The organism is Streptomyces fuscichromogenes, assembly GCF_014645815.1.
Classification (GTDB): Bacteria; Actinomycetota; Actinomycetes; order Streptomycetales; family Streptomycetaceae; genus Streptomyces; species Streptomyces fuscichromogenes.
Genome location: NZ_BMML01000007.1, coordinates 165,315 through 396,000, shown reverse-complemented (window position 1 = coordinate 396,000; position 230,686 = coordinate 165,315). Strand labels below are relative to the sequence as shown.

190 protein-coding genes and 5 pseudogenes (1 of these 195 running past the window's edge) are annotated in these 230,686 nt (G+C 72.3%); 85 read left to right on the top strand and 110 right to left on the bottom strand.

All coding sequences use genetic code 11. The features are described from left to right. Positions 1-1,629 carry the 3' portion of a glycoside hydrolase family 2 protein gene (locus tag IEZ11_RS18155; RefSeq protein ID WP_189263930.1) on the top strand. The gene continues 1,074 nt to the left of window position 1, outside the view, so the window shows 1,629 of its 2,703 coding nt (coding positions 1,075-2,703); the start codon falls outside the window, past its left edge; it ends in the stop codon at positions 1,627-1,629. On the opposite strand, the gene IEZ11_RS18150 is transcribed toward IEZ11_RS18155, so the two are convergent. Then, a complete protein-coding gene (locus IEZ11_RS18150) occupies positions 1,616-3,046 on the bottom strand; it encodes a hydrolase (RefSeq protein ID WP_189263809.1) in 1,431 nt (476 codons plus the stop codon). The genes IEZ11_RS18155 and IEZ11_RS18150 overlap by 14 nt on opposite strands. Before the next feature lie 217 nt (positions 3,047-3,263). On the opposite strand from IEZ11_RS18150, the gene IEZ11_RS18145 reads away from it, so the two are divergent. After that, positions 3,264-3,527 (top strand): GlsB/YeaQ/YmgE family stress response membrane protein, encoded by a 264-nt coding sequence (locus tag IEZ11_RS18145; RefSeq protein ID WP_189263808.1) that lies wholly within the window; start codon positions 3,264-3,266, stop codon positions 3,525-3,527. 98 nt (positions 3,528-3,625) lie between these two features. Here IEZ11_RS18145 and IEZ11_RS18140 read toward each other — a convergent pair whose 3' ends face one another. The 3 genes from IEZ11_RS18140 to IEZ11_RS52210 form a co-directional block, all read right to left on the bottom strand. Next, positions 3,626-4,402: a GNAT family N-acetyltransferase gene (locus tag IEZ11_RS18140; RefSeq protein ID WP_189263807.1), complete on the bottom strand. Its 777-nt coding sequence runs from the start codon at positions 4,400-4,402 to the stop codon at positions 3,626-3,628. A 76-nt stretch (positions 4,403-4,478) separates the two neighbouring features. Continuing rightward, positions 4,479-5,333: a GNAT family N-acetyltransferase gene (locus tag IEZ11_RS18135; protein ID WP_189263806.1), complete on the bottom strand. Its 855-nt coding sequence runs from the start codon at positions 5,331-5,333 to the stop codon at positions 4,479-4,481. A gap of 341 nt (positions 5,334-5,674) precedes the next feature. Then, a complete protein-coding gene (locus tag IEZ11_RS52210; protein WP_189263805.1) occupies positions 5,675-6,382 on the bottom strand; it encodes a chaplin in 708 nt (235 codons plus the stop codon). A gap of 280 nt (positions 6,383-6,662) precedes the next feature. On the opposite strand from IEZ11_RS52210, the gene IEZ11_RS18125 reads away from it, so the two are divergent. Further along, positions 6,663-8,285, top strand: a complete 1,623-nt coding sequence (locus IEZ11_RS18125) for an alpha/beta hydrolase (RefSeq protein ID WP_189263804.1) — start codon at positions 6,663-6,665, stop codon at positions 8,283-8,285. 81 nt (positions 8,286-8,366) lie between these two features. Here the strand turns inward: IEZ11_RS18125 and asnB are convergent, their stop codons facing one another. Both asnB and IEZ11_RS18115 read right to left on the bottom strand, forming a co-directional pair. Next, on the bottom strand, positions 8,367-10,205 hold the full coding sequence (gene asnB / locus IEZ11_RS18120) for an asparagine synthase (glutamine-hydrolyzing) (RefSeq protein WP_189263803.1): 1,839 nt from the start codon (positions 10,203-10,205) through the stop codon (positions 8,367-8,369). A 323-nt stretch (positions 10,206-10,528) separates the two neighbouring features. Beyond that, positions 10,529-11,314 (bottom strand): alpha/beta fold hydrolase, encoded by a 786-nt coding sequence (locus IEZ11_RS18115; RefSeq protein WP_189263802.1) that lies wholly within the window; start codon positions 11,312-11,314, stop codon positions 10,529-10,531. 168 nt (positions 11,315-11,482) lie between these two features. Here IEZ11_RS18115 and IEZ11_RS18110 point away from each other — a divergent pair, with 168 nt between their 5' ends. Together IEZ11_RS18110 and IEZ11_RS18105 are read left to right on the top strand one after the other, a co-directional pair. Next, positions 11,483-12,577 carry a baeRF3 domain-containing protein gene (locus IEZ11_RS18110; RefSeq protein WP_189263801.1) on the top strand — a complete coding sequence of 365 codons (1,095 nt, stop codon included), beginning with the start codon at positions 11,483-11,485 and terminating at the stop codon, positions 12,575-12,577. Positions 12,578-12,643: 66 nt separating this feature from the next. Continuing rightward, entirely contained in the window at positions 12,644-13,669 is a 1,026-nt protein-coding gene (locus IEZ11_RS18105; RefSeq protein ID WP_189263800.1) for a Gfo/Idh/MocA family protein, read from the top strand. On the opposite strand, the gene IEZ11_RS18100 is transcribed toward IEZ11_RS18105, so the two are convergent. Beyond that, complete coding sequence (locus IEZ11_RS18100) at positions 13,659-15,698, bottom strand: phosphocholine-specific phospholipase C (protein WP_189263799.1); 2,040 nt, start codon at positions 15,696-15,698, stop codon at positions 13,659-13,661. The two genes, IEZ11_RS18105 and IEZ11_RS18100, sit on opposite strands and share 11 nt — an antisense overlap. 141 nt (positions 15,699-15,839) lie before the next feature. After that, positions 15,840-16,253 (bottom strand): SsgA family sporulation/cell division regulator, encoded by a 414-nt coding sequence (locus IEZ11_RS18095; RefSeq protein WP_189263798.1) that lies wholly within the window; start codon positions 16,251-16,253, stop codon positions 15,840-15,842. Positions 16,254-16,601: 348 nt separating this feature from the next. Between IEZ11_RS18095 and IEZ11_RS18090 the strand changes: the two genes are divergently transcribed. Next, positions 16,602-18,023: a PP2C family protein-serine/threonine phosphatase gene (locus IEZ11_RS18090; RefSeq protein WP_189263797.1), complete on the top strand. Its 1,422-nt coding sequence runs from the start codon at positions 16,602-16,604 to the stop codon at positions 18,021-18,023. Between the two features lie 68 nt (positions 18,024-18,091). Here the strand turns inward: IEZ11_RS18090 and IEZ11_RS18085 are convergent, their stop codons facing one another. Then, a complete protein-coding gene (locus tag IEZ11_RS18085; RefSeq protein WP_189263796.1) occupies positions 18,092-19,588 on the bottom strand; it encodes a DNA-binding protein NsdB in 1,497 nt (498 codons plus the stop codon). A 266-nt stretch (positions 19,589-19,854) separates the two neighbouring features. Here IEZ11_RS18085 and IEZ11_RS18080 point away from each other — a divergent pair, with 266 nt between their 5' ends. Together IEZ11_RS18080 and IEZ11_RS18075 are read left to right on the top strand one after the other, a co-directional pair. Further along, a complete protein-coding gene (locus IEZ11_RS18080) occupies positions 19,855-20,994 on the top strand; it encodes an aminoglycoside phosphotransferase family protein (RefSeq protein ID WP_189263795.1) in 1,140 nt (379 codons plus the stop codon). A 274-nt stretch (positions 20,995-21,268) separates the two neighbouring features. After that, positions 21,269-23,296, top strand: a complete 2,028-nt coding sequence (locus IEZ11_RS18075; RefSeq protein WP_189263794.1) for an N-acetylmuramoyl-L-alanine amidase — start codon at positions 21,269-21,271, stop codon at positions 23,294-23,296. Between the two features lie 20 nt (positions 23,297-23,316). Here the strand turns inward: IEZ11_RS18075 and IEZ11_RS18070 are convergent, their stop codons facing one another. The 8 genes from IEZ11_RS18070 to IEZ11_RS18035 form a co-directional block, all read right to left on the bottom strand. Then, on the bottom strand, positions 23,317-23,814 hold the full coding sequence (locus tag IEZ11_RS18070; RefSeq protein WP_189263793.1) for a hypothetical protein: 498 nt from the start codon (positions 23,812-23,814) through the stop codon (positions 23,317-23,319). 432 nt (positions 23,815-24,246) lie between these two features. After that, positions 24,247-26,910, bottom strand: a complete 2,664-nt coding sequence (locus IEZ11_RS18065; RefSeq protein WP_189263792.1) for an ATP-binding protein — start codon at positions 26,908-26,910, stop codon at positions 24,247-24,249. Between the two features lie 131 nt (positions 26,911-27,041). Further along, on the bottom strand, positions 27,042-27,950 hold the full coding sequence (locus tag IEZ11_RS18060; protein WP_189263791.1) for a universal stress protein: 909 nt from the start codon (positions 27,948-27,950) through the stop codon (positions 27,042-27,044). A gap of 151 nt (positions 27,951-28,101) precedes the next feature. Then, complete coding sequence (locus tag IEZ11_RS18055; protein WP_189263790.1) at positions 28,102-28,344, bottom strand: DUF397 domain-containing protein; 243 nt, start codon at positions 28,342-28,344, stop codon at positions 28,102-28,104. Positions 28,345-28,427: 83 nt separating this feature from the next. Further along, the gene (locus tag IEZ11_RS18050) at positions 28,428-29,594 is read right to left on the bottom strand and encodes a thiolase family protein (protein WP_189263789.1); all 1,167 of its coding nucleotides are present in this window, start codon (positions 29,592-29,594) and stop codon (positions 28,428-28,430) included. After that, on the bottom strand, positions 29,591-30,643 hold the full coding sequence (locus tag IEZ11_RS18045) for a thiolase family protein (protein ID WP_189263788.1): 1,053 nt from the start codon (positions 30,641-30,643) through the stop codon (positions 29,591-29,593). The genes IEZ11_RS18050 and IEZ11_RS18045 overlap by 4 nt, the downstream gene beginning before the upstream one ends. Then, entirely contained in the window at positions 30,640-31,581 is a 942-nt protein-coding gene (locus tag IEZ11_RS18040; protein ID WP_189263787.1) for a Zn-ribbon domain-containing OB-fold protein, read from the bottom strand. The genes IEZ11_RS18045 and IEZ11_RS18040 overlap by 4 nt, the downstream gene beginning before the upstream one ends. A 105-nt stretch (positions 31,582-31,686) precedes the next feature. Next, positions 31,687-32,487, bottom strand: coding sequence for a crotonase/enoyl-CoA hydratase family protein (locus tag IEZ11_RS18035; RefSeq protein WP_189263786.1), 801 nt, complete (start codon positions 32,485-32,487; stop codon positions 31,687-31,689). A gap of 187 nt (positions 32,488-32,674) precedes the next feature. On the opposite strand from IEZ11_RS18035, the gene IEZ11_RS18030 reads away from it, so the two are divergent. Together IEZ11_RS18030 and IEZ11_RS18025 are read left to right on the top strand one after the other, a co-directional pair. Continuing rightward, positions 32,675-34,285: an acyl-CoA synthetase gene (locus tag IEZ11_RS18030; protein ID WP_189263785.1), complete on the top strand. Its 1,611-nt coding sequence runs from the start codon at positions 32,675-32,677 to the stop codon at positions 34,283-34,285. A 306-nt stretch (positions 34,286-34,591) separates the two neighbouring features. Beyond that, the gene (locus tag IEZ11_RS18025; RefSeq protein WP_229713147.1) at positions 34,592-36,172 is read left to right on the top strand and encodes an alkaline phosphatase family protein; all 1,581 of its coding nucleotides are present in this window, start codon (positions 34,592-34,594) and stop codon (positions 36,170-36,172) included. Here the strand turns inward: IEZ11_RS18025 and IEZ11_RS18020 are convergent. The 4 genes from IEZ11_RS18020 to IEZ11_RS18005 all read right to left on the bottom strand — a co-directional run bounded on the left by IEZ11_RS18020 (position 36,109) and on the right by IEZ11_RS18005 (position 40,906). Then, on the bottom strand, positions 36,109-36,945 hold the full coding sequence (locus IEZ11_RS18020) for an alpha/beta fold hydrolase (RefSeq protein ID WP_189263783.1): 837 nt from the start codon (positions 36,943-36,945) through the stop codon (positions 36,109-36,111). The genes IEZ11_RS18025 and IEZ11_RS18020 overlap by 64 nt on opposite strands. A 60-nt stretch (positions 36,946-37,005) precedes the next feature. Continuing rightward, the gene (locus IEZ11_RS18015) at positions 37,006-37,725 is read right to left on the bottom strand and encodes a class I SAM-dependent methyltransferase (RefSeq protein WP_189263782.1); all 720 of its coding nucleotides are present in this window, start codon (positions 37,723-37,725) and stop codon (positions 37,006-37,008) included. 27 nt (positions 37,726-37,752) lie between these two features. Next, positions 37,753-39,261 carry a purple acid phosphatase family protein gene (locus tag IEZ11_RS18010; RefSeq protein ID WP_189263781.1) on the bottom strand — a complete coding sequence of 503 codons (1,509 nt, stop codon included), beginning with the start codon at positions 39,259-39,261 and terminating at the stop codon, positions 37,753-37,755. Between the two features lie 142 nt (positions 39,262-39,403). Then, entirely contained in the window at positions 39,404-40,906 is a 1,503-nt protein-coding gene (locus tag IEZ11_RS18005) for an acyl-CoA synthetase (RefSeq protein ID WP_189263780.1), read from the bottom strand. Between the two features lie 301 nt (positions 40,907-41,207). Between IEZ11_RS18005 and IEZ11_RS18000 the strand changes: the two genes are divergently transcribed. From IEZ11_RS18000 to IEZ11_RS17990, 3 genes are all read left to right on the top strand, one after another. After that, on the top strand, positions 41,208-42,677 hold the full coding sequence (locus IEZ11_RS18000) for a cytochrome P450 (RefSeq protein ID WP_189263779.1): 1,470 nt from the start codon (positions 41,208-41,210) through the stop codon (positions 42,675-42,677). Further along, positions 42,661-43,668, top strand: coding sequence for a (-)-alpha-amorphene synthase (locus IEZ11_RS17995; protein ID WP_373294925.1), 1,008 nt, complete (start codon positions 42,661-42,663; stop codon positions 43,666-43,668). Before IEZ11_RS18000 ends, IEZ11_RS17995 begins: the two co-directional genes overlap by 17 nt. A 188-nt stretch (positions 43,669-43,856) precedes the next feature. After that, entirely contained in the window at positions 43,857-46,769 is a 2,913-nt protein-coding gene (locus IEZ11_RS17990; protein ID WP_189263777.1) for an ATP-binding protein, read from the top strand. Positions 46,770-46,950: 181 nt separating this feature from the next. On the opposite strand, the gene IEZ11_RS17985 is transcribed toward IEZ11_RS17990, so the two are convergent. The 10 genes from IEZ11_RS17985 to IEZ11_RS17940 all read right to left on the bottom strand — a co-directional run bounded on the left by IEZ11_RS17985 (position 46,951) and on the right by IEZ11_RS17940 (position 59,062). Next, positions 46,951-48,504, bottom strand: coding sequence for an acyl-CoA synthetase (locus IEZ11_RS17985; protein WP_189263776.1), 1,554 nt, complete (start codon positions 48,502-48,504; stop codon positions 46,951-46,953). Continuing rightward, positions 48,501-49,610 carry an NAD(P)H-dependent flavin oxidoreductase gene (locus IEZ11_RS17980; RefSeq protein ID WP_189263775.1) on the bottom strand — a complete coding sequence of 370 codons (1,110 nt, stop codon included), beginning with the start codon at positions 49,608-49,610 and terminating at the stop codon, positions 48,501-48,503. The genes IEZ11_RS17985 and IEZ11_RS17980 overlap by 4 nt, the downstream gene beginning before the upstream one ends. A 440-nt stretch (positions 49,611-50,050) precedes the next feature. Continuing rightward, positions 50,051-51,622 (bottom strand): phytoene desaturase family protein, encoded by a 1,572-nt coding sequence (locus IEZ11_RS17975; protein WP_189263774.1) that lies wholly within the window; start codon positions 51,620-51,622, stop codon positions 50,051-50,053. Between the two features lie 146 nt (positions 51,623-51,768). Beyond that, positions 51,769-54,003: a serine/threonine-protein kinase gene (locus IEZ11_RS17970; RefSeq protein ID WP_189263773.1), complete on the bottom strand. Its 2,235-nt coding sequence runs from the start codon at positions 54,001-54,003 to the stop codon at positions 51,769-51,771. A gap of 60 nt (positions 54,004-54,063) precedes the next feature. Then, positions 54,064-54,909 (bottom strand): oxygenase MpaB family protein, encoded by an 846-nt coding sequence (locus tag IEZ11_RS17965; RefSeq protein WP_189263772.1) that lies wholly within the window; start codon positions 54,907-54,909, stop codon positions 54,064-54,066. Positions 54,910-54,918: 9 nt separating this feature from the next. Beyond that, positions 54,919-56,097 carry an acyl-CoA dehydrogenase family protein gene (locus IEZ11_RS17960; RefSeq protein WP_189263771.1) on the bottom strand — a complete coding sequence of 393 codons (1,179 nt, stop codon included), beginning with the start codon at positions 56,095-56,097 and terminating at the stop codon, positions 54,919-54,921. Between the two features lie 94 nt (positions 56,098-56,191). Then, positions 56,192-56,716, bottom strand: a complete 525-nt coding sequence (locus IEZ11_RS17955; RefSeq protein ID WP_189263770.1) for a cupin domain-containing protein — start codon at positions 56,714-56,716, stop codon at positions 56,192-56,194. Positions 56,717-56,952: 236 nt separating this feature from the next. Next, complete coding sequence (locus IEZ11_RS17950; RefSeq protein ID WP_189263769.1) at positions 56,953-57,861, bottom strand: NAD(P)H-binding protein; 909 nt, start codon at positions 57,859-57,861, stop codon at positions 56,953-56,955. A 325-nt stretch (positions 57,862-58,186) separates the two neighbouring features. Next, positions 58,187-58,561, bottom strand: a complete 375-nt coding sequence (locus tag IEZ11_RS17945) for a four-helix bundle copper-binding protein (RefSeq protein ID WP_189263768.1) — start codon at positions 58,559-58,561, stop codon at positions 58,187-58,189. Positions 58,562-58,618: 57 nt separating this feature from the next. Then, positions 58,619-59,062, bottom strand: a complete 444-nt coding sequence (locus IEZ11_RS17940) for a universal stress protein (protein WP_189263767.1) — start codon at positions 59,060-59,062, stop codon at positions 58,619-58,621. A 318-nt stretch (positions 59,063-59,380) separates the two neighbouring features. On the opposite strand from IEZ11_RS17940, the gene IEZ11_RS17935 reads away from it, so the two are divergent. Further along, entirely contained in the window at positions 59,381-59,989 is a 609-nt protein-coding gene (locus IEZ11_RS17935; protein ID WP_189263766.1) for a CBS domain-containing protein, read from the top strand. A gap of 139 nt (positions 59,990-60,128) precedes the next feature. Then, positions 60,129-60,494 carry a DUF6479 family protein gene (locus tag IEZ11_RS17930; RefSeq protein WP_189263765.1) on the top strand — a complete coding sequence of 122 codons (366 nt, stop codon included), beginning with the start codon at positions 60,129-60,131 and terminating at the stop codon, positions 60,492-60,494. A 12-nt stretch (positions 60,495-60,506) separates the two neighbouring features. Here IEZ11_RS17930 and IEZ11_RS17925 read toward each other — a convergent pair whose 3' ends face one another. Then, positions 60,507-60,962, bottom strand: a complete 456-nt coding sequence (locus IEZ11_RS17925; protein ID WP_189263764.1) for an RpiB/LacA/LacB family sugar-phosphate isomerase — start codon at positions 60,960-60,962, stop codon at positions 60,507-60,509. A 10-nt stretch (positions 60,963-60,972) separates the two neighbouring features. Further along, a complete protein-coding gene (locus IEZ11_RS51960) occupies positions 60,973-61,104 on the bottom strand; it encodes a hypothetical protein (RefSeq protein ID WP_268239911.1) in 132 nt (43 codons plus the stop codon). Between the two features lie 365 nt (positions 61,105-61,469). Between IEZ11_RS51960 and IEZ11_RS17920 the strand changes: the two genes are divergently transcribed. Next, complete coding sequence (locus IEZ11_RS17920) at positions 61,470-62,288, top strand: class I SAM-dependent methyltransferase (protein ID WP_189263763.1); 819 nt, start codon at positions 61,470-61,472, stop codon at positions 62,286-62,288. Positions 62,289-62,635: 347 nt separating this feature from the next. On the opposite strand, the gene IEZ11_RS17915 is transcribed toward IEZ11_RS17920, so the two are convergent. The 3 genes from IEZ11_RS17915 to IEZ11_RS17905 form a co-directional block, all read right to left on the bottom strand. Beyond that, positions 62,636-63,316 (bottom strand): response regulator transcription factor, encoded by a 681-nt coding sequence (locus IEZ11_RS17915; RefSeq protein ID WP_189263762.1) that lies wholly within the window; start codon positions 63,314-63,316, stop codon positions 62,636-62,638. Beyond that, positions 63,313-64,521, bottom strand: coding sequence for a sensor histidine kinase (locus tag IEZ11_RS17910; protein ID WP_189263761.1), 1,209 nt, complete (start codon positions 64,519-64,521; stop codon positions 63,313-63,315). The genes IEZ11_RS17915 and IEZ11_RS17910 overlap by 4 nt, the downstream gene beginning before the upstream one ends. Positions 64,522-64,635: 114 nt before the next feature. Next, positions 64,636-66,969, bottom strand: a complete 2,334-nt coding sequence (locus IEZ11_RS17905; protein WP_189263760.1) for an MMPL family transporter — start codon at positions 66,967-66,969, stop codon at positions 64,636-64,638. 450 nt (positions 66,970-67,419) lie between these two features. Here IEZ11_RS17905 and IEZ11_RS50925 point away from each other — a divergent pair, with 450 nt between their 5' ends. Next, positions 67,420-68,301 (top strand): SCO2400 family protein, encoded by an 882-nt coding sequence (locus IEZ11_RS50925; RefSeq protein ID WP_229713119.1) that lies wholly within the window; start codon positions 67,420-67,422, stop codon positions 68,299-68,301. Between the two features lie 64 nt (positions 68,302-68,365). Here IEZ11_RS50925 and IEZ11_RS17895 read toward each other — a convergent pair whose 3' ends face one another. Then, the gene (locus tag IEZ11_RS17895; protein WP_189263759.1) at positions 68,366-69,073 is read right to left on the bottom strand and encodes an SDR family NAD(P)-dependent oxidoreductase; all 708 of its coding nucleotides are present in this window, start codon (positions 69,071-69,073) and stop codon (positions 68,366-68,368) included. A gap of 101 nt (positions 69,074-69,174) precedes the next feature. On the opposite strand from IEZ11_RS17895, the gene IEZ11_RS17890 reads away from it, so the two are divergent. Further along, on the top strand, positions 69,175-70,020 hold the full coding sequence (locus IEZ11_RS17890; protein ID WP_189263758.1) for a helix-turn-helix domain-containing protein: 846 nt from the start codon (positions 69,175-69,177) through the stop codon (positions 70,018-70,020). A gap of 222 nt (positions 70,021-70,242) precedes the next feature. Here the strand turns inward: IEZ11_RS17890 and IEZ11_RS17885 are convergent, their stop codons facing one another. Then, positions 70,243-70,569, bottom strand: a complete 327-nt coding sequence (locus IEZ11_RS17885) for a hypothetical protein (protein ID WP_189263757.1) — start codon at positions 70,567-70,569, stop codon at positions 70,243-70,245. A 470-nt stretch (positions 70,570-71,039) separates the two neighbouring features. Here IEZ11_RS17885 and IEZ11_RS17880 point away from each other — a divergent pair, with 470 nt between their 5' ends. From IEZ11_RS17880 to IEZ11_RS17860, 5 genes and pseudogenes are all read left to right on the top strand, one after another. Beyond that, positions 71,040-75,161, top strand: coding sequence for a non-ribosomal peptide synthetase (locus IEZ11_RS17880; RefSeq protein WP_189263756.1), 4,122 nt, complete (start codon positions 71,040-71,042; stop codon positions 75,159-75,161). After that, positions 75,158-84,721: a non-ribosomal peptide synthetase gene (locus IEZ11_RS17875; protein WP_189263755.1), complete on the top strand. Its 9,564-nt coding sequence runs from the start codon at positions 75,158-75,160 to the stop codon at positions 84,719-84,721. The genes IEZ11_RS17880 and IEZ11_RS17875 overlap by 4 nt, the downstream gene beginning before the upstream one ends. 11 nt (positions 84,722-84,732) lie before the next feature. Then, positions 84,733-85,056, top strand: a pseudogene (locus IEZ11_RS52445) (GSCFA domain-containing protein); the annotation flags it as partial. A gap of 211 nt (positions 85,057-85,267) precedes the next feature. Next, the gene (locus IEZ11_RS17865; RefSeq protein ID WP_189263754.1) at positions 85,268-86,146 is read left to right on the top strand and encodes a TauD/TfdA dioxygenase family protein; all 879 of its coding nucleotides are present in this window, start codon (positions 85,268-85,270) and stop codon (positions 86,144-86,146) included. Positions 86,147-86,282: 136 nt separating this feature from the next. Next, positions 86,283-86,912, top strand: a complete 630-nt coding sequence (locus IEZ11_RS17860; protein ID WP_189263753.1) for a DUF3887 domain-containing protein — start codon at positions 86,283-86,285, stop codon at positions 86,910-86,912. A gap of 25 nt (positions 86,913-86,937) precedes the next feature. On the opposite strand, the gene IEZ11_RS17855 is transcribed toward IEZ11_RS17860, so the two are convergent. From IEZ11_RS17855 to IEZ11_RS17795, 13 genes are all read right to left on the bottom strand, one after another. After that, positions 86,938-89,064 (bottom strand): golvesin C-terminal-like domain-containing protein, encoded by a 2,127-nt coding sequence (locus IEZ11_RS17855; protein WP_229713115.1) that lies wholly within the window; start codon positions 89,062-89,064, stop codon positions 86,938-86,940. Positions 89,065-89,179: 115 nt separating this feature from the next. Next, the gene (locus tag IEZ11_RS17850) at positions 89,180-90,103 is read right to left on the bottom strand and encodes a dihydrodipicolinate synthase family protein (protein ID WP_189263751.1); all 924 of its coding nucleotides are present in this window, start codon (positions 90,101-90,103) and stop codon (positions 89,180-89,182) included. 119 nt (positions 90,104-90,222) lie between these two features. Beyond that, positions 90,223-91,839 (bottom strand): FAD-dependent oxidoreductase, encoded by a 1,617-nt coding sequence (locus IEZ11_RS17845; RefSeq protein WP_189263750.1) that lies wholly within the window; start codon positions 91,837-91,839, stop codon positions 90,223-90,225. Further along, on the bottom strand, positions 91,836-94,022 hold the full coding sequence (locus IEZ11_RS17840) for an MGH1-like glycoside hydrolase domain-containing protein (protein WP_189263749.1): 2,187 nt from the start codon (positions 94,020-94,022) through the stop codon (positions 91,836-91,838). The genes IEZ11_RS17845 and IEZ11_RS17840 overlap by 4 nt, the downstream gene beginning before the upstream one ends. Next, positions 94,019-94,855 carry an ABC transporter ATP-binding protein gene (locus IEZ11_RS17835; RefSeq protein WP_189263748.1) on the bottom strand — a complete coding sequence of 279 codons (837 nt, stop codon included), beginning with the start codon at positions 94,853-94,855 and terminating at the stop codon, positions 94,019-94,021. The genes IEZ11_RS17840 and IEZ11_RS17835 overlap by 4 nt, the downstream gene beginning before the upstream one ends. Then, positions 94,852-95,889: an ABC transporter ATP-binding protein gene (locus IEZ11_RS17830; RefSeq protein WP_189263747.1), complete on the bottom strand. Its 1,038-nt coding sequence runs from the start codon at positions 95,887-95,889 to the stop codon at positions 94,852-94,854. The genes IEZ11_RS17835 and IEZ11_RS17830 overlap by 4 nt, the downstream gene beginning before the upstream one ends. Continuing rightward, complete coding sequence (locus IEZ11_RS17825; RefSeq protein WP_189263746.1) at positions 95,886-97,418, bottom strand: ABC transporter substrate-binding protein; 1,533 nt, start codon at positions 97,416-97,418, stop codon at positions 95,886-95,888. The genes IEZ11_RS17830 and IEZ11_RS17825 overlap by 4 nt, the downstream gene beginning before the upstream one ends. Positions 97,419-97,477: 59 nt before the next feature. Continuing rightward, on the bottom strand, positions 97,478-98,365 hold the full coding sequence (locus IEZ11_RS17820) for an ABC transporter permease (RefSeq protein ID WP_189263745.1): 888 nt from the start codon (positions 98,363-98,365) through the stop codon (positions 97,478-97,480). Next, positions 98,365-99,291, bottom strand: a complete 927-nt coding sequence (locus tag IEZ11_RS17815) for an ABC transporter permease (protein WP_189263744.1) — start codon at positions 99,289-99,291, stop codon at positions 98,365-98,367. Before IEZ11_RS17815 ends, IEZ11_RS17820 begins: the two co-directional genes overlap by 1 nt. Continuing rightward, positions 99,288-100,253: a LacI family DNA-binding transcriptional regulator gene (locus IEZ11_RS17810; protein ID WP_189263743.1), complete on the bottom strand. Its 966-nt coding sequence runs from the start codon at positions 100,251-100,253 to the stop codon at positions 99,288-99,290. Before IEZ11_RS17810 ends, IEZ11_RS17815 begins: the two co-directional genes overlap by 4 nt. 85 nt (positions 100,254-100,338) lie before the next feature. Then, positions 100,339-100,596, bottom strand: a complete 258-nt coding sequence (locus IEZ11_RS17805) for a hypothetical protein (protein WP_229713112.1) — start codon at positions 100,594-100,596, stop codon at positions 100,339-100,341. 128 nt (positions 100,597-100,724) lie between these two features. Beyond that, the gene (locus tag IEZ11_RS17800) at positions 100,725-101,690 is read right to left on the bottom strand and encodes a phosphotransferase family protein (RefSeq protein ID WP_189263741.1); all 966 of its coding nucleotides are present in this window, start codon (positions 101,688-101,690) and stop codon (positions 100,725-100,727) included. A gap of 218 nt (positions 101,691-101,908) precedes the next feature. After that, positions 101,909-102,424 carry a GNAT family N-acetyltransferase gene (locus IEZ11_RS17795; protein ID WP_229713109.1) on the bottom strand — a complete coding sequence of 172 codons (516 nt, stop codon included), beginning with the start codon at positions 102,422-102,424 and terminating at the stop codon, positions 101,909-101,911. A 181-nt stretch (positions 102,425-102,605) separates the two neighbouring features. On the opposite strand from IEZ11_RS17795, the gene IEZ11_RS17790 reads away from it, so the two are divergent. The 3 genes from IEZ11_RS17790 to IEZ11_RS17780 all read left to right on the top strand — a co-directional run bounded on the left by IEZ11_RS17790 (position 102,606) and on the right by IEZ11_RS17780 (position 106,205). Next, complete coding sequence (locus IEZ11_RS17790; RefSeq protein WP_189263938.1) at positions 102,606-102,767, top strand: hypothetical protein; 162 nt, start codon at positions 102,606-102,608, stop codon at positions 102,765-102,767. A gap of 183 nt (positions 102,768-102,950) precedes the next feature. After that, positions 102,951-105,089, top strand: a complete 2,139-nt coding sequence (locus IEZ11_RS17785; RefSeq protein ID WP_189263929.1) for an RICIN domain-containing protein — start codon at positions 102,951-102,953, stop codon at positions 105,087-105,089. A gap of 84 nt (positions 105,090-105,173) precedes the next feature. Next, positions 105,174-106,205 carry a LacI family DNA-binding transcriptional regulator gene (locus IEZ11_RS17780; protein WP_189263739.1) on the top strand — a complete coding sequence of 344 codons (1,032 nt, stop codon included), beginning with the start codon at positions 105,174-105,176 and terminating at the stop codon, positions 106,203-106,205. A 54-nt stretch (positions 106,206-106,259) separates the two neighbouring features. Here IEZ11_RS17780 and IEZ11_RS17775 read toward each other — a convergent pair whose 3' ends face one another. The 4 genes from IEZ11_RS17775 to IEZ11_RS17760 form a co-directional block, all read right to left on the bottom strand. After that, positions 106,260-108,614 (bottom strand): glycoside hydrolase family 3 N-terminal domain-containing protein, encoded by a 2,355-nt coding sequence (locus IEZ11_RS17775; RefSeq protein ID WP_189263738.1) that lies wholly within the window; start codon positions 108,612-108,614, stop codon positions 106,260-106,262. Between the two features lie 87 nt (positions 108,615-108,701). Further along, complete coding sequence (locus IEZ11_RS17770) at positions 108,702-109,559, bottom strand: carbohydrate ABC transporter permease (RefSeq protein ID WP_189263737.1); 858 nt, start codon at positions 109,557-109,559, stop codon at positions 108,702-108,704. Next, positions 109,556-110,407: a carbohydrate ABC transporter permease gene (locus IEZ11_RS17765; RefSeq protein WP_229713143.1), complete on the bottom strand. Its 852-nt coding sequence runs from the start codon at positions 110,405-110,407 to the stop codon at positions 109,556-109,558. The genes IEZ11_RS17770 and IEZ11_RS17765 overlap by 4 nt, the downstream gene beginning before the upstream one ends. 98 nt (positions 110,408-110,505) lie before the next feature. Next, positions 110,506-111,678 carry an extracellular solute-binding protein gene (locus tag IEZ11_RS17760; protein WP_229713106.1) on the bottom strand — a complete coding sequence of 391 codons (1,173 nt, stop codon included), beginning with the start codon at positions 111,676-111,678 and terminating at the stop codon, positions 110,506-110,508. A gap of 561 nt (positions 111,679-112,239) precedes the next feature. On the opposite strand from IEZ11_RS17760, the gene IEZ11_RS17755 reads away from it, so the two are divergent. The 5 genes from IEZ11_RS17755 to IEZ11_RS17735 all read left to right on the top strand — a co-directional run bounded on the left by IEZ11_RS17755 (position 112,240) and on the right by IEZ11_RS17735 (position 116,736). Beyond that, complete coding sequence (locus IEZ11_RS17755; RefSeq protein WP_189263734.1) at positions 112,240-113,109, top strand: hypothetical protein; 870 nt, start codon at positions 112,240-112,242, stop codon at positions 113,107-113,109. Between the two features lie 4 nt (positions 113,110-113,113). Further along, positions 113,114-113,365 (top strand): hypothetical protein, encoded by a 252-nt coding sequence (locus IEZ11_RS17750; protein ID WP_189263733.1) that lies wholly within the window; start codon positions 113,114-113,116, stop codon positions 113,363-113,365. Positions 113,366-113,467: 102 nt separating this feature from the next. Next, positions 113,468-114,496 carry an SDR family oxidoreductase gene (locus tag IEZ11_RS17745; protein ID WP_189263732.1) on the top strand — a complete coding sequence of 343 codons (1,029 nt, stop codon included), beginning with the start codon at positions 113,468-113,470 and terminating at the stop codon, positions 114,494-114,496. Positions 114,497-114,505: 9 nt separating this feature from the next. Beyond that, complete coding sequence (locus IEZ11_RS17740; protein WP_189263731.1) at positions 114,506-115,318, top strand: helix-turn-helix domain-containing protein; 813 nt, start codon at positions 114,506-114,508, stop codon at positions 115,316-115,318. 1,274 nt (positions 115,319-116,592) lie between these two features. Further along, positions 116,593-116,736, top strand: a complete 144-nt coding sequence (locus IEZ11_RS17735; RefSeq protein ID WP_189263730.1) for an RICIN domain-containing protein — start codon at positions 116,593-116,595, stop codon at positions 116,734-116,736. A gap of 58 nt (positions 116,737-116,794) precedes the next feature. Here the strand turns inward: IEZ11_RS17735 and IEZ11_RS17730 are convergent, their stop codons facing one another. Further along, positions 116,795-119,026, bottom strand: a complete 2,232-nt coding sequence (locus IEZ11_RS17730) for an alpha-L-fucosidase (protein WP_189263729.1) — start codon at positions 119,024-119,026, stop codon at positions 116,795-116,797. A gap of 434 nt (positions 119,027-119,460) precedes the next feature. Here IEZ11_RS17730 and IEZ11_RS17725 point away from each other — a divergent pair, with 434 nt between their 5' ends. The 10 genes from IEZ11_RS17725 to IEZ11_RS17680 all read left to right on the top strand — a co-directional run bounded on the left by IEZ11_RS17725 (position 119,461) and on the right by IEZ11_RS17680 (position 129,775). Next, positions 119,461-120,525 carry a sugar ABC transporter substrate-binding protein gene (locus IEZ11_RS17725; RefSeq protein WP_189263728.1) on the top strand — a complete coding sequence of 355 codons (1,065 nt, stop codon included), beginning with the start codon at positions 119,461-119,463 and terminating at the stop codon, positions 120,523-120,525. Between the two features lie 22 nt (positions 120,526-120,547). Then, a complete protein-coding gene (locus IEZ11_RS17720; protein ID WP_189263727.1) occupies positions 120,548-122,056 on the top strand; it encodes a sugar ABC transporter ATP-binding protein in 1,509 nt (502 codons plus the stop codon). After that, positions 122,049-123,086: an ABC transporter permease gene (locus tag IEZ11_RS17715; protein ID WP_189263726.1), complete on the top strand. Its 1,038-nt coding sequence runs from the start codon at positions 122,049-122,051 to the stop codon at positions 123,084-123,086. Before IEZ11_RS17720 ends, IEZ11_RS17715 begins: the two co-directional genes overlap by 8 nt. A 122-nt stretch (positions 123,087-123,208) precedes the next feature. Further along, positions 123,209-124,534, top strand: a complete 1,326-nt coding sequence (locus IEZ11_RS17710; protein WP_189263725.1) for an L-fuconate dehydratase — start codon at positions 123,209-123,211, stop codon at positions 124,532-124,534. A 52-nt stretch (positions 124,535-124,586) separates the two neighbouring features. Then, positions 124,587-125,507: an amidohydrolase family protein gene (locus IEZ11_RS17705; protein ID WP_189263928.1), complete on the top strand. Its 921-nt coding sequence runs from the start codon at positions 124,587-124,589 to the stop codon at positions 125,505-125,507. Next, positions 125,498-125,935: an RbsD/FucU domain-containing protein gene (locus tag IEZ11_RS17700; RefSeq protein WP_189263724.1), complete on the top strand. Its 438-nt coding sequence runs from the start codon at positions 125,498-125,500 to the stop codon at positions 125,933-125,935. The genes IEZ11_RS17705 and IEZ11_RS17700 overlap by 10 nt, the downstream gene beginning before the upstream one ends. After that, a complete protein-coding gene (locus IEZ11_RS17695; RefSeq protein WP_189263723.1) occupies positions 125,932-126,975 on the top strand; it encodes a zinc-dependent alcohol dehydrogenase in 1,044 nt (347 codons plus the stop codon). Before IEZ11_RS17700 ends, IEZ11_RS17695 begins: the two co-directional genes overlap by 4 nt. Next, positions 126,972-127,733 (top strand): SDR family oxidoreductase, encoded by a 762-nt coding sequence (locus tag IEZ11_RS17690; RefSeq protein WP_189263722.1) that lies wholly within the window; start codon positions 126,972-126,974, stop codon positions 127,731-127,733. Before IEZ11_RS17695 ends, IEZ11_RS17690 begins: the two co-directional genes overlap by 4 nt. 109 nt (positions 127,734-127,842) lie before the next feature. Continuing rightward, positions 127,843-128,910 carry a sugar kinase gene (locus IEZ11_RS17685; RefSeq protein ID WP_189263721.1) on the top strand — a complete coding sequence of 356 codons (1,068 nt, stop codon included), beginning with the start codon at positions 127,843-127,845 and terminating at the stop codon, positions 128,908-128,910. Positions 128,911-129,070: 160 nt separating this feature from the next. Beyond that, positions 129,071-129,775, top strand: coding sequence for a FadR/GntR family transcriptional regulator (locus tag IEZ11_RS17680; RefSeq protein WP_189263720.1), 705 nt, complete (start codon positions 129,071-129,073; stop codon positions 129,773-129,775). 22 nt (positions 129,776-129,797) lie between these two features. Here IEZ11_RS17680 and IEZ11_RS52740 read toward each other — a convergent pair whose 3' ends face one another. Then, on the bottom strand, positions 129,798-130,862 hold the full coding sequence (locus IEZ11_RS52740; protein WP_444544931.1) for a lysophospholipid acyltransferase family protein: 1,065 nt from the start codon (positions 130,860-130,862) through the stop codon (positions 129,798-129,800). A gap of 169 nt (positions 130,863-131,031) precedes the next feature. Next, complete coding sequence (locus tag IEZ11_RS50905) at positions 131,032-132,000, bottom strand: hypothetical protein (protein ID WP_229713103.1); 969 nt, start codon at positions 131,998-132,000, stop codon at positions 131,032-131,034. Between IEZ11_RS50905 and IEZ11_RS50900 the strand changes: the two genes are divergently transcribed. From IEZ11_RS50900 to IEZ11_RS17660, 3 genes are read left to right on the top strand one after another with little or no spacing between them, the layout of a single operon-like run. Beyond that, entirely contained in the window at positions 131,903-132,343 is a 441-nt protein-coding gene (locus IEZ11_RS50900; RefSeq protein ID WP_308426482.1) for a cytochrome P450, read from the top strand. The genes IEZ11_RS50905 and IEZ11_RS50900 overlap by 98 nt on opposite strands. Then, positions 132,340-132,945: an LLM class flavin-dependent oxidoreductase gene (locus IEZ11_RS17665; protein WP_189263719.1), complete on the top strand. Its 606-nt coding sequence runs from the start codon at positions 132,340-132,342 to the stop codon at positions 132,943-132,945. Before IEZ11_RS50900 ends, IEZ11_RS17665 begins: the two co-directional genes overlap by 4 nt. A gap of 48 nt (positions 132,946-132,993) precedes the next feature. Beyond that, on the top strand, positions 132,994-133,776 hold the full coding sequence (locus IEZ11_RS17660) for a FadR/GntR family transcriptional regulator (protein WP_189263718.1): 783 nt from the start codon (positions 132,994-132,996) through the stop codon (positions 133,774-133,776). A gap of 27 nt (positions 133,777-133,803) precedes the next feature. On the opposite strand, the gene IEZ11_RS17655 is transcribed toward IEZ11_RS17660, so the two are convergent. Further along, entirely contained in the window at positions 133,804-134,625 is an 822-nt protein-coding gene (locus IEZ11_RS17655; RefSeq protein ID WP_189263717.1) for an enoyl-CoA hydratase/isomerase family protein, read from the bottom strand. 31 nt (positions 134,626-134,656) lie between these two features. Further along, positions 134,657-135,043, bottom strand: coding sequence for a zinc-binding dehydrogenase (locus IEZ11_RS17650; protein WP_189263716.1), 387 nt, complete (start codon positions 135,041-135,043; stop codon positions 134,657-134,659). Here IEZ11_RS17650 and IEZ11_RS50895 point away from each other — a divergent pair. Beyond that, positions 135,013-135,123, top strand: a pseudogene (locus IEZ11_RS50895) (IS5/IS1182 family transposase); the annotation flags it as partial. The gene IEZ11_RS17650 and the pseudogene IEZ11_RS50895 sit on opposite strands and share 31 nt — an antisense overlap. A gap of 159 nt (positions 135,124-135,282) precedes the next feature. Beyond that, positions 135,283-138,414, top strand: coding sequence for an AAA family ATPase (locus IEZ11_RS17645; RefSeq protein ID WP_189263715.1), 3,132 nt, complete (start codon positions 135,283-135,285; stop codon positions 138,412-138,414). Between the two features lie 934 nt (positions 138,415-139,348). Here IEZ11_RS17645 and IEZ11_RS17640 read toward each other — a convergent pair. After that, entirely contained in the window at positions 139,349-140,275 is a 927-nt protein-coding gene (locus IEZ11_RS17640; RefSeq protein ID WP_189263714.1) for a DUF3592 domain-containing protein, read from the bottom strand. A 577-nt stretch (positions 140,276-140,852) separates the two neighbouring features. Between IEZ11_RS17640 and IEZ11_RS50890 the strand changes: the two genes are divergently transcribed. Beyond that, a complete protein-coding gene (locus IEZ11_RS50890) occupies positions 140,853-141,194 on the top strand; it encodes an SPDY domain-containing protein (protein ID WP_308426480.1) in 342 nt (113 codons plus the stop codon). A 177-nt stretch (positions 141,195-141,371) separates the two neighbouring features. On the opposite strand, the pseudogene IEZ11_RS17630 reads toward IEZ11_RS50890, so the two are convergent. Next, positions 141,372-141,698: pseudogene (locus IEZ11_RS17630) on the bottom strand (DUF5655 domain-containing protein); the annotation flags it as partial. Between the two features lie 640 nt (positions 141,699-142,338). Here IEZ11_RS17630 and dhaK point away from each other — a divergent pair. Genes dhaK through IEZ11_RS17615 form a run of 3 tightly spaced genes read left to right on the top strand, consistent with a single transcriptional unit; the run spans position 142,339 to position 144,385 of the window. Further along, a complete protein-coding gene (gene dhaK / locus IEZ11_RS17625) occupies positions 142,339-143,331 on the top strand; it encodes a dihydroxyacetone kinase subunit DhaK (protein WP_189263713.1) in 993 nt (330 codons plus the stop codon). Positions 143,332-143,382: 51 nt separating this feature from the next. After that, the gene (gene dhaL, locus IEZ11_RS17620; RefSeq protein ID WP_189263712.1) at positions 143,383-143,982 is read left to right on the top strand and encodes a dihydroxyacetone kinase subunit DhaL; all 600 of its coding nucleotides are present in this window, start codon (positions 143,383-143,385) and stop codon (positions 143,980-143,982) included. Beyond that, positions 143,975-144,385, top strand: coding sequence for a PTS-dependent dihydroxyacetone kinase phosphotransferase subunit DhaM (locus IEZ11_RS17615; protein ID WP_189263711.1), 411 nt, complete (start codon positions 143,975-143,977; stop codon positions 144,383-144,385). Before dhaL ends, IEZ11_RS17615 begins: the two co-directional genes overlap by 8 nt. A gap of 63 nt (positions 144,386-144,448) precedes the next feature. Here IEZ11_RS17615 and IEZ11_RS17610 read toward each other — a convergent pair whose 3' ends face one another. Beyond that, positions 144,449-145,084, bottom strand: coding sequence for a TetR/AcrR family transcriptional regulator (locus IEZ11_RS17610; protein WP_189263710.1), 636 nt, complete (start codon positions 145,082-145,084; stop codon positions 144,449-144,451). Between the two features lie 159 nt (positions 145,085-145,243). Here IEZ11_RS17610 and IEZ11_RS17605 point away from each other — a divergent pair, with 159 nt between their 5' ends. Continuing rightward, entirely contained in the window at positions 145,244-146,005 is a 762-nt protein-coding gene (locus IEZ11_RS17605) for an SDR family NAD(P)-dependent oxidoreductase (protein ID WP_189263709.1), read from the top strand. A 378-nt stretch (positions 146,006-146,383) separates the two neighbouring features. On the opposite strand, the gene IEZ11_RS17600 is transcribed toward IEZ11_RS17605, so the two are convergent. Beyond that, a complete protein-coding gene (locus tag IEZ11_RS17600; protein WP_189263708.1) occupies positions 146,384-147,070 on the bottom strand; it encodes a glycoside hydrolase family 75 protein in 687 nt (228 codons plus the stop codon). Positions 147,071-147,464: 394 nt separating this feature from the next. On the opposite strand from IEZ11_RS17600, the gene IEZ11_RS17595 reads away from it, so the two are divergent. Both IEZ11_RS17595 and IEZ11_RS17590 read left to right on the top strand, forming a co-directional pair. Further along, positions 147,465-148,427 carry a fibronectin type III domain-containing protein gene (locus IEZ11_RS17595; RefSeq protein WP_189263707.1) on the top strand — a complete coding sequence of 321 codons (963 nt, stop codon included), beginning with the start codon at positions 147,465-147,467 and terminating at the stop codon, positions 148,425-148,427. A 166-nt stretch (positions 148,428-148,593) separates the two neighbouring features. Beyond that, positions 148,594-149,139, top strand: a complete 546-nt coding sequence (locus tag IEZ11_RS17590) for a hypothetical protein (protein WP_189263706.1) — start codon at positions 148,594-148,596, stop codon at positions 149,137-149,139. 18 nt (positions 149,140-149,157) lie between these two features. On the opposite strand, the pseudogene IEZ11_RS52735 reads toward IEZ11_RS17590, so the two are convergent. Together IEZ11_RS52735 and IEZ11_RS17585 are read right to left on the bottom strand one after the other, a co-directional pair. Next, a pseudogene (locus tag IEZ11_RS52735) lies at positions 149,158-149,313 on the bottom strand (IS982 family transposase); the annotation flags it as partial. 25 nt (positions 149,314-149,338) lie between these two features. Beyond that, entirely contained in the window at positions 149,339-150,154 is an 816-nt protein-coding gene (locus IEZ11_RS17585) for a helix-turn-helix transcriptional regulator (RefSeq protein WP_229713099.1), read from the bottom strand. Between IEZ11_RS17585 and IEZ11_RS17580 the strand changes: the two genes are divergently transcribed. Next, positions 150,153-151,496, top strand: a complete 1,344-nt coding sequence (locus IEZ11_RS17580) for an MFS transporter (RefSeq protein ID WP_189263705.1) — start codon at positions 150,153-150,155, stop codon at positions 151,494-151,496. The genes IEZ11_RS17585 and IEZ11_RS17580 overlap by 2 nt on opposite strands. 79 nt (positions 151,497-151,575) lie before the next feature. Here IEZ11_RS17580 and IEZ11_RS17575 read toward each other — a convergent pair whose 3' ends face one another. From IEZ11_RS17575 to IEZ11_RS17560, 4 genes are all read right to left on the bottom strand, one after another. Then, positions 151,576-152,490, bottom strand: a complete 915-nt coding sequence (locus tag IEZ11_RS17575; protein ID WP_189263704.1) for an IS982 family transposase — start codon at positions 152,488-152,490, stop codon at positions 151,576-151,578. Between the two features lie 54 nt (positions 152,491-152,544). After that, positions 152,545-153,090 carry a PadR family transcriptional regulator gene (locus IEZ11_RS17570; protein WP_189263703.1) on the bottom strand — a complete coding sequence of 182 codons (546 nt, stop codon included), beginning with the start codon at positions 153,088-153,090 and terminating at the stop codon, positions 152,545-152,547. Positions 153,091-153,112: 22 nt separating this feature from the next. After that, positions 153,113-155,128, bottom strand: coding sequence for an NADPH-dependent 2,4-dienoyl-CoA reductase (locus IEZ11_RS17565; RefSeq protein WP_189263702.1), 2,016 nt, complete (start codon positions 155,126-155,128; stop codon positions 153,113-153,115). A 105-nt stretch (positions 155,129-155,233) separates the two neighbouring features. Beyond that, positions 155,234-155,602: a hypothetical protein gene (locus IEZ11_RS17560; RefSeq protein WP_189263701.1), complete on the bottom strand. Its 369-nt coding sequence runs from the start codon at positions 155,600-155,602 to the stop codon at positions 155,234-155,236. Between the two features lie 374 nt (positions 155,603-155,976). Here IEZ11_RS17560 and IEZ11_RS17555 point away from each other — a divergent pair, with 374 nt between their 5' ends. Further along, a complete protein-coding gene (locus IEZ11_RS17555) occupies positions 155,977-158,055 on the top strand; it encodes a SpoIIE family protein phosphatase (protein WP_189263700.1) in 2,079 nt (692 codons plus the stop codon). Positions 158,056-158,188: 133 nt separating this feature from the next. Next, a complete protein-coding gene (locus tag IEZ11_RS17550) occupies positions 158,189-158,932 on the top strand; it encodes a hypothetical protein (protein WP_189263699.1) in 744 nt (247 codons plus the stop codon). A 94-nt stretch (positions 158,933-159,026) separates the two neighbouring features. Here IEZ11_RS17550 and IEZ11_RS17545 read toward each other — a convergent pair whose 3' ends face one another. The 3 genes from IEZ11_RS17545 to IEZ11_RS17535 all read right to left on the bottom strand — a co-directional run bounded on the left by IEZ11_RS17545 (position 159,027) and on the right by IEZ11_RS17535 (position 161,643). Beyond that, the gene (locus IEZ11_RS17545; RefSeq protein ID WP_189263698.1) at positions 159,027-159,467 is read right to left on the bottom strand and encodes a peptidoglycan-binding domain-containing protein; all 441 of its coding nucleotides are present in this window, start codon (positions 159,465-159,467) and stop codon (positions 159,027-159,029) included. A gap of 118 nt (positions 159,468-159,585) precedes the next feature. Beyond that, a complete protein-coding gene (locus IEZ11_RS17540; RefSeq protein WP_189263697.1) occupies positions 159,586-160,179 on the bottom strand; it encodes a DinB family protein in 594 nt (197 codons plus the stop codon). A 21-nt stretch (positions 160,180-160,200) separates the two neighbouring features. Then, the gene (locus IEZ11_RS17535; RefSeq protein ID WP_189263696.1) at positions 160,201-161,643 is read right to left on the bottom strand and encodes an MFS transporter; all 1,443 of its coding nucleotides are present in this window, start codon (positions 161,641-161,643) and stop codon (positions 160,201-160,203) included. A gap of 194 nt (positions 161,644-161,837) precedes the next feature. Here IEZ11_RS17535 and IEZ11_RS17530 point away from each other — a divergent pair, with 194 nt between their 5' ends. From IEZ11_RS17530 to IEZ11_RS17520, 3 genes are all read left to right on the top strand, one after another. After that, positions 161,838-162,713, top strand: coding sequence for a GNAT family N-acetyltransferase (locus IEZ11_RS17530; RefSeq protein WP_189263695.1), 876 nt, complete (start codon positions 161,838-161,840; stop codon positions 162,711-162,713). Positions 162,714-162,810: 97 nt separating this feature from the next. After that, positions 162,811-163,200 carry a VOC family protein gene (locus IEZ11_RS17525; RefSeq protein ID WP_189263694.1) on the top strand — a complete coding sequence of 130 codons (390 nt, stop codon included), beginning with the start codon at positions 162,811-162,813 and terminating at the stop codon, positions 163,198-163,200. Between the two features lie 390 nt (positions 163,201-163,590). Next, positions 163,591-164,241 (top strand): DUF3566 domain-containing protein, encoded by a 651-nt coding sequence (locus IEZ11_RS17520; protein ID WP_189263693.1) that lies wholly within the window; start codon positions 163,591-163,593, stop codon positions 164,239-164,241. A 75-nt stretch (positions 164,242-164,316) separates the two neighbouring features. On the opposite strand, the gene IEZ11_RS17515 is transcribed toward IEZ11_RS17520, so the two are convergent. The 3 genes from IEZ11_RS17515 to IEZ11_RS17505 all read right to left on the bottom strand — a co-directional run bounded on the left by IEZ11_RS17515 (position 164,317) and on the right by IEZ11_RS17505 (position 167,339). Then, complete coding sequence (locus IEZ11_RS17515; RefSeq protein ID WP_189263692.1) at positions 164,317-165,243, bottom strand: aminoglycoside phosphotransferase family protein; 927 nt, start codon at positions 165,241-165,243, stop codon at positions 164,317-164,319. 105 nt (positions 165,244-165,348) lie between these two features. Continuing rightward, a complete protein-coding gene (locus IEZ11_RS17510; protein WP_189263691.1) occupies positions 165,349-166,152 on the bottom strand; it encodes a putative protein N(5)-glutamine methyltransferase in 804 nt (267 codons plus the stop codon). A gap of 122 nt (positions 166,153-166,274) precedes the next feature. Further along, a complete protein-coding gene (locus tag IEZ11_RS17505) occupies positions 166,275-167,339 on the bottom strand; it encodes an ABC-2 transporter permease (protein WP_189263690.1) in 1,065 nt (354 codons plus the stop codon). Between the two features lie 184 nt (positions 167,340-167,523). Here IEZ11_RS17505 and IEZ11_RS17500 point away from each other — a divergent pair, with 184 nt between their 5' ends. Next, complete coding sequence (locus IEZ11_RS17500; protein ID WP_373294935.1) at positions 167,524-167,925, top strand: MarR family winged helix-turn-helix transcriptional regulator; 402 nt, start codon at positions 167,524-167,526, stop codon at positions 167,923-167,925. Here IEZ11_RS17500 and IEZ11_RS17495 read toward each other — a convergent pair. After that, positions 167,886-168,635 (bottom strand): GNAT family N-acetyltransferase, encoded by a 750-nt coding sequence (locus tag IEZ11_RS17495; protein WP_189263688.1) that lies wholly within the window; start codon positions 168,633-168,635, stop codon positions 167,886-167,888. The two genes, IEZ11_RS17500 and IEZ11_RS17495, sit on opposite strands and share 40 nt — an antisense overlap. Further along, the gene (locus IEZ11_RS17490; RefSeq protein ID WP_189263687.1) at positions 168,632-169,555 is read right to left on the bottom strand and encodes an NADP-dependent oxidoreductase; all 924 of its coding nucleotides are present in this window, start codon (positions 169,553-169,555) and stop codon (positions 168,632-168,634) included. The genes IEZ11_RS17495 and IEZ11_RS17490 overlap by 4 nt, the downstream gene beginning before the upstream one ends. A 212-nt stretch (positions 169,556-169,767) precedes the next feature. Here IEZ11_RS17490 and IEZ11_RS17485 point away from each other — a divergent pair, with 212 nt between their 5' ends. The 6 genes from IEZ11_RS17485 to IEZ11_RS17460 all read left to right on the top strand — a co-directional run bounded on the left by IEZ11_RS17485 (position 169,768) and on the right by IEZ11_RS17460 (position 175,104). Further along, positions 169,768-170,343 (top strand): YcxB family protein, encoded by a 576-nt coding sequence (locus IEZ11_RS17485; protein ID WP_189263686.1) that lies wholly within the window; start codon positions 169,768-169,770, stop codon positions 170,341-170,343. A gap of 192 nt (positions 170,344-170,535) precedes the next feature. Beyond that, positions 170,536-171,123, top strand: a complete 588-nt coding sequence (locus IEZ11_RS17480) for an Rv1733c family protein (protein ID WP_189263685.1) — start codon at positions 170,536-170,538, stop codon at positions 171,121-171,123. Positions 171,124-171,581: 458 nt separating this feature from the next. Further along, positions 171,582-172,550, top strand: coding sequence for an acetylxylan esterase (locus IEZ11_RS17475; RefSeq protein ID WP_189263684.1), 969 nt, complete (start codon positions 171,582-171,584; stop codon positions 172,548-172,550). Between the two features lie 31 nt (positions 172,551-172,581). Continuing rightward, complete coding sequence (locus IEZ11_RS17470) at positions 172,582-172,986, top strand: nuclear transport factor 2 family protein (protein ID WP_189263925.1); 405 nt, start codon at positions 172,582-172,584, stop codon at positions 172,984-172,986. Between the two features lie 87 nt (positions 172,987-173,073). Beyond that, positions 173,074-174,240, top strand: a complete 1,167-nt coding sequence (locus tag IEZ11_RS17465; RefSeq protein WP_189263683.1) for a serine hydrolase domain-containing protein — start codon at positions 173,074-173,076, stop codon at positions 174,238-174,240. 120 nt (positions 174,241-174,360) lie between these two features. Further along, the gene (locus tag IEZ11_RS17460) at positions 174,361-175,104 is read left to right on the top strand and encodes a GntR family transcriptional regulator (RefSeq protein WP_189263682.1); all 744 of its coding nucleotides are present in this window, start codon (positions 174,361-174,363) and stop codon (positions 175,102-175,104) included. On the opposite strand, the gene IEZ11_RS17455 is transcribed toward IEZ11_RS17460, so the two are convergent. From IEZ11_RS17455 to IEZ11_RS17430, 7 genes are all read right to left on the bottom strand, one after another. Beyond that, a complete protein-coding gene (locus tag IEZ11_RS17455) occupies positions 175,074-175,823 on the bottom strand; it encodes a class I SAM-dependent methyltransferase (protein WP_189263681.1) in 750 nt (249 codons plus the stop codon). The genes IEZ11_RS17460 and IEZ11_RS17455 overlap by 31 nt on opposite strands. Positions 175,824-175,943: 120 nt before the next feature. Further along, the gene (locus tag IEZ11_RS17450; protein ID WP_189263680.1) at positions 175,944-177,851 is read right to left on the bottom strand and encodes a hypothetical protein; all 1,908 of its coding nucleotides are present in this window, start codon (positions 177,849-177,851) and stop codon (positions 175,944-175,946) included. A 283-nt stretch (positions 177,852-178,134) separates the two neighbouring features. Beyond that, positions 178,135-178,896: an SDR family NAD(P)-dependent oxidoreductase gene (locus tag IEZ11_RS17445; protein WP_189263679.1), complete on the bottom strand. Its 762-nt coding sequence runs from the start codon at positions 178,894-178,896 to the stop codon at positions 178,135-178,137. Beyond that, a complete protein-coding gene (locus tag IEZ11_RS51955) occupies positions 178,893-179,411 on the bottom strand; it encodes a histidinol dehydrogenase (RefSeq protein ID WP_268239913.1) in 519 nt (172 codons plus the stop codon). The genes IEZ11_RS17445 and IEZ11_RS51955 overlap by 4 nt, the downstream gene beginning before the upstream one ends. Continuing rightward, positions 179,395-180,162 carry a histidinol dehydrogenase gene (gene hisD, locus IEZ11_RS51950; protein ID WP_268239910.1) on the bottom strand — a complete coding sequence of 256 codons (768 nt, stop codon included), beginning with the start codon at positions 180,160-180,162 and terminating at the stop codon, positions 179,395-179,397. Before hisD ends, IEZ11_RS51955 begins: the two co-directional genes overlap by 17 nt. A gap of 30 nt (positions 180,163-180,192) precedes the next feature. Next, positions 180,193-181,128 carry a VOC family protein gene (locus tag IEZ11_RS17435; protein ID WP_189263678.1) on the bottom strand — a complete coding sequence of 312 codons (936 nt, stop codon included), beginning with the start codon at positions 181,126-181,128 and terminating at the stop codon, positions 180,193-180,195. Further along, positions 181,125-182,138 (bottom strand): fumarylacetoacetate hydrolase family protein, encoded by a 1,014-nt coding sequence (locus IEZ11_RS17430; protein ID WP_373294934.1) that lies wholly within the window; start codon positions 182,136-182,138, stop codon positions 181,125-181,127. Before IEZ11_RS17430 ends, IEZ11_RS17435 begins: the two co-directional genes overlap by 4 nt. A gap of 207 nt (positions 182,139-182,345) precedes the next feature. Between IEZ11_RS17430 and IEZ11_RS17425 the strand changes: the two genes are divergently transcribed. From IEZ11_RS17425 to IEZ11_RS17390, 8 genes are all read left to right on the top strand, one after another. Further along, a complete protein-coding gene (locus IEZ11_RS17425; protein ID WP_189263676.1) occupies positions 182,346-182,651 on the top strand; it encodes an antibiotic biosynthesis monooxygenase family protein in 306 nt (101 codons plus the stop codon). Positions 182,652-182,700: 49 nt separating this feature from the next. Beyond that, complete coding sequence (locus IEZ11_RS17420) at positions 182,701-183,825, top strand: FAD-dependent monooxygenase (protein WP_189263675.1); 1,125 nt, start codon at positions 182,701-182,703, stop codon at positions 183,823-183,825. Then, positions 183,822-184,826 carry an amidohydrolase family protein gene (locus tag IEZ11_RS17415; RefSeq protein WP_189263674.1) on the top strand — a complete coding sequence of 335 codons (1,005 nt, stop codon included), beginning with the start codon at positions 183,822-183,824 and terminating at the stop codon, positions 184,824-184,826. Before IEZ11_RS17420 ends, IEZ11_RS17415 begins: the two co-directional genes overlap by 4 nt. Beyond that, a complete protein-coding gene (locus tag IEZ11_RS17410; protein ID WP_189263673.1) occupies positions 184,823-185,680 on the top strand; it encodes a cyclase family protein in 858 nt (285 codons plus the stop codon). Before IEZ11_RS17415 ends, IEZ11_RS17410 begins: the two co-directional genes overlap by 4 nt. 8 nt (positions 185,681-185,688) lie before the next feature. Then, complete coding sequence (locus tag IEZ11_RS17405; RefSeq protein ID WP_189263672.1) at positions 185,689-187,059, top strand: FAD-binding oxidoreductase; 1,371 nt, start codon at positions 185,689-185,691, stop codon at positions 187,057-187,059. A gap of 3 nt (positions 187,060-187,062) precedes the next feature. Continuing rightward, positions 187,063-188,019: a fumarylacetoacetate hydrolase family protein gene (locus IEZ11_RS17400; RefSeq protein ID WP_189263671.1), complete on the top strand. Its 957-nt coding sequence runs from the start codon at positions 187,063-187,065 to the stop codon at positions 188,017-188,019. Between the two features lie 184 nt (positions 188,020-188,203). Continuing rightward, positions 188,204-189,262: a LysR family transcriptional regulator gene (locus IEZ11_RS17395; RefSeq protein WP_189263670.1), complete on the top strand. Its 1,059-nt coding sequence runs from the start codon at positions 188,204-188,206 to the stop codon at positions 189,260-189,262. 42 nt (positions 189,263-189,304) lie between these two features. Beyond that, positions 189,305-190,075, top strand: a complete 771-nt coding sequence (locus tag IEZ11_RS17390; protein ID WP_189263669.1) for an SDR family NAD(P)-dependent oxidoreductase — start codon at positions 189,305-189,307, stop codon at positions 190,073-190,075. A 3-nt stretch (positions 190,076-190,078) separates the two neighbouring features. Here the strand turns inward: IEZ11_RS17390 and IEZ11_RS17385 are convergent, their stop codons facing one another. After that, positions 190,079-190,990 (bottom strand): hypothetical protein, encoded by a 912-nt coding sequence (locus tag IEZ11_RS17385; RefSeq protein ID WP_229713096.1) that lies wholly within the window; start codon positions 190,988-190,990, stop codon positions 190,079-190,081. Positions 190,991-191,445: 455 nt separating this feature from the next. On the opposite strand from IEZ11_RS17385, the gene IEZ11_RS17380 reads away from it, so the two are divergent. Next, positions 191,446-192,774, top strand: coding sequence for a cytochrome P450 (locus IEZ11_RS17380; protein WP_189263668.1), 1,329 nt, complete (start codon positions 191,446-191,448; stop codon positions 192,772-192,774). A gap of 175 nt (positions 192,775-192,949) precedes the next feature. On the opposite strand, the gene IEZ11_RS17375 is transcribed toward IEZ11_RS17380, so the two are convergent. Genes IEZ11_RS17375 through IEZ11_RS17365 form a run of 3 tightly spaced genes read right to left on the bottom strand, consistent with a single transcriptional unit; the run spans position 192,950 to position 195,680 of the window. After that, a complete protein-coding gene (locus IEZ11_RS17375) occupies positions 192,950-194,467 on the bottom strand; it encodes an MFS transporter (RefSeq protein WP_189263667.1) in 1,518 nt (505 codons plus the stop codon). Between the two features lie 13 nt (positions 194,468-194,480). Continuing rightward, positions 194,481-194,903, bottom strand: coding sequence for a VOC family protein (locus IEZ11_RS17370; protein ID WP_189263666.1), 423 nt, complete (start codon positions 194,901-194,903; stop codon positions 194,481-194,483). Positions 194,904-194,909: 6 nt separating this feature from the next. Further along, positions 194,910-195,680 (bottom strand): SDR family NAD(P)-dependent oxidoreductase, encoded by a 771-nt coding sequence (locus IEZ11_RS17365; protein WP_189263665.1) that lies wholly within the window; start codon positions 195,678-195,680, stop codon positions 194,910-194,912. A gap of 488 nt (positions 195,681-196,168) precedes the next feature. Between IEZ11_RS17365 and rho the strand changes: the two genes are divergently transcribed. Beyond that, positions 196,169-197,317 (top strand): transcription termination factor Rho, encoded by a 1,149-nt coding sequence (gene rho, locus IEZ11_RS17360; RefSeq protein WP_189263664.1) that lies wholly within the window; start codon positions 196,169-196,171, stop codon positions 197,315-197,317. A 212-nt stretch (positions 197,318-197,529) separates the two neighbouring features. After that, positions 197,530-198,375: pseudogene (locus IEZ11_RS17355) on the top strand (D-alanyl-D-alanine carboxypeptidase family protein); the annotation flags it as partial. An 89-nt stretch (positions 198,376-198,464) separates the two neighbouring features. On the opposite strand, the gene IEZ11_RS50880 reads toward IEZ11_RS17355, so the two are convergent. From IEZ11_RS50880 to IEZ11_RS17340, 3 genes are all read right to left on the bottom strand, one after another. Then, positions 198,465-199,811 carry a glycosyltransferase 87 family protein gene (locus IEZ11_RS50880; protein ID WP_189263663.1) on the bottom strand — a complete coding sequence of 449 codons (1,347 nt, stop codon included), beginning with the start codon at positions 199,809-199,811 and terminating at the stop codon, positions 198,465-198,467. Next, on the bottom strand, positions 199,808-201,202 hold the full coding sequence (mptB, locus tag IEZ11_RS17345) for a polyprenol phosphomannose-dependent alpha 1,6 mannosyltransferase MptB (protein WP_189263662.1): 1,395 nt from the start codon (positions 201,200-201,202) through the stop codon (positions 199,808-199,810). The genes IEZ11_RS50880 and mptB overlap by 4 nt, the downstream gene beginning before the upstream one ends. A gap of 76 nt (positions 201,203-201,278) precedes the next feature. Then, the gene (locus IEZ11_RS17340; protein WP_229713092.1) at positions 201,279-202,073 is read right to left on the bottom strand and encodes an IclR family transcriptional regulator; all 795 of its coding nucleotides are present in this window, start codon (positions 202,071-202,073) and stop codon (positions 201,279-201,281) included. Positions 202,074-202,338: 265 nt separating this feature from the next. Between IEZ11_RS17340 and IEZ11_RS17335 the strand changes: the two genes are divergently transcribed. Further along, positions 202,339-205,245 carry an AfsR/SARP family transcriptional regulator gene (locus IEZ11_RS17335; protein WP_229713090.1) on the top strand — a complete coding sequence of 969 codons (2,907 nt, stop codon included), beginning with the start codon at positions 202,339-202,341 and terminating at the stop codon, positions 205,243-205,245. Positions 205,246-205,304: 59 nt separating this feature from the next. Here IEZ11_RS17335 and IEZ11_RS17330 read toward each other — a convergent pair whose 3' ends face one another. From IEZ11_RS17330 to IEZ11_RS17270, 13 genes are all read right to left on the bottom strand, one after another. Then, positions 205,305-206,243 (bottom strand): glutaminase, encoded by a 939-nt coding sequence (locus IEZ11_RS17330; protein ID WP_189263661.1) that lies wholly within the window; start codon positions 206,241-206,243, stop codon positions 205,305-205,307. Positions 206,244-206,279: 36 nt separating this feature from the next. After that, on the bottom strand, positions 206,280-207,695 hold the full coding sequence (gene aspA / locus IEZ11_RS17325; RefSeq protein ID WP_189263660.1) for an aspartate ammonia-lyase: 1,416 nt from the start codon (positions 207,693-207,695) through the stop codon (positions 206,280-206,282). A 134-nt stretch (positions 207,696-207,829) separates the two neighbouring features. After that, positions 207,830-208,846 carry an asparaginase gene (locus IEZ11_RS17320; protein ID WP_189263659.1) on the bottom strand — a complete coding sequence of 339 codons (1,017 nt, stop codon included), beginning with the start codon at positions 208,844-208,846 and terminating at the stop codon, positions 207,830-207,832. Positions 208,847-208,889: 43 nt separating this feature from the next. Continuing rightward, entirely contained in the window at positions 208,890-210,326 is a 1,437-nt protein-coding gene (locus IEZ11_RS17315) for an amino acid permease (RefSeq protein WP_189263658.1), read from the bottom strand. Further along, on the bottom strand, positions 210,323-211,000 hold the full coding sequence (locus IEZ11_RS17310; protein WP_189263921.1) for a FadR/GntR family transcriptional regulator: 678 nt from the start codon (positions 210,998-211,000) through the stop codon (positions 210,323-210,325). The genes IEZ11_RS17315 and IEZ11_RS17310 overlap by 4 nt, the downstream gene beginning before the upstream one ends. A 182-nt stretch (positions 211,001-211,182) precedes the next feature. Next, entirely contained in the window at positions 211,183-212,019 is an 837-nt protein-coding gene (locus IEZ11_RS17305; RefSeq protein WP_189263657.1) for an undecaprenyl-diphosphate phosphatase, read from the bottom strand. A 71-nt stretch (positions 212,020-212,090) separates the two neighbouring features. Further along, a complete protein-coding gene (gene crcB / locus IEZ11_RS17300) occupies positions 212,091-212,465 on the bottom strand; it encodes a fluoride efflux transporter CrcB (RefSeq protein WP_189263656.1) in 375 nt (124 codons plus the stop codon). Further along, entirely contained in the window at positions 212,462-212,842 is a 381-nt protein-coding gene (locus tag IEZ11_RS17295; protein ID WP_189263655.1) for a DUF190 domain-containing protein, read from the bottom strand. Before IEZ11_RS17295 ends, crcB (IEZ11_RS17300) begins: the two co-directional genes overlap by 4 nt. After that, complete coding sequence (gene crcB / locus IEZ11_RS17290; protein WP_189263654.1) at positions 212,839-213,300, bottom strand: fluoride efflux transporter CrcB; 462 nt, start codon at positions 213,298-213,300, stop codon at positions 212,839-212,841. The genes IEZ11_RS17295 and crcB (IEZ11_RS17290) overlap by 4 nt, the downstream gene beginning before the upstream one ends. A gap of 69 nt (positions 213,301-213,369) precedes the next feature. Beyond that, entirely contained in the window at positions 213,370-214,323 is a 954-nt protein-coding gene (locus IEZ11_RS17285) for an SMP-30/gluconolactonase/LRE family protein (RefSeq protein ID WP_189263653.1), read from the bottom strand. Between the two features lie 29 nt (positions 214,324-214,352). After that, on the bottom strand, positions 214,353-214,640 hold the full coding sequence (locus IEZ11_RS17280) for a helix-turn-helix domain-containing protein (protein WP_189263652.1): 288 nt from the start codon (positions 214,638-214,640) through the stop codon (positions 214,353-214,355). A gap of 207 nt (positions 214,641-214,847) precedes the next feature. Beyond that, complete coding sequence (locus IEZ11_RS17275; RefSeq protein ID WP_189263651.1) at positions 214,848-216,407, bottom strand: glycosyl hydrolase 53 family protein; 1,560 nt, start codon at positions 216,405-216,407, stop codon at positions 214,848-214,850. 153 nt (positions 216,408-216,560) lie between these two features. Next, positions 216,561-218,582: a beta-galactosidase gene (locus tag IEZ11_RS17270; protein ID WP_189263650.1), complete on the bottom strand. Its 2,022-nt coding sequence runs from the start codon at positions 218,580-218,582 to the stop codon at positions 216,561-216,563. A 249-nt stretch (positions 218,583-218,831) separates the two neighbouring features. On the opposite strand from IEZ11_RS17270, the gene IEZ11_RS17265 reads away from it, so the two are divergent. The 6 genes from IEZ11_RS17265 to IEZ11_RS17240 all read left to right on the top strand — a co-directional run bounded on the left by IEZ11_RS17265 (position 218,832) and on the right by IEZ11_RS17240 (position 224,027). Further along, positions 218,832-220,151 (top strand): ABC transporter substrate-binding protein, encoded by a 1,320-nt coding sequence (locus tag IEZ11_RS17265; protein ID WP_189263649.1) that lies wholly within the window; start codon positions 218,832-218,834, stop codon positions 220,149-220,151. Beyond that, positions 220,148-221,074, top strand: coding sequence for a carbohydrate ABC transporter permease (locus tag IEZ11_RS17260; RefSeq protein ID WP_189263648.1), 927 nt, complete (start codon positions 220,148-220,150; stop codon positions 221,072-221,074). The genes IEZ11_RS17265 and IEZ11_RS17260 overlap by 4 nt, the downstream gene beginning before the upstream one ends. After that, positions 221,071-221,976 (top strand): carbohydrate ABC transporter permease, encoded by a 906-nt coding sequence (locus IEZ11_RS17255; protein WP_189263647.1) that lies wholly within the window; start codon positions 221,071-221,073, stop codon positions 221,974-221,976. The genes IEZ11_RS17260 and IEZ11_RS17255 overlap by 4 nt, the downstream gene beginning before the upstream one ends. Next, positions 221,973-223,007 (top strand): LacI family DNA-binding transcriptional regulator, encoded by a 1,035-nt coding sequence (locus tag IEZ11_RS17250; RefSeq protein WP_189263646.1) that lies wholly within the window; start codon positions 221,973-221,975, stop codon positions 223,005-223,007. Before IEZ11_RS17255 ends, IEZ11_RS17250 begins: the two co-directional genes overlap by 4 nt. Positions 223,008-223,204: 197 nt before the next feature. Beyond that, a complete protein-coding gene (locus IEZ11_RS17245; protein WP_189263645.1) occupies positions 223,205-223,555 on the top strand; it encodes a VOC family protein in 351 nt (116 codons plus the stop codon). Between the two features lie 73 nt (positions 223,556-223,628). Continuing rightward, complete coding sequence (locus IEZ11_RS17240; protein WP_189263644.1) at positions 223,629-224,027, top strand: MarR family winged helix-turn-helix transcriptional regulator; 399 nt, start codon at positions 223,629-223,631, stop codon at positions 224,025-224,027. A 149-nt stretch (positions 224,028-224,176) separates the two neighbouring features. Here IEZ11_RS17240 and pqqB read toward each other — a convergent pair whose 3' ends face one another. The 3 genes from pqqB to IEZ11_RS17225 form a co-directional block, all read right to left on the bottom strand. After that, positions 224,177-225,067 (bottom strand): pyrroloquinoline quinone biosynthesis protein PqqB, encoded by an 891-nt coding sequence (gene pqqB / locus IEZ11_RS17235; protein ID WP_189263643.1) that lies wholly within the window; start codon positions 225,065-225,067, stop codon positions 224,177-224,179. A 62-nt stretch (positions 225,068-225,129) separates the two neighbouring features. Continuing rightward, positions 225,130-226,242 carry a hypothetical protein gene (locus IEZ11_RS17230; RefSeq protein ID WP_189263642.1) on the bottom strand — a complete coding sequence of 371 codons (1,113 nt, stop codon included), beginning with the start codon at positions 226,240-226,242 and terminating at the stop codon, positions 225,130-225,132. Positions 226,243-226,292: 50 nt separating this feature from the next. Beyond that, a complete protein-coding gene (locus tag IEZ11_RS17225; protein ID WP_189263641.1) occupies positions 226,293-226,694 on the bottom strand; it encodes an SseB family protein in 402 nt (133 codons plus the stop codon). Positions 226,695-227,041: 347 nt separating this feature from the next. On the opposite strand from IEZ11_RS17225, the gene IEZ11_RS17220 reads away from it, so the two are divergent. Then, entirely contained in the window at positions 227,042-228,457 is a 1,416-nt protein-coding gene (locus tag IEZ11_RS17220; protein WP_189263640.1) for a family 2B encapsulin nanocompartment shell protein, read from the top strand. 87 nt (positions 228,458-228,544) lie between these two features. On the opposite strand, the gene IEZ11_RS17215 is transcribed toward IEZ11_RS17220, so the two are convergent. Both IEZ11_RS17215 and IEZ11_RS17210 read right to left on the bottom strand, forming a co-directional pair. Next, on the bottom strand, positions 228,545-229,099 hold the full coding sequence (locus IEZ11_RS17215; protein ID WP_189263639.1) for a cysteine hydrolase family protein: 555 nt from the start codon (positions 229,097-229,099) through the stop codon (positions 228,545-228,547). Then, positions 229,096-230,571, bottom strand: a complete 1,476-nt coding sequence (locus IEZ11_RS17210; RefSeq protein WP_189263638.1) for a purine-cytosine permease family protein — start codon at positions 230,569-230,571, stop codon at positions 229,096-229,098. Before IEZ11_RS17210 ends, IEZ11_RS17215 begins: the two co-directional genes overlap by 4 nt. Positions 230,572-230,686 lie beyond the last annotated feature (115 nt).

Here is a 230,686-nt window from a genome sequence, read left to right as displayed (position 1 = left end):
GACGAGTTCCTGCGCTGGGACCGCACCTATGTCGAGGACCGCCTCAAGTACGCCCTCGACCTGGGCCTGAACGCCATCCGGCTGGAAGGCCACATCGAGCCCGACGAGTTCTTCGCCCTCGCCGACCGCCTAGGCGTCCTCACCCTGCCCGGCTGGGAGTGCTGCGACAAGTGGGAGGGACAGACCAACCCCGGCGAGAGCGGCGAGAAGTGGACGGCCGCCGACTACCAGGTCGCCCAGGCCTCGATGGCCGCCGAGGCCGCCCGGCTGCGTGACCACCCGAGCGTGGTCTCCTTCCTGATCGGCAGCGACGCCGCGCCCGACGCGACGATCGAGAAGAACTATCTGGACGCCCTGACCGCCGCCGACTGGCCCGTCCCGGTGGTTCCGGCCGCCTCCGACAAATCGGCTCCCCAGCTGGGCAGTTCGGGCATGAAGATGACCGGCCCCTACGACTGGGTCCCGCCGGGCTACTGGTACGCCAAGCGTGAGGGCGGCGCCACCGGCTTCAACTCCGAGACCAGCGCGGGCCCGGACATCCCCACCCTGGACACGCTGCGCCGGATGATGACCCCGGCCGAACTCGACACCCTCTGGAAGAACCCGGACGCCAAGCAGTACCACCGCTCACCGTCCGCGACCTTCGGCACCCTGAAGGTCTACGACGCCGCGCTCACCGGCCGCTACGGCGCCCCGAAGAGCCTCGCCGACTACGTGCGCAAGGCCCAGCTCGCCCAGTACGAGAACGTCCGTGCCCAGTACGAGGCGTACGAGCGCAACCAGACCGACGCCTCGAAGCCCTCGACCGGCGTCGTCTACTGGATGTTCAACAGCGGCTGGACGTCCCTGCACTGGCAGCTGATGGACCGTTATCTCGACCAGGGCGGCGCCTACTTCGGCGCGAAGAAGGCCAACGAGCCGCTGCACGTGCAGTACTCCTACGACGACCGCTCGGTGGCCGTGGTGAACAACCGGCACACTCCGGCGACGGGACTCACCGCGCGGGCAACTCTGTACAACCCCGACGGTACCGAGAAGTACGACAGGACCGTCACCGGTGTCTCGGTCCAGGGCGACGGCGCGCACAGCACCGCGCTCACCCTGCCGGCGTCGGTGACCGGGCTGTCGTCCACCTACCTGGCGCGGCTGGTCCTCACCGACGCCGACGGCAGGGAGGTGAGCCGCAACGTCTACTGGCTCTCCACCAGGGCCGACACCCTCGACTGGGCGAAGACCGACTGGTGGCACACGCCGACGACGAGCTACGCCGACCTGACGGGGCTGTCCTCGATGGCCCAGGTACCGGTCACGGCGACGGCGTCGACGACCGGGGCGGACGGCAGGTCCACGACCACGGTCACCCTCCGCAACACGGGCACCGGGAAGACACCGGCCCTGCTGACGGACGTCCATCTGGTCGACACGAGCGGAAAGCCCGTGCTGCCGGTCCAGTGGTCGGACAACGAGGTCAGCCTGTGGCCGGGCGAGTCCGTGACCCTGACGGCCGCCTACCGGACCGCAGACCTGCACGGCGCCACGCCCCAGGTGCGGGTCTCCGGCTGGAACGCGCTGGAGCGGACGGTTCCGGCAGGCCTGCCGGAACCGTCCGTCCCGCTCAGCTCACGTTGAGCGCGGTGTCGTCGATGACGAAGGACGTCTGGAGGGTCGAACCCTCGACACCGGTGAACTTGATGGTGGCCGTGGTGCCGGCCAGGGAGGAGACGTCGAAGCTCTTGAGGACGTATCCGGAGGCCGCGTTGAGGTTGGAGTACGTGGCCAGGGTGGTGGATCCGGCGGTGACCGTCAGCTTGTCGTAGGCGGTGCTGGTGGTGGTCTCCGCGGTGTCCACGTGCAGATAGAAGCTGAGCGTCGCGGAGCAGCCGGACGGAATGGTCACCGACTGGGAGAGCGTGTCGGTGTGCGCGGACCCGTAGCCGTCGAGCCAGGCCTTGTAGGAGCCGGTGCGGGCCGCCTCGCTGCTGGAGCTGGTGATGACCCCGCTGCTGGCGGTCCAGGTGGTGTTGCCGGACTCGAAGCCGGGGTTGCCGAGGAGCTGCGCGGAGGTGCAGGTGCCGCTGCCGCCCCCGCCGCCTCCGCTGCTGCCGCTGCTCGCGCCGGTGAGCCAGGCGGTGGCGTTCAGGGCGAGGGCGGCGTTGGTGGCGCCGGTGTCGTTCCAGCCGTCGTACAGCGTGTTGCCGGACTGGCCGGTGCCGTCGTCGATGGGGGAGCTGTCGCCCCAGAAGGCGACCCGGCCGCTGCCGAAGGTGCTGGTCGCGAAGAAGGCCCCGGTGTTGCCCGAGTAGCCGCTGCGGTACACCAGCCCCTTGACGGCGGAGTTGTCGGAGGGCTTGAGGGTGGCGGTGGTCCCGTCGGCGATCAGGCTCTTGGTGACGGTGCCGAAGGAGCCGTTCAGCACCGGGTCGCTGCTGTCGCTGATGGCGGCCGGGTAGCCGGAGCTGATGTCCAGCGAGTCGATCGAGAAGCCGAACGGGTCGGTCGAGTCGACGCTGTTGTTGGTCATCAGGTCGTTGAGGATCTCGACCGCGTCGTAGCCGTCGCTGTTGCGGTCGGCGCCGGTGTGGTCGGAGATCATGAAGAGACCGCCGCCGGCCTTCACGAAGTTCATGATCGCCGTCTTCTCGGCGGTCGTGAACAGCGTGTTGGGCTCCGGGAGGACGAGGGCGTCGAAGTTCGACAGGTCGGTCGTCGACGAACCGCCGTAGGTGAGCGCGCTCGTCGCGGTCTTCATGCTGTAGCTGCCGGTCTTCTGGAGCGCGACGCCCCACGAGGAGAGCGCGCCGGTCCAGTCCGTCTCCGACGACGGGGAGGAGTCCTGGGCGAGCGGGTCCGGCTTGCTGGTGGAGATGATCCAGTCCGCGTTGCCGGCCTCCTCGGCGTGGCCGTCGTCGAACAGGACGCGGTAGGTGGTGGCCGCGTGAGCGGGGGCGGCCGCCGTGCCGACCTGGAGGGCGGCTCCCGTGACGAGCAGTGCCAACCCGGCCAGGGCGGTGGTGAGTCTGTGGCGGGATCTGCTGGATCCAAGCATCCGGCGAACCTCCATGAGGGGGTGGGGTAGAGGCGGTGCGGGCGCCAACTCTGCGCGCGTAGAACGTGCTTGAGATTTCTACACGCGTCAACTCATTGAAAGGTACATGGCATGTCGGGTCGGTGAACAGAAATCCGCTGTAACAACCGGACGGGACTGCCTTCGGACTCAGCGGGCAGATTGGACAGCAGCGGGGTACAGACGAAGAGGGGCGGACATGGAGATCTCGGGCATCATCAGCGCCATCGTCATCGGACTCATCATCGGTGTGCTGGGGCGCCTGGTCGTCCCCGGCCGCCAGCACGTGGGAGTCCTGTGGACCATCGTCGTCGGCATCGTGGCGGCACTGCTGGGTTCGGCGATCGCGGCCGGTTTCGGCGTGGCCGACACGAAGGGCCCCGACTGGATCGAGTGGTTCATCCAGATCGCACTGGCGGGGGTGGGGATCGCGGCGCTGGACCGCAGCAGGGCGCGCCGCTGACCGGAGCACGCCTCACGCGCGGCGGGACCGCACCCCTTCGGTGCGGTCCCGCCGCGCGGGCGCACCCGGCCCCGGCCGGCGGGCCCCTGTCGCCCGGTTCAGAGCGGGGAGAGGTAGGGCGTGGTCGTGCTCAGGGCATGGAAGCCCAGCCGTTCGAGGATCGGCCGGCTCATCGGCGACGCGTCCACCTGGAGGTAGCGGCAGCCGTGCGCGGCGGCGACCCGGGCCCGGTGGGCGACCAGGGCACGGTACACACCGCGCCCGCGCCACCCTGCCACCGTGCCGCCACCCCACAGTCCGGCGAACCTCGCCCCGGGCACCAGCTCGACCCGGGCGGCGCTGACCGGCTCGTCCCCGGCGAGCGCGACCATCGCGACCACGCTGTCCGGCTGGTCGGCGAGTCGCGCCAGCAACCGGTGCCGTAGCCGCGAACCGTCCGTGCCGAAGGCCTTCTCGTGCACGTCCACCACGAGTTCGATGCCCGCCCGGTCGGTGGCGGGCAGCACCCTTACGCCCTCCGGCAGTCCGGCGTCGAGGCTCAGCCGGGCGACCTCGCCGACCATCAGCGTCTCCTCCGGCTCCGGCTGGAACCCGGCCGCGGTCAGCCGCTCACCGAGGTCCGAGGGCAGGTCGTGGCCGTAGAGCTTCCACTCGAACTCCCGCCCTCGGGCCGCGAAGAAACCGAGCTGCTCGGCGATCGCACGGTCCGCGGTCGCCTCGTCGAGGTCCGACCAGAGAACGCCGTTCCATCCCTCGGCGTCCGCCACCTGGCGTACCACCGCGCCGGTGCGCTCGATCCGGGCGCCGGGTCCGTCGGACCGGGCGCCCTCGCGCATGTCACGGTCGTAGAGAGCGAGTACCGCTTGATGATCCATCCGGGCACTCCACCATCCGGGCGCGACGGCGGCAACACCATTTCCCCGGTGGCCGCCGGGTGCCCGGGTCCTGCGGTCAGCCCAGTTCGAGCGTCGTGACCCCGAAGACCCGCTCGCGAGCGTGGTCGCGGACCGGGCCCGTGTACATGCGGGCGGTCTCGAACGAGGGGGTGAAGCCGGCCGCTTCGGCGAGGGCGACACCCGCCGGGCTGGTCTCGGGGACGTCGATGGCGACCCGGTGCCCCGCCGCCTCGGCGGTCAGGCCGGCGAACAGGGCGCGGGCGTCCTCCGCGGTGTCGGCGAAGAGCGGGCCGATGCGCAGGGTGTCGCGGCCGGGGCGGATCACCCCGTAACCGGTGAGGCGGTCGCCGTCGTGGCGGACGAGCGCCCTGTGTCCGGTGCCGGTCAGCCACGCGGCCACGAAGCGCGGCCGGTCGGCCGGGCAGCAGGCGCCGTCGTACGCCGTGACGGCGGCCAGGTCGGCGGCGCGGGCGGGGCGGACACCGGCCGGGATCCCGGCGGCGGGCGCCTCGCCCACGAACCGGGCGGTGCGGTAGGCGAGTTCGAAGCCGGACTGGCGGTAGTTGTCCTGTTCGGCCACCACCCCGTCCAGACCGACGGTGCGGCTGCCGGCGTGGGCGAGCGCGGTCTTCCAGGTGGTGAGGCCGTGGCCCTGGCCGCGCAGGTCGGGGCGGACCAGGTACCAGCCCAGGAAGGCGTAGGCGGCGTCGTAGTTGACGACCGAGATGGCCGACACCGGCTCGCCGTCGATCCGGCCGACGAAGAACCCGTCGGGGTCCTGGGCGAAGAAGGCGGCGACATCGGAGGTCCCGGGATTCCAGCCCTCGTCCGCCGCCCAGCCGACGATCACCGGCCAGTCGTCGGGGGTGGCCCGGGTGACGACGAGGTCCTGGGGGGCCGGAGAGGTCATCGATGCGCTCCATTTCCATCACTGGGTCCAACACGGCGACCGGCGCCGCGCGCCCGCAGCATCCTTCCCGATCAACGGGCCCCCTGCCACGACGGGATCAAGCCGTTGACGTGCACCACGAGCGCACCGCGCCGGACGACCGCCACGCTCACGGGCCCGCACCTCGAACGCCGCACCCGACGGTGTGCCCGGCCGCCGGCGTTCGCCGACGAGAGGCATGCGGCGCGGCCGGTCGGCGCGGAGGCCGCCGGGCCCCTGTACGACGGAGGCCCCACCGGTCGGGTCCGGTGGGGCCTGCCGATGCGGGGCGCGTCAGCCCACCCGGGTATCACGCCGGCCGGTCAGCGCGTCCGGCCCGGACGGAAGCGCCGGTGCAGGGCGGTCCCGGCGAGCAGCAGCGCCGCGCTGCCCGCCACGGTGGCCCCGGTGAGGTCCGTACCGGTGTGGGCGAGGGTGGCCTCGGCCGGCGGCTCGGCGGGGGGCTGCACCTTGGGCACGTCGTGGGCCTTCGGGGGCGCCGACGGCGCGGGCGGCTCGGGGGCCGGCGGCTCGGACCTGGGCGGCTCCGGGGTGGGGGTCTTCGGCGGGCTCGGGTGGTCGCCGGAGGTGTTCACCGAGGTGTTGCCCAGGGCCGGGTTGAGCACGCCGACCACGTTCACGCTGTTGCCGCTGACGTTCACCGGGAGGTCCACCGGCAGCTGGATGCCGTTCCCGGAGATCACCCCGGGCGAGTGCTCCTCGGCGCCCTGCGCGGACGCGCCACCGGATGTGGCCGAGCCGCCGTGAGCGCCGTGACCGGCGTCGCCGCCGCCCCTGTTCACGCAGGTGTTGCCGGCCGCCGGGTTCAGGAGCCCGACCACGTTCACGGTGTTCCCGCACACGCTCACCGGGACGTGCACCGGCAGCTGGATGCCGTTGCCGGAGATCACCCCGGGCGAACCGGCCGCGATTCCGTCCGCGCCCGCGTCGGCCCAGGCGGGGACCGCCACGGCCATCGCACCGGAGGCGGCAGCGACGGCGATCACACCGTTTCGGGTAACCCGTTTCATAGGTTCCCTGCCTTCCAGACATGATTGCGGGCGCTCGCCCGCAACGGTTAAACGCTTACGAACCATGCGAGTTATGGCTTATCCACCTTTCATCCCATCGAGTGACACTGAACTCGAACCGGGAGTAAAAGTGCGTAAGGCCGTCGAAACGGGATCTCCGCGCGCACGGTACGGCACTCCGGCCTGCCCCGCCTGCCGGGAGGCGGGCCCCGCGGAGCCCGCTTATGGTGGGCGAAAGCCCTGTATCCGGTCCGCCACGGAGCGTCCCTGGAGGCCCTCGATGCCTGCCGTGCCCCGTACCCGGCCCGTCCTGCGGCGCTGTGCCGGCGTCGGCGCCGTCGCACTGGCCCTGATCGGCGCCGGCCTGCCGGCGGCCGACGCGGCCGACGCGGCCGCGGACGGCAGGCAGCCGGACCTGACCCGGTTCTACCGGCAGAAGGCCCGGTGGGTGCCGTGCAAGGACAGGGAGCTGCCCAAGGACATGCAGTGCGCCGCGGTCACCGTCCCGATCGACTACGCACGGCCGGCCGAGGGCACCCTCGACCTGGCGCTGTCCCGCTACCGGGCGACCGGGAAGTCGCTGGGTTCGGTGCTGCTGAACTTCGGCGGTCCCGGCGGCTCGGGCGTCAGCCAGCTCGGCCAGTCCGGCAAGGACTTCATGAGCCTGACCAACGGCTACGACGTGGTCGGCTTCGACCCGCGCGGGGTCGGCCGCTCCTCCCCCGTGAGCTGCGGCGACGGACCGGGCCAGGACTCGGACGGCGCGAACGCCGACGAGCCCCCCGACGTGGCGCATCCGCAGGCCCTGATGAAGGCGCTGAAGCAGCTGACGGTGCGGTGCACGAAGAACTCCGGGCCCGTGCTGTCCCACATAGGCACCGTGAACGCCTCCCGGGACCTGGACGTCATCCGCCAGGCGCTCGGCGACCGGAAGCTGAACTATCTGGGCTTCTCCTACGGCACCAAGCTGGGCGCGGTGTACGCGGCGCAGTTCCCGCACAACGTCGGCCGGATGGCACTGGACGGCGTGGACACGCTGACCGAGTCGCTGGCCGAGCAGGGGGTCGCCGGGGCCCGGGGACAGCAGACGGCGCTGGACGACTTCCTGGACTGGTGCGTCACCGGCCTGGGATGTCCGTTCGGGCAGGACCGGCGCAAGGCCGGCGAGGCGGTCCTGAAGCTGGTGCGCTCCCTGGACGAGGACCCGGTGCCTTCCGACTTCGGCGGCCCGTTCACCGGTCAGGACCTGGTGGACGCCATCGGGCAGGGGCTGTACGGCAGGGAGCTGTGGCCGCTGCTGGCGCGGGCGGTGGCCTCGCTGGTCGACGACGGGGACACCCGTGCGGTGCAGAACCTCGCGGCCGGCGGCCATGCGCCGCCGCTCGGACGCGGCAGGCCCGACGGGGGGCTCGTGAGCAGCTCGGACATCCCGCTGGACAACCTGTCGGCCGCGCTGATGGCGATCAACTGCGCCGACGACCCGGACCGGCCCGGCGCCGGGCGGCTGACCGCGGACGTCGCCCGGCTGAGCAAGGAGTACCAGCAGGCGTCCCCGGTGTTCGGCCGGTTCCGGCTGACCCAGGTGATGCTGTGCTACGGCCGGCCGCGCGGCACGGACTTCATCCGCGACCGGGTGAAGGACGTGCCTTCCGCGCCGATGCTGCTCGTGGGCACGCGCGGGGACCCGGCGACGCCGTACAGCTGGGCCGTCGAGACGGCGAAGCGGCTCGGCCCGTCGGCCGTGGTGCTGGACAACAGGGGCGACGGGCACACCGGGTACACGTCGTCCAGGTGCGTGCGCGGCAAGGTCGACGACTTCCTGCTGTACGGCACGCTGCCGGCCGACGGCAGCTCCTGCCCGGCGGACGGTGACGACGGGGCCGCCACCGACTCGTCGGGCTGAGGCAGGGGCTGAGGCAGGGGCTCAGGCTCAGGCTCAGGCTCAGGCTCAGGCTCAGGCTCAGGCTCAGGCTCAGGCTCAGGCTCAGGCGAGAGTGAGCTCCGGGGCGTAGAGGTCGAGCCAGTGGGCCAGGTCGAGGGTGCGTTCCAGGCCGCGCCGGTCGGCCTGGGTGCTCATTTCGGTCCGGTGGGCCGCCCGGTCCGCCTTCTCCCGGTCGACGAGGTCGAAGACCCGGTGGCCGGGCCGGGCCAGCAGGTCCTTGACCTGGTCCTGGAGGGCCCGGCCGTAGTCGGGGTCCTGGGTGGACGGGTATGGGCTCTTGACCCGGTCGTACACGGACTGCGGAAGGACGTCCCGGGTGGCCTCGCGGAGCAGGGTCTTCTCGCGGCCGTCGAAGGACTTGAGGGCCCAGGGCGCGTTGTAGACGTACTCGACGAGCCGGTGGTCGCAGAACGGCACCCGGACCTCCAGGCCGACCGCCATGCTCATCCGATCCTTGCGGTCGAGCAGGGCGCGTACGAAGCGGGTGAGGTGCAGGTAGCTCATGCGGCGCATACGGAACTCGAAGTCGCTCTCGCCGGCCAGGCGCTGGATCTCCGTGACGGCGGAGTGGTAGGAGTCCGCGACGTAGTGCTCCAGGTCGAGGGCCTTGGCGAGGTCCGATCGCAGGACTCCGGCGTCGTCGCCGAAGTGCCGGGCGAACTGGAAGAGCCAGGGGAAGGTGTCGGCGCTGCGGGCGCCCTCGTCGAAGAACTGGAGGTAGCCGCCGAACACCTCGTCGGCGGACTCCCCGGACAGCGCGACGGTGGACTGGTCACGGACGGCCCGGAACAGCAGCAGCAGCGAGGTGTCCATGTCCCCGAACCCGGCCGGCAGGTCGCGGGCCCGGATCACCCGTTCGCGGACCGCGGGGTCGGCGAGGCTGGCCACGTCGAGGACGATGTCCTGGTGGTCGGTGCGGGCGAGCCGGGCCACGTCGTGCACGAAGGGCGTGTCGGGGGTGGAGCGCAGTTCGTCCGCGACGAAGTTGTCCGTCCGGCCGACGAAGTCGACGGCGAAGCTGCGGACCTTCTCGCCCTGCTCGGCGAGTTGCCGGGCGGCGAGGGCGGTCATGGCGGAGGAGTCGAGGCCGCCCGAGAGCAGGGTGCAGCGGGGCACGTCGGCGACCAGCTGACGGCGCACGATGTCATCGAGGAGGTCACGGACGGTGGCCACGGTGGTGTCGCGGTCGTCGGGGTGCGGGCGGGTCTCCAGCCGCCAGTAGGTCCGGGTGCGCAGTCCGTCGCGGTCGACGGTGACGACGGTGCCGGGTGCCACCTCGCGCATGCCCTCCCACACGGCGTGTCCGGGGGTCTTGACCATGGTGAACAGCTCACGCAGGCCGTCCAGTCCGACCCGGGGGCGGACCAGCGGGTTGGCCAGGATCGCCTTGGGCTCGGAGCCGAACAGCACGCCGTCCGGGGTCGGGTACAGGTAGAAGGGCTTGATGCCCATACGGTCGCGGATCATCACGAGCTTGTCGTGGCGGCCGTCCCAGACGGCGAAGGCGTACATGCCGTTGAGCCGCTCGGCGACGGTGTCGCCCCACTCCACATAGCCGCGGAGCACGACCTCGGTGTCCGAGTCGGTGGTGAACTCGTGGCCCCGGGCGGTGAGTTCGCGGCGCAGTTCGGTGAAGTTGTAGGCCTCGCCCGAGTAGACCATCGCGACGGTGCCGCCCGGGGTGCGGACGGTCATCGGCTGGCGGCCGCCGGGCAGGTCGATGATCGCGAGCCGGCGGTGGCCCAGGGCCGCGGGGCCCTCGCTCCAGGTGCCCCGGTCGTCCGGGCCGCGGCAGGCCATGGTCTCCGTCATTGCATCCAATGCGCGGTGTTCGGTGGTGAGGTCACGGTCGAAGGAGACCCAGCCGGTGATGCCACACATGCGCTACCTCCTGCTGCCGGTCGGCCGGGCCGTACGCGCCATCTGCGGCTTTGCGGCGGAGGCGATCGCCCGAGCAAACCACTTGTATTCAGCACCTATATGACGAGCGTGCGTCCGGGACCCTGGCCGGTCAACCTGGCCGTAACACGAACGGAGTACCCCACCCTCACTTTCGGACGCGCTTTGCCCGCGCGATGCCCGTGAACCCGCCCCGCACCGGGCCACGTCCGCCTGGAACAGGCCAAGCGCAAAAAGTTCCCCAAACGGGTCGACGCCGCGGCTCTCGCCGGGCGCCGGTCACCTGGTGCTGTCGCGGGCTCGCGCTACGCGGCCGAGGCCGGGCCCAGGAACCGGGCCAGGGTCGCCGTGAGCTCGGCCGGCCGCTCCACGGGCAGCTCATGGCCCGCGTCGATGATCCGGACCTCCGCGTCCGGGTAGGCCTTCGCCATCCGCAGCATCTGCCGCACCGGCAGCTGGATGTCGTGGTAGCCGTGCACGATCAGGGTGGGCGCGGTGATCTCACCGACCCGGTCCAGGACGTCGAAGGCCCGCATGGCGCCGTACAGCGTCATGACGACCTCGCGCGGGGTGCCGGCCGAGGCGCGCACGTATTCCCGGATCTGCTCGCGCGGGTAGCCGGGGGCGAAGGCCCGCTGGATGTTCGCGGCGACGAACAGCTTGAACGGCACCAGGGTCGAGGCCGCCATGAGCAGCCCCCGGCCGCGGCTGTACGTCATCCGGCCGATGGAGTCGACCAGGACCATCCGCTCGACCCGCTCGGGGTGGGCCAGCGCGAGGGTCTGGGAGATCATGCCGCCCATGGAGTGACCGACGGGGACGAAGCGGTCCACCTCGAGCCGGTCGAGGAGGGCGGTGACGTCCTGTGCCAGCTCGGCGATCGTCCGCACCCCGGCCCCGGTGCTCTCGCCGTGCCCGCGCAGGTCGAGCCGGATCACCCGGCGGTCCCCGGCGAAGTGCGCCATCTGGTGGTCCCAGCGGTGCCGGTTCGCGGTCCAGCCGTGGATGAACACCAGGGGCGCGGCCCCGCCGTCACGGGGGCCCTCGTCGTCGTACGCCAGCACCGCTCCGTCGACTTCGAGCTGCGGCATGGGGGCCTCCTGGGGCGTGATCCGGTTACTGCCGGGTACGGTAACCGGCCGTCGCGTCCGCCGTCACCGGCCCGCGGGCCTCAACACGGTTACGGCGCGCCCCCGGTCCGACGACCCATGGGAATTACCCCAAATGCCGCAATCGCGAATCGGTCCTATGGTGCTGATATGGAGCACGCACTCAGTCCTTCGACCCTTGCCGAGCTGCGCCGCCCGCGCCCCTATCCCGCCGTCTCCGTGCTGACGCCGACGCACCGCCGAAAGCCCGGGAACGCCCAGGACTCCGTCCGGTTGCGCAATGTGGTGGCCGAGGCCAAGAAGCAGTTGGAGTCCGATCCCGCGGTCACCCGGGACCGGCGCTCCGACGTGGTCAGACAGCTCGAACAGGCACTCACCGAAGTCGACCTGGCCTATACCGAGGACGGTCTGGTGATCTTCGCCGCGCCCGGCGAGCACCAGGTCTGGTCTCTGGCCCGCAGCGTGCCCGAGCGTGTGGTGCTCTCGGACACCTTCCTGACCCGCAACCTGGTCTCGGCGCACGCGGCCGAACGTCCGTTCTGGGTGCTGTCGATCTCGGCCGACCGCATCACGCTGTGGAACGGCGGGATCGACCGGGTCACCGAGAGCCGGTCCGGCGGTTTCCCGCTGGCCCGGCCCCAGGTGAACTTCGACGCCGAGCGCCAGGAGCGGATCGGCGACACGCCCAGCACCTTCCGCGACGAGGGCACCAAGCACTTCCTGCGGGACGCGGACACCGCGATGGCCGCGCTGCTGCGCGAGGAGCCGAGGCCGCTCTACGTCACCGGCGAACAGGCCGCGCTCTCCCTGTGGGACGAACTCGGCGGCGTCGCCAGGCACAGCGTCTCCGTGCAGCACGGCGGACTCGCGCACGCCGGCCCGGAGGCCGTCTGGCAGGCGGTCACCCCGCTCCTGAAGGCGGAGTCCCGCCGGAGCACCGCGTCGGTGTCCCGGGAGCTCGAATCCGCGCGCGGGCACAAGACGTTCGCGGCCGGGGTCGACGAGGTCTGGCAGAACGCCCGTGAGGGTCGCGTCCGGCTGCTCGCCGTCGAGGAGAACTACCGCACCACGGTCCGCGACGACGGCGACCACCTGATCCCGGCCACCAGCGGTGACCTCGACGCCCGCGACGACATCGTGGACGAGATCGTCGAGCAGTGCCTGGAGACCGGCGCCGACGTCCGCTTCGTCCCGGACGGCACCCTGGGCGACGAGAACGGCATCGCCGGCGTCCTGCGCTACTGACGGGCCCTTCTCTCGGCCGACGTAGGCTCTGGAACGTGATCGTCGGCCGAGAGGGAGTGTGTGGGCGTGGCTGAGTTGCTGGGCGTCGCGGTACTGGGTGCCGGACACATGGGAGCCGACCACATACGCAGACTCGACCAGGTGGTGAGCGGTGCGCGGGTGGCCGCGGTCGCCGATCCCGACCTCGACCGCGCCAAGGAGGCGGCGGCCGGACTGGACGACGTCACCGTGCACGCGGATCCGCTGGCCGCCCTGGCCGCGCCGGGTGTCGACGCCGTACTGATCGCCTCCCCCGGTCCGGCGCACGAGGAGCCGCTGCTCGCGGCCTTCGGGCGCGGGCTCCCGGTGCTGTGCGAGAAGCCCATGGTGCCGGACTCCACCGGTGCGCTGCGGGTGGTGGAGGCCGAGGCCGGGCTCGGGCGCAGGCTGGCCCAGATCGGGTTCATGCGCCGCTACGACACCGAGTACCGGCGGCTGAAGTCCCTGCTGGACGGCGGCCGTCTGGGCCGCCCGCTGATGCTGCACTGCGTCCACCGCAACGTGTCCTCGCCGCCCGGCTTCACCAGCGCCATGCTGATCGACAGCTCGGTGTCGCACGAGATCGACGCGGCCCGCTGGCTGCTCGGCCAGGAGCTGACCGCGGTGACCGTGCTGCGGCCGCGGCCCTCCTCGGGCGCCCCCGAGGGACTGCTCGACCCGCAGCTGGTGCTCTTCGAGACCGACGGGGGTGCGCTCGTCGACGTCGAGGTCTTCGTCAACTGCGGCTTCGGCTACCAGGTGCGCTGCGAGGCCGTCTGCGAGCAGGGCAGCGCCCGGATCGGCGAGGACCACACCATGCTCGTCACCTCGGCCGGCGGTGCCCGCGAGGAGGTGGCCCAGGACTATCTGGTGCGGTTCGCCGACGCCTACGACCGCGAGGTGCAGGCCTGGGTGGACGCCACCCGGCAGGGCCGGGTCACCGGGCCGAGCGCCTGGGACGGCTACGCCTCCTCCGTGGTCGCCGAGGCCGGGGTCCGGGCGCTGGAGGCCGGCGGCCGTACGACCGTCGGACTCGCCCCGCGCCCGGACCTGTACGCGGATCTCAGCCGCTGACGCTCGCGGCGCCCGTCTCCAGGTGGCCGGTGAACCGGCGCGACCAGGTCGCGTCGGAGTCCACCGTGACCGTGAAGTCGTACCAGCCGCTCTGGTACGCGACGGCGTTGAAGTAGTCCTCGGCCGAGGCACCCGCCGCGACCGGGTACGTCCAGGGGCCGTCGGTGCGGTAGTTGTTCGAGGTGATGGTGAACTTCACCGGTGAGGAACCCGAGTTGGTCATCCTGAACCAGACGGCGAGCCTGCCGGTGCCGGGCTCCACGGCGTACCGCGTGCTCACCTCGGCCGACTTGCCGGCCTTGGTGGCGTCGCCCTGGAAGCGGCGCAGGAAGCGATTGGGGCCGGCCATGGTCAGGTCGTACTTGCCGGCGCCGTATCCCGTACCGATGTTGAAGGAGTCGGCGGCGGTGTCGCCCGCGGCCACCGTGTACTGCCAGGGCGTGGTGTCCCGGTAGGCGTTCGGGTGGATGGAGAAGTGCGCCGCCCGGGTGGCCGGGGTGCCCTGGTTGGCCATGGTGAACCAGGCGAGGATCTTGCCGGCGGTCCCGAACTCCAGGCGGTCCAGGTAGCCGTTGGGCTGGTAGGGCAGTGCGCGGGCCGGGCGGGTGCCGGGCTCCTGGGCGGGCAGGGCGTTGGTGGTGGGCACCGGGTTGGGCAGCGGGCCGCAGGTGGAGTAGCCGATGACGCCGGTCGCGGGCAGCGGGACGGCGCCGTGGACCGGGGCGGCGAAGTCGAAGACGCCGGTCAGGTCGCCGCTGACCTGGCGCCGCCAGTCGCTGATGTTGGGGCAGGCGGCGGGCTTGCCCAGGGCGGCGGTCCAGGTCTCCAGGAAACGCAGCACCGAGGTGTGCTCGAAGACCTCCGAGGAGACCCAGCCACCGCGGGTCCAGGGCGAGATGACGATCATCGGGACCCGGAAGCCGAAGCCGTACGGCACGCCGTTCAGGAACTCGCCGGCCGTGCCGGCGGGCGGGGCCGGGGGCGGGACGTGGTCGAAGTAGCCGTCGTTCTCGTCGTAGTTGAGGAACAGGACGGTGGCGTCGAAGACGTCCTGGTCGGCGGCGAGGGCCTGGTAGACCAGGTTGACGAAGTGCGCGCCGTCGCCGGGCGGGGCGTAGGGGTGCTCGGAAGAGGCCTGGTTCGCGACCACCCAGGAGACCTGCGGGAGAGTGCCCGCGACCACGTCGGCCTTGATAGCGGCGGCGATGTCGTCGGGGGTGGAGCCGGTCACCGCCGGGACGGAGGACATGCCCCGGTCGTGCAGCGGGGTGCCCGCCGCGGCGTTCGCGAAGTTCCTGAAGTAGGCGCAGCCGTTGTCGCCGTAGTTGTCCTGGGCGTTCTGGTAGACCTTCCAGGTCACTCCGGCGTTCTGCAGGGCCTCGGCGTAGTTCTGCCAGGTCAGGCCGGACTCGTCGCCGCCGTCGTAGCTGGCGGGGTCGACCTTGCCGCTCCACAGGTAGGTGCGGTTGGGGCCGGTGGCGCTGAGGGTCGAGCAGAAGTAGGCGTCGCAGATCGTGTAGTTGTCGGCGAGCGCGTAGTGGAAGGGGATGTCGGAGCGGTCCAGGTAGCCGAGGGACCGCACATTGCCGACGCCCGCCACCCAGTTGTCGAGGCGGCCCTTGTTCCAGGCGGAGTGCTGGGAGGCCCAGGAGTGCGGCAGGTCGCCGCTGCACTGGGCGAGCGTCTCGCCGTCCTTACCGCCCGCGTCCGGGGTGGCACTGAGCTTCCACGGGTACTGACGGGCGGTGCCGTTCGGCTGCTCGAAGACCGGATGGCCGCCGTTCAGGGTGATGCCGCTGCGGTCCGCGAAGCCGCGGACGCCCTTGAGCCGTCCGAAGTAGTGGTCGAAGCTGCGGTTCTCCTGCATGAGGATCACCACATGCCCGACGTCCGAGATCGTGCCGGTCGCCGTGGACCGGGCCGCGTCCGCGGCCACGGCCGCGGTCCGTGGGCCGGCGACGCCCACCGTCATGCCCGCCGCCACGGAAGCGCCCAGTCCCACGAAGCCTCTTCGGCTGATCGGTGTCATACGCCCCGTCCTCGTCACCGGTGCGCCCGTGCGGCACACCGCGCGCAAGGGTGCACGGGGCGGTCGGCAGGGATCGGACCGGATCGGTGAGGCGGGGGTGAACAGAATTCGAAGGGCGGGTCGGCAGCGGACCCTGGAGCCTCACACTCCTCCGAACAGCGTGCTCAGACCCCGTTCCACGACCGCCTCGACGTCCTCCTGCCCCGGGGCCACCACCTCGTGGGTGCGCAGCAGGAACCGGAACAGCGCCTGGGTGTCGAACTGGAGCAGGGCGAGGCCGTGCGGCGAGTGGAACTCCACGGCCGTACGCCCGGGGCCGCAGGGCCAGATGTGCACGTCCCCGTGCCCGGCCGGGGCGGTGATCCCCTGGTCGAGGAGCGAGCGGGCGAAGGTCCAGGTGACCTCCTCGCCGCCGAGGGTGACCTCGGCCGGGAAGTCGACGAAGACGGCCAGCGGATCACCGGAGGTGTACCGGAGCGTGGCGGGCACCGGGACCTCCTCGTCCTCGGCGGTGATCAGCCGGGCTCGGGCGGGTTGCTCGAAAGTGATGTCCATGCCTGTAGGACTCCGGGAGGGCCCCTCGCATGACGCGAAATCCAGACAGAGTTGCCGTGGTTGGCCGAGACCGCGACACTGTGAACACAGAGGCGTCGAACAACCGCCCGAGCGCGACGCGGAAACCCTCCGGAATCCGCCAAGTCACGTAGTCCGGCTACGACTTCGAGAGTCGATCGCGTACGCCTTTCATAGCGGTCGACCAGCCCATGAAGACTCTGGCACATGCCAGAAGCACCACCGTATCGTGTGTTGCCAAATCCCTTACAGGGCGTCGCAGGCTGTGCAACAGTCGTAACCGGTCCCACCGTCCGCCCTGGCCGTACAGTCCCCGCATCGGAGTGCGTCATGCCGTCCCATGTCTCCGCGGACCGCCCCGCCGCCCAGCCGCCCGGGCGTGGCTCGGTCGAGGCGTTGATATCGCAGACGCGGCGGCTCAAGGGGGACGTGGACGCGGTACGACGGGACACCCGGAGTGCGGGTTCGGACCCCGAGGAACGGTGGCAGCGAGCCCTGTACGACCTGGCGCTCCATCAGCTCGACGACCTGGACGAGCACTTGGCCCAGCTGCGGGACGGCCCGGCACCGCTGTCGGCCGGTGTGGAGACGGCACCCGTCCGCCGCTCCTCGCCCGCCTCCGGCTCGCTGCTCAGCCGGGTCGGCAGCGCGGAGTGGAACCTCCTTACGGACGAGGCCAGTTGGTCCGGCGAGCTCTACCGGATCCTCGGCCGTGACCCGGCCGTGCCCGCGCTCACCCTCGACGAACTGCCCGCCCTGGTGCTGGACGACGACCGGCCCCGGCTCACCGCGATGGTCACCGACTGCCTGATCGACGCCAAGCCGATCGACGGCGAGTTCCGGGTCCTGCGGCCCGACGGAAACGTGCGCACCGTGCACATGATGGGCGAGCCGGTGCTCGACGGCGACGGCAGCACCGCCTCGATGTGGGCCGTGCTGCGGGACGTCAGCGAACTGCGGCGCAGCCAGCGGACGGTGCGCGAGACCCGGGACACCATGCAGCGGCACCACCGCCGGGCCGAGACCGAACAGCGGATCGCCGTCGAACTCCAGGAGGCCGTACTGCCGCCGGCGCACGGTGCCCTGCGGCTGCCGCGCCGGGGGCCGGGCACGCTCGACGTCGCCGCCCACTGCCTGCCGTCCGGGGCCGGCGCACTGCTCGGCGGCGACTGGTACGACGCGCTGGAACTGTCCGACGGCGACACCCTGCTGAGCGTCGGCGATCTCACCGGGCACGGCGTGGCCGTCGCCTCGGGCATGACGATGCTGCTCGGCGCCGTACGCGGGATGGCCATGGCCGGCACTCAGCCGGGACAACTCATGACCCTGCTCAACCAGTTACTCGACGCCACCGTGCAACCCGCGCTGGGCAGCGCCGTCTGCTGCCGCTACCGGCCCGCCACCCGCACCCTGACCTGGGCACAGGCAGGACACCCCGCCCCGCTGCTGTTCCGCGGCGGGACGGGGTGTGCGCTCAGCGCGCCGGACGGCGTGCTGCTCGGTGTCACCTCGGGAGCCGGTTACGGGCAGGCCGAAGTGACCCTGGAACCGGGCGATCTGCTCCTGCTGCACACCGACGGCGTGGTGCCCGGGCACAGCGGAACGGACTCCCTGGACGCTCTCCTCGGCCTGGCCCCCCGGTTCGGGGCGGCGCGCACCGCCCAGGAGTGTGTCAGGGCCGTGGTCGAGGAGTTCGGCGAGAGCGAGCGCGAGGACAAGGCCTGCGTGCTCGTCGCCAAGGTGAGCGAGTAGAGGTGTGAGTGAGTAGAGGTGTGAGTGGATAGGAGCCCGGTCCGGCTCGTGTCGAGCGCACCGGCTCCCTACGCCTGTGCGCTGTTGCCGCTTCCCTTGCTCCTGGCCCTGGGCAGGGCCAGCTTGATCTCCTCCCGCAGTTCCTGGATCTTCGGGTAGCCGGCGTACTCGGCGGTGAGCCGGTACATCTGGCGCAGTCGGTCCCAGGTGCGGTGGGAGGAGTTCGATCCCATCGACATCAGGGCCAGCCGCGCGTAGCGGTCCGCCTGTTCGGGGTCGTCCGCGATGAAGCAGGCGGAGGCCATGGACAGGAAGTCGAAGATCTTCGACCGCTGCCGGCCGTCGATCCGCAGAGCCAGGGCCTTCTCCGCGTAGTGCTGGGCGTGCGCGGCCGCGGCCGGGTCGTGCTCGGCCAGCGTGCGGTAGGCGAGGGCCTGCATGCCGTACAGGTCCTCTTCCTTGAACATCTGCATCCAGCTCGGCGGCGGCACGTCGCCCCGGTCGGAGACGAAGAGGTCCTCCGCCTGGCCGAGGGTGCGGCGCATCGCCTGGCCCTTGCCCATCGACGCCTGTGCCCAGGCCTCGATGGTGTGGAGCATCGCCCGGGTCCGCGGCAGCACCTCGTCGCCCGAGCCGGACTTGGCGAGCTTCATCAGGTCGAGCGCGTCGTCGGGCCGGCCGAGGTGCACCATCTGGCGAGCCGCTCTGGAGAGCGCCTCCCCGGCACGCGGCCGGTCGCCGCCCTCACGGGCCGCGTGGGCGGCGATGACGAAGTACTTCTGGGCCGTGGGCTCCAGGCCGACGTCGTGCGACATCCAGCCCGCGAGGACGGCGAGGTTGGCGGCGACGCCCCACAGGCGCCGCTGGAGATGCTCGGGGTGGCGGTAGGCGAGCATGCCGCCCACCTCGTTGAGCTGTCCCACCACGGCCTTGCGCTGGAGCCCGCCGCCGCGGGCGGCGTCCCAGGCGCGGAACACCTCGACGGAGCGCTCCAGCTCCTCGATCTCCTCGTACCCGATGGGGGCGGCCTCGTAGCGGTCGAACCCGGCGGGGTCGGCGTGCAGAGGATCGTCGAGGACGGGGGCGTCGGCCCTGAGGGTGGGGTCGGTGTGCAGCCAGTCGTACATGGCACTGCTGAGTACGGATCCCGCGGTGAGCGCGGCACCCGCGCCCACCAAGCCGCGTCGGTTGAGCATGAGGTCCATTCCCGTGAATTCGGTGAGGACCGCGGCGGTTCGTTCGGGCGCCCACGGCATGCCGTCGGGATGTTCCACGTTCCCGTCGTCCGGCCGTTTTCCCGTACGCCCGTGCCGTACCAGACCGAGGTCCTCGATGGTCACGACACGGCCGAGACGCTCGGTGAACAGAGCCGCCAGCACCCGCGGTACCGGATCGCGCGGGATCTCTCCCGTGTCGATCCACCGCCGCACCCGGGAGGTGTCGGTCGCCAGCTGGGGGTGGCCCATGGCCGCCGCCTGCCGGTTGACCAGCCTCGCGAGTTCACCCTTGGACCAGCCGGCCAGGCCGAACAGGTCCGAGAGGCGGGTGTTGGGTTCTCCGGTCACGTCAAGCCCCCAGGTTCTCGGCTGAGTTGACAGTAGACCCGTGACGGTTGCCGGGCGACTATTCGCCACGGTTCGCCAGGGTGCGCCAGATGGTGTGCCACTGGGCCACGGGTGTCAGGTAGGAAAGCGCCACCCCGACCCGACCGCCACTCGACGGGCACACTCCCCAGGGTGTTCCCGGGCGGCCGGGACGGGTTGGGCGCGAGAGCCCCTCACAGGACTTCTCAGGCAGGCACCGCAGGTACACGAAGGGATCTGTATCGCCCATGTACGCAGCATCGTCCTCCGTGTCCGCTCCGCCCCGGTCGCTGCGCCCCCGCCCGGCGGGCGGTGGACCGTATCTCGACCCCGCGCGTCCGGGGGCCGCGGTACCGGTGGTGGGCCGGCAACGGCGCGCCGCGGGTCTCGGCACCCAGCCCCTCAGCGGGAGACTCGACCTGTCCGGCCCCCAGGGCGCGCAACTGCGCACCGCGATCGCCTCGGTGCACCGGATCTGCCCGGAGTTCGCTCCGGTGCAGGTACTGCGCCGCTCCGGGCGGTCCGTGATCCTCGTCGGGACGACGGGGCGCAGCACGGCCGTGGCGAAGTGTCTCCTGGACCACTCCCCCGCCTGGGCGGAGCGGAGCCGTCACGAAATAGCCGCATACCGCTCGTTCGTCCGGCACCGGCCGCCGATCCGGGTGCCGAGGCTGATCGCGGCGGACCCGGACAACTGCACGCTGGTGATCGAGCGGATGCCCGGCCGGGTGGCGGCGGTCCAGCGCCACCCGGCGGAGGCCCCGCCCCGGGCGGACATCCGGGCCGCGCTGGGCGCGATCTGCCGGCTGAACGCGTGGCGGCCCCCGGCGGGCACCTTCGACGCCCCGGTGGACTACCCGGCCCGGATCGCCCGGTACCACGAGCTGGGACTGCTCACCGACCGGGACATGGGTGACCTCCAGAAGCTGCTGCACGGCATCGCGGTCGCGGCGGGGCGCCAGGGGATGGGCCAGTTCTGTCACGGCGACGCGCTGCTCTCGAACATCCTGCTGTCCCCGGCCGGTCCAGTGCTGGTGGACTGGGAGCACGCGGGCTGGTATCTGCCGGGGTACGACCTGGCCACCCTCTGGTCGGTCCTCGGCGACGCCCCGGTGGCGCGCCGTCAGATCAGCCAGATCGCCCAGTCGGGCGGGCCCGCGTCCAGGGACGCCTTCCTGGTGAACCTGATGCTGGTCCTCACCCGGGAGATCCGGACCTACGAGACCGCGGTGCAGCGTTCGATGCACGACGCGACCCCGGCGGCACCGGGCACGGCCCACCCGGGCGCCGCGCCGACCGGCGAGGAACAGCGGCTGCTGCTCCGGCGGCTGCACGACGACTGCCAGCTGGCCCGCCGGGCCGTGCGCGCGGCGGTCGGCACTCGCTGACGGGCAAGGATCCGCGGTGCGCTCAGGGCAACCACGCACCGCGGATCCCCGCATGTCCGGGGGTGTCTCCGGACGGGTCGGGGACGCCCACTGGTGTACGCCACCGACGCCCCGCAGGCCTGTGGACCACCGCCGCGAAACTCCCACGATCATCGTATGACATAGGAATTCCTGCCTCTCTGGGCATGATTGACGGATCGTCGGCAAGCCGATACCACTGAGCCACGCTCAGCCCCGCACGCCCCGTCGCGCCCCATCGCCCCAGGAGGCAGCATTGCGAGGATCCGTCACCGAGCCCACACCCCCGCACAGCGGCAGACGCACGCGCCGGACGGCCGGAGCCGTCGCCGCCGCGGCCCTGCTGCTGCCGCTGCTGGGCGCGGCACCACCCCCGAGCACCGGCGAGCCCTCCGCCGGACTGCTCCAGCGGGCGTTCGCGTCCGCCGCCACCGAGTACCACGTGCCGCAGAGCGTGCTGCTCGCCGTCTCCTACCTCCAGTCCCGCTGGGACACGCACGGCGGCGCGCCCAGCGTGACCGGCGGCTACGGCCCGATGCACCTCACCGACGCGCACACCGCACTGGCGACGGCCACCGAGCACTTCGCCGACGGCACCGAGGACGCCCGCGGCGACAGCGCCCGGCCCGCCCTGCACCCCGGTGTGCGGGTCCCGCAGAACTCCGCGCTTCCGGCCCGTCTCAAGACCCTGGTGAAGGCCGCCGCGCTGACCGGGATCCCGGCCGCCGACCTGCGCACCGACGCGGCGGCCAACGTGGCCGGCGGCGCCGCCCTGCTCGCGGCCGCCCAGCGCGACCTGCACCAGCCGCTCTCCGCCGATCCGGCGCAGTGGTACGGCGCGGTCGCCCGCTTCTCCGGCGCCGACGACACGGCGACCGCGTCGGCCTACGCCGACGACGTCTTCGACGTCCTCCACACGGGCGAGGAGCGCACCACCGACACGGGACAGTTCGTCGCCCTCGCCGCCCAGCCGGGTCTGCGGGCCGACACCGCGCAGCTGAAGCTGACCGGGCTGCGCACGGTGGCGGCGGACGGCGAGACGGAGTGCCCGACAACGGTGTCGTGCGAGTGGATCCCGGCGCCCTACGCGCAGTTCGGGGACAACGACTACGGCAACCACGACCTCTCCGACCGGCCGGTCTCGCAGAGCATCAAGTACATCGTCATCCATGACACCGAGGGCTCCTGGGACACCACCCTCAACCTGGTCCAGGACCCCACCTATGTGTCCTGGAACTACACCATCCGCTCCACCGACGGTCTGATCGCCCAGCACGTCAAGGCCAAGGACGTGGCCTGGCACGCGGGCAACTGGTACATCAACGCCAAGTCGATCGGCATCGAGCACGAGGGCTTCCTCGCCTCGCCGGACGCCTGGTACACGGAGGCGATGTACCGCTCCTCGGCCCGGCTGGTGAAGTACCTCTCCGAGCAGTACGGCATCCCGCTGGACCGGCAGCACATCCTGGGCCACGACACCGTGCCCGGCCCCACCACGTCCACGATCCCCGGGATGCACACGGACCCGGGCCCCTACTGGGACTGGCGGCACTACTTCGAGCTCCTTGACCACCCCTTCAAGCAGAAGGCGGGCAAGAAGCACCGGGTGGTGACGGGCGGTGCGGTGACGATCCTGCCGGACTACGCCACGAACCAGCCGACGTACACCGGCTGCGTCACCAAGGGCCAGCCCTGCGCCGCGCACGGTTCCAGCGCGGTACGGCTGTACTCCGACCATGACGAGAGCTCGGCCCTGATCAAGGACATCGGCCTCGGTACGACGCCGACGACCGACGTCAACGACCTCTCCTCACGGGCCGCGACCGGACAGCAGTACGCGGTGGCGGACGTATGGGGCGACTGGACGGCGATCTGGTACCTCGGCCAGAAGGCCTGGTTCAAGAACCCGCCGAGCGCGCCGACGGCGGTCGCCGCGACCGGGCTGGTGATCACGCCGAAGGCGGGCCGGACCAGCATCCCGGTGTACGGCCGCGCCTATCCGGAGGCGTCCGCGTACCCCGCGGGGGTGCCCGCCCAGTCGGTCTCCCCGCTGCCGTACACGATCCCGGCGGGACAGCAGTACGTGGTCGGTGACGAGGTGCCGGGCGAGTACTACTACGCCGTCACCTTCAGCACCGACTCGCACCGGGTCGTGGTCGGCAAGGACCTGTACTACGAGATCCAGTACGGCCACCGGGTCGAGTTCGTCCGGGCGGCCGACGTGGACGCGGTGCCGGCGGCGAAGGCCGGACGGCACCACGGCGGCCACGGTCACGGGAAGTAGCCGACGCCGGGCGGCCGGCCTCAGCCCTGCTGGAACAGTTCCGCCGGGAGCGGTTTCAGCAGGGCGTACAGGTCGTCGGTGATGGGACGGTCCCATGCCGCGATGGTCACCAGGACCCCGTCGCTGCGGTCGAACTGAACGCAGGAGATCCGGCTCTCGGAGAGCTTGAGGCGGCGCACGATCAGCAGGTTGTCACCCTGGAGCACCGGCATGTCCTCGGTGCCGACGACGGTGACGTCCTCCTCGTTCTCCAGGGCGAGGAGGAGCTGGCCGACCTCGAAGGGGATCTCGTCCTCCTCCACCTCGCGAGCCGGAGATCCCTCGGGGAGGTTGCCGATGATCATCGCGGGGCCGCGACCGCCGAAGAGGTCGTAGCGCAGGAAGACGCCCTGGCAGGTGCCGTCGGGGGCGGGCAGCAGCCCGGCACCGAGGTTGCCGGGCCAGTCACCCGGGTCCATGGCCAGAACGTCGAAGTCGGGGCCGGCGGGAGTGGCGCTGCGGCGACGGAGGAACGACATGCGGTCCATGGTACGGGGCCCGGGTGGCGGGGCGAGGACCAGTTCGGGGTGCGGGTCGGCGACCACCTCACGGCACGCCGGTTCTACCGCCCATGCCAGTTCCGCAGCCCGCTCATGCTCGGCTGGCTCGCCTGTTCCGCCGCCGCTCCTGTTCCGCCGGCTCTCCCGTTCCGCCGCCCCTCCCGTTCCGCCGCCCCTCCTGTTCCGCCGCCCCTCCTGTTCCGCCGCCCCTCCTGTTCCGCCGGCACTCTTGATCCGCCGCGACGGTGCTCAGCCACGGCGGTGGTGTTCGGCGGTGCCGTGCCGGGCGGTGGGGTTCGCCGTGGTGGGTGGCAGCCGTTCGGCAGGTGCGGCGCCGTCGTGGCTTGTCGCGCAGTTCCCCGCGCCCCTGGGAGTCGGCGCCGGCGCCCGCTGCAAAGCCCCCTCCGGCTCCTACAGGGCCGCCCCTTCCGTTGTCGCCAGTTCGGTTCGGGCTGTCTCCGCCAAGGCGTCCGCTCCGCACTGTCCGGCGATTTCCAGGCCCCTGCGCAGGTGGGCGGTATCGCGGTCCTCCGTGCCCAGGGCGACCAGTGCGCAGGCCAGTTCGTAGGCCGCCGGGGAGCGGTCCAGGTAGGCCACCGCCTCGCGCAGGTACGCCAGGCGGGCCTCCCCCGTCGAGACCTCCGCCGCCGTGCGCAGGGCCTGGCCGATCGCCGACGGGGCGCCGAAACGGCGGGCTCGGGTCACCGCGTCCAGGGCCGTGGCACGGGCGCGTTCGGGGGTGTCGTGGGCTTCGGCGCGGGCCAGGTGGAGCTGCCAGGGGCACCACGAGGGGTTGCGGATGCCGCGTGGTTCGAGGCGCCGGCCGGCCGCGGCGAGCTCGGCCGCCGCGTCCTTGACCAGGCCGCGGGCGAGGAGCAGTTCGCCGTGGACCGTCTGGGCGTCGGGGAAGACCACGGCCGCCGGGAAGGGTTCCTGGAAGGCGTGGTCCTCGGCCAGCCGGGTGGCCTCGTCGGTGCGGCCGCGGGCCAGGAGGGTCTGGATCAGGGTGCCGAGGGCGTACCAGTGGGCCGGGGTGCCGGGACCCACCCGTTCGGCCAGACGCAGGCCGGAGCGGGCGAGGTCCTCGGCCTCGACCAGCCGGCCGCGCCGGTAGCGGACGTAGCCGAGGAGGGTGTAGGCGAAGGAGAGGTGGGCGCCCCGCCAGCCCTGGCGTTCGTAGTCGGCGATCCCGGCGGCGAAGAGCTCCTCCGTGCGGTCGGGCCGGTCGGCGTACATGAAGGCGAGGGCGACGAGGACGGGGACCTCGAACCCGCGGTCCGCCTCGGCCCAGCCGAGACCGCCGGCCAGGGCGCGTTCGGCGTGCTGGAGGGCGACGTCGGCGGGTTCGCCGCGCTGGATCGCGTCCCAGGTGCGCAGTCCGATGACGTACCGCTCGGTGAGATCGCGGCCGCGGAGGCGGTCGGCGAGCCGGGCCAGGCGGCGGGAGCGCGAGGGATGGTCGGGCTCGTCGGCGCGGAAGGCGTCCCACATGAACTGTTCGGAGCACATGCGCAGCCGTACCCGGGCGTCGCCGGTCATCCGGATCTCGCGGGCGAGGGTCTCGGACGCCTCGGCGAGGCGGTCGCTGTGGGCGAGGACCTGGGAGAGGCGGTAGACGATGTGCTGGCGCAGCGCGGGTTCGGCGATGGGCTCCTGGAGGGCCGCGCGCAGGTGGTTGACGGTGGTGGCCGGTTCGGTGAGCAGCGAGGCGCTGCCCAGTTCGTAGAGGACCGCGGCGCGCTCCTTGGCGGGCGGGGGTTCGCGCAGGGCGCGGGCGAGGTAGCCGCGGGCGGTGTCCGGGGCGCCGGCCCGGAGGGTCTCACCGGCGGCGGCGCGCAGTTGCCGGACGACCCAGGTGTCGCCCTCGGGGTGGGTCTCCAGGAGGTGGCGGGCGGCGGCGGTGGCGCCCTGGCCGTCGTCGGTCACGCACCAGGCGGCCTGGCCGTGCAGGGCGACCCGGGTGGCGGGCGGGATGGCCCGGTAGACGGCGGTGGCGATCAGCGGGTGGACGAACTCCAGGGTCTCGGCGCCGGTGAGGATCCGGCCGCCGCGCAGGGCGTCGGCGGCGTCGGCGGCCTCCTCGTGGCCGAGGCCGGCGACGGCGGCGGCGAGCTCCGGACGGATCTCGGTGCCGAGGACCGCGCAGGCCCAGGCGAACCGGACGGCGGAGGGGCCGAGGCGCTCCAGCCGGGCGATCAGTCCGCTGCCCTTGACGGCGGCGGCGAGGTCGCGCAGCAGGGGCGCGCCGTCCTCGGTGGGGTCCAGGCCCCGGTCGTGGACCTTGGCGGTCAGTTCGACGGCCTCGAAGGGGTTGCCGGCGGTGACGGCCCAGCACTCGTGGCAGAAGGCGTCGTCGGCGTCGGCGCCGAGGCTCTCGCGGACCAGGTCGGCGACGGCACCGGCGCTGAGCGGTTCGAGGCCGTGCGGGCGCCCGCCTGCCCGGCCGGGCAGGCCGCGGAACGCGTCGGCGTGCTCGGGGAGTTCGTCGGGCCGGTAGGCGACGACGACGAGCAGCGGGAGTTGCTCGGCGCGCGGTGCGAACGCGGCGAGCCAGCCGAGGGATTCGGGGTCGGCCCAGTGGGCGTCGTCGAGGACGAGGACCATCGGGGCCCGGCGCACCGCGAGGTGGGTGAGCACCCAGTCGAGGCCGTCGCGCAGGCCCTGCTGGTCGGGCGGGGCGCCCTCGGTGGGGGCGCACAGGCCGAGGGCGGGGCCCACGATGTCGTACCAACTCCCCAGCGAAGCGCGGAGTTCGGCCTCCGGCGCGCCGGCGAGGCGGGGTTGCAGGAGCTGGCGGGCCACGTGGAAGGCGACCCGCTGTTCCTGCTCGCCGCCGCGCGCGGAGAGCACCGTGCAGCCCTGGGCGGCGGCGCGGCGGCGGACCTCGGCGAGCAGGGTGGTCTTGCCTATGCCGGCCCGGCCGGCGAACGCGAGAAGTGCGCCGAGCGGCCGGTCGGCCGGGGCCGCACCCTCCGTGCCCAGGCCGGCGAGCTCGGCCAACGCCTCGTCGACGGCGGCGAGTTCGCTGTCACGCTCGTAGAGCGTCCGTCGGCTCCGCAGGACCCGCTGTCCCATGACCACCCCCCGCCACGGCGGGACGCGAACGCGGGGGGCGAACGCGCACCGTGGCTTGCAGGCAGCTCAGCGTACGCCTGACGACGGTGATCCGCTCCCTACTGACGGTAACTGACCGAAGGGGCTTGACATCACTCCCGGGGTGGCGACGGCGGCACCACCGCGACCGGTGCGGCCGCGTGCAGCAGGACGGCCTGGGTGACCGAGCCGACCATCCGGGCCGGGGCGAGCAGCCGCCTGCGGTGGCGGCCGACGACGACCAGGGTGGCGTCCTTGGAGGCGGACACCAGCAGGCCGGCCGCGTCGCCGGGCAGCGCGAGGATGTCGGCGCGCAGGTTCGCGCGGTCCTTGAGGTGCGGGGCGAGAAAGCCTTCGGCGAGGGTCCGGGTCTCCTGTTCGATCTCGTCCTGGCCGACGGCGGGCGGGAGGGGTTCCCCGGCCGCGGCCCAGCTCCGCACCGGCCACGGGTAGGCGGCGATCACCTGGAGCCGGGCGCCGTGCCGGGCGGCCTCCGCGACGGCGAAGGCGAGGGTGGCCTGGTCGGGACGGTCCACGTCCAGGCCGACGACGACCCGGGGACCGGGCTCGGCGGGCACTTTCTCGTGCACCTCGCGGCCCGGCCGGGGTACCACCACCAACGGGCACGCGGCGTCGCGGGCGGCGGCCATCCCGGTGGAGCCGAGCAGCAGGCCGACGAAGCCGCCGCGGCCCCGGGAGCCGAGCACCAGCAGCTGGGCGTCGGCGCCCAGTTCGGGCAGCAGCGCGCCGGGGGCGCCTTCCAGGGCGACGTACTCGACGGGCGGCCCTGCGCCTGCGGCACCGGTGCGCAGCCGGTCCCGTACCTCGTCGAGCACGGGGTCGCCCGCCGCTTCCGGCTCGCCGGCGACCAGGACGTCCGGCTGCCCCCAGGCGGCGTACTGGCGTACGTGCACCACCCGCAGCGGAGCGTCCCGTTGCCGGGCCGCCCGTACGGCCCAGTCCAGGGCGCGCAGGCTGTCGTCCGAACCGTCCGCCGCGACGATGACCGGCGCACTGCTCATCGTTCCTCACCTCCGGAATGCGACCTTCCCTTTCCGGGGCCAGCCTGTCTCAGGCGGTGGCCCCGGAAAGGCGCTGCCGGTCACGTGTCCGGAAATCCTTGCGGAACACCCCCCGGCTCACCCTCTGTGTCGCGGAGTCCGGGGGAGACGCTCAGGTCAGGTCGAACTCGCCCTCCCGGGCCCCCGACACGAAGGCACCCCACTCGGCGGGGGTGAAGATCAGGGAAGGGCTCTGCGGGCTGCCGCTGTTGCGCATCGCGATGAATCCCTCGACAAAGGCGATCTGGACATCCCCCAGGCCTCGGCTGCTGGACTGCCAATCGGCCTCGCTGAGGTCCAGCTCCGGCTTGTCCCAGCCCCGTACCGGCTGCTGCTGGATGGTGCTCTCGGCCACGTCCGTGCTCCTCCCGAATTCGTCGTCCGCGGCCAGCCTAGCTTTCGGTTCCGGCCCTCAACAGGCCACGTGAACGGGTCCTTTCAGTTGTCGGGGGCGGTCGCGCCGACGAGCCACATGGAGAAGAACTGGGAACCGCCGCCGTAGGCGTGGCCGAGCACCTTCCGGGCGCCGTCCACCTGGTGTTCTCCGGCCTGGCCGCGCACCTGGAGGGCGGCTTCGGCGAACCGGATCATCCCGGAGGCGCCGATCGGATTGGTGGAGAGAACACCGCCCGACATGTTGACGGGAAGGTCACCGTCGAGTTCGGTGACACCCGATTCGGTGAGTTTCCAGCCCCCGCCCTCCTCGGCGAAACCGAGGTTCTCCAGCCACATGGGCTCGTACCAGGAGAACGGCACGTACATCTCGACGGCGTCGATGTCGCGGCGCGGGTCGGCGATGCCCGCCTGGCGGTAGACGTCGGCGGCGCAGTCCTTCCCGGCCTGCGGCGACACCGCGTCCTTGCCGGCGAAGAGGGTGGGCTCGCTGCGCATGGCGCCGCCGAGCATCCAGGCCGGCGGCTTCGCGCAGCGGGCGGCTCCGGCGCGGTCGGTGAGGACCATGGCGCAGGCGCCGTCGGAGGAGGGGCAGGTCTCCGAGTAGCGGATGGGGTCCCACAGCATGGGGGACGCCTGGACCTTCTCCAGGGTGATGTCGTGCTCGTGGAGGTGGGCGTAGGGGTTCTTGAGCGCGTTGCGCCGGTCCTTGTAGGCGACCAGCGAGCCGACGGTGTCGGGGGCACCGCTGCGTCGCATGTAGGCCCGCACATGGGGTGCGAAGAAACCGCCCGCGCCCGCCAGCAGCGGCTGCTGGAAGGGGATCGGCAGCGACAGCCCCCACATGGCGTTGGACTCGGACTGCTTTTCGAAGGCGAGGGTCAGCACCGTGGAGTGGACACGGGCGGCGACGAGGTTGGCCGCGACGAGCGCGGTCGAGCCGCCCACCGAGCCCGCCGTGTGGACCCGCAACATGGGTTTGCCCACCGCCCCCAGCGCGTCCGCCAGGTACAGCTCCGGCATCATCACGCCCTCGAAGAAGTCGGGCGCCTTGCCGATGACGACGGCGTCGACGTCGGCCCACTCCAGCTCGGCGTCGTCGAGGGCGCGTCGCGCGGCCTCGCGGACCAGCCCGGCGATCGACACGTCCCGCCGGGCCGCCACGTGCTTGGTCTGGCCGATCCCTACGACGGCCACGGGCTCCTTGCTCATCGCGGATCCCCTTCGAGTACGGCGACCAGGTTCTGCTGCAGGCAGGGGCCGGAGGTGGCGTGGGCGAGGGCACGGTCGGACTCGCCGCGGTGGATGCGGGCGGCGGCCTCGCCGATGCGGATCAGTCCGGCGGCCATGATCGGGTTGGCGGCGAGGGCGCCGCCGGAGGGGTTCACGCGCACGTCGTCGCCGAGTCGCAGCGCCTTGCGCAGCACGACCTCCTGCGAGCTGAACGGCGCATGCAACTCCGCGGTGTCCACGGGCCGTTCGAAGGCGCCGGCCCGCTCGGCGGCGAGCCGCGCGGACGGCGAGTCGGTCAGGTCGCGGACGCCCAGGCCGTGCGCCTCGATGCGGTGGTCGATGCCCCGGATCCAGGCGGGCCGCTCGCACAGCTCCCGGGCCCGCTCCCCGGCCGCGAGGATCACGGCGGCGGCGCCGTCGCCGATCGGCGGGCAGTCGCCGGTGCGCAGCGGCCGTACCAGGTAGTCCCCCTGCGGTACCGGACCCCGGAGCTGCGCATGGGGGTTGGCCGCCGCCGCGTCCGCCCTGCTGCGGGCGCCGACGGCGGCCAGTGCGGGCTCGTCGGTCTCCCCCGCGTCGACGAGGGCCTGGGCCTGGAGGGCGGCGAGGGCGACGGAGTCGGGCCACAGGGGAGCCACGTAGTAGGGGTCGAGCTGCCGGGTCAGCACGTCCCGCACCGAGCCGGGCGAGGACTTGCCGTACGAGTAGACGAGCGCGGTGTCCGCGTCCCCGGTGAGCAGCTTGGTCCAGGCCTCGTACAGGGCCCAGGCGCCGTCCATCTCGACGTGCGACTCGGAGATGGGCGGCCAGGCGCCGACGCCGTCGAGGGCGAGGGTGAAGGAGAAGGCCCGGCCGGCCAGGTAGTCGCTGGAGCCGGAACAGGTGAAGCCGATGTCGGCGGTCCTCAGGCCGGTCTGTCCGAGCACGTCGTGCAGGACCGGCATGAGCATCTCGACCTCGGAGAGCTCCTCGCTGGTACGGCGGTGGTCGGTCTGCGCGAAGGCGACCAGTGCGATGTCACGCGTCACAGCAGCTCCTTGTACGTGTCGTAGTCCGCGTCGGGTTCGCCGGTGGGCCGGTAGTGGTCCGGGTAGCGGGCGCCCTCGCTCCACACCGGCTCCACCCGCAGCCCCATCCGTACCTGGTCGTACGGGATGCCGCCGATCCGGCCGTGCAGGGCGAGCCCGGCGCCGTCGAGGGCGATGTGGGCGTAGACGTACGGCACCTCGATGTCGAGGTTCTTCGCCTTGATGTTGACGATGCAGAAGGTGGTGACCGTGCCCCCGGGACCCACCTCGACCTGTTCCGATGTGGCCACCCCACAGGTGGGGCACGCACCCCTCGGCGGGACGTACACCTTCCGGCAGGAGGGGCAGCGCTCGCCGAACGTCCGCTGGGACGACAGGGCGTTGATGTAGGCGGTCTGGGCCCGGCCGGGCGAGTAGGTGTAGTCGAGTCGGGCGTGGGCGACGATGCCGTGCACCGCGTCCTCGAACGTGCCGTCGTGCCCGCCGGGTTCGGCCGACTCGCCGTCGTACGGCTCGAAGCAGGCGATGTCGGTGATGGCGCCGACGCGCTCCCCGGCCCAGCGGATCCGGACCCGCATGCCGGTGTGCACGGCCTCGGGGCCGGGGGCGTCCAGGGCGTGCAGCAGGGCGGTGTCGGCACCGTCGAGCCGGACCAGTACCCAGGCGAAGGGGGTGCCGAGGGGCTGGCCGCGGCGGGGTTCGTGGTTCCAGGCCCAGGTGGTGACGGTCCCGGTGGGGGCGACCTCGACCAGGTCGCGGATCTCCTCGGCGGTGACGGGGTCGTACTCGACGGGCGGGACGAGGGTGCGGCCGTCGCCGGTCTTCACCCCGAGGACGACGCGCTCGCGCAGCCCGGTGAGAAAAGCACTCTGGACGGGCCCGAGGGACCGGGTGAAGGGAAACTCGACGACGAGGGGGGCTTTGAGAACTTCGGGCATCGGCGCTGCCTCCTTGAGAAGGTCGCTGTGCAGCGCCCCGTGAGGGGCGCGGGGAACTGCGCGACCAGCCACACACGGCCCGCAGCGTCAAGCGCACCTCGAAACTCACGCGCGCTTGTAATCGGGCGCCCGCTTCTCCGCGAAAGCGCGAGCCCCTTCCTTCGCGTCCGCCGTGTCGAAGATCGGCCACCCCCGCTTCAGCTCGGCGGCGAGCCCGTCGGTCTCCGTCAGCTCCGCGGACTCGTACACCGACGCCTTGACCGCCTCGACCGCCAGCGGCCCGCACGCGTTGATCTGCTCGGCGATCTCCAGGGCCTTGTCGAGCGCGCCGCCGTCCGCAACGACATGTCCGACCAGCCCGATGTCGGCGGCCTCCCGCGCGCTGTACGGCCGCCCGGTGAGCAGCATCTCCAGGGCGTGGGTGCGCGGGATCTGGCGTTGCAGCCGGACGGTGGAGCCACCGATCGGGAAGAGCCCCCGCCGGACCTCGAAGAGGCCGAAGGTCGCGGACTCGCCCGCCACCCGGATGTCGGTGCCCTGGAGGATCTCCGTGCCGCCTGCCACGCAGTACCCCTCGACGGCGGCGATCACCGGTTTGCGCGGGCGATGGTGGCGGAGCATCGCCTTCCAGTGCAGGTCGGGGTCGGCTTTCAGCCGGTCACGCAGGTGCTCCCCCGCCATGCCCTGTCCGGCCAGCGCCTTGAGGTCCATCCCGGCGCAGAAGGCGCCGCCGGCCCCGGTGAGCACGATCGAGCGGACGCCGTCGTCCTCGTCGGCCTCGATCCAGCCGTCGTACAGGCCGACGAGCATGGAGATCGAGAGCGCGTTCTTGGCCTCGGGCCTGTTGAGCGTGAGCACCAGTGTGGCGCCCTCGCGCCGCACGGTGAGGTGTTCCGTCCCACCCATGGACCGTCTCCCCTCTGAAAGAACGAGAACAGGTTGCAGTAGGCCGGGAGGCACTTCAAGGGTTTTCTGACAGACAGTCAGATTTCTTCGCGCGAACCCTTCACACTTGCCGCGCCCTTTGCTCTGATGACCGGCGAACGGACAGGTGCGCCTTTCTTCGTCACGGTCGCCGGGGTCAGGAGGAGCGGTGGAGTACAACCTTGCCGATCTGTTCGAGTCGGTCGTCGACGTGGCCTCGGACCGCGAGGCGCTCGTGTACGTCGACCACCCCGGCACGGGCGCGGAACGCCGGTTGACCTACGCCGAGCTGGACGCCGCCGCCAACCGCATCGGCCATCACCTGATCGACAGCGGGATCCGCCCCGGCGAGCATCTCGGCCTGCACCTCTACAACGGGATCGAGTACCTCCAGACCGTCTTCGGGTGCATGAAGGCGCGGGTCGTGCCGGTCAACGTCAACTACCGCTACGTCGAGGAAGAGTTGGCGTACCTCTACCGGGACGCCGACCTGGTCGCGCTGGTCTTCGACGCGGAGTTCGACGACCGGGTGGCGGCGGCGCTGCCCAGGGCTCCGAAGTTGCGGCACCTGGTGCGGGTGGGCGAGCCGACGTCGGAACTCAAGGCCCTGCCCTTCACCGAGGCCGAGGACGCCGGGTCGCCCGGGCGGGGGTTCCCCGCGCGCTCGGCGGACGACCTGTTCATCATCTACACCGGCGGCACCACCGGGATGCCCAAGGGGGTGATGTGGCGTCAGGAGGACCTGTTCTTCGCCGGACTGGGCGGCGGTGCACCCACCGGCGAGCCGGTGAAGCGGCCGGAGGAGCTGGCCGAGCGGGTGGCGGCGGGCGGGACCGGGATCACCTTCTTCCCCACTCCCCCGCTGATGCACGGCACGTCGACCCTCACCTCCCTCATCGGCTTCAACTTCGGGCAACGGGTGGTGATCCACCGCAAGTTCGTGCCCGCGGAGGTGCTGCGGACCGTCGAGAAGGAGAGGGTCAGCAGCATGTCGCTGGTCGGCGACGCGATGCTGCGCCCGCTGATCGACGCTCTGCGCGGGCCGTTGAAGGGCACCGACTGCTCCTCCATGTTCAGCGTCTCCTCCTCCGGAGCGATCCTCTCCGAGACCGTGCGCCGACAGTTCAGCGAACTCGTCCCGAACGCCATGCTGCTGAACAACTTCGGGTCCTCCGAGTCCGGCTTCAACGGCACCGCGACCAATGACTCAGGGGCCGGCAGCGGCTTCCGCGTCCGCGTCAACTCCCGTACTCAGGTGGTCGATCCGGTCACCCATGAACCGGTGGCGGTGGGCGAGATCGGCCGGGTAGCGCAGAGCGGACACGTACCGCTCGGCTACTACAACGACCCGGTGAAAACCGCCGAGACGTTCTTCGAGAAGGACGGCCGGCGGTGGGTGCTGCTCGGCGACATGGCGACCGTCGACGAGGACGGCGTCGTGAACGTGCTCGGCCGGGGCTCGCAGTGCATCAACACCGGGGGCGAGAAGGTGTACCCGGAGGAGGTCGAACAGGCGCTGAAGTCGCACCCGGACGTGTACGACGCGCTCGTCGCCGGGGTGCCGGACGCCACCTGGGGCAGTCATGTGGCGGCCGTGGTGCAGCTGCGCGACGGTGCCGAGCCGCCCTCCCTCTCGGACATCCAGACCCACTGCCGTACCCATCTGGCCGGTTACAAGGTCCCCCGACAGCTGGTGATCGCCGAGGCCATCCAGCGGTCGCCGAGCGGCAAGGCGGACTACCGGTGGGCGCGGGAGGTGGCGGCGGCCGCCGACCGGTAGAACGCATGGGTGTGCCACCGCCGCGAGGCGGTTCGCGGGCCGTACTCTGTGCGCACGATCTGACGTCGATCATGCACGCAGTGTCACGACTGCCGCGTGGAAGGACCGCCGGTGTCGCACCCTACGCCCGCCCGGCCGCCGGAGACCGCTCCCCCGGCCGGTCCGAGCCCCGACGAGGGCCGGCGGCGCGGGCACCCGCGCACCGCCCGGGGCATCAGGGTGGGCACGACCGTCGGCTCCGCCGTCCTGCTGCTGGCCACGCTGCTGCTGCCGAACCGGCTCGACCTGCTCACGCCGCCCGCGTTCATGCGCCTCCCCGCCGAGGGGATCGTGCTCGTGGCCGTGCTGCTGGTGCTGCCCGGACGGGCGCGGCGCGTCACCGCGGTGCTGGCGGGCGCGGCGATCGGGCTGCTGACGCTGGTGAAGTGCCTGGACATGGGCTTCTACTCGGTGCTGCAACGGCCGTTCGACCTGGTGCTCGACTGGGTCCTGCTGGACGACGCGGCGGACTACGTACGGGAGTCGTTCGGCCGGACCAGTGAGGTGCTCGCGATCGCCGGGGCCGTGCTCCTGGCCGCGGCCGTGCCGGCCGCGACCGCCCTCGCCCTGGTGCGGCTCGCCGAGCGGATGGCACGCCGGCGTCCGCCCGCCGGCCGTACCACGCTGGTGCTGGCCGTCGTCTGGGTCACCTGTGCCACCTTCGGCCTCCGGGCCGGCGGCGAGCCCGTCGCCTCGACGCTCGACGCGCAGTTGGTGGACGACCGGGTGCGGGCGGTCCGCGCCGGTCTGGCGGACGAGCGGGTCTTCGCGGCGGAGGCCGCCGTCGACGCCTTCCGGAGCACTCCGCCGGACCGGCTGCTGACGGGTCTGCGCGGCAAGGACGTGCTGTTCACGTTCGTCGAGAGCTACGGCCGTACGGCGATCGAGGACCCGGCGATGGCGGGGCCGGTCGGGGCGGTCCTCAAGGAGGGCGAGGCCTCCCTCGGGGCAGCCGGTTTCGAGGCGCGCAGCGGCTGGCTGCGGTCCCCGGTGCTCGGGGCGGGCAGCTGGATGTGCCACGCCACGCTGCTGTCCGGGCTGTGGATCGACAACCAGCAGCGCTACCGCCAGCTGGTCTCCGGCGACCGGATGACCCTCAACCGGTACTTCCGCAGGACCGGCGCGTGGCGCACGGTCGGTGTCGTCCCGGGCGTCCGCAAGGCCTGGCCGGAGGCCCGGTACTTCGGCCTCGACCGCTCCTACGACTCCACGCACCTCGGCTACCACGGCCCGTACTTCAGCTGGACGCCCGTCCCCGACCAGTTCACCCTCGATGCCTTCGACCGCCTGGAGTACGCGCGGAAGAACCGGCGCCCGCTGATGGCGGAGATCATCCTGGCCTCCAGTCACCAGCCCTGGGCGCCCCTCCCCCGCATGATCGACTGGAAGGGCCTCGGTGACGGCTCGGTCTTCGGGCCGATCCAGCGGGCGGGCAAGGATCCGGCGGAGGTCTGGAAGGACACCGAGCGCGTGCGCGCCGAGTACCGGGCCTCGATCGAGTACTCGCTGCGCAGCCTGTTCGGGTTCATGCGGCGCTACGCCCACCGGGACACGGTCCTGGTCTTCCTCGGCGACCACCAGCCCCGTCCGGAGGTCGTCGCCGGCAGCCCGCGCCGGGACGTCCCCGTCACGATCGTGGCCCACGATCCGGCGGTCCTGGAGCGGGTCGCCGGCTGGGACTGGACGCCGGGTCTCAAACCCGCCCCCGACGCGCCGATCTGGGCGATGGACAAGTTCCGCGACCGCTTCCTGAAGGCGTTCGGACCGCAGGCGCCCGGTCCGGCTCAGGAGTCCAGGAAGGCGGCGGTACGGCGGACGAACCACTCGGGGTCGTCGAGCCAGGGGTAGTGAGCGGCGCCGGGCTGCACGGCGACCTCGGCGAGCGGGAAGAGCTCGGCGGTCCGCCGGGCCAGGGCCGGGCTGGGTCCGCCGTCGAGCTCACCGGCGTAGACCAGGACAGGGGCGGCAAGGGCGCGCAGGGCGGTCCGGGTGGCGTCCGGGGTGAAGGCGCCCTCGGCGAAGTAGCGGTCGCCGGCCTCGAAGTCGGTCTGTTCCTCGGTGGCCGCGACATGGGCCCGGGCGGCGTCGTCCCAGCGGCCGTGGAAGAAGGGCATGAAGACCTCGTCGAAGTCCCCGGCGCCGGTCAGCCACGCCTCCAGCGCGGGGAACGCCTCCTCGAACCAGGGTTCCCCCACCCGCAGCCGGGCCGCGGCCAACCGCTCCTCGGGGGTGGCCCGCAGGCCGAGGGCCGAGGGGTTGCCGGTGATCAGCGCGAGCCGCCGTACCCGCCGCGGATGGGCCGCCGCGTACAGGATCGCCAGGCTGGCACCCGCCGAGTGCGCCAGCACGTCCATATGGTCGAGCCCTATGTGGGCGCGCAATATCTCCACGTCGTCGACCTGTCGGTCGCAGCGGTACGACGCCGGGTCGACGGGCTTCGCGGAGTCACCGGTGCCGCGCAGGTCGAGCAGGATCAGCCGGCGCCGGGCCGCCAGACCGCCGAGGTCCCCGAGGTAGGCGGAGGCGCGCATGGGGCCGCCCGGCAGCACGACGAGCGGTTCGCCCTCGCCTCTGACGTGGTAGGTGAGGCGGGTTCCGTCGGCTGCGCTGAAAGTGGGCATGACGCTGATCCTCGGGGTCCGCGGCCCGGTGTCGCAACGGATTTCGGCGCGGCCCGGATGTCAGGTGCGCGGGTCCGGCTTGGTCACCCGGAACGCGAACTGACCGCAGAAGGTGAGCTTGCGGAGGTTCACCAGGGCCGTGGTCCGCCTGCTCTTGCGGGCCCAGGCGTCGATCTCCGTGTTGAGCGGCGACTCCGTCCGCCAGAAGCGGCCGTACTCCTGCTTCCGGGCGCCGTGGTAAGTGCGCATGATCAGGGTGACGCCGTCGAGCGAGGGCCGGATCTCCTCCAGGGCGAGCCCGGCCTCCTCGACCAGTACCCGGAATCCGTAGGGCGTGTAGTTCCAGAGGCTGAAGGAGTGGTACGGCTCGAACTGGGAGGTGCTGCCGATGAAAAGGCCGCCCGGACGCAGCACCCGGCCCACCTCCGCGAGCAGTTCCCTGGGCCGGGCCACGTGTTCGAAGACCTGGTGCGAGTAGACGAGCGGCACGGCGTCGGAGCGGAACGGCAGGTTGACGCCGTCGAAGTACACCACGCTGTCGGCGCCGGGCGTGCGCTGCGCGGCCTCCGGCGAATCACGGATGTCGACTCCCACCCAGCGGATGCCGGAGGCGTGCTTGCGGAAGAGCTCGGCCGAGGTGCCCCTGCCGCAGCCGAGGTCGACCACCCGGTCCGGTGCCCGCGGCGAGCGCATGGCTTCGTCGAGGTAGTAGCGGGAGGTGACCTGGCGAGCGTGGTCGTCAGGGATGCAGTCCTGCATGAGTTCCCACAGGGTCGACATGTCCCCACGCTACGGAGGTGGCCTTCCTCAGGCCACCTCCGGGCGGGCGTTCGGGACCGTCGTCATCCCTTGGGGCGAATCCGCCGGCACCAGCCGGCCGATGCCGGACAGGTCGCGGGCGGTGACGCTGTTGCGCTCGGCGACCGTCCGGCCGAGCGCGTGGTACGGCCACAGCCCGCCGGCCTGCCGGCGGCTGCGTTCGTTCCACTCCAGGGCCTCGGCGGCGCGCGCCCGGAAGAAGTTGAGCGCGTAGCCGCCGCTGTGGATCCGCAGCAGGAGGAACCCGCCGGGGTACTCCTTGGCCGCACCGACCTCCTGGAGAGTCACATGGGGAGCGAGGGGCACATGGGTGCGCTTGTTGCGGTGGGTGTGGCCCACATGGTGGAGGAACACACCCGGGGCGGCGGCATAGGCCTGGAGAATCGCGCGGGCCTGGCGGCGGCCGAGGCGCTGCGCCGGACTCACCGGGAAGAGGGACTCCCGGACGGTCAGCGGGTGGTGGCCGAAGACGACGGTGGGCTGTTCCCGGTGGGCCCGCAACCGGCGCCGGAACCAGGACAGTTGCTCGGCGCCGAGGCCGCCCGCGTCAGCGCCGTTGCCGCGCTTGTCATAGGTGTCGAGGCCGATGATCCGCAGTCCACCCACGTCGTGCTCGAACCAGCCGGGCCGGTCGGCTCCACCGAACACCCGGTGGAAGGCGTCGTCCTCGCCCGCGCCGCGGTCGTGGTTGCCCCGGACGGCGAAGTAGTCCCGTCGGTGGGTGCCGAAGCCGTCCAGGATCCTTCTGGCCGCCGCCAGGTCGCGCGGTGCGCCGCCGGCGGAGATGTCACCGGCTGCCAGCAGCAGCCGGGCTCCGCGGCGGCGGGCCTCCGCCACCACGGCACGGCTCATGAGCTCCGGGTAGGGGGCCAGTCCGGCCCGCTGGGCCACGCCGCGCAGCACGGGGACCCCGGCCACCAGACCGGCTACGCTCTCGCCGATGTGCAGGTCGTTGCAGAGGGCCAGGGAGATCAGGTGGCGGCCGGGCGGGGGCTGCGGGGTGGTGAAGGAGTAGGGGCCGCCGGGGGTGTCCAGGCCGTGGCGGGAGGTGCCGACCGCGTTGCCGCGCACCAGGTGCAGCGCGGTGGGGGTGGCGGGCACGCCCCGGGAACGGGCCTGGTAGTAGTACGTCTGGCCCGGCTCCAGGCCGGTGAGTTCCACGTGGTGGTACGCGGTGGGCCGGTCCTCGCCGGCGGTGCGGTTCAGGCGGGCCGGGTGGGTGCCGTAGACCACCTCGCCCTCGGTGACGGCGGGCAGCATCCGGCCGGTTCCGTCGTCGGTGCCGGGCAGGGCGGTGTGCCAGGTGATGACGGCGCGGTCCTCGGTGAGGGTGACCAGTTCCAGGTGGACGGCGGAGAGGGAACGGGGGTGCCGGGGGCGGGGGACGGGGGCGGACCGGAGCAGAGCGGGTGCGAGGAGGAAGGCGGAGCGCAGCGTCTCGCAGGGACCGGGGATGCCCGCGAGTGCGCCGAGGGGGACGGGGAGGCAGCAGCGCATGTCTGTTAGGTGCACGCCGGCGGTGAACGGCGGACGTGGTGTCGGAAGCCGCACACCGTATGGAACCAGACTTCTTGGGTCCTGGACGGGCGGTGTGCCGACACTCACGTCCCGGGCCCCGCGAGAGCCGCCCCCAGGATCCTCAGGTGGCGGGACCGAACCGCTCCCGCAGCTCCCGCTTGAGGATCTTCCCGCTGGCGTTGCGGGGCAGCGCGTCGACGAACAGGATCCGCTTGGGCGCCTTGAAGGCGGGCAGCTTCTCCCTGACATGGGCGATCAGCCCGGCCTCGTCGATCTCGCCGCGCGGTACGACGACGGCGGTGACCGCCTCGATCCACCGCTCGTCGGGCAGGCCGATCACGGCTGCCTCGGCGACCGCGTGGTGGCTGTAGAGGGCGTCCTCGACCTGGCGCGAAGCGACCAGCACGCCACCGGAGTTGATGACGTCCTTCACCCGGTCGACGATCGTGTAGTAGCCGTCGGCGTCGCGTACCGCGAGGTCGCCGGAGTGGAACCAGCCGTCCCGGAAGGCCTCTTCGGTCTCCTCGGGCTTGTCCCAGTAGCCCTCGCACAGCTGCGGTGAGCGGTAGACGATCTCGCCGGGCGTGCCGTCGGGCACGTCCTCGCCGTCCTCGCCGACCACGCGTGCCTCCACGAACAGGACGGTGCGGCCGCAGGAGTCGAGCCGTCCCTTGTGCTCCTCGGGGGCGAGCACGGTGGCGAGCGGTCCGATCTCGCTCTGCCCGAAGCAGTTGAACAGGGCGAGTTTCGGGAGCCGTTCGCGCAGCCGCTCCAGGACGGGCACCGGCATGATCGACGCGCCGTAGTAGGCCTTGCGCAGTCCGCCGAGGTCGCGGGTGGCGAAGTCGGGGCGGTTGGCGAGTGAGATCCACACGGTGGGCGGCGCGAACAGGCTGTCCACCTCGCCGGCCTCGACCAGGTCGAAGAGGGTGTCGGCGTCCGGACCGTCGAGGATGATGTTGGTCGCGCCCACCGCGAGGTAGGGCAGCAGGAACACGTGCATCTGGGCGGAGTGGTAGAGCGGCAGCGCGTGCGCGGGCCGGTCACCGGCGCTCAGGTCGAGGGCGGCGATCGCGCTCAGGTACTCGTGCACCAGCGCCCGGTGGGTCATCATCGCGCCCTTGGGGAGCGCCGTGGTGCCGGAGGTGTACAGCAACTGCACCAGATCCTCGGTGCGCGGCTCGGGACCGTCGTACGGCGGCGCGTCCGCGAGCCGGGCGAGCAGTGAGCCGTCGGCGTCCCGCAGCGGCAGTGCCGGTACGCCGTCCGGGAGCCGGCCGGCGAGGTCGGGGTCGGTGAGGACCAGGGAGCTGCCCGACTGGCCGAGGAGGTAGGCGAGGTCGTCGCCGGTCAGGTTCTGGTTGACCGGGACGTGGACCAGGCCGGCGCGGGCGCAGGCGAGGAACGCGATCAGGTAGGCGTCGGAGTTGTGTCCGTAGCTGCCGACCCGGTCACCGCGGTCGAGTCCCTGGCCGAGCAGGACGCTCGCCGCGCGCGAGACGGCGTCGTCGAGTTCCTCGTACGTCCACTGCCGCTCGCCGTACCGCACCGCCACCCGTGCGGGAGTACGCCGGGCGCTGCGCCGCAGCACCCCGTCCACCGTGCTGCCCTGTCCCTGCGTCATGACTCATGATCCTCGGCCTGTCGCCGGGACAGGTCAAGCGAGCACGAGGGCGAGCGCCGAGAACCGGTGCGGCCGCAGGGAGCGGGACCGCATCGGGGTGACAGCAGTAATCACAGTCAGTGCATTGTCCATCAAGAGGTGTTCACCCTCCGCGCCTTCTGCTTCGACGTGCCCCCGTGCGCCCCTTTGGAGAAAGGTTTCCCGAAACCTGGGCGCGGTTGAACTGGGCAGGACTTGTCTCGGATGTCAGATCCGAAGCAGGTTCGCTCATTTCACGTGTCGTGCTGGGCAGGAGGTTTTCATGAACGGTGCCGCGCTCGAAAAGAAACGAACATGGACGGCAGGTGCTGCTCCCGGCATATTCCCACTTCTCGGCCACGCTATCGCCTTGTACCGTCGGCCGCTGGCGTTTCTCCATTCCTTGCCCGCGCACGGGGACCTGGTCGAGATACGGCTGGGCCCCCGGCGCGCGTGGCTGGTGTGCCATCCGGAGCTGGCCCACGAGGTGCTCATGGACCCGTACACCTTCGACAAGGGGGGCCCGCTCTACGACAGACTGGGCAGGCTGATGGGCGACGGGCTGGTCACCTGCCGCCAGCCCGCGCACCGGGACAAACGCAGGCTGTTGCAGCCCGCTTTCCGTCCGTCCCACGTCGCCGCGTACACGCAGCTCGTCGCAGAGGAGGCCGAGTCGGTGTGCGAGGGATGGCAGCCGGGTGGCGCGGTTCCCGTCACGGAGGCGATGACGACCCTCACGACGCGCGTGATCAGCCGGGTCCTGTTCTCCGACGCGCTGGACGACACGACGTCCGCCCAGGTGCGGGACTCGCTCGCCGACGTCGTCCGCGGCCTCTTCGTCCGCACGGTCGTACCGGTCGACGCCCTGTTCCGGCTCCCGGTCCCCGCCAACCGCCGCTACCGGCACGCGCTCGCCCGCCTGCACGCCGTCGTCGACGCGGCGATCGCCGAACGCCGCCGGGGCGCCGCCCGCGACGACGTCCTGGGAACGCTGCTGACGGCCACCCGCGGCGACGGCACCCGGGCGGCCCTCACCGACCAGGAGGTCCACGACCACCTGATCACGCTGCTGCTCACCGGCACCGAGACCTCGGCCCTGTCCCTGGCCTCGGCCTTCAGCCTGCTGGCCCGCCATCCGGAGGCCGAGCGGAGCCTGCACGCCGAGCTCGACACCGTCCTGCCGGGCGGCCGTCGGCCCGGCCCCGGTGATCTGCCGGACCTCGTCCGGACCCGGTGCGTCATCACCGAGACACTGCGCCACGCGTCGCCGGGCTGGCTCTTCACCCGAGTCACCACCCGGGAGACGGAACTCGCCGGGTGCCGGCTGCCCGCGGGTGCCACCGTGCTCTACAGCCCCTACCTGCTGCACCACGACCCGGCGTCGTTCCCCGACCCCGAACGCTTCGACCCGGACCGCTGGCTGCCGGGGCGGCCCACCGCCGGACAGCGGCGCGCGGCGATGCCGTTCTCCGCGGGCAACCGCAAGTGCCTCGGCGACGAGTTCGCCATGGTGGAGGCCACCGTGGCGCTCGCGACCATCGCCGGCCGCGTGCGCCTGCGCCATCGTCCCGGACACGTAGCGCGGGCACCGCGCCCCGCGATCACCCTGGGGCCGCGCTCCCTGGTCATGGCCTGCGAGGACAGGCCGCACCCGCCGTCGGACGCGGCGCACCCGGTCCGCGGACCGGCCACCGCCGCCCCCTGCGCACCGGAGCGCCGAACGGCGGGTGATCACGTTGTCGACGGCGCATGAGGAAATCGCCCTCGGCGCACCGGGCGGAACACCGGTCGCCAGTCTCAGGGACCTGATCGACGCCCACCTCCGCATCCCCTTCCCCTTCCTGCGCAACCCCCACGAGACCGAAGCCGCGGCCGGAGTCGACGCCTGGCTGCGCGGGTGGGGACTGACGGACGAACCGGGCGTGGCGTCGATGATCACCCGCACCCGCCCCGCCGAACTCGCGTCCTACATCAGCGCCGGCGTGGATCCCGGTCTCCTCCAGATCGTGGCCGACCAGATCGCCTACCAGTTCGTCTTCGACGACCGTGCGGAGGACATCGGTCAGCACTCGCCGGGCCTGTTGCTGCCGATGCTGTTCGAGAGCATCGCGATCCTGCGGGACGGCCGGCCACCCCGCACCCCCCTCGGCGCGGCGCTGGCCGATCTCCACCGGCAGGTACGGGAGCGGTGCACTCCCGCGCAGGCCGCCCGGTGGGCCTGGCAGAGCCGCGAGTACGTGCACGGCCTGTTGTACGAAGCGGTGGCGCAGGCCCAGCCCTACCTGCTGCGGGCCGGGGACTGCACCGCCATCCGGTCCCTGATCGCGGGAGTCGAGCCGTTCTACCCGCTGTGCGAGGCCGCCCAGCCCGAGGAGCTGTCCGCCGCCGAGCTGCACCATCCCGCCGTACAGCGGCTCGGCCGGCTGTCGGCCGACGCCGCGGTGTGGATACCCGACCTGTTCTCGGCGGTGAAGGAACAGCGGGCCGGCGGGATGATCAACCTGGCCCTGGCCCACCAGCGCGAGAACCGGTGTTCGCTCCAGGCCGCCGTCGTCCTCGCCGTCCGGCAGATCAACGGCACCGTCGAGGAGTTCCAGGAGCTCTTCGCCGAGGTCGAGCCGGAGCTGAGCGCCACGGGGATCGGCTATGTGGAGGGCATGGCCGGCTGGATCCGCGGGTGTTACCACTGGTCCCGCACCGTACCCCGGTACGCGGATGTGGCGACGGTGCCCGCCGTGTCGTAGCGGAATCCGGTGCCCTGCGACGACCACGCCTTCCGGGAAAGGCGATCAGGGCCTCTTACCCGGGAGGCGGACATTATCCCTTCTACAGTTCATGATTCACCCGATAGTACTGAGTCAGGTCTGCCCTCACCGCGACAAGGCGTACGCTCGGCTGTCCCCGGGCCGAACGAAAGAAAGCGGTACGGCATATGGCAACGGTGCCGCGGCAACCGGTCACGGACCAAAAGACCTTGATCGAGCGCCGACGGGAAATCCAGGCCCTCGACGCGGCTTTCCGGGAGCTGCGGCGCACCACGGGCGGCGTGCCACGAGCGCGGCGCAAGGGACTGCTCGCCTTCACGGGGTCGGCCGGGCTGGGCAAGACGGCCCTCATCACGGAAGCACGCGCGAGGGCCGCGGCGGACGGGTTCACCGTCCTTTCGGGCCGGGGTGCCGAGGCGGAGCAGAGTTCGGCGTTCCGTGTCGTACGTCAGCTGATGCAGCCTTCGCTGGCACGGATGGACGAGGCGGAACTCCACGCCTTCCTGGGCAGCTGGTACGACACCGTCGCCGCCGTGCTCGGTCTGGAGGCGAAGGGGTCCGTTCCCGCCCCGGATCCCACCGGGGTCCGGGAGGGCCTGGACTGGGTCATGACCCGGCTCACGGTGAGGAAGGCACCCGTGGTCCTGCTCCTGGACGACCTGCACTGGGCGGACCCGGAGTCCCTGAAGTGGCTCACCTCCTTCGTGCCGCGGGTCGACGACCTCCCGCTGCTGCTCGTGGTCGCCTACCGGCCCGACGACCTGCCGCCGGAAGGGGGCGAACTGCGCACGCTCGTGGGGCACCACGGGGACCGCCCCCACGAACTCGCGCTGCTCACCACCGAGGGTGTGGCCAGGATCGTCAGGGCCGAGGTCGGCGAGCCGGCCGTGGACCGGTTCTGCAGGGAATGCTGGTCGGCCACCGGCGGGAGCCCCTTCGAGACGGTGGAGCTGGCCATCAGGCTCGCCGAGCGGAGGGTGAGCGGCAGCGAGGACGACCTGCCCGCCATGCGCGAGCTCGCCGCGGCGATCAAGGGCCCGGGACTGATCGAGCGGCTGGAACGGCTCGGCACCGCGACCCGGCGGTTCGCGTACGCCGCGGCCGTGCTGGGCTCCCCCTTCGCGCCGCAGCTCGCCGCGACCATCGCGGTACTCGGCGAGGAGGCGGCGGCCGAGGCGATCCGGAAGCTGCGGGCGGCCAGGTTCCTGTCCTACGGACACGACCTCGACGGCTCTCTGGAGTTCGTGCACCCGCTGATCGCCACGACGATCTACGGGTCCATCCGCCCGTCGGCCATCCGGGTCGGTATGCACAACGCCGCGGCGGTGGCCGTCCTGGCCGCGGGACACGGTTCCACCGCCGCCGCCCGGCACCTGCTGGAGGTGCCCTGCGAAGGCAACCCGGAGGCGGTGGAGTGTTTCCGGGAGGCGGCCCGCCTGTACCTGCGCGCCGGGGCCACCGAGGCCGCCCGGCGGCTGCTGGACCGCGCGCTGGCGGAGCCGCCCCCGCCCGAGGACCGGGCGGCCGTCCTGCACGAACTCGCCTGCGCCACCTTCCTGATCGAGCCCACGGCCACGGTACGGCTTCTGCGCCAGGCGCTGGCGGAGCCGGACGTCGACCCCGATCTGCGCGCTTCCATCGTCTTCCGGCTGACGCAGGCGCTGGCCCACACCGACCAGTTGGCCGAGGCCGTGCGCGTGGCCACCGAGGAGGCACGGCAGGCCGCCAACGCGCGCGTCAAACTGCGCATGCAGGCCGATCAGTTCGTCTGGGGCATGTTCCGGGCCGACGACCGCGACTCACCCGCACGCTCCCGGACCCTGACACGGCTGGCCGAGCAGCTGCCCGGCCGCAGTCTTGAGGAGCGCTACATCCTGGGGCTGCGGGCCTGGGACGCCGTGCTGCGCGGGGAACCGCGGCAGAGCACTCTCGCCCTTGCCGAGAAGGCCCTGGACGGCGGCATGAGCTGGACCGACGAGAACCGGGGTTTCGAGGTCCCCGCCTCGGTCGCGCTGGTCTTCATGTACGGCGACCAGCCGCGACGGGCCGAGGAGCTGTTCGGCAGGGGGATCGCGGAATGCGTGGCCATGGGCTGGCGCGGCTCCCACCTGGCTCTCGGTCAGACCCTCGCCGGTTACATCCGCTACCGCCGTGGCTGTCTGGCCGAGGCCGAGGAGCTGGTACGGGGAGGTCTGCGGATCGCGGACGAGGTGGAAGGGGCCGTTCCCGCCCAGTGGTTCGCGGTGGGCATCCTGATCCAGACGCTGCTGGCCCGTGGGCGCGTCGCCGAGGCGCGCTCGCTCGCCGACGCACACCGCTTCGGCGCGACGGCTCCGAACGCCGTGATCTACCCCGACCCCCGCACCGTCCACGCCGAACTGCTGCTCGCCGAGGGACGGCGCACCGAGGCGGCACGGCTGTTGTCCTCGGTCGGCGACTGGCTGGACGGCCGGGGCTGGCGCAATCCGGCCTGGTGCCCGTGGCAGCTGCGGCTCGCGTCCGCGCTCGCGCCCACCGCCCCCGAGGAGGCGGTCGGCCATGCGGAGGAGGCCGTGCGCCGGGCCCGGGAGTTCGGTGCCGCCTCGGCCGTCGGACAGGCCCTGCACACGCTCGCCGAGGTGACCGGCGGGCCTGCTGCGGTCGACCTGTACGCGCAGGCCGTCGAAGAGCTGGAGCAGTCGCCCGCCGCCTACGAACTCGCCCGCGCCCAGATCGGCCACGGTGCCGCGCTGTCCCTGGGCGGCCGGCTCCAGGAGGCCGCCGACCGGCTCTACCAGGGGCTGGAGGGAGCCGTCCACTGCGGGGCCGAGGCGCTCGCCTCCCGGGCCAGGCAGGAGCTGTCGGCGGCCGGCCTGCGGTCGCTGCCGTTGCGCTACCCGCAGGCGGACACGCTGACCGCGCAGGAACTGCGCACCGCCGAACTGACCGTCCAGGGGCACCCGGTGGCCGTGGTCGCCAAGGAGCTGGGCCTCACCGAGCAGGGCGTGCGGCAGCTGCTGTCCCTCGTCTACCGCAAGCTCGGCACCGACGTGGCCGGCCTCGCCGGGTTCCTGGACGCCCTTCACCGCCCACGCCACTGAGGCACCGGGCTCCCTTGCCCCGGGTCCTTGAGGCACCGGACGCCCCGAGGCGCCGGGTCTCCAAGGCACCGGGCCTCCAAGGCACCGGGCCCCTGAGCCGCCAGGCTCCCCGAGGCGCCGGGCCCCTGGAGCCCCGGGCAGCCCGAGGCGCCGAGCCCCGAGATACCCGGTCCCGCCCCGCTCACACCGGCCGGGTGCGCCCCTCCCAGTACGGGTCCCGCAGCCGCCGCTTGTACAGCTTGCCGTTGGGGTCCCGGGGCATCTCGGCGATGAAGTCGACGGTCTTCGGGCACTTGTAGCCGGCGAGCTGTTCGGCGCAGTGGGCGAGGAGGTCGGCGGCGAGCTCCGGGCCGGGCTCGTGTCCGGGGGCGGCTTCGACGACGGCCTTGACCTCCTCCCCCCAGTCGTCGTGCGGGATGCCGAAGGCGGCGGCGTCGGCGACGGCGGGGTGGGACAGCAGTGCGGACTCGATCTCGGCGGGGTAGATGTTGACCCCGCCCGAGATGATCATGTCGATCTTGCGGTCGCGGAGGAACAGGTAGCCGTCCTCGTCGAGGTAGCCCAGGTCGCCGACGGTGAAGAAGTCGCCGATGCGGCTCTTCTGCGTCTTGGCCTCGTCCTTGTGGTAGGCGAAGCCGCCGGTGTTCATCTTCATGTAGACGGTGCCGAGTTCACCGGCCGGCAGCCGGTTGCCGTCGTCGTCGAAGACCGCGAGTTCGCTGATGGGCCAGGCCTTGCCGACCGTGCCGGGTTTCTTCAGCCAGTCCTCGGCTGTGGCGAAGGCGCCGCCGCCCTCGCTGGCCGCGTAGTACTCCTCGACGCTGGGACCCCACCAGTCGAGCATGGCGCGCTTGACATGGTCCGGGCAGGGGGCGGCGCCGTGGATGGCGTGCCGCATGGAGGAGACGTCATAGCGGGCGCGCACGTCTTCGGGGAGGGCGAGCAGCCGGTGGAACTGGGTGGGGACCATATGGGTGTGGGTGCACTTGTGTGCGTCGATCAGGCGGAGCATCTCCTCGGGGGTCCACTTGTCCATGACGACCAGACGGTGGCCTATGTGGAGGGACGCGCCCGCGAACTGGAGCACGGCGGTGTGGTAGAGCGGCGAGCAGACCAGGTGGACGTTGTCGTCGAAGGGGCGGATGCCGAAGATGCCGAGGAAGCCGCCGAGGTAGGCCTCCTCGGGGCGCCTGCCGGGCAGCGGGCGGCGGATGCCGCGGGGGCGGCCCGTGGTACCCGAGGTGTAGTTCATGACCCAGCCCAGCTCGCGGTCCTCGGGTGCCGACTCCGGCTGTCCGTCGAGGAGTTCGGCGTACGGCCGGAAGCCCTCGACCGCGCCGACCGCGTACCGGTGGGTGGCCGGGAGGCCGGCCTCGTCGGCGGCCTGGCGGGCCGGGCCGGCGAACCGTTCGTGGGCGAGGAGCACCTTGGCGCCGGAGTCGGCGACGATCCAGGCGATCTCCGGGGCGACGAAGTGGTGGTTGACCGGGACGAGGTAGAGGCCGGCCTGGGAGGCGGCCAGGTAGGCGGTGAGGAACTCGGGCCCGTTGGGCAGGACGACCGCGAAGGCGTCCCCGCGTTCCAGGCCCGCGGCCCGCAGTCCGTGGACGAGCCGGTTGGCGGCCGCGTGCAGCCTGCCTGCGGTCCATTCCTCGCCGTCGGGTGCGACGAGGACCGTGCGGTCGGGGTCCCGGGTGGCCTGGGCCCAGAATCCGGCGGGGGGCGTACTGGTCACGTGCCGCTCCTTCCGGCGATGCGGTTGATGCGGTCGACGGTCTGCTCGAAGCCCCGGGTGAGGTCGTCGAAGACGGCCTGGACGCTGCGTTCGCTGGTCATGCGGCCGACGATCTGGCCGACGGGGGTGCCGAGCAGGGGTGCGACCTCGTGCTTCTGGATGCGGGTGAGGGCCTCGGCGACGAGCAGGCCCTGGAGGGGCATGGGCAGGGTGCCGGGGCCGTTCGGGTCGTCCCAGGCGTCGGTCCACTCGGTACGCAGCTGGCGGGCCGGTTTGCCGGTCAGGGCGCGGGAGCGGACGGTGTCGCCGGAGCCGGCGGCGAGCAGTTTGCGGGTCACGGCGGGCGAGGAGAGGTCTGCCTCTGTGACGGTCAGCCACATGGAGCCCAGCCACACTCCCTGAGCACCGAGGCTGAGCGCGGCGGCCACCTGCTGCCCGCTGCCGATGCCGCCGGCCGCCAGTACGGGCAGCGGGGCGACGGCTTCGACGACCTCGGGGGTGAGCACCATGGTGGCGATCTCGCCGGTGTGGCCGCCGGCCTCGTAGCCCTGGGCCACCACGATGTCGATGCCCGCGTCCCGGTGTTTCACGGCGTGCCGGGCGCTGCCGGCGAGCGCGGCGACGAGGATGTCCTGGTCGTGGGCGCGGTCGACGACGTCGGCGGGCGGCGAGCCGAGGGCGTTGGCGAGCAGCCGGATCGGGTAGTCGAAGGCGACGTCGAGCTGGCTCCGGGCGACCTGCTCCATCCACCCGGTGATGCGCCAGCCGGACGCCTCCCCCTCGGCCAGCTCGGGCACGCCGTACTTGGCGAGGGTGTCCCTGACGAACTGCCGGTGCCCCTCCGGGATCATCGCCTCGACGTCGGCCTCGCTGACGCCCTCCACCTTCTTCGCGGGCATGACGACGTCGAGCCCGTAGGGCTTCCCGTCGACATGGGCCTCGATCCAGTCGAGGTCGCGTTTGAGGTCGTCGGGGGCGGTGTAGCGGACCGCGCCGAGCACTCCGAACCCGCCGGCCCGGCTGATGGCCGCGGCCACGGCGGGAAACGGTGTGAAGCCGAAGACGGCGTGCTCGACGCCCAGGGTCTTGCTCAGCTCCGTCTGCATGGGCGCAGGATGCCGCAGCCGTGCGGCCGACGGAAGAGGTTTTCTGATGCTCCGTCAGATTCTTCGGAGGATTCCCGGCCGGATCCGGCCGCGCACCCTCGTCCGGGGCGCATGGGCCGGGCGGCGCTCTCCCGCGCGGGCCGGTGCACGCCGTGTCACGGCTGCCGGAACCCGTCGCGGCGGCGGATGCGGGGTCCCGACCACCGGGTCGACGGCGGCCACCCGTCATCCGGCCGGCGCGAAGCCGCCACGGGAGCGCGGGTCGGGGCGGGCTGTCGGTCTCGCCTCGCCGACGGGCCGACAGGGTGGCGGGCATCCCCTTCGGGCGGCCGGGCGGCCGGGGGCCGGTGGCCGGTGGAGGTGGCCTTCCTCGTGGCCCGTCCGGTGGGTGAGGGGGCCGGACAGGTCGACGGCGGGCGCACCTGCGCTGACGCCCGGGGTCAGTCGTCCCGCTGTTCCAGTAGCGCCATCGCCGCGTTGTGCCCCGGCACCCCGCTCACCCCTCCCCCGCGCACCGCACCCGCCCCGCACAGCAGGACGTTGGCGTGCCGGGTCTCCACGCCCCAGCGGCCGGTGCCGTCCTGGGCGTAGGGCCAGGAGAGGTCGCGGTGGAAGATGTTCCCGCCGGGCAGGCGGAGGTCCTGTTCGAGGTCCAGGGGGGTCTTCGCCTCGATGCAGGGGCGGCCGTCGGCGTCCAGGGCCAGGCAGTCGGTGATCGGCTCGGCGAGGTGCGCGTCGAGCTGGGCGAGGGTGGACTTGAGGAGTTCCTCGCGCACCGCGTCGTTGTCCGCCGTGAAGAGCCGGGCCGGGGTGTGCAGACCGAAGAGGGTGAGCGTCTGGTAGCCGCGCTCGGCCAGGTCACGGCCGAGGATGGTGGGGTCGGTCAGGGAGTGGCAGTAGATCTCCGAGGGCGGGGCCGCGGGCAGCCGGCCGGCCGCCGCCTGGGCGTGGGCGGTGGCGAGTTGGCCGTAGCCCTCGGCGATGTGGAAGGTGCCGGAGAACGCCTCGCGCGGGTCGACGGCGGTGTCGCGCAGCCTGGGCAGCCGCTTGAGCAGCATGTTGACCTTGAGCTGGGCGCCCTCGGCGGGCTCCGGGGCCGGGTCGCCGGTGAGGGCGGCGAGTTCCTGTGGCGAGGCGCCCACCAGGACGTGCCGGGCGGCGGCGGCGCCCTCCCCGTCGGCGGTGCGGTAGGCGACCTCGGCGCTCCGGCCGTCCGTCTCGATCCGTACCACCTCGTGTCCGGTGGCGAGCACCGCGCCCGCCGAGCGCGCGGCGGCGGCCAGCGCGTCGGTGAGGGCGCCCATGCCGCCGACCGGCACGTCCCAGGCACCGGTTCCGCCACCGATGATGTGGTAGAGGAAGCAGCGGTTCTGGCGCAGCGAGGTGTCGTGGGCGTCGGCGAAGGTGCCGATCAGGGCGTCCGTGAGGACGACCCCGCGCACCAGGTCGTCCGTGAAGTTCTCCTCGATCGTCACCCCGATCGGCTCCTCGAACAACGCCCGCCAGGCGGCCTCGTCGTCGATACGGCGGCGCAGCTCCGCGCGCTCGGGCAGCGGGTCGGTGAGCGTCGGGAAGACGCGCTCGGCGACCCGGCCGGTCATGCCGTAGAACCGCCGCCAGGCCTGGTACTCCGTCTTGCCCCCGGTCAGCCGTTCGAACGCCTCGCGGATCCGCCGTTCGCCGCCGCCGACCAGCAGTCCGGTCGGCCGCCCGTCGCGTTCCACGGGCGTGTACGAGGAGACGGTACGGCCGCGGACGCGGAAGTCCAGGCCGAGGTCGCGGACGATCTTCCTGGGCAGCAGGCTGACCAGGTAGGAGTAGCGGGACAGCCGCGCGTCGACACCGGCGAAGGGGCGGGTGGAGACGGCGGCGCCGCCGGTGCGGCCCAGCCGCTCCAGCACCAGCACGGTGCGGCCGGCCCGGGCGAGATAGGCGGCCGCGACGAGGCCGTTGTGGCCGCCGCCGACGATGATGGCGTCGTAGGTGCGGGAGAGTTCCGTGGCAGCGGGCATGACTCTTCGTAACACATGATGATCTAGGCGGGTAAGAGGCGTGCCGGTTCGCTCCGCGAGGGGGGCCGGTTTTCGGGTGCGGGTTGTGCAGGGCTGGTCGCGCAGTTCCCCGCGCCCCTACGGGGCGCCGCCCCTTGCGGGGCGCTTCACAGGCGACCTCCTGATGCGCGCTGCTGGCGCAGGACCGCCACCCTCCGGTACAGCTCGACCGCCTCGGCGCCCCGCCCCAACTGCTCCAGGCAGTGTGCCTCGTCGTTGCGGCTGGCCAGGGTGTCCGGGTGGTCGGAGCCGAGGACGCGTTCCCGGGCGGTGGCCACGCGCCGGTACTCGGCCAGTGCGTCCGGCCAGCGGCCCAGCCAGCCCAGGCCCACCGCCACCTCGCGGCGGCTGACCAGGGTGTCGAGGTGGTCGGCGCCGAGGACCCGCTCGCGGATCGCGCACACGTCGCGTGATTCCGCCAGTGCCTCCTCCCAGCGGCCGAGGCGGCCGAGGTTGACGCCCAGGCCGTGGCGGGCGCGCAGGGTCTCGGGATGGGCGGGGCCCTGGACGCGGGTGCGGTCGTCGATCAGGGCACGGTAGAGGGTGAGCGCGTCGGCGCTGCGGCCCAGGCGGCCCAGGCTGATGCCGACCTCGTAGCGGGCGGCGAGGGCGTCGGGGTGGTCGGCGCCGAGGGCGCGGGCGCGGGCCTCGGCGACCTCGCGGTAGGCCTGGAGGGCCTCCTCCCAGCGACCCAACTGGCCCAGTGCATAGGCGACTTCGTACCGGGTGACCAGGGTGTCGGGATGCTGCGGGCCGAGCACCCGGGCGCGGGCCGCGGCCACGTCGTGGGCCATCCGGTACGAGTCCTCCAGGCGGCCCAGCCGGCTCAGGTTGAAGGCGAGGTTGTGACGGCAGCGCAGGGTGTCCGGATGGTCGGGGCCGGTCAGCCGCTGCCGGGCGGCGAGAACGGCCGTGTACACCTGGTGGGCGTCGAAGTGGCGTCCCAACTGGCCCAGCACGTAGGCCGTTTCCTGACGGGCGGCGAGGGTGTCCGGGTGGTCGGCGCCCAGTGCGCGCTCCCGGGCGGCGGCGACCTCGGTGTACTCGCGCAGCGCTTCGGCGGCACGGCCGGTGCGGCTGAGGGTGAAGGCGATCTCGTAGCGGCTGGCGAGGGTGTCGGGGTGGTCGGGGCCGAGGAGGCGGGCGCGTTCGGCGGCGACGGCGCGGTGCACCTCGCCCGCCTCGCCCCAGCAGCCGAGCCTTCCCAGGCTGAGCCCGTCGTGGTGCCGGCCGGCCAGGGCGGCCAGGGCCTGCGGAGAGGGGGCGGGGACCACCGGGAGCGGTTCCACGACGGCGGTGGCCGGGCGGGCGGTCCACTCGCAGGTGAGTCCGGCGCCGGGGTCGGGCGGCGTGCTGCGCAGGGCGGCGCCGGTCGCCTTGTGGCCGGTGGTCATGGACCGGGTCCAGGACGGCAGCCGGGGCTCGTGGGCGGCCGGTTCCGGGGGCCGGAGCCGGGGCTGTGCGGTGACCACGGTGGGGACGTACGTGGGTGCGGTCCGCCCGGAGGTGATCCGGCGGCCCAGTTCCCCGGCGTCGTAGGGCCGTTGTTCCGGTCGTTTGGCCAGCAGGTCGAGGACGACCTTCTCGAACCAGCCGGGCAGCTCGGGGCGGTGGCTGCGCGGTGGGGCGGGGCGGGTGTCGCGGTGGCCGACGAGGATCGCCCAGGCGTCGTCGAGGTCGAACGGCGGTGCCCCGGTGGCGATCTCGTACAGCACGCAGCCCAGTGAGTACAGGTCGCTGCGCTGGTCGACCTCGGTGCCGCCGATCTGCTCCGGGGACATGTAGTGCGGGGTCCCCATGGCGATGCCGGTTCCGGTGAGCCGGGAGGTGAGGCCGGTGTCCTGGCCGAGGCGGGCGATGCCGAAGTCGCAGAGCTTGGCGGTCCCGTCGGTGAGCCGCATGATGTTCGCCGGTTTCAGGTCCCGGTGCACGATGCCCCGCTGGTGCGTGTAGGCGAGGGCGGCGGAGACCTGCTCGGCGATGTCGACGACGTCGCCGACGGGCAGCGGATGGTGCTTGTTGTCCTCCATGAGCTGGCTGAGGTTGCGGCCGTCCAGCAGCTCCATCACCAGGTAGAGGACGCCGTCGTGCTCGCCGAAGTCGTGGACGACGGTGACCCCGCGGTGCGAGAGCCCGGCGGCGGTTCTCGCCTCGCGCCGGAACCGCTCCCGCAGGACGCGGGTGAACGTCTGGTCGTGGTGCGGGCCGAGCGGTTTGAGGCACTTGACGGCGACCTGCCGGCCGAGGGACTCGTCGCGGGCCCGCCACACCTCGCCCATTCCGCCCCGCCCGATCAGGTCGAGCAGCCGGTACCGCCCCTGGACCAGCCTGCTGTCAGCCATCGCGCGCCGATGCCCCCCGTCGCGGTCCGTGACACCCCCCTGCTCGCCCAGTATGACTGTCTATCGCCCGACTTTGTACGGTGCGGGGCGTGCGTCCGGGCCGAGCCTCACGATGGCGTCCAGGATGTGTTTCGGCGGGAGTTGCCAGCGCAGACGTGCGGGAACACAGCGCAGCAGGGTGCCGGTGGCGCGCAGTCGGCGGGTGACGACGGCGGGTTCCGGGGCGGGTCTGCCGTACAACGCGTGGGCGTACGGCGGCAGAGAGGCGTACGCCAGGTGGGCCACGCGCCGCCACAGGACCTCGCGCGCCGGTATCAGGAGGGGGTGCGTCGACGGGCGGAGCAGGAAGTCGTCCACGGCGCGGGCGTCGGCCCCGACGGCGAGCAGCGGCCGTACCGACTCGAAGTACGCGGCCAGGGCCGCCCGGTCGCCGGGCACGGCATGGGTGTCGAGGCCCACCAGGCGGGCGCGGGCGCGTTGTTCGGCGACATACCGGTCGGCCTGCGCGTCGGTGAGCGGGATGCCGGAGCGGCGGGCGACATGCAGGTACGAGTCGATCTCGGCGCAGTGCACCCACAGCAGCAGGCCGGGTTCGTCCACGCCGTACCGTTCGCCGGTGTCGGGGTCCGTGGCGCCCAGCATGCTGTGGATCTTCCGCACCCGGGCCCCGGCCCGCTCGGCGTCCTCGGTGGTGCCGTAGATGGTGGTGCGCACGTAGTTCGCGGTCCGCATCAGGCGGCCCCAGGCGTCGCTGCGGAAGTCGGAGTTCTCCATGACGCCGCGCACCGCGCGCGGGAGCAGCGCCTGGAGGTAGAGCGCCCGGATGCCGGCGATCCACATGACGGGGTCGCCGTGCAGGTGCCAGGTCACGGAGTCGGGGGTGAAGAGCCCGGCGTCACCGTCCATACCGGCAGGCTAACGCCGTACCCGTGGCATCCCCAGTCCGATCCACGAGATGATCTCCCGCTGGATCTCGTTGTTGCCGCCGCCGAAGGTGAAGATGACCGCCGAGCGGTAGCCGCGTTCCAGGTCGCCGTGGAGGACCGCGCCCGCCGAGCCCTCCTTCAGCGGCCCGGCCGCGCCGGTCACCTCCATCAGCCAGGCGTAGGCGTCCCGGCGCGCCTCGGAGCCGTAGACCTTGACCGCGGAGGCGTCCTGCGGGGTGAGGGTGCCGTCCTGGACGGCGCTCACCATCTGCCAGTTGAGGAGCTTCATGGCGTCGAGGCGGGTGTGGGTCCGGGCGAGGTGGCGGCGCACCCAGGGCAGGTCGACGACACGGCGGCCGTCGGCGAGCTTGGTCTCCATGGCCCAGCGCTGCACGTCGTGCAGGGCGCGGATGGCCATGGTGCCGTGCGCGGCGAGGGTGACGCGCTCGTGGTTGAGCTGGTTGGTGATCAGCCGCCAGCCGTGGTTCTCCTCGCCGACCCGGCGGGAGACGGGGACGCGGATGTTCTCGTAGTAGCTGGCCGTGGTGTCGTGCGAGGCGAGGGTGTTGATGACGGTGCAGGAGTAGCCCGGGTCGGTGGTCGGCACCAGGAGCATGGTGATGCCCTTGTGGGGCGGGGCGTCGGGGTCGGTACGGGTGGCGAGCCAGACCCAGTCGGCGGTGTCGCCGTTGGTCGTCCAGATCTTCTGGCCGTCCACGACGTACTCGTCGCCGTCCCGTACCGCCCTGGTCCTCAGCGCGGCGAGGTCGGTGCCCGCGTCGGGCTCGCTGTAGCCGATGGCGAAGTCGATCTCGCCGGAGAGGATGCGGGGCAGGAAGTACGACTTCTGCTCGTCGGTGCCGTACCGCATGATCGTCGGGCCGACGGTGTTCAGCGCCATCAGCGGAAGCGGTACGCCGGCCTGGGCGGCCTCGTCGAAGAAGATGAACTGCTCCATCGCGGTCAGGCCGCGCCCCCCGTACTCCTTGGGCCACCCGACCCCGAGCCAGCCGTCGGTGCCCAGCCGCCGGACGGTCTCGCGGTAGAAGCGTTTCTGCGCGGCCGGATCGGCGTAGCGGGCGTAGGCGTTGTCCGGCACCAGGCCGGCGAAGTAGGCGCGCAGTTCGGTGCGCAGCCGCTGCTGCTCGGGCGTGTGGTCGAGGTGCACGGCGCCTCCAGGCTCCCCAAGGGCGGTCCTGACGGCGCACACCGTAGAACGTGTTCCAGAAATTGGGAATGGCGGCGACCCGCCGCGACCGGTGTCAGGACCGGCCGGGTGCCAGCGGGCTGCCGTGCAGGGAGCCGAGCACCTCGGGGCCGAGGACCTTCAGCAGCGGCTCGGTGAAGACGGCGTCCACGAGGACGAAGGCCATCCGGGCCGCTGCGTCCGTGCGGTTCTCCCAGCGGTGGTCGGTGCCGCGCTGGATCACCACGTCCCCGGCGCGCAGCACCCGCTCGGAGTCGTCGAGGACGAGGACGACCTCGCCGGCCAGGACGATTCCGTAGTCCACGGTCTGGGTGCGGTGCATCGGGGAGACACAGCCCGGCGGGAACTCGTTGACCCGGATCTTGGTGCCGCCGGGGGCCGGCGGCACGGTCAGGTCGCGCTCCGTGGGCTCGGCCTCGTCCGCCGCCAGGGGTGCGGGTACGGAGTCGGTGTTCCACATCTCGTAGAAGGCGGCGCCGTCCGGAGCGGTGCGGACGACGGGCGGCTCGCCGTCGGAGAGGAACACGGAGGTGCCCGTCTCGTCGTGACCGGTGACGATCCGGCGGGGCGGCTGGCTCATGGCGGCGCTCCTCTTCTGGCACGCGGGAGGCTGGGGACGGGGCGGTACCGATGACTGCTGTCACGCTAGGCAGCCCGGCGGTGCGGCGGAAATGCGGATCAGCGATGCCAGCCATCCGACCGGCGGTTCCCACCGGCCCGGGACGGGGCCGGAGGGGTGACATGAGCCGTCCGCGTTCGCCGACCGGGTCCTGGCCGACCTTCGTCGAGCCGGATCAGGAGCGCGCCCGCCCGGGTTCAGGCAACGCCGCGTGCGGTGTTCGGGGCCGGCCACCAGGCCGCGTCCGCGATCGGGGTCGCCGGGGAACCGGTCAGCCGGGGGACGACATCGGTGACCGCGGAGATCTCGCCTCTTTCGATCGCCTGGTACCACGAGATCCAGGTCTCGATCTGTTCCCCGCTCATGCCTCTTCGCCACCGCCGCGCGAAGGCCTCCTCGACGGTCTCGGGTTCGAAGCGGTAGGGTCGGCCGGTGGCCGCGGCAATCCGGGTGACCGCTTCGCCGACGGTCAGGGCCTCGGGTCCGGTAATCTCCAGGGTCGCCCCGTCGTGTTCGGAACGGGGGCCCTGGTCCAGGGCGACGGCCGTGATCACGTCGGCGATGTCCTCGTGGGTGACGAAGGCGGCCCGGCCGGTGCTCGCGGGGCCGCTGACGACGAACTCCTCGTCGGCGAGGGCGGCCGGCGTCGACGTGTAGAAGCCCGCCCGGAGCACCGTGTACCGGATCCCGGCCCCGGCCCCGGCCCCGGCCCCGGCCAGGAACTGTTCGGTCGCCCACTGGTCGCGGGCGTTGAGGTACGTGGCGACGGGCGCGGCGCCGACGAGGGACACGTACAGGACCCGGTCCACGCCGACCGCGATCGCGGCCTCGACCGCGGTGGCGTGTTCCTCCAGCCGACGCCCCGTGCGGTGTCCGGAGACCAGGATCAGAGTGGACGCGCCCTGGAGCGCCTTGCGCATGGCGTCGGCGTCCGCGTAGGCGGCCGGACCGCGCCGCTCGGCACCCGGCAGGTCGGGCATGCGGTCGGGGCTGCGTCCGACGAGGAGCTGGGGGACGCCGAGGCCGGCGAGCCGGGGCGCGACCCGGCCGCCGAGCGCCCCGGTCACCCCCGTGACCGCCACCGTGGCCCGGTTCTGCTCAGCCATGGGTTTCCTCCGCCCGGAACCGCCGCCGATCGCGGCGCTGCCGCTGTCGGCCCCGTCCGCGACAGCTCCTGCCGCGTCCGCAGGCCGCGCGACGACCCGTCAGTCCACCTCTACGAGCATGCCCCGGCCGACCGGGAGCCGCGAGGTGACCGCCCTCCTGCCGCACCGCATCGCGGGCAGGGCGAGAATACCGCCGTGCACGGCGCCGGGTTCCGGGCTGCGGGCCCCGGGCTCCGGGCTCCGGGCTCCGGGCTCCGGGCTCCGGGCTCCGGGCTCCGGGCTCCGGGCGAGAGCCGACGTGGACGGGTCGAGCGGTACGCCGGTGTCAGCCGAGTGCCGCCATGAAGTCCGTGCAGGCCGCGGCGCATGCCCGGCAGGCTGTCGCGTTCGGCTCGGCGCCGGGCCGGCCGTCGAAGGCACGGGCGGAGTCGAGGCAGACCGTACGGCACCACTGCAGCTGGACGCGGAGACCGGCCGCGTCCAGGCCTGCCTCCTCGGTCAGCGCCCGGCAGGTGGCCTCGCACACCTCGGCGCACATGATGCCGGTGCGCCGCAGGCGTTCCGCGTCGCCGCTCCCGTCCGGATCGAGCACCCCGGCCCGCAGCGCGCACGTCCGGGCGCACTCCGTGCAGGCCAGCGCGCACGCGAACCGGTCCTCCAGGAACCCGTACAGATCCTGCTGAGAAGACGTCCACGTCATGCGGCCCGGGTAACCAGCCCTCGGCACCGGCAAACGCCCCGTGGCACGGGTCCTGGGTCAGTCCTGCTCCGCGCGGACGATCACGACCGGGCAGGTGGCGTGCTGGGACACCTGCTGGCTGACGGAGCCGAGCAGGGCGCGGGCGAACCCGCCCCGGCCGCGGCTTCCGACGACCAGGGCCTCGGCACCCTCCGCGGCCCGCAGCAGGACGTCGGTGGTGTTGCCGTGCACGAGGTGGGAACGGACCGAGTCCGCCGTGTCCGCGCCGAGCACGTCGGTCAGCTCCTGTCGCATCCGGTCCCGGGCCTGCTCCGCGTCGACGTCCATGTCGACGGCGGGTCCCGACCATCCGTACAGCCCCGGCAGCTCCCACACCGCGACCGCCTCCACGACCCCGCCGACGAGGCTCGCGTACCGCAGGGCCCAGCGCAGGGCCGCGTACGAGGACGGCGACCCGTCGACGCCGACCACGACCCGTCGCTCGGCGACATCCCTGTCCATGCGTTCCACCTCTCCTCGGGCGTTCGGCCGGACCCCTTTCCTCCACGCTGCGCGACGGGCGGCCGGATCGCCAGAGAAGTGCGGCCGGCGGCATGACACGGCCCGTCGCCCGCGTCTTTTCCGGGGCGCGGAGAAATCCGGGCCGGTCCGCTCTGGTGGCACGGCCGTTCCCGTGGTGTGCTGGAGGTGACGGGAAGGACCCGCAGTGACGCGGGGAAGCGGCCGGCCACGACCGCGCACCGCGCAATCAGGATCCGCGAGAAGTGGATGGCGTCCTTCCCGCCCTCTCGTGATTCAGCGGGATCCGAGGAGGCAGCGATGCACGCCAGCCCGCACACCGTCGGCGACGTGATGACCCGGGCGCCGGTCGCCGTCGGCCGTGACGCCCCGTTCAAGGACGTCGTCACGCTGATGGACCGGTGGAAGGTGAGCGCTCTCCCCGTACTGGACGGCGAGGGCAGGGTGGTCGGCGTGGTGTCCGAGGCCGACCTGCTGTTCAGGGACGAACTCCCCGGTGGGGTGACCGCCGGCGAGCTGATGAACGCGCCCGCGGTGACCGTGCACGCCGACGCCGGCCTGGCGGAGGCCGCGCGTGTCATGGCCCGGCGCGGGGTCAGGCGGCTGCCCGTCGTCGACGGAGTGGGCGTGCTCAAGGGCATCGTCAGCCGGGCCGACCTGCTGAAGGTGTTCCTGCGCGCGGACGAGGAACTGACCGAGGAGGTGCGCCGGGAGGTCGTCGACCGCCTTTTCCCGCTCTACGCCGACCACATCCGGGTCGATGTCCGTGAGGGTGTCGTCACACTGACCGGCTGGATCGACGGCCCGGATCCGGTCCCGGTCGCCGAACGGCTGACACGCGCCGTGGCGGGCGTGGTCGACGTCCACTGCCGTCTCTGCCCGGTCGCCGTACCCGACGACCGACACTGAGGCCCGGCCCGCGCGCACGCGCCCGTCGCCGTCGCCGTCGCCGTCGCCGTCGCCGTCGCCGTCGCCGTCGCCCGAAGTGTACGAACCAGACACCGAGCGCGTCCGGTTCGTACCGTTCTGAGAGGGGTATCCCTTGGCTATGAGTACGGAACCGATGCAGCTGGCCGCTCCCAGCGGCCTGATGAGTCTCGCGCTCTTCCTGGTGGCCGTGGCCGTGCTGGCGATGCTCGCCGGAGGTTTCTGGCTGGGCAACCGGGTCAAGTACCGCGAGTCGACCCGGCCACGCCCCGAGGAGCAGCCGAAGCTGCCGCCGGGAGGCGCGGTGCACGAGGTCCGGGAGAACCGCGAGTCCGAGGAGATCCCGCTGATCCCCAAGGGCGGCCGTCCGCTCACCCCGTACGAACTCAGTAACCAGCAGACCAGGCCGAGCGCGTCCAAGGACCGGCCGCGCTGGAGTCAGGGCTCCAGCGGCTCGTTCGGCGGTGGCGGGCTCGGCGCCCACTGACTCCGGCAGCCCCTAGACCGTCCCCCGGCCCGCGTCGAGACGTCCGACGCGGGCCACGTTCCCGAGATCCTCGGCGTCCTGGCTCGGCATCGCCGTGAACCAGGCGTCGAGGATCTCCTTGAGCACCGGCTGCGAGGTCAGGCGCAGGCTGAGGGCGAGGACGTTGGCGTCGTTCCAGCGGCGGGCGCCGTCGGCGGTGTAGGCGTCGGCGCACAGGGCGGCGCGGACGCCGGGCACCTTGTTGGCGGCGATCGAGGCGCCGGTGCCGGTCCAGCAGCACACCACCGCCTGGTCCGCGGCGCCGTCGGCGACGTCCCGGGCGGCCGCCTCCGAGCAGACGGCCCACTGCGGGTCGGCCCCGGGTTCCAGCGCACCGTACGTACGCACTTCGTGGCCTCGGCCGCGCAGCTCCTCGACGAGGAGACGGGCGACGGGTTCGTCCATGTCGGAGGAGACGGAGATCCGCATGCCCGGGAGCCTAGTCGGCGGACGGCCGCAGCGTCGCGGTGTCCGTGCGGGCCTCGATCGCGGTGAGGACCGAGGACATGTCGAGGCGGGCGTTGCCCAGTCGTACGCTCTCGCCGTAGAGCTCGCTGCTGAGGTCGAGCATGGGTGTGTGGTGTGGCGATGCCGACCGCGCGGGCCGCGTCGGCGTTCAGGTCCGGGGTCGGAGTCGGGTGCGGGCTCGCGCTCGGGTGTCGAGGCCGGGTGTCGAGATACGGCGACGGCGCGGAGGTCCCGCGAGGGCGCTGAGGTCCCGCGGTGGGGCCTGGTCGGGGCCGATCGGCCAGCCGCGCGGCGCGCCTCGGTCGCGGGGGCGGACGCCGTTGGAAGATCGGTGCGGCGGGCCGCCCGGTACCGCCCCACCCCGTGCGAAGGCCCCGCCATGAAACGCTTCGACGCCCCGCGCCTCGCCCCGCCGTCGTGCCTGCTCCGCGGGCTCGACGGCGGCCTCGGCGGCACTCGGACGGCGGTGTGACCACCGCACCGGGCGACGGCCGTTACGGCGAGGCCGTCTTCCGTCCCGAACAGGCCGGCGAGGGCGAACGCATCGACTTCGGTGCCCTCGCCTACGACGACATCACCATGGCACGGCTACGGGCCCTGGGGGCCGGACCGGGCTGGCGTTGCCTCGACGTGGGGGCCGGTACGGGCACGGTCTCCCGCCGGTTGCTGGACGAGGCCGGGGTGGAGAGCGTGCTCGCCGTGGACCGCGACGTACGTTTCCTCGCCGGGCAGGCCCGGAAGCCGGGGCTCGACGTGCTGGAGGCCGACATCACCGGCCCGGACGTCGTCAGCGGCCGGTTCCGGCTCGTCCACGCGCGCTTCGTCCTGATGCACCTGCCCGAGCACGAGCGCCTGGTCTCCACGCTGGCCGGGCTCGTCGAGCCGGGCGGTGTGCTGGTGCTCAGCGACGCGGTCGACCTGACCAGCGACCGGACGCCCGGCACGCCGTACACCGCGATGATGCGGGCGATGTGGCAGGGGCTGCGGACCGCCATCGGCACGGACGTCTCCTGGGTGCCGTCCTATCCGCAGTTGCTGCGCGCGGCGGGGCTCGGGTCCGTGGCGGCCGAGATCCATGTGCCGCCGCTTGAGCCGGGCAGTCCCCTCAGCCGTTTCTGGGCGGACACCTGGGAGCGGGGCCGGGCGGCGATGCTCGCCACCGGCCTGGTCGACGACGCGGCCGTGGACGCGGCGATCCGGTACCTGGCCTCCGAGGAGTGCGCCGCGCTGTCGGCCGGCATGCTCACCGTCTGGGGCTGGAAGGCCCCGGAGGGGACCGCCCGCTGACCGACCGCCGCCGCCGGGAACCGGGTCGGCGGGCGACCGGCCGGGACCGGTCGGCACCCGGCGGGACGGACCATCTGACCCCGTGGGCTCCCGCGGCCGTCCCGTGGTCGTCCCGTGGTCGTCCCGTGGTCGGGCAACCGTCTCCGTCGGCGGTGCGCGTCCGGGCGGGGCCGGTCCCGTGGGGGTGTCCGGGCGTCTCCCGGCCGAAGGCCGTGGGACGTCGGGACGTCGGGACGTCGGCGTGTGATGACGACGCGGCGGATGCGCGGCCGGCCGCCGCGACGCCGCCCTCGTCCGCCGGACGCCCCCTGTCCTACCGCGCGTGGCGCAACCCGCGCGGACCCGGTTCAGCCCTGCCGTGACTCGGGGCGTACCAGGCCGGTCTGGTAGGCGATGACGACGAGTTGGGCGCGGTCGCGGGCGCCGAGTTTCGTCAGGGCGCGCTGGATGTGGCTGCGGACGGTCAGGACGCTGAGGAAGAGCTCTCGGGCGATCTCGTCGTTGGACCTGCCACGGGCGGCGAGCGCGGTGACCTCCCGTTCGCGCGGGGTGAGGTCGTCGAGGCGTTCCGGCGGTGCCAGGAGGGGGCCGGGGGCCGGACCGGCGAGGAAGCGGGTGATGAGGGCGCGGGTGGCTCCCGGGGACAGCAGGGCCTCGCCGGCGGCGACGGTGCGGATGCCGTCGAGGAGGGTGTCCGTGGTGACGTACTTGCCGAGGAAGCCGCTGGCGCCGACCCGCAGCGCCCGGGCGACGTACTCGTCGGTCTCGTACATGGTCAGGACGAGGACCCGGGTGCCGGAGAGGTCGGGATCGGCACAGATGGCGGCGGTGGCGGCGAGGCCGTCGGTACCGGGCATGCGGATGTCCATCAGGACGATGTCGGGGCGGTGGGTGCGGGCGAGGTCCACCGCCTGCTGCCCGTCGGCGGCCTCGGCGACCACCTCCAGGTCCGGGCAGGAGTCGATCAGCAGCCGGAACGTGCCGCGCAGCAGCGCCTGGTCGTCGGCGAGCAGGACACGGATACTCACGCGGCGGCCTCGGGTTCTTCCGGTGCGAGGGAGTGGAGCGGGAGGGCGGTGGTGACCTCGAAGCCGCCGTCGGGGCGGGGTCCGGCCCGAAGATCGCCGCCGACCGAGTGGGCGCGCTCGCGCATGCCCATCAGGCCGAAGCCGCCGCCGACGGCCTCCGGGACGGCGGCGGCGGTGCCGTCGTTGGTGACCGAGATCAGCAGCCGGCTCCGGGCGTAGGTGAGGCGGACGTCGGCGCCCCGGCCGGCGCCGTGCTTGGTCACGTTGGTGAGGGCTTCCTGGATGATCCGGTACGCGGTCAGGTCCACGCCCGGTGACAGGGGCCGCGGCTCGCCCTCGGTGGTGAGGACGACGTCGAGACCGGCGCTCGCACAGGTCGAGACCAGCTCCGGCAGCCGGTCCAGGCCGGGGGCCGGCTCCAGGGACTCGGCGTCCGGGTCGCCGGACTGGCGCAACACCCCTACGGTGGCCCGGAGTTCGATCAGCGCGGCGGACGTGGTGACCGTCAGTTCGTCGAGCAGCTTCAGCGCCTGTTCGGGCCGGATGGGTATCAGGTGGCGGGCGGTGCCGGCCTGGGCGTTGGCGACGGCCATGTGGTGGGCGACCACGTCGTGCAGTTCCCGGGCGATCCGCATCCGCTCCTCGGCGACCCGCAGCCGGGCCTCCTCCTCCCGGGTGCGCTCGGCGTACGCGGCGCGGGCCTGCACGGACTCCAGATAGGCCGCGCGCAGCCGGGCTCTGCTGCCGCCGACGAGGGGCAGCAGCAGCCACAGGACGGGGCCGACGGTGCGCAGCAGCAGCATGTCGGTCGTGGGGTTGTCGAGCATGGCGGAGATCACCACCACGGCCATGGCCGCCAGGCCGAACGCCCGCGCGATTCTCCGCTCGGTCTCGGCGGCCACCCAGTACAGGGCCAGCATGAGCGGGGCCAGCATGAGCGGGGTGGGAATGTAGCCCTGGGCGAGCGTGGCCACCGTACCGGCCATGGCCACGGTGGCGACGGCGCGCGGGTGGACGCGCGCCCGCAGCAGGGCAAGGCAGGTGACGGCCGCGATGGCCACGGCGGGCCACTGCTCCTGCGGCTGGCTGAAGCCGGGGAAACGGAGCAGGGCGCCCAGGGTCACGCAGCCGAGCAGCGCGAGGCCCGTGACCGCGTCCACGAGACCGCGGTGGCGTCCCGTGGCCCTGTCCAAGCTGGTGGTCATGTGTTTCTCCCGGTGAGGGGGCTGGCTCCATGGTGGCCGACGTCCGCGGCGCAACGCCCGGCGGGCCACCCGTGACCTGTGCCACGGGCGGCCCGCCGGGACCCGGGGGGACGGTCAGAGGTGTGCCTCGACGGGCTCGTCCGGGGCCGGGTCCGGGTCGGTGACCGTGACGCCGGCCCTGTCGGTGGCCGTGTTCCGGGTGAGGGCCTCGCCCTCGATGTCCACCCGGGGCAGCAGCCGGTCCAGCCACTTCGGCAGCCGCCAGGCGCGGTCGCCCAGCAGGGCGAGGACCGCGGGCACGATCGCCATCCGGACGACGAAGGCGTCGAGGAGGACGGCGGTGGCCATGCCGAACCCGATCATCTTGATCATGGACTCGCTCTCGCCGATGAACCCGGCGAAGACCGCGATCATGATGAGGGCGGCGGCCACCACGACCCGGGCGCTGTGCCGGAATCCGGAGACCACCGCCTCCTTCGCCGGCTCGCCGTGGACGTAGGCCTCCCGCATCCGGGAGACGAGGAAGACCTCGTAGTCCATGGCCAGTCCGAAGATGATGCCCACCAGGAAGATCGGCATCAGGCTCATGATCGGACCGGTCTGCGCCACCCCGAACAGCCCGGCCGCATGGCCCTGCTGGAAGACCAGGACGACCGCGCCCAGCGCCGCGAGGACCGACAGCAGGAAGCCGAGCGCCGCCTTGAGGGGGACGAGCAGGGACCGGAAGACCACCAGCAGCAGGACGACGGCGAGACCGACCACGGTGACGAGGTAGGGCACCAGGGCCGACTGCACCTTCTGGGCGACGTCGATGTTCAGCGCGGTGGTGCCGGTGACCTCGTAGGAGGCCCCGGCCGCCGACTCGACGGCCGGGCGCTCGCCGCGGATCGCCTTGACGAGGGTCTTGGTCCGGTCGTCGGTCGGGCTGGTGGAGGGCGTGGCGGTGAACACGGCGGTGTCGCCGGCCTTGTTGAAGTGCGCCTGGGAGACCGAGACGACCCCCGTCGTGCCGGCGATCCGCTCGCTGATCGTGCCCACCGCGGCCTTGGCGTCGCCGGCGCCCTTGGCGTCCACCACGATGGTCAGCGGGCCGTTGAAGCCGGGGCCGAAGCCCTCGGCGAGGTCGTCGTAGGCGCGTCGCTCGGTGGTGGACGTGGACTTGGCCTCGTCTCCCGGCATGCCGAGCTGCAACTGGGTCATCGGGACCGCGAGCGCACCGAGGCCGAGGACGGCCAGGAGCAGCACGGGGACCGGGCGGCGCAGCACGAGGCGGGCCCAGCGGGTGCCGAGGTTGTCACGGCCGTCGTGAGGGTCGTTGCCGGCGCCGTCACCGGCGCCGTTGCCGTTGCCGTGCTGGGTCGTCGGCTTCTCGGAGCGGAGCCGGAACCGGAACCGGAACCGGAACCGGCGGTGACCGCCTTCCCCGCGCCGCGCGGCGCCCGCCAGCACGGCGTTCGGCCAGAACCCCAGCAGCGCCGGGACGGCCGTCAGCGCGATGAGCACGGCGACGACCACCGCCCCCGCGGCGGTCAGGCCCATCTTGGTCAGCATCGGAATGCCGACGACGGCCAGGCCGGCCAGGGCGATGACCACGGTCAGACCGGCGAAGACCACCGCCGAGCCCGCGGTGCCGACCGCGAGCCCGGCCGCCTCCTCGGGAGCCCGGCCGCCCGCGCGTTCCTCCCGGTAGCGGGAGACGACGAACAGGGCGTAGTCGATGCCGACGGCAAGGCCCAGCATCATCGCCAGGGTGCCGGTACTGGTGGACAGGCCGAGGGAGTCGGACAGCACGGTGATCGTGAACATGCTGATGCCGACGCCGAGGATCGCGGTCAGCAGCGGCAGTCCGGCGGCCGCCAGCGAACCGAAGGTGGCCAGCAGGACGACGGCGGCGACCGCGATACCGACGACCTCGGCGACACCGCCGGGTCCACCGCCGCTGTCCATCGCGGAGCCCCCGGTCTCGACGGTGAGGCCCGTGTCGCGCGCCCGGTCGACGGCGTCGTCCAGGGCCGTCCGTGCGGTGTCGCCGATCTCGGACGACTTGACCTTGTAGGTGACGGTCGCGTACGCCGTCGTACCGTCCTTGCTGACCGCGTTCGCGGTGAACGGGTCCGTGACACCGGCCACCTGGGCGCCGTCGCCCAGGGCGGTCACCGTCTCCTCGATCGCCTTGCGGTGCCCGGTGGCGGTGACCCGCTCGCCGTGCGGGGCGACGAAGACGACGCGTGCGGTGGCGCCGTCGGCGGCGGCACCCGGGAAGCGCTCCTGCATCAGGTCGAACGCCTTCTGGGACTCGATGCCCGGCGTCGAGAACTCCTCGTCGGCGGCGCCCGGCGCCCGCAGCGCGCCCAGTCCGACGGCGGCCAGGACGGCCAGCCACAGCAAGGCGACGTATCCGCGCCGCCGGAAGGCCGTTCGGCCCAGTCGATACAGAAAAGTAGCCACGTCAGAGAACTCCGCATCCGATCTCGCTTGGTCACCCAGGCTGTCCCGGCGGGGGCTCCCCCGTCGTCCTCCGGCTGCTGGCACTGCCGGCTACTGAATCCGCAGGACGGACTACTGAAACCGCGGTACACGTACGGCCCGCCGGCTCCTGCCCGGGTACTACACGGGACCCGGCGGCGCGGCGCCGGTCTACGACACCGCTTCAGGCTCTCCGGGCGCGGGAGACGACGGCCCGGCCGGGGCCAGGGGCGCCCCCGTCGGCTGCTGCCGGCACGGCGGCTCCGGCCGGGTTGTGCGCGGGCGCGGACGGCATCTGCGCAGAAGCGACACACAGGCTGCACACCGCCTGGTCAAAGGATCGCTACCGTTCAGGCCGTTCGATCCCCCGTACGAACGGGATCAGGCCACGGCGCTGGACGCCGTCGGCGCCGTCGAGTCAGAAAGACGCGGATGGACTACTGCTCCTCGTGCCGCCGGCACCTCAACGGCGCCTTGGCGTGCCCCGGTTGTGGCGCCTACGCGCCGGACATCGCGCCGCGCACGGCCACCGGCACGGCCACGGGCGCGGGCGTGGTCGCGACTCCGGGGCCGGTCGGCGCTGCCGCCTGGCAGGCGTCGTCCGACTCCGCGTGGTCCGCCACGGACGCGTACGCCGAAGAGGCCGCCGAAGCCGCCGAGGGCCCGTACGACGGCCCGGACGCCGCTCCGCCCGCGTCCCTGGGCCGGGCGGCCCGGCGTCGGCAGCGGGCCCGCTGGAAGAAGAACCAGCGGCGGGCCGTGGTGGCCACCACGGTCGCCCTGGTCGGCGGCGGGCTGACCGTCGCCTCGATGGAGCGGCAGGGCACGGACCGGGCGCAGGCGGCCACGGCACCGGACAACAGGCCCATGGGGCTCGCCGACGAGCAGGCCACCGACGCCGCTCCGGCGTCGGTGCCGACCGGCCGGCACCGGGCCCCGGACGCCACGGCCGTCAGCCGCTCCGCGACGGCGAACACCCCGCACGAGCAGACCACCGGGGCGCCCCACGCCACGCCGGTGCCCGGTCAGGACACGGCCACCGCACCGAGCGGCACGGCGGCCGCAGCCGCCCGGCAGCAGTCCGCCGCCACGGTGTCCGGCACCGCCGGCGGCACGGCGACGGAACCGACGGCGGCCGCGGCCACTCCCGCGGCAACAGCCACGGCCTCCGCCCCTGCCTCCGCCTCGGACTCCACCTCCACCACCTCCACCTCCACCTCCACCTCCACCGGCACCTCGGCAACTTCGGCCAGCCCTGCTCCGGCCGCTACCTCGCCCTCGGAGCTCTGCCTGCTGGTCATCTGCATCGGCTGAACGGGCCGACCGGGCTGCCGGGTGCGCAGCGCACGGCAGCCCGTCCGGCCGCTTCAGCCGGGGTTCACCAGGGCAGCCGGCCGTTCACGTCGAAGTAGCCGCCGGTCGGCCCGTCCGGGGCGATCTGTGCCATCCGTACGACGATCTCGGCACCCTGCTCCACGGTCTGCGTGCCCGTGTTGCCGTTCAGGTCCGTCCTGGTGAAACCGGGCTCGACCGAGTTGATCCGCAGGGCCGGGAACGCCTTCGCGAACTGCACGGTGAGCATGTTGACCGCGGTCTTGGAGGCCGGGTAGGCGATGCCCGGGTAGAAGTGCGCGAAGTGGTCCGGGTCGGAGAGGGCCGTCAACGAAGCCAGGCCGCTGCTGACGTTGACCACGACCGGTGCCGCCGAGCGCTCCAGCAGGGGCAGGAAGGCGTGCAGGACGCGGACGACACCGAAGACGTTGGTCTCGAAGGTGTTCCGTATCTGGTCGGCGGTCACGGTCCGGGCCGTGGGCACGCTGTTGTCCTCGGTCCGGGTCTCGATCCCGGCGTTGTTGACCAGGACGTCGAGCCCGCCGTCGGCCTCGATCTTCTTGGCCGCCGCCTCGACCGAGGCGTCGTCGGTGACGTCGAGGAGGACGAACCGGGCGCCCAGTTCCTCGGCGGCCCGGCGTCCGCGCTCGGCGTCCCGGGCTCCGATGTACACGGTGTGACCTGCGGCGATGAGCTGGCGGGCGGTTTCGTGGCCGATGCCCTTGTTGGCTCCGGTGATCAGTGTTGTCGTCATGCCCCAAGACTGCGCCGGGGCCGCGAAGGCAGCCAGAAGACCCTTCTTCCTGGGACTGCGGGTACCAGGCACATCCGGGGCCGACCGTGTTGACTGGGGGCATGACGGCGACGGAACTCGGACAGGCGCTGCGGCGCTGGCGCGACCGGGTCGCCCCGGACGCGGCCGGGCTGCCTGCCGGAGGCCACCGGCGCGCGGCGGGGCTGCGGCGCGAGGAGCTGGCGCTGCTGGCCGGGATCTCGGTCGACTACGTCACGCGTCTCGAACAGGGCCGGGCGGTCAACCCGTCCGGGCAGGTCGTCGAGGCGCTGGCCAGGGCGTTGCGGCTGTCCGCGGACGAGCGGACCTATCTGTTCGGGCTCGCCGGGCTGGTGCCGCCGGGTCCCGACATGCTGCCGGGGTACATCACGCCCAGTGTGCAGCGGCTCCTCGACCGGCTGGCCGGCACCCCCGTCGCGGTGTCCGACGCGGCCATGACCCTGCTGGTCACCAACCCGATGTACGCGGCGTTGATGGGCGATCAGTCCGGACTGCGCGGCTTCGAGCGCAACGGCGTGTGGCGCAACTTCCTCAGCCGGCCGACCCGGGTGCGGCACACCCCCGAGGAGCGGCGGGCCTTCGAGGCCGGCATGGTCGCCGAGCTGCGCTCGACGGCCGCGCGCTATCCGGCCGACCGCCAACTGCGTCGGATGATCGCCGAGTTGCGGGCCCAGAGCGGGCGGTTCGCCGAGTTGTGGGACGCGGGGGTCGTGGGCCGGCTGGAGTCGTCGCGCAAGACGGTGGAGCATCCGCAGGTGGGCACCCTCACGCTGGACTGCGACCACCTCCGGGTCGAGGAACACGATCTGCGCATCCTCGTGTACTCGGCCGAGCCGGGCTCCGAGGCCGCCGAGAAGCTGGCGCTGCTCTCGGTGCTGGGCACCCAGAGCCTGACCGGAAAGCATTGACCCTGCGCCGCCTTGGAGTCGGCGGCCAAAGGGCCGGCGTGCCGGCGTGCTGGTCGGCCGGGGTGCTCGCGCTGGTCGTCGGCGGCAGCGCCGGCATGGCCCGCGTCCTCGCGGCCAAGGCCTCCGGCAGCGACGTCCCGGCCCGGCCGGTCGACCCAGCGGGACGTCCGGAGCTGCCCGAGAGCCCGGGACATCTGTCCGTCGACTCACCGACCCGACCGCTCAGTAGCCGAACCCGGGCGCCTGATAGGGCACCCACCAACTGGTCAGACCCCAGATGCCCAGGGCGGTCGCGGTGGCGGCGGCCAAGGCGGCGAGCCAGAGGCGATGAAACCGGCGCAGGGTGACCAGCCAGAAGGCGAGCGGCACCGCGGCGCCGCCCATGGCGACGAGCGGCAGGTCGACGTAGAGCACACTGAGGTCCCGACTGATCCCCTCGAATCCGCCCTCCACACTGACTCGCGCCAGTGGCGCCCAGGCCAGCAGCGCCGCCACGGCCCCCAGGCAGGCCACGAGAAAACCGGCGAGGCCCTTGATCTCCTCTTTCACAACAGGTCGGACGCCACAGTGCCGTTCCCAGTTCCCAGTTCCCCGCCACCGGTGAGACAGCGGCCGGCCGCCAACGATCAGTCTCATGCGCCGGGCCGCCTTCTCGATGTACCGGCCGTGAAGTTGCACGACTCCCGAACCGCAGGTGCAGTCCGCTCCACCACGCGGCCCTGCCGACCTCGGCCACACATCCGGATGAGGCCGTCGGCCTAGGTCAACTCTCCTGGCAAAGTCAAGTGTTGACATGTCCTCAGCGCGTGACTGATGATCACAACTACATCACGGAGCCTCCTGAGAAACTCCGAACAACTGACGCCTCGGTGTGCACATGCGCACCACGCGTATCCCCCGTCGGTCCTCCCCCACTCGCCGATATCCACGCATCCCCCACTTCGCGCCCCCGCCTCGCGCCCCCTCGCCTCTCTCCTCGACTCCCTCCGTCGCGTCTCACGCTTCCGGCACCTCGCGCGATGCCGTCATTCGCCGCGCCTCTGTTCCGTCCCCGGTCACGTCCCCGACAGGAAGGCCAGGCCTTGCCGGTGCAGAACACTCCCCACCTCGCCCCTGCGGACCCGGCGGCCCGCCAGGTCCGGCCCGCGTCCTTCGCCCAGCAGCGGCTGTGGTTCCTGGCCCAGCTTCCGGGCGGGAACACCGCCTACAACGAGACCCTGGCCTTCCTTCTCACCGGCCCGCTCGACCGCGGCATCCTGACCGCCGCCTTCGACGCCCTCACCGACCGGCACGAGACCCTGCGGACCCGGCTGGTGGCCGAGGCCGGCGGAGTGTGTCAGCACATCGACCCGGCGGGCTCGGGTGCTCCCCTGGACATCGAGGACCTCCGCGCCGCGGCCGACCCGGAGGAGCGCCTCGCGCAATGTCAACGCGAGGAAGCGGAAAGGGAGTTCGACCTGGCGGCCGGTCCGCTCTGGCGCGGCCGACTGCTCATCCTCGACGCTGCGCGTCACGTGCTGTTACTGACCTTCCATCACAGCATCTACGACGGCGCGTCGATGAACGTGATGATGAGGGAAGTCGGGCTCCTCCACGAGGCGTTGGCGGCGGGTGTGCCGGACGGCCTGCCGGAGTTGCGGCTCCAGTACGCGGACCACGCCGACGCCCAGCGGGAGTCCGTCCTCGGTGGCGCCCTCGCCGCTCAAGAGGCTTACTGGAAAGACGTGTTGGCGGATGCTCCGCCGATGCTCGAACTTCCGCTGTCGCAGTCGCGGCCCGCGGAGCAGCGGTACGAAGGCGGTCGCGTCGGTTTCGAGCTGGACGCGGAGACCACGAGCGCCCTGCGCGGCCTGGCCCGGGAACACGGGGCCACCTTGTTCGTCGCGGTGCTGACCGGCTGGGCCGTGCTGCTGTCCCGGCTCTCCGGGCAGCAGGACATCGTTGTCGGAAGTCCCGTCGCGGGCCGTCGCGGCCCGGCGGCCGCCGGACTCATCGGTTTCCTCGTCAACTCGCTCCCGCTGCGCGTCGACCTGTCCGGCTCACCGACGGCGGCGCAGGCGCTGGCCCGTACCCGAGCGGTGGTCCGCGACGCCCTCGCCCACCAGGACCTGCCGTTCGAGCGGATCGTCGAGGTGGTGAACCCGCCTCGGAGCGCGGCCCACACGCCGTTGTTCCAGACCATGCTGGCCTGGGTCCCGGACCGGCACGACCTGTTGAAGCTGCCCGGTGTCGAGACCGCGCCGCTGCCGATCGCGCACGCCCCCGCCAAGTTCGACCTCGCTCTGTCGGCGACCGAGTCGCAGGGGCGGGTCACCGGGCACCTCGACCACGCGACCGCACTGCTGGACACCGCCACCGCCGAACGCTGGGCCGGACACCTCCGCCGGCTTCTCACCGACATGGCCCGCCACCCGCACCGCAGCGTCGACACCCTGGAGCTGATGAGCCCGCACGAGCGTCTGGAGCTGATCGACGCCGGCGACGCCACCCAGGATCCGAACGAGGGTGGCAACTCCTGCGACGTCGAAGGCTCCTGCGCCGCGATGGCGACCGCGCTGCGCACCGCCTCCGGCCTCACGGAGCTCTTCGAGGCCCAGGCCCGCGCGCACCCCACCGCCACCGCCGTCGTCGACCGCGACCAGACACTGGACTACGGGACGCTCGACCGGCGCGCCAACCGGCTCGCGCACGCCCTCGTCGCCCGTTCCGTCCGCCCGGGTGACGTCGTCGGGCTGCACATGCGCCGCACCGGTGACCTGGCCGTGGGCATCCTAGGCATCCTCAAGGCGGGCGCCGCCTATCTCCCGCTCGACCCCGGACAGCCCTGGGAACGCCTCGCCGCCATGGTCGAGGACGCCGTGTGCCCGGTGGTCCTCAGCGACCACGGCGGGACGGGCCGGCCGAGGGACTGGCTCGACATCGACACGGTCGAGGCCGGGGCCGCAGCCGGGGCCGGGGCCGCAGCCGCAGCCGCAGCCGAAAGGTCGCTTGGGGAGCGGCCGCCCGGCGGGATCACCCGGGCCCCGGACCAGCCGGCGTACGTGATCTTCACCTCCGGGTCCACGGGGCGGCCCAAGGGCGTCGCCGTCGAGCACCGCAGCGTCCTCAACCTCTTCTCGGTCTGGCACGACCGGATGGGCACCGCCCCCGGCGAGGCGGGCTCGGCCTGGTCCAGCATCGGCTTCGACGCCTCGGTCCACGAACTCCTGCTGCCCCTCACCACCGGCGGTGTGCTGCACATCGTCCCCGAGGAGGTGCGCGGCGACCCGGAGGCGCTGTTCGCCTGGCTGCGCGAGCACGAGATCGTGCAGGCGTTCCTGCCTCCCGCCTACGTCAGGTGGGTCGACGAGGACCCGGCCGGACGGCTGCGCGGCCTGCGCCTGCGCAAGCTGCTGACCGGGGTCGAGTCGCTCACCGAGGCCGCGCTGCACCGTATGACGGAGCTGCTGCCCGGTCTGCGGGTCTGCTTCGGCTACGGCCCCACCGAGGCGACCCTCTACAGCACCGCCCACTACGACCCCCGCCCGCTGGACCGCCCCTGCCCCATCGGCCGCCCGCTGCCCGGCACCCGCTGCTACGTCCTGGACGCCCGGCTGCAGCCGGTTCCGCCCGGCGTCGTCGGCGAGGTCCACCTCGGCGGGGCGGGCCTCGCCCGCGGCTATCTCAACCGCCCCGACCTCACCGAGGAGCGCTTCCTGCCGGACCCGTTCGTGCCCGGCGCCCGTGTCTACCGCACCGGCGACCTCGCCCGCTGGGGTGACGACGGCCTGCTCCACTACGCGGGGCGCGCCGACGACCAGGTGAAGCTGCGCGGCTTCCGTATCGAACCGGGCGAGATCTCGGCGGCGTTGACCCGGCTGCCCGGTGTCCGCGAAGCCGTCGTCCTCGCCGACCAGGACCCGGCGGGCCGGGCCCGGCTGGTGGCCGCCGTCGGCCGGGGTGCCGCCGCCGCGCGCACCAGCGCCGACTGGCGCACGGCACTCGCCCGCAGCCTGCCGGACTACATGGTCCCCGCCGTCGTCCTCGACCTGGAGACCCTGCCACTGGGCCGCAGCGGCAAACTCGACCGCGGCGCGCTGCTCCGGCTGGTCCACGAGCAGACGTCGGACCAGGTCAACACGGCAAGTCCGCGCGACCACGTCGAGCACGCCCTGTACCGCATCTGGCAGCGCATCCTGCTGCACCCCTCGATCGGCGTCGGTGACAACTTCTTCGACCTCGGCGGCACCTCGCTGTCGGCCATCAAGATGGCCCACGAGGTCACCGAGGCGTTCGGCCGCCGGCTGCCGGTCGCCGAGGTGATGGTGCGGCCGACGATCGAGGCCCTGGCCGCGCTGCTGCGGGAGGACGGCGCAGACCGCGCGCCGGGCAGCCTGATCGAGTTCCGCCGGGGCACCGGCCCCCGGGTGGTCTGCGTCCACCCGGCCGGCGGCACCGCCTTCTGCTACCTGCCGCTCGCCGCCCACCTGCCCGCGCACACCGGCCTGTACGGCATCCAGTCCCCCGGCGTGAACCCCGGGGAGGAGGTGCTGCCCACCGTGCCGGCGATGGCGCAGGCGTACCTGCGCCTCCTCGAACCGCTCGGCGAGGGCCCGCTCGTCCTGACCGGGCTCTCCTACGGCGGACTCGTCGCGCACGAGATGGGTCGCCTGCTCGGCGTCGCCGGGCGGAGCGACGTGAGCGTCGTTCTCCTCGACACGCAGGCGACCGACGACGCGGCGGCCCGGGCGGCGATCACCGCCGTCGACGCGGCCGAGTTCCGCGACAAACTCGTCCGGTTCAACGGGATGTACCCGGGCATCGACGACGCCCAGGTGGACCGCTACTTCCGGATCTACAACCACAACCGGCTCACCGCCCGCGAGCACGTCCCGGCCGCGTCCCCGGCCCGGCTGGTCCTCGCCGAGGCCGTACCGGGCGGCGCCGACACCCCCTTCCACGAGGAGGTCCGCTCCTTCTGGCGGCGGCGCGCGCGGGGCGAGTTCCGGGTCGAGACGATGGCGTGCGACCACTGGGAGATCCTGGAAGGCGCCGAGACCGCCCGGGTCGCCGCGCTGCTCGCCGCCGAACTCGCCCATCACGAGGGGCAGTCGAGACACGCGGCGGACTCCGCCGCCGTACCGGTGGGAGAGGCCCGATGACCGACCGCACCACACTTTCCGGACCGGCCGGGAGCCCGTTCACCGAGGCCGGACTGGCCGGGGCCGTACTCGCCCAGGCCCGCCGAACGCCCTCCGCCGTCGCCGTCGAGGACGGCCCGCGACACCTCGACTACGCCGAACTCGACCTGCTCAGCGGCCTGGTGGCCGAGCGGCTGCGGGAACGGGGCGTGGGCGCCGGGCAGTCCGTCGCGGTGTGTCTGCCCCGCTCCTGGCAGCTGGTGTGCGTCATGCTCGGCATCCGCCGCGCGGGGGCCGCCGTCGTCCCGCTCGACCGGCTCAGTCCGCCCGACCGGCAGCGCCACATCCTCGACGACTCCGGCGCCGTCGCGGTCGTGCACGACGGCACGACCGGGCACCCGCACGGGATCGACGCCGACCAACTCCTCGGCCCGACCCCGCCCGCCGCCACCGCCACCGCCACGCCGCGGACGCCGACGCCCGCACCCGCACCCGCACCCGCACCCGCACCCGCACCCGCACCCGCACCCGCACCCGCACCCGCCGGGGACGACACCACGGCCTTCGTCTTCTACACCTCCGGCAGCACCGGCCGTCCCAAGGGCGTCGAGGTCACCGACGCGGGCGTGCTGCGGCTGGCCATGCCCGGCTGGCTCGACCCGCGGCCCGGCGCCCGCATCGCCTGCCTGTCCAACCCGGCCTTCGACGCGCTCAGTTTCGAGGTCTGGGCCCCGCTGCTCACCGGCGGCGTCTGCGTCGTGCTGGACGACTCCGAGGTGCACAGCCCGCACCGGCTGGCGGCCGTGCTGCGCGAGCGCCGCGTCGACACGCTGTTCATCACGGTGGCGCTCTTCAACACGGTCGTCGACCAGGTTCCCGGCTGCTTCGCCGGTGCCGACCAGGTCCTGGTCGGCGGCGAACGGCTCGACCCGCGCACGATACGCACCTGGTACGACGCCAACCCGCGTTCCGCCACCGTCCTGTACAACGTGTACGGGCCGACGGAGGCCACGACGTTCGCCCTGTGCCACCCGATCCCCCGTGACCTCACCGGCGACTCGGTCCCGATCGGCACCGCGCTGCCGGGGACCGGACTGCTGCTGCGCACCCTGGACGGGCGTACCGCGATGGCCGACGAGGTCGCCGAACTCCTGCTGAGCGGACCGGCGTTGGCGCGCGGCTACCGCAACCTGCCGGAGCTGACCGAGCGTTGCTTCGTCCGGCTGGCGGACGAGAACGGCACCCCGCGCCACTGGTACCGGACCGGAGACCTGGTACGCCGGGACACCGACGGGCACCTGGTCTACGTGGGACGCGCCGACCGGCAGGTCAAGGTGCGCGGCTTCCGCATCGAACCCGGCGAGGTGGAACAGCGGATCCTGGCCGTACCCGCCGTCCGGCACGCGCATGTCTGCACCCGGCGTGACACCGCGGACCGCCACGAACTGCTGGCCTTCCTCGTCCTCGGCGACGACCTCTCCTTCGCCGACTACGAACGTCACCTCACGGCCGCCCTGCCGCCGTACATGCGCCCCCATCGCACCCACCTCGTCACGGAACTCCCGCTGACCGCCAACGGCAAGGTCGACCAAGCCGCGCTGCTGCGCGAGGCGGCCGTGCCCTGGCGCGGCGGGCGGACGGACACCGTGCCGGTCAGTGCCGAGCAGCGGGCCGTCCTGGAGATAGCCGAGGAGATCCTCGCCGTCACCGGTCTGCGCCCCGACGACCGCTGGATCCCGAGCGGCGGCGACTCCCTGAAGGCGGTGCGGTTCCGCTTCGAGATCCTGACGCGGTACGGCGTGGACATCTCCCAGGGCCTCGTGCTGCGGTCCGACCTCGGCGCTCTCGCGGACGCCGTCCGCACCGCTCCGGCCGGCTCCCGGCCACCCGTGCCGCCCGCCCCGGACACCACGACCGCGCCGGCCACCAGCGAACAGGAACGCCTCTGGCTGCTGCACCGGCGCGCCCCCGACGACCGCTCCTACGAGGTGCCGCTCGCCTTCCGCGTCCAGGGCACCCTCGACCCGCGCAGGCTGCGCCGGGCGCTGCGCTCGCTGGTGGAGCGGCACCCTGCCCTGCGTACCCGGCTGGTCCCCGCCCCGGACGGGCTGCTCCAGCGGGCCGAGGCACCGTACGACCCCTGGCAGCCCCTCGACGCCCGTGCGGGCGAGTCCTGGCAGGCGACCGCCGACCGCTTCTTCGCGCACCGTCTCGACCTGGCCGAGCCCCGGATGCTGCGGGCCGCCTGGGTGGAGCGGGCCGACGGCGGCCTGCTGCTTCTGCACCTGCATCACGCGGCCGTGGACGGCTGGTCCCTCAACCTCCTCCTCAGCGATCTCACCGACGCCTACGCGGGCGTCGCCGGGCGGTCGGCTCCGGCCACCAGTCCGCTCGACCTCGCCCGGTGGCAGCGGGAGTGGCGGGCGACCGCCCAGTACGAACACCTGCGCGGCCGGCTGCGCGACCACTACGCCGGCGCCGCGGAGCCGTCGCCGACCCTGCCCGCCCCGCCGGCCCATGAGCCGGCCCCCCGGCCCGCCCCGGAGCCCGCCCCGGAGCCCGCGTCGCCGGCCCGGCCGCAGGCGGGGCTGCTGCGCACCTCCCTCGACCTGGTCCGCCGTACCGCCCTGGACCGGCGCGCCGCGGAACTCGGCCTGACCCGCTTCCAGTTGCTGGTGTCGGCATTCGCCGCCTGCCTGTACGGCGTGACCGGGCAGGCCCGGCCCCTGGTGGCCGCTCCGGTGGCCAACCGGCCGCGCCCCGAGTTCGCCGACAGCGTCGGCATGTTCGCGAACACCGTGCTCCTCGACCTCGCCCTACGGCCCGACGACTCCCTGGGCGCGCACCTCACCACGCATGCCGACAGCGCGCGCCGGGTTCTGGAGGGGCAGGAGGTCCTCCTCGCCGATGTGCTCGGCGAGCCGGCGTTCCGCGACCGCTCGCCCCTGTTCGACTACCTGTTCGTCCTGGAGAACACCGAGTTCGCCACGCTGCGCCTGACGGACTGCGCGGTCGAGCCGCTGTGGCCCGAGCCCGCGGGCGCCAAGTGCGCGCTGACGCTGTCGGTGGTGGAGGACGAGTCGGGGCTCGGCTGCAACTGGGAGTACCGCGACGACTTCGGCGCCGAACGCACCCGAGCGGCGGCCTGGTTGTTCCGGCGGGCCCTGGACCGGCTGGCCGACGACGGTGACCTCACCGTGCGCGAACTCGTCGCCCCCGAGCGCACGTCGACGACGGCCCGCGGCACCTCGGTCGCGGCGGACTTCACGACGGTCGCCGAGGGCTTCGCCCGCCAGGTGGCCCGGACCCCGGACGCACCCGCCGTCACCCTCGGCGGAACCACCCTCACCTACTTCGAACTCGACGCCCAGGCCAACGAGTTGGCGTCACTCCTGAACGCGCCCGAGGATCCCGCCGCGCCGGCGTCCGTGGCCCTGTATCTCCAGCCGTCCGTCGAGCACGTCGTCGCCCTGCTCGCGGCGGCCCGCCGCAACCTGACCGTCGTCCCCCTCGACCCCGGCTACCCGCCGGCCCTGCTCCGGCATGTGCTGGCCCACGCGGACCCGTTGTGCGTGCTGACCGGCGCCCAGGACCTCGACGTGCTGGCCTCGATCGCCCCGCCGGACCTGCCGCGGCACGTCGTCACCCTCACCCGCACGCCCACCGCGCCGCCCCTGCCGTACCGGCATCGCGGACTCCGGCCGCTCTACACCCTGTTCACCTCCGGCTCCACCGGCACCCCCAAGGGCGTCCAGGTGCCCGACCGGACCCTGTGCGACCTGCTCACCTGGCAGCGGACCGCGGGCGGACTCGAACGGCCCGCCACGACGCAGCAGTTCTCGATGCTCTCCTTCGACGTCTCCTTCCAGGAGATCCTCACCACGCTGTGCTCGGGCGGCGAACTGCGCCTGGTACGACCGGCCTGGCGGCAGGACGTACCCACGCTGCTCCGGCAGTTGGAGTCCGGGGGCGCGGAGCGGATCTTCCTGCCGTACGTGGCGTTGCAGCTGCTCGCCGAACACGGCGTGCGATCCGGGCTGTTCCCGTCCCGGCTGCGTGAGGTCGTCACCGCCGGGGAGCAGTTGGTGTGCACGGACTCGATCCGGCGCTGGTTCGCGGGGCTGCCGGACGGCGCCCGGCTGTTCAACCACTACGGCCCGACCGAGACCCATGTCGTCAGCGCCCTGTGCCTCGAAGGCGACCCGGCCGCCTGGCCGGCGCGTCCGGCCGTCGGGCGGCCGGTGGCGGGGGCCGTGCTGCGGGTGGTCGACGAAGGCGGCCTGCCCGTACCGCCGGGTGTGACGGGCGACCTCCTCATCGGCGGCCCCATGGCGAACCGCTGCTACCTCGGCGATCCCGCCGCACACCGGGACCGGTTCCTCGACGATCCGGAGCTGGGCACCCTGTACCGCAGCGGGGACCGTGCCCGCTTCGACGAGCACGGCCTGCTGCATTACGCGGGGCGCGACGACGGCCAGGTCAAACTGGGCGGACACCGCCTCGAACTCGGCCAGGTCGAGGCCGCGTTGCTGGAGCTGCCCGGGGTGGTCAGCGCGGTCGCGGGCGTGCTGGACGGCCGACTGGTCGCCGCTCTCCAGTGCCGGGGCGAGGATCCCGACCCGGCGGAGCTGACCCGGCGGCTGGCCCGGCTGCTGCCCGCCTATGTCCGGGTCGCCGTCTTCCGCCGGGTGCCGGACCTGCCGCGCACCCCCAGCGGCAAGCTGGACCGCCGGGCGGCGCTCACGGCTCCGGGACGCGAACTGCGGGCCGGGAGCGAACGACGTCCGGGACACGAACCGCGGCCGAGGCACGAACCGCGGCCGGGGCACGAATCGCGGCCGGGCGGCCCCGCGGACGCCGGGCCGTCGCCGCTGGAGCGGCGGCTGGCCGAGCTGTTCCGGACCGCGACCGGGCGGACCGTCGCCGTGGACGACCGGTTCCTCGACGCCGGGGCCACCAGCCTGGACCTGATGCGCTTCCAGCTCAGATGCGCGGGCGAGGGCGATCTCCCCTTCTCCGTACCGGACTTGTTCGAGCACGTCACCCTGCGCGCGCTGGCCCGGTTCCTGGCGGACGACGGCACCGCGCGCGACACCCCGGCCCGTCCGCCGGAGTCGTCCGGCGGCGCCCGGCGGGCGGCGGACGAGCCCGTCGCGGTCGTCGGCATGGCCGTTCGGCTGCCGGGCGCCCCCGACCTGGCCGCGTTCTGGGACCTGGTCGTCTCCGGTCGCCGTGGCATCGAGCACTTCACCGCGGCCGACGGCCGGGTCGGCGCCCGCAGCCAGCTGGCGCAGCCCCTCGCGTTCGACCCGGTCCGGTTCACGATCAGCCCGCACGAGGCCCGGCTGATGGACCCCCAGCAGCGCCAGCTGCTGATGAACTGCGCCGAGGCCCTCGCCCACGCCGGTGTCGGCGACCCGGCCCGGCAGCGGGTCGGGCTGGTCGCCTCCTGCGGCGAGAACACCTACTTCCAGCAGCTGCTCCGCGACGGCGACCCGGACCTGCTGCCCGACCCCTTCCGGCTGGCGCTGCACCACGAGAAGGACTTCCTCGCCACCAAGGCCGCCTACCATCTCGGGCTCACCGGACCGGCGTTCACGCTCCAGTCCGCCTGCTCCGGTTCGCTCGCCGGGGTGCACATCGCCGCCGGGATGCTGCGGCAGGGCGACGCCGACGTGATGCTCGTCGGCGGGGTGCTCGTCGACACCACGCTCACCGACGGCTACACCTACCGGCCGCAGCACATCTTCTCCCCCGACGGGCACTGCCGGCCCTTCAGCGCGGACGCCGAGGGCACCGTGGGGGCGAGCGGCGCAGGTGTGGTCGTCCTCAAGCCGCTGGCCGCGGCCCGCAGGGACGGCGACACCGTGTACGCGGTCGTCACCGGCTCGGGGCTCAACAACGACGGCTCCGGCAAGCTCGGTTACAGCGCCCCGTCGCTGCCCGGGCAGCGGGCCGCGATCCGCGCGGCGCTGGACCGGAGCGGTCGCGGTGGCGGCGAGGTGGGGTACGTAGAGGCGCACGGCACCGGCACCCGGCTCGGGGACCCGGTCGAGGCGGCCGCGCTGCGGCAGGCGTACGGGCTGGCGGCGGACGCGCGGGTGGCGCTGTCGTCCGTGAAGAGCCAGATCGGGCACCTGGGCGCGGCGGCCGGCGTCGTCGGCCTGGTGCGGGCGGTGCTCGCCGTGCACCACGGGGTCGTCCCGCCGACGGCCGACTTCGACCGGCTCAACCCGGAGATCGCCGACGGCCCGTTCCGGATCCCGGTCGCCGCCGAGCCCTGGCCGGCCGGCCCGACCAGGGTGGCCGGGGTGAGCAGCTTCGGCATCGGCGGTACCAACGCCCATGTGCTGCTGGAGCAGCCGGTCCCGGTGCCGTCGCCGCAACCGGCGGCGCCGCTGCCGTGTCTGGTGCTGTCCGGTGCCTCGGAGGCCGCGGTCCGTGCGGACGGGCACCGGATCGCGGACTATCTCACGGCCCGTCCCGACGCCTACCCCCAGGTGCTGCGGCACCTCCAGGCCGGCCGGCCCGCCCTCACCCACCGCGCGGCGGCCGTCTGCGCCGACGCCGCCTCGGCCGTGGCCTGGCTACGGGCCCTGCCGACGGTCACCGCGCCGCCGCCCCGGAACACGCCGGCGGTCGAGGACCACGACCCGCGGGCCCTCGCCGAGGCCTGGACGGCCGGCCGTACCGTCGTATGGCCGGCGGGTCCGGCACCCGCGCCCTGGGACTTCCCGCCGCCCGCCTTCGACACCGCCGAGTACGACTTCCCGCGCGCCCCCGGGGAGCGGTCCGGGATCTCCCGGCTGCCCGCCGCGCAGTGGCTGCACCAGCCCCTGTGGACGCGCTCGCGGCGCGCCCGTACCGGCGCCGCGGTGACCGGCCGTACCGCCGTGGTGGTGATCGGGCCCGGTCAGGACGGCGAGAGCTGGCGGTTCCTGGAACGCCACTACGCCCGGGTGGTGACCGTGCGCGCCGGGCAGGGCCTGACCCGGCTCGACGACGACCGGTACGAGGCCGATGTCGCCGACGCCGGACAGCTCACCGCCCTGCTCGGCCGCCTGACCGGCGAGGCCGGACCGGGCGAACCGGCCGGACAGGCCGGACAGGCCGGACCATGCAGACCGGCCGGACCAGGCGCACCGGACACACCGGCCGGACCGGGCACACCGGCCGGACCGGGCGCACCGGGCAGACCGGGCGGACCGGCCGGAGCAGGTGAACCGGGGACGCCAGGCAGACCGGAAGGACCGGGCAGGGCGGCCGTCGACTGGCTGCACGCGCTTCCGCTCGCCCTCGACGGCAGCCCGGCCATGGCGGCGCTGGAGACGGCCGAGTGGGCCTGCCTCGACACGGTCGCCGCCCTCGCCCTGGCCCTCGCCGGCCTCCCGGAGGCGGAACGGCCCCGGGCCTGGCTGCTCTCCCAGCGGGCCCAGCCGGTCACCGGGACCGTGCACACCCCCGAGGCCGGTCTGCTCGCCGCGGCCCTCGCCGTCCCCCACCAGGAACTGGGCGTCACCCTGCGCTGGGCCGACCTGCCCGGCCCGCACCCGGCCGGCTGGGCCGCCCACCTCCCCGACCTGCTCCTCGACGACACCGTCGCCGACACCACCTCCGGAACTGTCACCGACACCGACCGGGCGACGGCCCTGCGGGACGGCTTCTGGTGGCGTCGCACCACCGTGCCGGTGCCGGTGGGCGAGGCGCCCCGGCCGGCCGCCGTGCCGGGCACCCATCTGGTCCTCGGCGGCACCGGCGGCCTCGGCACCACCCTGGCCGCGAGCCTCCTCCGGCATCCCGGGAACCAGGTCGTCCTGGTGGCCCGCGGCGCCGAAGTGCCCAGCTCGCTGCGGGCGTTCGGCGAGCGTGTCACCCTGGTCACGGCCGATCTGGCGGCCGAGGAACCCGCGGCCGTGGCGGACCGGCTGGCCCCGCTGCTCGACGGCCTGGCCGGCATCGTGCACGCCGCGGGCACCGCCGCGGGCGGCCTCCTGGCCCGCCGCGAGCCGGCCGCCGCCCGCGGCGTCACGGCGGCGAAGCTGCGCGGCGCCCTGCTCGTCGAACTGCTCGTCGCCGAGCACGCCCCCGACTACGTCCTGTACTGCTCCTCGATGGCGGCCCGGTTCGGCGGAGTCGGCCAGTTCGACTACGCGGCCGCCAACGCCTGCCTCGACGCCTACGCCCACCACCGCGCGCCCGGCGGCGACGCCACGGTGCGCACGAGTGTCGGCTGGGACGCGTGGCGGGACGTCGGCATGGCCCAGCAGCACGCCGCCCGGGCGGACGCCCGGCACCGGGAACACCTGACCGTGGCGCTCACCCCCGAGGAGGGCACGGCGGTCTTCGAGCGGGCCCTCCACCTCCAACTGCCGCACCTCATGGTGAGCACCACGGACCTGACGGCCGCGCGGGCCTTCTACGCGTACGAACCGGCGGCCGCCGAACCCGAACCCGCCGCTCCCCCGCAGGGGGACGTCGGCGCGGAGGTCACCGACATCCTCCTCGGCCTCCTCGGCGTGGACACCGTCGACCCGCGGGCCGCCCTGTACGACCTGGGCGCCGACTCGCTGACCCTGCTGGAGCTCCTCGACGAGATCAAACGCCGGTACGGCACCGACATCGAACTGTCCCGGCTCAGCCACCGGGTGAGCCTCGCCGAACTCCTCGGCCACCTCGGCGACGGAATCCGCCCGCCCGGCACGGTGGACGTCGAGGTGTGGCAGCGCGGCCCGGGGCCGGACGTGCTGTGCCTGGTGCACCCGGTGGGCGGGGACATCCAGGCCTACCGACCCCTGGTGTCCGCGCTGCCCGACGACCTCACCGTCTGTCTGATCGCCGATCCCGGGCTGCGCGACCCCGGGCTGCCGGACCGTTCCATCGCCGAGCGCGCCGCGCACTACCTGGCCGCCGTACGGCGGGAGTTCCCGGAGCCCGGACGCCGACTGAGGCTCGCCGGCTGGTCGTTCGGGGCCTGGACCGCGCTGTCGATGGCCGCGCTCGCCGAGGGCGAGGACCGGCCGGTGGCCGCCCTGCATCTGCTCGACCCGCCGCCGCCCGGCGCCGGGCGCAGCCTCGGGGGCTACGACGAGGAGCGGATACAGGCCGTCTTCGCCCGCGAGTTGAGCGGAAACGGCACGGGACGGCCGCCGGAACCGGCGCACGGCACCGTAGGCCCCTTCACGGAACCCCGTCGCGACTCCACCGGCCCCGTCGCGGGCGCCGCCCCGGACACCGAGGCCGCGCTCACGGAGTCCGGCCGCCGCTACGCCGATCGGCTCGCGCGCTGCTGCCGTGCCAACCTGGCGGCCATGGCCGGACACCGGCTGCCGCGGCTGCGCCGGACGCCCACCGCCGTATGGCTGGCGACCCGCCCCGTGGACGAGGCCATGCTCGCGCCCGAACCGACCGGTCCAGGTGCCTGGGACGCCCATCTTCCCTCGCCGTACCGGCTGCACCACGTCGACGCCGACCACTACCAGATCGTCGCCGAGCCACAGGTCCGGGAGATCGCCGCCGCCCTCACCGCCGCGCTCGCCGCGAGCCCGTCCGGCACCCGGCCAGAGCCCGCCGGACGGATCTGAGGAGACCCCCCGTGCAGCATCCGTACACCCGCCTGCCCGCGCGGTCGTTCTGGCGCACCGCCGTGGCCGAGCCCGACCCCGCGGACATCGCCGGCCTGTGGACGCCGAAGTTCACGATCGGCCAGGACGACCCCGTCGTCACCGCCGGGTCCTGCTTCGCCGCGCACATCGGCCGGACCCTCCTGGCGGAGGGCATGCACGGGTACGACGCCGAACTCCCGCCCCCGGGCCTGACGGCCGCCGAGCAGGCCGCGCGCGGCTACCGCCGCTTCTCCTTCCCGACCGGCAACGTCTACACGGCCGCCGCGCTGCGCCAGTGGGTCGCCTGGGCGCTGGAGGAGGAGAAGCCGCCGCGGGTCGGTCGACCTGTGGACCCGCGTCACCGACGGTGCGGGGCACCAGCGGCCGGTCCTCTGCCAGGCCGACGACACGATCCACGGCAATTCCGCCTTCGGCCGCCTCATGGTCGCCGAACTCCTCGACCGCGGGCTCTGAACCCGCTCCCGCGTTCCCGCGTTCCCGCTCCCCATTCCACGGAGGTCCCTCATGGAGGACTACGCGCTGCGCGCCGTAGCGCAGCTCACCACCCGCCCCGCCGAGCCCTACGACACCTTCTCCATCGCCCCGATCACCCCGGTGCTGGGCGCCGAGGTCACCGGTCTCGACCTCTCGCGCGAGCTGACGCCGCGGCAGGAGAAGGAGCTCAAGCACGCCTTCCACACCCACCACGTCCTGGTCTTCCGGGACCAGGACCTGACCCCCGAGCAGCACAAGCGGTTCGCGGGCGTCTTCGGCGAGCTGCACCCGGTCGCCCTCGCCGCCGAGGGATCCGACCCGCACATCCTGGAGATCAAGGCGGACAAGGACTCCAAGGCCGTCGCCGGCAACGGCTGGCACTCCGACGGCACCGCCGACGCCGAGCCCTCGCTCGGCTCCATGCTGTACATCACCACGATCCCCGAGGGCGGCAGCGGCGGCGACACCCTGTTCGCGAACATGCACCTCGCCTACGAGCTGCTCTCCCCCGCCCTGCGCGGCTTCCTGGACGGCCTGACCGCCCTCCACGACGGCGCGAAGCCCTGGACGGACGCCGGGCTGACCCCGCCGCCCGAGTACGACGTGCCGCGCACCGAGCAGCCGGTCGTGGCCCGCCATCCGGAGAACGGCCGCAAACTGCTGTTCGTCAACGCCCCCTACACCTCGCGCATCACCCAGCTGGCCCGCGCCGAGAGCGACGCCCTGCTGGGGATGCTGTACGCGCACATCGCCCGTACCCCGCTGCTGCACTGCCGGGTGCGCTGGCAGGAACGCACGCTGGTGTTCTGGGACAACCGCAGCGTGCAGCACCACGCGGTGTGGGACTACTTCCCGCACACCAGGGAGGGCCGGCGGGTGGCGATCGACGGTACGAGCCTGCACGCCTGACCCTGCCGGACGGAGCACCCACACGGCCACGGCGGCAGCGGACGAGACCGCACCGCCCCGGCTCCTGGCCGACGGCCTCCTGGCCGCCGTAAAGGAAACCTTGACACGGCCGGACGTGTAAATGCATCCTTTACACGTGACCGACTCCTCCATGAGCCTCGCCTCGCTGAGCGCCGAACTGGCCGGGCGGGCCTCGGTGCTGGCCGAGGCGCTGGCCAGTCCGCTGGCCCCGCCCGCCTATCTCGACCTCGTGCGGCACTCCCGGGACGTGGACGATCTGGCCGAACACATGCTCAGGCTGTGCGTCCAGCAGTCCCGGGACGCCGGTCACACCTGGCAGGAGATCGGGGACCTGCTCGGCGTCACCCGCCAGGCCGCGTTCCAGCGGTTCGGCAAGCCCGTCGACCCCCGGACCGGAGAACCCATGGACAAGACCGTACGCATGACCGACGCCGCCGGGCGGGCCCGCGAGATCGTCATCGACGTCCTCGAAGGGCGCCTGGACCAGGCCCGGCGGTCCTTCGACGCCCAGGTCCTGGAGGCGTTCACCGAGGAGGTGCGCGGCAGCGGCATGGCCACGGTCGCCGGCCTGGTGGGCGCGTTCGAGGGCTTCGGTGAGGCGGAACCGCTCGTCCGGCGCATCGGCGACCACACGGTCGTCGACGTCCCCCTGCGCTACGAGGCCGGCGACATGAAGGCCCGGGTCTCGTTCGACACGGACGAGAAGGTCGCCGGCCTGTTCATCCTGCCCGCCGAGACCCCGTGACGGGAGGCCGCGCGGGTCCCGCTCCTCAGGTCAGCGGACCCAGCAGCCGAACCGCGTCGGCGGCCACCGGGCCGTCGGCGTCGTCGGTCAGCTCGACCGCGGTACCGAGTCCGGCCGCCAGCTCGAACACCCCGAGCGAGAACCAGGTACCGCCGCGCGGATCGGTGGCGCCCGCGGCCCGCTGGTCGATGCGTACGGTGGTCGTCGAGCCGTCCGCCCGGACGACGGTGTAGGGCGCATTGCTCGCCCGGCCGGCGGCCGGCGGGCAGGACACCTGGACCTCGTACCCACCGTCCTGGGGCACGGCCGGCCGCCAGCGCACCTTCCGCCCACCCGAACCCGCGGGCGCCGTACGGTAGTTGCCCGACCAGAAGCCGGGGTCCGCGGTCGCCGTCGGCCAGCTGCCGCTGACGATCTCGAAGCCCAGCCGGTCGTTGTCCACGACCACCTCCGCGCGTACGTCGGCGGAGCCCGGCGCCCGGATCAGGCTGAGTGAGTCGAGGCCCAGCCGGGTGCCGCCGCCCCTGCCGGGTCCCGTCACCGCGCAGCGCAGGGTGTGCCGTCCGGCGCGCAGCCGGGTGGTCCCGAGGTGGGCCAGGTCGAAGCCGTCGGCCGTCTGCGCCGTGGTGTCGATCGAGAGAGCGGGCAGATCGGTGCGGTCCATCGTCACCGTGGTCAGTGCGCCGTCCGCCGAGCGGTGGTACCGCAGCAGCAGCTCGTAGGCACCGGTGCGCGGCACCCGGAAGGCGAACTCCACTTCGCCGCCGACCTGTTCGGGGGTGAGGACCAGTCGCTCGCCGCGGCGGGCGAGCGGGTCGGCGACGTTCTGCACGGCGCCCCCGGTGACGGTCCGGTCCGCTTCGGCCAGCGCGATCACGGCCTCCCGGTAGTGCGGGCCGTGACGGAGGCTGTCGCGGCCGCGGGTCAGCCAGTCGAGCGAGAAGCGGCAGACGTTCACCCGGAGCGGCACACTCGCCATGTCACCGTCGCAGCCGTAGAGCAGCACGATGGTGCCGTCGGACAGCCGGGCGAGGTCCGAGTAGAAGGAGCGGTTCTCGTTGACGACCCGCTGGTAGCGGTACGAGAAGCCGTCGTCGTAGCTGACTCCCACCGTCATGTTGCGTCTGACGGGTGAGTCGGGGCGGCTGAACAGCACCCGCCCGGGGGCGTGATCGCCGGGGCCGCCGGTGTAGCGCAGCAGGCCGGCGTCCACCGCGTTGAAGGAGCCGGTGCTGCCGTCGAGCGCCGGCTGTGACCAGGTCATGCCGTCGTCCGTGCTCACGGAGACGATCCGCTGGTTCTCGCCGCCCGACGCGAAGCGGCCGTCGACGAACACCGTGCCGTCGGCGCGCTGCACCATCCGCGCCTCGTTGACGGGGTAAGCGACCTGTACCGGCACCGCGCCGGTGGCCTGCCAGCTGGCGCCGTGGTCATCGCTGCAGAGGGGCGCGACACCGTAGTACCGCTGGGCCACGGTGTTGCCGACGATCACCCTGCGGTGCAGGCAGTTGAGCAGCAGACGGCCGGAGCGCAACTGGAGTCCGTGGCCCGGACCCGGGCCGTGCAGCGCCCAGTTGTAGGGAAAGCCGTCGAACAGGCCCGCCAGGCTCCGTACTTCGCTCCACGTCCGGCCGCTGTCCCGGCTGGAGATCACGTACAGCTCGCCCGAGTCGCCCGAGCAGGAGGTGTTCTCCGGGAGCCGGAGCGAGAGCATGTAGAAGAGGAAGACCTCTCCCGTCTCCCGGTCCACGACCAGCGCCGGGTTGCCCCAGGACTCGCCGTCGACGGAGGCGACCAGGGTGCTGCTCGCCGCCCAGGTGCGGCCGCCGTCGGTGCTGCGGCGCAGCAGCAGATCGCGCGGACCGGCGTCGCACACCTCGTGGCGGCCCTCGGTCACCGCCAGGACGGTGTCGTCGGGCAGCACGGCGAGCGCATGGACGTGATAGCTCACGAGCGGGCCCTCGCCGGAGTCCCAGAGGGTCTGCTCCTCGAAGAAGGCGCCGGGCCGGCCGGATACGGACGTGCGGTCGGCGGCGCGGGCCGGTGATCCGAGGGCCACCGCCCCCAACGCGGCGCTCGCCGTGGCGCCGACGGCCCCCAGGGCGAAGGATCTGCGGTTCATCACGGGGTGGTGCGGTCCGCTGTCGGACATGGTGGGGCACCCCTTTCGGGCGGGTACGGAGGAGCGGGAACCGGTGCGGAGGGTTACGCGCACCGGATCGGGTGCGGGTGCGGGTGCGGGTCCAAGTGCGGGTGCGGGTGCGGGATCAGGCGCGTACGAGATGTGCGTCGAGGGGCGCGAGCAGTTCGAGCAGGGACTGCCGCTCCTTGTCGGAGCACGGTGTGAAGGGCGCCGCGGCGTGCGGCGGGCACAGGCCTCGTGCGGCGAGGACCGCCTTCAGCGCCGGGACACCGGGGCGTACGGTGTGCAACGCCAGCACCTGGTCGAGCAGTTGCTGCGCGCGCAGCGCGTCCTCGGCCCGGCCTTCGCGGTGGGCCCGGAACAGCTCGACGGTCGCCGCGGGCGCCAGGTTGGCCACCCCGAGCACCACGCCGTCGGCCCCGAGCCGCAGCGCGTCGAGCGCCCGCCGCTCCGCACCCTGGCTGACGCCGAAGCCGGGGCGCCGCCGGGCGGCCGCGAGGGCGTGGCCGAACAGCGCGAGGTCGCCCGAGCTGTCCTTGACGCCCACCAGGTGCGCGAGACCCGTCAGGTCGTCGAGCAGGGCGGGGGTCAGCGGACTGGCGTAGCGGGGCGCGTTGTAGGCGACGACGGGAACGCCGAGGCCGGCCAGGACGGCGTAGTGGGTGACGATCTCGTCGTGCCGGTGGTGGAAGTAGATCGGCGGGCTGAGGACCAGCGCGTCCGGCGCGGCGGGCAGGACGGCCTCCGCCCGCGCCAGCGCCTCGGCGGTGCCGGGAGCGGTGATGTTCACCAGCACCGGCCCGTCGGGGACCAGTTCACGCCAGCGCGCCGCCATCTCGGCGGCGAAGTCGCCCAGGTGTGCCGTGCGGAGCAGCGGGCCCTCGCCGTTGCTGCCGAAGAGCATCAGGCCGCGGGTGCCCGCCGCCGCCAGTGCGCCGAGCAGGAGGTCGGCGGCCGGCGCCGAGGGCCGTCCCGGCCGGTCCATCGGCGTGACCAACGGGACGACGACACCGGCGAGCAACGCGCGGCCGTCGACCGGGCTCCGCACAGCGCGTGCCGGGCCGGGCGGTCGTTCGGCCGCGGTACCGTCGTGGCCGGTCGCGCCCCGTGGCACAGCCGGACGTCGACCGGGCACCGCACCGCTCCGGGGCGCTTCCCGACCGCCCATCAGTACCCCTTGACCTCGGGCCAGGCCAGTTCCACCCCGGCGCGTGTGAGTTCGTCCTGGAAGCGGTGCAGGCGCTCGGTGTCCTCGTACACCTGCTCCGGATCCAGCCGGTTGTCGAGGCAGTGCGCGGCCAGTGAGACGGCCGCCTCGCCGATGTTCCACTCGACGGGGTGGAGGCGGTGGCAGCCGTTGGTGATGTGGGTGGTGCCGATGTTCTTGCACACCGGCAGCAGGTTCCGCACCCGCACCGGGAGCAGCGCGCCCAGCGGGATCCGGAAGGGGCTGCCGGCCACGTCGATGCAGGTGTCCCCGCCGGTGGAGGGATGCAGGTCGATCCGGTACATCCCGATGCCGTCCGAGTCCGGGTGGCGCACCGCGCCGTGCTCGCCCCGTACGGCGAGGGACAGGCCCTGTTCGACGATCCGGCGCCGGGCGACGATCCGGCGTGACTCGCGGATGTACGGCGCCTTGGCCGGCCCGTCGGCCGTGCCCAGTACATCGCCGCGCAGCCGCAGGCAGGGCCGGCCGGTGCCGCCGTCGGGGCGGGGTGCCTCGGTCCGGAGCCGGTAGAGCATGCTCATGCTCAGCTCACGGGCTCCGGCCGCCAGATGCCGGTCCCGCTCCTCGTCGGCCACCCCGATCAGCGGTCCGGGCAGGTAGTCGATCACGGGCCAGTTGACGATGGTCACATCGCTCGCGGCGAACCCCGGCCGGAACAGCCTCCGGGAGAACACCCGGCGGAACTCCCACAGTTCCTTGTCGCCCGCGTCCTTGCTCTGGTCGGCGACGACCGCCCCCGAGCCGGCGTTCGGAGGGAACGCGCGCGCCACGGTCTCCAGCGTCCTCGGGTCGGGTGCGCTCAGGCTGAGCAGCCGGTTCGGCCACTTCGGGGGGTGGTAGGCGGCCCAGTGCCGGTAACCGGCCGGGCGGTCGACGGTGTGGTCCTCCCCGGCCCGGTGGTCGACGGCGAACACCCAGGAGAACGCCTGCATGGTGGCCCGCCGGGCCCGGTCGGGCGCGCTCGGCTCCCCGGTGTCCCGCCGCGACTCGAAGCCCGTCACGTGCTCGGTGCCGGTCAGCGGCAGCAGGTCGCCGAGTTCCGTCGCGTCCAGGACGAACGGCGCCGACACCTCGGCCCGTGTGCCGTCCGGCCCTTCGACGACCACGGCCCGTACCCGGTCGCCGTCCACGGCGGCGGCCACCGGGCGGTGCCGGTACAGGATCCGCAACCGGCCCGCGGCCACGTACGGGGCGACCATGGCCGCCAGCACGGCGGCGGCCACCCGCGGTTCGTGGCACAGCGCGCTCACCCGTCCCTCGCCCGGGTCGAGATACCGGCGCCGCCTGGCCTCCTCGGTGAGCGGATACCAGGTCCGGTAGTGCTCGCGGATCGCGTCGCGCAGCGCACGGTAGGTGCGGGTGGCACCGAACTGCTCGATCCAGGCGTGCTCGTCGGGCGGTACGCCCTGGCTGGTGAGCTGGCCGCCGATCCGGTCGGTCTCCTCGGTGAGCAGGACCGTCCGCCCCCGGTCGAGGGCGGCCGGCGCCGCGGCGACCCCGCCGAGGCCCCCGCCCACGACGAGGAGGTCCGCGGCCGCCGACGTCGGCGCGCTCATGAACCGCTCCCTTCCCGCACGTCGGCCGCACCGTCCGGGCCGATGGCGAAGCTCCGATGTCCGCCCCGTACGTCCACCGGCACCGGCGGACCGCCGTCCGGCGGGGTGACGAGCAGGTCGCCGGTGCCCTCCGCGGTCCCGGTGACCTGCTCACCGGTCCGCCGGTATCCGTGTACGACGACGTCGGGCGCCAGGTCCAGCAGGACCCTTCCGTCGAGGTGGACGGTGAGTCGCCGGTCCGCCCGGACGTCGAGGCGGCCCTCGCCGAGCGGCAGGTTGCGCAGCTCGGCCGGCTCGCCCGGGTGGGCGAACCGCCAGCCGTCGGGGCGTGCGTCGGCCAGTTCACCGAAGGCGAGATACGCCAGCAGGCCGCCCCAGGCCATCAGCCCGTCCGAACGCTTCTCGAAGCCGGTCAGGTTCTCTCCGCCGACGGCCGGATAGTTCTCCCTGACGTGGCCGTGCACCCGCCATTCTTCGAGGAACAGCCGCAGCAGGTCCCGCACCACCGGCCGGCTCAGCCCGGTCAGCCCGTACCGCCGCAGCCCGCGGACCGCGAGATACGCCATCGGCGCCCAGATCCGGCCGCGCCAGTATGTCGCCGCGAAACCGGGGTCGTCCCGGGCCACGCTGGGCAACGGCCGTTCGCCACCCAGCACTTCGGGCCGCAGCAGGTCGGTGGCCATGGCCGCCGCGCGACGGGCGTCCGGCAGCCCGCCGAGCAGTGCGTACAACATCGTCGGCGAGACGTGCGGATCATGGGTGCCCGCGGCGGTGAGGTTGCGGTAGCCGCCGCGGGCGTCGTCCCACAGCAGCCGGTCGGCGATCGCCCTCGCCGTGGCGGCCTCGGCGCGCAGCCGGTCGGCGGTGGCGGGCTCCCGCAGGATGCCGGCGATGTCCGCCAGCGCCTCGGCATCGGCGATGTGCAGCGCGTTCAGTCCGACGTCGGCGAGGTCCATGGTGTGGGTCGCGGGGTCGTACCGGGCCTCGTCGTACATCGGTGAGTCGTCCAGGCCCGACTCGCGTCTGGCCCGGTCCAGGGTCGCCGAGGCCGGGTCGCCCGCGACCGGGTCGGAACCCCAGGCGAGCAGCCCGTGCGGCCCGCGGCGGGCCCGGGGCCACCAGTCGTGCCAGGCCAGCAGGGCCGGGAAGGTGCGGGCGAGCAGTGCCGTGTCGCGGGTCTCGGGCGACAGGCCGCCCGCCAGATGGGCCTGGTACACCGTCAGCGCGCCGACCGGCGGCTGCGAACGGTCGTCGGTGCGGCCCCGGTCGTCGGAGACCCGGTTCGGGATCATGCCGGTCACGTCCGCGTACGGCAGGATCTGCTCGAAGATGCCGCGCGCGTAGTCCCGGTCGACGGCCGAGGCGACGAGGCCGGTGAAGAAGGTGTCCCAGGCGTGCAGGGCCCAGGTGCCGTAGAAGCCCTTGCGCTCGGCGCAGACGAAGTCCCTGGAGGTCGGGGTGAGGACCCGGTCGAGGTCGGGGGTGTGGATCGTGTTCCAGGTGACGGCCCGGGTCAGAGCGTCGGCGGCGGCGCCGAGCCAGCCGCCGGAGCGCAGTCGGGTCCGGTCGGCGGCGGCGCGGTGCGCGGCGAGGACGCCGGCGGTCCGGTGCACCGTGCCCGGTGCGTCGGCCGGCGCGATCCGCAGCTCCACCGTGCCGGGGCCGCGGAACACCAGGACCAGCGCGTCGGCCGCCCCCTCGATCCTGCGGGCGGGCGCCGAGGCGGCGACCGTCCAACGGCGCTCGTCCGCGCGGACGATGCCGGCCGCGGCGCGGTCCGCCGTGCCCGGACGGTCCGTCGGCTCGTCGTGGCCGGTCAGGCCTTCCACGGCCAGCACGACCTGGCCTCCGCTCTCGGCACGGACGTGAAGGACGTCGCCGGGGCCGCCCGCGAACTCCAGCCGCAACCGGTGCCCCGCCGCCCGTACCGTCACCTCGGCGTAGGTACCGTCCACGGTGTGCGGCCCGAGTCGTTCGAGACCGTCGCGCCAGGTGAACCCGTCGAGCACCGGGCCCTCGGGGCCGAGTACGCCGAACCTCACCCGAGGTCCGGACGGCAGCCGGCTCATACCGGTGTGCGTGCGGACGTCCCAGGTGTTCCAGCCGGACGGCGCCGGAGTCCGCCGGCCGGTCCACGCGGGAGTCGCGGTGGCGCGTCGCTGTCCGGCCCCGCTGTCGCTCATCCGGCCGCCCCGCCGTCGGCGGTGCCGTCCCCCGGCACCGGGTCGTCCAGGTCCAGGGCCGCGTCCAGCAGCGCCCGGGTGTACGGGTGGCGCGGTGCGGTCAGCACCTCGACGGTCCGGCCCTCCTCCACGATCACGCCCCGGCGCATCACCGCCACCCGGTCGGCGATCTGGTGCACCACCCCCAGGTCGTGCGAGATGAACAGCATCGCGAGCCGGTGCCGGCCGCGCAGCTCGGCCAGCAGCCGCAGGATCTGGGCCTGGACCGACACGTCGAGCGCCGACACCGCCTCGTCGCACACCAGCAGCCGGGGCCGTACCGCCAGCGCTCTGGCGATGCTGACCCGCTGGCACTGACCGCCCGACAGGTCGCCCGCGCGCCGCGAGGCCACGTCGGGGTCGAGCCCCATGGCGGCGAGGAGCCGGTGCAGGGCCTCGGTGCGGTCGCCCTCGGGTGCGGTGACCGGGTGGGTGCGCCAGACCTCGGCGATGACCGAGGCGACCGTCATCCGCGGGTTCAGCGACGAACGCGGGTCCTGGAACACCATCTGCACCGCACGCTGGAGCTCGGGCGGCCGGTGTCCCGCGCGGCCGAGCGGCCGTCCCTCGAAGGTGACCGTCCCCGCGCGGGGCCGCAGCAGTCCGGCCACGCACCGGGCCACGGTCGTCTTGCCGGAGCCCGACTCGCCGACCAGCCCGAGCGTCTCCTCGGGCGCCACCGACAGGCTCACCCCGGCCACCGCGGCGTGCCCGCCCCGCCGCCCGCCGCCCCGGCCTCCGTAGGTGACGTACAGCTCGCGCACGTCGAGCAGGTCCCGCTCGCCCGTGCTCATGATCCGGGCACCTCCTCCGCGAAGTGGCAGGCGCTCCAGCGGTCCGGCGCCACCTCCCGCACCTTGGGCGGTTCGGCGCGGCACCGGGCGCGGGCCAGCGGGCAGCGCGGGTGGAACGCGCAGCCGACCGGCCGGTTCGCCGGTGTCGCCGGGGCCCCGGGCAGCGGGTCGGCCGGCGCGGTACGGGTCCTGACGGCGGGCACGCTGCGTACCAGGGCGGCGGTGTACGGGTGGGCGGGCCGCCGCAGGACGTCACGGGCGGGCCCGCGTTCGCAGATCCGTCCCGCGTACATGACCACCACCCGTTCGCCGACGTGCGACACGACCCGCAGGTCATGGCTGACCAGCAGCATCGCCAGGCCGTCCGCCGCCCGGATGTCGGCCAGCAGCCGCAGGATCCGGGACTGCACGGTGACGTCGAGCGCCGTGGTGGGTTCGTCGGCGAGCAGGAGCGCGGGGTTTCCCGCCAATGCCATGGCGATCACGGCGCGTTGGCGCAGGCCGCCGGAGAGTTCGTGCGGGTAGGCGCGCATCCGCCGGGCCGGCTCCGGCACCCCGACCCGGTCGAGGAGTTCGACGACCCGGCGGTTCACCTCGGCACGCGGCAGCCGGTCCCGGCGGGGCACCTCGCCGATCTGACGGCCGATCCGCTGGGTCGGATTGAGCGCGGCGAGCGGGTCCTGGAAGATCATCGCGATCTCTCGGCCGCGTACCGCGCGGCGCCGTGCCGGGGTGGCGGCGAGCAGGTCCTCGCCGTGCCACAGCAGTCGGCCGGTCAGGGTGGCGCCCTCGGGCGGCAGGCCGAGGACCGCCTGGGCGGTCATGGTCTTTCCGCTGCCCGACTCGCCGATCAGCCCCACGGTGGCGGCCCGCGGCACGTCGAAGGACACGCCGTCCACCACCCGGGTCCGGGTGCCGTGCGGGCCCGGCAGTTCCACCACCAGGTCCTCGATCCGCAGGATCGGTCCGTCGGTCGCGGGCGCCGGCTTCCCGGCGCCGTTCTCCCGCGCGGTGCCCGCTCCGGCGGGGGTCACGATCCGCCCGTCCGTACGGTGGCGAAGTCCGGCAGCCCGCTGGCGTCGGGGACGAACCCCTTCAGGTCGCTGTTCCAGGCGTAGGCGATGCTCACCGACATCGGGTACATCCCGACCGCGTCCTGCCAGATGATCCGCTCGGCCCGGCCGTAGAGATCGGTGCGCTGCTGCCTGTCGGCCGTGGCGCCCGCCGCCGCCAGCAGAGCGTCCAGCTTCTTGTCGCAGTAGCCCATGCGCCTGGCCGCACAGGTGTAGAGGCGGCCGAGGTTGCTGGCCGCGTCGTAGCTGGGGGTGGCCAGTTGCTGGAAGTTGATGTCCCACTTGAGCGCGAGCAGATCCTCCGTGAAGACGGCCTGCTCCTTCTCCAGCGGATCCACCCGCACGCCGACCTTCTGGAGGTCCGAGACGACGGCCTGGACGAAGGGCCGGAACTCGTCGTTGGCGAACTGGAGGCGGAGCTTCGTGGAGAAGTCGAACCCGGCGGCGGTGAGGGCCGCCTTGGCCGCCGTCGGGTCGTAGGCCACGGCGGGCTGTGCGACATGGCCGAGGACGACGCCGGTGACGGGTGCGTCGGCCGCCCTGCCGGTCTCGGGATAGAGCTTGCCGATGATGGTCCCGAAGTCGACCGCCTGCCAGATCGCCCTGCGCACCTTCGCGTCCTTGAGGGCCGGGATCGAGGAGTTGAACCACATGGTGAACTCGGCGCTGCTCGGCACGGTCCGTACCGTGAGGTCCTGCCGGCCCTTCAGGGCGGCCAGTTGGTCGTCCGGGATGCCCCATACGACGTCCACCTCGCCGGTGCGCAACGCGGTCATGCGGGCGGCGAGCTCGGGGATGTTCCGTACGGTGACCTTGCGGAGCCTGGGCCTGGTGCCCCGGTACCTCTTGTTGGGCACCAGGACCAGCGACTCGCTCGGGGTGAACGCGTCGACGGTGAACGGACCTGATCCGACGGGGTGATTGAAGAAGGCGGTGTCGTCCTTGCCGACGCCCGACGGGAGCACGTAGAAGGTGCCGAGCTTGCCGGGGACGGACGCGTCGGGCGCCGGACTGCGCAGGACCACTTCGGTGGCGGACACCTTGGTCAGCGTGTCGCCGGGGAAGTTGCCCGCGTTGGGGCCGCCCAGGCCGGTCATCCGCTGGAAGGAGGCGACCACGTCGTCGGCGTCGAGCGCGGAGCCGTCCGAGAACGTCACGCCGGAGCGCAGGGTGAACGTCCAGGCCGTGACGTCCTTGTTGGCTTTCCAGGAGGTGGCGAGGTCGCCTTCCAGGGTGCCGTCCGCTTCGGGTCTCACGAGTCTGCTGAAGATCTCCTGCGCGGCCAACTGGGTTCCTGTGGAGGCACCTTGGGCACCGTGCGGGTCGAGGCTCTCGATCGGGTAGGTACCGGCGACCGTCACGTCTCCCGAGGCGGCACCGCCTCCGTCGTCGCCGGCCGTCGTGCAGGCGGCGAGGAGCGCCGCGCCCGCCGTGGCGGTGGTGGCGAGCCGGACGAGGCGGCTCCGCCCGTGCTCACGCGTCCTGGTCATGATGGTGCTCCTCTCGATCAAGGGTCGGTCGGAGTCAGCCGGTGGGTGAGGCGCTGTACCTAGCCGGTCCGGTCGGAGCGGCCGCGCCCGTAGCGGGCGGTGAGCTGGTCGCCGAGGATGCCCACGTTCACGATCAGGAGGGACAGGGCGATGCCCGGCAGGGTGGAGATCCACCATTGCGTTTCGAGGTACTCCTTGCCGTTCGCGATGGTCTGCCCCCACGACACGGTGGACGCGGGCAGTCCGATGCCGAGGAAGCTGAGACCGGCCTCCGCCAGCACCACCAGCGCGAATTCGAGGGTGGCGAGGGCGACGACGGGCCCCGCCGTGAACGGGAGCACGTGCCGGGCGAGGACGGTCCGGCCCGGCACCCCCAGCACCCGTGCGGCGTCGACCCAGGGCCGTTCCCGCAGGGAGAGCGCGATGCCGCGGGTGACCCGGGCGAAGGTGATCCAGCCGGTGGCGGCGAGCGCGACGACGACCAGCAGGACGCTGCGCCGGAAGGCCCCGGCGATCACGATGGCCAGCAGGATCGCGGGAAACGCCAGCAGGACGTCGAAGATCCGGGCGAGGACGGCGTCGGCGACGCCCCGGAAGTATCCGGCCACCGCGCCGAGCAGGACCCCGACGAGACAGGACAGCGCGACCGTGGACACGCCGATGAGCACCGCCGTCCGGGCCCCGTAGACGATCTGGGCGAGCAGGTCGCGGCCGAGGCCGTCCGTGCCCAGCCAGGCGGTGCCGCCACCGGACACCCGGGAGCCGGGTGCGAGCAGCCGGTCCTCCAGGGAGGTGTGCACCGGGTCGTAGTGGATCAGCACCGGGCCGACGGCGGCCACCAGCAGATAGCAGCCCACGACCAGCGCGGGCACCAGGGACAGCAGCGGGCGCCGGACCCGCCGCGGAGCCGTCCGCGGCCCCTGGACGGCGACGGTGAGGCCGGCCATCAGACGGCCCCCGTCCGGATCCGCGGATCCAGCTGGGCGATGAGCAGGTCGGCCGTCAGGTTGAGTACGACGACGATGCCGGCGATCAGCAGAGTGGCGCCCTGGACGACCGTGTAGTCGCGGTTGGCCACCGCCTCCACCACGAGGGAGCCGAGGCCCGGCCAGGCGAACACGTTCTCGACGATCACGGCGCCGCCGACCAGGGCCCCGACCTGGACGCCCACCACGGTCACCACCGGGATCAGCGAGTTGCGCAGCGCGTGGCCGAACAGCACCTGCCGCTCGGTCAGCCCTTTGGCGCGCGCGGTCTGGATGTAGCTCTCGCGCATCGTCTCCGCGAGGCTGGTCCGGGTCAGCCGGGCGATGATCGCGACGAACGGGAACGAGAGGGTGACGGCCGGCAGCACCAGGTGCTGGGGCGTGCCGACCCCGGAACTGGGCAGTACCCGCAGGCTGAGGGCGAAGACCAGCACCAGCATGATGCCGATCCAGAACGTGGGGAAGGACTGGAGGGCGATCGTGCAGGCCGAGACCACCCGGTCCAGCGGGCCGCCCGGCCGGGCGCCGGCCAGCATGCCGAGCGCGAGTCCGACGGTCACCGCGATCGCGGTGGCCGTCGCGGTGAGGTCGACGGTGGCGGGCAGCCGGTCGAGGACCGCGCCCATGGCGGGCCTGCCGAGCCAGTGCGACTGGCCGAAGTCGAGCCGGCAGACGTCGCCGAGGTAGTCGAGGTACTGCACGGCGAGCGGCCGGTCGAGGCCGAGCGAGGCGTGCAACTGGTCGATCTGGCTCCGGGTGGCGTCCGGGCCCAGCAGTACCGTCGCGGGGTCGCCGGGCGCGGCGCGGACGATGAGGAAGATCAGCGAGGCGGCGCCCCACATCACGAAGACCCCGATGAGCAGCCGGTGCACGATCATCCGGATCATGTCGGCGGCCTCCCGCCGGGCGTCGGAACGGATCCGACCGAGTCACCCGGTACGAAGGCGCAGGGCACCGTCGGCTGCCGCGGCTCGGGGGTCTCCTGGTCGAGCAGCTCGACCAGCACGCGTACGGCGTCCCCCGCCGTCTCGGCGCGGGGCGGCGACAACCGGGTCCGGTTCCGGAACTCCGGTGTCCAGGACGGCGGATCGCCCAGCAGGGCCGGCGAGCAGTCCTCCGGGAACCGGACCCGTTCCGTACCGGCCGTCGTCACCGGCGCCTCGGTGAACCGGTTGTCCTCGGTCGGCTCGACCAGCAGCGCGCGGTCCCTGGTGGGCTCGGTGTCCTCCGGGACCCGCAGGTACAGGATGCACGGGTGGCCGAGTCGCGCCGGCTCTGCGACGAGTCCCGCGGTCCCGGAGACATCGGCGGCCACGTAGGAGAGTTCTCCGTCGTCCACCTCACGGCGTCTGACGAGGACGAACGGGAAGCCCTCCCGGACCAGCGCCGACAGCTCCTCGCGGCGGACGTTCCCGCCGAGCAGCACACAACCGTCCGCGATCTTCAGCAGGTTGGTCCCGCCGGCGTGGATCGACCGCTCGGTCCCCGCCGTGCCGGGCGCGCTTCCGTCGGAGCAGAACAGCATCAGGTCGTAGCCCTGCCGTGCCGTCTGCTCCTCCACGCCGAGCAGGAACGGGCAGGAGAAGTCGCGCAGGTCGGTCGGGAACACCGACTCGAAGGTGTGGAGCCCGAGCGGTCGGTTCCGGCCGCCCTTCAGACCGCGTGCGGCGACATCGGCCGCGCAGCCCGGTACCTCGGCCGCCGCCGGCACGGCCCGGCGGGTCGGTTCCGCGATCCGGGCACTCGCCGCGCCTCCGCCGATCACCAGCGACACCGTCGCCCGGGAGACGCCGGCGCGCCGGGCGATGTCCCGTTGGGTGGAGCGTCTACGTCGTTCGGGAGGGGCCATGAGCGCTCCCAATTAATACGTATTAGCAAGTGCCGAACGACGCTACTCGGATGCGACGAAAAGCGTCAAGACACGTGAGTGAACGTCACCCCGAGTTCGCCGGGCCGCCGTGGCCGTGTCCGGTCGTGTCGCGGGCGGGGAGCCGGTCAGCGGTGGTGTCGTTCTCGGTCCCGATCCTGCGGTTCCTGCGGCGGGTGGCGCTCGCCGTGTTCACGATGGCCACGAACGCGGTTCCGGCGACCGCGATACGGAGCCCCGACGCGCCGGGCAGCCGGTGGTGCTGGACCCAGTGGATGCCGTCGGCGAGGGCGAGCCCCGCCAGGCAGGCGGCCCAGATCGACAATGCTCTGGATGCGAACACTCGGTGACGTCCACGGGCGGGCATGGAGACATGATGCGGCTTCTCCGCTGCGCGTGGCCAGAGTTGCCGTGCCGCCGGGTGAGGACGAGCGGGACGGACCGACCGCGAGCTCAGCCCGGCTTGTCCAGCAGGGCGGTGACGTAGGCGTCCAGACGCGCCTCCACCGCCCGCGTCGTCAGCTCCGTCCGCCCGGCCTCCTGCCACGGCCGCGCCACCCGCTCCAGCTGCCCCGCGAACCCCAACGCGTCCAGCAGCAGCCAGTACAACCGCTCGCTCGCGGTACCGGCCGGCATCCCACCGGCTTCCTCGTACGCCTCGGAGAAGCGCAGACCCCACGCCGGGCCGTGCAGCATCGCGAGATTGGTGGAGCAGTGGGCCACGTCGAGGTCCGCCGGACCCCAGGAGGTCTCTACCCAGTCGACGACCCCGGTGATGCGGAGACCCGCTCGGTCGCCCGGGGGCGGCACGTCGAACAGCACGTTGCCGGGCTGGAAGTCCCGGTGCAGGAAACGCCCTTCATAGGGTGGCGGGGGTCTGCGGATCACGTCGGCGGCCGCGGCCCAGGCCGCCGCGTCGGCGCCGTCCGGGGGGACGACGGCGTCGGCGGTCGTCCATGCCTCGTACTCCCGGGGACGCTCGGCGGGTCGCAGCGCGTGGATCGCGACGAGTTGACGGGCCAGCAGGGGCACGCGCCCCTCCAGTCCCCTGTCCTCAAGGACCGTCCGGCCCGCCAGATGTGTCATCAGCAGTGACGGATACTCGCACTGCGCGGCGGTCGGATCGACCGCGACCGGTCCGGGCGTCGGCACGGCGGTCCCCATGAGCAGGGCGAGGACGCCGGCCTCCCGGGTCAGCATGTCCTCGGCGTGGTCCGCGAAGAACGGGTCGGCGAAGGTCCGCAGCACCAGGAGGCGGGTGCCTCCGTCCGCCGTGGCGATGGCCAGCCGCCGCATCTCGGCGGTGATGCCGCCGTGCAGCGCCTCGGTTCCGACGATCCGTTCACCGGCCTTCAGGTACCGGCGCACCCAGGCCAGGGTCAACGGTCGGACCGCCCCCGCCGCATCTTGGTCCGTCACCGTGCCACCCCATCATCCGCGCGGCACCGCACGCAAAGGGTTTCGCCGGGGCTCCGGACCTCCGGGCCGGGCCGGATCGGGCCCGACGGCGGCGACGTGTCCGTGTTCCAGTTCCGGACGGTCGTGCCTTCCGGCCTTTGCCGAGGGGTTGGCCGCGGGCGACCGCAGCGCGGCGCAGCCGCCCGGAGCAGGGCGCGGTGCAGGGCGCGGTGCGCCGGTCAGCCGAGAGTGCGGCGGTAGCGCAGCTTGTGGAGACAGGCGCCGCCGGTGGAGTCCTTCGCGGTCGCGCCGTCCGCGCCCCAGCCGGCGGCCGCGTAGAAGCGTCGGGCGCGTTCGTTGTCCTCCAGGACCCACAAGGTGGCTTGTGGGTAGCCGGCCTGTCCGAGAGCGGTCAACGTGGCCCGCATCAACTGCTTGCCGATCCCCGTGCCCCAGATCTCGGGGACCGCGTAGAGCATGCCGATTTCCGCGGCGGCGGGGATCTCCCGCGACGGGCCGAAGCCTGCGAATCCGACGATCCCGGCCTCGCTGTCCGCCACGAGTACTCCCGACGACGGCCACCGCGTCTCCGCGATGCGTGTCCTCCACGCGACCGCTTCCCGGCTCGGTTCCATGGCGTCGAGGTGGTCCTGGGGAACAAGACCGGCGAACGCCACCCGCCAGGAGCGCACATGGACGTCGGCGATCGCCGAGGCGTCATCGGGCCGTGCCCGTCGGATCTGCACGGCCGCCATCCTTCAAGTCCCTTCCACACAGGTCAAGTTGTCATCGTGAGGGCGCGCCGGCGAGTGCTCACTTGCCTGTTCGGCACTGCCCGCGCCGGGGCACCCCGATCCCCCCGCCCATGAATCCCCGGCCGTCGCAGGGTCTCCGGAGAGCAGGGCGACGCAGATCCAGCAGACGTGTGGCTGTGTCGTGCCGGCCCTGATGCCGGGCCTGGCCGTGGGCATCGACTACGCCCTGTTCATCGTCAACCGTGAACGACGGCTGATCGGGATCGCCCGTCCCGGACGGCGCGGCCGGGGGATCCGGGTGCGGGACAGCCGGTCGTCGGCCGTGTGCGTCAAGTCCCGGTGACCGCCCCTACGCGAAAGTCTTTCGGAAACGTGCCCGTGACACACCGCTGCCGCGTCCTAATACTGACCTCACCTTTCGTCCGGCAATTGCTGCCAGAAGAACCGCCCAGGCCCCAAAGGAGCCGCGTTGATTCGTTCATTGATACAGAGGGTGTTCGCGGCGGCAGCGGCCGCGGGCATCGGCATGGCTTTCACCATCGCCTCCGCAGGAACTGCGTCGGCTTATCAGCCGAGTCCCGCGAACCTTTACACGGCGACGAATTCGGCCGCCTGCAACAAGAGCCCCTGTGTGCTCTACCCGAAGTCGGCACAGTTGCCGAGTGGTCGGATCGTCGCGACGTTCGAGGACAGCGAGACGGCTCCGGTGGGGCAGACCCTGCCCGTCTACAAGAGCGACGACGACGGCACGACCTGGGCGAAACTCGCGGACGTCAAGGCCCCCGCCTACCTGTCCACCGACTCCGCCTACGCGAAGTACACGAGCAACTGGACCAATCCGTATCTCTACGTGCTTCCGCAGAGCGTGGGCAACCTGAGCGCCGGCACGCTGCTGCTCGCGAGCATCGTCTCGGGGGACGACTACTACTACGAGGAGCAGAAGGCCGCGAACTCCGGCTGGACGCCGACCAGCGACGGCGACCGCAAGGACGTGGCGCTGGCCCTGTACTCCAGCACCGACGACGGGGCGACCTGGAGCTTCCAGAACATCATCGCCGCCGGCGGCTGGCAGGGCGGCAGCGCGGGCAGCGTCGGCCGTACCTCGACCGCCAACACGTACAAGCAGGTCGACCCGGTCTGGGAGCCTCATCTGCTCGCGCACAACGGGCAGTTGATCGCCTACTACTCCGACGAGAACGACTACACCGGCTACGACACCGGCACCGGCGCCCCGACCCTCGACCCGGACAACGCCACGGCGACGGACTCCGGCGGGCAGGTGCTCATGCACCGGACCTGGAACGGCACCGGCACCTCCGCCTGGAGCAGCCCCGTCGTGGACGTCCCCGGATCGACGGTGGACATGGGCGGCGGCAAGACGGAGATCGGCGGCGGACGCCCCGGCATGACGACCGTCGCGCCGACCACCGACGGCAAGTGGATGATGACGTACGAGTACTGGGGCGGCGGGGCGAACGTCCGGTACCGCATCGCCGACGACCCGACCAGGTTCTTCGCGGGCACGGACGCGGCGATCACCTCGCTGCCCGTGCCGTCGGGCGGCGCCTCTCCCGCCACCGGCGGCAGTCCGGTCCTGCTCCCGATGCCCGACGGGCGGATCGTCTACAACGCGTCCGGCAGCGGAAGCGTGTGGGTGAACGAGTCGGGGCTGAGCACCGGCACCTGGAAGCAGTACCGGACACCGATCGCCGCCGGGTACAGCCGTGACCTGCAGTACGTCGACGGAACCGGACGCGTGCTGATCCTCCAGGCGTCCTGGAGCGGCACGAGCGTCGGACCGGTGAAGTACGCCGAGGTCGACCTCGGCCGGTCCGACGGCGCCTACTACACCCTCGTCAACCGGCTGACCGGCCAGGCCCTCGCCCCCGCCGCCGGCAAGACGCAGGACGCCGACCTCACCGGGAACGTAGCCGACCTGGTCACGAGCGCGGTGTCCGCTTCGGACCTCACCCAGCGTTGGCACACCCAGACCAAGGGCTCCGACATCACCCTGCTGAACAAGGCCGGCGGCCGTGCGGTCGCCGTCTGGACGGGCAGCGCGACGGCCGGGCAGAAGCTGGCCCAGTGGGTGGACGACGACGCCACCGACAAGCGCTGGACCCTGGTCGCCTCCTCCACCAGCGGGTACTACAAGCTCCGCTCGGTCAGGAACACGAGCCTGTACATGACGGGCGCGACCGCGGGCGGCTCCGTCACGCTGGCCGCGTCGACGGACGACGGCTCGCAGGACTGGCAGCTGGTCCAGGACCCGCTCCCCACGGACTCGACGTTCACCCTGAAGGGCGGCTACTCCGGCCGCTGCCTCGACGTCCCGAACGGCCAGACCGGCGTCCAGGTCCAGATCTACGACTGCTCGGGCAACGCCAACCAGACCATCACCCAGACCGGCGCGGGCGAGCTGCGGATCTCCGGCAAGTGCCTGGCCGCGAACGGCGACGGCACCACCGCGGGCACCAAGCTGATCCTGTGGGCCTGCAACGGCAAGACGAGCCAGCAGTGGGCGTTCCGGGTGGACGGCACGATCGTCAACCGCTCCGACGGTCTGGTCATCGACGTGACCGGCTGGGGGACCGCCAACGGTTCGAAGGTCGAGCTGTGGACGGGCCTCGGCAACGCGACCCAGCAGTGGAGCAGAGTCCAGTAGTCGCATCAGCGGGCGCCGGACCCTTGTCCGCCGGCGCCCGCTGCTGTTGCATTGCGCCAGGTCGCCGACGGGAGAGCGAGGAAAGTGACCGTTCAGGGCAAGGGACAGCTGGACGCGCAGTACGGGCTGCTGACGAGCATCGCCCAGGAGGCGGGCGTGTCGCTCAGTACCGTGTCCAAGGTCGTGCACCGGCGCCGTGACGTGGGCGCGAAGACCAGGACCCGGGTCGAGGAACTGCTCGTGCAGTACGGCTACGTGCGCTCCTGGGACCGGGAGTCCGCCGCGTCCCGGCAGATCATCGCCGTCTTCCGGGACCTGTCGGGCCCGTACACCCTGGAGGTCGTCCGCGGGATCGTGGACGCCGCCGGTGAGCTCGACGTCGACGTGGTGACCGGGACCACGAGCCGCAGGTCCATCGGCCAGTGGCTGGAGGAGTGCGTGGCGCTCGGCGCGGCCGGGCTGATCATCGTGATCTCGATGCTGGCCGAGGACGACCAGCGGCGGATCGTCGAGCAGCGGCTGCCGGTGGTGCTGGTGGACCCGCTGAGCGCGCCGTCGGCCGACATCCCGAGCATCGGGGTCACCAACTGGAGCGGGGCCAGGGAGGCGGTCCAGCACCTCCTGGGCCTCGGCCACACCCGGATCGCCATGGTCGCGGGGCGCTCGCACTCCCTGGCCGGCGCGGCTCGGCTGCACGGCTACCGGGCGGCGCTGGAGGAGGCGGGCATCGGCTACGACCCGGCGATCGTGGGTTCGACCGACTTCGACTACGACGAGGCGCTCGCGGCCGGCCTCCGGATCCTGCGCGGTGAGCGCCCGCCCACCGCTGTCTTCGCGGCCAGTGACGCCCAGGCGCTCGGTGTGCTGGAAGCGGCCCGGCAACTGGGGCTGCGGGTACCGGACGAACTGGCGGTGATGTCCTTCGACGACACCCTGGTGGCGGCGATGGCGTCCCCGCCGCTCAGCGCGGTGCGCCAGCCGTTCGAGGAGCTGGGGCGCGAGGCCACGCGCGTGCTGCTGTCGGTGGCCGAGGGCCGCCCGCCCGCCTCCCCACGCATCGAACTGGCCACGGAGCTGGTCCTGCGGGCCTCCACGTCCGCCCCGCCCCGCGGATGAGAAGGCGGGCGGTCCCGTGAGGAGACCGCCCGCCCGCGCCGTGTGCGCCTTTCCTCAGTCCCGCTCGACCACCGCCGGGACTCCGTGCCGCCGTACGACGCTCGCGTCCCGCTGTTCACCGACGAGCTGAACGCTCACCTCGTTCGGGGTGTCGCCGCTGGAGGACCCGGCGCGGAGCAGGATCTCGCCGGGCTCGACGACGCGTCGGCCGTCCAGGCCGGTGAAGGCCAGGCGGTCGGTGTGGACGGCGAAGCGGACGGTCGCCTCCTCGCCGGGCTCCAGCGGCACCTTGGCGAAGGCCAGCAGCGCCCGGACCGGCCGGGTGACCTGGGCGAGGGGATCAGTGAAGTACAGCTGGACGGTCTCGGCGCCGGGGACGTCCCCGGTGTTGCGCACCTTCACGGAGACCGTGAACTCGCCGTCCGTGGGCACGTGTTGCCGGTTCGTCCGCAGAGCGTGGATCTCGAACCCGGTGTAGGACAGGCCGTGCCCGAAGGGGAACGCCGGGCTCGGGTCCAGGTTGGACAGCCAGCTCTGCCGGTCGCCCAACGGCGGGTGCAGGTAGGTGTACGGCTGTCCGGCGGGCGAGTCGGGAATCTGCACCGGCAGCCTGCCGCTGAAGTTGGCGCTGCCGGAGAGGAGTTCGGCGACCGCCCGGCCCCCTTCCTCGCCCGGCAGGAAGACCTGCACCATGGCCGCCGTACCGGCCGTGAACCGCCCCACGGCGTACGGGCGTCCGCTGACGACGACGAGGACGACCGGCCTGCCCGTCGCGAGCACCGCCTCGACCAGCTCCTCCTGCACGCCCGGCAGCCGCAGGTCCTCGACGTCACAGCCCTCGCCCGAGGTACCGATGCCGAACATGCCGGGCCTGTCGCCCACGACCAGGACGGTGAGGTCGGCCGCGCGACTCGCCTCCACCGCTGCGGGAATGCCGTCCCGGTCCGCGTCCCGTATCGGACACCCCGGTGCGAACAGCCATTCAACGCCGGGGAGTTCATCGGCGAGGGCGGCTCGCAGCGACACCGCCTCCACTCCGTTGCCGAGGTCGTCCCGGTCGGAGAGGACGTGGTTGGGGAAGCTGTAGCAGCCGAACATCGTGCGGACGTCGTCGGCGCACGGGCCGATCAGCGCGATCCGGCCGGCGGAAGACAGCGGGAGCCCTCCGGTGTTGTGCAGCAGCACGGCACCGGACTGGGCCACCGCGTGCGCGAGCCGGCGGTTCTCCGGCTTGTCCAGGTCCAGGACTCCCTCGCGCAGGGCGGGCGGCTCCGGATCCCGGTCGGCGTCGAGGAGCCCGAGGGCGGCCTTCTGCCGGAGCACCCGTCGCACGGCCCGGTCGACGTCGGCCTCGTCGGCCTCGCCCCGTCGCACGGCATCGACCAGTGACGCGCCGAAGCCGCGCTGGTCGGGCAGTTCGACGTCCAGGCCGGCGTGGAGTGCCAGCGCACCGGCCCCCGGCAGATCGGCGGCCACCCGGTGCGCGCTCACCAGGAACGGCAGCGACCAGTAGTCGGAGACCACGGTGCCCTGGAAACCCCACTGGTCACGCAGCACACCGGTCAGCAGCCGACGGCTCGCGGCGGGGGCCTCGCCGTCGATCTCGGCGTACGAGTTCATGACCGAACCCACTCCGGCGGCGACGATCCGCTCGAAGGGCGGCAGGATGACATCGGCGAGCTCCCGGTGACCGATGCCGACCGGGGCGTGGTTGCGGCCGCCCATCGAGGCGGAGTACCCGGCGAAGTGCTTGAGGGTGGCGTACACCCCGGCGCCCTGCAGACCGAGGACGTAGGCCTCGCCCATCTCCCCCACCAGGTAGGGGTCTTCGCCGTACGTCTCCTCGCAGCGCCCCCAGCGGTAGTCGCGGATGACGTCGACGACCGGGGCGAGGCCCTGGTGCACACCGGCGGCGGCCATGTCGGCGCCGATGGCGGCGCCGACCCGGCGGATCAGGGTGGGGTCGAAGGTGGCCGCCATGGCCAGGGAGGTGGGGTAGATGGTGGCGCCGTAGGCGGTGAAGCCGGTGAGGCACTCGTCGTGGGCCATCGCCGGGATGGCGAAGCGGCTCTGCGCCATGATCTGGCGCTGGCGTTCGGCCAGCAGGCGGGCGTGTTCCAGGGCGGGGCGGGGGACGGTGCCGTAGGGACGGGTGAGCTGGCCGAGGCCGTGCCGGGCGGTCTCGTCGAGGTCGCCGACGCGCCCGAACAGGCTGGTTCCGGGGGCGACTTCGGGGCCGGCCGGTTCGACGTCCTCCCAGGTGCTGCTGAGCTGGGCGATCTTCTCCTCCAGGGTGAGCCTGGCCAGCAGCGCCTCGACGCGTTCGTCGACCGCGCGGGCGGGGTCGGACCAGGGGCGGTCGTCGTCCGCCGGGGAGAGATCGGCGTGGTCCGGCGTGGTGGTCGTCATGCAGGACTCCTCGTGGGGGTTGTCACTTGGGCATGCCGAGGGCGGCCGGCGACTGCGTGGTCCCGGCCGGCTCCCTGCGGGCGTTGGCTACTTGGAGAATCCGGCGGTCAGTCCGGCGACCAGCTGACGTCTGGCGAGGACGAACACGACCAGCATGGGAAGGGTGGAGAGGACGACCGCCGCCATGGTCGCGGGCACGTCGATGCCGAACTGGCCGCGGAAGAGGGTCAGGGCGAGCGGCAGGACGGCCTTGTCGCCGCTCTGGGTGAGGATGAGGGGGAAGAGGAAGCCGTTCCAGACCTGGAGGCCGTCGTAGACGGCGACCGTCATCAGCGCGGGCCGGGCCAGTGGCGCGGCGAGCGAGAACAGCATCCGCCAGTCGCCGGCGCCGTCGACGACCATCGCCTCGAACAAGGACCGCGGCACGTCCCGCAGGAAGCTGACCAGGATCATCACCGTCACCGGCAGCGCGAACGCCGCCGAGGGCAGCACGATCGCGAGCAGGCTGTCGTACATGTGCATGCGGATGATCAGCAGGTACACCGGGATGATCACCGCCTGGAGCGGGATCGCCAGGCCCAGCAGGTAGAGGCGGAAGGTCAGGCGGGACCAGCGGTTGGTGTGGCGGACGATGGAGAAGGCCGCCATCAGGGCGACGACCACGGTGATCGCGACCGCCGCCGCGGTGACCACCACGCTGTTGAGCAGGTAGGTGGTGAAGCCGCCGTCGAGGACGGTCCGGTAGTTGTCGAGGGTCGGGTGGGCGGGAGGTGCCAGCGGACTCGCGGTCGTGAAGTCGGTGCTGCCGCGCAGACTGGTCACGACCAGCCAGTAGACGGGTACGACGACCAGCGCGGTCCACACGAACGTTGCACCGCCGGTGACGGTACGGCGCAGGGTGGTGACGGCGGTGAGGGTACGGCGCGGGGCGGTGGCGGTGCTCACAGGCCCTCCTGCTGGCTGTCCATCCGGGTGAAGCCGGACAGGCGGGTGGTGAGCAGCGACAGCGCGAGACCGAAGACCACCAGGAGGGTGGCGATCGCGCTGGCCCGGCCCATGTCGTGGGCCTGGAAGCCCGTGATGTACATGGCCAGCGGCAGCACACGGGTCGCGGTGCCGGGGCCGCCGGTGCCTCCGGAGAGGACGAAGATCAGGTCGAAGTAGGTCAGCGAGCCCACCAGCATCAGCGTGCTCGACGTGACGAAGGTGTACTTCAGCTGCGGCAGGGTGATGCGCAGGAAGCGGGTCACCGGTCCGGCGCCGTCGATCGCGGCGGCCTCGTGGAGGGAGACCGGGATCTGCCGTATGCCGGCCTGGTAGAGCAGCGCGTGGAACGGCGTGAACTGCCAGGCGATCACGAAGATGACGGTGTAGAGGGCGAGATCGGGCGAGCCCAGCAGGGGCTGGGCCAGCCAGTGCAGGCCGGGCGTGGCGCCGATCCCGAACGACGGGTCGAGCAGCGCCTGCCAGGTCAGGCCGATCGCCACGGCGGACAGCAGCAGGGGCAGGAACCACAGCACGGCGAACAGGGCGCGCAGCCGTCCCCGGGGAGCCTGGAAGACCCCCGTCGCCAGCGCCAGCGGCGTCTGCACCAGCCAGCTCACCACCATCACCTTGAGGGTGAGCCACAGCGCCTGCCAGGTGGCGCCGTCGCCCAGGACGCCGGTCCAGTTGGCGAGGCCGGCCCAGCCGACGGACCCCAGGCCGTCCCAGCGGGCCAGGCTGAGCACCAGCACGCCGACCAGCGGAACCAGGCCGAACAGGCCGAACAGCAGCAGGGCGGGGGCGGCCATCAGCAGGCCGCTGAAGCGGCGGCGGCGCCCGCCACGGGCCGCGCCCGGCCGCGCCCTGTGGGACACGACCGGACGTGACGTACGCACCACGGTGGCCATTACTGCGCCGCCTTGTACATGTTCGCGCCGAACTCCTCGGGCTTGATCTGCCGCAGGAACGACTTGTCGACGTTCGTCAGCAGCGGGTCGGCCTGGTCCGAGGGCAGCGCCTGGTCCCAGGAGAGCTGGAAGTTCGGGGAGTCCTGGACCAGCTTGTAGACGAAGGCCAGCCACGACTTGTCGTCCGACTTCACGGCCGCCAGCTTCGAGTCGAGCCCGTTGACCGGCGGCACGCTGCCGGCCGCGAGGTAGGCGTCGACCTGGTCGCCGTTCATGACGTAGTCCTTCAGGTACGTCAGCGCAGCGGACTTGTTCTTGCTCGCCGCGTTCAGCGACAGGAAGTTGGACGGGTTGCCGACGATGTCCTTCGGGTCGCCCTTGCCGCCGGACAGGGACGGGAAGGCGACGTAGCCGAGGTTCTTCTTCGCGAAGTCCGGTGCCGCCTTGACCAGGTTGGCGTACTCCCAGGTGCCCATCAGCTCCATGCCGGCCTTGCCGGTGTAGAGCAGCGCGGTGGAGGCGCCCTGGTCGTAGTTGACGGAGGAGGCGTTGTCGCCGAAGGCACCGGCCCCGGCGAGTTCCTGGAGGCGGGTGGCGGCCCCGGTGACCGCCGGGTCCTTCCAGCCGGAAGGGTCACCGCCGGCGATCCGGTCGAACACGTCGGATCCGCCGACGCGGTCCAGGAGGTATTCCAGGTACATCAGCGTCGGCCACTTCGAGTTCGCGGCGAGGGATATCGGGATGACGCCGTCGCCCTTCAGCTTCTTCACCGCCGCGAGCAGGCCGGCGTACGTCTTCGGCGGCTCGACGCCCGCGTCCTTGAGGACCTTCTTGTTGTAGTAGAGGACGACGGGTGCGAGACCGTTCGCCGGGACACCGTAGGTCTCGCCGTCGAAGGTGGCGCTCTTCAGCACGCTGGGCGTGAACCGCAGCAGGTCCACCTGGGCGTCGGTGACGGCCTTCACCTTGCCCGCCTTCACATAGTCGTCCAGCGCGCCGCCGCCCCAGTTGAAGAAGAGGTCGGGGGCCTGGTTCGCGCCGAAGGCCACGCGCAGCTTCTGCTTGTAGTCGTCGTTGGCGAACATCCGCAGGGTGATCTTCTGGTCCGGGTGGTCCTTGTTGTAGGCGTCCACGGACTCCTTGAGGATCGTCTGGTCGTTGAGCGCCCACATCGTCAGGCCCTTCGACGACGAACCCGAGGACGAACCCGCCGGCCCCGAAGTCCCGCACGCGGCAAGGGACATGACGGCCGCAACGGCGATCGCGACACCGATCCCACGCCGCCCTCCCGAAATGCCCGCACCGCTCTCTCCGCTCATTCCAGGTCCCGGAAATCCGCGCATAATCTGCCTCTCTCTTCTCTCGGCATGCCTATCTCACGCGCCAGGCAGATGGGCGTCTGGTGCGAAAAGCTTTCGGACGTCATCACCGCGGACGGCTGCCTGCTGGACCGGGACACTGACACGGAATTCACGGCGGGGACAAGGAGGGGAAATTCCTCGGTTACGAAACACTTTCGCGAACCCGTATGCCGTCAGGGCTGCGGCGTCCGGCTCCCGCCCGGGATGCTCGGCTCCATGCGAGTGAATGCCGATGACGCACAGTAATCATTAAGTGACTTGGCGCCATTCTGGCTGTTAGGTGGCTCTCGCCGGTCAACAGACCTCGGCAGCGGCTGGGCGAGGGGACGCCGGACGCCGCACGCACCGGTCCCGCAGAACAGGAACCACACCATGCTCGTCATCAACCTCGCCCTGGTGTCCCAGACCAGGCACATCAACCCGTCCCAGCTGACCCGGGTGGCCGCGGCCCTCCAGAAACAGGCCCTGCGCGACTTCGCCCCCATCTGGAACGTCCAGGCCACCGTCGACGCCTTCGACACGCTCCACGACGTTCCACCCGGCTACTGGCCGATGGTCGTCAAGGACGACATCCACCAGGCCGGCGCGGCCGGCGTCCATCTCGACAAGAACGGGCAGCCGCTGGCCCTGATCGAGTACAGCGACAGCTGGTCACTGACCGCCAGCCATGAAATGCTCGAGATGCTCGCCGATCCGAGCGGCAACCGACTGGTCGCGGGACAGTCCGTCAAACCGGGCCAGGGCGTCGTGGAGTTCCTCGTCGAGGTCTCCGACCCCTCCGAATCCGCGGAGCACGGCTACACCGTCAACGGCCTGCTGATGTCGGACTTCTTCACCCCGCACTTCTACGACCCGGTCACCGCCGCCGGGGTGCGCTACAGCTTCACCGGCGCCCTGGACGGCCCGCGCAAGATCCTCCCCGGCGGTTACATCACGTGGCACGACCCGGTCACCGACAACTGGTGGCAGCAGGTCTGGTTCGACACCCAGGAACCCGAGTTCCGCAACCTCGGACGCCTGACCGCCTGCGCTGGCAGCCTGCGCTCGGCCGTCGACTCCCGCACCGGAACCATCGCGCGCATCGCCGCCGGCGGCCCGCAGTCGGCCCGTTTCGCCGCCGCCCGCACCCTGACCGCGGCGGTGAAGGAGACCACCGCCGCCCGGGCCGACCGATGGAACGAGCGGATCGAGGAGCTGGTGTCCCAGCCCGTCGTCGAGGGCACCTGGGAAGACGGCGAGTAGGACAATGGACAGCGGCACCCGCACCAGCCCGGCCGGAACGGAGGGCGTCATGGGAACCGATGACAAGCACGGCGAAGAAAACCGCGCGGACGAATTGCAGGAGCTCGTCGACCGGCTCGCCTCCGGTGCGACCGGGCCCGGCGGAGAAAGCCTGCGGGAAGCCGTCCACCGCCGTATGCGCGAACTCTCCGACGAGTCCACGACAGCCGAGAAACGGGGTGAGAGGGACGCCGGAGAAGACCACGGGTCCCCCTGAGACCACCCAGGTGACCACGGCACGGCCGTCATGCCTGTCCCTGTGGGTACCAGTAACAGCAGGATCTGGAACCGAGCGGTCGCGCACGGTGATCCTGGCGTCATGGCACACGTACTCGTCACCGGTGGGACCGGCTTCCTGGGCGCCCACACGATCGCACGGCTCCTGGCGTCGGGGCACCAGGTCACGACCACGCTGCGCTCGCCGAAGCGGCGACCCGACGTCGAGAAGATGCTCGCCGCGGCCGGGGCACCGGGGCGGGAGGGGGTCTCCTACGTCGAGGCGGACCTGGCCTGCGACGCCGGCTGGGACCGGGCCGCAGCAGGGGCCGACTATGTTCTGCACATCGCCTCGCCGTTCCCCGCCTCCCGTCCCAAGGAGGAGAACGAACTGATCGTCCCGGCCCGCGACGGTGCCCTGCGGGTGCTGCGGGCCGCGCGGGACGCCGACGTCAGGAGGGTGGTCCTGACATCCTCGTTCGGCGCGGTCGGCTACGGCCACGGCCCCACCGACCGGGCCTTCACGGAAGCCGACTGGACGAACCTTCACGGACCCGGCGTGACCCCCTACGTCAAGTCGAAGGCCGTTGCCGAACGCGCCGCGTGGGATTTCGTCGCCGCCGAGGGCAACGGTCTGGAACTCACCACGATCAACCCGGTCGGGATCTTCGGTCCGGTACTCGGATCCGACTACTCCGGCTCGATCCGCATCATCCACGCGATGCTCACCGGCGCCATGCGCGCCGCGCCCCCGATCTGGACCAACACCGTCGACGTGCGGGACGTCGCCGACCTGCACATCAAGGCGATGACCTCGCCGGCCGCCGCCGGACAGCGCTACCTGGCACTGGCAGGCGAGCCGGTCTCCTTCGGGCAGATCGCGCTCGCCCTGCGCTCCCGGCTGGGCGAAGAGGCCGCGAAGGCCCCCACCCGGACGGCCCCCGCCTGGCTGCTGCGGCTGCTGTCCACGGTCAGCCCCCGGCTGCGCGAGACGGTGCCGCAGCTGGGCGTGGTCCGCCGGGCCGACAACGCCAAGGCCCGCGAGCAGCTGGGCTGGGCACCGCGCCCGAACGAGGAGAGCGTGGTCGCCAGTGCCCGCAGTCTGGTGCGGCTGGGTCTGCTCGCCGACTAACGTCGAAGGATGAACGACATGGCGGACACCCTCGGCCACTTCCTGCGGGCCCGGCGGGAACAGCTCAGCCCCCAGGAGGCCGGCCTGCCCGCCGGCGAGCGCCGCCGTGTCCCGGGGCTGCGCCGGGAGGAGGTCGCCCACCTCGCCGGCATCAGCCCCGAGTACTACCTGCGCCTGGAGCAGGGCCGCAACCAGCACCCCTCCGACCAGATCCTCGAAAGCCTGGCCGGGGCCCTGCAACTCGACGACGACGCCGTCGCCTACCTGCACCGCCTCGCCCACCCCACGCCCCCGGCCCGGCGACGCCGCCCCCGCCCCCAGCCGGGCACGGCCGACCTCCAGCCCCTGCTGGACAGCTGGCCCCTCACACCCGCCTACGCCCAGGGCACAGCCGGCCGCGTCGTCGCCGCCAACCGCCTGGCCGTGGCCCTGTGTCCGTTCTTCGCCGTCGGCAACAACCCCCTGCGAGCCGTGTTCCTCGAGCCCGAGATGCGCAGCCTCTACCCCGAGTGGGACGACGTGACCGCCAAAGCCGTCTCCGGACTGCGCGCGACCCTCAGCATCGACGACGCCGATCCCGAACTCCTGGAGACCATCGGCGAACTGACCGTCGCCAGCGAACGCTTCCGCACCCTGTGGGCCAAACGGGAAGTACGCCGCCGCGCCGCCGGCCACACCCGGTTCAACCACCCCCTCGTCGGACAGCTGGAACTGCGCTACGAGAAATTCCTCAGACCAGACGCACGGCAACTCCTCGTCGTCCACCACGCCGACCGGAGCTCACCCAGCGCCGAACGCCTGCAACTGCTCACCACCCTCTGAACCCCGGCGCCCCGCCCGTCCACCTGCGGCACCCGCAGGTCGACGTCTTCCGTCCGGCGCCAGTTCGAAGGGATCTCCTCGGTCGCGATGCGGCGCATACCCGGGGTGCGGATCCACTCTCAGGCGCCCTCCTCCCCGCCGGAGAGCTCCGCCGCCGCAGGGATCAGCCGGTCCGTACCCCGTCGACCCGCCCCTTCGCCACCCAACCGGAGCAGGACACCCGCTGTTCGTCTCGGGCCCCGCGTACGCCGCGCTCAACACCGACGCGTTCGTCACCGGCAGGGTCGCGGACGACGGCCGGGTGGCGCTGGCCGACCGTGATCCGGAGAAGACCGCCGCGGCGTTCACCCACTGGAAGGACGGCGCCGCCTACCTCGCGATACTGCAACGCCTCCTCGACAGCGCGGACGCGATCGGGGGCTTCCCGGGCAGCAAACCGCGCTCGCCCCAAGTGCTGCGGTACACGGTCACCAGCGGTCGCTCCTGCTGTCGCCGTGAGTTCCACGGGGACGAGGCGGATCTGCTGTGGGTGCCCTGGCTGCCGCATGCCGGTGCCGCCCGACCGCGCCTCCCGCGCGCTCATGGTCCCGATCCTGGCCGCGACCGTGCACGGCTTCGGCCTGCCGTGGGTGGCGGGCGGGGCCGGTCGCTTCGTGGACGCGTTCCGGGCGACGACCATCCGGGACGGATCACAGATCTCCAACCGGACTTCGGCGAGGTGTCCGAGCGAGCGTGGACGGCCGCCACCCTATGAGTACCGACCACCGGCCCCCGCCGTTCCGCGGCCGCGGAACGGCCATGATGTCCTCTCAGCGGCCGGTACTTGAGGAGTGGTCCCCGCTCGCGCCGCGGATCAGAGTGCTGAGCTGGGAAGCACCTCCCGGAGCCGGCCGATGACCGGAACCAGGGCAGCGCCGGAATTGCCTGGTACGGAGGCCCCATCGGCTCGACGGCGACGACGGCCAGGACGTTCCGCGGACGGTGGGCCGCCGCCAGCCAGCGATGCCGGCCGCTCTGCGCGCCGTCCACGGACTGCGCGATCGACTGCACGACGAACGCGGAGTGCCCGTCCAGGTTGGCCAGTCGCAGCCCGGTCCATCCTGCTCACGTCGGGCGGGACCGGCTCGAACCCCAACCAGCAGAAGTACGCCACCGCCACCAGCATCACCGGCACCTGGTCCTCGCTCCAGAACGTCGCAGACTCCACGGCGTACGGTTCGCAGACCGCCTACGGGCTGCCCCTCCAGGACACCTCCGGCACCGACTACCCGTACATGGGCGACCGCTGTGTCAAGTTCGTCTCCCGGCTCGGCGGCACGTGCTTCGACATCACCTCGGCGTCCGCCGCGAGCAGCGCCAAGCTCATCCAGTACACCTGCGGCACCGGCACGAACCAGCAGTTCACGCGCGGAGCCTGACGGACCCGGCCCCCCTTCTCGTGACGGAAGGGGGGCCGCCCCGCGTGTGCCGTGCGGATCAGAGCGCGGTGAAGGTCCACAGCAGGTTGGTGCTGCCGTCCCAGGTCCACTGCTTGGTGACGGAGCCCGAGGAGACGCTTCCGCCGCCGTCGAGCACCAGTGCGGTGGTGCGGTTGGCGATGGTGCAGCGGCCGTCACCGCGGTGGGTGATCAGCCACTGCTGGTTGGTGCCGCCGTTCCAGGCCGCCTGGCGGGCGGCCGAGCCGTCGGTGGTGGCGCCCCAGCCGTCGGCGACCATGCCGTTGGTCCGGTTGACGAGCTTGTAGTAGCCGCCGCCGACCTCGACCGCCTGCCACTGCAGGTTGGTGCTGCCGTCCCAGGTCCACTGCTTGAGGTTCGAGCCGGAGGACACGTTCCCTCCGCTGTCCAGGGCCAGGCCGTCGGTGACGTTGAGGATCCTGAAGTAGGCGGACGGGATGAACTGCACCTTCAGCGAGACGACCTTGTCGTTGTTGCCGGTGTTCCTCAGGTCCGCGTTGTCGGCGGTGAAGGTCCACGCGGTCCCGCTGAAGTTGTCGGCGGAGTAGCCGATGACCTGGTGGCCGGGGGCGAGCCGCAGCGAGGAGAGGGTGCCGGGGGTGAGGCCGGCCAGGGTCAGGTCGTCAGCGGTGTGGTTGCCGACGTCGAGGACCGTGCCCGTTCCGGAGTAGCCGACGTCCGCGAAGGCCACGGCCCCGGTGAGCGGGCGCAGACTCGGGATCTCGCCGCTGAAGGTGAGCTTCAGGACGTAGGCGTCGGCGGTGAAGGGTGCGGACGACGGCAGGGTGACGGTGAGACCACTGGTGCTCTGGGTCGGCGTCGCCAGGCTGATGTAGCTGTCGGCGGTGGAGTTCAGGAGCTTCGCGGAGGTCAGCGAAGACAGGCTGATCCGCTGGGAGTTGAGGCTCTGGATCGTCAGTGAGCCGCCCGGCCAGCCGAGCACGGTGGCGTACAGGACGTTGTTCGCCTTGTTCCGGGTGAAGCGGATGTCCTGCGCGGTGCCGGCGGTGGGCGTGGTGAAGGAGCCGCCGCCCATCTTCGTGGGGCCCTCCCCGTACGCCGTCCACGCCCGGGTCGAGTAGATCGACTCGCCGAAGCGCTTCAGGTAGTCGCCGAGGGCGAGGAGGACGTCCCGCTGGCCCTGCGGGATGGTGCCGTCGGCCATGGGCGCGATGTTGAGCAGCATGTTGCCGTTCTTGCTGACCCGGTCGATCAGCGCGTGCAGCATCTGCTGCTTCGAGTAGTAGCCAATGCCGACCGTGTAGCACCAGCTGGAGCTGGAGATGCTGTCGTCGGTGAGCCAGTAGGGGTTGGTGATGTCGGCAGGGCCGCCGCGCTCGTAGTCGAAGACCTCGCCGTGGCTGTCGAGGCCGTCCTTGTAGGTGGCGACGACCTCCCTGCCCCAGGTCTGCGCCTGGTTGTAGTAGTAGGCGAGGAAGTTGAGGCGCTGCGTCTCGTCGACGTGGTCCAACCGCCAGTCCTGCCAGAGGATGTCCGGCTTCGCGAGGTCGACGACCTCCTTGAGCTTGTCGTACCAGAGCTGGTTCTCCTCGGCCGAACTCAGTTGGCCGTAGAGCTTCTTGAGGCTGTCGCCGGTCTGCTCGGGCGCGTACTCGTAGTAGCCGGTGAAGTTGTAGGCGTGGTGCATCGCCACCAGCAGTTTGAGGTTCCTGGCGCGGATGGCGTCGGTGAACAGCCGCAGCAGGTTCAGCCCGGGGCCCTTGTCGACCGAGTTCCACTCGTTGACCTGGCTGTCCCACATCGAGAAGCCGTCGTGGTGCTCGGACACCGGCCCGGCGAACTTCGCCCCGGCGTCGACGAACAGCTGCGCCCACTCGTCGGGGTCGAAGTCGCCTCCGTCCGAGACGAGCCTGGGCGCGAACTCCACGTGGTTGCCGTCCAGGTCGTCTGCGCCGTTGATGAAGTTGTGGAACGGCCAGCCGGACGGGTCGCCGTAGGTGGCGATGTGGTGGGCGTTCGCCTTGCTGCCGCCGTCGTACATGTTGCGCGGGTACCACTCGCTGTCGTACGCCGGGACGCTGAAGACGCCCCAGTGGAAGTACATGCCGAACTTGGCGTCGCGGAACCACTCGGGGGCGGCCTGGTGCTGGTTCACCGAACTCCAATCCGGCGTGTAGACGGTGGTCGCGGCCCGGGCGGGGCCGGCACCGAACACACCGCCGGCCACGGCCGCCGCGGCCACGCAGGTGGCACCGGCCAGGAACTGGCGTCTGTTGACCGAACTCGACATGAGGACATCCCTGATGCGGAGGGGGGACAGGGGAACCCGGGCGCCGGATGTTACGCACGAAGGTCGGCCATGTGTCCCCGCGGTGTCAACGGGTGTGCAGGGATGAAAAACCCCGATGGGTGATGCGCCCTGTCCTCTTTCATCAGCTTTTGCCCTGGTTCACTCACGCACAGACATGCCATGTCTTGGTAGACCCCACGACGATGCTTTACCTGGACCGCACCCCTGATTAATGGGATGGATTTTCTTGAGTGGTCCCTGCCGAGATCACCCACACTCACTACGAGCTGGTATTTCACAGGGAGTTGGTCGCCGGGGTAGACAGGGAATCCCGACGAGCCCTATACATACATCCCATCTCTTCCCTCAGGGGGCATCGATTTGTCCCCGGCACGAAACATCTCCCGCTTCGGGACCGGCGTGAGGAAGTACCGATGAGACCCAGACACCTCCTCTGCTCCACCGCCTCCGCCCTCTCTGCCCTGGCGCTGCTCAGCGCCTGCGGCACCGGCTCCGGCTCCACGGCCTCCTCCGACGGCAAGCCGTTGGTCGGCGTGGACTACCCGCGCTCCGACACCGACTTCTGGAACTCGTACATCAAGTACACGCCGCAGTACGCCAAGGAGCTCGGCCTCTCGCTCAAGACCACCAACTCGCAGAACGACGTCGCCAAACTGACCGCCGACGCGCAGACGTTCATCAGCCAGGGCGTCAAGGGCATAGCCATGGCACCGCAGGACACCGCCGCCATCGCGCCCACCCTGGCCCAGCTGGCGGCGAAGAAGATCCCGGTGGTCACCGTGGACACGCGGCCGGACACCGGCAAGGTCTACATGGTCGTCCGCGCCGACAACCGCGCCTACGGCGAGAAGGCCTGCGAGTACCTCGGCACCAAGCTCGGCGGCGCGGGCAAGGTCGTCATGCTCCAGGGCGACCTCGCCTCCGTCAACGGCCGTGACCGCACGGAGGCGTTCAACGCCTGCATGAAGAAGAACTACCCCGGCATCAAGGTGTTCGGCGAGGCCACCAACTGGGACGGTGCCGTCGCCGCGCAGAAGCTCCAGACCGACCTGACCGCCCACCCGGACATCAAGGGCGTCTACATGCAGTCCAGCTTCGCCCTCTCCGGCACGCTCCAGGTCCTCAAGCAGAAGGGCCTGCTGGTCGGCCCAGAGGACAAGAAGCACGTCTTCGTGGTGTCCAACGACGGGATCCCCGAGGAGCTGAAGGACATCGCCGCCGGGAAGATCGACGCCACCGTCTCCCAGCCCGCCGATCTCTACGCCAAGTACGCCCTGTACTACCTCAAGGCGGCCATCGACGGGAAGACGTTCAAGCCCGGAAAGACGGACCACGACAGCACGATCATCCAGGTTCGCGCCGGGCTGCTGGAAGACCAGCTGTCGGCTCCGCTCGTCACCGCCGACGGCGGCACCTACGGCGGCGTGAGCAGTCTCAAGAGCGACGACACGTCGCTGTGGGGCAACAACCTCGGCTGACGTGACGTCCAAGGAGGTCTTGATGACCCATGCGGAGCCGCCCGTCGTCGAGGCGACGGGCATAGTCAAACGGTTCGGTCCGACGGTGGCCCTCGACGGCGCCCGGATCACCGTCCGGCCCGGCGAGACCCACGCCCTCGTCGGACGCAACGGGGCCGGCAAGTCCACCCTGGTGTCCGTGCTCACCGGCCTCCAGGCCCCGGACGAGGGAACGGTCGCCTTCGGTGGCCGGCCCGCCCCCCGGACGTCCGACCGGGACGGCTGGCGGCAGCGGGTGGCCTGCGTCTACCAGAAGTCGACGATCATCCCCGGCCTGACCGTCGCCGAGAACCTCTTCCTCAACCGGCACCCCCGCGGCCACGGACGGCTGATCAGCTGGCCGGGCACCCGCCGGCGGGCCCAGGAACTGCTCGCGACCTGGTCGGTGGCGGTCGACCCGCAGACACCCGCGGGCGAACTCGACGTCGAACAAAGACAGTTCGTCGAGATCGCCCGGGCCCTGTCGTTCGGTGCCCGGTTCATCGTCCTCGACGAACCCACCGCACAGCTCGACGCGGCGGCGATCAACCGGCTCTTCGGCCGCATCCGCGACCTGCAACGCCAGGGTGTCACCTTCCTGTTCATCAGCCACCACCTCCAGGAGGTCTACGAGATCTGCGACATGGTCACAGTGTTCCGCGACGCCCGGCACATCGTGACCGCGCCGGTCGCCGACCTGCCCCGCACCGAACTCGTCGCCGCCATGACCGGCGAGGCGCCGGCCGCCCGTGCCGAGGACCGCACGCGGTCCCTCGGGACGGGCGCGCGGTCCGCGCTCAGCGTGCGCGGGCTGCGCGGCGACACCTACGCCGACGTCTCCTTCCGGGTCGGCGCCGGGGAGATCGTCGGCCTGGCCGGAGCCGCGGGCAGCGGTCGTACCGAGGTCGCCGAGACCGTCGTGGGGCTGCGGGCCGCCACCGCCGGCGAGGTGCAGATCGCCGGGCGGCGGCCCGCCGCGGGCAGCGTGCCCGCCGCCCTCGCGGCCGGCGCCGGATTCGTCCCGCAGGACCGGCACCACCAGGGCCTCGTGCCCGACATGTCGATCGCCGACAACGCCACGCTGTCCGTGCCCCGCAGGCTCGGCCGCAACGGGCTGCTCAGCCACGGCCGCCGGGACCAACTCGCCGAACGGATGATCGAGAACCTGGCGATCAAGACACCGGGACCCGAGCTGCCGGTGTCCGCGCTGTCCGGCGGCAACCAGCAGAAGGTCGTCATGGCCCGCGCCCTCGCCGACGACCCGCGTCTGCTGGTCCTGATCAACCCCACCGCGGGGGTGGACGTGCGCTCCAAGGAGTTCCTCCTCGGCAAGGTCGAGGAGACCGCGGACACCGGCACCGGCGTGCTCGTCGCCTCCGACGAACTCGACGACCTGCGGCTGTGCGACCGGGTCCTGGTGATGTTCCAGGGCCGGGTGACGACGGAGATGAACCGCGGCTGGCACGACCACGACCTCGTGGCCGCCATGGAAGGAGTGGACCTCGATGCCTGAAACCGTCCTCGCGGACGCGCCCGAGGCCGCCGGCGCGCGGGGCGGGCGGACCGCGCTGTTCGGCGGCCGGATCCCCCTGGCCCGGCTCCGCGACCTGGCCCTGGTGCCGGCCATCGTGGTGATCGCGGTCGTCGGGCAGATCGTCAACCCGGTCTTCCTGCAGCCCGACAACCTCATGAACGTCCTGCAGACCATGTCCGAGATGGCCCTGCTGGTCCTTGCCCAGACGATGATCCTGATCGTCAGGAAGATGGACCTGTCGCTGGAGTCCACCATGGGGCTCGCACCCGGTGTGGCCGCCTGGCTGGTGGTCCCGGCCGGGGCCGGACACGGACTCGGGCTGCTCCCCGGCGCCTGGGCGGTCCCGGTCACCCTCGCCGTGGGCGCGCTCGTCGGCGTGGTCAACGCGCTGCTGATCATCCGCTTCGGCCTCAACGGCTTCATCGTCACGCTCGGCATGCTGATCGTGCTGCGCGGCATCCTCACCGGCATCTCCGGCGGCCAGACCTTCTTCCAGCTGCCGCCGTCGATGCTCTACCTGGGCACCGCCGAATGGCTCGGGATGCCGGCCTCCATCTGGGTCTGCCTCACCCTGTTCGCGATCGCCATCGGTGTCCTCGGCTGGACGAGTTTCGGCCGCTCGCTGTACGCCATCGGAGGCAACGTCGACGCGGCGAAGGCGGCCGGCATCCGCACCGACCGGGTGCTGTGGATCGTCATCGTCACCGGGAGCGTGCTCGCCGCCCTCTCCGGACTGCTGCTGTCCGGGCGGCTCGCCTCCGTCGCCTCCGCCCAGGGCAACGGCTACATCTTCACCGTCTTCGCCGCCGCCGTCATCGGCGGGATCAGCCTCAACGGCGGCAAGGGCACCATGTTCGGCGCGTTCAGCGGCATCCTGCTGCTCTTCATGATCCAGAACGTGCTCACCCTGGCCGGTGTCCCCGCCCAGTGGATCGGCGCCCTCAACGGCCTGATCATCCTGGTCGCCCTGTCGATCTCCCGGATCACGGGCGGCAAGGTCCAGGACTGAACGGGACCGCCGTGGTCGGCACCGGGGGCAGGAAGGGGCAACCGATGTCCTGCTCCGGCCTCTGCGACCCCACCCCACCCCGCCGCCGGGACCCGACGTCCCCCGCTCCCACAGGAGTTGCCATGTCCCGCACCGAGTCCGCAGCCGCGCTCGTCACCGCCCTGGACGTCCTCGACGTCCGCTTCCCGACCTCCGAGCACCTGGACGGGTCGGACGCGATGAACCCCGAACCCGACTACTCGGCCGCCTACGTCGTCCTGCGCACCGACGCCGGTGACGGGCTGGAGGGACACGCGCTCGCCTTCACCACCGGACGCGGCAACGACGCCCAGGCCGCCGCCATCGCGACGCTCGCCCCGCACGTGGTCGGCCGGTCCGTCGCCGAGGTCTGCGACGACCTCGGCGGCTTCGCCCGGTCCCTGGTCCACGACCCCCAACTGCGCTGGCTCGGACCGGAGAAAGGCGCCATCCACATGGCCACCGGAGCCGTCGTCAACGCCGCCTGGGACCTCGCGGCCAAGCGGGCCGGCCGGCCCGTCTGGCGCTTCCTGGCCGAGATGACCCCCGAACAGCTGGTCGCCCAGGTCGACTTCCGCTGGCTGAGCGACGCTCTCACCCCCGAGGACGCGCTGGAGATCCTGCGCCGCGCCGAACCCGGCCGCGAGGAACGCGTCGCCCGGCTGCTGGAGAGCGGCTATCCCGCCTACACCACCACCCCCGGCTGGCTCGGCTACTCCGACGAGAAGCTGGCCCGGCTGGCCCGCGAGGCCGTCGCGGACGGCTTCACCCAGATCAAGCTGAAGGTCGGCGCGGACCTGGCCGACGACGTGCGGCGGATGCGCACCGCCCGCGAGACCGTCGGTCCGGACATCCGCATCGCCGTGGACGCCAACCAGAGATGGGACGTCGGCCCCGCCATCGAGTGGATGCGCGCCCTGGCCCCCTACGACCCGTACTGGATCGAGGAACCCACCTCGCCCGACGACATCCTCGGCCACGCCGCCGTCCGCAGGGCGCTGCGCCCCATCAAGGTCGCCACCGGAGAGCACATCGCCAACCGGGTCGTCTTCAAGCAGCTCCTGCAGGCCGAGGCGGTGGACATCGTGCAGATCGACTCCGCCCGGGTCGGCGGCGTCAACGAGAACATCGCGATCCTGCTGCTCGCCGCCAAGTTCGGGGTGCCGGTCTGCCCGCACGCCGGCGGGGTCGGGCTGTGCGAGATGGTCCAGCACCTGTCGATGTTCGACTACGTCGCCGTCACCGGCACCGTCGAGGACCGGGTCATCGAGTACGTCGACCACCTGCACGAGCACTTCGTCGATCCGGTGCGCGTCACCGGCGGCCGCTACCTGGCGCCGTCGGTCCCGGGGCTGGGTGCGCAGATGCACCCGGACTCCCTCAAGGACTACGCCTTCCCGGACGGCCCCGTGTGGTCCGGCCGTGTCTGAGCCGCCCTTGTCCGAGCAGCCCTTGTCCGAGCAGCCCTTGTCCGAGCAGCCCTTGTCCGAGCAGCCGCGTCTGGTCGACTCCCACCACCACGTCTGGGACCTCGACCACCGTCCCCAGCCCTGGCTCGACGAACCCGGCCACGCGCCGATCCGCCGTACCTTCGGCCCCGACGACCTGCGTGCGGCGGCGACCCGGACGATCGCCGGACGCCGGCTGGCGGCCACGGTCCTCGTGCAGTGCGTGACGTCGGTGGCCGAGACCCGCGAACTCCTCGCCCTCGCCGACCGGGACCCGCTGGTGGCGGCCGTCGTCGGCTGGGTGGACCTGGCCTCCCCGGCGGTGGACGACGTGCTCGACGCGCTGCTCGCGGGGCCCGGCGGCCGCTTCCTGCGGTCCGTTCGCCATCTCGTGCAGGGCGAGCCGGACCCCGGATGGCTGCAACGGCCTTCGGTGGAACGGGGGTTACGGGCGGTCGGCGGGCGCGGTCTCGGCTACGACGTGCTGATCCGCGACCACCAGTTCCCGCAGGCGATCCGGCTGGCCGAGCGGCTGCCGGAGCTGCCGCTGATCCTGGACCACGCCGGCAAGCCGCCGGTCGTCCGGCGGGACCTGGCCGGCTGGGCGGCGGGGGTGCGGCGGCTCGCCGCCCGTCCGCAGGTGCGCTGCAAGGTGTCCGGCCTGGTCACCGAGGCGGACCACGAGACGTGGACGGTCGCCGACATCCGGCCCGTGTGGGAGGTCCTGCTGGACGCCTTCGGCCCCGGCCGGCTGATGTTCGGCTCCGACTGGCCCGTCTGCGTCCTCGCGGGCGGCTGGAACCGGTGGGCCGGCACCGTCGAGGAACTGCTGGACGGCTGTTCGGCCGCCGAGACCTCGGCGGTCCTCGCCGGCACGGCGGCCGACTTCTACCGCGCCCGCGCCCGCGCCGACGACCACGACCACGACCACGAGGAGAGGACACCGTGCTCCTGACCGACCTGTTGCACCCCGGCATGCTCGAAGCCCTCGCCGGAGCCGGCCACGGGGCCCGGGTCCTGCTGGCCGACGGCCACTATCCCGCCAGCACCGCCACCGGCGAGCGGGCCCGCACCGTGCATCTCAACCTGACGCCCGGCCTGCTGGACGTCACCAGCGTGCTCGACGTCCTGCTGCGCGCGCTGCCCGTGGAGTCGGCCCACGTGATGGTGCCGCCCGAGGGCGAGCCCGAGCCGCCCGCGGTCGCCGAGTACCGCGCCCGGCTGGCGCCGGTCCCCGTGCGGACGCTCGGCCGCTTCGAGTTCTACGACGCCGCCCGCTCCCCCGACCTGGCGCTGGCCGTCGTCACCGCCGACACCCGCACCTACGCCAACCTGCTGCTGACCATCGGCGTCCGCGCTGAAGGGACCCTGACGACACGATGACGCTCGCCGTCCGATACACCGCCGCCCGCACCCTGGACACGGCCCCCGCCGAACCCCGCTCCCCCGGCCCCGGCGAGGTGGAACTGGCCCCCGCCTACGTCGGCATCTGCGGCACCGACCTGCACATCTTCCACGGCGACATGGACGCGCGGGTCGACACGCCCGCGGTTCTGGGGCACGAGATGTCCGGCCGGGTGGTCCGCGTCGGCCCCGGCGTCGAGGGCTGGCGCCCCGGGGACGCGGTGACCGTGATGCCGCTGCGCTGGGACGACAGCTGCCCCGCCTGCCGGGCCGGCCACCGGCACATCTGCCAGCACCTGGACTTCATCGGCATCGACTCGCCGGGGGCGATGCAGCAGCGCTGGACCGTGCCCGCCGCAACGCTCGTCCGGCTGCCCGAAACGCTCCCCCTGGACCGGGCCGCGCTGGTGGAGCCCACCGCCGTCGCCGTGCACGACGTCGGCCGGGCCGGTGTCCGGGCCGACGAGAAGGTCGTCGTGGTCGGCGGCGGCCCGGTCGGCGTGCTCATCGCGCTGGTCGCGCGGGCCGCGGGGGCCGACGTCCGGGTGGTGGAGATCAGCGCGCACCGGCGGCTGCTCGCCGAGGAGTCGGGGCTGACCGCCTGGGATCCGACCGCCGTCGACGTGCCCGAACTCGTCCGGCAGTGGACCGAGGACGCCGGCGCCGACGTCGCGTTCGAGGTCTCCGGCGCGGCGGCCGGGGTGGACACCGCGGTCGAGGTGCTCGGCGTACGGGCCCGGCTGTGCCTGGTGGCGATCCACCCCAAGCCCCGTGAGATCAGCCTGCACCGCTTCTTCTGGCGCGAACTCACGCTCGTCGGCGCCCGGTTGTACGACCGTACCGACTTCGAGAGGGCGGTGGCGCTGGTGGCCGACGGGACGGTTCCCGCCGAGCGGCTGATCAGCAAGGTGGTGCCGCTCATCGAGGCGCCCTCGGCGTTCGAGGCGCTGGAGGGCGGCGGAGACGTGATGAAGATCCTTGTCGACTGCGGCAACGACACCGAGGAGGCCCGGACGTGAAGTCCTTCGACCTGACCGGCCGGCTGGCCGTCGTCACCGGCGCCCGGCGCGGCATCGGCCGGGCCATGGCCCGCGCCCTCGCCCGGGCCGGCGCGGACGTCGTCGGCGTCAGCGCCCACCTGGAGGACTCCGGCAGCGACGTGGAGAAGGACGTCGTCGCCGCCGGACGTGCCTTCGAAGGCCTTCGCGTCGACTTCGCCGACCCGGAGGCCGTGCGGGCCCTCGGCGCCGAACTCGCCGGGCGCGAGCGGCCGGTGGACATCCTGGTCAACAACGCGGGCACCATACGCCGCGCTCCGGCGGCCCGGCACACCGACGAGGACTGGGCGTTGGTCCTCCAGGTCAACCTCACCTCGCAGTTCGCGCTGGCCCGGGCCGTCGGCGCGGCGATGGTGGCCCGCGGCCAGGGGAAGATCATCTTCACCGCGTCGCTGCTCAGCTTCCAGGGCGGGATCACCGTCCCCGGCTACACCGCCGCCAAGCACGGCGTCGCCGGTCTGACCAAGGCGCTGGCCAACGAGTGGGCCCCGCACGGCGTCAACGTGAACGCCATCGCCCCCGGATACATCGCCACCGACAACACCCGGGCCCTACGGGACGACCCGACCCGCAGCGCGGCGATCCTGGACCGGATTCCGGCGGGCCGGTGGGGAGACGCCGACGACCTCGCGGGCGCGACCGTCTTCCTGGCCTCGGACGCCGCCGCCTACGTCCACGGCGCCGTCCTGCCCGTCGACGGCGGGTGGCTGGGCCGGTGACGAGCGGCATCGCCCGGGGCGTGACCGGCACCGGGTTCCCGCCGGTGCCGGCCGCGCCCCGGGCCGCGCACGCCCCGCGGACCGGACCGGCCGGGGAAGGGGGCACGGCGTGACGGACGTGGTGGCCCTCGGCGAGGTGATGCTCCGCCTCGACCCGGGCGAGGGCCGGATCCGCACCGCCCGCTCCTTCCAGGTCTGGGAGGGCGGCGGCGAGTACAACGTCGTCCGCGGCCTGCGCCGCTGCTTCGGCCTGCGCACGGCGGTGGTGACGGCGCTCGCCGACAACGCGGTGGGACGGCTGATCGAGGACCTGGTCCTCCAGGGCGGCGTGGACACCTCGCTGATCCGCTGGGTTCCCGGGGACGGCGCCGGCCGTGACGTCCGCAACGGGCTGAACTTCGTCGAGCGCGGATTCGGCATACGCGGCGCGCTGGGCGTCAGCGACCGCGGGCACACGGCCGTGTCGCAGCTGCGGAAGGGGGACGTCGACTGGGACGCCCTGTTCCGCGGCGGGCCACGCTGGTTCCACACCGGAGGCATCTTCGCGGGGCTCTCGGACACCACGGCGGACGTCGCGGACGAGGCCATGGCGGCGGCCCGACGGCACGGGGTGACGGTCTCCTACGACCCCAACTACCGCGCCAGTCTCTGGGAGGGCCGGGGCGGGCCGGGACGGGCCCGCGAGGTCGACCTGCGGCTGGCCGGGCACGCCGACGTGGTGGTGGGCGCCCTGGGCCTGGCCGGGAGCCATCCGGGTGCGCTGCGGATCGCGGCCGACGAGGTACCGGACGCGCTCGCCGAGGTGGCCGCGCTGCTGCCCCGGGCGGCGGTGCTGGCCACGACGCTGCGCGAGGTGACCTCCGCCGGCGTGAACGACTGGACCTCGGCCGCCTGGTCGGAGCCGACCGGCTGTGTCACCGGTCCGGCCATGCCCGGCCTGCACGTCCTGGACCGCATCGGCTCGGGCGACGGCTTCGCCGCCGGCCTGATCTACGGGCTGCTGGCCGGGGACGGCCCGGACGGCGGGACCGGCGCCACCGGCCGTCTGGAGCGCGCGCTGGCCTACGGCACCGCCCACGGGGCCCTGACGATGACCACTCCGGGGGACGTCTCCATGGCCTCGCTCGCCGAGGTGGAGGCCCTCATGGCGGGCGGGTCGGCCATGGTCAGACGCTGAGCGGGGCTGTGGGACGGCCGGCCGGGACGCCGCCGTGCCCCCGGCCGGCCGAGCCCTCCGGGCACCGGCCGTCGCCCGCGACCGCGCCAGTATCATCGACGTCGTCCCGGGCAGGCGGAGGACCACGTCCCGCGGCGAGCGCTCCCGGAAGGAGTTCGTGTTGTCACTGACGGACAAGGCCATCGAGCAGATCCGTGAGCTGATCCGCACCGGCGCCCTGCCCCCGGGGTCGAAGCTCCCGCCCGAGCCGGAGCTGGCCGCCCAGCTGGGCCTGTCCCGCAACCTCGCCCGCGAGGCGGTCAAGGCGCTGGCCGTCGCACGCGTCCTGGAGGTGCGGCGCGGCGACGGCACGTATGTCACCAGCCTGCGGCCGAGGCTGCTCTTCGAGGGCCTCGGTGGCGCGGTGGAACTGCTCCAGGGGGACTCGGCCGCCCTCCAGGACCTCATGGAGGTGCGCCGGCTGCTGGAACCCGTCGCCACCGCGCTGGCCGCCACCCGGATCACCGACGAGCAGCTCGCCGAGGTGAAGAAGCACCTCGACGCCATGCGCGAGGCGCGCGATGACGTGGAGAGACTCAACGCCCACGACGCGGCCTTCCACAGCGCCGTGCTCTCCGCGACCGGCAACGACACCCTGCTCACCCTGCTGGAGGCCATCTCCGGCCGCACCCTGCGGGCCCGCATCTGGCGCGGCCTGGTCGACTCCCGGGCGGCGGAGCGCACCCTCGCCGAACACGAGGCGATCTACAACGCGCTGACGACCCGCGACGCCTCGCTGAGCCAGGCCGCCGCGCTGCTGCACGTCAGCAGCACCGAGCAGGGCCTCAGGGAGCACCTGCGCGCCGACTCCTCACTGCCCTCCTGAACACCGCAGGCGAGCGTGTTCCTCACGCACGCTGCGGACGCAGTGCGTCCAGCATGAGCCGGAGGTAGCGACGCCGTGCCTGTGCGTCCACGTTCAGCACCGCGGTGCTGGAGGCGAACAGCGCCGGCAGGTTCGGCACGTCGGCGCCCGAGATGTCCGCCCGCAGGTTGCCGACGGCCTGTCCGCGCACGACGAACTCGTCGAACGACGGCGCGGACCGGGCGAGCAGATCCGCGGTCTTCTCCCCCAGCGAGGCCAGCGACGTCACGAGTCCACGCTCGCGCCGGGCGATGACGGCGATCCGGTGCGCGACCTCCAGGAGGATGCCGGGGGCGCGTCGGTCGACGTCAGCCGGACGAGCAGCGGTTCGATCTCGGTGCTGAAGATCCGCTCGTACACCGCCTCGGCGAGCGACTGCCGGTTCGGGAAGTGCCGGTAGAGCGTGGCGATCCCCACCCCCGCCTCCTGGGCGATCCTGGTGAGCGGTCCCGCCCCCGCCTCGGTCGCGAAGACCCGACGCGCGGCCTCGATGATCCTCCCGACACTGGTGACCGCGTCGGCGCGCGCGAACAGTGACGGTCGGCCGGTTGAGCGGCCGCCACCGCGGCAGGGTGCGCCCGACCGGCCACGCGTCGTCCGTTCCGGTCACGGTGAGCACCACCGTCCCAAAGGCGCGGCAGGCGAGCCAGGCGGCGCCGCCGCGCAGTTCCCCGACGCCGTCGGAGCGTTCGTGGTCGCGGACGATGCGCCCTTCCGCGTCGATCGCGACGACCTGGCCGTGGTCCAGCAGGCGTTCGGCCCGGCGCGGTCCGTCCAGGGCCGAACGCCCGCGCAGGGCGGGTATCGCCCGCAGCAACCGGAGGACCGTACGGTTCACAGGTCTGTCGAAGAAGTCCTGCCGGGCGAACGTGTACGGCCGTACGCCGTGCCTGCGGCAGCGGGTGACGACCACCAGCGGGTCGAGGAAGCTGCGATGGTCGATGACGGTCAGGGGCCCCTTCGCCAGGTCGCCGAACTCCTCGATCCCGTCGGTGTCCACCCGGGCCGCCGCCCGGACACCGAGCGCGATCAGGGCCCCGGCGCCCATCACTTGGGGTCGGCCGGTTTCCCGCCCGGCGTGCGGGCGATCCCCGTGGCCGTCGGGACGGAGGGCGCCGAGAACGCTTCGGACGGGGGACGCCAGAGGGGCTGCGGAGGGAGAAATCTCCCCTGCCGGGAGCGATGTCCCGCGCCGACTCCGCGGCACAGCACTGAGGTCACCTCGTGCGACGAGCCGCCGTCCGAAGTCCGGCACCGCCGTTCGGACCGACGCCCTGGAGAACGCCATGACCACCACCGGAGTCCCGGAAGCCACCGCCCCCGTCATACCGGACGACATCGCCCGGCAGGTCGTCCTGCCCGAGGGGCACCGCGACGACGTGCCGCTCTTCGCCGCCTACCGGTGGCTGCGCGAGCACAACCCCCTCGGCCAGGTCCGGGTCGAGGGCTACGACCCCGTCTGGCTCGTGAGCAGGCACGCCGACATCATGGAGATCGAGCGGCAGCCCGACATCTTCACCAGCGGCGGCGCCGACCCGGGTTCGCACAACCCGATCCTGCAGAACCAGGCCGGAGACGCCTTCACCAGGTCGCTGCTCGGCGGCAGTCTGCGCATCCTGGACGCCGTCACCTACCTCGACCCCCCGGAGCACACCGCCGTCCGGGGTATCGCCGCGGACTGGTTCCGGCCCGCGAACCTGAAGAAGTGGGAGGAGACCGTCCGGGGGCTGGCCCGCGAGGCCATCGGGAAACGGCTGCACAGCGGGCCCAATGACCTGGACTTCGTCCAGGACTTCGCGCTCTTCTTCCCGCTGCACGTCGTCATGAGCCTGTTCGGGGTGCCCGAGCACGACGAGCCCCGGATGATGGCGCTCACCCAGGACTTCTTCGGCACTGCCGACCCCGACAGCCAGCGCGCCGACGTGGAACCGCTCAGTCCGGAGGCCGCCGCCCAGCAGTGGTCGGCCACCATCGCCGACTTCTACCGGTACTTCGACGTCCTGGTGGAGGACCGGCGGAAGAACCCCCGCGACGACCTCGCGACGATCATCGCACTCGCCCGCACGGAGGACGGCGAGCGCTACCCCACTGGCCCTGCGCCCCGAGGTCCTCGCCCAGGTCCAGGAGAACCCGAAACTCATCCCGGGCCTGGTCAACGAGGGACTGCGCTGGTCCTCGCCGGTCAAGCAGTTCACCCGGCGGGCGACCCAGGACTACACGCTGCGCGGCCGGCGCCTGCGCGAGGGCGACCGCTTCATGCTCCTCCACCAGTCCGGCAACCGGGACGCCGACATCTTCGACGACCCGGACGCCTTCCGGATCGACCGGCGGCCGAACAAGCAGATCGCGTTCGGCTACGGACCGCACATGTGCATCGGACAGCACCTGGCCAAGCTCGAACTCCGCGTCATGTTCGAGGAGTTGCTATCGCAGATCCGGAGTATCGAGATCACCGGGGAGCGCCGCGTGGTCCAGACGAACTTCGTCGGCGGTCTGCGGAAGCTGCCCGTTCGCCTGGAACTTGCGTGACCGGCCCGGCCCCCGGCGTCCGAGGACGCGTGGTGATCGTCGGCGGCGGCCACGCGGGGGCCACCCTGGCGGGCCTGCTCCGCCGGGGCGGACACCAGGGCGAGGTCCTCCTGCTCGGCGACGAGACGGACTTCCCGTATCAACGGCCCCCGCTCTCCAAGGGGGTCGTCATCTGCGCGATCGCCGACGACACGGCGACAGCCCGGCGGGAGGCGGCCGCCCAGATCGCGTTCTACGTCGCGCCCAAGGCCTACGGCCCGGTCATGGAGGCCTCCGGATTCGGGGCCGAGGCAGCCGCTGTCCAGGCCGCGTTCCGCGCGGGAGACCATCAGTCGATGATCGCGGCGGTCTCCGACAAGATGCTGGACCGGATGGCCGTGGCCGGCACCGTCGACGAGGTCCGTGACGCCCTGCCCGTCATCGAGCGCCGCTACGACCACGCTGCGCTGTACTCGCCGAGTTTCACGGTGCCTCCCGAGCGGGTCGCGGAGAACACCGAGGCGATCATCGAGACGTTCGGCCGCCGCGACCCGCTCTCGTCACCACGCAGCCGTGACACAATCGCGAGCAGGGTTCAAAACCTCCATAGGTCAGACCGTTAGATCAGGCCCGTGGAACAGCGACCGCGACCGAGAGGGACCAGGAGAGCCATGCCTGAGGCAGCAGCCGCCGGACGCGCATCCGGAGGCAGGCAGTCCGTGATCCAGCTCGCGCCCGTGACGGTCCCCAAGGCCTCGGACGTGCTCGCCGCGGAACTGCGGGAACGCATCCTGAGCAGCGAGTTCACCGAGGGCGCGGCGCTGCCCCCGGAGCGCGAACTCGTGGTCCAGACCCAGATGAGCCGGGCCACGGTCCGCGAAGCCCTGCGCATCCTCGAAGTGCAGGGCCTGGTCAGGATCAAGATCGGCCGCGGCGGCGGCGCCTTCGTGCAGCTTCCGGGCAAGGACTCCGTCGCCAGTTCGGTGAACCTCCTCATCCGCGGCCGGAAGATCAGGCTGTCCTCGCTGCTGGAGACCCGGGAGGCGATCGAGCCCTACTGCGCCCGGCTCGCCGCCGTGCACCGGACGGACGACGATCTCGCCGTGCTGGACGCCGCCAACAGGACCATCGCCGACGAGGGCAGCACCATGGCCGGGTTCCTCCAGGCCAACGTGGACTGGCACGTGGCCGTCGCGACGGCCGGCCACAACGAGTTGCTCGCCGGTCTGATGACGGCCCTGTCCCGGGCCATCTACACCGCCACCGAGAACGAGCGGTTCGTGAACACCGAGGTGCGCCGGGTGGCCGCGCGCGCCCACCGCTCCATCACCGACGCGATCCGCGCGCAGGACCCGGAGGCGGCGGCCCGCCGGATGACCCGCCACGTGCACGGGTACGCGGACGCAGCCCTCAAGGCCGACGAGCGCACGGAGATCACCGTCGACGACCGGTGACCTCGCCGGGACGGCCGCCCGGCGGGGTCACCGCATCCGCCACCGCGGTGCACGTTTCTCCCTGAACGCCCGCACGCCCTCCGCCAGGTCGTCGGTCGTGAAGGCCAGGGCGAGCCGGACCTGGAGGGCGTCGAGCGCCTGGTCGAGGGCGAGGTCGCGGGTGGCGTTGATGGCGTCCTTGCCCAGTCTCATCAGGAGCGGCGACCTCCCGGCGATCCGGTGCGCCCAGGAGACCACGGTCTCCTCGAACTCGGCGTCGGAGAACACCTTGTTGACGAAGCCGAGGGCCTCGGCCTCTTCGGCGGTGACCAGGTCGCCGAGCATCATCAGTTCGTTGGCCTTCATCCGGTCGACGTTGCGGTAGACGAGCCCGGAGATCATGAAGGGAAACGCGCCGACGTTGATCTCGGGGCAGCCGAAGCGGGCCGACTCCCGGGCGATGACGAGATCGCAGGCGAGCGCCGGCCCGAACGCGCCGGCGAGCACGTCTCCGCCCGCCGCGCAGATGACGGGTCTGCCCAGCGCGCCGATCAGCCGGTAGAGGCGGGGGAAACGGTCGAGCCCGGCGTACTTGGCGATCGGGGGCCGGTCCTCGGCGAACGCCTTGAGATCGCCTCCGGAGGAGAACACCCGCTCGTGCGAGGAACCGAGGACGACGACGCGCACGGCCTCGTCCCGACCCGCGCCTTCCAGGGCGTCGAGGAGTTCGTCGAGCATCGCGTCGCCGAGGGCGTCGCGGGTGTGCGGGTCGTCCAGGGTGAGGAAGGCGGCGCCCTCCGCGTCCACCGCGTCCACCGCGTCCACCGCGTCCACCGCGTCCACCGCGTAGCGGACGAGCGTGCCGGTCATGCGAGGTCTCCTTCCGCCACCGGGTCCTGGGTCAGGACGACCTTCCCGAACCGCCGCCCCCTTCGAGGTAGGCGTGCGCCTCGGCGGCGCGGGCCAGCGGGAACGTCCTGTCGATCACGGGCGGCGCGACGTCGTGCCGGTCCATGAGGGCCAGCAGCCCGCGGAAGTCACGGAGACTGCCCATCGTCGTGCCGAGCAGGTCGTACTGCCCGAAGTAGAACCGCCGTACGTCGAGCGGCACCTGCTCGCCCGCCGAGGCGCCCAGGACCACCAGCCGGCCGCCCGGTCTCAGCGCGCGCAGCGATTCCGGCCAGCGTCCGACCGGGTCCAGCACCACGTCGAAGCCGCGCCCGCCGGGCGAGAGCCGCCGGGCCGACTCCGGCCATTCGGGGCCGCCTGTTGCGGGCCTACGCCGCACTGCCCGGAACCGGCAACGACATCAAGGCGGCCCGCACTCACCGCATCATCGACGCCTTGGCCGAGGCCGGCCTGACCTGCGAGAGCAACTGGCATACAGGGGGCAAAAGTTCACCAAACACCTCCGGTGGATCCTGGACACCGGACGTCGTGCTCGCAGGCCTCGTGGTCCCCCGGTAGGGTTCTGCCCAGACGTTGATGATCAGTATTGGTACGACGACATGCCGTCACGTCTTCTCGGTGGTCGGCGTTCTGGGCTGGCTGTGGGGGCGTGTGATGACCTTCGGTGAGAAGTTGCGGGATCTGCGCCGGGCTTCAGGGCTCACACAGGAGGAGCTCGCCCAGGCCGCCGGGCTGACGGCCAGGTCGATCAGGGATCTGGAGCGGGGCCGTCGGCAGCGGCCGCAGCGCCGCACGCTGGAGCTGCTGGTGACGGCGTTGGGACTGACCGACGCCGACGCGCTGCTTGCCGCCGACCGTCCTGGTCGGCAGGGCGGTCCTCCAGCCGATGACGGCGCCACCGAATCGGGTCTGCTCGATCGTCGCCGTCAACTGGCGGTACTTGACCGCGCGGCCGGTGAGGCCCGGACCGGTCGGGGTGCGGTGGTGCTGGTGCGGGCGGGCGCGGGGATGGGGAAGACCTCCCTGGTGAACGCCTGGGCGGAGGCCGAGCAGCCGCGTGGGATCAGGGTGGTGCGGGGCAGCGGGGCGGAGCTGGAGCAGGACTTCGCCTTCTCGGTACTGCGGCAGCTGGCCGAGCCGCTGCTGGCCCGTGCCGGTCGGGCCGGGCGGGAGCGGCTGCTCTCGGGCCCGGCGGAGCCGGCGTCGCACGCCCTGCGGGTGGCTGGACTCGGTGACGCCGGAGGCCTGTCGTCGGAGGCGTCTCAGGGCCTGCTGCACAGCCTGTACTGGCTGATGGTGCATGTCACGGACGACGGGCCGATCGCTCTGGTGGTCGACGACGCGCACTGGGCGGACGGCCCGTCCGTACGGTGGCTGGAGTACCTGGCGCGACGGCTGCGCGGTCTGCCGTTGCTGCTGGTGCTGACGGCACGGCCGGACAGCGGGACCGGGGCCGAATCGCTGCTGGAGCGGATCGCCGCCCAGCCGCACTGCGTGCGGGTCGGGTTGCCGGCGCTGGGCGTCGACAGCGTGGCGGGGCTGGTGCGGGCGAGTCTGGGCCAGGACGCCGAACCGCGGTTCGTCGTCGCCTGCGCCGAGGCGACCCAGGGCAACCCCCTGCTGCTGCGGGAGTTGCTCCGCACCCTTGCCGACAAGGGTGTCAGGCCCGTCGATGACCGAGCACGACTGGTCGAGGAGTTCCGCGGCCGGATCCTGGCGGACACCGTGGTCAAGCGGCTGACCGGCCAGCCCGAGCCGACCCGGCGGCTGGCCGAGGCCCTGATGGTGCTGGGGGACGGAACCGACTGGCATCTGGCGGCCGAACTGTCGGAGCTGGGCGAGGCGCAGGCCCGTGAGCACGGGCGCCGGTTGCGGCGGATCGGTGTGCTGGCACCTGGTGAGCCGGTGCGGTTCGATCATCCCCTGGTCCGTGCTGCGATCGCCGAGAGCGTCGTCGGACCGGTGGGGCTGGCCGCCGGACACGCGCGGGCGGCCGAACTGCTGCGGCGCGAGGGGGCGGCCGGTGATCTGGTGGCCGCCCACCTGCTGCTGGCCGAACCGAGCGGTGAGCCCTGGCGGGTCGAAGCCCTGCGGCAGGCGGCGCGGGCCACACGTGGCCGAGGCGCCCCGGAGGTCACCGCGGCCTATCTGCGCCGTGCCCTGCGGGAGCCGATGTCCGGCAAAGAACGCGGCCCACTGCTGCTGGAGTTGGGCGGCGACGAGTTGCAACTCGATGTCGGTGCCGCGCGGCATCATCTGACGCAGGCATCCGCGGTGTTGACGGACCCGTACTCCCGCGCTCAGGCGGCCTATCTGCTCGCCAACGCGCTGTTCCTCGGGCATGAGCACGCGGATGCCGTCGAGGTGCTCGCCCGCGCGGTGGAGGACCTGCGGCAGGCCGACGACGGCACCGGGGCGGCCCGTGAGGTGTCGTGGTTTCTGCAGGCCCAGATGCTCCTGATCGGCTATGACCAGCTGTCCACTCTCCCCGCGGCCCGGCAACTCGCCGACCGGCTGTGGGATTACAAGCTGGCCGGTGACACCCCGGGTGAGTGCGCGGTCCTGGCCGCGTTGGCCGCCTCGGCCGTCGCCGGGGATGCCGACGCCGAGGTCGCCAACAGCCTTCTGGACCGGGCTCTGCGCGGCGGGTTGGCAGCCATGGACCAGTCGCAGATGCTCGTGAGTCTGGCCGGGACGGTCTTCCTGACCACGGACCGTCTCGACGACGCGGCCGCCCGGTTCGAGCAGATCGCCGACATCGGTGCGCGGTGGGGCGTGTTCCTCATGGTGTCGACGGCGATGATATGGCAGCTGAGGGTCCGCGCGCGCCGCGGCCAACAGCTGGCGCTCACGGCCGACTTCGGACATCCCGCCGTCACGGACGGCGAGGGCCTGGAGCCGCGGGCACGGCTGGCGCTGATGGCCCAGGTGGGCGAATCGCTGATCGAGCGGGGCGACCTGGCCTCGGCCGCACGGCTGCTGGTGCCGGACGCCGGCACCGACCGGGGCGGCTGGGTGTGGCAGGGACCGATGCTCCTCGCACGCAGCCGTGTGTACGCCGCGCGGGGCAATCGGGCCGCCGCCCTCACGGTCCTGCTGGAGTACGGTGCGCAGGAGAAGCGGACGCGGGTCACGAACCTGACCGGGGCGCCCTGGCGGTCGCGGGCGGCGCTGCTGCACCTGGCGCTCGGACAGCGGACCGACGCGCTTCAACTGGCCACCGAGGAACTGGAGCTGGCCCACCGCTGGGGCACCGAGCGGGTGATCGGCCTGGCGTCGCGCTGCCTGGGGGTCGTCATGGGCGGCCCCGAAGGGGAGGCCCTCCTGCGCGAGGCCACCGCCACACTGGAGCGGTCTCCGGCCCGCCTGGAACTGGCCCGGGCCCGGTACGAGCTGGGCGTCGCGCTGTCGCGCAGAGGAGAGACCCACCAGAGCGGCCAGGTTCTCACCCAGGCGCTGGACCTCGCCGATGCCTGCGGCAGTCTCCTCCTGTCCGGCCGGGTACGCCGGGCGCTGACCGAACTGGGGGTGCGCCCGAGAGCCGCGCCGGCAGTCGCCCCGAGCCTGTCGCTGACCGAGCACCGGGTGCTGGAGCTGGTAGGCGCCGACTACAGCGACCGTCAGGTCGCCCAGGCCCTGCTGCTGACTACGCAGGACGTGACCGGCCTGGTGGAGCGAGTGGGCCGCAAGCTGGGGGTGACCAACCGGTCGGAACTGCTACGCCTGGCGGGAGCCGGCCACGCCCGGTAGGTACCGCGGGGCTCGAGAGCGGGCTTCCCGCCACACCCCGGTCGGCTTGCCCAGGACCTGGATGTCACGGTCGCCGGGCCGGACGGTGTCGGGCATGGCCGGGACGGCGTCCGTATGGGCTCCGCCCGGCCGTTCGCGGAACTCCCCCACAAGGCCGCCGCCACCGCGACCTCAAGGACACCCCCGGCCCCAACCAGTCCGTCCCCACCTGCACGAACATCGTCCGTACCGATCAGCAAGCCGCTGGCCTCCAGCACCGCGCCACCGCACTCGGTCAGCGGGCACCCCACGTACCCGGCCCGCTCGGCGAGCGGCTGCACGGCAATGCCGAACGCCTGCGCGACCTCGCCGACGCCCACCACCGCACCCGCATCACCCTCCAGGACGGAGCCGCATGAGCCCCGCACCCGACGAACGCGACCGCATCCGCGCGGCCATGGACCGCATCCTGCAAGAGACGCCGCCACCAGTTGACCGTGGAGAACCGGCAACTGCGTGGAGCGCTGTCCCAACCCGGAGTCGCTGTAAGGGCATTGCCGTCCCGGCCTCGCCCCGACCGGAGCCCGTGACTACCTCAAGGGCCTCCTGAGAGATCGTGGTAGGCCCGAAAAGCCGCCTGTTGTCGATCTTGTGGTTCGGTCCGATGGCGTCCGTCGCCCATTCGGCCGAAGGCCGTCGGTGGTGATGCCGACTGTCATGTGGGCCCGGGGTAGGACTGTGAGCCGCGCCTGTCAGCTGCGAGACGACGTGGTCGCTCGTGTACCGAGTGACCGACGCGAGTGAGCGGGACCAGAGCAACCGTGACGACGCCGACCATCCACACCCGGGACCAGAACAGGTGAGATCCTCGGTGCCCAGCCCGGCTGCGCCGAGCTGGCATCCGGTGCACCAGACCTCCTCTCTCGCCCGGTGCCTCGGACTGCTGGACGTACGTTCAACCTGAGTGATGTGGCAGCGGAACTCCCGTGACGGTGATCGAGCCGTTCAATGCCAGATCTTGGGAGAAGACATGAGTCCACGCGACCTTCAGGCTCCGCGCCGATGTCGGGACGGCCTGATCCAGCGTCAGCGTGTCGGAGACGGTGCCGCCGGCCGGCACGCTGATCGGTGCGAGCGGGTGTGCTGTGTAGGAGTTGCCTTGACCATCGGTCGCGGTGAAGTTGGAAAAGATCGGCAGGGTCACCGATGCGGCGGCGCCGTCGTGCGCGCTGACCGTCAGACTGACGTTCCCGCCGACGTTGACGACCTTGACGACGGTCACGGTCAGGGCGCCGTCGGCGGCGGACCACGCGCCGGTGGCCGTCGCGGCGGGGAGCGGTGTGGGGGACGTCGTCCGGCTCCCGGTCCCGGAACCGGCCGCCTGGCCGAGCCCCTGGGCGATGGACGGTGGTGTGGGCGGCTGGTCGTCGCTCTGCAACTCCCCGGCGATGCGCCCGCCCATGGAGGCGAAGCCGACCAGGAAGATGTTCAAGAAGACCAGGCCCGCCAGCATGGGCACGGTGCCCTGCTTGGCGCCGCGTTGGTCCACCACGCAGCGCATCGGGTTCCCCGCGCTGTAGCGGATCTTGACCGGATCGCCGGGGATCAGGAGTTTGTCGACCGCGCTGCGCATCGGTGAGGCGGTGATCAGCTCACCGGTCTGCGTGGTGAAGCGCACCACCGGGCGAATCGTGGTGGAGGAGGAGCTCAACCGCGTGGCCGTGTCGACGTGATGGGTCACCGTGATGTTGATCCGCACGACCTCGCCGGTCGTGGGCACGCCGCTGTTCAGCAGCTGACTCCGGCGTGCCCACCACAAGAAGGCGCCGATATCGACGGCCAGCAGGCCGGCTAGCGGCAATAGCACGAATAGCAACCACATAACTGCCCCTCAACGTCAATCCCTCGAATCGTCAGGAGTCTTACCCTGCGCCGATTCCTGGCGTCAACTTCGGTCCTACAGCCGTGGTCACCCTTTGATTTGCGCGTTCCGACCGAAATATGCGCAAGGATCCCGCAGTCTGATCGCGACCGGTGGCGCGTAACCAGGAGCTTGGGGCCCGCGCTCTTGGTTTGTTCCGGTAAAACTTCCGGTATTCCTTCCGGTTCTTCTTCCTGGCGTCCCTGTCCGCATCGATGTTTTGCTGTACGCGGTGACTCTGCTGCGCAATTCCGAACGGTCTCCCCAGCCGGATTCTGCTGAACGGCCGAATTGAGTAGCAGAGTCGACGCTGGCGCCAAAACTCCCTCACACCCCCTGCCGTCAACACCGGTGGCCCCAGCCCGGATTGCAACACGCAGAACTTGACAGGGAACGGACCCGGTCGGATGACACGACCCACGCCATCCACGATTCGCAGATCCTGCGCATCGAACGCGTCCGGTTGGGGCACCGCCATCGGCGCCCCGGTTGACGAGAAGAAGGTCACCACAGCCACCCAGCCGCTCTCCGACGCCGGATGGAAGCACACCGCGGACGGGCGATGGTTCCGCCGGACGTCCCCCGACGAGGACGCCTGCGTCCAGTTCGACGTTTTCACCGCACAGCACCCGAATCAGGACCTGGCCACCTGGCCACCTGGCCCGTCTGGGCCGGACCCGGTCCGGACCGGCCCACCTGGGCCATCACCGCGTCCCCGCACACCCCGCGTTGGCTGCCGACCGACCTCTCCGAATCCCTCGCCCACGAGACCGGCACGCGCCAGGCCCAGCCGGGCCGCGAGCACAAGACCCGCCTCGCCGCCAGTACGCCGGCAGCTCCGGCGGTCACGGCCGGCCGGCCCGTCAGCCGTTCACGCTGATCATCGGCCCACAGGAGCGGGGCAACATGGCGCGGGATCGCCGGTTGGCCGAACCGGCGATCCCGCGGACCATGGACAGTCCACCGCCACCCCCTGCCCGACCGTCGAAAGGCCCCGCGCACGACCGCAGACACAGCACGAAGCGCAGCCCGCCACGAGACGGGCGGCGGCATCCGATCACGCCGCCGCATAGCTCGCCCAGAACAGATCCTGCGCTCGTTCCAGGCCTCTCGGCGTACGGATCTGCACCTCCAGATCGCCCGTCCCACGGTGACCGAGCCCGGACACGTCCCGGGTGAAGCCCGGAACGAGGTCGACGTCCTTCGGGTCGGCCTTCAGGTAGACCAGCAGCTGGGTGCGCTGCGGCGGGCACAGGCAGGCGAAGTTCCGCAGCCGCTGATGGGCCCGGTAACTCGTGCGCTCAACCCGGTTCACGCCGTCACCGAGCCCGAGCAGAACCTCGTCGACCGTGCCCGCCAACTCCATCATCGCCGCGCCCTGGAAGGATTTCGTCGCAACCCTCGGCAGCAACCGCCTGTGATCATCGGACTCACCGTGGGCCAGAGAGGGTCCCAGCAGCATCGCCGCAGGTCAGTTCCACCAGGTAGGCGGCTTCAAGAAGATCTCTTCGTCCTCCCGGCTTCGCGTATCACGCCCCGCCCTGAGCGAGCCCCTCTCCGACTCCCGCCTCGCCCAGTTCACGACCAAGATCCGGACCGTATACGGGCCAGAGCCCAGCACCCCTGCTTCAAGGCCCGCATTCGCACTGGTCAGAGCCATGCACGTCGTGTGTACCACCAGCAGACGAAGAACCTGCCGGCGGGCGTCGCTTGCGCCGTTCCCCGGCATGACCGGCGAACGAGCAAACACCCCAAGCCCCGCACGTGCGCTTCCCTGGCCCGCCCAGGTGACCTTCGCGCGCGCAAGGTCGATACTGCGCTCAGGAGAACTACGCCGCTCACGGTCACGGCCCCCACGTACAGCTGACGAACAGTCACCAAAGTCGGCATTGAGTCAGCATCAGCCTCGCTGCAACCCGCTCCGGACCGCCACGGGGCGCCAGGATCAAGAACCGGCGAAACCTGCCCTGATCTGCAAAGAAGCAGGTCAGAGACTAGTCTGGTAACGTTACTTGGAGGACCGTATGAAGATGCTGATCAACGTTCCGGAGACCGTGGTGGCGGACGCGCTGCGGGGTATGGCAGCAGCTCATCCCGACCTCACCGTGGACGTGGCGAACCGGGTGATCGTACGGCGGGACGCCCCCGTCGCCGGGCAGGTCGCGCTGGTCTCGGGCGGCGGTTCCGGGCACGAGCCGCTGCACGGCGGATTCGTGGGTCCCGGAATGCTGACGGCCGCCTGTCCGGGCGAGGTGTTCACTTCCCCGGTCCCGGACCAGATGGCACGGGCCGCCGCCGCCGTGGACAGCGGGGCCGGCGTGCTGTTCATCGTGAAGAACTACACCGGCGACGTGCTCAACTTCGACATGGCCGCCGAACTCGCCGAGGACGAGGGCATCCAGGTCGCGAAGGTGCTCGTCAACGACGACGTCGCCGTCACCGACAGTCTCTACACCGCGGGCCGGCGTGGCACCGGCGCCACCCTGTTCGTCGAGAAGATCGCCGGCGCGGCCGCCGCCGAGGGCCAGCCGTTGGAGCGGGTGGAGGCGGTCGCGCGCCAGGTGAACGAGAACTCCCGTAGCTTCGGTGTCGCGCTGAGCGCCGTCACCACCCCGGCCAAGGGCACCCCGACCTTCGATCTGCCGCCCGGCGAACTGGAGTTGGGCATCGGCATCCACGGCGAACCGGGCCGGGAGCGGCGGCCCATGATGACCTCCGGCGAGATCGCCGACTTCGCGGTCAACGCCGTCCTGGAGGACCTGCCCCCGCGCAACCCGGTCCTCGTCCTGGTCAACGGCATGGGCGCGACCCCGCTTCTCGAACTGTACGGCTTCAACGCCGAGGTCCGGCGGGTGCTCGCCGAGCGCGGTGTCACCGTGGCCCGCACGCTGGTCGGCAACTACGTCACCTCCCTGGACATGGCCGGCGCCTCGGTCACGCTCTGCCAGGTCGACGAGGAGTTGCTGCGGCTGTGGGACGCGCCGGTGAGGACACCGGCCCTGCGCTGGGGGATGTGAGCGAGAGAGCCGACACCGACCCGCGTCCGTACCGCAACGCAAGGAGATCCAGTGCTCGACGCCGACTTCTTCCGCCGCTGGATGGCGGCGACCGCCGCATCCGTCGACCGCGAGGCGGAGCGGCTCACCGCCCTCGACTCCCCCATCGGGGACGCCGACCACGGCAGCAACCTCCAGCGCGGGTTCAAGGCGGTGGTGGCCGTGCTGGAGAAGGACGCGCCCGCCACCCCGGGTGCCGTGCTGACGCTCGCCGGGCGTCAGCTGATATCCACGGTCGGCGGCGCCTCCGGGCCGCTGTACGGCACACTGCTGCGCAGCACCGGAAAGGCGCTGGGCGACGCGGCCGAGGTGAGTGAGGCGCAGTTCGCCGAGGCGCTGCGGGCGGGGGTGGACAAGGTCATGGCGCTGGGCGGGGCCGCACCCGGGGACAAGACGATGATCGACGCGCTGGTGCCGGCCGTCGACGCGCTCGGCGAGGGCTTCGGTGCGGCACGGGCCGCCGCCGAGCAGGGCGCCGAGGCCACGATCCCGTTGCAGGCCCGCAAGGGCCGGGCGAGCTATCTGGGCGAGCGCAGCATCGGCCACCAGGACCCGGGCGCCACCTCGTCGGCGCTGCTGGTCGCGGGACTCGCGGAGGCGGCCGGTGAGTGACGACAAGCTGGTCGGGATCGTGCTGGTGTCGCACAGCGCGCAGGTCGCGGCGGCCGTCGCGGAGCTGGCCAAGGGGCTGGCGGGCGGTGCGACGGCGGTGCCGGTCGCCCCGGCGGGCGGCACCGAGGGCGGTGGGCTCGGCACCAGCGCCGAACTGATCGCCGCCGCTGCCGCGGCCGTGGACCGGGGCGCGGGCGTCGCCGTCCTCACCGACCTGGGCAGCGCGGTCCTCACCGTGAAGGCGCTGCTCGCCGAGGGCGACGAACTCCCGGCCGGCAGCCGCCTGATCGACGCCCCGTTCGTCGAGGGCGCGGTCGCCGCGGTGGTCACGGCGGCGACCGGGGCCGACCTCGACGCGGTGCAGGCGGCGGCCGCCGACGCGTACACCTACCGCAAGGTCTGAGCACCGGCCAGTGCCCCGGCAGGCAGCGTTTGCCCGACGGGGCGAACGTCGCCTGTTGGGGCACTAGGACAGTCCGGCCGCCACGACCGCGAGGGCCGAGCGCAGGGTCGCCCGGAACTCGGCCTCCGCCGTGGCGGCGTCCGCCGTCTCGTCGGCGACCCGCCAGACGTGGTACTCGGCGGCCGCGCGCAGGGCTCCGTTGAGCGCGGCCGCCTGGATGGCGGGCCGCAGATCGTCGGCGGGCAGCCCGGCGCGTTCGGCGAGGGCGCGGGCGAACACCGGCTCGGCCTCGTCGTAGGACTGCAGCCACTCCGCGCGCAGGCCCGGTTCGCTGCGGGTCAGCCGGATCAGGGCGCTCATGGTGGCCTGGTCCGGGCTGTGCACCAGGCTGCTGTCCAGTACGGCGCTCCCGAGCGCGTCCCCCAGGGAGCGGCCGGGGCGCCATGAGCGCAGGCCGTCGGCGACGGCTTCGATGCCGGCCGCGAACAGCGGCCGTACGCAGGCTTCCTTGCTCGGGAAGTAGCGCCACACCGTGCGTGCCGAGATCCCGACCGCCCGGCCGATCTGCTCGCCCGTGGTGGCGGCCACCCCCTGGGCGACGAACAGGGCCACCGCGACGCGGGCGATCTCCAGTCTGGTCTCGGCCTTGCGCTCCTCGGTCAGGGGCGGGCGTCCCGTGCGTCCCGCTGCTGCGGTCATCTGCTCCTCCGGTTCCGGCGACTGGTGATCGGAATTCTCCCCGAGGAGTCGCGCTGCGGATAATTCCCATCACGACTTCATGTCACTAAGAGACATTAAGTCGTATGGTGTGTCCGTCACGGGCGCGGGCGCCCTCGAACCACCTGATGGGAGCACCACATGGCCAGCGGACTCGAAGGACGCGTCGTCATCGTCACCGGCGCGGGATCGGGGATCGGGCGGGCCGCGGCCCTGGCCTTCGCCCAGGAGGGTGCCCGGGTCGTGGTCGCCGACCTCAACGCCGAGAGCGCGGCGGCGACGGTCCAGGAGATCGAGAAGGCGGACGGTACGGCCGTGGCGGTCACCGGTGACCTCGGCGAGCAGTCCGTGGTCGACCAGGTGGCCGCGACCGCCGTGGAGCGGTTCGGCGGGGTGGACGTCCTGGTGAACAACGCCGGGATCATGGACCGGATGTCGGCGCTGGGCGAGGTGAGCGACGCGGAGTGGGACCGGGTGATACGGGTCAACCTCACCGCGCCCTTCCTGCTCACCCGCGCGGTGCTGCCGCACATGCTGACGGCCGGCCGGGGTGCGATCGTCAACACCGCCTCCGAGGCAGGCCTGCGCGGCAGCGCGGCGGGCGCGGCCTACACGGCCTCCAAGCACGGCGTCGTCGGCCTGACGAAGTCGCTGGCGGTGATGTACCGCAACCAGGGCATCCGGGCCAACGCGATCGCCCCTGGTGGTACCCGGACCGGGATCCAGATCGACCTGGCGGACGGTGCGCACGGGCCGGCCGCGCTGGGCCCGTACTTCGGCAACGTGGGCCAGGTCTCCGAGCCGGAGGAGCAGGCGGCGGTGATCGTCTTCCTGGCCTCGGACGCGGCGAGCAACATCAACGGCGCGATCCTGCCCGTGGACAACGGCTGGGCGGCCGTCTGAGCCGGCTCGCCCCAGGACGGCGCGGTGCGGTGCGCGTGCATCGCGCCTCCGCCGTGCCGCTCGACTCCCGAGCGCGGCCGGGGGGATTCGTCGGCGCTCCCGACGAGGGTCTGGTGTCCCGGGTTTCCCTGCGGTTCCCGGACTCCGGGACACGGGGGCTCTCGCATCGGCCGGGCGAATCCGCCACCTCGCCCGGCCGTCGAGCGGAGCGTGCGAGCGGCCGGCCGCGGCCGGGAAGGGGGCGGTCGCGGCCGGGAAGGGGGCGGCGCCCGGAGAGGGATCTCCCCGGGCCGGTCCCGGACAGGCCGTCCGCGGCGGACGGACGACTTGGCCGCCCGGGTCGCCTCCCGGGCTCCACAGGCCGCGGAACGCGGCCGGTCAGTCGATCCCGGTGAAGAGTGCCGCCAGCCGCTCCCCCTCCGCCTCGGCCGCCGCCTGGTCCTCGATGGGCTTGATCGCCGAGTCCTTGAAGACGATGTACGTGACGCCGGTGGGGATTCCGCCCACCCGCGGGTCGGGGTTCACGCCCAGCGCCTTCGCGGTGGCGTACGAGGCCTCGCCGATGATGTCGCGTGGTCCGGTGTCGCCGACGACGGCGTACTGCACGCGGTCCTTGTAGATCACCGCGGCGACCGCGCCGCCCCGGACGCCGGACGCCCGGTGGTTCCAGCGGCCACTGGGGCCGGGGACGACGACGTAGGGCAGCCGCTCGGCGTTGAGCTGGCGGCCGTTGGACTGCTGGAAGGCGGTGGCGGCGGAGAACGACGGGTCGGCGCCGTGGTTGCAGTGGGCGGTCACCTGACCGTCGCAGTCGATGTCGAGGTCGGCCTTCCAGAAGACGGCCTGCGGGGTGCCGCACACGGGGACGGTGGCGGCGGTACCGGCGTCGGAGCGGTAGCGGCCCTTGGAGACCTGATCGCAGTCCTGCACCCGGGCCAGCAGGTCGTCGGCGGTGATCCGGTGCCGGTCACCGGAGGCCGCGTACGAGACGGCGGGGACGGGCAGGGTGGCCGGGGCGAGCAGGGCGGCGCCGGCCGCGGCCAGCGTCAGCGACTGGACACGCACGATGAGGGACCCTTTTCGTGGGGGACATGGAGTCACCCGGAACAATGTGGTGCGACTGCGGCGGCCGGGCCAGCACATGGGGACCGTACAGGGCCGTTCGGAGCAACGAAACTGACACTTCGTGAGCGGCCGCCGAGGGCCGGGGCGTTGAGCCGGTGTCGGCCCAGACCGCCCCGGCCGCCCGTGCCGGCGCGGGATCAGCGACGACAGCGTTCCGCGCCAAGGGCACGAACTCCCCTGTTCTCCAGGGAAGTTCGACCGCAGGACGCTCAGCATACGTAACTCTCCCCGGTCGTCTCCCATACGGCCCTCTTGATGTCCGTATCCCGGGCAGGCCATATTGGTCCGGTTGGTCCGGACCAATGCCGTGCTGCCGTCCCGGGAAGGCGGAACCGTGCGCCGAGTCGCCGTCGTGGTCTGCGTCCCGCTGTTGGTGACCTCCTGTGGCTGGGGCGGGGCCGCCGACGGCGACAGCGGCCGGCTGCCCGGTGCCCCGACAGGGGTCACCGCGGCGGCCGGGAGCGCCACCAGCGTGCACGTCATGTGGAACGCGCTGCCGGACGGTGCCGCGATCCATGGCTACGAGGTGTATCGCGGCACCACGAAGGTCGGGGAAGTGCCTGGGTCCGAGCACATGGTGGACGTCACCAGGCTCAGGCCGGGCACGGTGTACGCGTTCACCGTGCGGGCCCGCGGCGGGGACGGCAGCCTCGGGCCGCGCAGCCGTGCGGTGCGGGCGACCACACCGGCGATGGTGACGGCGGACCGCTCGGCGCCGACCCGTCCGGCACGGCCGGCCGGGCGGGCCGTGGGCAGCCGTGCGGTGCAGCTGTCCTGGGGCGCCTCGACGGACGACCGGGCCGTGGTGTCGTACGACATCTGGCAGGGCGGGGCCAAGATCCACAGTGTGGGCGGGAACCAGACCGCGACCGTGGTCACGGGACTGCGGCCGGGCACCCGCTATGTCTTCACCGTCCGGGCCAGGGACGCGGCCGACAATCTCTCGCCCGCGAGCCACGCGGTGCGGCTCACCACGCCGGGCAGCGGCGACGGCCGGGACACCGCGCCGACCGCGTTCACCGCGCGGACCCACCAGGAGAGCGGGGCCTGCTACCTGGATCTGGCATGGGATCCGCCGCCGGTGGACGGTGTGGTCACGGAGTACCGGATCCGGCTCGACAGCGGGACGACCACCTCCCTGGTGTGGGGAGGCACCCCGCCGAAGGGCCGCTCGACCTATAGCTTCTATGTGGGCCGCGACCATGGGGTCGTACACCATGTGCGACTCCGGGCGCGGCTGCCGGACGGTACCTGGGGCGGCTGGTCGGCGGATCGGACCGTGACCACGGGGACCTGACGCGCATCCGGGCCTGGGCCGGACGGGGAAGAAGTCACCTGCCCGGCCGCCCTCCGGGTGCGGGACACGCCGGGGCCCCTTTCGCTGAACCCGAGGCAGCACGGGCGATTCCCGACCCTCGGCGGCGCAAGGGACGTTCCGCCACCGTGCCGCCGGAGGACAGCCCATGCGCACTAGACGACTTCTCCTCCGCTCCGGTATCGCCCTGGCGACCGCCGCCGCGTTCCCGGCCTGGTTCGCCGGCCCGTCCGCCGCACTCTCGGGCATCTCGGTGAGCACCATCGGCACCACGGTCTCGGTGGTCACCAGCGCCTGCACCCAGAGCAACGGCAGCTGGGGCAACGCCTCGCTGCTCAACAGCGGTCAGACCGCCTTCGCCCAGGGGCGGCAGGTGGCCCTGGCGGGCACCACCGTGAGCCAGTCGGCGGCCTGGTCGGGGGTGTCGGCGGGCACCTACACGGTGGTCGTCGTCTGCTCCAACGGCGGTACGGCGGGCACCCAGACGGTGATCGTGTCCGGAACCAACGCGGCGCCGACCACCTCCTCCACCACCAGGTCGGCCGCGCCCTCCCGGGGCGTGATGGGCGGCCTGGGCGGTGCCGCCCGCGACTACGGTCCGCTCACGCTGGGCGTCGGCGCGGCGCTGGTCGGCTCGGGCGTCATCGCCACGGGCTGGTACCTGCGCAAGCGCTCGAAGCCGTACCGGCTCTAGACGATCGATTCCAAGGGGTCAGTGGTCACAGGCGGTCAGTGAGCGCAGGACGGGCTGTCCGGTGTGATCGTTGTGCCAGATCGCGGCGGTTACTGCGAGGATTCGCTGCATGACGCGGGCGATGACACCGCCGGGCGTGCGCCCTCGGTGCTGTTCGAGGTCGAGCTGGCGTTTGACTCACGAAGCCTGGCTCGGGAATTCACCCACCGGGTGCGATGCGATAGGTTCCCGGTGTCTGGCCCATGGTGCGGCTGAACGTGTCGATGAACGCACTGGTCGTGGCCCATCCGCACTGGCGTCCCGTTTCACTGACGCTTACTCCTTCCGCCAGCAGCACCATGGCGTGAAACACCCGGACGTTGGTCCTCCATTGCGGATAGGTCATGCCGAACTCGCTCCTGAACAGCCGGGCCAGGGTGCGCTCGCTCACGCCGATGCTCCGTGCGAGCCAGGCGGCAGTCCGCGGCTGCCGCAGATCGCCGGTCACCAGCGCGCACGCCTGCCGCAGCAGGGAGTTGTCGGGGGTGGGCAGCGTCAATGGCTCCACGAGGGCTCGCCGCAGCCGGTCCCGCAGGACGGCGCGCAGGTGGCGTGCCTCCTGCTGCGGGAGGGACGGTTCACTGCACGCGATGATCAGTTCGCGCACCAGGGTGTCCACGGCCACAACGACCGGCGCCCGGGACCTCAGCAGGACGTCGTGGGCGGGGAAGCCGAGCGTGTGCACGGAACTGTGCCCGTGCACCCGGTGCTGATGCCAGATGCCCGCCGGAATCCACACGGCGCGCGCCCTGGACGCCACCCAGGATGCCTCGCCCGTCTGTACCGCCAGCACACCGGCGCTGACGTAGAGAAGCTGGTGATAGCCATGCTGGTGGCGGCCGATGACCTCACCCGCGAGGTGGGCATGCGTGGTGTCCCTGGGCTCCGCCGCCTCTTCCGTCTGGCTGTTTTCCGACATATGACGGCAGAATAACGGAAGCGGTAAACCGCGCGGTCCTGCCAGCGTGGTGACCATGCCCACGACATCCCGCACTCCGCGCGATCTTCCTCCCACGGCCCCGCCCGCACTGAAGGCCCGGCTGGCCTCCAGTCTGCGCGGTATCGCCCTCGACACCCGCCCGCTGGCGCACCCTGTCTTCCGTCGCCTGCTGATCGGGCAGGGCGCGGCATACATCGGGACCATGGTCACCAGCGTCACTATCCCGGTACAGGTGTACGCGCTGACGCGGTCGTCGCTGTTCGTGGGGCTGACGGGGCTGGCCGGCCTCGTACCGCTCGTGGTCTTCGGCCTGTACGGCGGCGCCATCGCCGACCGGTTCGACCGCCGTACGCTCTACCTGGCATCGGCCTGCCTCACCTGGGCGATCACACTCGCCCTGCTGTTCCAGGCGCTCGCCGATCTGCGCTCGGTGCCCCTCATCCTCGCCCTCGTCGCTGTCCAGGCCGGCGCCTTCGCCGTGTCGTCCGCCGCCCGGGGCGCGATCATTCCCCGTATCGTTCCCACCCCGTTGGTAGCCGCCGCGAACACGCTCTACTTCACCGCCGGCAATGTCGGGCAGGTCGCCGGGCCCCTTGTGGCGGGCCTCCTGATCTCGCTGCCGAACGGCTACTGCTGGGCCTACGGCGCCGACGCCGTGCTGTTCTCCGTGCTGCTGTACTCGGCCGTCAACCTGCCCCCGATCCTGCCCACCGGCTCGGGGGTCCGGACCGGTGGGCTGCGCTCGGTCGTCGACGGGCTGCGGTTCATCGCTGCCGCCCCCGTGCTGTGGATGTCCTTCGCGGTCGACATCGCGGCGATGACGTTGGCCATGCCGACCGCCCTGTTCCCGGAAGCGACACAGGTGCGCTTCGGCGGAGGAGTGGGACTGTTGTACTCGGCGATCGCCATCGGGTCGGTCGTAGCGGGGCTGTTCAGCGGATGGATCGGACGCGTGCGCCGCCAAGGCCGGGCGCTGGCGATCGCCGTCACCGCCTGGGCGGCGGCCATCGCCCTCGCGGGCACCGTCCACCACCTCCTCGCGGCCGCGGCCCTGTTGGCCGCTGCCGGAGCTGCGGACCTTGTCAGCGCGGTCTACCGCGAGACGATTCTGCAAACCTACGCACCTGACGCCATGCGTGGCCGTCTGCAAGGCGTCTTCACCGTCGTCGTCGCCGGCGGTCCGCGCCTCGGAGACCTACGTGCTGGCGCCATGGCCTCCGCCACCGGTCTCGGTGTCGCGTGGACAGGCAGTTCGCTGCTCTGCATGATCGTCGTCATCGCCGGCACACTGCTTGTCCGACCGTTCTGGCGCTACACCGCCACCCTGGCACAGCCGCCATCCGCACCGACGCGTCCCGAAGCCGCACACCAGCCATAGAACTGGCGCCTCACGGCCGTCTCTCGTTCGTTCACCCGGAGATCCAAACAAAACAGCCAGGATGATCGGCCCCAGGGGGTCAGTGGTCATAGGCGGTCAGTGAACGCAAGACAGGCTGTCCAGTGTGGTCGTTGTGCCAGATCGCTGCGGCCAGCGCGAGGATGCGCTCCATGACGCGGGCGACGACACCGCCGGGCGTGCGCCCTCGGTGCTGTTCGAGATCGAGTTGGCCCTCGAAGGTCTCGTTGACCGACTCGATGACCTGGCGCAACGGTTTGAACAGCGAAGCTCCGGGCCGTTCCGGCTCGCCCTTGCGGGCCGGCCGCAGCAGCCGAATGTCCCGTTCGTAGAGCTCTTCTTCGAAGCCTCGGCCGAAGTAGTTCTTGTCGCCGATCAGCGTCTGGACAGGACGCGCGGCGACGAGGCCCGGTTCGGCGGAGAGGAGGTCCAGCAGAGTCTCGCGCTCGTCGGCCTTGGCCCCGGTCAGGGCGAACGCGACGGGCAAGCCCTGGAGGGTGCACACCAGGTGCAGCCGCAAGCTCCAGAAGAATCGGCTGTGACTGGCGCAGTACCCGTACTCGGCCCATCCGGCCAGGTCAGAACGCTTGACGGTCTCGCGTGAACGACCGCATTCCACCGGCGTGGAGTCCACGATCCACACGTCGTCGCTCCACACCGAGGTGTCCGTGGCCAGGAGCCGGGTGACCCGGCGCAGCAGTTCGGCGGCCTTGCGCAGCCGCTTGTTGTAGCCGGGCTGCTTGGGCAGGTATGGGAAAAGATATCGCAGGTGGGAGCGTGCGTGGCGGAGCCATCTGGCCTCGGAGGTGAAGCCGAGCATGGCCTGCATCATCGCCAGCGTGACCAGCTCGGCGTCGGTGAGCTGCGGGGCGATCCCCACAGTCGGCCGCCATGGCGCGAGACTCGGAGACTCCTTCAGCAGGTCGTCGGTCTTCACACAGAGTGCGATCGCAAGGGTGTCCAACTCTGTCTTCACACACTGACGTTGGACGCCCTCGTCCCATGAGCGCAGCCGATCCCTTGGAATTGATCATCTAGGGCCGGGAAGTTCGCCGAGTTCGTCCAGGGCGTGGGTGAGCCACTGGGTCCAGAAGGTCTCCAGGTCGATGCCGGCCCGCAGTACCAGGTGCCGCAGCCGGTCCTCGGGGGCGTCCTTGCCCGGTGGGAAGTCGCGGCGCTGGATCTCCTGGTACTCGGCCAACTGCCGCCGGTGCAGCTCCAGATGGCGGTGCAGGTCGGCTTCGAGGCCGTCGGTGCCGACGACCGCGGCGGCGCGCAGCCGCAGCAGGAGCACGTCCCGCTGCGGCCTGGGGTCCTGGGCGGCGGCGGTCCAGCGGGCCAGTTCGGCGCGGCCCGCGGGCAGGACCTCGTAGCTCTTCTTCTGCCCGCGGGCCGGCTGCTCGGCCGGCAACGTGCGGATGTAGCCCTCGGCCTCCAGTTTTCCGAGCTCGCGATAGATCTGCTGGTGCGTGGCCGACCAGAAGTAGCCGATCGACCTGTCGAACCTGCGGGTCAGCTCAAGCCCCGACGACGGTCTTTCGAGCAGGGCGGTGAGGATCGCGTGCGGGAGTGACATGGGCTCATCCTAGGGACGGCCGCTACAGGGCGGCCGCGAGCTCGGTGCCCTGCTTGACGGCCCGCTTGGCGTCCAGTTCGGCGGCGACGTCGGCACCGCCGATGAGGTGCGCGCTGCACCCGGCGGCGACGAGTTCCTCGTACAGGCCCCGGCGCGGCTCCTGCCCGGTGCACAGCACGACGGTGTCGACCTCCAGGACGGTGCTCTCGCCGTCGACGGTGATGTGCAGTCCGGCGTCGTCGATCAGGTCGTACCGCACGCCCGGGACCATGGTGACGCCGCGGTGCTTGAGTTCGGTGCGGTGGATCCAGCCGGTGGTCTTGCCGAGTCCGGCGCCGACCTTGGCGGTCTTGCGCTGGAGCAGGTGGACGGTGCGCGGCGGCGCCGGGCGCTCGGGGGCGGCCAGACCGCCGGGGCCCCGGTAGTCCAGGTCGACGCCCCAGTGCCGGAAGTACGTCGCCGGGTCCTCGCTCGCCTTCTCGCCGCCGTCGGTGAGGTACTCGGCGACGTCGAAGCCGATGCCGCCGGCGCCGAGGATCGCGACCCGGTCGCCGACGGGGGCGCCGTCGCGCAGCACGTCGAGGTAGCCGAGGACGCGGGGGTGGTCGATGCCGGGGATGTCGGGCGTGCGCGGGGTGACGCCGGTGGCGACGACGACCTCGTCGTAGCCGGTGACGTCGGTGGGCTCGACCATGGTGTTCAGGCGTACGTCCACGCCGTGGGCGTCGAGCTGGTGGCGGAAGTAGCGCAGGGTCTCGTCGAACTCCTGCTTGCCGGGGACCTTGCGGGCCACGTTGAGCTGGCCGCCGATCTCGCCCGCCGCGTCGAACAGGGTGACCTGGTGGCCGCGTTCGGCCGCGGACACCGCGCAGGCGAGGCCGGCCGGTCCCGCGCCGACCACCGCGACGCGCTTCTTCAGCCGGGTCGGGGCGAGGACCAGCTCGGTCTCGTGGCAGGCGCGCGGGTTGACCAGGCAGGAGGTGATCTTCCCGCCGAAGGTGTGGTCGAGGCAGGCCTGGTTGCAGCCGATGCAGGTGTTGATGGCCTCGGGCGTGCCGGCCGCGGCCTTGTTGACGAAGTCGGGGTCGGCGAGCATCGGGCGGGCCATGGAGACCATGTCGGCGAAGCCCTCGGCGAGCAACTCCTCTGCGACTTCCGGGGTGTTGATGCGGTTGGTGGTGACCAGCGGGACGGACACCGCGCCCATCAGCTTCTTGGTGACCCAGGTGTAGGCGCCGCGCGGGACCGAGGTGGCGATGGTCGGGATGCGGGCCTCGTGCCAGCCGATGCCGGTGTTGATGATGGTCGCCCCGGCGGCCTCGACGGCCCGCGCGAGGGTGATCACCTCGTCGAGGGAGGAGCCGCCGGGGACCAGGTCCAGCATGGACAGGCGGTAGACGATGATGAAGTCGTCGCCGACGGCCTGCCGTACCCGGCGGACGATCTCGACGGGGAACCGCGTCCGGTTCTCGTACGAGCCGCCCCAGCGGTCGGTTCGCCGGTTGGTCGGGGCGGCGATGAACTCGTTGATCAGGTAGCCCTCGGAGCCCATGATCTCGACGCCGTCGTAGCCGGCCTGCCGGGCGAGCCGGGCCGCGCGGACGTAGTCCTCGATGGTGCGCTCGACGTCCGCGTCGGTCAGCTCACGGGGCGGGAAGGGGCTGATCGGGGCCTGGAGGGGGCTCGGGGCGACCAGGTCGCGGTGGTAGGCGTACCGGCCGAAGTGCAGGATCTGCATCGCGATCCGGCCGCCCTCGCGGTGCACCGCCTCGGTGACGGTCCGGTGCCGCTCGGCCTCCTCCTCGGTGGTCAGCTTGGCGCCGCCCTCGTAGGGGCGGCCCTCGTCGTTGGGGGCGATGCCGCCGGTGACGATCAGCCCCACTCCCCCGCGGGCCCGGGCGGCGTAGAACTCCGCCATCCGTTCGAAGCCGCGCTCGGCCTCCTCCAGGCCCACGTGCATGGAGCCCATGAGCACGCGGTTGGGCAGTGTGGTGAAGCCCAGGTCGAGGGGTTGCAGCAGGTGCGGGTAACGGCTCATCGGGCCCTCCGTGCGCGGTGTCGTCACCGTAGTTCTAGAGGACCGCGCACAGATTGTGCAACTAGTTGCACAACCGCTTCGGTGTGACGTGTCTCAGATCACCGGTCACCGGCTTTCGAGCAGGACGTGCAGTTCCCGCTCCTGATCGCCCGAGGCGGAGGACAGGTTGCGTACGGCGAACAGGGAGTCGAGGGTCGAATGCAGCCGGCTGATCGCCCAGTAGCCGCCCTGCGCGTCGGCCTCGACCGAGGCCGAGAGCCGGGGCGGCGGGGTGCACTCGTGGGCGTCGGTGACCTCGAACGTGCCGAGCCACACCATCGGGCGGGTCTCGTGGAGCTGTTGCGGCACGTCCTCGGCCGCCCGGTCGGACTCGAAGCACTGGCACAGCGCGTCGAACACGATCCGCGCGTCCTCCTTGTTGCATCCGCTGATCTCGAGGGAGACGGGTTCCTCGTGCAGTCGCTCACGGACCATCGTGATCGCTCCTCTCATGGCGATGGCGCGACACCACGGATTCCCCCGCGAACCGCGCCATGCCAACAGAAAAGCACTGATTTCCGGCCGGTGCACCACCCGTCGGGGCCCGTCGCAGCCGGATCGGCTCCGGGCGCACCTGCAGATCTCACTGTTCGTGGCGAGGCGGGTACCGGGTGGCATCACGACGACCAGGAAAGTGAACTCGCGCCCCAGCTGTCCCTGTGGTCGCTTCGCCATACGGATGCCGCCGTGTTGAGAGATGGTGGAAACGTCGGCGCAGGCGGCGGAGAGTCGGGGGTGAGCGCGATAGAACAAGGGGAGCCGGCGCGGGGGACGACGAGCCGTGCGGAAGTTCGAAGGCGGTGCGTGCGATGAGTCCAGCCGAGGCTTCGGCGCCGGGAGGCCGGGAGCCCATGCGCGGGCCCGTGCGCCCGGGCGGGCTGCTGGACGTCCTGAGCGTGGCCTCGGTGGTGCTGGACACCAAGGGGCGCATCGTGCTGTGGAGCCCGCAGGCGGAGGAGCTGTTCGGCTACTCGGCCCCGGAGGCGCTGGGCCAGTACGCGGCCCGGCTGATGGTGGACGAGCGCCACATCGAACTGGTCGGCAAGCTGTTCGCGGACGTGATGAGCACCGGGCGGAGCTGGGCCGGTGGTTTCCCGATCCGACACAAGGACGGCACCACCCATGTGGTCGAGTTCCGCAACATGCGGCTCATGGACGACAACGGCGACGTGTTCGCGCTGGGTCTGGCCGCCGACCAGTCGACGGTGCGCCGGCTGGAGCAGGACGTGGCGCTGTCCGAGCGGATCGTGAAGCAGTCGCCGATCGGGCTGGCCGTCCTCGACACGGAACTGCGGTTCGTGTCGGTCAATCCGGCCCTCGAACAGATGAACGGCGTACCGGCCGAGGAACACGTGGGACGCACGATCCGCGAGGTGCTGCCCTCCCTCGACGCCGACGCCCTGGAATCTTCCTACCTGCGGGTGCTGCGGACCGGTGAGCCGATCATCGACGAGTCCGCGGTGGGCCGTACCCCGGCCGACCCGGACGAGGAGCACATCTGGTCGGTGTCGGTCTACCGGCTGGAGGACGCGCTGGACAACGTGCTGGGCGTGGCCACCTCGGTGGTGGACATCACCGAGCCGTACCGGGCCGGCGTCGAGGCCGAGCACGCACGCCGCCGGCTGGCCGTGATCGCCGACGCCTCCGCCCGCATCGGCACCACCCTGGACCTGGAGCGCACCGCCCGGGAACTGGCCGACGTGGCCGTCCCGGAACTCGCCGACCTGGCGGTCGTGGACCTGCTGGACACGGTGGCCGAGGGCCGGCGCAGCACGCTCGGCCCGGGTGAGCCTGCCGTGCTCAGGGCCCTCGCCGTGCGCGCGGAGCAGGGGGCGGACACCGTCCGGGCCGCGGACTCGCCGGGCACGGTCGCCCGGTACGCGCCCGACCTGCTGATCACCGAGTGCGTACGGACCGGGGAGGCCGTCGTCGTCCCGCAGGTCAAGGACGAGGACCTGGCGAGGATCGCACCCTCCGGGGAGGCCGCGGTGCGGCTGGGCCGGGCCGGGGTGCACTCGTACCTGGCCGTGCCCCTGATCGCGCGCGGCGAGGTGCTGGGCGCCCTCGACCTCAAACGCACCCGCAACCCGGCGCCCTTCGACGACGACGACCTGCTGCTGGCCCGGGAACTGGCGGCGCGGGCGGCCGTGCAGATCGACAACGCCCGCTGGTACCAGAACGCCCGCACCACCGCCCTGACCCTCCAGCGCAGCCTGCTGCCCACGCATCCCCGGGTCACCCCCGGCCTGGAGGTCGCCTCCCGCTACCAGCCGGCGGGCGCCACCGTCGAGGTGGGCGGCGACTGGTTCGACGTCATCCCGCTGGACGGCGACAGAACGGCCCTCGTGGTGGGCGACGTGATGGGCAGCGGCATCAACGCGGCCGCGACGATGGGCCGGCTGCGCACCGCGACGAACACCCTGGCCTCGCTCGGCCTCGATCCTGCGGCGCTCCTCGAACACCTGGACAAGACCACATCGGGCCTCGACCACTCCATCGCGACCTGCGTGTACGCCGTGTACGACCCGCATCTGCGCCGGTGCCGGATCGCCAACGCCGGCCATCTGCCGCCGGCCCGGGTCCGCCCCGGCCGACCGCCGGAACTCCTCGACCTGCCCACCGGGGTCCCGCTGGGCGTCGGCGGGGTCCCCTTCGCCACCACGACCGTCGCCTTCGAACCCGGCGACGAGCTGGTGTTCTACACCGACGGCCTGGTCGAGACCCGCACGCACTCCCTGGACGAACGGCTGGACGAACTGCTGGCCCTGCTCGGCGATCCCGCCCGGCCGCTGGAGGACGCCTGCGACCTGCTGCTGCGGGAACTGCACCACCCCGACAACCACGACGACGTGGCACTGCTCATCGCCCGGGCACGGAACCTGCCGTGACGGAGAGGATCAAAGGTCCCGGATTCATCGAATTCACAGGCACTGATTACCAGGTTCTTATCGGCGAACTCCCACAATTCACAGAGAGGCATGCTGTGCGATGCCGCGTGCCGTTCGCCGATGGGAGCGAGCCGTGACGCACGAACCGGAGCAGGAACACCGCCGTGACGTCGACGGAACCGGACCGTCGATTCCCCCGATGCCCGACCGGCCCCCGCGGGCCGCCGCCCCGGAGTGGGAGGTCCTCGCAGGTCCGGGACCGGACCGCGAGCCGGGCGCGCCGCTGCGCGACCGGTGGCGCCGCCAGTCGTTCCGCGTACGCGCGGTGACCGTGGCCTTCGTCGCCGGGGCGCTCGCTCTGGGCGGCACGGTGGCGTTCGCCGCCGGGTCCGGCAGCAGCGGCTCCGCCGCCCCGCCGGCCGCCTCCGGTGCGCCGTCGGGGCGGCCCACGGCGCCGGACGGGCACGGCCCGGGACACGGCTGGTTCGGGATGGGCGGCGGTATGGGCGTGCACGGCGAGGCCACCGTCAAGGACCCGGACACCGGCAAGTACGTGGTACGGGTCTGGCAGCGGGGCACGGTCCAGAAGGTGGACGGCGACCAGGTCACGGTGAAGAGCGACGACGGCACGTCGTGGACGTGGACCGTGGGCTCGGGCGTCAGGGTGCGCGGCGACTCCGACACGCTCAAGAAGGACGCGACGGCCTTCCTGATCGGCACCCGCGGCGGCGACGGCAAGCTGACCGCGTCCGGCGCGCTCTCGGGCGACTTCATGGGCATGGGCCGCGGCGGCATGCACGACCGGGGCGGCCCGTGGCAGCGCCCCGGCGACCGCTCCCCGTCCCCGAGCCCTTCGGGCAGCGGGGCAACCACCTAGCGCACACCGGACGGACCGGCCGGTGGCACCGGCGCCGACGTCAGTGGACCGCCCGCCTGGTCGGGGCGGGCGGTCGAGGGTCGGTGGAGCCGGACTACGTGGTCGACCAGCGCCTCAGGCAGGGCCAGGTGTTCGGACCGACCTCGCCGTCCCACTCGCTGGAGTCCGAGAAGCAGGCCTTCTGGGCGTTGATCACCGCGTTCTCGGTGTTGGTGCCGAACTGGCCGTCGATGCCCTTCGGGTCGTACTTGCTCTCGCCGACCCGGTCGGCCCAGTAGGTCAGCAGGCACTGCACCTCGATCACGCGATCGCCTGACTGCCCCTTCTTGGTGTTGGTCGTGTTGGTGTCGCTGTACCCCTCGTACAGGTAGTACAGGCCGCCGCTGGCCTTCCAGGAGGGGTGGCAGGTGTACGTCGCCGCCGACGCGGCGGGCGCGAGGGCGACGAGCGAGGCGCCGAGGACGCCGACCGTGACGAGAGCCGCCAGCTTGGCGTGCGCCGTCCTCGTCCTGGTACGGGCGGTGCTCCTGATCATGGACTTTCCCCCTTGTTCGCATCGGGCCTGGCGCACCAACGATGTCAACGCGGTCCACGCGGATCCAGGCCTTTAGACCCAGCTCTAAAGACGCAGGCCGGCCCGCCCTCGCCTCCGGTCACACGGCCCGGCCCGCTTCCTGCGCCTCTCGCTCCAGGCGGCTTCGGTGCTTCTCCCACCATGCCGGGTCGCCCGGCGGCATGCTGTCGTTGCCCTTGTTCATCCCGACGGCACCGTCCATGAGTTCACGGAGGATGTCGGCGTGTCCGGCGTGCCGGTGGGTGTCGGCGATCACCCGCACCACGGCGTGATGCAACGTCACCTCGTCCCGGCCGTCGGGCCACCACGGCACCCTGCCGGTCGTGTCCAGCGCCAGCGCGTCGATCGTCGCGTCCGCGTGCGTCCACGCCCGGCGGTACAGCTCCACGATGTACTCGCGTGACTCGTCGGCGGTGGCCCACATGTCCGCGTTGGGCTCGGCGCCTTCGTCGAGCCATGGCAGCGGCCGGCCGGACGGCCGTCCGAAGGTGTCGCCGAGGTACCCGAGTTCCACACCGGCCACGTGCTTCACCAGGCCCAGCAGGTTCGTACCGGTCGGCGTCAACGGGCGGCGGACGTCGTACTCGCAGAGCCCTTCGAGCTTCCACAGCAGGGCATCGCGGGCGGTCTGCAGGTACATGTGAAGGTCGGACTTGGCGTCGGATGCGGTCATGGGATCAGTCTGTCGGCCGCGCTACGGGCGTCCACCGCTTTTCCGGAGCCCCGCAGGTGTCGACGACGTCGGCACGCACAGCCACGCGAGACCCGCGGCGGCCAGGTAGGCGAGCGCGCCGACGGCCATGCTGGTGCGCAGCCCGGTGGTGTAGTCGGCGGCCGTGGCGAGCAGGCTGCCGCCGAGCGCGACGCCGGTGGCGCTGCCGATCTGCCGGGTGGTGTTGAACAGGGCGGAGGCGGCGCCCGAGTACGCCGCGGGCGCGGCGCCCATCACCGTGGCGGTCGAACCGGTGAGGGCGAAGGAGGTGCCGAATCCGGCGGCCGTCATCGGGGCCACCAGCAGCGGGTAGGCGGGGTCCGCGCCCGCCGCGGCCCAGCCGGCCAGCCCCAGGGCGGCCAGCAGCATGCCGGAGACGACCAGTGGGCGATCGCCGGTGCGGCGGGCCAGGCGTCCGGACAGGACGGAGGCGAACATGGTCATCGCCACCGCCGGGAACAGCGCCAGCCCGGTGCCAAGGGCGCTGAAGCCACGCTGGTGCTGGAATTCCAGGCTGGCGGTGAACACCATGCCGTAGAAGCCGAAGTTGAACAGCAGGCCGATGACGGCACCACCGCTCATCGCACGAGAGCTCAGCAGGCTCGGCGGAAGGACGGGAGAGCGGGCCAGCCGCTCGCGCACCGCGAACGCCGCCGCGGCCAGCACGGCCAGAGCCACTCCGGCGAGAACGGCGGGATCGGACCAGCCCCGCCGTCCGGCCTCGTTGAGCGACGCGGTCAGCAGCGCCGCGGCCGCCAGCACCGCGCACTGCGCCGGCCAGTCCAGGGCGCGAGCGGCGCGCCGGGGCGAACGCGCCACATGCCGCATGGTCAGGGCCAGACAGGCCACGCCGACGGGCAGGTTGACGAGGAACACCCAGCGCCAGCCCAAGGTGGAGACGAGCAGCCCGCCCAGCAGCGGGCCGGCGGCGGCCGCGGTGCCCGCCATCGAACCCCACAGCCCGAAGGCCCGCGAGCGTGCCGCCGACGCCGGGTAGGCCTGTTGGAGCAGGGCCAGGGAACCGGGCACGATCAGGGCCGCACCGAGCCCCTCCGCCAGCCGGGCCGCCACCAGGAACGGGGTGTTCGGCGCGAGCGCGCACGCGGCCGAGGACAGCGTGAACACCGCCACGCCCCAGCAGAAGACCCGGCGGTTGCCCAGCCGGTCGCCCAGCGCGCCACCGGTCAGCAGGAACCCGGCGAAGACCAGGGTGTACCCGTCGGTGATCCACTGGATACCGGTGAGCGAGGCCGACAGTTCCCGGCCGATCACCGGCACGGCGACGTTGATGGCCGTCACGTCCAGGATCACCATGAAGTACCCGGCGCACACCGCCAGCAGCGGCGCCCAGGACCGCCGCCCGCACTCCGGGGCCGCCCCGGGAGAGGACACCGGCTCACCACCGGCCGACTCCGCGAACGCCACGGCCCCCACTCCATCCCATCCACTGACACGCCACACCAAACGCCACAATAGTCGACATATAGGGGTAGTTCGTGACCGCCCGGTGACGGCTCGCGGATCCGGCTCGCGCGCGGCTCCGGGGCACACGGACCGCGGGCGACACTCGTCAAACCAACTCCTGTGCAGCCAACCGCAGTTGAGGGCATGTATAGGGCATGCACCCAGCTGCCTGGCACCTCACCGAGGACATCGACGACTTCCTCGCCCACGCAGGGGACTTCCTCCGCTCGCGCCCCGCCCTGCACAACACACCGCTCACCACGCTGGAGAAGTGGCGGAACCAACCGGGCGGGCTCACCGCGGGGACCGTCCTCTTCGGCCGACTGGAGTCACGGGGCGAGACCCGAGCCGTCTTCTACCGCCCGGCGACCCGCCGGCTGACCCTCACCCCGCTCTCCCCCGAGCAGGCCGACGCCCTCGCCGTTCATCTGACCGGCCTCGGCCACGTCCTCGTCGGCGTCACGGCGGACCACGACACCGCCACCGCGTTCGCCGGGGCCTGGCAGCGGCACACCGGTGCGACACCCGCACTCCGCGTCCGGATGCACCTCTACCGCCTCGGCACCCTCATCCCGCCGGACCCGCACCCGCACGGCCACAGCCGCCCGGTGGGCGAGCGGGACCAGGAACACCTCATGCGCTGGTGCCGCGAGCTCGCCGCCGACCTCGGCGAGACCGTCACCATCGACGCAGCCTCGTGGGCCGGCACCCGCTTCGCCGAGAAGAGCTACACCTTCTGGCAGACCCCCGACGGCACCCCCGTCTCCATGGCGGGCGTGAACCCGCTGGTCGCCGGCATGGTCCGGGTGGACCCCGTCTACACCCCGGCCCACCTCCGCGGACACGGCTACGCGGCCGCCGTCACCGCGGAGGTGAGCCGGGCCGCACGCGCCTCCGGCGCCACGGAGGTCGTGCTCTTCACGAACGCGGCCAACCCGACCAGCAACGCCCTCTACCAACGCCTCGGTTACCGCCGGATCGCCGACTGGGCCCCCTACGACTTCGACCACGGCACCCCGGAAGCCACCTGAGGAACGTCCCGTCACTGACCGCCGAGATCTCGGGGCCGGCCGGCCGCGCGCCGGAAATCACGCGACAGCTCGTACCGGGCGCACGGATCACAGGAGCATGGCGCGCCTTCGCGACATCGTCTTCGACAGCGCCCACCCGGCGGCCACGGCCCGCTTCCGGGCGGCGGCCCTGGACGGTTACGCCGTCGCCCCCTACGACGACGCGGAACTCGCCCGCCCGCGCACCGCGGGGATCACCAGCACCGAGGACGACCCCACCGCGCTCGTGGAGACGGCCGACGGAGGGCCCCGCCTCTGGTTCCAGCTCGTGCCAGAGGCCAAGAGCGTGAAGAACTGCGTGCACATGGACCTGCTCGCCGCCGATCCGGAGGCGGAGACCCGGCGTCTGACCGCCCTCGGCGCGACCGTCCGGGCCCGGCACACGGACACCATCGTGCTGACCGATCCCGAAGGCAACGAGTTCTGCCTGTCTCCGACGGACCGATGAGACAGACCCGCCCTGACGACTGCCGACCGATGGCTGCCGGCCGCGGCGAGCGGGGCATGGGGGAGCGTACGAGCGCAGGGCGGCGGGAGGCAGGCGACCGACGGCACGCCGCGGACGGGCGTGGAAGGCCCGCCCCGAGTCCGCGGCGCTGTCCCTCGGGCAGCCCCGTCGGAGGGAGGAACCCGGTGGTCGGCCTCGGGCAGTCAGCGGCGACGGCCGACGGCGACCGCACCCCTCCCCGCGTTCGGCCACCAGGAGGACTTCGGCGGCCGCGGACCGCCGGGGCCGGCCCGCTCTCCCTCACTCACCGTCACCGTCGGGGATGCGCGGCCGTACGCCGCCACATAACGTCGCTGGTGTGGACTGGTGTGGACCATCCAGGGAGCGGACATGAGCCGGACCAAGCACAGCAGGACCCGCAGCACGGCCCGTAAGCGGACGCCGAGGATCGCGTCCCGCATCGTGGCGGCACCGACGGCACCCACCCCGGCGAGACCCGATCCCAAGCCGACTCAGCCGGCGCCGACCCGTGACCACGCCCTCCCGCATGCTCCACCTCACCGGCCCACGCACATACGCATATCCGAGACCAACCCCTGGTCGGTCACGGTGATGAGCTTCTTCTTCCTGGCGGGCCTCGGGGTGTGCGTCCTCGGAGCCGCCCTCGTCACGTCGGTGATCCTGGACATCGTGGCCCCGGGCGAATGGCCGACGCCGTGGGAGACGCTGGTCATCGCCACCGGGGTCGTCACGCTGGAGATCGTCCTGGGCACCGTTCTGGCCTGCCTGTGCAGCTTCATGTACAACTACACCGCGCGGTTCAGCGGCGGCCTCGAAGTGGCCCTCACCGACGATCTCAGCGATCCGACACCGGCCGCCCAGGCCCTCCAGCTCATGACACGGCTGCACGCCGGCGCCCGGCGGCGGCTGCACGCCTTCCTGCCGGTCAACTCCCCCGCCGGCGAGCGTCCTTACCGCCGGCGTCCGGACGACACGCCCCGGTCCGCCGTCGAAGCGGACCATCGACCCGAAGGGTCCTAGGGCGCCGGACGGCCGATCGACAAACGGGGGGCATGGGTTCACGGCCCGGCAGCCCAGGGGCCGACCGGCCGGGTCCTACGCGCGAGGGGACCGGACCGGGCTGGATGCCAGAACACGACCGAGCGCCGCCCGGCCCGCCGGTCCCCACGTCGGCTTGCCGCCGGGAAGGCCCCGATCCCCGCTCTGGCCCATGAGGACGAGGAAGAGGCTCTTCATGGCGGCCAGCCCCCGGGCGCGCCGGATCGTCCCGTCGTCCACCTGCGGGTACACCTCGAAGAACCGTGAGTCCGCGCCCGCGGGCAGCAGCACCCACACGGCCGCCAGGTCCCACGCCGGATCGCCGGCGAACATGGAGTCGAAATCGATCACGCCCGAGAGCGTCCCGTCCGAGACGACGACGTTCGCGGGATGGAGATCACCGTGCAGCCATACCGGTGGGCCCTCCCACTCGGGAGCCGCGACGGCATCGTCCCAGACGGCCCGCACGGCCCCGACGTCGGCGGCCAGGCCGCCGGGGGCGATGGCCCGGAGGAAGTCCTCGAAGCCCTCCGTGCACTGCTCGGGATGACCGCCGCGGTCCGAACCGGCCGGCGCGTCACCGGGCGCCTCCGCATGGAGCGCCCGGAGGAAGCCCGCCAGCGTGCCGGCCGCGTGGTCGCCGCGACGGATCGAGGTGTGGTCGAGCGGCTCGCCGTGAACCCACGTCATGACGCTCCACGGCCTCGGGAAGCGCGCGGACGGTTCGCCGATCCGCACCGGTGTCGGAACCGGGAGCGGAAGACGCGGGGCCAGGACGGGCAGCCACCGGCACTCCTTGCGCAGGAGGTCCGAGGTACCGTCCATGCGCGGCATGCGCACGGCCAACTCGTCGCCGAGGCGCCACATCTGGTTGCCCCAACCGCCGGTCACCTCCCGGACGGGCAACCCCGCCAGGTCCGGATGCTGGTCCCTGAGAAGGTCGTGCACCAGCTCTGCGGTGATCTCGATCCCGGCGTCGGTCATGCGCAGCCACAGTACGCGAGGCCGACGGTGCCGACACGCGCTGTCCGGCATTCCCGCCGCCACGCCCGCGAGTGAACGAGCCGGCATGCGCAGGTGCTGCCGGTCTCAGTCGCGTACGCCGATCACGACGTTCGCGTACAGCTCCTCCGAGACGGCGAGCCGGGTGGTCAGACCGGCCCGGTGGAAGGTCTCGACGGCGTGCTCGGCCTGGCGTTCGCTCGTCTCGACCAGGACGCAGCCGCCGGGTGCGAGCCACTCGCGTGCCCCCGCGGCGACCCTGCGCAGCACGTCGAGGCCGTCGCCGCCGCCGTCGAGGGCGACCAGCGGCTCGTGCTCGCGGGCCTCGGCCGGCAGCAGCCCGACCTCGTCGCTGGGGACGTAGGGGACGTTGGCGGCGAGGATGCCTGCCCGGCCGCGCAGGGCGGCGGGCAGGGCGTCGAACAGGTCGCCGACGTGGGCGTGGCCGCCGTAGGGGGCGATGTTGCGGCGGGCGCAGCCGACCGCGGCCGGGTCGATGTCGGCGGCGTGCAGTTCGACGTCCCCCAGGGCGGCGGCGAGGGCCGAGCCGACCGCGCCGGAGCCGCAGCACAGATCCACGACGACGGACGCGTCGGGGGCCTGGGCCAGGGCCTGGTCGACCAGGAACTCGGTACGGCGGCGGGGCACGAACACACCGGGTTCCACGAGGATGCGCAACCCGTGGAACTCCGCCCAGCCAAGGACGTGTTCGAGGGGCTGTCCGGCGGCGCGCCGGTCCACCATGGCGGCCAGTTCGTCCGGGGTGCGGGCGGTCGCCAGGATCAGCTCCGCCTCGTCCTCGGCGAAGACGCAGCCGGCCGCGCGCAGCGCGGAGACGACAGCGGCGGCGCCGGCAGCGGCGGTGGTTTCGGAGTCGGAGAGTGAGGTCATCACCGGGGAGCCTATCCGGACGCTCGGGTGCTGGTCAGACGGTTTACCCGCCGGACGGCCCGCCGGGCGGGCGGGCCGTCCGGTGGGCGGGCGGGTGGGCGGGGGGGCCGTCCGACGGGCCGTCAGACGCCGACCGCTTCCTCGGTCTCCTCCTCGGCCTCCTCGGTCTCCTCGGCCAGTTCAGCCAGTTCGGCAGGGGACTCGGGTACGACGACGGTCGCGTCCCGGGTCGTCCTGGTCCGCTCGTAGGCCGCGGCGATCGCGGTGACCGCGAGGCCGGCCAGCAGCCAGACCGCGAGGGTCCACACATCGCGGCCGAGGCCGTCGCTGCCGAAGTACAGCAGGCTGCGGACACCCTCGAGGAAGCCGGCGCCGTTCCAGAAGGCGTGCAGGGTGCCGAAGAAGCCGTTCTGCAACTCGGGGCGGAACAACCCGCCGGAGCTGGTGAAGTTGAGCATCACGAACAGCACCATCATGGTCAGCGTGGTCCACCGCTTCAGGAAGGTGTGCAGGCCGACGCCGATGAGGAGGATGCCGGCGGAGTAGAGCCAGGCCATGCCCCAGACACCGGCCAGGTCGTGGTGGGCGAGGTGGAACACCGGTCCGGCGAGCAGAGCGCCGATGCCGCTGACGACGGCGGACACACCGACCGCGAGCAGGGCGCGTATCCGCATGGGGAGCCCCGCGCCGGCCGTGCCGAGGGCGGCGACCGAGGCGTAGGAGCCGATGCTCACGGCGATGAGCAGGAAGAAGAGGCCCTGTCCGGTGGGGTCGTCGGCGACCGGCTCGGCCACGTCGGTGACCTTGAGGGCCACGCCCTGCCTGTCGGCGAGCGGGGTGAAGACCTTCTCGACGGCCGTGGCACCCATGTCGGAGGCCGCGCTGGCGACGATCAGTTCCGGAGCCTTGGCGCTCGGCACATAGGCGCCGGTCACGGTACGGGACCTGAGCAGGTCGACGGCCGCGGCGCGGGTGGGGACGGTACGGACGTCGAGCTTGTCGCCGGCGGTGTCCTTGATGGTCTGCGCCAACACCTTCGCCTCCGGTCCGGACCCGACCACAGCCACCGGCATGTGGTTGGGCTCCGGGTGGACGAACGCGCCCATATAGGCGAGCCCCATGCCCAGGCACATCAACAGTGGGGTGATCAGGTGCGTGAGCACATGGCGCAGCGCCGGTGACCTCATCGCGTACGACCTCCAGATCCTTCCGGCCAAACTGGTTGGCTTATACAACTCACGGTCAAGTTGTACTATACAACTAGAACGGCTGAGGAGGTATTCCCGTGAAGGCGTTGCGGTGGACGGCACAGCCGTCGAAGGTGTTCCCGTGACAGCGGCGGAGACGGCGGTCGAGACCATCCAGCGCGAGATGACGGTCTTCGCGCGCCGGGCCCGGGCGTCCGCCGGGCGCATGCACCCCGAGCTGTCGCTGGTGTCGTACACACTGCTCGGGCATCTGGAGGAGCGCGGCGGCTGCCGGGCCACCGATCTGGCCGCGCACTACGCACTGGACAAGTCGACGGTCAGCCGGCAGGTGGCGGCGCTGGAGCAGGCGGGGCTGGTCGAGCGGCGCCTGGACCCGGAGGACCACCGGGTCCAGGTGCTGCATCTGACGGAGGCCGGGCAGGAGATCCTGGCCCAGGTCACGCAGAGCCGCCGGGCCGCCTTCCGGGAGCGGCTGGCGGACTGGCCGGAGGCGGACCTGGTCAGGTTCGCCGCGTACCTGGGGCGCTACAACGCCGGGACCCCGGCGGGCTCCGCGGACGACTGACCGAGCTGCTCGGGCACCCTGGCCGCCAGGAAGGCGGTACGGCGGCGCAGGCGGAAGCCGAGCGACTCGTACAGCCGGATCGCGGTGCTGTTCTCGGCACCGGTGTGCAGGAAGGGGGTCTCGCCGCGTTCCCGGATGCCGTGCGCGACCGCGCGGATCAGCCGGGTCGCGAGGCCCTCGCCGCGGTGGGCCGCGTCGGTGCAGACCGCGCTGATCTCGGTCCAGCCCGGCGGGTGCAGCCGCTCCCCCGCCATCGCGATCAGCCTGCCGTCGCGGCGGATGCCCAGGTAGGTGCCGAGTTCGATGGTACGGGGCAGGAACGGGCCGGGGCGGGTGCGCGCGACCAGGTCGAGCATCTCGGGTACGTCGGCGGGGCCGAGCAGGACCGCCTCCGGCTCCGGGGCGGCCGCCATGCCCTCGTCCACCAGCTGCACGCCCGCGATGTTCATCGTGAGTTCCCAGCCGTCCGGAAGCTCACCGCGGTAGCCGGCCAGCCCGATCTCCGCGCCGGGGCCGGCCAGGGCGGCGAGATCCGCCCAGTCGTCGGCGTTCGGCGCGTCGGGCAGCGCCAGCCACGGGGAGACGTCGACGGGGTAGCGCAGGATCCGGCCACGCCGCTCGGCGAAGTGGGCGTGCGGGCCGGTGAGAGAGGCGCGGGCGACGTTGTCCAGGACGTGCGGGGCGGCCTCCCGGGGGTGCGGGACGCTCATATGGCGACCTCGATCACGATCTTGCCGAGGGCGTGCCCGTCCTCGACGGCGCGCAACGCCTCGTCGGCCTTGTCCAGCGGGAAGGTCCGCGAGACGTGCGGGTCGAGTTCACCGGCCACCACGAGCTCGGCCACCTCGTCCAGGACCGCGGCGGTCCGGGCGCGTGCCACCCGGGCGCCGCCCAGCGCGGCGACGGTCTCCGGCGGGGCACCCGCGGTGATCAGCTTGGTGCGGTCGGCGAGCAGACCGGCCGCCTCGGCGAGCACCTCCCCGCCGACCAGGTCGTAGACGCCGTCCACGCCCTCGGGAGCGACCGCCCGCACCCGGTCCGCCAGCCCCGGGCCGGAGGGCACGTGCACGGCGCCCAGCGCCTCGACGAGGTCCTTCTTGGCCTCGCCGGCCACACCCACCACCCGCAGCCCCCAGGCACGGGCGATCTGGAGGGCCGCCACGCCGACCCCGCCGCCCGCGCCGGTGACCAGCAGGGTCGCGCCCTCGGGCAGGTCGAGCTGGCGTACGCCGTCGTAGGCGGTGGCCGCGGCGACGGGCAGGGTGGCGGCGTCGGTGAAGGACAGCGCGGCGGGCTTGTGCGCCGTCACGGACGCCGTCAGGAGAGCGTACTCGGCGAACGCGCCGGTGGGCGTGTTGCCGAAGACCTCGTCGCCGGCCGCGAAGCCGGTCACGCCCGCGCCGGTCTCCTCGACCACACCGGCGGCCTCGCTGCCCAGCACGACCGGGAAGCGTGCGTCTCCCTCGCCGGGGCGCCGGAAGCCGCCCCGCAGCTTCCAGTCGACGGGGTTGACCCCGGCCGCGCGGACCGCGACCAGCACTTCACCGGGGCCGGGAACGGGCCGGTCCAGGTCGGCGAAGGCCTCGGTCTCGGGCCCGCCGTGCCTGGTGTAGACGTACGCCTTGGGCATCGTGTTTCCTCGCTCTCTGGTGCTGTCACCGGTGTCCCGGCAGCCGCACTCAGCGCCAAGGACGGGCACCTGACAGCTATTCCCGCACCCGCGGATCGTTCACAGGGCCGCAATGATCGAGGGGATCCGGGTCCGGCCCGGGCCCTTCACTCCCCTTCTGCGGCGCTCGGCACTACGATGCGCGGGCTCGCCCGTCGAGGGCAGGGGGGATGATGCGGCCGACGCTGACGCTGAGGTACGTCCCGGAGGTCGACGACCTCCTCGAACTACTGGCCCGCACGCCCGCGGTACGGCGTGTGCGTCGCCAGGTACTGGGCCAGGCCTCGATCGTTCTCGTGACCCTGTGGAGCCTGGCGGTGCTGCTGGCCCTGGCCAGACCCGCCTGGCCGTGGTGGATCGCCGCCCTGCTGCTCGCGATGGTTCTCGTCCGCGTCTTCTACAGGTCGTTCACCATCGCCTCGCGGCAGACCCTGCGCCGCAGGGCACGCGAGATCCGACGGCGCTCCCCGAGGATGCAGCTGGCGCACGAGGTGGAGATCGGACCGGACAGCCTGACGATCAGCACGGAGGGGCGGACCGTCGTCCACTCCTGGTCCCAGTTCGGTTCGTTCACGGAATCCGGCAGACAGTTCGTCCTCCCGGACCTCACGGGCAGCCCCTCCGTCATCCTGCCCAAGCGCGGCCTGTCCGACGCGGCACTCGTCCCGGTCTGCCGCGACCTCCTCACCCGGTACCTCGCGGACGCCTCGGCCCCCTCCTCCGAGTCGCCCGACAATCACCGCGGCTGACCGGCGGCCGGCCGGGGCGCGCGGCGGAACCCACGCTTCGGCCGGTGCCGCACCCGTTCCCGCGGACGGTGGGCGGGATGCTCCGTTCGGGGTACCACTCCCGTGTGGACGCTCGCGTGCGAGCGGGGGCACGCTGGGAGCTGCGGACCGGCTGTCCGGCCCTCCGGCTCTTGCAGCGGCGAGGAGGTCGACATGCGTACCCGGGTGCGTGGCTGGCGCTGGCGGCAGAACCCGCTGCGGCGCAAGTCCGACATGGTGGAGGCTTGGATCGCGCTGACCGTCGCGGCCCTGCTGTGCGTGGGCGCGCCCCTGGTGGGGGCGGTGACGGGGCTGTGGGCCCATGAGCAGGCGCAGTCGGTGGCGGCGGCGGAGCGGGCCCAGCGGCACATGGTGCGGGCCGTGGTCGTCGGCGGCGCTCCGGAGCAGCTGCCCTCGGTGGAGGGCGGCGACCGGGCACACGCCTATCAGACGAACGTCCGCTGGACGGTGCCCGGCAAGGGCACGAAGACCGCCCTGGCCCGAGTACCGGCGGGGACCCGGACCGGTGACGTGGTGGACGTGTGGTTCGACCGGCAGGGGCACGGGGTCGCCCCGCCGCCCGACGCCATCGCCGTCTGGCAGCACACGGTCACCGTGGGCCTGTGCGGGACGGCCGGCGCGGCGGCCGTGGTGCTGGTCGGCCATGGCGTCGTACGCCGGGTGGCGCTGCGGCACCGGCTCGCGGAGTGGGAGCAGGAGTGGGCACGCACCGGCCCGGACTGGACCCGCGGACGCGCCTGACAGCGCTGGAGCCCTGCGGCCCTGATGCCCCGGGAGTCCTGGAGCCCTGGCCGGTGGGGGTCGAGCCGTCGCAGCCGAGGCTCGCGGGCAGTTCCGGGGCGTGCGTCTCCCGCACACCGGCGGTGCCGCCGTCGATGAGCAGGTCGGAGCTGGGACGGTGCGCGGCGGGTGTCGACGAGGCCGGGGACGGCGAGCCGGACGGAGGCGGAGCCGACGGTGCGGGTTCGCGGCCCGCCGCTCCCACCACGGTGACCCGACCACCTGCTGGGGCCGCCCAGCCGCCAGGGATCTTCTACCCATGGCCCACGACGCGTAGTCCCGCGCCCCTGACCAGCAGATCAACGGCTGACGGGAGGGGCTCGTCGTAGGTTCCGGGCGGCGCAGAGGCCTGGCAATTCGTCGGACCACCCACGTACGGTGTGATCATCCGCACCTTTCCTTCACGAAGGCGGTCGTAGATGGCCCTGTTCGACCTTCCCCTGGACGAGCTCCGCGAACACCGTAGCGAGTCGGTGGCGCCCGACGACTTCGACGACTTCTGGTCCGGGACGCTCCAGGAGGCCCGCGAGCACGATCTCGACGCCCGCTTCGAGCCGGTCGACACCGGGCTGTCCACGGTCGACGTCTACGACGTGACGTTCGCCGGGTTCGGCGGCCACCCGGTCAAGGGCTGGCTCCGGCTGCCGGCCGGCAGCAGCGGACCGCTGCCGCTGGTCGTGGAGTTCGTCGGGTACGGCGGCGGGCGCGGGCTGCCGCACGAGAACCTGCTCTGGGCGTCGACGGGACGGGCGCACTTCACGATGGACACCCGGGGCCAGGGCAGCGCCTGGGGCGGCGGGGGCGGCACCGCCGACCCGGTGGGCGGCGCGCCGGCGTATCCCGGGTTCATGACGCGGGGCATCGACGCGCCGGAGAACTACTACTACCGGCGGGTGTTCACGGACGCCGTGCGGGCGGTGGAGGCGGCCCGTTCGCACCCGCTGACCGACGCGACGCGGACCGTGGCGCTCGGGTCCAGCCAGGGCGGCGGGATCACCGTCGCCGTCGGCGGTCTGGTGCCGGACCTGGTCGCGGTCGCGCCGGACGTGCCGTTCCTGTGCGACTTCCCGCGCGCCACCACGCTGACGGACCGTCACCCGTACCGGGAGATCGGTCTGTTCCTCAAGACCCACCGCGGCCGTTCGGCCGACGTGCAGCGCACCCTCTCCTACTTCGACGGGGTGCACTTCGCGGCGCGCGGCCGGGCCCCGGCGCTGTTCTCGACGGGTCTGGAGGACCAGACCTGCCCGCCGTCCACGGTCTTCGCGGCCTTCAACTCCTGGGCCCACGAGGACAAGACGATCGAGCTGTACGACTACAACGACCACGAGGGCGGCGGCCCGTACCACGAGGCGGCGAAGGTGCGCTGGCTGCGCTCGTACGCCTGAGGAGGCAGCGGAGATGCCGGAGACGGCGCAGATGGACGCACGCCAGGCCGCCGAGCGGTTCGTCCGGGTCTGGGAGCGGGGCTGGGCCGCGCACGACGTGGAGGCGCTGCTCGCCCTGTACGCGGAGGACTGCGTGCACCGCTCGATGCCGTTCCGTGAACCGCACCGGGGGCGGGACGAACTCGCCGCCTATCTGCGCTGGTCGTTCGAGGCGGAGCGGGTGACGGACGTCCGGTTCTCGGCGCCGCTGGTGGGCCCGGACGGGGTGGCGGCGGCGGAGTTCCGGGTGCGGTCCGAGGAGGGGGGTGCGGCGGCCACGCTGGCGGGGTGCGTGTTCGCGCGCTTCGACGCGCGGGGCCTGGCGGTGGAGACCCGCGACTACTGGCACAGCGCCGACGGTCACCGGGAGCCGGCCGGGAGGCTCTTCCTGCTCTGATCTTCCCCCCAGTCCGACCAGTCGGTACGTTCAGGTTCCCGGGCCGCAGCGTCGCGGTCCGGGTTCCCGGCGTACGACGGAGGACCGATGTCCGAGCACGAGCCACAGATCCACGGCCACTGCGCACCGCGTTTCGCGGCGGTGCGGGAGGCGTTCGAGGAGAACTTCCGGGACCGGGAGGAGCTGGGCGCCGCCGTCGCGGTGACGGTCGGCGGCGAGACCGTGGTGGATCTCTGGGGCGGCTGGGCGGATCCGGCCCGCAGCCGGCCGTGGGAGCGCGACACGCTGGTCAACGTCTGGTCCACCACCAAGGGCCCGGTGGCCCTGTGCGCGCACATCCTGGCCGACCGGGGACTGCTGGACCTCGACGCGCCGGTGGCCGACCACTGGCCCGAGTTCGCGGCGGCCGGCAAGGAGCGGATCCTGGTCCGCCATCTGCTCTCGCACCGGGCCGGGCTGTCCGGCCTGCGTGAGCCGCACTCGCTCCAGGACCTGTACGACTGGGAGCTGACCACCGCGCGGCTGGCGGCGACGGAGCCCTGGTGGGAGCCGGGGACCAGGTCCGGCTACCACGCGCTGACCTACGGCTTCCTGGTCGGCGAGGTGGTGCGGCGGGTGTCGGGACTGCGGCCGGGCGCCTTCCTGGAGCGGGAGGTGACCGGACCGCTGGGGATCGACTTCACCATCGGGCTGCCCGCGAAGGAATCGGGCCGGGCGGCCGAACTGGTGCATCCCAAGGTGCTGTCGGACAGCGAACAGGCCGCGATCTTCAGCCAGTTGGCGCCCGCCGCGGTCGCCGCCCTGGCCAACCCGGGCACGGGCGCGAGGGACGCCAACACCGCCGAGTGGCGGGCGGCCGAGATCCCGGCGGCCAACGGGCACGGCACGGCCCGCGCGGTGGCGGCGCTGTACGGGGTGTTCGCGGGCCGGGGCGAGTACGGCGGCCTGCGTGTGCTGTCGCCGGAGGCGGCCGAGCGGGTGCGGGAGGGCCAGGGCAGCTGCCGTGACCTGGTGCTCGGGGCGGGCTTCGAGCACGAGACCGAGGTCGGGCTCGGGCTGTGGCTGAGCGGGCCGAACGGTTCCTACGGGCCGAATCCGCGGGCCTTCGGGCACGACGGGTTCGGTGGCTCCTGCGGGTTGGCCGACCCCGAGGCGGGGGTCTCCCTCGGCTACGTCATGAACCGCATGGGGCCCCGGATCGCGGACGACCCCCGGAAGACGGCCCTGGTCGACGCGGTTTACGCGAGTCTGTGAGGCCCGCACGGTTTCGGCCGAACCCGTCGGCCGCTCTTCCCTGATGGTTTAGACCAATGCTAGATGTGGTCGCGGAACGAACCCGCACGGCTACTTCTTGTCACCCCCAGGAGGAGCGGCATGGCCCGCACCACCCCGCATGACCACCACGAGAACGAAGGGCAGCCCCTGTACTGGCGGATCGCGACCCAGCTCCTCGGCGAACTGCGCGACGGCACCGTGCCGCCGGGGGAACGGCTGCCGGGGGAACGGCGGTTGGCGCAGCACTTCGAGGTCAGCCGGGAGACCGTCCGGCAGGCGCTGGAGGTGCTGCGGCACAGCGGACTGGTGGCCACCGACCGGCGTGGCAGTCACGCGACACTGCACGGCCGTCCGGTGCAGAGCCCGGTCTCCCTGGCCTTCCCGGTGGGCGCCGGGACCACGGAACACGGCGCGGTCGACCGGGCCACGGTGACCTGGGAGGAGCCGCCGCCCGAGCACGCGGCGGCGCTGGGGCTGGCCCCGCACCGGCCGACCCTGGTGCACCGCTACGAGTCGGCCTCCCCCGACGGCCACGCCCTGCGCACCGCCGTGACCTCCTTCTCGGCGGTGGCCCTGAGGGAGGTCGAGGAGCTGGGCCGCTACCGGGAGCGGGCCGACGGCAGTGCCGCCGCGCAGCTGCGCCGGACCTACGACTGGATGCGCAAGGCCGGCCTCACCCTGCACCACCGGGACTCCATCACCCAGGTCGCGGACGCGTCCTCGGTCCGGGTGACCCGCCGCGTGCACGACCAGTACGCCCGCCCGCTGGAGATCACCGACCTGGTGGTCGACGCCCAGCAGGACGCACTCGTCTACGAGTTCACGGTCCCTGCGGCGGGCTGACCGCGCCGGGCCACCACCAGCCGGGCCCGCGGGCTGCCGTCGTCGCGCTCGCCGAACCCGGACAGCGGGTACAGGTCGGTCTCGAACCCGGCGCGCGCCAACTCCCGCAGCACGAGGCCGAGTCGGAAGGCCCGGTAGTACATGACGAACGGCGGCCGCCACAGGGCGTTGCGCACCCGCATGACGGCGTCGAAGCCCAGCAGCATCCAGAACCCGGGGCTGGTGGGCCGAGGCGGCGCGAGCACCGGGAAGGCGAAGCCGCCGCCCGGCCGCAGCACCGTGTGGACCTGGTCGAAGAGGCCGGGCAGCTCCCGGGGCAGGAAGTGCCCGAACGCCCCGAAGCTGACGACCAGATCGAAGGCGGGCCCGAAGGGCAGGGCGCGGGCGTCGCCGCGCACATACGCGACGTCCGGGCCGTCGGGCGGGGTCTGCCGGCGGGCGACCTCCAGCATGCCGGCGCTGAAGTCGACCCCGGTCACGCTGTGCCGGCACACCTGGGCCAGTACCTCGGTGCCGGCTCCCGTCCCGCAGCACAGGTCGAGGCCGTCCTCGAAGGGGCCGAGCGGGGTGAGCGCCTTCGCGACCGCCTCCAGGACCGAGTCGGGCGTCCGGAAGGGGGTGTGGTCGAACTTCGGGGCCAGCAGGTCGTAACCGCGCTCGACGGAGGACAGCGCCTGGACGGTGAGTTCACGCAGGCTCGGGCCTTCGGGGCTGAACATCCGGCCAGCTTACGGGAGCCCGCGCCACCGGACCCAAAGGAGGCGCGGACCGTGGAAGGGTCCGCGCCTCCGGCCTGGTGGCACTCCACGGCGCCCGAGGTCACGCCATGGGGCCGGGCGTCACGCCACGGTGAGCGTGAGGGCGCCCGTGTAGGTGGAGCCCGCGGTGATCGCCATCTCGGTGCCGTCGACCGTCAGCTTCACGGCCTTGCCGCGCGGTGCCTTCACGGCCGCGTCGGCCGCGAGGGTGAGACTGGTCAGGTACGACGTCCCGGTGACCGTCCAGGTCGAGCCGCTGTTCAGCTTCACCACCACGCCGTTGTTGACGGCGGCCTGCACGGTGTTGGTGACGATGCCGAGCTCGTAGAAGGTGGACGAGTCGATCGAGGACACCCGGTGCTTGGTCCTGGTCGCCGAGATGACGCCCTCGACACGGGAGCCCTCGAAGGTGAGGACCATGTTCTTGCCGTTGCGCATGCCGTTGTAGAAGTCGCCCTTGAGTCCGATGGAGCTGAAGGTGGCGGCGGCGTCGGTGGAGTGGACGGCGGTGACGTCGAAGGAGGAGTTCTTGGTGGGGTCGGTGGTGGGCTCGGTGTAGACGCCGATGTTCATCATCTTGCCGTTGACGGGGACCGGGCCCGGGTCGTCCAGCTCGATCATCTGCAGGATGATCCCGTCGCGCGGGTTGAGCCGGGCGCCCTTGGAGCCGTCGACCGAAATGGTGGTCTGCTGGCCCTTGTTGAGGAAGGTGGCCCGCTCGGAGTTGATGACGGTGCCACCGTCCAGGGTGAGTTGACCGGCGCCGAAGAACATGTAACCGAAGTGGCCGGAGTTCACCACCGTGCTGCGCTCCGGGATGCCCCGCAACTCGGCGTTGGTCAGGCCGAGTTCCAGCTCGGTGTTGAGGGCGGCGACGGCGTCGCGGGTGCTGTCGCCGTAGTGCACGACGGCGGCCGGCCCGGCGATGATCGTCGCGTAGGAGCCGACGTCGAAGCGGGAGCCGAGGACGCGGACGGTGGCGTCGCCGATGGCGTAGGTGCCGTAGCCGTACGCGCCGGTGTTGCCGACATGGCTGTTGATCGCGGTCAGCTTCAGGCCGCTGCCGCCCTCGACCGACAGCGCGCCCCAGGTCTCGGAGAACACGGTCGAGTTGAGGTAGGTGGCGATGCTGCCCTTGCCGATCAGGTTGGTGGCGCGGACGTTGCCGTCCAGGCCCAGCATCCAGGGCACCGACTCCATGTACGGGGTCTCGACGGTGGCCTGGTAGTCGGCGGGCAGGACGCCGTCGCGGGCGCGCAGGAAGGAGTCCTTGACGAGGACGTTGGCGCCGTTGTTGGCGATGACGGTGGTGCGTACCACGCCCTTGTTGCTGATCCGGGCACCGTCCACGACCAGTTTGGTCGTGGAGCCGTCGCCGACCACGGCCGCACCGTACCCGGCGAAGTCCGAACGGCCGTTGCCGTCGAGGGTGATGGTGGGGCTCTGGAGGGTGTAGCTGCCGCTCTCGACGTAGACGCCGTTGAAGCACTCGCCGGTGGACGCGATCGACACGTTGCGGGCGGCCGTGTCGGTGACCTTGCCGCCGCGTACGGCGGACAGCACGGACTTCGCGGAGTCGACGCCGGCCGAGCCGACGTACAGGGCCTGCCGGAACGGGAAGGTCAGCGTCTGGTAGGTGACGTCGTTGGACTCGGCGACCGTCAGGACGACGTCCCCGCGGTAGGTGCCGGCCTGGACGAGGGTCGCGGTGCCGCCGGTGGCGGTGAGCAGCTGGCCGGTCTCCACACCGTCGACGGTCAGGCTGATGTCGTACCCGTCCGGGGCGACGATCCTGCCGCCCTCGCCGATGGTCAGCCGGCTCACCTTGGTGGTCGCGGCGAGTTCGTAGGTCTCGCCCGCGGCGACGGAGATCGTCCTGCCCGGCGCCACGGGGGCCGCGGTGGCGGTGCCGGAGGCGACCGGAACGAGCACGGCCGCGGTCGCGGCGGAACCGGCGATCAGGAACGAGCGTCGGGATGTCAGCGTCATTGCAGGCCTTTCCACGGGTGGAGTGCGCCGTCGCGCAGAGTCACAAGTCGCCGGTCGGAACCAGGGCGACGAAGGCACCTGGGGTGCGCAGGTTGGAGTGAATCAGCCTCGGTAAACCCGGGACAGCCATTGCACACACGCATCCCGGAACCCGATGCCTTCGATCGTGCGGCCCACTTCATGGCGCTTACACAGAGTGGCCACAGCCCCCGGCCGTGAACGCGCACGACGACGAGGCGGACGGCCCGTGTGCCGTCCACCTCGTCAGGTCCCTGCCGGGGAGCTACGCCGGGGCGATCATCCCCGCCGACAGGTCGATGTCCGCCCCGCACAGTCCGGGCATCGCCAGCATGGCGACCAGTGCCCGCGCGACCTCGTCCTCCTCCACCAGCCGGCCGAGCGCGGCACGGGAGGCGAAGTCGCGTTCGGCCTCCTCGACGGTGCAGCCGGTGAGTTCGGCGGTGAGCCGGAAGTTGCGGTCCATGCGGGGCCCCCGGACCGGGCCCGGGGACAGGGAGTTGACCGCGACGCCGTGCGGGCCCACCTCGCCGGCCAGGGTCCTGGTGAGGCCGATCAGCGCCATCTTGGAGGCGGTGTACGGCGTGCGGTTGAGCAGCGGGCGTTTGCCGCTGACCGAGGCGACGTTGACGATGTCGCCCCGTCCGGCGGCGAGCATGGGCGGCAGGAACGCCCGGCACATGAGGTAGACGCCGCGGACGTTGGCGGCGAACACGTCGTCCCACTCGCCGGGTTCGATGTCGACGAGCGGCCGCACCGGTCCCGCCACCCCGGCGTTGTTGACCAGCAACGACACGTCCTCGTCGGCGAGTCCGGCGGCCAGCGCGCGCACGGCCGCGGGGTCGGAGACGTCGCACACGGCCGTGCGGGCCGCCTCGCCCACCTTGGCCGCAGCCTCCGCCAGGGCCTGCTCGTTCCGGCCGACCAGGACCACCCGGGCCCCGGCGTCGGCGAGCGCCAGCGCGAAGGCCCGGCCCAGCGGGCCTCCCCCGCCGGTGACCAGGGCCGTACGGCCGTCCAGGCTCACGCTTCGTTCCACGGCAGCGCGTCGCCCGCGGCCCTCGCGGCCCGTACGTCGCCCGAGCGGGCGTGGCCCTCGAACAGCTCGACCCGGGACGCGCGCCCGCACAGCCGCCCGAGCAGGGCCTGCGAGGCGGTGTCGGTGACCTCCTGGTACGTGACCGTCTTGAGGTACTTCCCCACCCACAGGCCGCCGGTGTAGCGGGCGGCACCACGTGTGGGCAGCACATGGTTGGTGCCGATGACCTTGTCGCCGAACGACACACAGGTGCCCTCGCCGAGGAACAGGGCGCCGTACTGGGTCATCCGCTCCAGGGCGAGGCGCGGTTCGGCGGTCAGCACCTCCACGTGTTCGAAGGCGAACGCGTCGGCGAGTTCGTACAGTTCGTCGATCGAGCCGACGACGTGCACCTGACCGTGGTTGCGCCAGGCGGGTTCCGCGTAGTCACGGGTGGGCATGCCGGGCAGCAGGCGTTCGACCTCGGCGACGGTCCGCTCGGCGACCTCACGGGAGGTGGTGATCAGGACCGCCGGGGAGGACCGCGCAGACGAACGGGTCCGCCTGGTCGTCGGCGAGGACCAGGATCTCGGTCGGGCCGGCGAACAGGTCGATGCCGATCTCGCCGAACAACTGGCGCTTGGCCTCGGCGACATAGGCGTTGCCGGGACCCGCGATCAGGTTGACCGGCTCCATGGTGTCGGTGCCCACGGCCATCGCGGCCACCGCCTGGACGCCGCCGAGCAGCCAGATCTCGTCGGCGCCCGCGAGGTGCATGGCGGCGACGGTGGCGGCGGGGATCTCACCGTGGATGGGAGGAGTACAGGCGACCACGCGAGGTACGCCCGCCACCTTGGCGGTGACGATGGTCATGTGGGCGGAGGCGGTGAGCGGGTAGCGGCCGCCGGGGATGTAGGCACCGGCCGCCTGCACGGGGATGTGCTTCTGGCCGAGCCGCACCCCCGGCAGTGTCTCCACCTCGAACTCGCCCATCGAGTCCAGCTGGTGGCGGGCGAAGTTCCGGACCTGCTCCTGCACGAACCTGATGTCGTCGATGACCTGCCGGGGCACCGACGCGACGATCTTCTCGACCTCCTCGGTGCTCAGCCGGAAGGAGTCGGGGCTCCACTTGTCGAACTTCTCGGAGTACTCGCGGACGGCCGCGTCACCGCGCTCGCGGATGTCCGCGATGACGCCGGTCACCGTCTCGCGCACCTGGCCGAGGGAGGCGGCCACCTCGGCCTTGGGCACGGCGTGCTTCAGGATCTCTGCCACAACTGCGGCCTTTCTCGGAAGGATCGGGGTTTAGACCGGGGGTGCTTCGAACAGCACGTCGGGGTCGTTGAACTGTTCCTTGGCGACCGACTCGCTCATCGGGTCGGCGGTGCCCCACTGGTCCTGGGTGACCGGGTCGTCCACGTCGTGCCGGCCGGGGTGCCACAGGTCCTCTTCGAGGACGGCGAGCTCGGTGGTGTACTCGACGGTGTTGCCGTGCGGGTCGTGGAAATAGGAGAAGGTGTTGTCGCCCGCCAGGTGCCGTCCCGGACCCCAGGTGAGCCGGGTCCCGGCGCGCAGCGCACGTCCGGTGCCGCGCATGTACTCCTCCACCCCCCGCATCTCGAACGAGGCGTGGTGCAGCGACACATGGGGCCCGCGCGCGATGGCGAAGGAGTGGTGCAACGGGCTGCACCGCAGGAAGTACATGAGGTCGCCCATGTGCGTGGAGTACAGGGTGTCGGTGAGCCGGAAGCCGAGGTTCTGGATGTAGAAGTCCCGCAGCCCCTCCGGGTCCCGGGAGTTGACCACGCAGTGCGACAGCCGTACCGGGACGGCCTCGCGCTCCTCGATCTTGCGGTGGGCGCGGGTGGCCACGTCGGCCGAGACCTCGACGACCCGCCCGTCGGGGTCGAAGAACCGCAGCCCGTAACCGCCGCCCGGGGTGTCCAGCGCCCGCGGCTCATGGATGACCTGCACCCCGGCCCGCCCCAGCCGGACCGCGAGTTCGTCCACCGCTGCCGGTGAGACCGCGCCGAAGGCGACGAGGTCCATCCGCTTCCGCTCGTCCTCGCGGATGCGCACGATGTACTGCTCGGGGCTGCCCTCGGCGGCGAAGAACGCGATACCGCTGTCGTTCGCGACCTCGGTCAGGCCCCAGGTGGTGCCGTAGAAGGCCCGCTGGGTGGCGAAGTCCGGTACGGCCAGGTCGACATGGCGCAGGTGGGTGATGGGCTGGAAGCTCATGCGTGGCTCCTGACGGTGTTGCGCTGATGGCCGAGGCCGGTGATCTCCGCGTCGATCACGTCTCCGGGCCGCAGGAAGACCCCCCAGTGCGCGCCGTTGCCGGCCGGGGAGCCGGTGAGCAGCAGGTCGCCGGGGCGCAGGGTGGTGGTCGTGGAGGCGTAGGCGATCAGCCGCGGGATGTCGAAGATCATGTCCTTGGTGGACTCGTCCTGCCGGACCACCCCGTTGTGCCGGAGCGTGATCCGCAGGTCGCCCGGGTCGCCGACGAAGTCCGCGGGGACCAGGAAGGGCCCGGTCGGCAGGAAGGTGTCGGCGTTCTTCGCGGTGAACCAGTCGGTGCCGATGGCCTTCAGGTCGGGCCGGTAGAGCCGGTCACGGGTGGTGAGGTCGTTGCTGATCGTGTACGCGGCGACGTACGACATCGCCTCCTCGGCCGCGATGTCCTTCCCCGACCGGCCGATGACCAGGGCGAGTTCGAGCTCCCAGTCGTGCTGCTCGCCGAGCGCGGGCAGCACGATGTCGTCGTACGGCCCGCACAGGGCACGCGGTGAGCCGAGGAAGATGTACGGGACCCCGTTGCGGCTCCGTTCGTCCATCATCTGCTCGGCGTCGGCGCGGGCCTCCTCGGGCGTGGCGCCGTGCACGCTCTCCTTCTCGGCGGCGACCAGGTCGACCACGTGCTTGCGGTAGTTGGCGCCGCTCTGCAGGATCTGGCCCGGCTCGATCGGCGTCAGGACCCGCAGGTCGGCCAGGTTGTGCCAGCTGCCGTCGGTGGTGGCGGCCAGCTCGTGCAGGCGGGGCAGCCAGGTGTCCCAGTCCTCGACCAGCGCGCGGACCGAGGCCACCAGGCCGGAGAGGTCACGGACCCGGGCGCCGGCGACCAGGCCGGGGAAGGCGGCTGCGCCGCCGCTGAAGGTGCCGAGCGCGAAGGGTCCGGCGTGGGCGGGGGAAGGTTCGGGCACGGGCGGCTCTCCTCGTACGGGTGGGGGCTCGTCCTCGACGCTAGGCATCGCGCCCGGTCGGCGGAAATGGCCGTTCACGATGGCTGCCATCGCCCGCGCACTCCGCCGCGGCCTGCGCCGATGTGCGGTTGCGCGGCGCGGGACCGCCATCGCCGTCGGGGATGGATGACGTCCCCCTTGTCGATGACTCGATCCGTTGACCCGGTACCTACCGCCGATCAGGCTCGATGCCACCCCGAACCCGAGGAGCGCACCGTGGTGGTCGAGCACGCCGAGCTGTCCGTCGAGAAAGGCCGGGAAGCGGAATTCGAGGAGGTCTTCGGCAAGGCCCGTGCGGTGCTCGCCGAGGCGGACGGGTTCCGCTGGGCCGAGCTGCTGCACTGCGTGGAGCGGCCGCGGACCTTCCTGCTGCTGGTCGGCTGGGAGTCGGTCGAGGCGCACACGGTCGGTTTCCGGGAGTCGGAGCGGTTCGCGCGCTGGCGGGCCCTGGTCGGCCCGTTCTTCGCGGCGCCGCCGGCCGTCGAGCACTACCGCGAGCTGGCTCCCCGGTTCACCGGCTGAGAGCTGCTGACCCCCACCGTCTGTCTTTCTACTTTCGCAAGGATCGCCCATGCCCGTGAACAAGGTGCTCGTCGTCGGCGGCGGCATCACCGGAAGCGTGCTGTGTCTCGCCCTCGCCCAGCGCGGGGTCGAGGTGGAGCTCGCCGAGGTCTCGCCCCAGTGGTTCGGGGTGGGCCACGGCATCACCATCCAGGGCAACGCGCTCAAGGCGTTGCGTTCGGTCGGCGTGCTGGACCGGGTGCTGGCTCGGGCGGTGCCGTTCGACCTCATGCGGCTGCGCCGGGCCGACGGCGGTCTGATCACCGAGCTGGAGACCCCGCACACCGGCGGCGCGGACCTGCCCTCCACGGCGGGCGCGCTCCGCTCGGACCTGCAGAACGCGCTGTGCGACGCGGTGTACGCGCACGGGGTCACCGTCCGTCTGGGCCTGAGCGTGCGCACGCTGGACCAGGCGGCCGGGCATGTGGACGTGGACTTCACCGACGGCACCGCCGGCCGCTACGACCTGGTGGTCGGCGCGGACGGCATCAACTCGGCGATGCGCGCGCTCATCGGCATCACGACCAGGCCCCGCCCGGTCGGCATGTCGATCTTCCGGGTGGTCGCGCGGCGGCCCGCGGAGATGGACTGCGCCGAGGTGTACTACGGCGGTCCCCGCTACAAGGCCGGCTACAGCCCGATCTCCGACGACCAGTGCTACGCCTACCTCCTCGACGAGAACCTGGACGCCTCGCTGATCGGTCCGCGCGCCTCGCTGGACCTGCTGCGCGAGCGCGGCGCCGGGTACGGCGGCACCTGGGGGAAGATACTTGCCTCGCTGCCGGACGACACGGCGGTGGACTACCGCTGGATCGAGGCGGTGCTGGTCGACGAGGACTGGCACCGGGGCCGGGCCATGGTGATCGGTGACGCGGCGCACGCCTGTCCGCCGCTGATCGCGCAGGGTGCCGCGATGTGCATGGAGGACGCGGTGCTGCTGGCCGAGCTGGTCACCGCCGACGAGCCGGTGGACCGGGCGCTGGCCCGGTTCATGGCCCGGCGGCTGCCCCGCGTCCGCATGGTGCTGGACAACTCCCTGCAGCTCGCCGACTGGGAGATCCACCCGGACACCCCGGGCGCCGACCCGGCCCGGATCATGTCGGAGACCCTCGCTTCCCTGACGGTGGCCGCGTGAGCACGCCCGTCGTCGACTTCCACGGCCATCTCGCGGTGCCGGAGGCGGATGCCCTGGTGGCCGGCACCGGGGGCTTCGCGGCCGAGCTGGCCGCCGAGCAGCGCGCCCACTCGCCCGAGTCGCTGGCCGCCAACCGGGCCCAGCTCCGGCGTCTGGCGGGGCGGTTGACGGATGTGGACGTGCGGCTCGCCGACCTCGACGCGATGGGCGTCGATCTCCAGGTGGTCGGCCCGATGCCCATGCACCACTACTGGGCCGGCCCCGGCCTCGCGGTGCGACTGGCCCGGACCGTCAACGAGGCGGTGGCCGCGCACTGCGCCGCCGCGCCCGGCCGGCTCCACGGCCTCGGCACGGTACCGCTGCAGCACCCGGACCTCGCGGTGGCCCTGCTGGACCAGGCGGTCACCGAGCTGGGCCTGTACGGCATCAGCGTCTCCACCAGCGTCGAGGGCCACGAGCTGGCGGACCCGGCGCACGACGACGTCTGGCTGAAGGCCGAGGAGCTGGGCGCGGTCGTCTTCGTCCACCCCTGGGGCTGCTCGCTCGGCGAGCGGCTCGCCTCGAACTATCTCGGCAACACGGTCGGCCAGCCCACCGAGACCACGGTCGCGCTCTCCCACCTGATCTTCACCGGGGTCCTGGACCGCTTCCCGCGACTGAAGCTGGTGGCCGCGCACGGCGGTGGCTATCTGCCGACGTACATCGGCCGCTCCGACCACGCCTGGCGGGTCCGGCCGGACGCGCGCGGCTGTGCCGAGCCGCCCAGCAGCTATCTGCGGCGGATGTGGTTCGACGCGCTCGTCTACACGCCTCGCGCGCTGCGCCATCTGGTCGAGGAGGTGGGTGCGGACCGGGTGGTGCTCGGCACCGACCACCCCTTCGACATGGGTGTGACCGATCCGGTGGCCCGTCTGGACGCGGCCGGTCTCGACCCGGCCGCACGGGACGCGATCGCCGGGGGCAACGCCCTGGACCTGCTGCTGAAAGGACATGTCCGATGACCCTGGGTCCCCTTGAGGAAGAGCTGGCCAAGGCCCGCGCCGCCTACCGCGACCGGGGCCGCTGGGGTGCGGCGGACGTGCTGGGCACGCTCAACTTCATCGACGACGCGATCCGCGCGCACGCGGCGGGTCTGGTCCGGCGCGGCCACTGCTTCTCGCTGGCCCACGAGTTCGACGCGCCCGGTGCGGAGCACGGTCGCCGGGCCGGCACCCGATGGGACGGGCTGGGCCGTGGTGACGCCACCGACCAGTCCTGGCACGGCCGTTCGAGCACGGGCACCGGCACCGACTACGACGGCGACGGCGTGACCGGCGTCGAGCAGCTGCGCGACGCCTTCACCGGCCGTGGGGTGCTGCTCGACGTCGGCCGGGCGGTCGGCGACGCGAGGGGGGAACTCCCCGACGGCTACCCGATATCGGAGGAGCACCTGCGGGACACCGTCGAGGCGCAGGGTGCCACCTCCAGTGTGCGCCGGGGTGACATCGTCCTCGTCCGTACCGGACAGCTCGGCCGCGTTCGTCGGCTCGGCGCATGGGAGGGGTACGTGAGCGGGGACGCGCCCGGCCTGTCCTTCACCACCCTCGGCTGGCTGCACCGCACGGAGATCGCGGCCGTCGCCACCGACACCTGGGGCCTGGAGGTGCGGCCGTCCGGGTTCGCCGAGCCGGCGGCCGCGCCGCTGCACCGGATCGCCGCCCCCCACCTGGGCCTGCCGCTGGGCGAGCAGTGGGACCTGGAGGCCCTCGCGGAGGACTGCGCGGCCGACGGTGTCTACGAGTTCCTGCTGGTCGCGGCACCCCTGCCGGGGAGCGGAGCGGCCGGTACCCCCGTCAACCCCATCGCAGTCAAGTGAGCCGCCCCGTGAACACCGACCGTTTCTCCGGCAGCCTCCACCTCCCCGGTGACGAGGACTTCGAGGAGGCCGTGTACGGCAGGGTCTTCAACGCCCGCCGCCCGGCCGACCGCACACCCGCCGCCGTACTGCGGGCGGCCACCGAGCAGGATGTCGTCGAGGGCGTACGGCTCGCCCTGGAACAGGGCTGGCAGGTCGCCGTCCGCTCCGGCGGGCACAGCTGGGCCGCCTGGTCGGTCCGCCGGGACGCGCTGCTGATCGACCTCGGTGACTTCCGCGAGATGGCGTACGACGGGGACACCTCGATCGTCACGGCCACCCCCAGCGTCAAGGGCGGCGACGAACTCAATCCGTTCCTCGGCGAGTTCGGGCGGTTCTTCAACGGCGGGCACTGCCCGTCCGTCGGCATCGGCGGCTTTCTGCTGCAGGGCGGGCAGGGCTGGAACGCGCGCGGCTGGGGCTGGGCGGCCGAGAACATCGTGGCCATCGACGTCGTCACGGCCGACGGTGAGCTGGTCCGTGCCGACGAGACGCGGCACAGCGACCTGTTCTGGGCGGCGCGCGGGGCGGGCCCCGGTTTCTTCGGCGTCGTCACCCGCTTCCATCTGCGCACCCGCCCGCTCCCCCGGCATCTCGCGCACACCGTGCACGCCTATCCGCTCGACCTCTTCGACGAGGTCATGACCTGGCTGCACGACACCCACCACACGGTATCCGACCTGGTGGAGATCGTCGCCCTCACCCAGACCCCGCCCGACCTCGGCGGACCGGTGCTGCTGGTGACCGGTGTCTCGATGACCGACACCCCCGAGGAGGCGGCCGAGGCACTCGCCCCGCTGCACGCCAATCCCTACGCGGACCGGGCCCTGTTCCGTGTCGAGGCGCAACCCACCACGCTCGCCGAGCAGTTGGCCGGGCAGCGCACCGCCAATCCCGAAGGCCACCGCTACCTCGTCGACAACGCCTGGCTGACCGGCACCGCCGCGGAGGTGGTCCCGGCGATCCGCAAGGCGTTCACCGAACACCCGACCCGGCAGACCTTCACCATCTGGTTCTCCATGGCACCGCTGCGACAACTGCCCGACATGGCCTTCTCGTTGCAGTCGGAGATCTACTGCGCCACCTATGTCGTGCACGACGCCCCCGGGCGGGACGCGGAGCTGCGCGGCTGGCTGGACGAGGCGATGGCGCAGATGCAGCCGGTGACCGCGGGCCAGTATCTCGGCGACTCCGACTTCACGGTACGGCAGTTGAGGTTCATGGGTGACGAGCAGTGGCGGCGGCTGGCCGGGATCCGGGGCGCCTACGACCCCAAGGGCGTGTTCGCCGGCCATCTGAGCGCCGGGACCGTCACCAACACCAACCACTGGGAAGAGTGAGCCATGCGTTTCGCGACCTACGAGCACGACGGCGAGGAGCGCGCCGGTGCGGTGCGGGACGGGGTGATCCACCCGCTGCCCGACGGGGTGAGTGTCCTGACGCTCGTCGAGGCGGGCGTGCTGTCCGCGGCCGGCCTGGAAGCCCTGAGAACGCCAAGTGAGTTGACGGTGGATCAGGTGCGGCTGCTGCCGCCGCTGAAGCCGCCGTCCATCCGGGACTTCGTCGGGTTCGAGGCGCACATCGAGGGCGTGTCGAAGTCGCTGGACGGCCTGGAGCACGTCCCGGAGGAGTGGTACCGGGCGCCCAACTTCTACTTCACCAACCCGCACGCGGCCTACGGCGCCCACGACGACGTGCCGGTCCCGGCGGGCTGCTCGGTGCTGGACTTCGAACTGGAGGTCGGCGCGGTCATCGGCCGCGGCGGCCGGGACCTCACCCCCGAACAGGCGAGGGACCACATCGTCGGCTACCTGGTCTTCAACGACTGGTCGGCCCGTGATCTGCAGAAGCCGGAGAAGAACCTGGGCCTGGGCTTCTCCAAGGGCAAGGACTTCGCCAACACGCTCGGCCCCTGCCTGGTCACCGCCGACGAGGTCGAGGACCGGCGGGACGCGGACGGCTTCCTGGACCTGGAGATGACGGTCACCCTGAACGGCGAGCTGATCGGCCGGGACACCCTCGCCAACGTCTCCTGGACCTTCGAGGAGATGATCGCCTACGCCAGCCGGGACGCCTGGGTGCGCCCCGGTGACATCCTCGGCTCGGGCACCTGCGGCTGGGGAGCCCTGGCGGAGTTCTGGGGACGGCTCGGGGAGCGCACCCCGCCCCCGCTGAAGCCCGGCGACCAGGTGACACTGGAGGTGGAGCGGCTGGGCACGCTGTCCAACCGGATCGTGCCGGGGCGCACGGACGCCTACCTTCCGCGGGCCCGCAAGAGGGGTCGCACGCCGCGCCCCTAGCATCCGAAGCTGTGGGGGGCCTGTGGTGTGCCCACGCCCCCCACCTGCGGGTATCCGGTGCCGGAATGCCTGGCATCGCATCTTCCTGAGAGTCGCCCCGACCCCCTTCCTCGACGGCCGTCCGCTGGTTAACCTCGCGTTTCACCGAAGCTTCAAGGACGTGGCCGGCCGGAAGGGGACACTCGTGGGTCTCGGAGCGATCGATCTCAATCTTCTGGTGGCACTGGAAGCGCTCCTGGAGGAGAAGAACGTCACTCACGCCGGTGTACGGCTGTCCACCAGCCAGTCGGCGATGAGCGGCTCGCTGGCGCGGCTGCGCCGGCACTTCAACGACGAACTGCTGATCCGGGTGGGCCGCGAGTACGAGCTGACGCCGCTCGCGGAGCGGCTGCTGCCGGTGGTCCAGGGCTCCCTGCAGAAGGCCGAGGAGGCGCTGTCGCTGACCCGGCACTTCGACCCGGGGCGCAGCCGCCAGCGGTTCTCCGTGGTCATGTCGGACTACGTGATGACGGTGTTCGTGGAGCCGCTGCTGCGGGTCATCGCGGCCGAGGCACCGGGCGTGCGGATCGACTTCCATCCGATCGTGGACGGGCAGCTGGAGACGGAGACGCATCTGCGCTGCCACGACCTCATGATCGTGCCGCTCGGCTACCAGCTGCCCGGGGTCAGCGAGGCCGTGATGCACGACCGGTTCGTGTGCATCGTCGACCCGGACAACCCGCGCCTGGTGAACGGCCGGCTCACCCTGCGCGACCTCGCGGAGATGCCGCACGCGGCCTGCGCCATCGGCAAGAGCCACACCCCCGCCGAGCGCCAGCTGGAGACCCTCGGTATCACCCCGAAGGTGCAGGTCAGCACGCCCGGCTTCAGCGTGCTGCCGTTCCTGGTGAGCGGTACGGACCTGGTCGCCATGGTCCCGGAGCGGCTGGCCCGCCGCTACGAGGGCTTCGCGCGCTGTGCGGTCGTACCGGCGCCGTTCCCGGACGTGCCGCTGGTGGAGGCCATGTACTGGCACCACAACCGGCATGCCGACCCGGCGCACCGCTGGCTGCGGGACACGGTCCGCAGGGTCGGGGCGGAGCTGGGCGAGGAGGCACGGGGCGCGGAGGCACGGGGCGCGGAGGCACGGGGCGCGGAGGCGTTCGGCGCGGAGGCGTTCGGTGAGGAGGAGCCGCCGGAGATCGCCGACGTGGATGCCACCCATCCCGAGAGCGCGTTTCCGGAGCTGTCCGCCGCTTCCTAGCGTGGACGGGAGACCCTCTCCCGTACCCCCTTGGAGGATGCCGTGAGCCGCACGCGCCTGGCGGGCCGTACCGTCGTCGTCACCGGAGCCGCACAGGGCCAGGGCGCCGCGGAGGCCGCCGCGGCCGCCCGGGAGGGCGCGACGGTGATCGCGACGGACGTGCTGGACGAGGCCGGTGAGAAGCTCGCCGCGGGCCTGCGCGCCGACGGCCTCGACGTCCGGTACGTGCACCTGGACGTGTCCTCGCCCGACGACTGGGCGGCCCTGGCGGCCTCCCTCGATGCCGTGCACGGGCTGGTGAACAACGCCGGCATCCCGATGCGGGGCCGGCTCGGTCAGGTCGCACTCGCGGACTGGAACCGGGCCTTCGCCGTGAACACCACCGGCGCCCTGCTCGGCATCCAGGCCCTCGCCCCGCTGATGCCGGCCGGCTCCTCGATCGTGAACGTCGGCTCGGTCGCCGGGCTCACCGCACACCACGCGGTGGCGTACACGACGAGCAAGTGGGCGCTGCGGGGCCTGTCCAAGGTGGCGGCCCTGGAGCTGGCCCCGCGCGGTATCCGTACGAACGTCGTCCACCCCGGCTACATCGAGACCCCGCTGATGGCCACCGCCGACCCGGTGTTCGTCGCCGCCCACCTCGCCATGACCCCCCAGGGCCGACCGGGCACCGTCGACGAGGTGGCGCCGCTGGTCGTCTATCTCCTCTCCGACGAGGCCTCGTACGTCAACGGCGCGGAGATCACCGTCGACGGGGGCTACTCGGCGCACGGCCCGGTGAAGGCGATCACCGACGCCCTCGACCGGGGCTGAGCGTCAGTCCTTGAGCTGCTCCAGCGTGGACTTGGTGTCGGTCTTCAGCCAGCCGGTCACGGAGTCGAGGGTCGGCGGGTCGGTGTCGCTGTCGTACGTGGAGAGGTACGCGCTGTAGGACATGGTGTACGTCATCCAGCCGTCCCGTACCGCGAGGGTGGCGTACCGCGAGCCGGTGGTGGTGGAGCCGTTGCTGGTGTCCTGGGTGACCAGGTAGGCCTCGTCGCCGATGCCCTGGACGGGCGACACGTCGTAATCGGTGTGGCTGTCGCCGTAGTTCTTCCAGGTGGCCGTGAACTCCGGTGCCGGGTCGGTCTTCCTGTGCAGGTCGACCTGCATGGTGAGGTAGGCGTCGCCGTAGCTGGAGCTGGTCTTCTTGAGACTGAGGCTGCAGTAACTCTCGTCCAGCGCCGGGTCCTTCATCGCGTTCTTGGTCGGGGCCGAGTCGGCCACGGGGTACTCGTCCTTGAACGACGAGTAGTCCGCGCTGGAGCAGAGGTTGGCGGGCGCGCGGTAGCCGCGCAGGTCCGCACCGGCGCCGAGGCCCCCGGTCAGGAAGAGGCCGGCCGCCCACCCCGCGGAGGCGACGACCGCTCCCACGACGGCCCACAGCACGGCTCTGCCGACCGCGTTCCCGCCGGTGGCCGGCGGCGGTGCGACCGGCGGCGGATAGCCGTAACCGGGCTGCACCGCATAGGGGTTGCCCTGCTGCGGCACGGTGGGCTGAGCATAGGGGTTGGGCTGCGACGGGGGTGGCGACTGCGGGTGCGGATACGGGTACGCGGTCGGCTGCGGCGGGACCGCGGGCGGCTGTTGCTGCTGCGGCGCGGGCGGCTGCGGGGCGGCGACGGTGTCCTGCGGGGCGGGATCGGGTGGCCCCGGCACGGAAGGGGGCTGCTGCGGTGGCGTGGACATGTCGTGAAGATAAGGCATAACCAGACATCAAGTCCCGTCCCGGCCAGGACCGTTATGGATTGCGGACATCCGCCGCAAACCCGGGACCCGCCCGCCAGGACCCGTGTCGGCCCAGGGGCTCAGGAGGTTCGGGAGACCCCAACTGACTCACCATCAGTTTCTATCGCCACCGCCGGAGGAACCTCGACCCGGCATATTGCCCGCCCGCGAGCAGCCGTGCCACGATCGGACAAATATTCGCCCAGATGGCAATGGGGGTGTTCATGAAACGGACACGACGCCTGGTCGCCCGCCTGGTGGGCAGGAAGCGGGTCAGCGGCCGCTACCCGTACTGGCCCTACCAGCTCCGGTAGCCCGACCCCGCTTCCTGCAGAGCCACATCCACCGGAAACAGTGGAAGAACACCGGTCGCAGGATCCCGTGCGAGGGGTCCTGCGATCCCCTGGGGAGGCCGGATGGCACGCCGCGAGACGCTCGGCCGGCCCCCGGGTCCGCGCGGGCACTGGCTGACGGGCAACACCCGCGCGTACGAGGCCGACCGGATCGGCTTCCTGCGCCGCTGCCACCGCGAGTACGGTGACGTCTTCTCCTACGACGAACAGACGGTGTTCGTCATCGACCCGGACCTCGCCCACGACGTCCTCGCCCGCACCGGCCACGGCTTCGTGACCGAGCTCGCCCCCTTCGACATGCGGCGGGACCTCGACGAGGCCGCCGCGCAGGCCACCGCGTGGATGTCCGCACGCCGTGCCGCGTGGCCGGGCCTCAACCGCTCCGCGGCGGCCGCCTCCGACGACCGGACCGTCGAGATCCTGGACTCGGTCCTGGCGGACACGGCCGGCCGGGAGACCGACGTGCTCACCACGATGCGCGCGTTCACCGCCCGGGCCATCGCCGACTACTGCTTCGGGGCGGACTCCGCCGGTGTCCCCGTCCTGCTCGACGAGATCATCCACGCCACCCAGCCGTTCACGGAGTCGTCCTACGAGTTCCCCGCCTGGCTGCCGATCCCCCGCCATCGGCACTTCTTCCAGGCCGCCCGGCGCCTGACCGACGTGCTGACCGGGATCGTCCGGCAGCGGCGGGCATCGCGTGCCACGGCGGCCCCGGACGACCTGCTGGGGTCTCTGCTCGACGCCGAGCCGGCCATGCCCGACGACACCGTGGCCTCGACCCTCCACAGCATCCTCATGGGCGGCCACGGCGTGCCCGCCGCCGCGCTGACCTCCGTCGTGTGGCAACTCGCCCGCCGGCCCCGGGTCGCCGGTGACCTGCGCGACGAGGCGGACCGGCCGACGGGCGACGACGCCCTGTCTACGACGGCCCCGTCGGCGGCGGCCCCGTCGGCGGCGGCGCGGCTCCCGCTGGCCGAGGCGGTGGTCCGGGAGACGCTCCGGCTGTATCCGCCCGCGTGGTTGATGACCCGCACCGCCGGTACGGCCACGGCTCTGGGCGACTGGTCGCTCGACCCCGGTGACGACGTACTGCTCAACGCCTACCTGATCCACCGCGATCCCCGGTGGTGGCGGCGACCCGACGAGTTCGACCCCGACCGATGGCTGACCGGCCGGCCGGCACCCGGTGCGGCCTGCCTTCCGTTCGGTGCCGGGCCACGGGTCTGCCTGGGTTCGACGCTGGCCGTGCGGCAGCTCACCCTGGCCACCTCGCGACTCGCGCAGCGCTTCACCGTCGAGTCACCCAACGCCTTCTCGGTGGTCCCGGAGTTCATGGGCAGACTCGCGCCGGCGGGCCTGCGGGCACGGTTCGCACCGGTCCGGCGCTGAGCGCTCCGCCGGAGGTGCCGCGCTGTGCCGGCTGCGGCGCTGTGCCGGCTGCGGCGCCGTCGTGGCTGGTCGCGCAGTTCCCCGCGCCCCTGGGGCGCTGCCGAACCGCCGCGGACTTCGCGGCCCCGGCTCAGCCGAGGGAGCCGCCCCGGGCCGGGGCGTGCGTGAAGGCGGATCAGGCGGATGCCGGCTGCACCGGCGCCTGGGCCGTCGCCCGTCCGGTGTTCTTGCGGACCAGCAGCAGGGTGACCAGCGCGCCGAGCAGTGAGGCGCAGCCGCAGATCACCACGCCCAGGGCCATGCCGTGCGCGAGGGCGTCCTGCGCGGCGGCCCGGGCGCTGTCGCTGCCCGCGTTGACCACCGCGAGCGGACCGGCCGCGGCCTCCATACCGGCGTCGGAGCCGCTCAGCTTGCCGACCAGCGCGGAGGAGGCCGCGCTCATCGCGATGGTACTGATCACGGCCGGGCCGAGGCCCTGGCCGAACTCGCGGACCAGGCTGGTCGCGCCGCTCGCCATGCCGGTCATCTCGATCGGCACGGCGTTCACCGCGGCCGAGGTCAGCGAGGAGACCACGCAGATGAAGCCGACGCCGAGCAGCAGCACCGGGCCGATGAAGGCCGCGAGGGAGGTGGTGGTGATGGGCAGCGCGGCGATCCAGAACTGGCCGGCGGCCATCGGCAGCAGGCCGCCCATCAGCAGCCAGCGCGCCTCGACGCGGGTGAGCATCCTGCTGAGCACCGGCGCGAGCAGCAGCGGGATCAGCTGGAGGATCACGAACGGCAGGCCGGCACGCAGGGCGCTGAGGTGCATCACCGCGCCGAGCCGGATGGAGACGCAGTAGGCGGTGCCGATGAAGCCGAACATGCCGGTAAGCGCGACCACCGCGGCAGCCGCGAAGGACGGGATCCTCAGCAGCTCCAGGTTGAACATCGGGGACGCGGCGCGCCGCTCCGCCAACACGAAGCCGACCAGGGCCACGGCGGCGAGGGTCAGCGCGAAGACGATCGAGGGGCTGCTCCAGCCGCGGTCGCCGCCCTCGATGATGCCCCACAGCAGGGCGGTCAGGCCGACGGCGATGCTGATCTGGCCCGGCCAGTCCAGAGCACGGCCCTCGGGCGCCCTGGAGTCGGTGACCAGGGCCCAGCAGGCGAAACCGACGACGACGCCGAGGACGACCGGCGGCACGAACGCCCAGCGGAAGTCGGCGGCCGTGGCCAGGATGCCCGAGGACAGCGGGCCCACGGCGGAGGCGAGGGAGATGCTCAGCGCCCAGGTCGAGACCGCCTTGGCACGGTCCTTCTGCTCGGGCGTCGCGGCCGCGATCACGGCGAGGGAGCTGGGGAAGAGCGCGGCGGCGCCGATACCGGCGAGTGCCTGGCCGATCCAGAGCATGGTGATGTTCTGCGAGGTGGCGTTGAGGAGTTCACCGGTTGCCAGCACGAATCCGCCGAGGACCAGCAGCCGCTTCCGGCCGAACAGGTCGCCCACCACACCGAAATTCAGTTCCAGAATCGCGGTGGGCAGAATGAATGCGGAGGTGACCCAGGCGACCTGTGATCCCGAGGCTCCGAATGCACTCTGGATCTCCCCGTTGATGGGTGAGGGGACGGTAATGCACAGCTGCGCGGCGGCGACTGCCAGACAGCAGGCCACGAGTGTGCCCACGTCCAGTTTCTTCACAGCGTCGGTCATTCCGTACTCCGTCTCACGGTTCAACAGTGGTGCCGCGCTCTATGAGTTCGATGAGGTTTCCCTCGGGGTCCTTGACCCAGGCCATCCGCACCCCGGCTTCGGGGGACGGGCCGGGGGCGAGCACCTCGCCCGCTCCGTGTGCCACCAACGCGGCGTACACGGGGTCGAGTTCGGGGGTGGTGACCGCGAAGTGCCCGTACCCCTCGGTGAGGACGGCGGTCATCGGGTCCGGCGCCCTGAGGCCGGGCGCGGACCCGGGCCTGGCGAGCAGTTCGAGTCGCCAGCCGTGCGGGTGTTCCAGGACGACACCGGCCAGACCGGTGTGGTCGAGATGGAACTCGAATACGGTCTTCAGACCGAAAACCGTTTGATACCAGGCGAGTTGGGCGGTCAGGTCGCGTACGTTGACACCCACGTGGTCGAGTCGTGCGTCCATCCCCGCTCAGCCTGCCATCGCGCTGTCGCCGCCGTCGACCATGAGGTCGGCGCCGTTGACGAAGGCCGCCTCGTCGGAGCAGAGGAAGGCCGCCGCACGGGCGATGTCCTCGGGCTGTCCGACCCGGCCGACCGGGATCCGCGCCTCCAGCTGCGCCTTCGGGCCGTCCGGGTCGTCGAGGAAGGGTGCGGTGGCCGCGGTGCGGGTCATGCCGGGGGCGATGGTGTTGACGCGGATGCGGTGCGGGGCGCCGGCCGCGCACAGGTGCTTGCTCATGGCGAGGACCCCGCCCTTGGCGGCGCCGTGCGGGACCATCGGCATGAACGGCGCGCCGCGTACGGCGGCCACGGAGGCGACGTTCAGGACGGCTCCGCCGCCGCGGGCGATCAGATGCGGCCAGGCCGCCTGCGTGCAGAAGTAGGGGATGTCCAGCTCGTTCCTGATGGTGAAGTACCAGTCTTCGGCGGGCATCGTCTCGAAGGGACCGTTGCGCAGGGCGGAGGCGTTGTTGTAGAGGATGTCGATCCCGCCGAACTCCGCGATCCCGGCCTCGATCCACTCCCGCGCCCCGGCCTCGGTGGAAAGGTCGACCGGCGCCAGGGAACGCATCACACCGCCGGATTTCTCGACGAGTTCCACCGTTTCCGCGGCGCTCGTCTCATCGATGTCGCAACCGAATACGGTGGCCCCCTCCGCCGCGAACACCTGTGCCGCGGCCCGGCCGATTCCAGCCCCCGTTCCACTGATGAAAGCGATTTTCCCGGCCAGTCGACCCATGATTGCCAAGCCCCTTGTCCATGCCGCCGAAGTGCGGTGGTGGAAGCGTAGGTAGGGCCTTTGGCCAGAACAAGAAATGCGTCAGCGAAACGCCATCGGGGGTTCGTATGGCTGGTATGCGCCGCGGGCGCCGGGGCCGGGAGGAGAGCCGACGGACGGCGTCGGGGCGGGTCGGCCGGGGGCGGGGCCGGGCGGGAATATCGGCAGGAGGGGTCATGTTGACGATACCGGAATCCTGGGTATAGTGCGATCAGCACGTGTGGCCGCCCCGCTGTCGGGCGCCCAGTGCCGGTTCCACTCCTCCAGCCGTTTCGCCCGTCGTTTCCCGACCGGCCGTCGGCTTCTCAGCACCACCTCGTGACCTGGGCCTCTCCGCCGTTTCCGAGGTGTCGTTCCGCGCCGCACGGAGGCTTGCGCATCCGCCCCTCCCGCTCGCGGCCCACTCCCCCCTTCCTTCATGTCTTCCGTCCTCGAAAGGACCACCTCTCATGACCACCACACTCGAACCCCCCGTACAGCAGCGGGACGGAGCCGCGGGCCGGCCCGTCACCGGTGTCCTCGACATCGACCCGGGCGGGAAGGGCCAACTGCGCGCCCCCGACTGCCTGTCCTCCCCCGCCGACCTCCAGGTCCCCCCGGCGCTGATCCGCCGTCACGGCCTGCGCAAGGGCGACCTCGTCGAGGGCGTCCGCGGCGACCGGCGCACCCTGACCGAGATCACGCGCGTCAACGGCCGTCCGCCCGGGGAACTGCGCGGACGCCGGAACTTCCGCGATCTCACCCCGCTGCACCCGCACGAGCGGATCCGCCTGGAACACCCCGCTGCCGGGCTCGCCGGACGGGTCGCCGACCTGTTCGCGCCGGTCGGCAAGGGGCAGCGCGGACTGATCGTGGCCCCGCCGAAGACCGGCAAGACCGTGCTGCTCCAGCAGTTCGCGGCCGCCGTCGCCGGCAACCACCCGGAGTGCCACCTGATGGTGCTGCTGCTCGACGAGCGCCCCGAGGAGGTCACCGACATGCGGCGCTCGGTGCGCGGCGAGGTGTACGCCTCCACCTTCGACCGACCCGCCAGGGAACACATCGCCCTCGCCGAACTCGTGGTCGAGCGCGCCAAGCGGCTCGTCGAGGACGGCCGGGACGTCGTCATCCTCCTGGACTCCCTGACCCGGCTGTGCCGGGCCCACAACAACGCGGCCGCCTCCAACGGCCGTACCCTCAGCGGCGGTGTCGACGCCGGCGCGCTGCTCGGCCCCAAGCGGTTCTTCGGCGCCGCCCGCAAGGCCGAGGAGGGCGGCTCGCTGACCATCCTGGCGACCGTCCTGGTGGACACCGGTTCCCGGGCCGACGGCTACTTCTTCGAGGAGCTGAAGAGCACCGGCAACATGGAGCTGCGCCTGGACCGCGAGCTGGCCTCCCGGCGGGTCTTCCCGGCCCTGGACATCACCCCCTCCGGCACCCGTCGCGAGGAACTCCTGCTCGACCCGGCCGAGTTGACCGCCGTACGCGGACTGCGCCGGGCCCTGCAGAGCCGGGAGGGCACCCCGAGCGGCCTGGAGACGCTCCTGGAGCGGCTGCGGGAGACCCCGGACAACGCGGCCTTCCTGCGGCGTGTGCAGCCGACCCTGCCGGCGGGCTGAGAGCGGGCCGCCAGCGGCACGAGTCCGTTGACGGGCTCGGACCGGAGCCGGGCGGCTTGGACCGGAGCCGGGCGGCTCGGACCGGAGCCGGGCGGCTCGGACCGGAGCCGGGCGTGGCATCCAGCCGGGCGCGTGCGGCATCCGGGTTGCTCACGGCGTCCGACCGGCCCACGCAGCGCGCGGGACACCGCCCCCGTTTCTACGTTGATCATATGACGATCGGATTCTCTCACCGCATCCCTCGGCGAGCGGCGGTGTCGACCTGCTCCGTCTGCCTGGCGGGCCTGCTGGCGCTGGCGCCCGGCACGGCCGCCGCCGGCACCGGGGCGCCGGCCCCGGCCCCGCCCCCGAGGGCGGTGGTACCCGGCCCGTCGCTGCTCTACCGGTCCGGCACGCAGGTGCGACCGCACCTCGGAGCCCCGCAACTCCCGGAACTCTCCGCGCTCTCCTGGCTGGTCGCCGACGCGGGCACCGGCCAGGTGCTGGCGGCGGACCAGGCACACCGCAGGCTGCCGCCGGCCAGCACCCTGAAGACCCTGTTCGCGCTCACCGTGCTGCCCGCCCTGCCCGCGGACCTCCAGCACCGGGTGACGCCCGCCGAACTGGCGGACGTCGCCGAGGGCAGCAGCCTGGTGGGCGTGGAGGAGGGACACACCTACCGGGTGTCCGACCTGTGGCGCGGGGTCTTCCTCAGCTCCGGCAACGACGCCGTGCACGTGCTGGCCGCGCTCGACGGGGGCTGGAACCGTACCGTCACCCGGATGCAGGCCAACGCCCGCTCGCTGGGCGCCCTGGACACCCATGTCGAGTCCCCCGACGGCTACGACGCACCGGGGCAGGTGTCCTCCGCGTTCGACCTCGCGGTGTTCGGCCGCGAGGGGCTGCGCAACCCCGACTTCGCGCGGTACTGCTCCACCGCCGCGGCCCGATTCCCCGACGGCGCGGGCTGGTCGTTCGGCATCGAGAACACCAACCGGCTGCTGACCGGCGAGGACGGTGTGGGGCGCTACCCCGGCCTGATCGGGATCAAGAACGGCTACACCAGCAACGCCGGCAACACCCTCGTCGCCGCCGCCCGGCGGGGCGGGCGCACCCTCCTGGTGACGGTGCTCAACCCGCAGGACGGCGGCGTGTACGACGAGGCCCGTCAGTTGCTCGACTGGGGCTTCGCGGCGGCGGGCCGGGTCGACCCGGTGGGCTCGCTGGACGGTCTGCGGCCGAGGCCCCGGCCACGGCCGGGGCCGAGCACCGTGCCGATGGCGGCGGCCACCGCACCCGAGGACGACTGGTCGCAGACCGCCATCGCCGCGGGCTTCGCGGTGCTCGGCGCGGGCGCCGTGAGCCTGGCGCTGCGGATCAGGGGCGACCGCTCCGGACGGGACTGACCGGCCGGCAGGCCCAGCAGCAGGGCCAGCGTGATCCAGGTGTAGAGGTTGCTGCCGAGGAACCCGTCGATGCCGGACGCGTCGTCGAACCACAGCCACACCACGCTGGTGCACATGACGGCGTAGAGGCCGCCCGCGATCCGCGGGTGCCCGGCGCGGGCCAGCAGCGCGAACGACGGCAGCACCCACACCAGGTGGTGCACCCAGGTGATCGGGCTGACCAGGCAGGCCGCGAGACCGGTGAGCGCGAAGGCGGCCGTCCAGTCGCCGGCCGCCACGGCCCGGCGGGTCCGCCACGCCCACACGGCCAGCGTGAGCAGCACCGCGGTCGCCCACAGCGGCTTGTCCGGATGGCCGAGCCGGGCCAGCACGCCCTGCAGCGACTGGTTGGAGACGTAGTCGAGCCGGCCGACCCGGCTGGTGTCCCAGAGCGCGTCCGTCCAGTAGAAGCGGGAGGCCTTCGGGTCGACCCAGGCCGCGAGAGCGGTCGCGGCGAGCGCCACGGCCGTGGCGGCGCCGGCCGCCCGCCACCTGCGGCCGATCAGCAGCATGCCGATGAACAGCGCGGGCGTGAGCTTGATCGCGGCGGCGAGTCCGATGCCGGCCCCGGCCCAGCGGCCCCGCCCGCTGCGCAGCAGACAGCAGTCCGTCAGGACCAGGGCGAGCAGGACCAGGTTGACCTGGCCGAAGCTGAAGGTGTCCCGCAACGGTTCGAACAGCGCCAGCGCGCACAGCGCCAGCGCCCAGCGGTACCAGCCCCAGCGCCGCCAGCCCGGCCCGGCCAGGACGCGCAGCACGAACGCCAGCGCGGCCAGGTTCAGCAGCAGCGAGGCGGCGATGGCCAGGTGCAGCCCGACCAGGGCCATGGGCAGCATGCCGACGGCGGCGAACGGCGGATACGTGAAGCCGTACCCGGTCCCGGGCACCCGGTAGTCGTAGATCCGCCCGCCGTGGTGCACCCAGGTGTGCACGGTGCCGTAGTAGACGCGCAGGTCGAACCAGTCGCGCAGCAGCGGGACGGTGGCCGTGAACGCGGTGACGGCGGCGGCCAGGACCAGGACGAGCAGCAGCCTTCCCCGGTCGGTCCGAGGTCCTCCCGGGCCCCTCATGCCGTACGTCCCACGGCCGGGGCCTGCGCGGCCTGGTGGGCCTGCCACAGCACGACCACCCCGAGCACCCCGCCGGAGACGGCGAGGACCAGCTGGCCGAGGTCGGCGGGGCCGCCGCTGGGCAGCACGGCGAGCGCGAGCACCCCGGTGGCGGCGGCCACCCGGTGCCGTACCGAGGTGCTGGGCGCGGCGGCCGCGATCAGGAACAGGCCCCAGATGGCGTACCAGGGGCGGATCGCCGGCCCGAAGGCGGCGACCGCGGCCAGGCTCAGGCCGAGGGCGTAGACCGGGCGGGGCCGCAGCCGGACCCATATCAGCAGCACGGTCACCGCGGTGAGCGCGAGCCCGAACAGATGCCAGGCCGGCACGGCCAACGGTGCCAGGTCGCTGCCGAGGTGTTCGAGGAGCGCGCCGGTGGCCCGGCCGAGCAGGCTGCTGAGCGCCCAGTTGTGCGCGGAGACGGGCGTGTCGAGCGCTCTGATCCACCCGTACCCCGTCCCGGCCACCGCCGTCGCGGCCACCGTCGTCGCCCCCGACGCGAGCGCCGTGGTCAGGGTGGCCCGTACGGGGCTGCGGCCCTTGCGCGCCTGTACGACGATCACGGCGAGCAGCCCGAGCGCGGCGGGCGCCTTCACCAGCGCCGCGAGCGTGACCAGTACGGCTCCCAGGACCGGCCAGCGGCCGAGCGCCGCGACCAGGCCGAGGCCCAGCAGCCCGAGCATGATCGCGTCGTTGTGGGCGCCCGCGACCAGGTGCAGCAGCACCAGCGGGTTGAGGGCGCCGAGCCAGAGCGCGGCGGCCGGGTCGGCACCGCTGTGCCGGGCGAGCCGGGGCAGCGCGGCCGCCATCAGACCGACGCCGAACAGGGCGACCAGGCGCATCCCGAAGAGTCCGGCCGGGAGTTCGCCCCGGGTCAGCCCGGACAGCAGCGAGGCCACGCCCATGAACGCCGGGCCGTACGGGGCGGCGGTGTTCTGCCACACCGGCGCGACCTCGCCGGCCAGCGGGCCGCCGAGCTGCGCGGGTCCCGACGTGTAGACGTCCATGTGCGCGTCGACCATCGCGCCCTGTGCCAGGTAGCTGTACACGTCCCGGCTGAACAGCGGGGGCGCGAGCAGCAGCGGGGCCGCCCACACCGCGAGGACCAGCAGCAACTGGCGCGGGGTGGGCGGCGACGCGCCGCGCACGAGGCGGCCGAGCAGCAGCCACGCCGCGATCAGCAGGACGACGCCGAAGTAGACGCCGACCAGGCCGAACGCCGCCTGCACGGAGCTGGGTGCGAGCAGGTCCTCCACCGGGAGGGCGCCGGCTGTCTCACCTCCCAGGGCGAGGAACGCGGTGCCGGCCAGGCCGAGAACCTGGCAGCGGCGTAGATCGACGGGGAAAGCCATGGCCAACACTGGCTCAGCGTGGCAAGGGCGGGTGGCCGGGAAGCGACGGGGCGTTTTCTTCGGAGGGGCCTGGTTGTTACCTGTGGGTGGTGGCCTCGGCCGGAGTCGCCCCAGGCGTTCGCCGGCCGCGCAGGGCTGCGCCGATCATCCTTCCCGCCTGCTGTACGACGCCCACCAGCCGCTCCAGGCTGTGCGCGGGATCGGTCACGAGGCACAGGGACGCCAGCGGCGCGCCGTTCGGACCGTGCACCGGCACGGCCACACAGCACACGCCTGCCACCACCTCCTCCCGGTCGAAGGCGGCGCCCCGCTCCCGGATCGCCTCGGCCTGCCGGTGCCAGGACGCCGGCATGGGGCCCGCCGGGAGCCGCGGCCCCGCCCCGGCGACCAGGACCTTGCCCGCAGCGGTGAACCAGGGCCAGACCCCGGTGTCGAGCGATCGGCCGACCGTCCCCGCGCTCTCGCCGGGCGTCCAGTCGAGGACCAGGGTCTGTCCCTCCCGAAGCACGTTGAGCCCCACCGTCGCGCCGGTGACGCGCGCGAGGCGCCGGGCCGGTGCGCGGGCGGCGGTGCGCAGTCCCGGGTACGGCTGCCAGCCCTGCCCGAGCCGGAAGATCCGCGGCCCCATGCGATAACCGCCGCGGCTCCGCTCGACCGCGCCCAGTTCGACCAGTTGCTCCAGCAGGCGGTACGCGGTCGTCTTGGGCAGGCCGCACTCGGCCGCGAGCCTGGTCAGTCCGGCCTCTTCGGCCCGTTCCACCGCCCCCAGCAGCGCGAAGGCGCCCCCCAGCACACTGCGTCCGCCGCCGTCCGGCGGGTGTGGTGCGGCGTACCGGGTCCGCGGCTCGTACGGGCGGTCCGGCCCTCCCACCGGTGGTTCCGCCGTTCTCGTGGCTGTGGCTCCCCGTTGTTCGGTCACGTCTCTCCCCCGTATACCGCCCGACCGGCACTCGCGTACCCGTCGTTCCCCGTGTGCGGTGCGCCGCCGTGCGTGGCGACTCCACGCCCCAGCAGACTGAAGTCCGCGTCATCAGACTGAGGTTCGAGTGTGGCTGAGAACGTTGTCGATAGGTTGTCGCCCGGCGCGAGAATGTGTGCATCGCGTGAAGAACAGCTGTGCGGGGAGTGTGAATGTCGTGGTGGAATTACGCCTTCTCGGCCCCGTTGAGCTCTCCGTGCTGGGCCGGACCACCGAGGTCGGGCCCCCGCAACGGCGCACCGTACTGGCCGCGTTGGCGGTGGACACCGGCCGGCCCGTGCCTGCCGACGCACTGATCAGGCGAGTGTGGGGCACCGATCCGCCGGACGGGGCGCGGCGCGCGCTGCACGCCCATGTCGCCCGGCTGCGCCGGCTGTGCGAGCAGACCGAGGACGCGGGACCGTCCCGGTTGCGTCTGGTGCGCCGCTCCGGCGCCTACCTGCTGGAGGCCCGTGCGGACCAGGTGGACATCCACCGGTTCCGTCAACTGGCGGGCCGGGCCCGGGAGCCGGGGCGGACGGACCGGGCGCGGGCGGCGCTGCTGCGCGAGGCGCTCGGGCTGTGGCACGGGGAACCGCTGGCCGGACTCGACGGACAGTGGGCGGCACAGGTGCGCGAGGCCTGGCGACGACAGCACGTGGACGCCGCGGTGGCCTGGGCCCAGGCGGAGTCGCGGGGCAGCGATCCCGTCGCCGTGATCGGCCCGCTGACCGAACTCCTCGACGCCTACCCGCTGGTGGAGCCACTGACCGAGGCGCTGATGCGGGCGCTGCACGCCGCCGGCCGCAGCGCCGAGGCACTGGACTGCTACGCCGCCGTCCGCAAGCGGCTCGCCGAGGAGCTGGGCACCGACCCCGGTGCGGAACTGCGCAAGGTCCACGAGGCGATCCTCCGGGGCGGCCTGGCCGAGTCCGTCGCACGGCCGGTGTCCGCGGTGCCGGTCCCCGCCGCCGCCCCGCCCCGGCCGGCCGCCGCGGCCGCTGCCTGGCCGGGCACCGCACCCGTCCAACTTCCCATGGGAGTACGGGGGTTCATCGGCCGTGGCGCGGAGCTCGCCCAGCTGGAGGACACCCTCGCCTCGGCCGCGGACCAGCCGTCGGCGGTGGTGATCACGGCGGTGTCGGGCACGGCCGGGGTGGGCAAGACCGCGCTGGCCGTGCACTGGGCACGGCGCGCCCAACGATCGTTCCCGGACGGGCAGTTGTACGTGAACCTGCGCGGCTTCGCGCCCGGCGGTTCGGTGATGAGCCCCGCCGAGGCGGTACGGGGGTTCCTGGACGCCCTGGGGGTGCCACCGGCCCGGATCCCCGCGGGGCTGGAGGCACAGGTCGGCCTGTACCGCAGTCTGCTGGCCGGGCGTCGGGTGCTGGTGGTGCTGGACAACGCCCGCGACGCCGAGCAGGTCCGTCCGCTGCTGCCCGGGGCACCCGGATGTCTGGCGCTGATCACCAGCCGGAGATCGCTGACCGGTCTCGCGGCCACCGAGGGGGCCCAGCTGCTGACCGTCGGCATGCTCGCCGCCGAGGAGGGCCGGGAGTTACTGGTCCGCCGGCTCGGCGTGGAGCGGGTGACGGCCGATCCCGACGCCGTCCGCGAGATCGTCGGCCGGTGCGCGGGCCTGCCGCTCGCGCTCGCCATCGTCGCCGCGCGGGCCGCCGCACAGCCCGAACTGCCGCTGGCCGCCCTCGCCGAGGAACTGCGCCTGGCCGACCGGCGGCTGGACGCCCTGGACGGCGGCGAGGCGAGCAGCGAGGTGCGGGCCGTGTTCTCCTGGTCGTACCAGGCGCTCGGCCCGGATGCCGCCCGGCTCTTCCGATTACTGGGCCTGCACCCCGGCCCCGACGCCGGGCTCCCGGCCGTCGCCGCGCTGGCCGGCGTACCGGCCGCGCGCGCCCGCGTGCTGGTGGCCGAACTGGTCCGCGGACATCTGCTCACCGAACAGCCCGCCGGCCGGTACGCCTTCCACGACCTGCTGCGCGCCTACGCGGCCGAACTGGTCACCACGCACGACAGCGACGACACCCGGCGTGCCGCGGCGCACCGCATGTTCGACCACTACCTGCACACCGCGCACCGGGCGGACGCGCTGCTGACCCCCCGGCCCAGCCCCGCTCCCCTGCCGCCCGCCCGACCGGGAGCCGCCGCCGAGGAGTTGTCCGGCCACCGGCAGGCACAGGCCTGGTTCACCGCCGAGCTTCCGGTCCTGCTCGCGGCCGTGGAGCAGGCGCCCGCGGCCGGCCTGTACAGCCACACCTGGCGGATCGCCGCCGCGCTGACGACCTATCTCGACCGCCACGGCAACCGACGGGCGCTGACCGCCGCGCACACCGTGGCCCTGGAGGCCGCCCGGCACCGGGGCGATGTGGTCGGGCAGGCGGAGGCGCACCGGGGCCTCGGGCTCGCCGAGGACCGGCTGGTCCGTCCGGACGCGGCCCGCACGCACTATCTGCGCGCGCTGGAGCTGTTCGGCGCGGTCGGCGACCACGCCGGGCAGGCCCGTATCCACCAGCACCTGTCCCGGATGTCCGAGGCCCAGGGACGGCACCAGCAGGCGCTCGGTCACGCCCACGACAGCCTCGCGCACCACCGGGCCGCGGACGACCGGGCCGGGCAGTCCGCCGCGCTGAACCACATCGGCTGGATCCTCGCCCAGCTCGGTGACCACCGGCAGGCCCTGGCCTATTGCCGGGAGGCCCTGGAGCCGGCGCGGGAGACCGGGGACCTCAACGGGCAGGCGCACATCCAGGACAGCCTGGGCTACATCCGGCACCGGCTCGGCGAGCACGCCGAGGCCGTCGACCACTACCAGCAGGCGATCGACCTGTTCCATCAGACGGGCGACCGGCACAGCGAGGCCTCCGGTCTCGGCTGTCTCGGCGACATCCACGCCGCCACCGGCCGTCCGCTCCCGGCCCGCACCGCGTGGACCCAGGCGCTGGCCATCACCGCCGGACTCGGTCTCCCGGACGCCGATCCCCTGCGTGCCGGGCTCCTCGACCGGCTCGGCCACGCACCGGCCGACGCCGCCCCCGCCCCCGCCCGGCCGCGCCCGGCACCGGACTGAGACCCGGCCGGCCGTGCGGGGTCGCCGGCGACCGGCTCCGGTCACCGGAAAGCGGGAGGTCAGAACACCGACAGACCGGTGAGGGTGGTGAACCTGTCCAGGGCCGCCACGCCCGCCACCGAGTTGCCCCGCTCGTCCAGACCGGGGCTCCACACGGACAGCGCGCAGCGGCCCGGGACCACGGCGATGATGCCGCCGCCGACCCCGCTCTTGCCCGGCAGCCCCACCCGGTACGCGAACTCGCCCGCCGCGTCGTAGGTCCCGCAGGTCAGCATCACCGCGTTGACCTGCTTCGCCTGGCTCCGGGTCAGCAGGCGGGTGCCGTCGGCGCGGATGCCGTGGCGGGCCAGGAAGGTGGTCGCCAGGGCGAGGTCGGCGCAGGAGGCGGCGACGGAGCACTGACGGAAGTACTGGTCGAGGAGGACCGGGATCTCGTTGTCGATGTTGCCGTAGGAGGCCATGAAGTGGGCCAGGGCGGCGTTGCGGTCACCGTGCTGCGACTCCGACGCGGCCACCCCCTGGTCGAAGCCCAGCGACGCGTTTCCGCTCTCGGCGCGCAGGAAGGCGAGCAGCTCGCCGGCCGCGTCTCCGGTACGGGTCTGCAGACGGTCGGTGACGACGAGGGCGCCCGCGTTGATGAAGGGGTTGCGCGGGATGCCCTGCTCGTACTCCAGCTGGACCAGGGAGTTGAAGGGGTTGCCGGAGGGTTCGCGGCCGACGTGTTCCCAGAGTTCGTCGCCCTCGCGGGCCAGGTCGAGGGCGAGGGTGAAGACCTTGGTGATGGACTGCGTGGAGAACGGCTGCCGCCAGTCGCCGACACCGTAGACCGTGCCGTCGAGCTCCGCGACGGCCATGCCGAAGCTGCGGGGATCGCAGGCGGCGAGCGCCGGGATGTAGTCGGCGGGGCGGCCGCGGCCCGGCGTGCGGCCTGTCTCCTCGGCGATGCGCTCCAGGACCGGCAGGAAGGCTCGGGACGACGTCATTGTCATGATCACCATTGTGCCTCCGGGCCGGTCCTGGTGCGTACTCGCAGGTCAGACGAGGGGTGAACCGCTGCCGGCGACGACCTCGGGACGCAGCAGGTCGGCGAGTCGCTCGGCGGGCAACAGGCCCTTCTCCAGGACGAGTTCGGCCACACCCCGGCCGGTGACGAGGGCCTCCTTGGCGATGTCGGTGGCCGCCGTGTACCCGATGTACGGATTGAGGGCGGTGACCAGGCCGATGGAGTTCTCGACGGTGGCCCGCAGCACGTCGGTGTTGGCGGTGATGCCGTCGACGCACCGCTCGGCCAGCGTGCGGCAGGCGTTGCGCAGGTGCGTGATGCTCTCCGAGAGGGAGTGCAGGATGATCGGCTCGAAGGCGTTGAGCTGGAGCTGTCCGGCCTCGGCGGCCATGGTGATGGCGACGTCGTTGCCGATGACCTCGAAGGCGACCTGGTTGACGACCTCGGGGATGACCGGATTCACCTTGCCGGGCATGATCGACGAACCGGCCTGCACCGGCGGCAGGTTGATCTCGCCGAGCCCCGCGCGCGGCCCGGACGACAGCAGCCGTAGGTCGTTGCAGCTCTTGGAGAGCTTGACCGCGATCCGCTTGAGCACGCCGGACATCTGGACGAACGCCCCGCAGTCCTGGGTCGCCTCCACCAGGTTGGCGGCGGTGACCAGGGGCAGCCCGGTGATCTCGGCGAGGTGCCGGCGGGCCGACTCCGCGTAACCGGCGGGCGCGTTGAGGCCGGTCCCGATGGCCGTGGCACCGAGGTTGATCTCGTGGATCAGCTCGACGGCCTCGGCGAGCCGGCTGCGGTCCTCGTCGAGCATGACGGCGAAGGTGGAGAACTCCTGCCCGAGGGTCATCGGGACCGCGTCCTGCAACTGCGTGCGGCCCATCTTCAGCACGTCACGGAACTCGACGGCCTTGCGCCCGAAGGAGTCCTGGAGCACGGCCATCGCCCGCAGCAGCCCGCGCACCGCGAAGACGGTCGCGATCTTGACGGCCGTCGGGTAGACGTCGTTGGTCGACTGCCCGAGGTTGACGTCCTCGTTGGGGTGCAGGAACCGGTACTGACCCTTCTCGTGCCCGAGCAACTCCAGCGCCCGGTTGGCGACGACCTCGTTGGCGTTCATGTTGGTCGACGTCCCGGCACCGCCCTGGATGACGTCGACGACGAACTGGTCGTGCAGCTTGCCGGCCCGTATCTCCCGGCAGGCGGCCACGATCGCGGCGGCCTTCTCCGGAGCCAGCAGCCCCAGCTCCTCGTTGGCGAGAGCGGCGGCCTCCTTGACCGCGGCGAGGGCGTCGATCAGGTGCGGGTAGGCGGAGATCGGCGTACCGGTGATCGGGAAGTTCTCGGTGGCCCGCAGGGTGTGCACACCCCAGTACGCGTCGACGGGCACGTCACGGTCGCCGAGCAGATCGTGTTCGCTTCGGGTGACGACGGTGGTGGTCATGAGGGTGGTGATTCCTCTTTCGGAGGGAGTGATTTTCCAGGGCACGGAACTGAAGCGCCCCTCAGGGGCGCGGGGAACTGCGCGACCGACCGCAATCGGCCCGCAGCCGCCGACCGACGAGCCGGCCCACCCCACTAGGCGCAGGCCGAGACCGAAACCGGCTCCAGGCAGCGAACGGGCCGCACCCGCCCGACCTCCCTGCCACCGCCGAGCAGCGCCTCCCCGGCGAACCCGCCCAGCAGCTCCGGATCGACCCCGGCCCTGGCCAGAGCGGCCGCAGCGACCGGCACCCGCGCCCGGTTCGCCCCGTCGGCGATCTTCACGGCCACCGCCCGCCCGTCCGGCAGCGCCGCGACCTCGACGCCCTCGAAGCCGTCCTTGGCCAGCAGCCCCGGCACGGCCCGCATCAGCGCGGCCACGTCCCGGCCCGCGCCGGACGCCATCTCCGCGTCCTCGCGCATCGCGTCGGCGACCCGTGCCTCGGGCGTACCCGGCGCGGCGGCGACGATCCGCGACACCGCCCGCGCCAGCCCGTGCAGGGAGATGGAGAAGAGCGGAGCACCGCAGCCGTCCACGGTCGTACGGGCGATGCGCTGGCCCGTCAGATCCTCGACGATCTCGGCGATCGCCTGCTGGAGCGGATGGGCCGGGTCGAGGTAGTCGTCCAGCGACCACCCGTTCAGCCGCGACGTCCACAGCATCGCCGCGTGCTTGCCGGAGCAGTTCTGGGCGAGCCGCGACGGCTGCCGGCCCTCCCGGATCCAGGTGTCGCGCACGGCGGGGTCGTACGGCATGTCGGGCACGTTGCGCAGGTCGGACTCGGTCAGCCCGGCGAGGTCGAGGATGCGCCGGGTCCCGGCGAGGTGCCGCTCCTCGCCGGAGTGGCTCGCGGCGGCCAGCGAGAGCAGGTCGCCGGCGAGGGGCAGCCCGGCCCGCAGCATGGCCACGGCCTGGACGGGCTTGAGGGCCGAGCGCGGGTAGAACGCGGCCTCGATGTCGCCGAGCTGGAACTGGACTTCTCCGTCGGCGCCGAGGACGACGACGGAGCCGTAGTGGATGCCCTCGACGACCCCGCCGCGGACGAGGTGGGCGACGGGGGCGTGGAGGGGTTCACGGACGATGGGTGCGTCCGCGGGGGAACTGCTGTACATCACGGCCTGGTCTCGGGTGAGGTGGGACGGACCGGTGCGCTGTTCACGCGTCGGTTCCGGTGGACGTGCGCGAGCGGCGACGGATGGCGTACCAGCCGGCGACCAGCGCGGCGACGATCAGCGGCACGCAGAGCACGGTGGTGCGTCCGGCGCCGCCGTCGGCGTACATGAGGACCAGGACGGAGGCGAGGAACGCCAGCGTCACGATCTCGGTCCAGGGGGAGCCCGGCAGTCGGTAGCCGGGACGGGTGAGCTCGCCGTTCTGGGTCTTCCGCCAGAAGAGCAGGTGGCAGAGCATGATCATGCCCCAGGTGGAGATGATGCCGATCGCCGCGAAGTTGAGGACGATCTCGAACGCGTCGGCGGGGACCACGAAGTTGAGGCCGACGCCGAGCACACAGATGCCGCTGGTGAGCAGGATGCCGCCGTACGGGACCTGGGTGCGGCTCATCTTCGCGGTGAACTTCGGGGCGGAGCCGTTGACGGCCATGGAGCGCAGGATGCGGCCGGTGGAGTAGAGGCCGGAGTTGAGCGAGGACATGGCCGCGGTGAGGACGACGAGGTTCATCACGCCGCCGGCCGCCGGGACGCCGATGTGGGAGAGCACGGTGACGAAGGGGCTCTGGCCCGCCGTGTACTTGTTCCAGGGCAGCAGCATCGACAGCAGGACCACCGAGCCGACGTAGAACAGGCCCACCCGCCACATGATCGAGTTGATCGCCTTGGGCATGATCTTCTCGGGGTTCTCGGTCTCGCCCGCGGCGACGCCGACCAGCTCGACCGAGGCGTAGGCGAAGACGACGCCCTGGATGATCAGCAGCATGGGCAGCAGGCCGTTGGGGAAGATGCCGCCGTTGTCGGTGATCAGGGACGGGCCGGGGGTCGCGCCGTCGACCGGGTGCTGGGTGACCAGCAGGAAGATACCGATGACCATGAAGATCACCAGGGCGCTGACCTTGACGATCGCGAACCAGAACTCCAGTTCGCCGAAGATCTTGACCGAGATCAGGTTCACGGTCAGGACGACCGCGAGGGCTATCAGCGCGATCACCCACTGCGGAATGTCGGAGAACATCCCCCAGTAGTGGGTGTAGGTGGCGACCGCGGTGATGTCGGCGATGCCGGTGGTGGCCCAGTTCAGGAAGTACATCCAGCCCGCGGTGTAGGCGCCCTTCTCGCCCAGGAACTCCCGGGCGTAGGACACGAAGGCGCCGGAGGACGGGCGGTACAGGACGAGTTCGCCCAGGGCACGTACGACGAGGAAGGCGAAGACTCCGCAGACCGCGTACGCGACGAAGAGCGAGGGCCCGGCGTCGGCGAGACGGCCGCCGGCGCCGAGGAAGAGGCCGGTGCCGATGGCGCCGCCGATGGCGATCATGTTGACGTGCCGGTGCTTCAGCGACTTGCTGTAGCCGTGGTCTCCGGCGTCGACGTGACGGGACGAGGGGCGCGTCTCGTCTTTGAGGTGCTGTTCGCTCACGCCTCGGTTCCGCCTTCCTTGTGCTGGTCCGTGCGCGTGGGACGCACGATGTCGGTGAGGGTGGTCTCGACGCGGTCCAGGTGGTGGCTCATGGCATCCACGGCGTCGGTCTCGGAACCGTCCGTCAGCGCTTCGACGATGGCCCGGTGCTCCCGGTTGGACTGCTCGCGGCGGCCGCCCAGTTCGTTGAGGAAGGCCGACTGACGCGCCAGTGCGTCCCGGATCTCCTCGATGACCCGGCGGAAGACCGGGTTCTGGGCGGCCTCGGCCACGGCGAGGTGGAAGAGGGTGTCCATCGCGACCCACGCGGTGGTGTCCGTCTCCCGCTCCATGCGGTCGAGCAGATGGGCCAGGTGGTCCAGGTTCTCCGGGGTGCGGCGCAGCGCCGCGTACCCGGCGACCGGGATCTCGATGTGCCGGCGCACTTCGAGCAGGTCGCTGGCCGCGTAGTCGCCGAAGGTGGGGTCCTCGACGGCGCTCGCGACCACGAAGGTGCCCTTGCCGGTCTTGGAGACGGTCAGGCCCATCGTCTGCAGGGCCCGCAGGGCCTCGCGCAGGACGGGCCTGCTGATCTCCAGGGTGCGGCAGAGCTCCGCCTCGGAGGGGAGCTTGTCGCCCACCGCGTACTCGCCGCGCTCGATGGCGCCGCGCAGGTGCGCCAGTACCGCCTCCATGGCGCTCACGCGCCGCAGGGGCTGTCCGGCTGTCGGGCTGTCTGACAGGTTCACGGGTGAGATGTTCCGGGTTGCGTGAGGACGCTGTCAAGGTTTCCGGAAAGGAAACATTCACGGGGTGTGACGCCTGAATGCAGGCGTCACACCCCGTGGTGGAGCGGTGACTCGTGGGACGGCGGCCGTCAGGCGCCGATGGTGCCCGTGGCGAGCAGGCCGAAGACCGCCAGGCCGATCACGATCCGGTAGATCACGAACGCGTTGAAGGAGTGCTTGGCGACGAACTTCAGCAGCCAGGCGATGGAGGCGTAGGCGACCACGAAGGAGACGATCGTGCCGACGGCCAGCGGGGCGGCGCCGACGCCCGCGCCGAGCGCGTCCTTGAGCTCGTAGATGCCGGCGCCGGTCAGGGCCGGGATGCCGAGGAAGAAGGAGAGGCGGGTGGCGGCGACGCGGTCCAGGTCCAGGATGAGCGCGGTGGACATGGTGGCGCCGGAGCGGGAGAAGCCGGGAAAGAGCAGGGCGAGGATCTGGGAGCAGCCGACCAGCATCGCGTCCTTGAAGGAGGTGTCGTCCTCACCGCGCTTGTGGCGGCCCATCTGGTCCGCGCACCACATGACTCCGGAACCCACGATCAGCGAGCCGCCGACCACCCACAGCGATCCGAGCGCGCCGTCGATCAGCGGCTTCGCGGCAAGACCGACCAGGACGATCGGGATCGTCGCGTAGATGACCCACCAGGCGAACTTGTAGTCGTGGTGGTAGCGCTCGTTCTTGTTGACCAGCCCCCGGCCCCAGGCGGAGACGATCCGCTTGATGTCCTTGAAGAAGTACACGAGCACGGCGGCGATGGCGCCGACCTGGATGACGGCGGAGAACCCGACGACGGACTGGTCGTCGACGGGGATGTGCATGAGCCCCTCGGTGATCTTGAGGTGGCCGGTGGAGGACACCGGGAGGAACTCGGTCACCCCCTCGACTACCCCGAGGACGGCGGCCTGACCGACGGAGATGGCGCTCATGGGATCCAGTTCTGCAGAGTTTGGTCGACAGTGCTGTAGACAGTCTTACAACGGCGGGTGAGAGGCAAGTCCTAGGCCCAGACGGCCTGGGCGATCGCCACTCCGGCGAAGGCCGCCCCGAGCCCCGCCACGAGGCTCGCGACGACGTTGGCGGCAGCGTAGAGCCCGGCGCCGGTCTCGGTCAGCCTCAGCGTCTCGTACGAGAACGTCGAGTACGTCGTCAGCGCCCCGCACAGTCCGGTGCCGAGCAGCAGCTGGAGGTGCGGGCTCGCCGCCCCCGCCGAGGCCGCGCCGGTCAGCAGGCCCAGGATCAGGCAGCCCGTGACGTTCACCACGAAGGTGCCCCAGGGGAAGACGGAGTCGTGCCTGGCCTGCACAGCGCGGTCGGTGAGGTAGCGGAGCGGGGCACCCACGACGGCGCCGAGTACCACCAACAGCCAGTTCACAACGACTTCTTACCCTTCACGTCCGGTTCGCCGGTTTCGCCGGCCCGGCCGACGTACCTGATGACCTCGACGTCGTCCAAGGTCACGAGCCCCTCGGTCACCAGTTCGTCGAGCTGCGGCAGGAACGCCCGGACCCGCTCCTCCGTGTCCACGACGACCACCGCCACCGGCAGGTCCTCGCTCAGGGAGAGCAGCCGGGAGGTGTGGATACGGGAGGAGGCGCCGAAGCCCTCGATGCCCCGGAAGACGCTGGCACCGGCCAGTCCGGCCCGGTGCGCCCGGTGCACGATCTCCGTGTACAGGGGCTTGTGGTGCCAGGTGTCGTCCTCGCCGATGTAGACGGTCAGGCGCAGGGCGCGGCCGGTCAGTCTCGTCATCGCTGCCTCCGGGTGAGGACACGACGGGTCACGGTCGCGGCACACCACACCGCCGCGAGGGCCGCGCACAAGGTCGCGGCGAGGTAGGCCAGGCCCGTCCCGGGCCGGCCGTGGTCGACCAGTTTCTGGATGTCGACGGTGTAGGTGGAGAAGGTCGTGAAGCCGCCCAGGACGCCGGTGCCGAAGAAGGGCCGGACCAGCCGGTGCGCCGGGAGTCCCTCGGTGACCAGGACCAGGAACGCGCCGATCACCGCACAGCCGACGACGTTCGTCCAGAAGGTGGCCCAGGGGAACCCTCCGGCGGCCGTTGGCAGCGCCAGGGCGAGGGCGTAGCGGGCCACGGCGCCGATCGCGCCGCCGACGGCCACCACCGCGACGACCGGGGCCTGGGCACGCCACTCGGACCGCCGCTGGGGGGTCGGCTGGACTCGGAGGCTCTCGGCTTCCGGGGCTGTCATGGTCGTACGTCTCCTGTTCGGCACCGCCCCTGGCGGGTGCCCCAGGGTACCGCCGGGCGTACCCGGCGGTCACTTCGCGGTGGGGGCCTCGCAGACCGCGACACCGGGCTCCCACACGCTGCCGAGGACCAGGTACCGGCCGGTCCGGCAGACACTGGTGACCATGCGGAAGCCGGAGTTGTCCCGGGCCAGGTGGTGGACGACCCGACCCTGGTCGTCGAGCGCCAGCACGGCGACGGTACCGACCGGGCGGTAGGGGGCGTGCACGGCGGCCCGGGCGGCGGCCCTGCGGACGGCGAGCGGGGCGCGGTGCAGGAGGTCGAGCGGCGGGTTGCGCGGGCCGGCCAGGGCGACCCAGAGGAGGTCGCCGTCGCGCCAGATGTTGTCGGGCATGCCGGGGAGCTCGGCGAAGAGCTCGGCGCGGCCGGTGCGCGGGCCGGTGAGCCAGTAGCGGGTGAGGCGGTACCCGCCGGTCTCCGCGACGACCAGGAAGCTGCCGTCGCCGCTCACGGTCAGGCCGTTGGCGAACTGGAAGCCCTCCCAGACCACTTCGGCCGTGTCCGCGCCCGGCGCCAGGCGCAGCAGACGGCCGGTGCCGCTGTGCTCGACGATGTCGCCGATCCACTGGCCGAGGGGGAAGCGGCGGCTGGCGGTGGTGAAGTAGACGGTCCCGTCGGGCAGGGCGGTCACATTGCTCGCGAACCTCAGCGGCTCTCCCTCGACCGTGTCGGCGAGGACGCGGACGGTGCCGTCGGCGAGACCGACCCGCAGCAGGCCGCGCTCCGCGTCGCAGACCAGCAGGTCGCCGTCCGGGAGAAGGTCGAGCCCGAGCGGGCGGCCGCCGGTCCTGGCGAGCGTGCGGACCCTGGCGGTGTCCGGGTCCCCGAGCCCGTCCAGGCACAGGATCCGGCCGTCCTCGACGCCGGTCAGGACCCGGCCGTCCGGATCCGTCACCACGTCCTCCGGACCCCGGCCGCCGACGGCTACGTAGTGGAGGGGGACGAGGCGCGTGGGTCGGTCCATGGGCCCCATGGTGACAGGCCGGACCGGTCTCACCAGCCTTTCTCGAACATCCGGGCCACTTCGGCGATCCGGATCTCGTCGCGCCGGTAGTGGACGCGGTACCGGATGCGCTTGGTGCGGAGCAGGCCGAGCCGGGCCAGCAGGCCCAGATGGGCGCCGGCGACCCTGCGGGAGACGCCGAGCTTGGCGGCGACGGCCCGGACGGTGACACCGTCCTCGGCGAGATCCGCGTGGCGCTGGGGTGGGAAGTGGGCCGCCGGATCCTTCAGCCAGTCCAGAATGTCCAGGCGGCTCACGCCGCCCGAGTTCCTCAGCATCCGACCAGCCTCCGTCCCTGCCTCCTCGCAGTGTGTGTTCCCACTGTCCCGCAGCCGAAGCCCCCACGTCAGGGAGTCGGCGAGCGTTGTCCGAGACCGAACGGCGGTACCCGGCCGACCTGTTGGGAAGTCGCCTGAGCGGTAGGGACCGGGCGGGGCGGAGGGGCCCGACCGTCCCCTTACGGCCGGGCCCCCGTCAGCGGTGGTTCAGCGGTGGCTGAACCACGCCATGGAGGAGAGCGCCTTGTCGTCGTAGCCGAACAGGGCCTGGTTCTCCCAGCCGTTGCCGGAGGAGGCGTCGGTCGGGTCCCAGCCGTTGCCGGTGACGGCGGTCCAGGTCGCCTCCCAGTAGAAGACGCCGAGGCCACGGCCGTTCGGGACCGCCTCGACGATGTTGGCTACGGCGTTCATCCAGGCCAGCTGACCGGCGGCGGTGGCCGGGTAGCCGGTGACCAGTTCGCTGCTGGTGTCGATCTGGTTCTCCAGCGAGTCGTCCTGGGCGAGGGTGAACGGGTAGGCGGTCTCGGCGATGAAGACCGGCTTGGAGTAGCGGGACGCCACGTCGTCCAGGGTGGTCTGGGCGGCGGCCAGCGAACCGTGCCAGTAGCCGTAGTACGACAGCCCGATCACGTCGTAGTTGATGCCGTAGGTCTTGGCGTTGTCGAACCACCAGCGGACCGTGGCGTCGTCGCCTGCGTTGGCCAGGTGCAGGGCGACCTGGGTGGCGGAGGAGACCGCCTTGGCCGCGCTGTAGCCGGAGTTGATCAGGCCGGCGAGCTGGGACCAGTTGTCGGTGGAGCCCTCGGACCAGAGCATGCCGCCGTTGATCTCGTTGCCGATCTGGACCATGTCGGCCGTGGTGCCCTGGGACTTCAGCGCGTTGAGGACGTCGTACGTGTGGTTGTACACGTCGGTCTTCAGCTGGCTGTAGGAGTGGCCGGACCAGGCGGCGGGCTTGGTCTGCTTGCCCGGGTCGGCCCAGGTGTCCGAGTAGTGGAAGTCGACCAGCAGCTTCATGCCGGCCGCCTTGATCCGCTTGGCCATGGCCAGGACATGGGCCTTGTCGTTGTAGCCGTCGGCCGGGTTGACCCAGACCTTCAGGCGCGCGTAGTTCATGCCGGCGCCCTTCAGGATGGTGACCGCGTCCCCGGTGGTGCCGGAACTGGTCTTGTAGACCCCGCCCTTGGCCTCGCTCTTGGCCAGCGACGAGATGTCGGCGCCCTTGATGGACAGACCGGTCGAGCCGGACGCGAAGGTCAGGTCGTCGACGTTGATCCAGTTGCCCGCGTTGGCGTCGGAGTAGACGCTCACCGTGCACTGGTTGTTGGTGACCGCGATCGAGGTGACGATGCGGACCCAGCTGCTGGTGGAGACCGGCAGGTCGGTGCGCTGCTCCGAACTCCCGCAGTTCTTCAGGGATATGTAGGCGGAGTTCTGCCCGCCGCTGGAGCGGACCCAGGCGGTGAGCGTGTAGTTGCCGTTGGTCAGCCCCGACAGGTACTGGTAGGTCTCCACCTTGTAGGCGGAGGCCGAGTAATGGCTCAGCCGGTAACTGCCGCTGTGGCCGCCGGACTCGGTGTACGAGGCGCCCGTGTCGCCGTACTCCGACCAGCCGGTGGGCGTGGCCACGCCCGCACCGTCCGACTCGAAGCCGCCGTTGGTGAGGGTGCTCGCCGCCTGGGCGGTCTGCGCGGGCAGGGCGGTGAGGGCGAGCCCGGCCAGGAGCGGCAGCAGCAGGGCTCTGATGGTGCGTCTGGGATGGAACATCATCGTCCGTCGTCCCTTCGACGTGACTGCGGTGGGGATGTCCTCCGGCGGGGCCGGAGGAGCACCCCTCCGCCCGCGGCTCTCGTGGCGCTCACGGGCGGAGGGGAGTCTGGGCGGGCGCGGGCACGACGGCCCCGGGTCCCGCGCCGGGGTTCAGCCGTCGAGTCGTACGACCCGCACGGCGCCCGCCGGGACGGCGAGCCGGCCCGCGGCGCGTTCACCCGTCAGCAGTTCGGTGCCGGGCGCCTCCAGGGGCACCTTGGCGTCGGTGGCGGTGTGGTTGATCGCGAACAGGAAGGTGCCGGACTCGCCGGTGCGCCGGACTACCTCGACATCGCGGGGCAGGTCGGCGCGGGGCGCGATCCGGGCGTCCTCGGCGGCCCAGCCGAGGAGGGCGTCCAGGCCCTGCGCGTCCAGGCGCGTCGACACGTACCAGGCGGTGCCCTCCCCCAGCTGGTGCCGGGTGACCGCCGGGCGGCCGGCGGTGAGGCCGTCGGCGTAGGTCCAGACCGTCTCGGCGGCGCCCGGCACGACGAACTCGGTCCACACGTCGCCGGTCAGCTCGGAGCCGTCGGGGCCGGTCAGCCGCACCCGCTGGTCCTTCAGCAGGGGCGAGAACTCCTCGACGGTGAGGCCGAGGGTCTCCCGCAGGGTGCCCGGGTAGGCGCCCTCGTGCACCGCGTCGTGTTCGTCGACGATCCCGGAGAAGTACGAGACGACGAGGGTGCCGCCGTTCTCGACGTACTCGCGGAGGTTGTTCCCGGCCGCCTCCGTCATCAGGTAGAGGGCCGGTACGACGACAAGGGGATAGGCCGACAAGTCGCTTTCGGGGTGGGCGAAGTCGACGGTGAGATGGCGGTCGTAGAGGGCCTCGTAGAAGGCGTCGGCGCGCTCGCGCGGGTCGTGGTCCTCGCTGGGGCGCCACTGGAGGTTCTGCGCCCACCAGGACTGCCAGTCCCACAGGACGGCCACGTCGGCCCGGGTGCGGGTGCCCTTGATCTGGCTCAACGAGTCCAGGGAGGCGCCGAGTTCGACGACCTCGCGCCACACCCGGGTCCCGGTGCCGGCGTGCGGGAGCATCGCGGAGTGGAACTTCTCGGCGCCGTGCCGGGACTGCCGCCACTGGAAGAACAGCGCGCCGTCGGAGCCGCGGGCCACGTGCGCCAGGGAGTTGCGGGCCATCTGGCCGGGGGCCTTGGCCGGGTTGCGGGGCTGCCAGTTGACGCCCGACGTGGAGTGTTCGAGGAGCAGCCAGGGGGCGCCGGCGGCGACCGAGCGGGTGAGGTCCGCGGCCATCGCGAGGTTGACGTGGGTGCGGCGGCCGTCGGTGATCAGGTAGTGGTCGTTGGTGACCAGGTCGACCTCGCGGCCCCAGGCCCAGTAGTCCATGGAGTCGCACTGGCTGAGGGCGGTCATGAAGTTGGTGGTGACCGGGACGCCGGGCGAGAGGCGGTGCAGGATGTCCCGCTCCATGCGGAAGTTCTCGCGGATGGTGGCGTCGGTGAACCGCTTGTAGTCGAGGGCCTGGCCGGGGTTGCCGACGGTCGGGGTGACCCGCGGCGGGTTGATCTGCGCCAGGTCCGTGTAGTGCTGGCCCCAGAAGGCCGTGCCCCAGGCCTCGTTGACGGCCTCGACGGTCCCGTGGGCGGCGGCGAGCCAGCGGCGGAAGTGCGCGGCGCAGGAGTCGCAGTAGCAGGCCGAGACGGGGACGCCGTACTCGTTGTGGACGTGCCACAGGGCGAGGGCCGGGTGGTCGCCGTAGCGCTCGGCGAGGCGGGTGGTGATGTTCGCCGCCGCCGCCCGGTAGTCGGCGTCGGAGTGGCAGATGGCGCCGCGGGAGCCGAACTCGTAGCGCACGCCCTCCGCGGTCACCGGGAGCGCCTCGGGGTGGGCGCGGTAGAACCAGGCCGGCGGCGCCACGGTGGGGGTGCCGAGGTCGACGCGGATGCCGTTGTCGTGCAGCAGGTCGAGGAGCCGGTCGAGCCAGCCGAAGTCGTACTCCCCCGGGGCCGGCTCCAGCAGGGCCCAGGAGAAGATCCCGACGCTCACCATCGAGACCCCGGCCTCGCGCATCAGCCGGACGTCCTCGTGCCAGACGTCTTCCGGCCACTGCTCGGGGTTGTAGTCCCCACCGAAGGCGAGCCTGGTCAGGCCCCTGGGGGTGGTGTCCGGCATGGATCTCTCCCGTTTAATCGATCATTTGGGAACGTTCACACACATCGATCGTGGCGTGAGCCCAACATAACCGCACAGCAACAACCATTGACAAGTGTCCGGGATGTTTCTCTACTGTGAACGCTCACAGAGCATGACACGGACTCGCGGCAGGCGATGATCCGGGTCTGTGCTGTCTGGAAAGCCCACACATTCATCTGCATGGCAGGTTCCCGCGACGGGCGGGGACCCAGGTCAGGGGAGAGATCCATGCCGCACACGAAGCGCCGTCGCCTCGTGACAACCGCCGTCGCCGTCTCGCTCGGCGCCACCGCACTCGCCGCCTGCGGCTCGTCCGACGACGACAGCAAGGCCGACTCCGGTCCGGTCTCGCTGACGTACTGGGCCTGGGCGCCCGGTATGGACAAGGTCGTCGACCTGTGGAACAAGGGCGAGGGCAAGAAGGACCAGATCACCGTCACGGTGAAGAAGCAGGCGTCCGGCGACACCCTGGTCACCAAGATCCTCACCGCGCACAAGGCGAAGAACGGCCCCGACCTGGTGCAGGCCGAGTACCAGGCGCTGCCCACGCTGGTCAGCAACGACGCGGTCGCCGACATATCGAAGAACGTCGGTGACGCGAAGAGCAAGTTCGCCGACGGGGTCTGGCAGCAGGTCACGCTGGGCACGAACGCGGTGTACGCGGTGCCCCAGGACATCGGCCCGATGATGTTCTACTACCGCGCCGACCTCTTCAAGAAGTACGGCCTCAAGGTGCCGACCACCTGGGACGAGTTCGCCCAGGACGCCCGTCAGCTGAAGAAGAAGGCACCGGACCTCGACCTGACCACGTTCTCCGCCAACGACTCCGGGCTCTTCGCGGGCCTCGCCCAGCAGGCCGGCGCCAAGTGGTGGACCACCTCCGGCGACCAGTGGAAGGTCGCCATCGACGACGCGGCCACCCAGAAGGTCGCCTCGTTCTGGGGCGGCCTGGTCAAGGAAGGGGTCATCGACAACCAGCCGATGTACACCCCGGCCTGGAACAAGGCGCTGGACACCGGCAAGCAGATCGCCTGGGTCTCCGCCGTGTGGGCACCGGGCACCCTGACCACCGCCGCGCCCGACACCAAGGGCAAGTGGGCGATGGCCGCGCTCCCCCAGTGGTCCGCGTCCGAGAACGTCACCGGCAGCTGGGGCGGCTCCTCCACCGCCGTCACCACGGACTCCAAGCACCAGGCGGCCGCCGCCAAGTTCGCCGCCTGGCTGAACACCGACGGCGAGGCGCTCAACGCGCTGGCCAAGGAGAGCGGCATCTACCCGGCCGCCACGAACGCCCAGACCAGCGGCGCCTTCGCCACCCCGCCGGCCTACTTCTCGAACCAGTCGGACTTCTACACCAAGGCCGCCGAGATCGCGAAGACCACGGCGCCCTCCGCCTGGGGCCCGAACGTGAACGTCGCCTACACGTCCTTCAACGACGCGTTCGGCACCGCCGCGAAGAACAAGTCGGACTTCACCGCCGCCCTGAAGACGATGCAGGACGACACGGTCGCCGACATGAAGAAGCAGGGCTTCGAGGTCTCTCAGTGAGCAGCACCGCCGGCCGGAGGTCGTACGGGGTCAAGGGGGCCCCGTACGCCTTCCTCGTCCCCGCCGCGATCCTCTTCGCGCTGTTCTTCGCGCTGCCCATCGGGTACGCGGTCTGGCTCAGCTTCCGCAAGGTGCACGTCTCCGGCCTCGGCCTGGGCGCCGGCGCCCGCAGCGAGGTCTGGGCCGGCCTGGAGAACTACCGGGACGCCCTCACCGACAACGAGTTCTACGACGGTGCGCTGCGCGTCCTCGGCTACGGCTGCATCGTCGTCCCGGTGATGCTCGGCCTCGCCCTGCTGTTCGCCCTGATGCTCGACTCCGAGCGGGTCCGGCTCGCCCCGTTCACCCGGCTCGCGATCTTCCTGCCGTACGCCATCCCCGGCGTGGTGGCCGCGCTGCTGTGGGGCTTCCTGTACCTGCCGGACGTCAGCCCCTTCTACTACGTGCTCGACAGGCTGCACCTGCCGCAGCCGAACCTGCTGGACGGCGGTCCGCTGTACCTGGCCCTGTCCAACATCGCGGTCTGGGGCGGCACCGGCTTCAACATGATCGTCATCTACACCTCGCTGCGTGCCATCCCGGCCGAGGTCTACGAGGCGGCCAAACTGGACGGCGCCTCCCCGTTGCAGACCGCCCTGAAGATCAAGATCCCGATGGTGGCGCCCTCGCTGGTGCTGACCTTCTTCTTCTCGATCATCGCGACGCTCCAGGTCTTCAACGAGCCGACCACCCTCAAACCCCTCACCAACTCGGTCAACACGACCTGGAGTCCGCTGATGAAGGTGTACGTGGACGCCTTCGCCAAGGGCGACATCTACTCCGCGGCGGCCGAGGCGACCCTCATCGCCCTCGCCACGCTGATGCTGTCCTTCGGTTTCCTGCGGGCCGCGAACCGCCGGAACAGGCAGGAGGCAGCAGGATGAGTTCTCTTGCCGTCCGCAAGGCCGCCCCGGCCGCGGGTACCACGCCCGGCACCGCCCAGGGGCCGCCGCTGCGCCGCCGGATCGCCCTGGTCCCGACGCTCACGCTGCTGCTGGGCGCGATCTACACGCTGCTGCCGGTGGCCTGGGTGGTGATCGCGTCCACCAAGTCCGGCAGCGAGCTGTTCTCCACGTTCACCTTCCTGCCCGGCTCCGGCTTCACCCAGAACCTCAAGGACCTCAACGCCTACCGGGACGGCATCTACTGGCAGTGGATGCTCAACTCCGGTCTGTACGCCGGTCTCGGTGCCCTGGTCTCGACGTGCGTGTCGGCGTTCACCGGCTACGCCCTCGCCACCTACCGGTTCAGGGGCCGCGAAGCGATCTTCAACGTGCTGCTCGCCGGCGTGCTGATGCCTCCGGTCATCCTCGCCATCCCGCAGTACCTGCTGCTGGCCAAGGCGAACCTCACGGACTCCTACCTGTCCGTGCTGCTGCCACAGATCCTCGCGCCGTACGGCGTCTACCTCTCGCGGATCTACGCGGCCGCGGCCGTCCCCACCGACGTGGTGGAGGCGGGGCGGATGGACGGGGCGAGCGAGTGGCGGATCTTCACCCGGATCGCGCTGCCGATGATGATCCCCGGCATGGTCACGGTGTTCCTGTTCCAGTTCGTGGCCATCTGGAACAACTTCCTCCTGCCGTACATCATGCTGAGCAACGACGAGAGGTTCCCGCTCACCCTCGGTCTGTACACACTCCTGATGCAGGGCGCCAACACCCCGGCGCTGTACACCCTGGTGATCACCGGTGCGTTCCTGGCCGTGCTGCCGCTGATCGCGCTCTTCCTGGTCATTCAGCGCTTCTGGAGCCTTGACCTGCTGTCCGGGGCCGTAAAGTCATGACCATGAGCAGCAATGCGGGGGGCCGGCGCAAACCGCCGACGATCCACGACGTGGCGCGCGAGGCAGGCGTCTCACGAGGCACTGTCTCGCGCGTGCTCAACGGCGGGCACTACGTCAGCCCCGCCGCCCGGGAGGCGGTCGACGACGCCATCCGGCGAACCGGGTACGTCGTCAACCGGCACGCCCGGTCGCTGATCACCGGGCGTTCGGACTCGGTCGGCTTCCTGCTGACGGAGCCGCAGGAGAGGTTCTTCGAGGACCCCAACTTCAACGTGCTGCTGAGCGGTTGTACGCAGGCGCTGGCCCGGCACGACATACCGCTGCTGCTGATGCTGGCGGGTACCAAGGAGGAACGGCGGCGGATCACCCGGTACATCACCGCCGGGCACGTCGACGGGGTGCTGCTGGTGTCGAGCCACTCGGGTGACCCGGTCGCGGAGGAACTGCGCGCGGCGGGCGTACCCCTGGTGGCCTGCGGCAAGCCGATCGGCCTCGGCTCGAAGGTGAGTTACGTCGCCGCCGACGACCGGGACGGCGCCCGGGACATGGTCCGGCACCTGCTGGCCGTGGGACGCCGTCGGATCGGCATGATCACCGGCCCGCTGGACACCCCGGGCGGTGTCGAGCGGCTCGCCGGGTACAAGGAGATCCTCACCGAGGCGGGCATCGCGATCGACGAGGCACTCGTCGTGTCCGGGGACTACAGCAAGGCGAGCGGTGAGGCGGGAGCGGAGCGGCTGCTCGCGCAGGCCCCGGACCTGGACGCCGTCTTCGTGGCCTCGGACCTCATGGCGCAGGGCGTGCTGGCGGTGTTGCAGCGGGCCGGGAAGCGGGTGCCGGATGACATCGCTGTCGGCGGTTTCGACGACTCCCCGGCAGCCACGGCGGTGACCCCGGCGCTCACCACCATCCGCCAGCCCTGGGACCGGATCAGCACCGAGATGGTCCGCGTCCTGCTCGCCCAGATAGGCGGGGAGGACCCCGCGGCGGTGATCCTGCCGACGGAGCTGGTGCGGCGCGAGTCGACGTGAGCGCTCCGCTGGGAGGGCCGGGACATGCCGTCGGTCGTCTGCGGCGCCGTCGTGGCTGGTCGCGCAGTTCCCCGCGCCCCTCTGGGGCGCTACGGCAACCGGTCAGGATCGGAGAAGCGGGGGTGGGCCGACGCGTCCTAGCGTGGGATCACCGGCCGGGAAGCGCCGGTTCCCTTATCGCGAGGAGTGAGAGCGCCATGAGCGAAGGCGTGCAGACGATCATCTACCCCGTGAAGGACGCGGCGCGGGCCAAGGCCCTGTTCGGCGCGCTGCTGGGCGTCGAGCCGTACGCCGACGAGCCCTACTACATCGGGTTCAAGGCGGCGGGGCAGGACGTCGGCCTCGACCCGAACGGTCATGCCCAGGGGCTGACCGGGCCGACGCCGTTCTGGCACGTCACCGATCTGCGGGAGCGGCTCGCGGCGCTGCTGGCGGCCGGCGCCGAGCTGGTCCAGGACGCCCGGGACGTCGGCAACGGCCGGCTGGTCGCGTCGGTGAAGGACGCCGACGGCAACATGGTGGGGCTGCTCCAGAACCCGGTCGGCTGAGCACCGTACGACTGCGTGCACCCGCACTAGTTGCACACTCAACAATTGGCTTGATCGGTGTTACCGTGCGGGTATGGCAGTGAAGACGGCCGAGGCCCGGCTGGAGGAACAGTGGCGGGACATCCTGTCGGTGCACGCGCGCACGATGTGCGAGATCGACCGGGTGCTGCATCCGCACGGGCTCGGCGCGAGCGACTTCGAGGTGCTCGACCTGCTCGCCACCGAGACGCCCGCCGAGGGTGACCAGTGCCGGGTGCAGAACCTGGTGGGACGGGTCCATCTGAGCCAGAGCGCGCTCTCCCGGCTGATCGGGCGACTGGAGAAGGACGGCCTGGTGGAGCGCTCGGTCTGTGCGGAGGACCGGCGGGGCGTGTGGGTCGCGCTCACCGCCAGGGGCCGCGCCGTGCACGCCGAGGTGCGCCCGCTGCAGCGGGCGGTGCTGGCGCGGACGCTCGAAGGCACGGACGGCTGAGCGCTCCGCCGGAAATACCACGACCGGAAGTACCACGACCGGAAGTACCGCGACCCGCCGTGTGCCGACCTGGGGCCTGTCTGACAGTTCCCCAGGCACCGTCGTGGCCCGTCGCGCGGTTCCCCGCGCCCCTTGCGGGGCCGACCCGCCTAGAGCGCGAACTCGATCCCGTCGGGGAGGACCTCGACGCCCTCCGCGGCCACCTGGGCGCGGGCCCGGGACGCCGGGTCGACCAGCGGGTTGGTGTTGTTGAGGTGGGTGTAGATCCGGCGGGCGCGCGGATGGCGGGCCAGGGCGGCGAGGCTGCCGTGCGGGCCGGAGACCGGGAGATGGCCCATCGCCGCCTGGCCGGGGCCGGTGGGGGCCGCTGTGCCCATCTCGTCGGCGCTGAAGAAGGTGCCGTCCAGCAGCACGCAGTCGGCCTCCGCGCACAGCTCGTCCAGCACGTCGCTCCAGGCGCCCACGCAGGGGGCGTAGAGCAGCACTCCCCCGGTGGCCAGGTCCTCGACGCGGTACGCCGTGACCCAGCGGCCGTCGGCCTCGGCGAGCTCGGGCGGCACGTACGCCGGGACCTTGGCGCCGACCGGGTGCGCGGTGACGACCAGGCCGCCGGCCAGCACGAAGCCGCCGTCGGCCAGGCTGTCGGCCCATTGCCAGGGAGCGTAGCGGTCCAGGGCGCCCCGGGCGGGCGCCAGCACCGTCCCCACCGGCGGGGCCGCGTACACCTTGAGGTCCGGCGCCCCGCGCAGCACGGTCAGGCCGCTGACGTGGTCGGCCTCGGCGTCGGTGAGCAGCACGCCGCGTACCGGGGTGTCCCTAGGGCCCGGTCCCGGCCACAGCGCGGCCGTGGCGGTGAGCTGGGCGCGGATGTCCGGGGAGGCGTTGAGCAGCCACCAGTCCCGGCCGTTGCCGGTCAGCGCCACGCACTCCTGGGTCCGGGAGGGCAGCTTGCCGTCCCGGGCGGCCGCGCACAGCGCGCAGGCGCAGTTCCACTGCGGGAATCCGCCGCCCGCGGCGGTGCCCAGCAGGACGACCCTCACGACGATCCGCCCCTCTCGGTCTCCCCGGCCCCTGCTGGGATCTTCCCTCATGAAGCGCCGCGCTACCCGCCGGAAGGAGGAACTTCCGGCCGTCCTTCGAACGGCCGCCGGTCCACCGGGCGCCGCGGCGGAATCGGCTCCGAGGGAAAGTCGCGGCCACCGGTCCACAGCGCGGGTACCGCGTCGCAGCGGCGGCACAGCTCGTAGGCGACCGCCTCGTAGTTGACCCGCCAGCCGTGGAAGTGCGGCCAGGCCTCCTCGGTGCCGCGTTCGGCGCGGAAGCCGGTCTTCTCCAGCATGGCCACGGCCTCCTCGAACTCGCCATAGGTCAGCTCGACGGGGGCGTCCGGGGCCGGGTCGGTGTCGACGGTCGCCCGCACGGAGACGGCGATGTCACGCAGTGCGGTGAACCCCGCGCGCAGCATCAGCCGGGCCTCGGGCGGGGCGGCGCGCGGAGCGAGCGCCAGCTGCATGGCGGCCGCGTCCATGACGGCGATCAGCCCGACCAGCCAGCTGCGGTAGGGGCGGGGCGAGCGGAACGCCAACAGCACCGGGTAGGTGGCGTGGCTCTCGCCCATGTCCGCGGCCAGCCGCTCCCAGGACCGGTACAGCTCGGGCAGCGCCGTCTCGGTGTCGACCAGCCACTGCCGGGCGAGGATCTCCGGACCCCAGGCGGGCTCCCCGGCCCGGGACTGGAGCAGGGTGACCTCCAGTTCACGGCGGTTGTAGGCCGCGTACAGCGTGGGCAGATAGGCGATCTGGAGCGCGATGACGACCGGGCCGGTGGCGGCGGCGACGAAGTCGAGCGCGGACAGCCGCAGCCGGGCACCGCTGGCGAACCCGAGGGTGAACAGGCTGGAGCCCGCCTCCCGGAAGGCGGTGCTCCAGGACAGCGGGGAGAACGCGTACAGCAGCATCCCGAAGCCGAGGAACGCCCCGCCGAGCCAGGCGGCGAGCATGCCGACCAGCATGAGCGGGGCGAGCCAGGTCTGGGCGCGGTCGATGGCCCGGTAGCCGCCCCGGTGCGCGGCGAGGCAGAGCACCCGGCGCAGGCCCCACCACAGCCGGTACACCAGTACGGAGTACAGGCCCCGGGGGACCACGAGCGTGCGCAGGATGCTGCGCAGGACCAGGACGAGCACCAGTCCCCCGGCCACCCCGGAGATCCATTCCATGGCGCCATTCTGGCCCGGGGGCCGGCCTGTCGGTGACCGGAGCCCTTCGGTCAGCCCGCCGGCCGCGCCAGCAGGGTGCGCACTCCCTCGGAGGTGAGCGTCAGCGCGTGCGCCGAGCTGCCGTCTATGGCGAGCGAGAGGTTGTCCTCGGGCCACTGCGAGGCGAGCGCGCCGAGCGGCACCACGCGGTAGCGGGAGACCGTCGGCAGCAGACCGGTCAGCTCCCCCTCCGAGGTGAACACGGGGACGACGGGGTCGCCGTCGGGGCGTTCCAGGACGGGCAGGGCGATCATCGCGGGGTCGGCCGCCTCCGCGGCGTCGTCCGGCACCGGGACCAGCACGTCACTGTGGGCGAGCGTGTCCAGGGCGTCATGGTCCTCGGCGTTCACGGCCAGCGTGTCGAGCGCTCGCTGGGCCGGCGTCGGGAGGTCGTCGTGTGCGGGTGTCTCCATGGCAGGTCCCCAGGTAGCGGTGGTGGTACAGGCCGCAGGGCCGGCAGGTCACCGGGCGGCCACGGCACGCGTACCCGGTCGGGGCCGGGGCATGCGCCGGGAGCGACGGGGCTTTCACCGCGCCCCGGGATGCCGCGCCGCGATCCCGGTGGCTCCCGGCCGGAAACCGGCGGCCGGGGGTGGCCGGGGTGGAGTGAGGGGTGGTGATGGCGCAGTTCCCGGTGGCACGTGCCTCGCGCTCCGTCCCCCGGCATCACTCACGGCGCGGGTCGGGGGGTAGGGGTAGCCCCGGAAGGTGACGGTCCGTGTCCGTTCCGTCACCCAAGTGACGCGAGAGAAGGAAATCGATGTCGGTCGAGACCGGTACGACGCCCCCGGCGGACGCCGAGGAGCGGGAGCAGCAGAGCCTCGGCACCGCCGCGGCACGGAATCTCACCACGACGACCAAGTCCGCACCCCAGATGCAGGAGATCAGCTCACGGTGGCTGACCCGGACGCTGCCGTGGGTGGACGTGCCCGGCGGTACCTACCGCGTCAACCGCAGACTGTCGTACCGGGTCGGCGACGGCCGGGTGACCTTCGTGCAGACCGGCGCGCAGGTCGCGGTGATCCCGGCCGAGCTGGGCGAGCTGCCGTTGCTGCGGGGCTTCGAGGACGGCACCGCGCTGCAGGCGCTGGCGGCGCGGTTCGAGCAGCGGGAGTACGAGCCGGGGCAGGTGATCGTGGCGGCCGGCCGCCCGGCCGACCATGTGTATCTGATCGCGCACGGCAAGGTGGAGCAGATCGGGGCGGGGCCCTACGGCGACGAGGCGGTGGTCGGACTCCTCGCGGACGGCGACACCTTCGGCGGCCGGGTGCTCGCCGGGCTCGACGGCGGCTGGGAGTTCACCGCCCGCGCGGCTACGGCGACCACCGTGCTGGCGCTGCCGCACACGGCGTACCAGGAGGTGGTGGACCGGCACGCCGCTCTTCGCGCGCACGTGGAGCTGGCCCGGCTTGACGGACACCGGGAGACGAACGCCTTCGGCGAGGCCGAGATCGCGCTCAGCGCGGGCCATACCGGCGAGCCGGACATCCCGCACACCTTCGCGGACTACGAGCCGGCGCCACGCGAGTACGAACTGAGCGTCGCCCAGACCGTGTTGCGCGTGCACACCCGGGTGGCCGACCTCTACAGCAGGCCGATGGACCAGACTGAGCACCAACTCAGGCTCGTCGTGGAGGTGTTGCGGGAGCGGCAGGAGCACGAGCTGGTCAACAACCGGGACTTCGGCCTGCTGCACAACGCCGACCACGGCCAGCGGATCTCCACGCACTCGGGTCCGCCCACCCCGGACGACCTCGACGAGCTCCTCGCCATGCGGCGTGACACCACGCATCTGTTCGCCCACCCCAGGGCGATCGCGGCGTTCGGGCGGGAGTGCAACAAGCGCGGTCTGTACTTCGGCGGGATCGAGGTCGGCGGCCATCATCTCCCGGCCTGGCGGGGCGTCCCGCTGCTCCCCTGCGGCAAGATCCCGGTCACCGGGGCCCGCACCTCCTCCATCATCGCGCTGCGGGCCGGCGAGCAGAACCAGGGCGTGATCGGCCTCCTCCAGACCGGCCTGCCGGACGAGACGGAGCCCGGCCTGGCCGTCCGCCTCATGGGCATCAACGAACAAGCGGTCGCCTCCTACCTGGTCACCGCCTACTACTCGGCCGCCGTCCTGGTCCCGGACGCCCTCGGCATCCTGGAGAACGTGGAGGTGTCCCGCCGGGACTAGGCGCTCCGCGGGGGCCGGGTGTGAGGGGGTGCGCGTCGTGAGCCATCCGCGGCACCGTGGCGGCTGGTCGCGCAGTTCCCCGCGCCCCTACGGGGCGCCGCAGGACAGCAGTTCGGTCGTCGTCACCCTGATCAGCGGTCGGTAGAGATCCAGCAGGTGCAGCGCCCTCGCGTGGGAGTCGTCGTCGGCGCCCGCGCAGGCGTCGGCGACGACCAGGACCTCGATGCCGGCGTCGGCGGCCGGCAGCGCGGTGGACAGGACGCAGCAGTCGGTGCTGACGCCGGCCAGGACCAAGCGGCCGTGCGGGGCGGCCAGGGCGGCGAGTTCAGGGGTCCATTTGCCAAACGTCGGGGAGTCCAGGACGACTTCGGCCTGCTCGGCGAACTCGTCGGTCAGCCGCCAGAGTTCGGCGTCCGGGGGCTGGAGCGCGAAGGGCCATCGCTCGTAGTAGGCCCGCCAGGCGCCGGTGGGGTGTGCGGGGGCGACGAAGCGGGTGAAGACCGTGCGGTTTTCGAACGCCGGGAGCAGCCGTCGTACGCCCGCCGCCGCCTCGGCGTAGCGCGGGGCGGCCCAGGGGCCGGCGGGGTCCGCGAAGACGTGCTGCATGTCGATGACGGCCAGAAGGCCGGGCGAGGTGGTCATACGGGGGTTGCCGGGGTGGTGGCGGGCAGGCTCTCCTGGTCCCGGATCCGGCCGCGGCCCAGCGCCAGGGTGCCGAGGAAGCCGAGCGCCAGGGCGGCCAGGACGCCCAGGTTGGCGTACGCCCAGGCGCCGGACCTGCCGCCGAGGCCGAGCGGCTCCAGCAGATAGCCCTGCCAGGTAAGCCAGCTCGCGGCGGTGTTGGTGACCAGACCCCAGCCGAGGGCGGTGGCGGCGAGGGTGAGGAGCAGGGGCGGCAGGGGGACGTCACCGTAACGGCCGGCCGGGCGGTAGAGGTCGGCCTCGTCGTAGTCGCGGCGGCGCAGCGCCAGGTCGGCGAGCACGATCCCGCACCAGGCGGCGATCGGTACGCCGAGGGTGGTGAGGAAGCCCATGAACTGGCCGAGGAAGTCGTCGGCGAAGAAGACGATGTAGACCGAGCCGGCGATCATCAGGACGCCGTCGACCAGGGCGGCGAGGTAGCGGGGCACGGGCAGCCCCGCGGAGAGGAGGGCCAGCCCGGAGGAGTAGATGTCCAGGACCGCGCCGCCGACCAGGCCGAGGACGGCGACGACGGCGAACGGGACCAGGAACCAGGTGGGCAGGATGGTCGTCAGCGCGCCGATGGGGTCGGCCGCGATCGCCTTGTTCAGGGTCTCGGAGGACCCCGCGAGCAGCAGGCCGAAGACCAGCAGGAGGAGCGGGGCGACGGAGCCGCCGAAGGTGGTCCAGCCGATCACGCCCCGGCCGGAGGAGCCGCGCGGGAGGTAACGCGAGTAGTCGGCGGCCGCGTTGACCCAGCCGAGGCCGAAGCCCGTCATCATGAACACCAGCGCGCCGATGAACTCCTGGGCGGAGCCGGACGGGATCGCGCTCACCGTCGCCCAGTGGATGTGGCCGGCGACGAGGACGACGTAGACGACGGTGAGGACGCCGGTCACCACGGTGATCACGGTCTGCAGCCGCATGATCAGGTCGAAGCCCGTCACGCCGCCGGCCACGGTCAGCGCGCAGACCACGATCAGCGCGACCACCTCGGTCTCGGTGCCGCCGCCCCAGCCGAGGCGGGTGAAGACCGTCGCGGTGGCCATGGTGGCGAGGGCGATCAGGACGGTCTCCCAGCCGACGGTGAGCACCCAGGAGACGACCGACGGCAGCCGGTTGCCCCGCACGCCGTACGCGGCCCGGCTGAGCACCATGGTGGGTGCCGAGCCCCGCTTTCCGGCGACCGCGACGAAGCCGCAGAGCAGGAAGGAGGCGAGGATGCCGAGGACGCCGGCGGTCAGCGCCTGCCAGAAGGAGATGCCGAAGCCGAGCGCGAAGGCGCCGTAGCTCAGCCCGAGCACGGAGACGTTCGCACCGAACCAGGGCCAGAACAGGGTGCGCGGGGTGCCCTTGCGGTCGGCGTCGCCGATCACGTCGAGCCCGTGCGTCTCGACCTGGAGCTGTCTGCCGGGTTCCCGTGCGTCCGCCATCGTCGGCCCATCTGTCCAGGTGTGTTGGCTGGAGGCTAGGTCGGCCGGTGACAGGGGTCAAGAACAAATGATCAGACGGTGATCGGACGGGATCGGGACCGCGGCCCCGGGCACC

Bases quoted from the DNA above. Each gene is read 5' to 3' on its own strand.
- IEZ11_RS18150 (WP_189263809.1), bottom strand. From the start codon at position 3,046: ATGCTTGGATCCAGCAGATCCCGCCACAGACTCACCACCGCCCTGGCC.
- IEZ11_RS18145 (WP_189263808.1), top strand. From the start codon at position 3,264: ATGGAGATCTCGGGCATCATCAGCGCCATCGTCATCGGACTCATCATC.
- IEZ11_RS18140 (WP_189263807.1), bottom strand. From the start codon at position 4,402: ATGGATCATCAAGCGGTACTCGCTCTCTACGACCGTGACATGCGCGAG.
- IEZ11_RS18135 (WP_189263806.1), bottom strand. From the start codon at position 5,333: ATGACCTCTCCGGCCCCCCAGGACCTCGTCGTCACCCGGGCCACCCCC.
- IEZ11_RS52210 (WP_189263805.1), bottom strand. From the start codon at position 6,382: ATGAAACGGGTTACCCGAAACGGTGTGATCGCCGTCGCTGCCGCCTCC.
- IEZ11_RS18125 (WP_189263804.1), top strand. From the start codon at position 6,663: ATGCCTGCCGTGCCCCGTACCCGGCCCGTCCTGCGGCGCTGTGCCGGC.
- asnB (WP_189263803.1), bottom strand. From the start codon at position 10,205: ATGTGTGGCATCACCGGCTGGGTCTCCTTCGACCGTGACCTCACCACC.
- IEZ11_RS18115 (WP_189263802.1), bottom strand. From the start codon at position 11,314: ATGCCGCAGCTCGAAGTCGACGGAGCGGTGCTGGCGTACGACGACGAG.
- IEZ11_RS18110 (WP_189263801.1), top strand. From the start codon at position 11,483: ATGGAGCACGCACTCAGTCCTTCGACCCTTGCCGAGCTGCGCCGCCCG.
- IEZ11_RS18100 (WP_189263799.1), bottom strand. From the start codon at position 15,698: ATGACACCGATCAGCCGAAGAGGCTTCGTGGGACTGGGCGCTTCCGTG.
- IEZ11_RS18095 (WP_189263798.1), bottom strand. From the start codon at position 16,253: ATGGACATCACTTTCGAGCAACCCGCCCGAGCCCGGCTGATCACCGCC.
- IEZ11_RS18090 (WP_189263797.1), top strand. From the start codon at position 16,602: ATGCCGTCCCATGTCTCCGCGGACCGCCCCGCCGCCCAGCCGCCCGGG.
- IEZ11_RS18080 (WP_189263795.1), top strand. From the start codon at position 19,855: ATGTACGCAGCATCGTCCTCCGTGTCCGCTCCGCCCCGGTCGCTGCGC.
- IEZ11_RS18070 (WP_189263793.1), bottom strand. From the start codon at position 23,814: ATGTCGTTCCTCCGTCGCCGCAGCGCCACTCCCGCCGGCCCCGACTTC.
- IEZ11_RS18065 (WP_189263792.1), bottom strand. From the start codon at position 26,910: ATGGGACAGCGGGTCCTGCGGAGCCGACGGACGCTCTACGAGCGTGAC.
- IEZ11_RS18060 (WP_189263791.1), bottom strand. From the start codon at position 27,950: ATGAGCAGTGCGCCGGTCATCGTCGCGGCGGACGGTTCGGACGACAGC.
- IEZ11_RS18050 (WP_189263789.1), bottom strand. From the start codon at position 29,594: ATGAGCAAGGAGCCCGTGGCCGTCGTAGGGATCGGCCAGACCAAGCAC.
- IEZ11_RS18040 (WP_189263787.1), bottom strand. From the start codon at position 31,581: ATGCCCGAAGTTCTCAAAGCCCCCCTCGTCGTCGAGTTTCCCTTCACC.
- IEZ11_RS18035 (WP_189263786.1), bottom strand. From the start codon at position 32,487: ATGGGTGGGACGGAACACCTCACCGTGCGGCGCGAGGGCGCCACACTG.
- IEZ11_RS18025 (WP_229713147.1), top strand. From the start codon at position 34,592: ATGCGCCTCCCCGCCGAGGGGATCGTGCTCGTGGCCGTGCTGCTGGTG.
- IEZ11_RS18020 (WP_189263783.1), bottom strand. From the start codon at position 36,945: ATGCCCACTTTCAGCGCAGCCGACGGAACCCGCCTCACCTACCACGTC.
- IEZ11_RS18015 (WP_189263782.1), bottom strand. From the start codon at position 37,725: ATGTCGACCCTGTGGGAACTCATGCAGGACTGCATCCCTGACGACCAC.
- IEZ11_RS18010 (WP_189263781.1), bottom strand. From the start codon at position 39,261: ATGCGCTGCTGCCTCCCCGTCCCCCTCGGCGCACTCGCGGGCATCCCC.
- IEZ11_RS18005 (WP_189263780.1), bottom strand. From the start codon at position 40,906: ATGACGCAGGGACAGGGCAGCACGGTGGACGGGGTGCTGCGGCGCAGC.
- IEZ11_RS18000 (WP_189263779.1), top strand. From the start codon at position 41,208: ATGAACGGTGCCGCGCTCGAAAAGAAACGAACATGGACGGCAGGTGCT.
- IEZ11_RS17990 (WP_189263777.1), top strand. From the start codon at position 43,857: ATGGCAACGGTGCCGCGGCAACCGGTCACGGACCAAAAGACCTTGATC.
- IEZ11_RS17980 (WP_189263775.1), bottom strand. From the start codon at position 49,610: ATGCAGACGGAGCTGAGCAAGACCCTGGGCGTCGAGCACGCCGTCTTC.
- IEZ11_RS17975 (WP_189263774.1), bottom strand. From the start codon at position 51,622: ATGCCCGCTGCCACGGAACTCTCCCGCACCTACGACGCCATCATCGTC.
- IEZ11_RS17970 (WP_189263773.1), bottom strand. From the start codon at position 54,003: ATGGCTGACAGCAGGCTGGTCCAGGGGCGGTACCGGCTGCTCGACCTG.
- IEZ11_RS17965 (WP_189263772.1), bottom strand. From the start codon at position 54,909: ATGGACGGTGACGCCGGGCTCTTCACCCCCGACTCCGTGACCTGGCAC.
- IEZ11_RS17955 (WP_189263770.1), bottom strand. From the start codon at position 56,716: ATGAGCCAGCCGCCCCGCCGGATCGTCACCGGTCACGACGAGACGGGC.
- IEZ11_RS17950 (WP_189263769.1), bottom strand. From the start codon at position 57,861: ATGGCTGAGCAGAACCGGGCCACGGTGGCGGTCACGGGGGTGACCGGG.
- IEZ11_RS17945 (WP_189263768.1), bottom strand. From the start codon at position 58,561: ATGACGTGGACGTCTTCTCAGCAGGATCTGTACGGGTTCCTGGAGGAC.
- IEZ11_RS17940 (WP_189263767.1), bottom strand. From the start codon at position 59,062: ATGGACAGGGATGTCGCCGAGCGACGGGTCGTGGTCGGCGTCGACGGG.
- IEZ11_RS17935 (WP_189263766.1), top strand. From the start codon at position 59,381: ATGCACGCCAGCCCGCACACCGTCGGCGACGTGATGACCCGGGCGCCG.
- IEZ11_RS17930 (WP_189263765.1), top strand. From the start codon at position 60,129: ATGAGTACGGAACCGATGCAGCTGGCCGCTCCCAGCGGCCTGATGAGT.
- IEZ11_RS17925 (WP_189263764.1), bottom strand. From the start codon at position 60,962: ATGCGGATCTCCGTCTCCTCCGACATGGACGAACCCGTCGCCCGTCTC.
- IEZ11_RS51960 (WP_268239911.1), bottom strand. From the start codon at position 61,104: ATGCTCGACCTCAGCAGCGAGCTCTACGGCGAGAGCGTACGACTGGGC.
- IEZ11_RS17910 (WP_189263761.1), bottom strand. From the start codon at position 64,521: ATGACCACCAGCTTGGACAGGGCCACGGGACGCCACCGCGGTCTCGTG.
- IEZ11_RS50925 (WP_229713119.1), top strand. From the start codon at position 67,420: ATGGACTACTGCTCCTCGTGCCGCCGGCACCTCAACGGCGCCTTGGCG.
- IEZ11_RS17895 (WP_189263759.1), bottom strand. From the start codon at position 69,073: ATGACGACAACACTGATCACCGGAGCCAACAAGGGCATCGGCCACGAA.
- IEZ11_RS17890 (WP_189263758.1), top strand. From the start codon at position 69,175: ATGACGGCGACGGAACTCGGACAGGCGCTGCGGCGCTGGCGCGACCGG.
- IEZ11_RS17880 (WP_189263756.1), top strand. From the start codon at position 71,040: ATGCCGTCATTCGCCGCGCCTCTGTTCCGTCCCCGGTCACGTCCCCGA.
- IEZ11_RS17875 (WP_189263755.1), top strand. From the start codon at position 75,158: ATGACCGACCGCACCACACTTTCCGGACCGGCCGGGAGCCCGTTCACC.
- IEZ11_RS17865 (WP_189263754.1), top strand. From the start codon at position 85,268: ATGGAGGACTACGCGCTGCGCGCCGTAGCGCAGCTCACCACCCGCCCC.
- IEZ11_RS17855 (WP_229713115.1), bottom strand. From the start codon at position 89,064: ATGTCCGACAGCGGACCGCACCACCCCGTGATGAACCGCAGATCCTTC.
- IEZ11_RS17845 (WP_189263750.1), bottom strand. From the start codon at position 91,839: ATGAGCGCGCCGACGTCGGCGGCCGCGGACCTCCTCGTCGTGGGCGGG.
- IEZ11_RS17840 (WP_189263749.1), bottom strand. From the start codon at position 94,022: ATGAGCGACAGCGGGGCCGGACAGCGACGCGCCACCGCGACTCCCGCG.
- IEZ11_RS17835 (WP_189263748.1), bottom strand. From the start codon at position 94,855: ATGAGCACGGGCGAGCGGGACCTGCTCGACGTGCGCGAGCTGTACGTC.
- IEZ11_RS17825 (WP_189263746.1), bottom strand. From the start codon at position 97,418: ATGACCAGGACGCGTGAGCACGGGCGGAGCCGCCTCGTCCGGCTCGCC.
- IEZ11_RS17820 (WP_189263745.1), bottom strand. From the start codon at position 98,365: ATGGCCGGCCTCACCGTCGCCGTCCAGGGGCCGCGGACGGCTCCGCGG.
- IEZ11_RS17815 (WP_189263744.1), bottom strand. From the start codon at position 99,291: ATGATCCGGATGATCGTGCACCGGCTGCTCATCGGGGTCTTCGTGATG.
- IEZ11_RS17810 (WP_189263743.1), bottom strand. From the start codon at position 100,253: ATGGCCCCTCCCGAACGACGTAGACGCTCCACCCAACGGGACATCGCC.
- IEZ11_RS17795 (WP_229713109.1), bottom strand. From the start codon at position 102,424: ATGGCGGCCGTGCAGATCCGACGGGCACGGCCCGATGACGCCTCGGCG.
- IEZ11_RS17785 (WP_189263929.1), top strand. From the start codon at position 102,951: ATGGCTTTCACCATCGCCTCCGCAGGAACTGCGTCGGCTTATCAGCCG.
- IEZ11_RS17775 (WP_189263738.1), bottom strand. From the start codon at position 108,614: ATGACGACCACCACGCCGGACCACGCCGATCTCTCCCCGGCGGACGAC.
- IEZ11_RS17765 (WP_229713143.1), bottom strand. From the start codon at position 110,407: ATGGCCGCCCCCGCCCTGCTGCTGTTCGGCCTGTTCGGCCTGGTTCCG.
- IEZ11_RS17760 (WP_229713106.1), bottom strand. From the start codon at position 111,678: ATGTGGGCGCTCAACGACCAGACGATCCTCAAGGAGTCCGTGGACGCC.
- IEZ11_RS17755 (WP_189263734.1), top strand. From the start codon at position 112,240: ATGCTCGTCATCAACCTCGCCCTGGTGTCCCAGACCAGGCACATCAAC.
- IEZ11_RS17750 (WP_189263733.1), top strand. From the start codon at position 113,114: ATGGACAGCGGCACCCGCACCAGCCCGGCCGGAACGGAGGGCGTCATG.
- IEZ11_RS17745 (WP_189263732.1), top strand. From the start codon at position 113,468: ATGGCACACGTACTCGTCACCGGTGGGACCGGCTTCCTGGGCGCCCAC.
- IEZ11_RS17740 (WP_189263731.1), top strand. From the start codon at position 114,506: ATGAACGACATGGCGGACACCCTCGGCCACTTCCTGCGGGCCCGGCGG.
- IEZ11_RS17735 (WP_189263730.1), top strand. From the start codon at position 116,593: ATGGGCGACCGCTGTGTCAAGTTCGTCTCCCGGCTCGGCGGCACGTGC.
- IEZ11_RS17730 (WP_189263729.1), bottom strand. From the start codon at position 119,026: ATGTCGAGTTCGGTCAACAGACGCCAGTTCCTGGCCGGTGCCACCTGC.
- IEZ11_RS17725 (WP_189263728.1), top strand. From the start codon at position 119,461: ATGAGACCCAGACACCTCCTCTGCTCCACCGCCTCCGCCCTCTCTGCC.
- IEZ11_RS17720 (WP_189263727.1), top strand. From the start codon at position 120,548: ATGACCCATGCGGAGCCGCCCGTCGTCGAGGCGACGGGCATAGTCAAA.
- IEZ11_RS17715 (WP_189263726.1), top strand. From the start codon at position 122,049: ATGCCTGAAACCGTCCTCGCGGACGCGCCCGAGGCCGCCGGCGCGCGG.
- IEZ11_RS17710 (WP_189263725.1), top strand. From the start codon at position 123,209: ATGTCCCGCACCGAGTCCGCAGCCGCGCTCGTCACCGCCCTGGACGTC.
- IEZ11_RS17695 (WP_189263723.1), top strand. From the start codon at position 125,932: ATGACGCTCGCCGTCCGATACACCGCCGCCCGCACCCTGGACACGGCC.
- IEZ11_RS52740 (WP_444544931.1), bottom strand. From the start codon at position 130,862: ATGGGCGCCGGGGCCCTGATCGCGCTCGGTGTCCGGGCGGCGGCCCGG.
- IEZ11_RS17660 (WP_189263718.1), top strand. From the start codon at position 132,994: ATGCCTGAGGCAGCAGCCGCCGGACGCGCATCCGGAGGCAGGCAGTCC.
- IEZ11_RS17655 (WP_189263717.1), bottom strand. From the start codon at position 134,625: ATGACCGGCACGCTCGTCCGCTACGCGGTGGACGCGGTGGACGCGGTG.
- IEZ11_RS17640 (WP_189263714.1), bottom strand. From the start codon at position 140,275: ATGTGGTTGCTATTCGTGCTATTGCCGCTAGCCGGCCTGCTGGCCGTC.
- IEZ11_RS50890 (WP_308426480.1), top strand. From the start codon at position 140,853: ATGGAAGCACACCGCGGACGGGCGATGGTTCCGCCGGACGTCCCCCGA.
- dhaK (WP_189263713.1), top strand. From the start codon at position 142,339: ATGAAGATGCTGATCAACGTTCCGGAGACCGTGGTGGCGGACGCGCTG.
- IEZ11_RS17610 (WP_189263710.1), bottom strand. From the start codon at position 145,084: ATGACCGCAGCAGCGGGACGCACGGGACGCCCGCCCCTGACCGAGGAG.
- IEZ11_RS17605 (WP_189263709.1), top strand. From the start codon at position 145,244: ATGGCCAGCGGACTCGAAGGACGCGTCGTCATCGTCACCGGCGCGGGA.
- IEZ11_RS17590 (WP_189263706.1), top strand. From the start codon at position 148,594: ATGCGCACTAGACGACTTCTCCTCCGCTCCGGTATCGCCCTGGCGACC.
- IEZ11_RS17580 (WP_189263705.1), top strand. From the start codon at position 150,153: ATGCCCACGACATCCCGCACTCCGCGCGATCTTCCTCCCACGGCCCCG.
- IEZ11_RS17585 (WP_229713099.1), bottom strand. From the start codon at position 150,154: ATGGTCACCACGCTGGCAGGACCGCGCGGTTTACCGCTTCCGTTATTC.
- IEZ11_RS17570 (WP_189263703.1), bottom strand. From the start codon at position 153,090: ATGTCACTCCCGCACGCGATCCTCACCGCCCTGCTCGAAAGACCGTCG.
- IEZ11_RS17565 (WP_189263702.1), bottom strand. From the start codon at position 155,128: ATGAGCCGTTACCCGCACCTGCTGCAACCCCTCGACCTGGGCTTCACC.
- IEZ11_RS17560 (WP_189263701.1), bottom strand. From the start codon at position 155,602: ATGGTCCGTGAGCGACTGCACGAGGAACCCGTCTCCCTCGAGATCAGC.
- IEZ11_RS17555 (WP_189263700.1), top strand. From the start codon at position 155,977: ATGAGTCCAGCCGAGGCTTCGGCGCCGGGAGGCCGGGAGCCCATGCGC.
- IEZ11_RS17545 (WP_189263698.1), bottom strand. From the start codon at position 159,467: ATGATCAGGAGCACCGCCCGTACCAGGACGAGGACGGCGCACGCCAAG.
- IEZ11_RS17540 (WP_189263697.1), bottom strand. From the start codon at position 160,179: ATGACCGCATCCGACGCCAAGTCCGACCTTCACATGTACCTGCAGACC.
- IEZ11_RS17530 (WP_189263695.1), top strand. From the start codon at position 161,838: ATGCACCCAGCTGCCTGGCACCTCACCGAGGACATCGACGACTTCCTC.
- IEZ11_RS17525 (WP_189263694.1), top strand. From the start codon at position 162,811: ATGGCGCGCCTTCGCGACATCGTCTTCGACAGCGCCCACCCGGCGGCC.
- IEZ11_RS17520 (WP_189263693.1), top strand. From the start codon at position 163,591: ATGAGCCGGACCAAGCACAGCAGGACCCGCAGCACGGCCCGTAAGCGG.
- IEZ11_RS17515 (WP_189263692.1), bottom strand. From the start codon at position 165,243: ATGACCGACGCCGGGATCGAGATCACCGCAGAGCTGGTGCACGACCTT.
- IEZ11_RS17510 (WP_189263691.1), bottom strand. From the start codon at position 166,152: ATGACCTCACTCTCCGACTCCGAAACCACCGCCGCTGCCGGCGCCGCC.
- IEZ11_RS17505 (WP_189263690.1), bottom strand. From the start codon at position 167,339: ATGAGGTCACCGGCGCTGCGCCATGTGCTCACGCACCTGATCACCCCA.
- IEZ11_RS17500 (WP_373294935.1), top strand. From the start codon at position 167,524: ATGACGGTCTTCGCGCGCCGGGCCCGGGCGTCCGCCGGGCGCATGCAC.
- IEZ11_RS17495 (WP_189263688.1), bottom strand. From the start codon at position 168,635: ATGAGCGTCCCGCACCCCCGGGAGGCCGCCCCGCACGTCCTGGACAAC.
- IEZ11_RS17490 (WP_189263687.1), bottom strand. From the start codon at position 169,555: ATGCCCAAGGCGTACGTCTACACCAGGCACGGCGGGCCCGAGACCGAG.
- IEZ11_RS17485 (WP_189263686.1), top strand. From the start codon at position 169,768: ATGCGGCCGACGCTGACGCTGAGGTACGTCCCGGAGGTCGACGACCTC.
- IEZ11_RS17480 (WP_189263685.1), top strand. From the start codon at position 170,536: ATGCGTACCCGGGTGCGTGGCTGGCGCTGGCGGCAGAACCCGCTGCGG.
- IEZ11_RS17475 (WP_189263684.1), top strand. From the start codon at position 171,582: ATGGCCCTGTTCGACCTTCCCCTGGACGAGCTCCGCGAACACCGTAGC.
- IEZ11_RS17470 (WP_189263925.1), top strand. From the start codon at position 172,582: ATGGACGCACGCCAGGCCGCCGAGCGGTTCGTCCGGGTCTGGGAGCGG.
- IEZ11_RS17465 (WP_189263683.1), top strand. From the start codon at position 173,074: ATGTCCGAGCACGAGCCACAGATCCACGGCCACTGCGCACCGCGTTTC.
- IEZ11_RS17460 (WP_189263682.1), top strand. From the start codon at position 174,361: ATGGCCCGCACCACCCCGCATGACCACCACGAGAACGAAGGGCAGCCC.
- IEZ11_RS17455 (WP_189263681.1), bottom strand. From the start codon at position 175,823: ATGTTCAGCCCCGAAGGCCCGAGCCTGCGTGAACTCACCGTCCAGGCG.
- IEZ11_RS17450 (WP_189263680.1), bottom strand. From the start codon at position 177,851: ATGACGCTGACATCCCGACGCTCGTTCCTGATCGCCGGTTCCGCCGCG.
- IEZ11_RS17435 (WP_189263678.1), bottom strand. From the start codon at position 181,128: ATGAGCTTCCAGCCCATCACCCACCTGCGCCATGTCGACCTGGCCGTA.
- IEZ11_RS17430 (WP_373294934.1), bottom strand. From the start codon at position 182,138: ATGCCTAGCGTCGAGGACGAGCCCCCACCCGTACGAGGAGAGCCGCCC.
- IEZ11_RS17420 (WP_189263675.1), top strand. From the start codon at position 182,701: ATGCCCGTGAACAAGGTGCTCGTCGTCGGCGGCGGCATCACCGGAAGC.
- IEZ11_RS17410 (WP_189263673.1), top strand. From the start codon at position 184,823: ATGACCCTGGGTCCCCTTGAGGAAGAGCTGGCCAAGGCCCGCGCCGCC.
- IEZ11_RS17400 (WP_189263671.1), top strand. From the start codon at position 187,063: ATGCGTTTCGCGACCTACGAGCACGACGGCGAGGAGCGCGCCGGTGCG.
- IEZ11_RS17385 (WP_229713096.1), bottom strand. From the start codon at position 190,990: ATGTCCACGCCACCGCAGCAGCCCCCTTCCGTGCCGGGGCCACCCGAT.
- IEZ11_RS17380 (WP_189263668.1), top strand. From the start codon at position 191,446: ATGGCACGCCGCGAGACGCTCGGCCGGCCCCCGGGTCCGCGCGGGCAC.
- IEZ11_RS17375 (WP_189263667.1), bottom strand. From the start codon at position 194,467: ATGACCGACGCTGTGAAGAAACTGGACGTGGGCACACTCGTGGCCTGC.
- IEZ11_RS17370 (WP_189263666.1), bottom strand. From the start codon at position 194,903: ATGGACGCACGACTCGACCACGTGGGTGTCAACGTACGCGACCTGACC.
- IEZ11_RS17365 (WP_189263665.1), bottom strand. From the start codon at position 195,680: ATGGGTCGACTGGCCGGGAAAATCGCTTTCATCAGTGGAACGGGGGCT.
- rho (WP_189263664.1), top strand. From the start codon at position 196,169: ATGACCACCACACTCGAACCCCCCGTACAGCAGCGGGACGGAGCCGCG.
- IEZ11_RS50880 (WP_189263663.1), bottom strand. From the start codon at position 199,811: ATGAGGGGCCCGGGAGGACCTCGGACCGACCGGGGAAGGCTGCTGCTC.
- mptB (WP_189263662.1), bottom strand. From the start codon at position 201,202: ATGGCTTTCCCCGTCGATCTACGCCGCTGCCAGGTTCTCGGCCTGGCC.
- IEZ11_RS17330 (WP_189263661.1), bottom strand. From the start codon at position 206,243: ATGGTGATCATGACAATGACGTCGTCCCGAGCCTTCCTGCCGGTCCTG.
- aspA (WP_189263660.1), bottom strand. From the start codon at position 207,695: ATGACCACCACCGTCGTCACCCGAAGCGAACACGATCTGCTCGGCGAC.
- IEZ11_RS17320 (WP_189263659.1), bottom strand. From the start codon at position 208,846: ATGTACAGCAGTTCCCCCGCGGACGCACCCATCGTCCGTGAACCCCTC.
- IEZ11_RS17310 (WP_189263921.1), bottom strand. From the start codon at position 211,000: ATGGAGGCGGTACTGGCGCACCTGCGCGGCGCCATCGAGCGCGGCGAG.
- IEZ11_RS17305 (WP_189263657.1), bottom strand. From the start codon at position 212,019: ATGAGCGCCATCTCCGTCGGTCAGGCCGCCGTCCTCGGGGTAGTCGAG.
- IEZ11_RS17295 (WP_189263655.1), bottom strand. From the start codon at position 212,842: ATGACGAGACTGACCGGCCGCGCCCTGCGCCTGACCGTCTACATCGGC.
- crcB (WP_189263654.1), bottom strand. From the start codon at position 213,300: ATGACAGCCCCGGAAGCCGAGAGCCTCCGAGTCCAGCCGACCCCCCAG.
- IEZ11_RS17285 (WP_189263653.1), bottom strand. From the start codon at position 214,323: ATGGACCGACCCACGCGCCTCGTCCCCCTCCACTACGTAGCCGTCGGC.
- IEZ11_RS17280 (WP_189263652.1), bottom strand. From the start codon at position 214,640: ATGCTGAGGAACTCGGGCGGCGTGAGCCGCCTGGACATTCTGGACTGG.
- IEZ11_RS17275 (WP_189263651.1), bottom strand. From the start codon at position 216,407: ATGTTCCATCCCAGACGCACCATCAGAGCCCTGCTGCTGCCGCTCCTG.
- IEZ11_RS17270 (WP_189263650.1), bottom strand. From the start codon at position 218,582: ATGCCGGACACCACCCCCAGGGGCCTGACCAGGCTCGCCTTCGGTGGG.
- IEZ11_RS17265 (WP_189263649.1), top strand. From the start codon at position 218,832: ATGCCGCACACGAAGCGCCGTCGCCTCGTGACAACCGCCGTCGCCGTC.
- IEZ11_RS17255 (WP_189263647.1), top strand. From the start codon at position 221,071: ATGAGTTCTCTTGCCGTCCGCAAGGCCGCCCCGGCCGCGGGTACCACG.
- IEZ11_RS17250 (WP_189263646.1), top strand. From the start codon at position 221,973: ATGACCATGAGCAGCAATGCGGGGGGCCGGCGCAAACCGCCGACGATC.
- IEZ11_RS17245 (WP_189263645.1), top strand. From the start codon at position 223,205: ATGAGCGAAGGCGTGCAGACGATCATCTACCCCGTGAAGGACGCGGCG.
- IEZ11_RS17240 (WP_189263644.1), top strand. From the start codon at position 223,629: ATGGCAGTGAAGACGGCCGAGGCCCGGCTGGAGGAACAGTGGCGGGAC.
- IEZ11_RS17230 (WP_189263642.1), bottom strand. From the start codon at position 226,242: ATGGAATGGATCTCCGGGGTGGCCGGGGGACTGGTGCTCGTCCTGGTC.
- IEZ11_RS17225 (WP_189263641.1), bottom strand. From the start codon at position 226,694: ATGGAGACACCCGCACACGACGACCTCCCGACGCCGGCCCAGCGAGCG.
- IEZ11_RS17220 (WP_189263640.1), top strand. From the start codon at position 227,042: ATGTCGGTCGAGACCGGTACGACGCCCCCGGCGGACGCCGAGGAGCGG.
- IEZ11_RS17215 (WP_189263639.1), bottom strand. From the start codon at position 229,099: ATGACCACCTCGCCCGGCCTTCTGGCCGTCATCGACATGCAGCACGTC.
- IEZ11_RS17210 (WP_189263638.1), bottom strand. From the start codon at position 230,571: ATGGCGGACGCACGGGAACCCGGCAGACAGCTCCAGGTCGAGACGCAC.